Source organism: Pedobacter sp. Leaf132, from assembly GCF_920984695.1.
Taxonomy (GTDB): Bacteria; Bacteroidota; Bacteroidia; order Sphingobacteriales; family Sphingobacteriaceae; genus Pedobacter.
This window is the reverse complement of the sequence record NZ_CAKLBO010000001.1, coordinates 1-230,686: the sequence shown is the minus strand read 5'-3', so window position 1 is coordinate 230,686 and position 230,686 is coordinate 1. Positions and strand designations below refer to the sequence as shown.

Sequence of the window (230,686 nt, the reverse complement as noted above, 5' to 3'; positions counted from 1 at the left end):
CTAATCCGTATCGATCTATCTAAAATTTTACACGAAAGCCAAGTAATTAGCTATCAAAACCCTTCCAAATGCATTTCAAGAGATTTTTAAATAAAAAAATCCCTCAAAACTAAAGTTCTGAGGGATTTCTATAATGTAAAAGTTTAAAGTTTTTTGCAATACTTGCAACCTTCAACTTTTCTCTTTCAATTTTTGTTACATCATGCCGCCCATGCCGCCGCCACCCATTGGAGGATGAGCTGCTGCACCACCTTCTTCAGGCTCGTCTGCCAAAACAACTTCTGTTGTTAATAACATAGCTGCAATAGATGCCGCATTTTCTAAAGCTACACGAGAAACTTTAGTTGGGTCGATAACACCAGCACCAATTAAGTTTTCGTAAACATCAGTACGAGCATTGTAACCAAAATCTGCAGTACCTTCTTTTACTTTTTGTACTACAATAGAACCTTCAATACCTGCGTTTTCGCAAATTTGACGTAATGGCTCTTCAATTGCACGACGAATAATTTGAATACCAGTATTCTCATCTTCGTTGCTGCCTTTTAAATCAGCTAAAGATGCTACCGCACGGATGAAGGCAACACCACCACCTGCAACAATACCTTCTTCTACAGCTGCACGAGTTGCGTGTAAAGCATCATCAACACGGTCTTTTTTCTCTTTCATTTCAACTTCACTAGCTGCACCTACATAAAGAACAGCAACACCGCCAGCTAATTTAGCTAAGCGCTCTTGTAATTTTTCTTTATCGTAATCAGATGTAGTTGTTTCGATTTGAGCTTTAATTTGGCTAACACGAGATTTAATATCTTCTGAGTTACCGGCACCATTAATTACAGTGGTATTGTCTTTATCAACAACAACTTTTTCAGCAGAACCTAAGTAAGTTAAATCAGCATTTTCTAATTTATAACCTCTTTCTTCCGATACAACGATACCACCAGTTAAGATAGCGATGTCTTCTAACATTGCTTTTCTTCTATCACCAAAACCTGGAGCTTTAACCGCAACAACTTTTAACGAACCACGGATTTTGTTAACTACTAAAGTAGCTAAAGCTTCGCCATCTAAATCTTCAGAAATAATAACTAAAGGCTTACCAGTTTGAACAGTTTTTTCTAAAACCGGCAACAATTCTTTCATGTTGCTGATTTTTTTGTCGTAGATTAAAATGTAAGGATTATCTAATTCAGCTTCCATTTTATCTGCATTGGTAACAAAGTACGGAGATAAATAACCTCTGTCGAATTGCATACCTTCAACTGTTTTAACCTCAGTTTCAGTACCTTTTGCTTCTTCAACAGTTATTACACCATCTTTACCAACTTTACTCATTGCCTCAGCAATTAACGAACCGATAACCTCATCGTTATTTGCGGAGATAGATGCAACTTGTTTAATTTTGTTATTGTCTTCACCAACTGTTTGAGATTGCTCTCTTAAGTTAGCCACAACAGCAGCAACAGCTTTATCGATACCGCGTTTTAAATCCATTGGATTTGCACCCGCAGCAACGTTTTTAATACCTGTTGTAATAATTGCCTGAGCCAAAACTGTTGCAGTTGTAGTTCCATCACCAGCAATATCGGCTGTTTTTGAAGCTACTTCTTTAACCATTTGTGCACCCATGTTTTCAACCGCATCTTTCAATTCGATTTCTTTAGCAACCGTAACACCATCTTTAGTGATAGCCGGAGAACCGAATTTTTTATCGATAATAACATTACGGCCTTTCGGACCTAAAGTTACTTTTACTGCATTAGCTAAGATATCAACACCACGTTTCAGGGCGTCGCGTGCTTCCACGTTATATTTTACTTGTTTTGACATTTTGATTTAAGATTTTAGAATTATGATTTACGATCATTTTAATCGCGTCATCTTTCAACTTTTAACTTTCTAATTTTAACTTATAATTATCCTACAACAGCGTAGATATCAGTTTCACGCATAATTAGGTAATCTTTACCTTCGTAAGGGAATTCGGTACCACCGTATTTACCATAAATTACAACATCGCCAACTTTTACACTAGCTTTTTTACCTTCAGAATCTTCTTCAGAAACAGAAACTACAGTTCCTTTAGATGGTTTTTCTTTTGCAGTATCAGGGATATACAAACCCGATGCAGTTTTTTCTTCTGCCGCAGCTGGTTCAACAATAACTCTGTTCGAACTGCCAGCAATTGGTTTTAGGTTTAACGCCATAACTTTTATTAATTTTTTATTTTGATTTAAGTTTTTTAACTAAGCATACAATTAACACTTATTATGCCAAGCAGCATCTAGGGACAAATTTGCCAATTTTTCAAACCAATACAGAGTGTTGCGTGTCAGCTTGGCAGAGCTTATGAAAAAAATTCGCAGTTAATTATGATTTGGGAAAGAACATCGGTTGCATTTTGGTTCGGGTTGGCTCAGCTTTTCGCTGCAATTGGATTTAGGTAAACGTTATTTGGCTGAAGCCGTATTGCCACATAAAAACAGGCAGCTAAAGCAGCCTGCAGTGAATTGCATATGCTTTATAAAAATTTATCAGGGGAATTTGTGTTCATAGCCTTTAGTTATAACCAACTTATCTTTAGAAGAATATAATTGTATTTTAACGAAAAAAGCTTTCCCTTTTGAGGAAAGCTTTTTAAAATACTTTGTTTGCTTAAACTATTTCTTAGTTGTATCTGCCGGAGCAGGAGCAACCGGAGTTGCACTTTTAGTTGCGCCACCACCAATTGGAGAAGGTGTAGGCATTTTGTTTAAACGTTCCTGTAATTCTGTGTTGCCAGTTGCTGCTGAGCCGCCTGATTTCCCTATAGTAGTAATACCTAATGTTAAAACAACAATAACGGCTAACAAAATCCACGATCCTTTTTCTAAAACATCGCCTGTACGTTGCACACCAAACATATTGCTGGTACCTCCACCTGTTGCTAAACCACCACCTTTAGGGTTTTGTACTAAAACAAATAAGCCTAAAGCTACACACGCAACGATTAATAAAATGATTAAAAGGGTTATCATGATAAAATATATTTTATAATTTCTTTTCTATAGATTGGATAAGGTCGGCAAAGTAACCACTTTTTTCTGGATATTTCAAACTTAATTTTTTATAAGTATCTATGGCCTTGTGGTAAAGCATTTGTTCTATGTAAATCTTTGCCAGTGTTTCCGAAACTAAGTCGTAATGGTCTTCAGCGCTTTTTTTCGCCTTATTTTCATTATCTATCTGTTCTGGTTTTGGCGCTTTTATGGTTGGGTCTTCCTTCAAAAACCGCTCTATAATTTCAGCACCTTTAACATCTTTTACTTCTGCAGAAGGATATTCAGCCAAATGATCAGCAACTTCAAAAGGTGTTTGAATGTGAAAAATATGCTCAACATATTGCTGCTGAAAGGCAGCTTGTTGTTGAGGTTTAACTTCTGGTTGCTTTACAACAGCAGCACTAGGCTGTGCATAAGGTTGAAATATCTGCTCATGCTCTTTTCTGGTTTTAGCAAGCCACCATAAGAAAGTGTACGGCATTTTATCATCATCATATTTTGATAAATAGCTATTTTCAGGCTCATCGGGAATTACAGTTTCAATATCCGGAGCTATAGCAACCACATCGGTACTTAACTTTTTCTCAAAGGCAAAGAAATCAGAAGAAACTACACTTTCAATATAATCTTCATCCTTAATTTCTGTTTGAAATTCTTCTTCGGCAATTTGCGTAGCAACACTAGCTTCAGTAATTGGTTTTGCAATCGTCTGCACCTCGCCAATTTCTTCAAAAACCTCAGGCTCCTCTTCTAATTCAATATATTCAGCTTCAAAAGTTTCTATCTCAGGTAAAACTTTTGCCGCAGTTGTTTCTGCATCTTCAATTTTCTGCTGCTGCTCAATTTCTTCAACAACAATTTCATCCTCTACTTCGGCTTCCTGCAAAATATTGTACAAAACATTGCCATTACTATACAAAGCAGCCTTCGGAACAAACTCAGCATCAGCTTTTGCTAAAAGTAAATGAATAGGCTGTGCATAAGGGTATTGTGCCAACATATCCAACAATGCCGACGCGTGTGTCTTCCTTACTTTTCCGGGTTGAGCCAATAAATCTGTAAGAAGCTGTTTGTTATTCATTGTTGAGGTTTGCTACTAAGTTAAAAATTGAAGTCGATTTTTAAAATTTTTAGCTACCACTGCGCAAAGGCACGGTTAAAAATATCTTCGGTTAATTGTTTATTTATGTTCTCTATAGCCTGTGGCTGTACGGCTTGCAAAGACCCACCCAAAGGGAAGTCAAAAAAACGGGTAAAACTTTCTTCAAAACTCTCCTTTTCGTGGCCTTCAATATTGTTTTTGTACTTAACAGAAATGGTAATGGTTAAGCGGTTGTTTGAAGCCGTTGGTGTTCTGCTAGAGGTTAAAGCCACCGGTTTAATATCATAACCTGTAATTTTACCTTCAAATATTGCATCGCCATCATTCGGCGTAATGCTCAGTTTAGTTTGCGTTCTTATCCGAGATTTTAATGCCTCTGTAAAATTCTGGCTCAAAGTAGGTACAACCAGCGGTGCCGTATTTTCAAAAAAACGAACCGTAACTGTTTTTAAACCTTCGGTTGATGCCCCGCTAAATGTATAGGCACATGAGCTTAGGATGGCGGTTAAAAAAAGTGCAAATATTTTAATTCTCATTTTGATAAATTCAGTTTGAACAAGGATGGATGATGGCTTTACAAATTTAGTTCTTTAATCTTTCTGTAAAGCGTTCGCTCTGATATTCCTAACTCCTGTGCCGCAAACTTTCTTTTTCCCTTATGCTTTTTTAATGCTTTCTTAATTAAATCCGATTCCTTATCTACCAACGATAAAGATTCTTCAATTTCTTCAGCATCATGTGCAAAATAATCAGAATTATTGTTGTTATTGATGTTGTTGTTTGGCGCCGGGTGCTGTATGGTAAAGGCGTGTTCTTGGCCGGCCGGTAACTCTACATCTCTATAAAGCTGATTAATATATTGAGGGTTATCAGCCAAAACAGTAGCCGTATTTCCGCCATGCTGGATAATCTCAGCAACCAGTTTTTTAAGCTCCACCATATCCTTCTTCATATCAAAAAGCACTTTATACAAAATATCTCTTTCTGTAAAATCTTCTTTTGATTGCGCATTTATCGCCATTGGCAAATTGCTGCCGGCTTCATTTGGAATATAGTTTAAAATTGCTTGTGCGGTAACGTTTCTATCTTTTTCTAATACGCAAATTTGCTCGGCAATATTTTTTAACTGGCGAACATTTCCCGGCCAGCTGTAATTGGTTAAAATCTGAACTGCCTCGGGCTCTAACTGCAAACCTGGCGAACGATATTTATCGCTGAAATCGGCAGCAAATTTTCTGAAAAGTAAATAAATATCTTCTTTACGTTCTTGTAAAGCAGGAATTCGTAACGGAACCGTGTTTAATCTGTAGTATAAGTCTTCACGAAATTTTCCGTTTTTAACACGATTATAAACATCAACATTTGTTGCTGCAATAATACGAACATCGGTTTTCTGCACTTTAGATGAACCCACGCGTAAATATTCGCCGCTTTCTAAAATTCTTAATAAACGAGCCTGAGTTCCAAGTGGTAATTCAGCAACCTCATCTAAAAATATTGTACCGCCGTTTGCTACCTCAAAATAACCTTTCCGGGCCTCGTGAGCTCCTGTAAAAGAGCCTTTTTCATGTCCGAATAGTTCTGAATCTATGGTCCCTTCCGGAATGGCCCCGCAATTAACGGCGATAAAAGCACCATGCTTGCGGGCACTCATTTGATGGATAATTTGCGAAAAAACCTCTTTACCACTACCACTTTCGCCGGTAATTAAAACCGACATATCCGTTGGCGCAACCTGACTGGCAATATCTATGGCACGATTAAGCAATGGCGAATTACCAATAATCCCGAATCGTTGTTTAATATTTTGTGTATCCATTCTTTAGTATCAAGTATTAACAAACCAACTCCGTCATTTCGAGGCACGAAGCAAATCTTACAAATTAGGTTAAAGCAACCGCATTAAGATTGCTTCGTGCCTCGCAATGACGAAAACACTAAACTATCTTTCCTATCAGCGTAGCTGAAGTACATCTTTCAATGTAAACATTTGCATACTGACCAGGTTTAACGCCTTCTATCGCTGGGAAAATTGCCATCGCTCCGCTATCGCCTCTTCCACAATAATCTTTATCTGATTTTTTTGATGTACCTTCAATTAAAACGCGAACCGTTTTACCAACCCATTCCTGCAAACGCATTAACGAATGTGCTTGTTGCTTTGCTAAAATCTCAGCTAAGCGGCGCTTTTTAACATCCTCCGGAATATCATCCTCCAGTTTACGAGCCGCCAAAGTTCCTGGTCGCTCAGAATAGGTGAAGTTATATGCAAAATCATACTGAACATAATCCATCATGCTTAACGTTTCCTGATGCTCTTCTTCCGTTTCGGTACAAAAACCGGCAATAATATCTGTAGAAATTGCACAACCAGGAATAATATTTCTAATCGCATCGATTCGATTGATGTACCATTCGCGGGTGTAAGTTCTGTTCATTAACTCCAAAACACGGGTATTACCAGATTGCACCGGTAAATGGATATAGTTGCAAATGTTATCGTATTTGGCGATGGTATGTAAAACCTCATCGGTAATATCTTTAGGGTGCGAAGTAGAAAAACGAACTCTTAAATCGGGACTAACCAATGCCGTTTGCTCCAAAAGCTGAGCAAAGTTTACCGTTTCAGCCCCATCTTCTGATGTCCATGTATATGAATCTACGTTTTGCCCTAGAAGTGTAACTTCACGGTATCCGGCTTCGAAAAGTGTTCTAGCTTCTTCAATAATCGAGTGTGCATCGCGGCTGCGTTCCCGCCCGCGGGTAAAAGGCACTACGCAAAACGAACACATATTGTTACAGCCACGGGTAATCGAAATAAAAGCAGTAATGCCATTACTGTTTAAACGTACCGGACTAATATCGGCATAAGTTTCCTCGCGGGATAATAAAACATTAACCGCTTTATGTCCGCTTTCGACTTGTTCTATAAGGTTAGGCAAATCGCGGTAAGCATCCGGACCTACCACAACATCAACTAAACGTTCTTCTTCTAAAAATTTAGATTTTAAACGTTCTGCCATACAACCTAAAACCCCTACAATTAACTTTGGATTACGGCGTTTTTCTACCCCAAATTGCGAAAGACGATTTCTTACCCTTGTTTCTGCGTTTTCACGAATTGAACAAGTATTAATGAAAATCACATCTGCCTGATGATAATCTCCAGTGGTTTCAAATCCAGTTTCTGAAAGAATGGAAGCTACAATTTCACTATCGGCGAAATTCATTGCACAACCATAACTTTCAATATATAATTTACGGGCATCGGCTTTAATTGGGGCTTCTAAAATTAAAGCTTCACCTTGCCTGGCCTCGTCGTGTGTTTTATCCTGTACTTGTAAATCAATCATTCCTTTAAAAACATTTTGGGATTGCAAAAATACACAAATAAAATTAAAAGTGACAAATTGACATATTTAGTTTAAATGTTTACAAAGTGATTATTTTATAGTGATTTCCGTTACAACCATAAACTTTGGCCTTGGTAAAAATTATTAAATTTGCCATTATGCTTAAATCGGAGATAAGAAAAATAGCCTCAAAAGAGCGGAAATTATTAAGTGATGAAGATTGTGAAAGGCAGAGCATGTTGTTGTTGCAACAATTTAAACTGCTTGATTTTAGCGCAATTAAAACCATTCACATTTTCCTGCCAATCATTGAAAAGAAAGAACCAAATACCTTTTTAATTACTGAATGGCTTGCAGAAAATCATCCAGAAATTAAAATTATTGTGCCCAAAGCAGATTTTGAAACTGCTTTAATGACCAATCATGAATATATGGGAATTAGTGATTTAGAAAAAAATCTTTACAATATTTTAGAACCTCAGAAAGGAAACATTTATAACGGAGAAGTTGATTTGGTTTTAATTCCGCTTTTAGCTTTTGATAAAATGGGTTATCGAGTTGGCTACGGTAAAGGATTTTACGACCGTTTTTTGCAAAATATAAATGCTCAAAAAATAGGCTTATCTTTGAGGCCTGCAATAGATAAAATTGATGACGTAAACGAATACGACATTAAATTAGATTACTGCATTACACCAACAGAAACCATCAAATTTATTTAACACATCATGCCACAGGAAATCGTAATTAAAACCGAAAAACAATACGAAGACAACATGATTGCTGTTTTTGAATTGCAGGAAAAAGAAGAGCTTAGCGCTGAAGATTTAAAGCAAATTGAATTGATGCTGAAAGCTGGAGAGAAATATGAGGCGGAGCATTTGTAATTGAATTATTAATGGACGTTATTCCCAATTTAATTGGAAATCCTAAAGAGGCTAGTCAATTGCTTTAAGATTCCCGCTTTCGCGAGAATGACGAGCAAACGAAAAACCTTCTTGATTTAGACGTGTGTGCCGTCATTTCGAATGAAGCAAAGCGTAACTGAGAAATCTTTGTAACTAATTTAAAAGATTTAGCTTGGCCGAGCACTTCGTGGTTCTCCACTTCGGTCGAAATGACGACTGAACTTACCTCCTATTAGGATTTTAGAGAATAAAATCCACATAAATCCTCGCAATCTGCAGAAACAATTTAAACCTGTGCTTTCACAAAATCACTTACTAAATAAGCAATCAGTTTAGATGTTAATTTGCTTACTCTTCCATCAAGCAATCTTGTAGCACCTTCGCTAATATGCAAATATGAAAACCTCGTCTTACTGGTCAGGATTATTTTCCGAATGTCATTTACCGAAAACCCAGATGGTGTTTCTGCGCTAGAAAGCACATTCTGAATGCAATCTAAATCTATTTCCAAGCCAAAACCATCAACTAACTGAGACAACATATCATTAAATTCATCGCCTTTTAAAATATCATCAAAAAAAATGGCGTTTAATTTTGGGTTGCTATCAATTTGAGATAAAATTGTCTCATTATTATAGTTTTGATGCAAACCAAACATGAAATAATTATTCAAATATTTTTCGATAATTGCGTAAGTAAATCCGTTTCCGCTATGTCTGCCTTCGGGTTCTCGTAAATCTGCATGAGCATCTATATTTAAAACATTAATGGGATTTTTTTTAGCTAAAGATGCTCCTTTAATTATTGGATATGCGTTATTATGCCCTCCACCAATTACAATAGGAATTTTTCCTGCTGCAACAATTTTTTGGATTACGGGAAAAATCAAATTATCGATTTCATTAACTTTTTTTCTTAATCCCCCAATGGTAGAATTTTCAGGTTCTTCAATTTCAAAATGACCAAGCACTAAAATTTCTTCGCCAGATAAAAACCGATTGCTTTGAATATTTAAAATAGCCATTAAAGCTGGTCGCCAGGTTGTAGAAGCGCCGGCAACACCTGCGTTTGCCCGAATACCAATATCTTCAGGTACGCCTAAAAGCACAAATTTTGAATTTGATGCTTCAAAATCATCTAAAGAAGAAATAGTTTGAACCTTTTCGCCTAGCTTGGTTTCTCCTTCGCGATAAATAATCAAGCTGTTTATATCGCTTTGCGAATATATTTTTAGATTATCCATTATAAATTTCGCCATTTAAAATGATGGTTTCTATTTGCGTTTCGCCGAAGCTATACGGCAAATAGGCTATTGAAGGCATCGACTTTGTAATAAATAAATTTGCTTTTTTACCGATTGCGATGCTGCCATAACCATTACTAATTTCCATAGCTGCTGCGCCGTTTAATGTAGCTGCATTAATGGCTTGCTCTGGTTGCATTTTAAGTTTTATACAGCCCAATGAAACTACAAAATTCATATTTCCCGATGGTGTTGAACCTGGGTTATAATCGCTGGCAAGCGCAACAGCAATATTTTCGGCAATTAAGTTTTTAGCATCTGCAAAAGGTATTCCTAAATAAAACGAGCATGAAGGTAAAAGTGTTGCAATTGTATTGCTGTTTTTTAATGCATGAATGGTTTGCTGATTTGTTTCTTCAAGATGATCGACAGAAATTGCATTATTCTGTATGCCGATTTCTACAGCCCCAGAAATTGAAAGTTGATTGGCATGTATTTTTGGTTTCAAACCATCTTTTGCACCAGCCTTTAAAATTTCATCGGTTTGTGAAACCGAAAAAAAACCTTTTTCACAAAAAACATCAATGTAATCGGCTAATTTTTCAGTTGCTATTTGGGGCAACATTTCGTTAATAATCAAATCGATGTAACCCTGCTGATTTTCTTTAAACTTAACAGGAAAAGCGTGTGCCGCCAAAAAGGTGGCTTTTACAGGAATTGGAAAATTAGCCTTTAACCTTTTAATTACCCGAAGCATTTTCAGTTCGCTTTCTACGGTTAATCCATAGCCACTTTTGATTTCAACAGCGCCGGTTCCTTGCAAAATCATTTGTTTTAAGCGGATTGATGCACTTTCAAAAAGTTCATCTTCGCTTGCTTGCTGAAGTTTATTTGCTGAATTTAAAATGCCGCCGCCAGCTGCAGCAATTTCTTCATAGGTTTTACCTTGAATTTTTAAGGAAAATTCTTCTTCCCGCGAAGCGGCGAAAACAATATGTGAATGGCTATCGCACCAGGACGGGAAAACGTATTTACCATTTACATTGATTGATGGAAGTTGTAAAATGGTAGATGGAATTTCACTCATCTTACCAAAATCTTTAATCAAATCATCTTCAATTAAAAGCCAAGCATTATCCAGAACAGGTAAATTGCTCAATTCACTGCCGCGAAGAACTAATTTATCTTTTGGATGTATGCCGACAAGGCCTTTAATGTTTGTTATAAGCATTTGGTTAGTTTTTATTATCAAGCAGTAAGACTCGGGTATCAAGATTATACTCAGATTCCATTATCCGTTTTCGGTATTTTATCATTCCATTTCCAATAAAACCGGACAATGGTCGGAGTGAATGGCATCTGGTAAAATTTTAACGTTTTTTAGCCGGTTTTCCATTGCTTTTGTAACCAAATGATAATCGATGCGCCAACCCAAATTTTTACCTCTAGAACCTGCCCGGTAGCTCCACCAGGTATAATGATGTGGGTCCTTATTGAAATGGCGGAAAGCATCTACAAAACCATTCTCTAAAAATAGCTGCATCCATTCGCGTTCCTCTGGCAAAAAACCCGATGAATTTGCGTTCGATTTAGGGTTATGAATATCAATAGAAGTATGGCAAATGTTATAATCTCCACTAACAATAAGATTTGGGATTTCTTTGCGAAGTTCGCCAATGTAAACATCAAAAAACTTCATAAAAGCATACTTTTTCAACTGCCTTTCGTCTCCACTCGAACCAGAAGGCATGTATAAACTCATCAAGGAAAAATCATCAAAATCTGCCCTTAAAATTCTGCCTTCCTTATCAATCCATTCTTCGCCACAACCGTATTCTACATGGTTAGGTTTTAACTTGCTTAAAATTGCAACGCCACTGTAACCCTTTTTTTCTGCCGGATACCAGTAATGATGGTACCCAAGTTGCTCCACCAAGGCAATAATTTCAGGTATTTGAGTGGGCATCGCTTTAATTTCCTGAAGGCAAACCATATCTGCATTCGTAGCCTGCAACCAACCGAAGAAGTTTTTAGTGCTTGCCGCCCTAATTCCATTTACATTGTAGGAGATAATTTTCATAGTTCCATTCTACGATTGAAATCGTAGTTTAAATCATTTTTCCAAAAGTCCATATAATTTTAAGAACCTATCATATTCATCTTGAAAATTTTTCTTCCTGTGGTGTTCTTTCTGATTTTTAATATATTGATGGACACGTTCTAAAACTGACTCACTTACCGAAAAAGCTGCATAACCTGTTTGCCATGAAAATTTGGTCTGAATCAAATTTTCTTCAGTCATAAAATGAGATGAACTTCCTTTTATCTGCTTAATAACTTCAGCGATTGACTTTTTAGGATTCAATAGAAATAGACAATGAATATGGTCTGGCATTCCATTTATTATCCTAACCACACATCCCATTTCAATGAATTGAGTATATATAAAATCATAAAGTCTTTTTTCTATCTGAGGTCTAATAAAATGTTCTCTTTCTTTTGTTGCCCAAATTGCATGAATCCAGATTTTGTTATATGAATGAGACATCGGCTTTAATTTAGATTTCTTAAATGCCACGATTGAAATCGTGGGCAATATGGCAATTAGAAACTAATATAGTTATAAAAGAACCCATTCTTCCAGTATTGAAATCTAAGGAAATATAGCGAAGAAATTATTAAAGAACCTTAAACATTGCCCGATTGAAATCGTGGGCAATATGGCAATTTCAAAAAATAAATAGAAAATGATTTATCGCTTAAATAATTCCATGATTGAAAATCAAGGTCAATACTCAAAAACCCACATGCCGAAGCGTAAAGGTGAGGCATAATCAACATCGCCCACGATTTTCAATCGTGGGATTATAAAACTCTGCCAATCTAAAGCGTAGCCAACTGCTTCTCCAACTTTTTCGCTTCTCTTTTTCTTAAAATTGTTATATCCAGTTTAACATCCTTTTTTGGCCGATTATTTTTGTCTGTTTCAAGGGCAGCAATCTTATCAACCATCTCCAAACCAGAAATTATTTCGCCGTATACAGTGTAATTTCTATCTAAATGTGGTGTGCCACCAAGGGTTTTATAAACTTGACGCTGCCATTCAGGGATTTTAAATTTTAAGCGTTTTTCCTCCAAACTATTTAATTGTTCATCGGTAAAAACCTTGCCCTGTACCAAATAAAACTGACTTCCGCTTGATGCCTTTTCAGGGTTAGTATCTCTTGCGGCAGCTAAAACACCTTTTTTATGAAATAAACTATCTCTAAATTCTGCCGGGATGGTGTATTTTGGTCCACCCTCGCCTAGTAGTGAATCCGGCTTTGCATTTCTTGAATCCGGATCGCCTCCTTGAATCATAAAATCTTTTATCACCCTGTGAAATAAAGTGCCATTATAATAGCCTTGTTTTGTAAGTTTTAAAAAATTATCGCGATGCAAAGGTGTTTCATTGTACAATTTAACAATACATTCTCCATATTCAGTTTTGATACGGATATATTGATTTTTAGGTTTTGCAGCTAAAGCCGTGAAGACAGAAAATATGCAAACTATAAAGAGTAACTTCTTCATTTTAATTGTGTTTATGGCTAAATTAAGCTAAAAAATGAAATTCAATAAATAAAGAAGCTTATTATTCAAATTATTTTACCTTAACTTTGTATTAATGAAGTTAAAACAAAAAATAGCATTTTCTTTGGCCGTATTTTACGCGGTTAGTGTTATTGGTTTAGCTTTAAGTTTGCATTTCTGTGGTGGAAAATTAGCGAATGTACAATTGTTCAGCAACGAAGTTGCTTGTAAGCTTTGTAAAGATATTCCTGCGGAGAAAATTAAAGATGACGGCTGTTGTAAAAATACACAAGTTACTGTTAAGGTAAAAGATAGCCATCAAACTGCGGCAAAAGTTGAAATGCCTAAGCTTTTCTCCATTCAGCTTTTTTTACATCCACCAGTTTTAGAATTTCTAACAAACATCAATCCTGCTTTTTTCAGTAAAATTAGCAACAAAGCACCGCCACTTTCCTCGCGGGTTGCTTTGCATGTTTTCAATTGCATTTTTAGGAATTAGGATATATCATTTGTTTTTCGATGCTTAAAGCATTTCGACAAGCACAGTGTGACATTTTCTTTAATTCTAATTCAAAAAATCATGAAAACAATAAAATTATTCAGCATAATTATGCTTCTTTTTGCCGCTAAAGTTTCGGCTCAACAAATATCAACAGCAGATTTACAAGTAACTGGCTTAACCTGCTCCATGTGTTCTAACGCTACACAAAAATCGTTAGAAACTTTAGGTTTTATCAGCACAGTAAAACCAGATTTAAACAAAAACCTCTTCGTTTTAACCTTTAAAAAAGGTGCGGATATTAATATCGATTTAATCCGCAAAAAAGTTCAGGATGCCGGCTTCTCTGTTGGGGGTTTAACCGCAGACTTTACGTTTAATCAGGTTAAAGTTGACGATAAAGGCCAAGCAATTGTGGGTGGCAACGTTTATCGCTTTGTAAACGCAAAAAACAAAACCCTAAACGGAACCGTAAAAGCATCAGTAATAGATAAAAATTTCATTTCTGGTACAGCATTTAAAAAGCAGGCAAGCGCTGTTAATTCTGATGCATATGCAAGCGGAACGGCTGTTGTAAACGGAAAGAAAACTCGTGTTTATCACTTAGTTTTGTCTTAAAATATGAAAAATATTTTTCTGACAACTCTGATTTTTATCGGGGCATCTGCCAGTATTTTCGGACAAGAGCTATACGTTTTTACCGAGCCTGCGAGTAATATGCCAAGCAAGTCTATCGGTATTCGTTTAACCAATGAAGGCATGTTTAACAACCCTGGTTTTGTGAGCAGAACCATTCCGGAAGTAATGTTTGGTTTCAATAAAAATGTAATGGCGCATGCACAAGCTTTTTTATCAGATATGGATGGGCGATACCGATTTGAAGGTGCAAGTTTATACGCTAAGTATCGCTTTTTATCTATTGATGAAGCACAAAGCCATTTCAGAGCAGCCGCTTATGGAAGAATAAGTACGAGTAAAAGACCCGGATTTAGCAGAGATATTAACCTTGAAGGCGATAATTCTGGTTGGCAGGCAGGCTTAATTTTCACACAACTTTTGCATAAATTGGCTTTATCGGCAACTTTAGGTTATGCTGATGCTTTTGAAAAAACGGATAAGGTTTTGAGGTTAAATACACCACAGCCCGATAAAATGCTTTCATATAGTTTATCATCTGGTTATTTGGTTTTGCCTGTGGTTTACAAAGATTACAAGGAGCCAAATTTTAATCTATATATTGAAATGTTGGGCAAAACAGATCCAGGTTCAGGCGAATCATATTTAGATTTGGCTCCTGCCATACAGGTTATTTTGAACAGCAGAACCAGAATTGATTTAGGTTATCGTTTTCAGGCAACCGGAAACATGACTAATCGATACTTGAAGAACATGTATCTGCTAAGGGCAGAATTTAACTTTTTTAATGTTTTAAAATAAAAATACCATGAAAAAAATAATGATAATGATGGCGATAATCGCCATTGCAACTACAAAATTGACTTTCGCACAAAGTAAAACTGATGCTGCTTTTAATCAACTATTAACAGCTTATTACGATGTAAAGAATGCTTTAGCAACCGACAAAAAAGAGATGGCTGTTACAAAAGTAAAAGTTTTAATAAACAAGCTTGATGCCATACCGCATAAAGATTTACCGGCCACACAACACACACTTTGGATGGAACAGGCTAAAATAATTAAAGCGAAAGCAACAGAATTAGCAGCCGGAAAGGATATAAAAGCACAGCGAAAATCTTTTGAAGGCATCTCTTATGCGATGATTAAAACAGTAAAAAATATCAAATTTAATAATGCTACGGTTTATGTTCAACATTGTCCGATGGCTAAAGCCAGCTGGTTAAACGAGAAAGAAAACATCGAAAATCCGTATTACGGAAGCATGATGTTTGATTGCGGCGATGTTGCTGAAACCATAAAATCAAAATAATGGATTTGCATGTCAAAAATATGGTATGCAACCGCTGTAAAATGGTGGTTAAAGCAGAGTTTGAAAAACTCGGCTTTAACCCTATTTCAGTTGAATTAGGAAGGGTTTCTATCAAAGAAAGCATTTCTGCTGATGCTAAAAAGAAGTTATCCGAAAGGTTAGATTTATTTGGATTTGAGCTTCTAGAGGATAAAAAAACTCAAATTTCGGAGCAAACCAAAACAGCTATTATCAACTTGGTTCACTATGCAAAGGAACCTTTAAAAATTAATTTATCATCTTATTTAAGTGAGCGACTTAATACAGAATATGCACACCTAAGCGCTATTTTTTCTGAGGTAGAAAATCAAACTATTGAGAAATATTTCATCACTCAAAAAATAGAAAGGGTTAAAGAAATGCTTACTTATAATGAATTAACACTAAGCGAAATCGCCTATCAGTTAAATTACAGTAGTGTTGCGCATCTTTCAGCGCAGTTTAAAAAAGTTACAGACTTAACACCTTCAGCCTATAAAAATCAAACATCTGATAAGAGAAAAACATTGGATGAGATTTAGAAAATATGGAAGAGGTGAAACGGGTGATGGAACCTCAATATTTCTTAACCTATATCAAGCTGTAAAAAAGGATAACGCTGTACCTTTATATTAAAATTCAACAGCATGTCAACCTTATCACAATTCAGAAGTTTTACCCAGCGCTTGCCACAAACTGATTTGATGCCAACATTATTTATAGGGCATGGCTCGCCGATGAATGGTATTGAAAATAATGAATTTAGCAGAAGTTGGACTGAATTAGCCGCATATATTCCTGTTCCGAAAGCAGTTTTGGTTGTTTCGGCACATTGGTTTACACACGGAACTTTTGTTACAGCTATGGATTTTCCATCAACCATTCACGATTTTGGTGGGTTTCCACAAGCTTTATTTGATGTTCAATATCCTGCTCCCGGCGATGCTGAATTAGCAGCTGAAATTCCTTCGCTTGTTCATTCTACAACGGTTGGTTTAGATCATGATTGGGGTTTAGACCATGGCACCTGGACAATCATTAGGCACATGTATCCAAAAGCTAATATTCCGGTTTTGCAGTTAAGTATCGATTACACGAAAGCACCAGAGCAACATTACGAAATTGCCAAAGAGATTTATGCGCTTCGAAAAAAAGGCGTTTTAGTTATTGGCAGCGGAAACATGGTGCACAATTTACGCATGCTAAGCTGGGAAATGATAAACGGCGGCGGTTTCGATTGGGCCAATGAAATGAATGATAAATTCAAAAATCTCATCGCCAATGGCGACCATAAACCTTTAATTGATTATAGAAATTTAGGCACTGATGCGATGTTGGCAATACCAACTCCCGAGCACTATTTGCCATTGATTTACACTTTGGGTTTGAAGAATGATAAGGAAGAAATTTCATTTTTTAACGATAAAGCTGTTGGTGGCTCGTTAACAATGACTTCAGTTTTGGTTGGATAGGTTTTACTAACGCATTATTTCTTCTGCTGATATATCCTCCCCGTCATTGCGAACTCGATTTTTCTTCGGGAGAAGCAATCTCCTTAAAGATATACTTGTAGCCTAAGAGATTGCTTCCGTGCCTCGCAATAACGACCGCCCCACAATATCTGTAAAAAATCCTATAACATTTTATGAAAATTCTGTAACGAATTTCACTTATGCAAAGGGTAAATTTGTTTAAAATTTAAGTTATGACACACACTTATCAACTTACCGGAATGACATGCGGAGGTTGCGAGAATAAAGTAAAAAGCAACCTTTTAATTCTACCGGATGTAACGGCCGTTGATGTTTCAAAAGATACAAATTCTGCAACCATCAGCATGGATAAGCATATTGGTTTAGATGTGCTGCAAAAGGCTTTGGGCGGTATTGAAAGTAAATATCAAATAACGGCGAATACACAGAGTGAGGTTTTAGATGAAACCAAATCCTGGGCTGAAACCTATAAACCAATTCTTTTAATTTTTGGTTATGTTACGATTGTTTCCCTCATCGTTTCCTGGCAAAATGAGGCGGTAAACTGGATGGTTTTTATGCGGATTTTCATGGCTGGTTTTTTCTTAACCTTTTCGTTTTTTAAGCTGTTAAACTTGAAAGCCTTTGCCGAAAGCTATGCGATGTACGATATCGTTGCCAAAAAATTTAGTGCCTGGGGCTACATTTATGCTTTTATTGAGCTGTGTTTGGGTTTAAGTTTTGCGCTAAATTTATCACCGATAATTGTTAATTGGGTTACCTTAATCGTAATGATTGTGAGCATTTTGGGTGTTTTAGAAAGTGTTATAAACAAGAAAAAAATTCAATGCGCTTGCCTTGGAGCAGTTTTTAACTTACCTATGAGTACCGTTACCATTGTAGAAGACGCGATAATGATTGCAATGAGCGCTGCGATGCTAATTTTAATGTAAACCTTTTGCAATTGTATTTGTAATGTGCGCTAAATGGTGTTTTCCATGCCAGGCGTAAGTGCCAAGCATATAGGCTAAAGTAAATGTTTTACCGTGCTCGGGATGGATGTACATACGCTGGAAATCTTCCAATTTAAGTGTTCTCAAAAAGGCAACTAATCTTTTATGCAACGCTGTTAACAACATAGTGGATAACTCAATGTCGCCATTTTTAGCCTCTTCGGTTTCTGCCCAACGATCTTCATAATAAGGTCTGATGATTGGATTATCTTCAGTAATAGCCAGTTTGAAACGGATATAGGCATTCATGTGGCTATCTGGAAGATGATGAATAACCTGTTTCAACGTCCAACCGCCTGGCCGATAGGTTTGATTTAAATCATCAGCAGTCAAACTTTTTGTAGCATTTCTGATTTGATTTGGAAGCATTTCAATCTCCGAAATCCAAATATCTGCCTGCTTTTGGTCAAAAATTTCAGGCATGCTAAATTGCCCGATTGGGTATTTGAGTTTTTCTAAATCCATGTTGGAAAAATAAGCTTTTTACAAGCATTATTAGGAAGTTTTTTTGCCACGGAGACACGGAAATCACGGAATATAATTAATCTTATTCCGTACCTTTAGTGTTTCCGTGGCAGTTTTTTTAACCAATCAAAGCAGCTTCTTCAGCCATTTTAATAAACCCATTTTATAAGGCGGATAAATCATTTTTGTCATCCCTAGTTTTGATTGGAAAACCACAGCTCTTTCATGCGAAAAGTTTTTAAAGCCAAATATGCCATGGCTACTCCCAATTCCGCTGCTGTTTACGCCACCAAATGGCAAGTTTGGGTTACTAATGTGCACTAAAACATCATTTACACAAGTTCCACCCGAGCTGGTTTCTTTTATAATTTTCTCCTGGCTTTTTTTGTCATCCGAAAAAATATAAAGTGCCAAAGGTTTATCTTTTGAATTGATAAAATCAATCGCATGTTGTAAATTTTTATATTTAACAATTGGTAAAATTGGCCCGAAGATTTCTTCTTGCATTATACTATTCTCCGTATTAACCGAAGTTAAAATCGTCGGATTTATAGTTAAAGAATCGGCATCGGCTCCTCCTCCAAATTCTATTTTAGCGCCATCATTAATAGCTTTTTGTAGAGCACTATTTAATCGTTCAAACTGTTTTTTATTAATGATTTTTCCATAAACCTCTTCACTAATCTTTCCATCCATAAAGAACATTTTTTCGGTTGCGTTTTTAAAGTGTTCTACAAATGCTCCTTCCAAATTTTCGTCAATTAAAACATAATCTGGCGCTATACAAGTTTGCCCCGCGTTTACCAATTTACCCCAGGCAATTTTTTCTGCAGCTTTCTGCAAATCAACACTACCATCAACTATGGCCGGCGATTTTCCACCCAATTCTAAGGTTACAGACGTAAGATTTTTTGCTGCCGCTTCCATCACCACCTTTCCAATAGCGGTACTTCCGGTAAAAAATATATGGTCGAAAGGCAATTTAAGGAGCGCCGTAGAAACTTCAACATCACCTTCAAAACAGGCAATTTCTTTTTTATCAAAAGTATTGGATATAATTTTATGGATAACAGCAGCCGTATTCGAGCTCAATTCTGAGGGCTTCAGAATGGCGCAATTCCCCGCAGCAATTGCCGAAATCAGCGGACTCATAACCAGCTGCAATGGATAATTCCATGGCGCAATAATTAAACAAACACCTTTAGGCTCATAGTAAATTTTATTGCCGGCAAAAAGATTGCTGATGGTTTTACCAACTGATTTTGGCTTCATCCATCCCGAAAGTTTTTTAACTGCATGATCTATCTCAGCATAGGTAAAAAACAATTCTGTAACAGCGGTTTCGAAATTGCTCTTTCGCAAATCTTTATCCAAAGCATGGTAAATTTCTGCTTCTGCACCTTCTAAAGCAAACTTTAGTTTTTTTAGCTTTGCAATTCGGGTTTTTGCATCCGTTTTACGCAATTCAAATTTATATTTATGTTGTAAATCGACAACCGATTTTATTTCTTGTTCCATCAAATTATCTGTCATTTTGAGCTTGTCAAAAGATAATGTTAAAGTCTTCGATAACTCAGACTAACACACCTTTTCCTATTTAAATTTAGTTAAAATCCAATCATTTCATTAAAATTTCATCGATTTAAACCATATTGCAACTAATCTTAAATCATACAAATGAGGAAATTGTTTTTTCTTTTTGCCTGCTTCATATCATCCACATTACAAGCGCAAACCATTAAAACTGATGTTTTGGTGTTGGGAAATTCTACAGCTGCATTTTCGGCGGGTGTTCAGGCATCAGAATCTGGCGTAAACACCATAATTTTAACACAAAGTGATGGTTTGAAAATTAGCAGCATTAAAAATCTTCCGCACACCGGGGTAATCAAAGCATTCGAAAAAAGAGCAAAAAAATCGTAAAAATTGCAGATAGTGTATCACTTCCAGAAATAACCAATCAAATATTAAATGCTGTAATTAAAAATTGGTCAGATAGTTCAAAGCTTTTTGATGTGATTAACAATACACCTTATTATGAAATAAAACGCTCGGGAAGTGGATGGGAAGCTAAACTAACCAAAGATAAAAGCATTAAAGCAAAGGTTTTAATCGTTACTGATAATATTGAAAAAGTTCTCCCGGCGTTAAAAGTTTCGAACTTAAAACCAGCAGAAACTAACACTTTAAATTACAACGAAAACCTTTATCGAACCACAATTGGTGGCATAACCGGAACTTCAAATTTCTTATCGCTTTATAGTTTACTTATTCCTAATCAAGAGAACATAATCTACATTAAAGCGGATGGTTTCGAAACCGGGCAAGCGGCCGGAGCCACTGCAGCCTATGCTACTTTTTATAAAACAAAAACCAGCTTAGCAAACCTAAAAGGTATACAAGGTGAACTTTTAAGTTATAAATTGCCATTAATGCCTTTTGAGGATGTAAAGATAACAGATTCTAATTGGCTTGTGATTCAAAAAACAGGCATTACAGGAATTTTGAAAGCAGAGATAAAAGGCGAAAAAGTATTTTTCAATCCGGATAAGGCAGTTTCTTATACTGAAATTAAGCAACCCATTAAAGATTACTATTACAAAGCTCAAATCTGGTTCGATGACCATCAGAATGTGCCTGTTAATTTAGAAAACACTATTTCTATGGTTAGCTACGTTGGCAACAAAGCTATTGATGCCACCAAAGCAGAGATTGAAAAGAAATGGAAGAAAAACTACAAGTTTTCATCGAATTATGATTTGAAAAAAATTTTAACGCGACGAGAATTTTCAGTTATCGTGAATGAATATTTAGAACCATTCGATAAGATAAACGTAGATAGAACGGGACGAGTGATAAGATAATCACATTTTTGCCACTGAAACACAGAAAGCACGAAAGGGATAGAAAATTATTGGTGTTTTATATTTAGATATCTCCGCGTATTCCGAGCTTCCGTGGCAATATTTTTTATACCTGGATTACTAATATTAAGAAACCAGTGCTTCCGTGGCAACCTAAGCGTTGTAACATTTCCATTTCCTTTCAAATTTAGCATCAGCAATATCTAAATTGCAGCATCCAAATCAAATTCATGAAGAAATATTTACTTTTCCTACTATTATGTACAGGAGAATATGCTTTTGCACAACAAATCGCACCACTAACTGTCGAAAAAATAATGCGAGACCCAAAGTGGATGGGTACATCGCCAACAAATTTCCGCTGGACGGCAGATAGTAAAACTTTGTACTTTAATTGGAACCCTAATAACAAAGCGAAAGAGGAATTATACAAGATTACTCCTTCGGCAACCAAGCCTTTAAAAGCTGTAGATAAGGAAGACGAAAAGTTGCTAAGCTTAAACTATGTTTATAACAAAGATAAATCGCAAGGCTTGATTGAAAAAAGCGGCGACATTTATCTTCAAAACTTCAAAACCAAAAAAGAAACGCGTTTAACCAACACAATGGAACGCGAAAGCAGCCCTGTATTTTTAACCAATGGAAATATCGCTTATCAACTTGGTGATAATATTTTTCAACTTGATTTAAAAACTGCAGAAACTAAGCAAATTACCAACTTCACTAAAGGTAAAGCAGCAGGTAGAATGCCATCAAAAGCAGCAACTGAGCAAGATAGTTGGTTAAAAGCACAACAAACTGAATTGTTCGATATCATTAAAAAAAGAAATGCAGAAAATCGCGGCGGTGCTACTCGTGGTGGTAGAGGTCGTTTTGGTGCATCATCAGCTGATGCGAAATCATTAAAACCGCTTTACACAGATGATAAATTTTTGAATGGCGTGGTTATTAGTCCCGATGGTAGATTTGTGACCTACAAATTAACTACGCCAGCACAAAATAACCACAATACAATCGTTCCGAATTATGTAACTGCCTCTGGTTATACTGAAGATATTCCGGGCAGAACGAAGGTTGGTGAAAATGAAAACAGTTCACAAGGCTTCATCTACGATACACAAAGAGATACCATTTATGCCATACAAACTGCAACCATACCTGGTATTAAGGATATTCCAGATTTTTACAAGGATTATCCAAAACAATTAGATTCAATAAAAAAGAAAAATGCAGATAGGCCGGTAAACTTTTTTGGCCCATTGTGGAATGAAAACGGCAGTACCGGAATTATGGTTGCTACTTCTACAGACAATAAAGACCGCTGGATTTTAAAATTAGATGCCTTAACCGGAAAATTCGATTTGATAGACAGACAGCATGATGAAGCCTGGATTGGCGGTCCTGGTATTAGTGGTTTTTTTCAGGGCAGCACCGGTTGGATTGATAATAATCGTTTCTACTATCAAAGCGAAGCAACGGGCTATTCGCACCTGTATGTGGTTAATGTTTCAACTGGCGATAAAAAACAGCTCACTTCTGGCAAATTTGAGGTACAATCTGTTCAGCTTTCTAAAGACCACAACACCTTCTACATCAAAGCGAATAAAGAACATCCCGGGATTACCAATTTCTTTAAAATTAATGTAAACGGTGGCGAGCTTGTTCAAATTACAAGCATGAAAGGTTTAAATGATATTACGCTTTCTCCGGATGAAAAATACGTTGCCATTAATTACTCTTACCTAAATAAACCGGGTGAATTGTATATTCAGCCAAATAAAGCAGGTGCAAAAGCAGTAAAAGTAACAGAATCAGCCTCTGCAGAATTTAATGCTTACAAATGGCGAGAACCGGATATGGTTTCGTTCAAAAACCGTTATGGAGCAGATGTTTACGCAAGAGTTTATAAATCTGATAAACCACATCCAAACCGTCCGGCCGTGGTTTTTGTACATGGTGCCGGCTATTTGCAGAATGTTCACTTCGGTTGGAGTACCTACTTCCGTGAGTTTATGTTTAATAATTTACTGGCGGATATTGGCTACACCGTAATCGATATAGATTATACTGCAAGCTCAGGCTATGGCCGCGACCATAGAACCGGAATTTACCGCCACATGGGTGGAAAAGATTTAACAGACCAGGTTGATGGTGTGAAATTTTTAGTAGAAAAATATGGTGTAAACCCTAAGCATGTTGGTTTATATGGCGGTTCTTATGGTGGCTTTATTACACTAATGGCGATGTTTAACGAATCGGATGTTTTTGCAAGCGGTGCAGCTTTACGTTCGGTTACCGATTGGGCACATTATAACCATGGTTATACATCCAATATTTTGAACGATCCTTTTAACGACCCAATAGCTTATAAAAGAAGCTCACCAATTTATTTTGCTGATAAACTAAAAGGAAATTTATTAATGGCGCATGGAATGGTGGATGTGAATGTACATTTTCAGGATATTGTTCGCATAACTCAACGTTTTATTGAACTTGGTAAAAACAATTGGGAGTTAGCGGTTTATCCGGTGGAAGACCATGGTTTTATAGAGCCGAGCAGCTGGACAGATGAATACAAGCGGATATTTAAACTGTATGAAAATACCTTGAAGAAGTAGAATTTTAAATCTCTCTTAATGAAAATTAAGGGAGATTTTTTTTTGCAATTAGTTTTAAAAACCTCGTGTAAAAGAAATGCCTTTGGGAACCACTCCAAAGGCATAATCAACCTAAACCTCAAACTAAACTATGAAAAATCTTTTGTCTTTTACGACTATATATTTTGTTTCCGCTACGCGGAGAATATGAACAATTTCCTAAAAAGATAAATTAAATAATGCTTCTCTTTTTGGTGGTGCAAAGGTAATAACTATTTGTCAATTAGCAAATGTTTTTTATAAATTTATTTTTTAATACAAACGGATGACAAATATCAACAAAAACAAGGCGCTAAAAAGCTAGTTAAACTATTTGTAATCAGCTATTTGAATGTGCTGCTGGCAAAATTCGTATTCTGAAATTTGATTTGAACCGATAATAGTAAGTCTATCTTTGGTGAAATTTTCTATCAGTTCTTTGTACCATTCTATCCCTTGCACATCTAAATTACTGGTTGGTTCATCTAAAAATAGAAGAGGTGAATCAGAACAACAGGCTAAAACAAGCTTTGTTCTTTGTTTCATACCCGATGAAAAATATTTAATTTGCTTGTTAATTGATTTTTCTAAACCCAATATAGAAACGATGGATTTTGCATCAACGCCATTGGCAAAATTTTTAAACTTAAAATGGAAATCTATAGTTTCTCTTAACGTAAATGTTTCCACCAGCTCTAAATAAGGAGCGGCCAAGCTTATTTGTTTATAGATATCCTCAACGGCAATATTCTTTTCATCATTATCAGTAAAAGAAATTTTCCCTTCAGAAGGCGTTAAATTACCTGTAACAACACTAAGTAAGGTGGATTTACCAGAACCATTCGGACCTAAAATCGCGTAGCTATTGCCAGATTTAAACTCGGTGCTTAAATTTCTAAAAATCCATTCCTTGTTAAATCTCCTACCTAAGTTATCTAATGAAATATTCATCTATATGGGTAATATTAAGCTTTAGAAAGAAATTTAGTCATACAAACACTATTTTCTACACCAATGTACTGCCCATAGTTTTCTGTGATTTGGTAGCCCGCTTTTTGATAGAGTGAAATGGCTTCAGGCTGTTTTTTACCCGTTTCTAAAACACATGCAGTATAACCCAACTCTGCAGCCCATTGCTCTAGTGTTGTTAAAACCTTTAAAGCAAAGCCATTCTTTCTGTAATCAGGATGCACAAACATCCGTTTAACTTCTACAGCGGTTTCAGAAAAAGGCTTTATTGCTCCACAAGCTACAGCAGTTTCATCAAAATAGGCTACCACAACTTCTTTAATGGCATCAATTTTATTAAACTGAGCATAAAAACTATGTTCTTCGCCATCTCTAATCGCTAAATCTTTATCCAACAAGGCAACTAACCTCATAAAATCAGTATTTTCTGAATTGGTTCTAACTAGCGTTAAATTGCTCATGAATAATTTGGGGTTTTAATTAAACCTTATGGCTTTGTGTTAGCTTCCCATTCCAAAACCCTTCATCACACCCCGGTTAGAGTTGCGAATAAAATCCACAATCTCATCGCGGATTTCTGTAGGTTTAAATTCTGCCTCAATCATATCCAAGGCTTTGGTAACATTATTATGCTTTACAAAAAGTACGCGGTAAATTTCCTGAATTTCATCAATCTGTTCATTAGTAAAGCCTCTTCTTCTTAAGCCAACAGAGTTGATGCCTGCATAAGAAAGTGGTTCTCGGGCAGCTTTAACATAAGGTGGAACATCTTTACGCACCAGCGAACCGCCAGTAACGAAAGCATAAGAGCCAACTTTAACAAACTGATGGATGGCTACTAATCCGGCTAAAACAACATTATTTCCGATGGTAATGTGGCCAGCTAAAGTTGTACTGTTAGAAAAAATACAATTATTTCCAACTTCGCAATCGTGAGCAATGTGTGAGTAAGCCTGAATTAAGCAATTGCTTCCAATTACGGTTTTCCATTTATCTTTGGTACCACGGTTAATGGTTACACATTCGCGGATTGTTGTATTATCACCAATTTCTGCGGTGGTAACTTCACCTGCAAACTTTAAGTCTTGCGGCTCGCCAGAAATTACAGCACCAGGAAAAATACGGCAATTTTTACCAATTCTGGCGCCATCCATAATGGTTACGTTCGAGCCAATCCAGGTACCTTCGCCAATAACAACATCTTTATGTATTACAACGAAAGGTTCAATTACTACGTTTTCGGCGATTTTTGCTTGGGGATGTATATATGCTAAAGGTTGTATCATTATTGAGCAGGTTCTGTTTGTTTAACTTTTGAAATTTGAGCCATCATTTCGGCTTCTACAACGATTTTTTCGCCAACCATACCAACACCTTTCATTTGGGCAATGCCTCTTCTGATTGGTTCAAGTAAATCGCAACGGAAAACAATAGTATCGCCGGGAAGAACCTGTGCCCTAAAACGTACATTATCTATTTTTAAGAAATAAGTAAGGTAATTGCTTGGGTCTGGAACTGTACTTAAAACTAAAATCCCACCAACCTGAGCCATTGCTTCGATTTGAATAACACCCGGAAAAACCGGTGCGCCAGGGAAATGACCTTTAAAAAATTCCTCATTCATGGTTACGTTTTTAACGCCCACAACGTGATTTTTAGAAAGCTCAAGGATTTTATCAACAAACAAAAAGGGCTGACGGTGAGGCAAAATGTCCATTATTTGAACAATATCATACAATGGTTTTGCGCTTGGATCGTACACTTTTTGAATTTTCTTATTTTTTTCTTTTTTGATTGCCGCTTTTATCTTCTTCGCAAATGCAACATTTGCCGCATGCCCTGGTCTGGCGGCCATAATATGACCTTTTAAATGCATACCCACCAAAGCTAAATCTCCAATCATATCTAAAAGTTTATGACGGGCAGGTTCATTTTGATAACGTAACTCCATATTGTTCAGGATTCCCTGAGGTGCAACATCAATATCTTCACGGTTAAAAAGCTTAGCCAAATGACTTAATTCGTCTTTAGTTACTTCTTTATCAACAATAACGATAGCATTATTTAAGTCGCCGCCTTTAATTAAGTTGTGTTGTAACTGATATTCTAATTCATGTAGAAAACAAAACGTTCTGCAAGAAGCAATTTCTTTTTTAAACTCTGCAATAGTGTTAATCCCAGCATGCTGACTGCCCAAAACCGGCGAGTTGTAATCTATCATACAAGTAAAACGGTAGTCATCCAAAGGCATGGCTACAATTTCAACTTTTCTATCTGCTTCGGTATAGGTAATATTGTGTGGGATGGTAAAGTATTCACGATCTGCGTTTTGCTCAATTGTTCCTACTTCTTCCAGTAAATCAATAAATTGAATGGAACTGCCATCCATAATTGGTGTTTCCGGTCCATCTAATTTTATCAAAACGTTATCAAGGTCCATACCTACTAATGAAGCCATTACATGCTCAACAGTGCTAACACTTGCGCCATTTTGAGTAATGGTTGTTCCACGAGAAGTATCGGTAACATTATCTGCATCTGCATCGATTATTGGCTGGCCATCCAAATCCACACGCTGGAATTTAAAGCCATGATTTTCTGGCGCAGGGCAAAAAGTTAAGGTAACATTAGCACCAGTATGTAAACCCACACCCGAGGCTGATATTTCTTTAGTAATCGTTCTTTGTCTAACGTTCATTGTTTATTGTATTCTTTTCGATTTCAGATGTAAGCCTTTTTATCTCTTCCTCGAGTATGTTTATTCTTTTTTCGATGTCTGGCAGATGTTTAAAAATAACCGAAGCACGCATCCAGTTCCGTAAAGGTTGCGCCGGACTACCATGCCATTGTCTATTTTCTTCGGTGATGTTAAAATTGATACCTGCTTGCGCACCAATTTGGGTTCCTTTTGCTAAAGATAAATGTCCGGCAATGCCCACCTGACCACCAATAACGCTATTAGGCCCTATTTTAGTACTTCCAGATACACCAGATTGAGCCGCTAAAACCGTGTTTTCACCAATTTCTGCGTTATGTGCAATCTGAATTAAGTTATCTATTTTGGCGCCTTTCTTAATAATTGTAGCGCCCATGGTTGCTCTATCAATAGTAGTATTCGCTCCAATTTCTACATCATCCTCTATAATAACATTACCAATTTGCGGTATTTTATTATAGGTTCCATCTTTTTGAGGTGCAAAACCAAAGCCATCGCTTCCAATAACTGTATTTGAATGGATAATTACATTCTTACCGATTAAAGAATTATGATAGATTTTTACACCAGGAAAAAATGTGCTGTTCGCCCCTATTTTTGAATTTGCACCTACAAAGGTTTGGGCATTTAACTTACAGCCATCGGCAATTTCTACGTTTTCAGAAACATAGGCAAATGCATCTATAAAAACATTTTTACCAATTTTTGCTGTCGGATGAACAAAAGCCAGTTTATCGATACCTGTTTGTGTTGCCTGCGCATTCATTGCCTCGTTATATTTATCTAACAGTACAGTAAATGAGCTGTAAGGATTTTCTACACGAATTAATGTGCTTGTATATTCTTGCGTTGGACTAAACGTTTTTGAAACAATAACAACTGATGCCTGAGTTGAATATAAAAAGTTTTCGTACTTCGGGTTCGAAAGAAAAGACAAAGAACCTTCTTTACCATCTTCTATTTTAGAGAGTTCACTTACGGTTACATCAGGGTTACCATCTATGGAACCATCTAAAAACTCGCTTATCTGCTTGGCAGTAAATTGCATCGTACAAAGGTAAATGTTAAATTGATATGAACAAAAAAACCTGTAAGGGTTAAATAGTGTATTTAATACACAATAATAAGACTTAAAACGGCTCTAAAAACTAAATATTTTGTTAAAAAACCTTAAATGCCACGAGGATAACAAAGTATATATTTCTCTACTGTTTTTTGCAACGATTCTAAATTCGACAAATCTGAAGCTTTAGCTATATCAACAATATCGTTATTTTTCATTAAAATCTTGATGTTCCCTACACCGGCATTATAAGCACGGTTTTGAATCATATCTGTAAAAACAAAATAACCGGCTTCTTCTGCACTAATTCCCAATAAATCTATGGTTGCGTTTTGCAGAAATTTTACACGATCATCACTTGCCTTTTCATTACTCATTTCTACTTTATATAGATTTCTTGAAGTAAGCATTTGGCAAAGTGCAGCTAAAATTTTATCAGGATGTTGAACCCAAACCTTAACCGCAGCATATATATCCTGGTCATCGAGATTTGTGAAGTGTGCCAAATTTTCTTGTTGCTCAAAGAAATTTTCTTCGTTAATATCGTTTTTTAGAAAATAACTTAGCGATGGTGCAGCAAATAAATCATCGCCTTTGGCTGCCAGAAATTTAGCCCGTTCTAATAATTTAACTAAAATCATTTCGCCGGCAATAACGGTTTTATGCAGATAAACCTGCCAATACATCAATCTACGGGCAATTAAAAATTTCTCAATAGAATAAATACCTTTCTCTTCGATAACTAAATCATCATCAAAAACGTTAAACATTTTAATAATTCTATCAAAACTAATTACGCCTTCACTTACGCCCGTAAAAAAGCTATCGCGATTTAGGTAATCCATTCTATCTAAATCCAGCTGACCAGAAATAAGCTGGTGTAAGAACTTTTTGTTATAAGTACCGTTAAAAATTTCAATTGCATGCGTTAATTTTCCGTCGAAATGCTGATTCAAATCCTGCATCAGCTTTGCTGAAATATCTTCGTGTTTAATGCCCGTAACTAAAGAATGCTCAAGTGCATGAGAAAATGGCCCATGACCAATATCGTGCAGTAAAATAGCCAATATAGCAGCTTGTTCTTCGCCTTCGGTTATGTTGTGCCCTTTACTTTTTAATAGCCCTATGGCCAGGCTCATTAAGTGCATAGCGCCTAAGGCATGATGGAAACGGGTATGTAATGCGCCAGGATATACCAAATGTGTCATCCCGAGCTGTTTTATGTAACGCAAGCGCTGAAAGTATGGATGCGAAATTACATCATAAACCAGTTCACTATGGATACTTATAAACCCGTAAACTGGGTCGTTAATTATTTTTTTCTTGTTCAATCGTTAAAAATAGTTAAATAGAAAGATACGGTACAAAAATTGCTATTTTTATTCATAGTTTGATTTACGTGCCAAAATATAAAGGCGCTAATACCCTATTTTTACAAAAACATGCAAGAAACTAAAATATTGTGGGCCGATGATGAAATTGACTTACTAAAACCTCATATATTACTACTGAATGATAAAGGTTATGCCGTTACTACATTCACTAACGGAAACGATGCCCTTGAAGCTTTTGGAAAAGCGCATTTTGATTTAGTTTTTTTAGATGAAAACATGCCGGGAATGAGCGGAATAGAAACGCTTTCGGCTATTAAAAATCTAAATCCTGATGTGCCGGTAGTTTTAATTACCAAAAGTGAAGAAGAAAATTTGATGGAAGATGCCATTGGTAGTAAAATAGATGATTATTTGATTAAACCTGTAAACCCTAAACAGGTGTTGCTAACCATCAAAAAGCTGATTGATAACAAGCGATTGGTGAGCGAGAAAACCTCGATGGCTTATCAACAAGATTTCCGCAGATTAGGAATGACTTTAAGCGATAAGCTTAATTATGAAGAATGGATTGATGTATATAAAAAGATCGTTTTTTGGGAATTAGAACTTGAGAAATTGGATGACCCACAGATGCATGAGATTTTAACCATGCAGAAGCAGGAAGCAAATACTCAATTCTCAAAATTTATCGAAGAACATTATTTAGGCTGGATAAAGGAAAAAGATAAAGCTCCGCTACTTTCTAATGAGTTGCTAAAAACCAAAGCTTTTCCGCACATTAACGATACTACACCAGTATTTTTTATATTGATTGATAACCTGCGTTACGATCAATGGAAAATCATCAATCCGCTTATTTCTGAATATTTCCGTATAGATGAAGAAGATATGTACACCAGTATTCTTCCTACGGCTACGCAATATGCACGTAATTCTATTTTTTCGGGCTTGATGCCTTTAGAAATGGAGAAACGTTTCCCTGCGCTTTGGCAAAATGACGATGATGAAGGCGGTAAAAACATGCACGAAGAAGCGTTTTTAGCAGATAATATCAAACGCAGTTTACGTAAGGATTGCAAATACAGCTACAATAAAATTTTAACTTTTGAGCAAGGAAAAGATTTAGTAGAACAAACTAATAATTTGTTGAAAAACGACTTTAATGCTATTGTTTTCAACTTTGTTGATATGTTAAGCCATGCCCGTACAGATATGCAGATGATACGCGAACTTGCAAATGATGATGCTGCTTATCGTTCGTTAACTTTATCGTGGTTTGAACACTCGCCATTGTTCGATTTATTGAAGAAAATATCACAGAAACAGGTTAAAGTAATCATCACTACCGACCACGGAACAATTCGTGTTAAAAAACCGGTAAAAGTAATTGGCGATAGAAGTACAAATACCAACTTGAGATACAAACAGGGCAGAAACTTAAATTTTAACGCTAAAGAGGTTTTTGCAATTAAGAATCCACATGATGCTTTATTGCCGAAAATTAACATCAGCAGCAGTTATATTTTTGCCAGAGAGGATAGTTACTTTGTTTACCCGAACAATTATAACCAGTTTGTAAATTACTATAATGAAACCTTTCAACATGGGGGCATCTCTTTAGAAGAAATGATTATCCCTGTAGTAACCTATTCGCCGAGGTAAATATTAGCTCTGGTCGTCATTTCAAGGGGAGCGTAATCAAGAAATCTTTTAATTGTAAAAAAGTTCAATTTCAAAGATTTCGTCGCTTCGGTGTAGATGAGGGTTGAATTAATAATCTTTCACAAGATCAGCACAACGATAATTTTAAAGGCAAAAGCAACACAATTATGTGTTACTTTTGCCTTTATTTTTTTAAGATGGAATTAATAGTTAACAGTTTAGCCGATTTACCAAAGGCAGCCCAACAGCTTTTAGATTTTGCAGGTGATAAAAAAATTTTCGTTTTCAGAGGTGATATGGGCGCCGGCAAAACAACTTTTATAAAAGTTTTGTGCCGTGAATTGGGTATTGAAGATGTAGTTTCTAGTCCAACCTATTCTATTGTTAACGAATATATAAGTCCAAAAGGTGCGGTTTATCATTTTGATTTTTACCGAATAAAAAACATTCAGGAAGCTTATGATTTGGGCTACGAAGAATATTTTTACAGCGGAGCAATTTGTTTAATTGAATGGCCAGAACTTGTTGCTGAATTATTACCAGAAAATTTGGTACATGTGGATATTAGCATAGCTAATAATACACAAAGAATATTTCGGATTAGTTAAGGATAGAATTATATATCAATTAATTAAGAGATTTTCCCTATCTTCAACAACCTAAAACAATAAACATTTTTTTTAAATCATGGCTACAGGATTACGCGAAGGAATGGCCGACATAGCTCGTCAGGGTTTATTGCAAACCCAAGAAGCAACACTAGAGACCCGAAATAGAAAAAACAATCTAAACATCGGAATACCCAAAGAAATTTCATTTCAGGAAAATAGAATTGCTTTAACGCCGCTATCTGTAGCGCTTTTGGTTAACAATGGTCATAGGGTTATACTGGAAAGTGGTGCAGGAACCGCAGCAAATTTTTCTGATACAGAGTATGCAGAGCAAGGTGCAAAAATTGCCTATGATAAAAAAGAGGTTTTTGACTGCGATATTCTGGTAAAAATTGCACCGCCAATGTTAGAGGAAATTGCCTTAATGCACAAAGGGCAAACCTTAATATCCTCTCTGCAAACCGGAACCTTAAAGCAAGAATACCTTAAAGCTTTGATGCACAAAAAGATTAATGCTTTATGTTTTGAACACCTTCGCGATGAAGGTAATGTTTTAAGTGTGGTTAGGGCGATGAGTGAAATTGTTGGCTCAACATCAATACTGATTGCTGCAGAATACTTAAGTAATGTAACCGGAGGCAAAGGTTTAATGCTTGGCGGTTTTACCGGTGTACCACCAACAGAAATTGTAATTTTAGGTGCCGGAACAGTAGGCGAATACGCCGCAAGAACGGCTTTAGCTTTAGGTGCCGAGGTTAAGGTTTTTGATAGTTCCATTTATCGTTTACGCCGCTTACAAAATAACCTGGGCAATAGCCGTGTATTTACTTCGGTTATGCAGCCTATTGTTTTAAATAAAGCCATTGTAACCTGCGATGTTGTAATTGGTGCAATCCGTTCAAGCCACGGGCGAAGCCCTTGTATCGTAATGGAAGAAACCGTTGCAAAGATGAAGCCGCATTCAGTTGTAATAGATGTAAGTATTGATCAAGGTGGTTGTTTTGAAACCTCTGAAGTTACAAACCATACAAATCCTGTTTTCAGAAAATATGATGTAATTCATTACTGCGTTCCTAATATTGCTTCGCGTGTGCCAAGAACGGCATCTTATGCTTTAACCAACATTTTTGCGCCGATTTTATTGGATATTGGCGAGTTTGGTGGGTTAATGAATATGGTTTGGAATAATCCGGGGATTCGCGAAGCCTTATATATTTACCAGGGAAACGTAACGAATAAAGACTTGGCTGATATGTTTAATTTGCCTTTTAAAGATTTAGAATTATTGGTTGTTTCTAATCAGTAATAATTTATTTCGTCATTGCGAGGCACAGCCTGCCCCGACAATTCGGGGAAGCAATATGTATTCGGCATTTATAATTCGTTTTTAGATGCCTATTGTCTTGGCCAGACAGGCTTTTTTCTTTTGACAACAAAAGAAACAAAATTGCCGGCTTAAAATTTTTGTACTTAAGTTTGTGATGAGGCTTGTGAGGTACTTACCCAAAAATTTGTTAGGCCGGTTATGAGCTTAACGCGGAAACAATGCTTAGGCTCTACTAATGTGAATTACTGGATCATATAAATTTGTTTAGAAAACTTCAATGAAAATCTTAATCATTCTATTATTTATTTCATTTTCTGCTTTAGCTCAAACTAAACCCGAAGCACCACAAAAACTTGTTGTTGTAAATTCATACAATCAATATCTGGCTTCTATTAAAATCAATCCGAACAATGAGCTTGTGGAGATAAAAAAAGCCATTCCAAATATCAAACTTGACATCCGCTATGCGACAAAAAATAATTTTATGCAACAGGTTATGTATAAGCAGGCTAGAGCATTTGCCAGAAAACAGGTTGTAGAATCACTAAAAAAAGTTCAGAAAGAATTGAATAAAAAAGGTTTGGGACTGAAAATTTTTGATGGTTATCGCCCGTATAAAATTACGGTAGAGTTTTATAAGAAAGCAAGCGATAAAAATTTTGTAGCAAACCCGGCAAAAGGTTCAAAACACAATAGAGGCTGTGCGTTAGATTTAACCATCATCAACTTAAAAACAGGCAAGGAATTGGAAATGGCTACACCTTATGATAGCTTTTCGAAAGCAGCAGCAGCAAATTATGAACCTGTAAGCGATGAAGTACGCAAAAACCGTGAATACTTAATCGCTGTTATGAAGAAAAATAAGCTAAACGTTTTAATAAACGAATGGTGGCATTACGACTTTCAAGGTTGGGAAAATTACGATATTATGGATATTCCGTTTGAAAAATTGTAATCAACATTATAAATGATGTGGAACACCGAATTGGTCCATCTTAACTTTAGCTTTATCGCCCTTTACATTTAATTTAAAGATGAAATCATAATCATCGTCTGTTAGTTCTTCCCTTGGGCGTTTGCCCCCAAAAGCTTCAATAATTTCTAAAACGGTGTTGGAGTGGCCTGCGATTATAATTTTTTTACCAACGTAGTTTGTTTTAACGCTATCTACAAGTGCCTTAATGCCGTTGTACTCAATTACTTTTGGAATCACTAAAGAATCTAAAGTTTGCCTTGTTCTTTTGTAAGGCGTTGTAAAGGCAGCATCAAAAGCTACCTTTTTTAAAAACTTAGCCAAATCTCCGGCTCTTGTTTTTCCTTCATCAGATAAATCCGGATTTTTTTCCTGTGGATTTGATTTATCTTTCTCAGCATGCCTAACAATCCAAACTTCGGTGGTTTGAGCCTGTACATTTATCAGAAATAAGAAAGATAGTGATAAGAGGAAGAAAAGCTTTTTCATTGGTCTTTATTTTGGTTATAAATATTGAAAAAATAATCCGTTTGAGGAAATCCCTTTAAAATGAAAAACCGATGCTGATAAGACAGCATCGGCTTAAAAGCTTATATTTTATTGATTAATAGCCTTGATTTTGCCATCCGCTTTTGTTATTCACATTGTCAATCTCCGTTTGCGGAACCGGATAGATACTTCTAAAAGCAGGAATGCCTGGGAAAACAGTTGCCATTTGCGCAGTTCTAACAATATCGAACCAACGGTCGGCCTCTAAAGCTAATTCCAAACGTCTTTCTAAATAAACAGCAGCCCTAAAATCTGCTTGTGTAAGCAAGGTAGCAGCCGTTTTATTTGTTGCATTGGCGTTTGTTCTAACTGCATTTAAGGCTTTAAAAGCTTCAGCATTACCATAAGCAACCTCGTTTAAGGCTTCAGCGTACATTAACAAAACATCTGCACAACGTAATACCGGAAAATCACCGCTAATTTCTGTTGAGTTAGAAACGGCACTGTTAAACTTACCCGGACGAAGTCCGATGTTGGTTGGTGCAACTAAAGCTCTGCGATTATCTGCTGTTTCAAACAATGCCTGAGGAATAGTTATTGTATTGGTATTGTTGTTATTTCTGTAACGATTATCTTGATTAACCGCTTCCCTAACTCCACCATTTAAATATAAAACGGCAAAAATAATATCGCGGCTGGTTTTTAAACCACTAGGAAAAGTTGTGGTTTGTGGTACCAAAGAAAGCGTTGTACCTGCATAAATTGCTGTGGCTAAAGGCTGCAAAGTGGATACCACCATATTATAGTTTTTTTGGTACAAATACACTTTGGCCAATAATGCTGATGCAGCGTAACTTGTTGCTTTTCCTCTTTGTGCATCAGCCCAGGTTGTAGGCAATTTTGTAGCCGCATCGGTTAAATCACTTATAATTTGTTGATAAACCTGGGCAGATGTTGCACGGCTGTTGTCTCTGGCTTCTGCAGTTTTTTGAACTGTTAAAACCAAAGGAACATTGCCCCAAATACGGGTTAAGTTAAAGTAGCTGAGTGCACGGATAAATTTTGCCTGGCCAATAATTTGGTTCTTTATTGCGTCTGACATGTTAATTGCCGGAGCTCTATCCAAAATAATATTTGAACGATAAATGGCTTTGTAATGTCCTTGCCAGGAAGCGGATAAGATTGCATTAGCAGAAGTTTCTGAAAAAACCTCTATCGAGTTTCGCACACCAGCACCGGAACCCGGGTCGTTATCGGTAACATTATCGCCGCGAATTTCGCCTAAGGTTAGTAGATTGTTACCATACAAACTATCTGTTTGTAAAGCATCGTAACAACTTACTAAACCGCCTTGTAAACCTTTTTCATCAACATAAAATGTATTTTCTGTGTATGAATCTAATGGTTTTAAATCTAAAAATTTCTTGCAGGATGTAACAGTAATTACTAAGCCACATGCTATAATTGATATGATATATTTTTTCATTTGATATCTTTTTAAAGAATTATAAAGTGATGTTTAAACCAATAGATGTAGTTTTTGCCGTTGGATAAACACCATAATCTTCACCGTTTGTAGTTGCATCGGTTCTGTTTGTAACCTCTGGATTATAACCAGTGTATTTTGTAAATGTGAACGGATTCTGCATCGACACATACAATCTAACTTTTGATAAGGTTAGTTTTTTAACAAAAGCATCGGGTAATGTATAACCTAAAGCGATGTTACGAATGCGCAGGTACGAACCATCTTCTACGTGCCATGTTGAGGTTGTTCCATTGCTCCCTTTAGCTACACGGTTTGCTCTTACATCTTGCCCGCTTCCTGGGTTTGCTTCAGAAACCCATCTATCTAAAGAGCTAATCATGTTATTCATGTTACCTTCTTTATTGGCAAAATATCTACGAGATAGATTTAAAATTTTATTACCATAAACACCTTGCATAGCAATGTTTAAATCAATGCCTTTATATTCTAGTGAAGTGGCAAAACCGTAGGTGAATTTAGGCAAATAATTACCTACAATCTCGCGGTCTTTAGTTAAATCAATTACGCCATCGCCATCAACATCTTTAAATTTAAAATCACCTGGCTTAGAGGTATTCAAATCAAAATTCCCTTGCGTATCCATATAGTGCGGGTATGCATTTACTTCTGCCTGGTTTTTAAAAACGCCCAATACAACCGGTAAATAATATGAACCAATTGGCTCACCAACACGGGTTAAGAAATAGGCATTTGCAACAGAACCTGTTCTAATGATATCGGCATTGCCTGGACCTAACTCAACTACTTTATTTTTATTTTTAGAGAAATTTGCATTGGCTGTCCATTTTACAGCGCCAAATTGTTGTGTTGTACCTAAATTGATATCTATACCTTTATTGTTAACTTTTCCGATGTTTTTAAGCTCGGTAGCAAAGCCTGTTGTAATTGGAACCGGTACATTCAGTAATAAATCGGTAGTGTTACTGTTGTAAGCATCAACTGTTAAGGTTAATTTATTATCCCAAAAAGCCACATCTAAACCAACATTTAATTGTGCTGTTTTTTCCCATCTTAAATCATCATTAGGTTGTGCATAAGTTGCCGCACCATTAACAACTGCAGGTGTTGCGCCACCAAAAACATAGCCGTAATTTGTCATTGAGCCTTGAGCTCCATAAGTTGGAATGTTAAAGTTTCCGGTTAAGCCATAACTTGCTCTTAGTTTTAAATCAGATATGGATTTTACATCTTTCAAAAAGTTTTCTTCGGATAATCGCCATCCTACAGAAGCTGATGGAAAGTAACCCCATTTGTTATTCGCTCCAAATTTTGAAGAACCATCTGCCCTTACCGAACCGGTAAATAAATACTTGCCCTTATAGCTGTATTGTAATCTGGCAATGCCAGAAGCAAGCGCCCATTGTGATCTTGTTGATGTACCACTGGTTACAATTCCTGCGTTTAAGTATTCAATCTGGTCGCTGATAAATCCTCTCGAAGCAACCGCATAGTTTCCGCTTAAATCATCTTTTTGAGTAGACCAACCTAACAAAGCTGAAATGTTATGGTCGCCAATGGTTTTATTGTAACTTAACGTTTGCTCTAATAACCAGTTTGTTTCTTTTATTGTTCTCGAACTTCCAGATGCATCAGACGGTGGATTACCTGCCGTGTTTGACAATGGAAAAGTTGAAGGACGGAAAATATCCTCAGCGCTGTTAAACAAATCAACACCTAACTGAATTCTATATTTTAAATCTTTAAAGATAGATGCCTCTACAAATGCACTTCCAGTTAATCTGTTCGAGCCCACATCGTCTTTCTGAAGCATTGCTAAAGCAACGGGATTCCATGCCTGAGTTTCTCCATTGCCAGAAATTGTAGAACCATTTGGCAATGTTGTTACCTGCCCCGGGCTCCATGAGTTTTGAGCAAAACTATAACTTCCGTTTGCATTAAAAACAGGAAATATTGGCGAATAATGCAAAGCTGATGCAACTATACCGCTACTGCTATATGGCCCGTTTGCATTAACTCTTTTTTCTTTAATAACTGATGGGGTTAAATTAACGCCATATTTAAACTTTCCTTTTGTGCCTTCTAAATTTAATCTTCCGCTGTAGCGCTTAAAACCGCTATTTAAAATAATACCATCCTGATCAAAATATTCCATAGAGGCATAATATTTTAAGGTTTCGCTACCTCCAGATGCTGATAACGAATGATTCTGGATTTTGGCTGTTCTAAAAATTTCATCCTGCCAATCGGTATTTGTTAAACCTTGCTGACCTGATAAATACGGCAAAACATCTAAAGGAATAACAGCACTTGTATTATTACCAGAGTTAACTAAACGTTGTGCATTACTATCATTAATGCTATACGCAATAGTTGGATTACCATTTGCAACATTCCTACGATTTATCGCATCCATCGCGTCAGCATAAGTATTATTTCTAGATTCTATAACCATCTGAGAATACTGATAAGCATCCATCATATCGATTTTTTTCCCTAAAGTCTGCCATCCGGTGTAACTATTTGCGCTAATGGTAGCGGCGCCATTTTTACCTTGTTTAGTGGTAATTAAAACCACACCGTTTGAACCCCTTGAACCGTAGATAGCTGCAGATGAAGCATCTTTTAAGACCTCAATCGAAGCAATATCATTTGTGTTAAGCGTGTTAATATTGTCTCCAGAAATTGGTACACCATCAATTACGTACAACGGACTTGAACCCGCAGTAATTGTACCAACACCACGAACTTTTATTGATAATGCGCCACCAGGTGCTCCAGAGCCTTGTGAAACCTGAACACCAGCCATTTTACCAACCATTGCCTCAGCAGCATTATTAATCGGTTGGTTTTCCAGGTCGCTGGCTTTAATGCTTGCAATTGCGGTGGTTACATCTTTCTTTTTCTGACTACCATAACCAACAATTACAACATCGGTCAAATTTGCAGATTCAGGCATTAATTGAATCATTAATGTTGCCTGCTCGCCAGCTTTGAGTAAATAATTGTCGATGGTTTTTGTGGTGTAGCCAATATAAGAAGCACTAATGGTGTATGGCACATTTGCAGATAATCCGGAAATTAAAAACTTCCCATCGGCGTTTACCATAATACCTTTTTTCTCATTGGTTTTTGTGTTGAGTAAAAGAATTGAAGAGCCAATAAGCGGCTGTCCCGTTTCATCCTTTACAATTCCCGTAATCTCCGATGTTTGAGCACGGGCAGTTGCGGCGGCTGTAATCAGCAGCACACAAAAGAACAAGTGTTTCGTAAATTTTCTTAGCATAGTTATATTCGTTTATTGTTTTTTCATAAAGGCACCAACAGTTAATTTGGAGCAATTAAATATTTAGTTTGGTTGGTTTTATTTGCTGATAATGTAGCCATCAGCTGTTTTGGTTAGGCTTAGCTCATTTAATTCGGTTATTTCTTTAATAATTTGTTCGGGCTTTTGCCTTAAATTGATGGTTCCGGTAAATGAGATTTCAGCTAAGTCAGTTTCGTTGTAAATAATTTTTATGTTGTAATGCGATTTAAGTTTTTCAAAAACATCTTTCAGCGCTACCTGGGTAAAATTTACTTCGTTTAATTTGATTGGCACCCTGGCCAGCAATCCATTAGTGCTTACATTAACCTTATCCTTCGATTTATCATAAACCAGTTTTTCGCCGGGCATTAAAATCTCACTAAAAATTTGCTTGTTTAAAACCCTCACCATTTTTTTAACCCAAACTTTACCTGTATGCAGCTCAACCTTTACCAATTCAGTTTTGTCATCGGCCGTAATGGTAAATGAAGTACCTAAAGCAGTTGTTGATATTCCATTTGAGTATACTGTAAATGGATGCTTTTTATCTTTGGCGACCTTAAAAAAGCTTTTACCTGTCAAATAAATTTCACGGCTTTGCTGTACAAAAGGTATGGCATATCTAATTTCTCCTGCCGGATAAACCTTTACAGATGAACCATCGGGTAATGTTATAGATTGGTTGCTGCTTGTGTAATTAACAAATGATTTCCAGACAATTTCTGCTTGCTTTTCTTTCTGCTCAATTTTATGCTTAGCCAAATTAAAAACCGTTGCTTCTGGTTTTAGCACCATATAAAATCCGACAGTCAAAACAGCTAATAACATTGCTGCTATTGCCATTATTTTATACCTTCTCAGCTTTACTGATTTTGAAATAGTTTCTCTTTTTATGACCAAAAACAATGCTTCGCTTTTTTCGTTACTCATTAAAGCATCTTCAGCATCATCCCATTCCTCTTTTTTTAGCAGATGTTCGGGCAAATCTTCTACATCATTTAAATAATTTGCCACCAAAAGCTTTTCTTCTGGTGTACATAAACCCTTAAAATACCTGGCCAATAGCTCTTCAGATACAATCATAACTACTAATACGATTTGGAAAAGGGTTATCCCGTAAGCGGATGATTTTTTTTTTCAGTTTAACTGAAGAATTTAAGAAGCAATATAAATGCAGGAATATATGCATAGCCATCAAGTTGTTTAATGGCTAATGAAATGTGTTTTTCTACCGTTCTTGGAGAAATTGACAACTGCTCAGCAATTTCTTTATAGGAATAACCTTGTAAACGACTTAAAACAAAAACTTGTTTACGCACCGGCGGAAGACAATTTAAAACCTCGTCTAATTGTCTCTTTGTATCGAAATGTAACGATTGCTCTATTATATTCGTTTCGGTTTCGAGTTTGTATAAATATAGATTTCGGTCTTCAGTGGCTACCTTTTTAAAGTAATCCAATAATGTCGATTTTGAAATTTTAAACAATTGAATGTCAATTGGATAATCATCAGAAAGCGTATGCTTAAATCTCCAGAGTTTTATAAAGGCAAGTTGAGTTAATTCTTCTGCCAAATCATCAGATGCAGTTTTATTAAAAAAATAAGCGAAAACCTTCTTATGCCATAGTTTAAAAACTATTTCAAAAGATTTGTGGTTCCCTTGCCTTATATCTTCAATGTAGCCTGTCATGTATGGCTCAAAAGTAATTTGGTTATATTATTATAAAATAAATATAGTATTAATTTTATAATGTTATCCAAGGCGATAGGCTATAGAAATATTTGATATAATTTCAAAAATCAATGCATAAAGCTGTTTATGAAATTGCCGACAACAACATATTGATTTGGTCTTCGGTATGCCAGCTAGAAATAATTACCCGGTTAATGGATAAATTATTGGTTCCCGGATAGGGAAAAGAGGAAATTAAAATCTGCTGATTTAATAGTTGGTTTGCAAAATCGGTGTTGTGGAATAAAAAAGCAGGAAAATTTTTAGCATAATCACATTTAGAAATTAATCCCTTTTCAAAAATTGAGATGTTACCATAAAGCTTTTGAATGGCCTTTTGATAAATTTCTTCGGCATACACAAAGGCATATAAACCTGCAGCAGCGGGCGGAGAAGCCCCTACAAAAGTATTTGTTCTCTTTAGTTGCTCTATTATTGAAGCTGAGCCAAGAACAATTCCTGCATCTACACCTAACGCTTTTGCCATCGAAGCCACGACTACATTTTCTACATTAGCCAGTTTTGGCAATGCGGAATAAGCACCCAAACCCTCATTATTTATACCAATACCATGAGAGTCATCAACAATTAAAATAATGCTTTTATCCTTATCAACTTTGTTTAAAAAATTAAAATCATAGATTTCAGGCATAATATTATTCATGGAGTTGCTAATCAACACCCAATTTTTTTTTGGTGATGAATTTATGAGCTCAACCGTTTCTATAGACCAATCCACAAATTTATTAGTGTGATTTATTTGATTTTCTACCCAAAGCGCCGGATGAGTAGATGGCGCATAAATTACGGTACCAAAAGCTGCAAGCTGGTTAACCGTTAACTGAGCGGCCAAATAACCACTTGATGTAATAAGGGCTGCTTCTGAACCAAATCTTTGAGCAGCCACCGCTTCTGCATGCTTGTAAATGCCGAGTTGGATATTATTGCTTCTGCTTGTTCCATTATTTAAGCCAAACTTTTTAATTCCTTCAACATATAAATTAATAAAGGCTTTATTCTGCGGGATGCCCAAATAGGCCGTTCCGCCAAAGTACAGATAGTTTTTACCAGATATTTGGATGGTATTTGAAAAAGGCTGATTTATTTCAGTAAAATCTAAATTCATTTTTATTAATAGCTTCTGCCTAAAGTATCGTTTGCCGCTTTTATAATAGATTTAGCACCACCATCATCATGGTAAAACTCCCAAAACATAACGCCATTGGCCACATCCTTGGCAAGTTTAGCTTTTTTCTTTGTTGTTGAAACACCATTATAATAATATTTTGTAGTGCCAACAAGTGCAGAATCTATATTTACATTTGCGTTTGCCGCTGCAATATCTCGGTAAGCAAGTGCAGAATTTGCAGCATTTTTACCATAAGCCGGAATCCCTAAAACAGCCTTCTCCTTCGGCATTCCTCTGGTGGTTAGCCAATAATTTAAACTGGAAACAGCCATGTTATACGATGCGTGTTGGAAAGGTTCAGTTTTATCCCAACCAATTCCATCGTAAACCATGATATTAAAAAAATCAACCAAAGCAAAAACTTCTGCTTTCAAACCATCTCTAATACTACCTGCGTAAACGCCTGGCGTAATGGCAGCGCTTAAAAACTTATTGTATTTGTGTAGCGAATCTGATAGTTCTTTAATCAGCAGTACATAATTATCTGCCGATCCATCGGCTGTACTAGGGTATTCCCAATCCATATCTACACCATCTAAATTATTTGTTTTGGCAAAATTGGTTACGTTTTTAACAAATAAGCTTCGCGATGTTGAGCTTGAAGCCATGGTTACAAAAATGCTTCGGGTACCCGAAACAGAAATGCCAAACTTTAATCCGTTTGCTTTAGCACGTTGCATTACCGTGCTGAACCGTGCAGGTTGCTCCAAAGTGGCCAAAGTACCATCAGAATTTGGATTTAAAAAAGCATAAAACAAATGGGTAATCATTTTATACTTAGCAGGATTAATGGCTTCCGGATCGCGATAGCTGGGAAAGTAAGAAACAATTTTAAAGCTGTTATCTGGCGTGTAAGGTTTAACTGGAACGTTTGGTTCGGGCGAAACTGAAGTTCCTTTTTTACAGGCATTAAGCGCCAATGTAAAAATCAGCGCAGTCCATAATATTAATTTTTTCATAGCTTAGGCTTTAAGGATGCTGTTACATTTCGTTGTGATAAAATTTATAATTCAGTTTTTTGATTAAAAATTATCGTGTATGTAAGTTACAATCCTCACCATTTCTGCTCTTACTTCAGCCGTAGGCTTAACAAAATTATTATTCATAAAAGAATAAATATAGGTTTTGCCATTTTTTGTAAGAACATAGCCGCTTTGATTATGAACACCGCCCAGCGACCCGGTTTTTCCAAAAACGAAAGGTTTATCTGTTTTTGGGTAGGCATTCTTCAAAGTTCCGCTTTTTCCGCCGGCAGGCAACATGTTAAAAAGTTTTTCGGGGTTATTTACCAAATGATAAATGGAATCTAACAAGTAAATATTATCTCTTGGTGTAAATAAATTCTGGCGGGATAATCCCGAACCATCAACCCATTTTACTCTATCGGGCAAAAAAGACAGATGATTTTTAGTTACATGCTGAATCGCTTTTGTAGTGCTTAATGTATCGCCAATTTGATTAGAAATTACCAAAAGCAAATGCTCTGCAATAAAATTATCACTTGGCAACATCATGTGTTTTAAAACAGAATCTCTGCTGGCGCCGGGTAGAGTTTTAGCTCCGGAAGGCATACGCATTTTTATCAATCCAACTGTTTTATGTAAGGTATCTGATAAAACTTCTACAGTTGTTTGCGGACTGGTTTTATATGGATTTTGCTGATTGTAATTTGGCTTAACGGCAACTGCGGGATAATGAAACTCGTTGGTTAGGAAATTCCGCGTTACCTGAAAATTACCTGAAGTTTTAGTTGAATCTACTGCAAAACAGTGGGTAAAAACTTTGGGAACTATGTTTATTTTGTTTGGCGATAAATATGTAGAAGTAACCATATTATCCATAATCGGCATTTCTGATATTTCTGGCTGGTAATAAAAATCGTAATCGTCCCAAGCCCAACCATCGCCAAAAAAAGTTCCAGAATACCTGCCCGGGGCAAAAAATAATTTTTTATTCGATGCCTGAAGAAAATTATAGGCCGATTTATCTTTAACGTTAAACTGTAAAAATGATGGATCTCCGGTACCCCAAAAAATAAGCGAGTCGTTTTTTTCTATGTAACGCAAGGCAGGCATCACCTCTGGTAACATTTTCAAACTCGCAAAAAAGGTATAAAGTTTTGTATTCGATGCGGGTGAAAAATACTTATCCGCATCTTTTTCAAAAATCATTTTTTTCTCTTCCAGATTATACAGCGCAAAGCCAACCTGATATTGCTGTATTACACTATTATTTTTAAATTCATTGGATACCTTTTTGGCTACCATTTTATCGGTAGAACACGCAAATAACAAGCTGGTTAGTAATGTAGATAGAACTAAAGTGATGTTTAATAATCGGTTGGAAATCATCCTTAAAGTTATTATAAATAATACGAACTAAATGATTAAATTTAATATAATGTTAACCAAATGTAAATCGGCTATAATTTTAAGGGGCTGCATTATAGTAGCTTGCACCTGCTTTTTGCTGCTTCCACTTAAAAATAATGCTCAAGATTTTCATTTTATGGATAACCAGAAACGGCAGTCCATCTCTTTCAAATTAATAAAAAACTTAATAGTAATTCCGGTTTTTGTAAACGGTAAAGGACCATTCGATTTTGTTCTGGATACTGGCGTTGGACCAATGATTATTACAGAACCTTCCATTATCGATTCATTAGATTTTACCCTGATGAGAAAGATTAAAGTTTCTGGTTTGGGTTTAGAAACTGTTGAAGCATTTGTATCGCAAAATGTTAATGCCAGAATTAGCAGGGTAAAAATTGATCACATTCCAACAGCTATTTTAAAGGATGATTTATTTAATCTTTCCGGCCATTTGGGCACAAAAATTTATGGCTTAATTGGCTACAGCTTTTTTAATAGCTTCGTTGTTGATATCCGTTACACCAATAACAGACTTATAATCAGTAATCCTGATTCGAAAATAAAATATAAAGGCAGCAAAATTCCAATCTCTATAGAGAACATGAAAGCCTATGTTTATGCTGATGTTGAAGTGCCGGATGGTGGTGTGGTTCAAGCTAAATTTTTGATAGATACGGGTGCAAGTCATGCTTTATCAATGGAAATGTTAAATGGAAATATGTTTCCATTGCCGTTTTCTAAAATCAAATCGAACTTAGGCATGAGCCTGAGCGGACAAATAAAAGGATATTTAGGCCGGATAAAGCAGTTCTCAATTGGTAATTACGATTTTAAAGATGTGATATCCGGTTTTCCTGATTATCAGCTCATTTCGAAAAAAATTGATTTAAAAACCCGAAATGGAAACCTTGGTGCAGAACTTTTAAGAAAGTTTAATATTCAGCTAAACTATCGCGATAGCTTTATGTACGTTAAGCCAAATACCTATTTTAAAGCACCTTTTGAGCACGATATGATAGGTATGGTGGTTTATTTGGATCAAAAAAATTATACCCGCTTTTTAATTGGCGAAGTTGATGAAAACTCTCCGGCAGAAAAATCAGGCATTTGCCCGAATGATGAAATTATTGGCGTTAATTTCAAATCAATGGACGCTTACACTTTAAATGATTTGGCAAACCTTTTCAAATCTGGCGATAGCAAAAGCGTAATTTTAGAAATCTACCGTGACGAAAAAATTTACTATAAAGTGGTTCATTTAGAGCGCAGAATTTAATTGGTAATTTTCAGGTTACAAGCCAAATGCTAGTTTTATTGCTTTTAAATTAGCTGTTCAATCTCTATCCATGTTTAAAAATTTACTACTACTTATTTTTACCTGCGCATCAAGCATATTTGCACACGCTCAAAATATCGATTCGATAACGGTTGTAAAGGCAAAATGGCAAAAAACACGAATTGCAAAGCAGGTTAAATTATATGTACATCATTTTAATTCGAACAATTTATTCGCAGCAAATGAAAATATATCCTTTCTGGAAATTAAAAATACCGGCAGAAAGGCTGTATTCGCCATTGGAGCAGAAGATAAAACCTTATTATACACCAGCGATTTTGCTCAGAAAGACACCGCAATTGCCGCAATTAATGGGAATTTTTTCGATGTTAAAAATGGTGGTGCCGTAGATTTTGTTAAAGTTGATGGAAAAATAATTAATACCACCCGCCTGGAAAAAAACGACTTAAGAGCAAGGCATCAACAAGCTGCAGTAGTAATAAATGATGGAAAAATTGAAGTTAAAAAATGGGATGGAACAACGGATTGGGAAACCAAACTCAGCGAAAATAATGTAATGCTTAATGGGCCATTATTAACTTTTAATGGCGTTAACGAACTGTTGGATTCTGCCGCCTTTAACCGGTTACGCCACCCAAGAACATGCTTAGGTATAAAGCCAAATGGCAGAATAATTATGCTTACCGTTGATGGAAGACATGAAAATTCTGCCGGATTAAGTTTATTTGAATTAACAAAACTGATGAAGTGGCTGGGCTGCAAAACGGCAATTAATTTTGATGGCGGCGGCTCTACAACCTTGTGGACAATTAAAAACGGAATTGTTAATTACCCAAGCGATAATAAAAAATGGGACCACGAAGGGCAACGAAAAGTAGCCAACGTAATTCTGGTTAAGAAAAAATAAATTATTTTAGCCCAAAATTCAGCTTCATTCGTTATATAAATATGATAAGATACTTTTGGCTACTTGTAATTTCTTCAACCTTCTTTTTAGCCTGCGAATCTGGCAGTAAAAGAACAAATGCCAAACTTAGAGATTTTACTTTCGAGCCCGTAAAAGGTATCCGTTATGTTGAAACAAAAAGACGTTTCAGTAATGGTTTATCTTTTAACGAGCAAGGTTTTATGCAAAAGCCATCGTGGATTATTGAAGTTGCGGCTGAAGATACAATGATGGCCTGGAGCCCACAAAAGCAGGTTATGCAAAAGTTTTACCTGCAATACGATCATGGTAATCTTTACAATTTCGCCGAAGAATGGTTTAAGGTTAAAGCCCTTACTAAAGATAGTTTGGTTTTTCAACGCGTTCAGGTAAATAATAAGATTATTGCCAACGATTTTCGTTCGGATGTAAACATGACCTTTTACGCTCAGGATTACATTAAAAACAAACTTAAAAAGCCGGTTGAAGATTTGCAGAAACCAACCAAAGCCGATACAGCCTTTATTAAAAAGATTGCTACCAAAACTAATCTAAGTAGCGATAGCGCATTTGCTGCGACAGCACCGGTTCAGTTTATACCAAAGAGTAAAATTGTAAAAGTTAGCCAAACCGAAGAACCAGCCGATAAATTAAGCGGCAGAACAGCTTCTTATAATTATATGTTCCCTAAATACCGAATAGAAATTGATAGGGCTTATAAAGATTTTACTTACCAGTTTACAGCCATTGTTGATGTAAATGGAAGCATACATGTAAAAGCTGTTCATGGGATTTTAAAAGGCCAGGAAGAACAGAAAAAAGAAGTGGTTCAAAGCATTGCAGATATTTACATCCGTAACCTTTTTTATGTTGTTCCGGGTAGCACTTTAGGCATACAACATAACAGCGAAATTACAATAGGTGTATTGGGTAAGGCACTTAAAAAGTCTTAGTAATCATTTGGTTACAAAATTTTAACGTTAAAAAAATGTTAAAAAAATATTTTGATTTTAAAAATTAAAACCTACCTTGCATACTTAATTTTAATATTTAATACAATGCAAGAAGGCACAGTAAAATTCTTCAATGTAACTAAAGGTTTTGGCTTTATAGTCCCTGCAAACGGCGATAGCGAAATCTTTGTTCATTCAACAGGTCTTATCGACGAAATCCGTGAAAACGACAAAGTACAATACGAAGTTGCTAACGGTAAAAAAGGCTTAAATGCCGTTAATGTGAAAGTAATTTAATTAACTATCATATTTACAAAAAAGCCCCGATAAAAATCGGGGCTTTTTTTGTTTAAAAAATTTTCTGAGTTTCCACTACTCCTTTGTATTCAGTTTTCTTCTTAAAAAATAATCTATAAATATTAAAGCCATTATCAAATCAAAACCTATAAACAGGTATAATGCCGTTGGCGTTATATAATTTTCTATGTTAAAGTTTAAAGAAAAATTTAAGCTAAAATTAGGCATGGTTAGGTTTGTGGTAGAAATTACATAGCTAACAATTGCAAAAATAGAAAGCACAAAAAACGAAGTGATGCCATAAATAATCCGGGTATCTACCTTGGTTTTTAATACAACCGGAGCTGGCTCAAGCTCAATACGCTCCATAACGTTTCGGGTAAAAGACATAGATGGCGCATCCATATCCAATCCGTTTAAAGTACTGTTAATCAGCAGCAAATCTTCATACTGTTTTCTAATATCTTTATCTGAAGCAATTTGGCTTTCAACGTCTTTTTTTTCGGCATCAGTTAAAATGCCATCAATATAATCCCAAAGTTGTTGTTCTATCAAGTTCATAATAACTCCTTTACTTCATCTTTTAACAAAAATTGTAATTTTTCTTTAAGCCTCTGCCTTGCTCTATACAATTTTACCTTAATTGTATTGGCTTCCATATTTAAAACTTCGGCTATCTCTTCAAGGCTTTGTTCGCCTTTGTAAAACATGGTAATTATTGCAGCATCATCTGGTAACAAAAGTTTTATCGCATCGTTTAAAAAAGCATGACTATTTTGCTGCTCGTAAACATTTGCGTTAAAACCAGATGTATGATTTTCTAGTTGTAGAAATGTTTCTTCATCACTTATAGATGATGTATCTAAACGCTTTTTTCGCAAAAATGTCATTGCAGTGGTATATGTTATGGTATACAACCAGGTACTAAATTTAGCCGTTTGCTTAAAACTTCCAAGGGCTTTGTAAGCTTTTACAAAACAATCCTGAGCAATTTCTTCAGCATCTTCGCGGTTTTTTGCAAAACGCAAAGCAAGTGTAAACACAAACCGCTGATGACGCTTAACCAGCAAGGCATACTGCCCCGTATTTCCGGTCAAAATATCATTAATCAGTTCTAAATCTGTAAGCTCTTGCTTCATGCTTCTTGTAAGACTACAAGATAAAGAACGAGGTTACAGATGAATTTTTGAAATCAAAATATTTAATTGAAAATGAACACCTTAAGTTAATAATTCACTTTTCTTTACGCCGCAGATGGCTTAGTTCAACCTTGCTTTGGGCTTTTTAATCAATCGGATTTAGCATAAAGGTTTCTGCAAATTGCAACCCCAAAAATGAAATACTGTTTTTAGTTTTTAGCCCCGGTTGCAACGGTACCCCGCAGCGAGGAAGCATGACGAAGCGAAGCCTGCCTACAAGGCAGGCAGGCGTACAAGTGTAAAACGGGAACAAACTGAAATAGATGCAGCAAATTGCGCTTCACAAAAATATTAATGCGCAGCAAAAAACTTTAATCCGGCAATTGAACCAATTAGGGTGCATATAAAAAATATGCGCCAAAAAGTTGCCGGCTCATTAAAATAAAGAATACCAATAATTACGGTCCCAACGGCTCCAATACCCGTCCAAACGGCATAAGCAGTACCCATTGGCAAAGTTTGCGATGCTTTGTTTAGCAGTAAAAAGCTTAAGGCAATGCAGATAAAAAAACCTACGCTCCATTTAACATTGCTAAAGTTGCTTGATAATTTTAAGCAGGTGGTAAAACCAACTTCGAACAGACCGGCAATAATTAATATAATCCAATTCATGATTAGGTGTTTTGGCAAAGCTATAATTTTTTTACGGCCTTGCTGTAACCTGATCTAAAAGTGTGTTGTCATAACACACAGAACACGGTTCAAATTAATTTAAGAAATATTTACATTAAAAAATTATAATTATGGAAGGCGGAGTATTAGTACCAATTTCAATTTTCTTGGGCACCTTTGCAATGGTGTTTGGAATTCGATACTTATCAAACAAAGAAAAAATGGCCATGATAGAACGCGGAATTAATCCGGGTATAGGCAAATCGGCACCTAAACCTTATTTAAGCTTAAAATTTGGTTTGTTATTGGTTGGCTTGGGCATTGGTTTGCTGGTTGCATTATTTACGGTGCGAAGTGTTTTTGGGTCAAACATGTCTCACCAGGAAGAAGGCCAGGCGGTTGCTATATATTTTGGCTGCCTGGGTATTTTTGGCGGCTTGGGTTTAATAACTTCGTTCCTTATCGAGAAAAAAGCGATTGATAAATAGCATATTTTGAAAGCTAAAAAGCCTGTTTTGCAATTTTGCAGAACAGGCTTTTTTTATTGGGGCTTATTGATAATTGCCACCGTTAATCGACTTATACAATTCATTTTACCTCTTTCGTCGTAAATTTTTATATCCCATATATGCGTTTTTGCGCCGCGATGAATTACGGTACAAATGCCTTTAACCAAACCGCTTTTAACCGGACGGAGGTGGTTTGCGTTTATCTCCAGGCCTACGGCCATATATTTTTCCGAGTCGATGCACATGTAAGATGCAATGCTGCCCAGTGTTTCGGCTAGTACCACCGAAGCGCCACCATGCAAAATGCCTGCCGGTTGATGTGTACGCTCATCTACAGGCATGGTTGCGATTATAAAATCGTCGCCAATTTCCGTAAAAATAATATCTAGCAAACCACCAATATGGTTTTTCGGACGATTATTTAAATCATCAACAGTAAAGTTTTTAAACCACATGATAACGTTCTTTTAAAATACTAACGTGATGATTTACGTGTCCGCCAATTATAAACAGGATGGATTTTACGTTAATTTCTCTTGATGAAGCTGTTCCCTTTCGATTTAATTCTTCATCATTTAAACTGCGATAAAGGTAAAGATTTGCTTTTCTGAGTGCGGCAAATTCTTCAATCATATCTTCATAATTGCGTTCGTTAAAGCGAGCATTTAAAACATACTCGTCTTCATCAAAGCCGGGCAGATGTTGCTTTTCATTTCTGGCAAAGCAAGTAAATCGGTAGGTTAAAATGCGCTCTGTATCGATAATATGGCCAAGCATTTCTTTTAACGTCCACTTACCCTCTGCATAAGCATAGTTTTCTTTTTCTTTATTGGATTCGAAAAAAGACGGAATGCTGAAAATTTGCGCTTCGAGCACTTCAAAAATATCGCCATGTACTTTGCTGATGTAGGTTTCGCCCCAGGCAGGGTATTCGTTAGGCAGTGGTGGGTTCATATCTTAAGCTGCTTTTTAATATTATTCTAAATGTTGTTCCTTTGCCAAGTTCAGAATCTTTTACAAAGATTTCGCCGCTATGATAATTCTCTACAATACGCTTTGTTAAAGATAAACCTAATCCCCAACCTCTTTTTCTGGTGGTGTAACCTGGTTGAAAAACGGCATCGAATTTAGAACGGGGAATTCCTTTTCCAGAGTCGGTTACATCAATAAAAACTTGTTCTTTAGCTAAATTTTCGATAATGTTTACCGAGATAGAGCCTTCGTTTTCTATAGCGTTAGCTGCGTTTTTTAAAAGGTTTTCGATTACCCAATCAAACAGCGGAATGTTTAACATTGCCCTTACCTGTTCATCGCCGGTAATGGTAAACTTAACTTTATCTGATGTTCTTACTTTAAAATAATCGATAAAATTATTGATAACAACATACACTACGTGATCTTCCAAAATAGGTTTCGACCCGATTTTCGAGAAACGATCGGTAATAATTTCGAGGCGTTTTATGTCGTTCTCCATTTCGGCAATTAATGGATCGTCTTCTGCATCAAACTTCGATTTCATGAGTTCTACCCATGCCATTAATGATGATATTGGTGTGCCAAGTTGGTGGGCTGTTTCTTTAGCCAAGCCGACCCAAACATGGTCTTGTTCATCTCTTCGGGCAGAACTAAAAGCTGCATAAGCGGTTAAAAGAAACAGAAAAATAACCCCCATTTGTATATAAGGGAAATAGCGAAGTTGTGTTAAAATAAATGAATCCCGATAGTAAGCCTTAAATTCATCACCAAAAATATTCATGGTTGCAGGCTTATGCTGAATTTTCATTTTGCGTAGCTGATTGGCAAAATACAAACTGTCGTAAACCAATTTGCCATTATCCGGATACATTGATTTTGTACTGTCTAAGCCAGTGGCCGAAATAATTAAACCATCTTTATTAGTTAAAATAACCGGCATTTTGGTATTCTGCCTTACGGTTTCAACCAGGCCAACTAACACATCGTTATCCATTAAAAGCATGGAACGTTCTTGTACCCTAACCCATAACTGGAATTGATTGGCTTCTTCGCGTTCCATTTTTTTTACAAAAGAATCGGTGTAAAACACTGAGGCAATGCCAATTAAGATAGCAAATATGAGAAGGAAAAATTTCCAGCGGCGTTTCTTTTCGTATGGATTCATGCTTTGGGTAGCCAAATTACAAATAACAAAACGAAAAAAACACAAAAGCATTATGCTTTTTCTAAAACCATAAAGCAATAAACATATCTTTGCGCTGTCTTGCGTTGGCGCAAAAGCGATGGCCCGTAAATGTGCTGTACGCTGCTCGCTATACGCTCAAACAAGCCATCATGGAAAAAAAAGTTAGAGTAAGATTTGCGCCAAGCCCAACCGGAGGTTTGCATTTAGGCGGTGTTCGCACAGCCTTATTTAATTATTTGTTTGCCAAAAAACACAACGGAACTTTTGTTTTACGTGTTGAAGATACTGACCAAACCCGTTTTGTTGAGGGTGCTGAAGAATACATTGCAAACTGTTTAGATTGGTGTGGTATTACGCCAGATGAAAGCCCAAGTAAACCTGGTAATTATGGCCCGTACCGCCAAAGCGAACGCAAACCGAGCTACAGAAAATTTGCTGAGCAATTAATTAGCGATGGTTATGCCTATTACGCTTTTGATACCCCAGAGGATTTGGATGCAAAACGTAAAGAAATTCCAAACTTCCAATACGGACAAGCAACGCGTATGCAAATGCGCAACTCTTTAACCCTTACCATAAGCGAAGTTGAAAGTTTACTTGCCGCCAAAACACCGCATGTAATTAGAATTAAAGTTCCAGAAAACGAGAACGTACATTTTAATGATTTAATTCGCGGCGATGTTAGTTTTGACACATCGATTGTTGATGATAAAGTTTTATTAAAAGCTGATGGAATGCCAACTTATCATTTAGCCGTGGTGGTTGATGATAAGGCAATGGAAATTAGCCATGCTTTTCGTGGTGAAGAATGGTTACCATCTGCACCCGTTCATATTTTGCTTTGGAAATATTTAGGTTGGGAAAGTGATATGCCGCAATGGGCGCATTTACCGCTTATTTTAAAACCAGACGGCCATGGAAAATTAAGTAAACGTGATGGCGACAGGCTCGGTTTCCCGGTTTATGCCATGAATTGGACAGATCCAAAAACCGGAGATGTAACTAAAGGATTTAAAGAACTAGGCTTTTTGCCTGAGGCTTTTATAAATATGCTTGCGCTTTTGGGCTGGAATGATGGAACCGAACAGGAACTTTTCTCGCTTACAGAACTGGAACAAAAATTTGATGTAGAGCGTATAAGTAAAGCTGGTGCAAAATTCGATTTCGAAAAAGCTAAATGGTATAACCACGAGTGGATTAAAAACGAAAGTGCTGAAAGTTTAGCGCCAATCGTTAAAGCTGAACTGGAAAAAGCGGGATTTAAAGCTATTGATGATGCTTTTTTAAATACTGTAATTAATCTGATAAAAGATAGAGTTACCTTATTGCCAGATTTTGCAGCACAAAGTGGATATTTCTTTACAGCACCTACAGTTTATGATATTGCATCGGTTAAACCAAAATGGACACCAGAAAAGGCTGCATTTTTTAACAATTTTGCCGAAAATTTAAAACTTACCGATGCAGGTTCTGCTGAAACCTATTTTAAAACTTTAGCCGAAGAAAATGGTTTTAAACCTGGTGAATTGATGTTACCATTCAGGATAATGTTGGTTGGTGGTAAATTTGGCCCTGGAGTTTTTGATATTGCAGTGTTGCTTGGCTCAGAAAATACAAAAGCAAGAATTTTGAAGGCTGTTAATGAGTTTAACAGTTAACTAAAAAGTAAAACGCCTGAATTAAATTTTAGGCTTTTTATTTTAAAGATTCCCGGAAGGAATAATTCAGTGCAAAATATTTACTTTAGTAATCATTTAAAATTTAGTTTACTCATTAAAAAATATTAAGATATGCAATGGTTTGGTAAAGGCAGTAATAATGTCGAAGATGGTAGAGGCGGCGGTGGCGGCAGAACGGTATTAGGTGGTGGTGTTGGTATCATCATCGTAGTTTTAGGTTTAATATTCGGTAAAGATTTAACCGGATTAGTTGGTCAATTGCCACAAACGGAAAATACCCAGGCTAAACAAGGTGTTCCGGCAAACGATACACAAGCTCAATTTATTTCCGGAGTTTTAGAATCAACCGAACAGGTTTGGGATAAAGAATTCCAGAACATGGGCAAAACCTACGAACAACCAAAACTTATGCTATTTGATGGACAAGTTCAAACCGCTTGTGGTGGTGCTAGCGCCGCTGTTGGTCCGTTTTATTGCCCAGGCGATCATAAAGTTTACATCGATTTATCATTTTATGATGAATTGAAAAATCGTTTTGGCGCTGCCGGCGATTTTGCCCAGGCATACGTAATTGCACATGAGGTTGGTCATCACGTTCAAAACCTTTTAGGCATTTCTGATAAATTACAACAAGCCCGTGGCCGATTAAGTGAAACTGAATACAATAAACTATCTGTTAAATTAGAATTACAAGCTGATTTTTTCGCTGGTTTGTGGGCGCATCAGGCACAAAACCTTAAAGATTTTAAATTGGAAGCCGGAGATATTGAGGAGGCTTTAACCGCAGCAAACGCTATTGGAGATGATAAACTTCAAAAACAAGCGACTGGCGAGGTTACTCCAGACTCTTTTACACATGGCACTTCTCAGCAACGTATGCTTTGGTTTAAGAAAGGATTTGAAACTGGCGATATCAGTCAGGGCGATACTTTCAATAGCCGAGAACTATAATAATTGTAATCATCCCTAAACACATCCTACAATAAAATTTTAAAACTTTTTTTAGGCAGGATTGTTTGTTTACAGTTAAAGGCATTTTATGCACCAAACCGAACAAAATATTCAGGCATAATGAATTTTAAAAAATGATCCTTATTGTTGATGATAGGCCTGAAAACCTAATTTCTTTACAAAAAGTGCTTCAAGCCCACAATTTCGAGGTCGAAACGGCCTCATCCGGAGAGGAAGCACTTAAAAAAGTTTTAAAGAATAATTACGTTCTAATTATTCTGGATGTACAAATGCCAGATATGGATGGCTTTGAAGTGGCTGAAGCAATTTCTGGTTTCAGCAAGGCAAAAGATACCGCAATCATATTTCTTTCGGCAGTTAATACAGAGCTTAAATTTATTACAAAAGGTTATTTAAGCGGTGGTTTAGATTATATCACCAAACCTGTAGACATTAATGTTCTATTACTTAAAATCAAAACGTTTTATCGCATTTACGAGCAAAACAGAAAACTATCCGAAATTCAGGAAAAATTACTCGAAGAAATTGAGTTTCGTAAACAAGCTGAACATAAAAAAGATGAATTCATCAGCATTGCCAGTCATGAATTAAAAACACCACTAACCAGCGTTAAAGGCTATATACAACTCCTTCAAAGAAGTTTGGGCAGAGATGATAAAACGATGGCCCAAAACCACCTGGAAAAGGCAAGCATTCAACTGGAAAAACTAAACGAATTAATTGTTGATTTACTTGATATTTCCAAAATTGAAAGTGGTAAATTGAAATTTAACATGCGTTCGTTTTGTGCAGATACTATGTTAAATAATGCAGTTGAAATGCTGCAACAATCCAATCCCGATTTTAAAATCAATAAGCTTGGGCAAACGCATGATTTAATTTTTGCTGATGAAATGCGGATTGAGCAAGTGGTTATCAATTTCATTACCAATGCCATAAAATATTCTCCGGGCACCAACCAAATCAATGTTACCATCAACATCATAGATGAAAAACTATATCTGGCCGTTAAAGATTTTGGAATTGGCATTCCGGCTGAACAGCAAGGCAAAATTTTCGATAAATTTTATCGCGTAGAAGAAAACAGCAACCGCTTTAATGGTTTAGGTATCGGCTTGTACATCTGCTCAGAAATAATTAAGCGTCATGGTGGTACTATTGGCGTTAAAAGTGCCGAAGGCGAAGGTTCTGAATTTTATTTCATTATACCAATTACGCAGCCAGAATATTCCAATAATAATCCCGAACATCAATAATAAATGAAAACAACCCTTAAAAATAATTTGCGGTTAGGCCTTGGGCTTTCGTTAATTATTCTTTTCATAAGTTCCCTGGCATCATACATCAGCATCAGCAATCTTATAAAAAGTACCGAACTTGTTAAGCACAGCGATGAAGTAATTCTGGATGCTGAAAGAATTATATCTTCACTAAAAGATGCAGAAACCGGACAACGTGGATTTTTATTAACAGGAAATAAAGTATTTCTTCAGCCTTATTATGGCGCCAGCGATACCGCAGCCGCTATTTTATCACGCATTGAAATTGCCACAAAAGACAATGCTATACAGCAAAAAAATGTAGGCACATTAAGAGATATTTTACGTAAACGACTGGGTATCATTAAATCAACCGTAGAAATAAAAACGGTTGGTGGTGTAGTAGACCCAACCGTTTTGTTTCAGGGTAAAGTTTACATGGATAAGGCAAGGGCTACCGTTTCTAATATTGTAAATGAAGAAAAACGTTTGCTCGATACCAGAACTGCAGATTTAAATAAGCTTACATCATACACACCAATATTAATTATTATAGCAGCTATTCTGGCGATATTAATTACTTTATTTTTTTACAGAAAAGTATCTGTAGATTTTGATGAACGCGTAAAACTTCAGCAGGAGATAGAAGATAAAAAGCTCGAAATGGAGAAACGCATTGGCGCCATTAAGGAAATTGCCCATCAGATTTCAGACGGAAATTATGGGGTAAAAATGGAAGAGCGCACCAAAGATGATATCGGAGAATTAGCCGAATCATTGAATAGCATGTCGTTCTCATTAAAAAAATCTTTTGATACACTGGCTGAAAATGAATGGTTACAAACGGGTGTAGCTAATCTGAATATTAAGATGGTGGGCGAAAAGGATGTTTTTCAGCTTGCTGATGATATTATAGAATTTTTGGCCGTTTATACCAATAGCCAGATTGGTGCAATTTATTTATTTAAGGATGATGGCTTTTTGCATTTGAAAGGGCAATATGCTTTACGCAAAGACCAATTAGCTTCTACATTAGAAATTGGACAAGGGCTTGTTGGCCAGGCTGTAAAATCTGGCCGACCAATTATTTTAAATGAAATCCCTGATAACAATTTAACCATTTCTTACTCTTCAGGAAAAATTACACCTGCAGAATTATTGATTTTGCCGATTATTAGAAACGGAATTACTATTGGAGGATTAGAATTAGGCTCAACCTCTACCATCGGCGATATACAGAAACATTTCCTGAATTTAGTTTTATCGGAAGTTGGTTCTGCCCTGCTTGCTGCACAAAATAGAATGAAATTGCAACATCTTTTAGAGGAAACGCAGGCTCAATCGGAAGAATTACAAGTGCAACATGAAGAACTTGAAGGCATGAATGCAGAACTTGAAGCGCAGGCACAAAAGCTTCAGGCATCAGAAGAAGAACTTCGAGTACAACAAGAAGAGTTACTTCAAAGCAACCAGGAATTAGAAGAGCGAAGCAGCTTGCTTGAAGAGAAAAATGAACTGATTGAAGAGCGTAATGCAGAAATTCAGCAAAAGGCAGAAGCTTTAGAGTTAAGTACAAGATATAAATCTGAATTTTTGGCCAACATGTCGCATGAGTTGCGCACTCCATTAAACTCTATATTACTTTTATCAAGATTGATGGCTGAAAATGAGGCCATGGAGAGAGAACATCAGGAATATGCCGAGGTGATTCAAAGCTCAGGCCAAGGTTTATTAAGCTTGATAGACGAAATTCTCGATTTATCGAAAATTGAAGCAGGCAAAATGGAGCTGGATAGTAGCAATGTAAGTATAGATGGCGTCATTACAAACCTGACTTCACTTTTTAACCCATTAGCTAAAGAAAAAAGTTTAACCTTAATTATTGATAAAACAGACACTACGCCAGAGTTTTATCACACCGATAAAATGAGGTTGGAGCAAATCCTTAAAAATTTATTATCTAATGCTATTAAATTCACGGCACAAGGTTCTGTTCGCCTGAATATTGATAAAAATGAAGGTTTAAATGCATTAGTATTCAAAGTTACAGATACTGGCGTAGGTATTGCACCCGAGAAGCAAGCCATGGTGTTTGAGGCTTTTCAACAAGCTGATGGTTCTACCAGACGTAAATTTGGCGGTACAGGTTTGGGCTTATCTATTAGCAGAGAATTAGCAAAATTACTAGGCGGACACATAGAATTAAAAAGCGCCGAAGGCGAAGGAAGTGTATTTACTTTAACGCTGCCAATTGATAAGAACAAAGGGCTTGAAGCAGTTAAAGAGGTTGAAAAACCTGTAATGGCTGCTCCAGTTGAGGTACAAGTAGCCAAACCAAATAATCTGAGGGTTACAAATATCCCACAAGATGTGGAAGATGATAGAAATAACATCCAGCCTGAAGATAAAGTAATTTTAATTGTGGAGGATGATACGCCTTTTGCTAAAACACTTTTAGATTTTACCAGAAAAAGAAATTACAAAGGCTTGGTTGCGGTACGCGGCGATGTTGGTATAGAAATGGCAAAAACATATAAACCACTTGCTATTTTGCTGGATATCCAACTTCCCATAAAAGATGGTTGGCAGGTTATGGAAGAGCTTAAATCTGACCCGGAAACGCGTCCGATTCCGGTTCACATCATGTCATCTTTACAAGTAAAAAAAGAAAGTTTGCTTAAAGGCGCCGTAGATTTTATAAACAAACCTTTCGCTTTTGAGCACATGCAAGAGATTTTCCAAAAGCTGGAGCATGCTTTAAGTCGCCACCCTAAAAAGGTTTTAATTGTAGAAGAGAACGAGCAGCACGCCAAAGCCCTGAGTTATTTTTTAAGCAATTTCAACATCCAAACGGAAATTGTAAATCACGTAAGCGAAGGCGTATTCGCATTACATAAACCCGATGTAAATTGCGTAATTCTCGATATGGGAATTCCAGACAAAACCGCTTACGATACTTTAGAAGTTGTGAAAAAAACGCCGGGATTAGAAAACTTGCCAATTATCATTTTCACCGGTAAAAATTTATCTAAAGGAGAAGAAAACAGAATAAAGCAATATGCCGATTCGATAGTGGTAAAAACTGCGCACTCTTACCAGAGGATATTAGATGAAGCCGGCTTATTCTTACACCTGGTAGAAGAAAAAAATAAAGGCGTAGAGAAAAAACCATCAAAATTTACAGAGCTACAAGATGTTTTAAAAGACAAAACCGTTTTAATAGCAGATGATGACGTTCGTAACATTTTTTCGTTAACGAAAACTTTAGAGCAGCACCACATGAAGGTAATTGCAGCAATTGATGGAAAGGAAGCCCTTAAATTATTAGAGGAAAATCCATCGGTTGATGTTGTTTTAATGGATATGATGATGCCTGAACTAGATGGTTATGAAACCACCACTGCCATCAGGCAAAATCTAAAACATCGTAATTTACCTATCCTTGCAGTTACAGCAAAAGCCATGATGGGCGACAGAGAAAAATGCATTGCTGCTGGTGCATCAGATTACATCAGCAAGCCAGTTGATATGGATCAGCTGGTGAGCTTACTACGCGTTTGGTTATACGAAAATCATCATAAATCTTAATACCCCTTAACAATATGCCTCAAAAATTAATTTTAATAATTGATGATGACAATCGAAACATTTTTGCCCTAAAAGCTGTTCTGAAATCCAAAGGTTTTGGATGTTTATCTGCCCCGAGCGCAAAAGAAGGTTTTACTATAATTGAGAATAGCGATAATGTTGCTGTTGTGCTTATGGATATGATGATGCCGGATATGGACGGCTACCAGGCTATCGCTGCGATGAAGAGATCAGAAAAGATGCGTGATATTCCGGTTTTAGCCGTTACAGCACAGGCTATGGTTGGAGATAAAGAGCGTTGCTTAAGCGCAGGTGCATCTGGCTATGTTTCAAAACCGATAGATGTTGATGAATTAATGTTTCAAATAGAAGAGGTTACAAATAAGTGATTGGTGATTCGATAGATAATGAACAAGTAGAATTGCTGTTAAACGATGTTTTGGAAGTCTATGGTTATGATTTTCTAGAATACTCTCATGCATCAATAAAGAGAAGAATTTCAAGACTTTTCGGACTTGATAATTTCGTAAGTTTCGCTGAATTTAGATACACTGTTAAAAGCGATAAGAAATATTTTAAACGTTTTTTAGAAGAAATTACGGTAAACGTTACCGAAATGTTCCGTGATCCATCATTTTATAAAGCGTTAAGAAAAGATGTTTTACCAGCTCTGGGGACTTATCCTTTTATACGCATTTGGGTAGCGGGCTGCTCTACTGGCGAAGAAGCTTATTCATTAGCGATATTACTTAAAGAATTAAACCTGTTAAACAAAAGCCTTATTTATGCTACTGATATCAATCCATCAGTTTTAGAGAAAGCAAAAAAAGGGATGTTTCCAATTAATTACCTTAAAGGTTATTCGGAAAATTATGTTCAATCTGGCGGAGTAAAAGATTTTTCATCATACTACACCGCAAATTATACTTTGGCTAAGTTTGATGAAAACTTAAGTTCAAAAATGATTTTTTCTACTCACAATTTAGTCTCCGACCGTTCTTTTAACGAATTTCAGCTTATATTGTGCAGAAATGTGTTAATCTATTTTGACAAGGATTTACAGCATAAGGTATTTCAGCTGTTTGATAATAGCCTTGAAAATTTGGGTTATTTAGCACTCGGCAGTAAAGAGAGTTTGGATTTTTGGCCAAATGCTAAGGGATATAAAAGAATAAAAACCGAAAAAATATGGCGCAAACTGTAATAAACAATACATGTAGTGCTTTGGTTATTGGAGGTTCTGCAGGCAGCCTAGATGTTTTACTCGAAGTTTTTCCTGCGCTTAAGGCAGAAATTGATTTTCCCATCGTTTTAGTTACGCATAGAAAATCAGGCAGCGATTCTTTATTAACCGACTTATTAAAAGGGAGAACATCTTTAAACGTTCATGAAGTAGAAGAGAAACAGGAAATGTTGCCGACCAATGTATACATCGCACCTGCTGATTATCATTTATTAATTGAGCAAAACCATACGTTTTCTTTAGATTATTCTGAAAAAATTAATTATTCCAGACCATCCATTGATGTTACTTTCCAATCTGCAGCTGAGGTTTTTAAGAGCGAATTGGTATGCATATTGCTCTCTGGCTCTAACGCAGATGGCGTAGAAGGATTAAAAATAGTAAATAAACATGGCGGAATGGTGGTGATACAAAATCCAAGCACAGCACTAATGCCGTACATGCCTCAGCAAGCTGTTAATATTGTAAAACCACATCTTGTTTTACATAGCTACGAAATGGCAGATTTTATTAACGCATTAAATAAAAAAAATTAAGTTATCCCTCAAAAATTATGGCTGAAGTTAAAAAAGTGTTTGTATTTGATGATAATAAAGATATTCTCGATTTATGTACTTTCATTCTTGAAGATGCTGGATATGATATAAGAACATCAGAAAGTGCCGATGATATTGAAAAACAAGTTTCGGATTACATGCCTGATTTGATTTTTATGGATAACTGGTTGCCAGAATTAGGCGGAATTGAAGCAACAAAAGCCATAAAAAAACATCCAGACCTGAAACATATACCAGTAATATATTTTTCTGCTAATAACGATATTTCTTCGCTAGCCAAACAAGCAGGTGCAGACAGTTATCTATCAAAGCCATTTGATATCTCTACCTTGGAAGACATAGTTAAAAAACACTTGAGTTAATCTTAATCCTTCCCCCAAATCCTTGTATTTAAGTCGAGTTCTTTTACAATTTCGTACATAAATTTAATTGCAGCTACATCCTGATTTAGCAATTCCGGATTTAACAAAGTTTTAAAAACCGGTGCTTCAAAATAATTTCTATCTAAAGGAAAAGCGATGTTCATTCGGTTGTTTATAAAGGATAAGGAAATTGTATTTTTCGAATTGCGATTCAACTCTAAAATTCTTTCCATCATGGCGGGCGTTAAAATATACCGGGCTTCAACCTGGTCAGTTCCGTGTGTGGTAAAGGTTTGATTAAAAACGCTGTTCTCTAATTCTACTAATGTATTATTTCCAAAAGAGAATACATTTTTTGAGAACCATGCGCCCATTTGTCCGAATAAATCTTTTGGCCTTACAACTGTTGCCGCTTTAAAATTTTTATTAAAATCAGCAACAAAAATTATCCCTCTAAATATGTCATGCCATTCGGTTCGTGTACCGTTTTTAGTTTGTACTTCAGTTTTATATTCGGCATGTACTTCTGCAAAATAAAAACTGGTTTTATCAGCTTTGCCATTAATTAAATCTTCGCTACGGTAACGGTCTGGTTCTTGTGTAAATAGCTGCGTTTGTTCAAATTCTTCGGATGAAATACCAAGAGCTGGCTGAATTTGCAAACTTTCGTTTACCGATTTGAGCACGCTGCCAATTACATCAACTTTAAAACTTTGCATATAGGTGGTAAGCGCATCAGCTATTTTATACAGCAAAGAACCACCATAAACTGCCGGGATTAAACCTGCAAGAATAGCAAAAACACCTATACCAAAATAAAAGCCAGCTATGGTTAAAATAATGGCCAGCACAATAAAAATATAGCCTTTCTTTTGAGTAGAGACAATTTTCTGGCGATCAATCTCTAACGCAGCAAGCGTATTCTGCAATGCTGCATGATTTGCAACATCCACAATTAATTATTAAAAAGTTCTTTTGCGCTAATGTTTTTACGTTCTTCTTCGGCGGTTGCCAGCACCGGTGTTGGGTGGAAATTTAACATCCCGGCGAACATATTTCCTGGAAACATCATAATTGCGTTATTATAATCGGTTACGGCAGAATTATAAGTTCTCCTGGCGGCAGCAATCTGCTCCTCGCTTTCTGTCCAGGTGGTTTGTAAATTGATGAAATTTTGATTGGCTTTTAAGTCGGGATAATTTTCTATGTTAACCATTAAACCCTTTACGCTCGAACTTAGCTGCGCATCTATCTGAGCTTTCTCCGCATCGCTAACTGAGGGCGAAGTAGCTTTTGTACGTAACTCTGTAATTTTGGTTAAAGTAGATTGCTCGTATTTTGTGTATTGCTTTACCGTTTCAACGAGATTTGGTATCAAATCAAAACGTTTTTTCAACATTACATCTATTGCAGAGAATGCGTTAATCACTTGATTTTTTCTACCAATAAGGGAATTATAGAAGAATATGCCGAATAAGAAAATTACGGCAATAATGATGAGGGCAATAATCATAATGGTTATTTTTTGGTTTATGATATAAATATAAAAAGGATTTATTTATTAAGCGATCATTTTTTTTGTTGCCTATCTCTCAGTTTCCTTCTTTCTAATCGCCTTTTTTTGCGTAAATCATGACTTGCCTTCATCGCTTTAAACTTATCGATATGCGCCTTCATTTCCATTTGTTTCTCCTCCGTTAAACCCACGCTATGTTTTATACCCACAAAAAGGCTTTTCCAAATCAGGTTAAAAAAGGAAGTATTTTGCGGACGCTGATAATCTACTGTTGCGGAAATAAATTTTCCATCCGGCCCTGGATTTTCGGAGTTTAAAATTAACGCATTTGCTAAAATCGACAACAAACCTCGGGTTACTAAATGGTCTTTTTCCGGGTCGTTTTTCATCAGAGCAACTGATAAATCAAAATATGAAAAATCTACGTTCCCTTTTGAGCCGAAATCATCTGCCTTAAAATTAAACCGAAGCCTGTTTACGTTGCCACGATTAATCCTCACCAAACCCAAAGGCTTTGTAATTTGATTTAATACTCTTGCATTAAAATTTTGCAAAAGACCGCTATAAGAGAAATCGCCGGTACGGGAAACCAAATCAAATTTAAAATCTAAATCTAGCTTTCCCTGGCCAAGCAAATAAGTGCTTAAGCTTGCCTGCATAATCGGTTTTTGGGCTTTTACCTTATCAATATTGGTTACGTTGCTAATAAAACCCGCAGTATGCTCAAAAGAAATCCGACCCCTTTGCTGGCTTTCTTGATTGTACACCGCATAACTAACATCAACATCTTTAAGCGTAATTTTATCAACCAATATTGGAGCAGGAACCTTTTGCAATAATTGATGCGGGTATTTGCCAATCTTATTTGTTTGCGCTGGATTTTGCAAACTGTTATCATTAAAAACCGAAACGTAACCGTTAGAAACAACCATGTCTTTAGCCCTTAATTCTTGCTTGCTGATGTACAGCGGAAGGTTTATGCCCATCAAGCTAATATCATTCATTAAAATATTGAATCTATCCTTTGCATAACCGGCAACTTTGCCAAATTTCATCTCATCGTACCTTGGCTCTAAAGCAAATTTATTTACACTAAGGCGGCCCGTTGATGCCTTAAAATCAAGCTGATTAAGTTTGATATTGTACATGCTATCTGGCGTAGCATAATTGTAGTTTTTTAAATTGAGCAATACATCTTTAAGCAGATAAAATCTTGTAGAATCTTCAAATGAAGTTGAATCAACGAGCAGATCAACTAGTGTGATGTTAAAATCATCAATAGAAAAAACATCGAATTTATTAACATTCTTATTTACGTAATTGAAACTAGCATCTCTAAAAAGGATTTTTTTTATGCTGAATTCTTTTAAGCTTTTGGAGATAAATGTGTAGGGCGATTGAATTAGCCTTGCAGGACGGTTTTCATTAAAATCCAATTGGCGGTTAACCATATAAACCTCCGGATTATCGAATAAAATTTCATCAATCTGTAGTTTTTTTTCGCGATAAAGTATTAGCGGATGGAAGTGTTTTACAGCAAGCTTTTTTAAAGAAACAGTGTAAAGGTTGTTTGGCGCTCTTTTTAGCTTGACCAATTGGCTATACCTGGCCGTATCGGCTGCGATTTTTACATCTTGCAAGGTTGCACTACCCGTAAAAATATTTGTGCTTACTTTACTAAAAGAGATGGTATAAAGGCTATCGGTTGATTTATAAAGTAAAGTTTTAATCTGCTGCGTAAGCATTGGCCGCGACTTTACATTCAAAAACCATGCAATACCAGCTAATAGAGTAACGATAATGAGCAAACTTGCTCCAACCCACTTCAAAATTACGTAACGGCGTTTTATAATTGCAGGCATTTAAAAAAATCGGGTGATGGTTTTCTACAGCAATATACACTTTAAAAATATCGCTTTAAAGCATTTACTAATTTTGTTCCCTTTTCGCCTTTCTTTCTGCCTTACGATCTGCCCTTTTTTGCGCTCTTATTTTCTTTGCAATTACCTTCTGCTGCTTAACCGGATCTTTCTCCGGAACAATGCCAATGCCAACAATATCTTTTATACCAACAAAAACTGTTTTCCACATCAGGTTAAAAAATGAAGCAGAATTAATCCTAGTATTAGTCATTGAAGCCGTTCTAGCCTGTTCTCCTTTTTTCGGATTTTCGTCTTTTACTAACAAGGTATTCGCTAGAAAAGACAATAATCCTTTTTCTTTTGTGCCTTTTCCATCAATATTATCTGATAGTAGTTTCACTTTAAGGTTATTATAAAGCATTGTCATTGTACCAGAAGCCGAGCGCAAATTACCTTTTGCCTGAAAATTTATCTGCTGTACATTTCCACTTTCAATTTCTACAAGTCCTAAATTTTTTGATAAGGAATTAAGATTTTGTAAGTTGAATTTACCCAGGCTTCCGCTATAACTAAATGACCCATTGTTGTCTGTAAGGTTAAAATCTATTTTGATGTTTAGCTTTCCGCTTCCCATTAAAAGCGTGCTAAAATCTGCCAGGGCATGATTGTTTTTAACCAATAGTAAACTATCGTTTGTAACATTTAAAATTTTCCCATTTAAAGATTTAAACTCTACAGTGCCGGTTTTTTTACTGGCAGGATTAAATTCTCCATATTTTAAGGCAACATTTTTTAACCTCACGGTATCAATGTTAATTGGGAAGTTTAGCCTTTTCAATGCCAAATGCGGGTAGTTTTTTCCTTTATCAAATCCGGGAGGTGGCGGCGATTCGCGGCTCATAAAAACCTCCACGTTGCCCGGGCCAATGTTTAAAGATTTTGCATAAAGTTTTTGGTCGGTATTTAAGCCTATAAAATCTACACCGCTAAATTCAACTTTTTCGAAAAGCAAATTGTATCTATCTTTTTGAACCTTGTATTTTCTCGCAAAAGCTAATTCTGGGTATAGAGGAATAAGTTTAAATGCTTTTATTGTAACTTTTTTTGTAGCCGAAGAGCCCGAAATGGTATCCACTTTCATGGAGTACATTTTATCTTTTGTTGTTGATTTATAACCAGCCAGCTTAAATGAAATATCCTTTGTGTAATAAAATCTCGAAGTATCATTTCCGGATAAAGAATCCAAAAGAAAATCTTTCACGTTGATGTCTAAATGTTTAATGGAATTCTTCGTTTTTTTAGCACCGCTTTTATTAATGTAGTCGAAATTTGCATCCACAATTTTAATAGACCGCACCTGAATAGATTTTAACGTTTTTGAAATTTGCTCATAAAGTGACTTTTCGACTTTGGTTGTATCCGTTTTCTTTGGCACTTTATTAAAAATCATATTTATGGATGGCTTATCCAATAAGATTTCATTTACATTAACCCGTTTTTTAAAATAAGCAGTCAATAAACCTACTCTGGTAATTTGCAACTTCTTTAACTGCAATTCAAAAATATGTGCAGGTGCTAATTTTAAAGTTTTTAAACTATCGTAAACTACAGTATCTGGCGTGAGCGTAACATCGCGAAGCGCCAAGCTACCTGTTATTACGTTTAAATTTATGCTCTTGAAATCAATTTTATACAAATGACTTGAACCATTATAAACACCTTCTTTTATTTTATCTGTAAGTAAGGGTTTCCAGCGGGCGCTGATGAACATTGCTGCGAAAGCTAAAATCAAAATTAATCCGCCAAAAATACTGGCAATCCAAATCCAAATTTTATTTCTATTCCGGGCTGTCATTTCATATTGGTTTATCGGTATCTAACAGATTAAGCCTCAAAAGGTTTTTTTGTTAACATTTGGCGGCTGGGCACAAAAACAAAAAAGCCCTTGAATAAAAATTCAAAGGCTTACAATTGCAATGTGTTTGGTATTATTTTACACGCTCAACATATTCGCCTGTACGTGTATCAACTTTAATTTTATCACCCTGATTAACAAACATAGGTACTTTAACTTCTACACCATTCTCTAACGTTGCCGCCTTTAATGCATTTGTAGAGGTATCTCCTTTTACTGCCGGCTCTGAATAAGTAATTTCAAATTCAGCAAAATTAGGCAGCTGCCCCATAATTGCTTCATCGCTTTCCATAGAAACAATTACGTTCATTCCTTCTTTTAAAAATTTAATAGACGAACCGAATAATGATTTTTCTACATTATATTGTTCGTAGGTATTATTATCCATAACTACCAGGTAATCGCCATCTTCATATAGATATTGATAATCATTAGTTTCTACACGGCAAATTTCAACAGCCTCGTCGGTATTCATACGAGCTTCTACAATTCTACCTGATTTAATGTTACGAAACTTACCAGTATAAAAAGCGCCGCCTTTACCTGGTGTACGGTGATTCCACTCATCAACAGTAACTAATTCGTTGTTTACACGAAGAATGTTACCTGTTTTAATTTCTGATGCTTTTGCCATATTAGGTTTATCCGATTCGGATTTTTATTTTTAAAATTTTGTGTCGCCAAAGGTAAAATTATTTTAACAAAAACCTACAATGGTTTAGGGGTTTAAGGTTTAAGCCCAAAGGTATTATCGTTTATTTCACACGTTCCATGTAGTCTCCGGTTTTCGTATCTACTTTAACTTTATCGCCTTGATTAATAAATAAAGGCACTCTAATTTCAGCACCTGTTTCTACAGTTGCATATTTTTGGGCACTTGTTGAAGTGTCTCCTTTAACAGCTGGCTCGGTGTAAGTAATTTCGAGTTCTACACTATTTGGTAATTGAGCAACAATTGGTTCGTCACTTTCAAAAGCAACAGTAACATTCATACCTTCTTTTAAAAATTTAATTGCAGAACCAAAAAGCAACTTTGGGATATTGTATTGCTCAAAAGTATTGTTATCCATCACCACCAGATAATCACCATCTTCATATAAGTATTGATAGTCATTAGTTTCTACACGGCAAATGGTAACTTCTTCATCTGTACGGAAGCGGTATTCGACAATTTTTCCGGTTTTAACATTGCGCATTCTAGCTTGATAAAACGCCCTTAAATTTCCTGGTGTGCGGTGAATATATTCTTCCACGCTTACCAACTCTCCATTAAAGCGTAATACATTTCCGCTCTTTACTTCTGATGCTTTTGCCATTACTAATAATATGTTCTGTTAACCGAACATCAAAGTTAAAAAAAGGATTATTGATTTGAAATTAAACACATATTAATTGAATTGGTTGAAGGATTATTTGTTTCTTGCTAATAAAAAAAACCAACCCAAGAACTACAGGTTGCTGTTAAATAAACCAGACAGAAGTGAAAATACTTTTTGTTGTACAAATAAATAGATTGCCATGTCGTTCTTCCTCGTAATGACGGCGATGGAATGTAGAAAAGACGCCAAAAAGATTGCAACGAATGGCGGGGTTGCAAATGCCAAAAAATTCAACCCCTTAGTTTTCAAATATCTCAATAGGCAAACCTTATAGTTTGCTAAATAATTATAGTTTTTAACTATATCGTTATCAATAAATACAATTGATAATTAATACATCCGGGTTGATTGAGACTTCTTTTCGCCGTACCTTTGTGGCACAAAATTAAAGACAAAAAAATTATGGCAATAGTAGGTAAAAAATTCCCGAGTGTTAGTATTGATGCAATGTCAGACATGGGTGATGACTTGAAAATCAATGTTTTTGAAGAGGCTGTAAATAAAAATAGTAAGGTATTATTATTCTGGTATCCAAAAGATTTTACTTTCGTTTGCCCTACAGAATTACACGCTTTCCAAGCGGCACTGCCTGAATTTGAAAAAAGAAATACAATTGTAATTGGTGCATCATGCGATACAAACGAAGTTCATTTTGCCTGGTTAAACACACCAAAAGATAACGGTGGCATTGAAGGTGTTACTTACCCTATTTTAGCAGATACACACAGACAATTATCTGGTATTTTAGATATCCTTGACCAGGAAATTAACTACGATGAAGAAGGAAACGAATCTTTCTCTGGTTCAAATGTTTCTTTCAGAGCGACATATTTAATTGATGAAACCGGTAAAGTATTCCACGAAAGTGTTAACGATATGCCATTAGGTAGAAACGTTAAAGAATATTTGCGTTTAATTGATGCTTATGCTCACGTTCAAAAACATGGCGAAGTTTGCCCTGCAAATTGGGAAGAAGGAAAAGAAGCAATGAATGCAAACAGAACTGGCGTTGCTGAATATTTAGCTGCCAACTAACTAAATAAACATTATGTTTTTAGAATTAACAGAAGATAATCTTCAACAATATTTAGCCGATAACTCAAAGGTTATGGTTCAGTATGCTGCATCATGGTGTGGTAACTGCAGAATCATGAAACCAAAGTTTAAAAAACTGGCTGCTGAAAATGAAGATGTTGCTTTCTTGATTGTTGATGCCGAAAAACTTCCAAATTCACGCAAATTTGCAAACGTTGATAATTTACCAACTTTTGCAGCTTTTGAAGGTGGTAATTTGGTAGACCAGGTGCAAACCAACAAAGTAGAAGGTTTAATTGAATTATTTAACAAAATAAAATAATGAAGATTCCGGTTATCAGACAATTATTTCAAAACACCACTCCTGCTCAATTAGAAACTACTTTAGAGGTTTTAGAGGCTTTTTGTGAATTTAGAGGTGTTAGCGAACACGAAGTTGATGTTGCTGGCGAAATGATTACCAATATATGCGGTGCACTAGAAGTACACCAAATGGTAAGCGAAGGTGTTGCAGAAAAAGATGCACTAAACGCTTTCGGCCAAAAAGTAATGGGTTCTATTGATAGATAATTTCTCTTAGTCAGAACTTTAGAATAAAACCCTTTGCAGAAATGTAAAGGGTTTTTTGTTTTGCTTTTTTCGCTTAATTAAAGCTAAATATTTAAGCCAGTCCAACCTCATTTCTGTAACCCAAATATTCATCTTCTTTTTGAGTCATGAGGGTTTTTGCAACCTTGCCTTTGTCTTTGTAACCAAGCAGGTGTAAAGTTCCATGAATCATAATTCGGCAAACCTCATCAAACTCATTTGTTTTAAATGTTTTGGCGTTCTCCTTAACCCGTTCTATACTGATGAAAATATCGCTAACAATTTGTTTTTCTTCCTCAGAATTATCAAAAGTAATGATGTCTGTATAAGTATCGTGATTTAAGTACTGTTGATTAATACCAAGCAAATATTCATCACTGCAGAAAATAAAATTAAGCTCGCTAAGTTTATAACCTTCTTTTTCGATGGTTGATTTTATCCACTTTTTAACTTTTAATTTTTGTGGAAGATTGTAATTTATCGATTCGGTGAAGAAAGTAATTGCCGGCATTTTAATGTATTAAAGCCGCAAATTTAAGAAATATTAATCGTCTTTGTAGTTCTAATCGCAGCAAGGAAGCTGCAAAAGAAGAACACAATTTCAAATCCCTTTTAGAATACTGTGAACGTTTTATTAAAGCGGTAGTCTTTGCGAAGCTGGACCTGTGCAAGCTGAAGCAATCTTTACTGCCTAAATAATAGATTGCTTCCCCGAATTGCCGGGGCAGGCTGTGCCTAGCAATAACGCACATGGCGCCTAAATCTTTTTTAGAATACTGTGAACGTTTTATTAAAGCGGTCGTCATTGCGAAGCTGGACCTGTGCGAGCTGAAGCAATCTTTACTGCCTAAATAATAGATTGCTGGCCAGAATTGCCGGGGCAGGCTGTGCCTCGCAATAACGCACATGGCGCTTAAATCTTTTTTAGAATACTGTGAACGTTTTATTAAAGCGGTCGTCATTGCGAAGCTGGACCTGTGCGAGCTAAAGCAATCTTTACTGACTAAATAATAGATTGCTGCCCAGAATTGCCGGGGCAGGCTGTGCCTCGCAATAACGCACATGGCACATTAATCCTGTGTTCAAATTATTATTAAGCTCAGGTTACCAGGCTGGCCATTCATTATTCTTAGGAAGACATTGTGTAAAGCAAATCTATAGCGATAACCTTAGTTTACCATATTTAATGATTTCAAATATTCGGCTATCTTGGTTTTATAATAATAGTTTAAAGATGGCGGCAACTTTTGAAGCACATCATTTCCATTTTGCAGTTGCTTCTTGTAGTCATCAACCATTTTTTTGTATGAAGGAGGAAACTCTTTTGCGGCTTTACTTTCACGTTTATCATCTTCTTCCTGGTCTCTTTCGGCCTTTTCGGCATCAAGCAATTTAGTTAAAAGCTCTTTTTGCCTGTTCATGGTTTCTTGCTGAAGTTTTTTGTTAACCAAATCACTTTCGGTTTCTTTCATTTCTTTAATGGCTTCATTCAAATTTCCAAGTTTACCCTTACCGTCTTTGTTCTCTTCGCGATTAAGTTTTTCAAGCGCCTGCCTTATCATCTGCTGTTGCTGAGCCATTTTACCAAACTCCTGACTCATTTCTCCTTTGCCAACCGTTCCCTGATTTCCGCCAGGCTTTTGCATTTGTTCTCTCGCCTTTTGCATGCTTTTATTTAGCTGATCTTGCATCTGCGAAAGCTGTTTCATGCTTTGTTTCTGTTTACCTTTTCCTCCTTTAGCATTTTTTTGCATGTTTTGCAATTGATTCAAAGCCTCACTCAACATCAACGAAAGGTTATTTATCGAAGTCATGGTAAACTGCTGATACCGATTTGCTTCAGGCGTTCTTCTGTCGCCAAGGTTTTCCAAACTTTTATCAAGGTTAAAATTAATTTTATTCATCTCCTCATTAACAGTCGATTCTATTTGAGGAACCCGCTTACTTAAACTGTATAAACTATCGGCAATGGTTTTTAGGTTATCCTTAATATTGCGCTGTTTCTGCACATTGCTTACATAAGATGGATCTGAGGCATTCATTCGCTTTAAGGCAAGCATTACTTTTTCCTGGTCAAAAGATGTATTTAGCAAGTTTTCAAGCAGTTTTCGCAACTCTTTAGCATTCAGGTTATTTTTCATTTCCTCACCTTGCTGCTGCATTTCGCTCATCTTTTGCGCCAGCTTCTCCATTTGCTCTGCTGCCTTTTGCTGTTTTTGACTGGCAGATTTACTATCCTTTTTTTCCAAAGCATCTTTACCATCTTTCTGGTCTTTTTGAATATCCTGAATATCTTTTTCAGGGTTTTCGAAAGGATTAGGGCGCTCAAGCGATTGATTTTTCTCTTCGAGTTTCTTTAAATCCTCTTTAATATCCTTCATCTCTTTATTCAAAGCATCTTGCTTTTGTTTTAGAGATTCATTGTCTTGCTTTTTAGCGGCAGTTTGTGCAGACAGCTCTTTTTGTTGTTTTGCTAAATCACTTAACCTATCAATGTCGTTTTGCAAATTTTGCTCAAATTCCAGCTGCTTGTACAATTCCAAAATCCTATCCAGCTCATTTTTAAGTGTTTTATTATCAAGTTGCATTTTCGATAATTCGTTTTGCGTTTGATCTTTATTCCGCTCATTCATCAAATTCTGAAGCTTTTGCAAAAGTTCTTTTGTTTTTTCATCCAAAACATTATTAAACAAATCATTAATTTGCTTTTGCTTCTCTTGCAGGTCTTGGTTTTCAGCCTGATTTTCTTGTTGCTGCTGCGTGTTCTTTTGATTTAAATCTTTAATTTCCTTAACAGCTTCCTCTAATTGTTTTTGCTTATCCAACAATTGCTCTATCTGTTTTTTATCCTCAAAAGAGATTTGTTTCTTATCAATTAAAGTTTGTGCCACCTTTTTACTTTCCTTTTCAATTGCTCCCGCTAAACGAATAGCCGATTGCATTTTTTGCTTAAGCGCCTGGTTATTTGCGCTAATTTGCTCGGCGGTTTCTCGTTTGCTTGGCTGTTTAAAAACCTTAATTTCCGAGCGGGTAACTTTTGCGCCGTTAACGCCATCGTTATCGGCTACTTCAAAATAATATTCAATTTCTTGCCCTGGCTTGGCGGCAACATTTTTTAAATCCCAAAAATGGAAAAAGCTATTTTCGGTAACATTATTTTTTATTGAAATATTTTTAGCCGCTGAGCTAATAATTTTCTTATCTTCTTTGATAGAATATTTAAAAGTCAATTGGCTAAAACCATAATCATCAGAGATTTGCCCGCTGAAGTAAAGCGCTTTACTACTTATCGAATCTTGTTTTTCATCAACATTAATACTTGGCAATTGGTCTTTAATCACATTAATCTGATGGCTAAGCGAATCCTTAACCGATACAAAATCATTTTGCGGAGTAATACTATATTTCGAGTTAGCTTTTATCGTAGCCACAAACGAGGCATTATTTTCTGCAACTTTAATAACATGCGGGTTGTTATTTAAAGTAAACAGCACCGAGTTGCTTTGCCCGGTTTTAAAATTCCAGGTCACCCTTGTTCCTTCAGGCAAAAGGATATCGCCTGCGTTGCTTATCGTTTCTGGTTTTTTATTTAAATAGCTCGGAAAAATTAACGTTGCCGAAGTATTTAACAGTTCTGGCCGGGGTTTAACGCTAACCACAAATGTCGAAGAACTAAATCCTCCACCTTTAAAAATCAGCTTTTTATCACTTTGAATATTTTTGATGCTGTAATTAAATCGGCTAATATTTTCCTTTGTTAATTTGTAGGTGTTTTTACCATCCTCCACATAAACTTCCGCAGGCAATTCATCACCTTTTAATTTTAAGTTAATGGTCAAATCATCACCTTGTGTAACCGTTAAATTTTTATTTAACACCGAGAAATCAAAAGGTGCTTTTGCCGCAATATATTCATCGTATTTAAAAAAACTATTTGTGCCTTCCTTTAAAATTGCAGGCGCCAAAATGGCTATCAGTAAAATTATCGATAGCGGAATAAACAGGTATTTTAAATATTTTCTATTATCAGTAATTCTTACAGCTGTATTAAAAGGAACCGGTTTTAAGTCAAATATCTTCTGATTTATACTTGCCAGAATAAGTTGATTATCAGGCATATTTTCAGATAAACGATGGAGCTGAAGCGTATTCAAAAGCTTATCCTTAATATCGCTAAAGTGGTTACCAATAATTACTGAAGCTTCATCAAAAGATAGGTGTTTACCCAATTTTAACATTGCAAGTAAAGGCCTTATAATTAAAAAACCTACCACAAATGCAGCAACCACCAAAAACGAAAAGAAAATAAAAGTTTTAAATACAGCTGCCGGGTTTAAGTAGTAAAGACTTATAAAAATCAGCAGGTATAAGGCAAGTAAAATCGCAGCACTATAAATACTTCCCCGCAAAATTTTATTCAAATAAAATTTACGGATAAACTCATCAATTTTTCTGATTAGCTCATTGTAATTATTGCTCACCATATCTACGTAAATGTAAAAATAATTCCAATCAATTAAGTTTAATAGCCCAATGGTAACGTCATTATTATAAACCCCCTATTAACTGTTTAAATTAATTTGAAAACGAAGGCTTCGGTTTTTCATAGCAGCTCCTGCCCCGCCTGCCTACCGCAGGCAGGCTTTCTGTTCCAATAAAAGCAGAAAAAGCTTTTGATTTTCACTTCAATCGGGTTTATTTAACAAAAACCTGTTATTAAACATTAACGTCAAAAATTAATTGATTAATACTATGGTTACATAAAACTTAACTAACTTTAACTACAAACCCATACTTTTGGGTCAAAAAAATCGTCACAACCAGATATGAAACGAATATTTATTTCAGCCTTTATGGTATTTATTTTTACGGCATCATTTGCACAAAAATTTAACTGGAACAAAAACCAGGTTATTGCACACCGAGGCGCCTGGAAAAAAAATAAATTTCCCGAAAATTCTATTGCTTCCCTAAATGAAGCCGTTCGTTTAGGTTGTTATGGTTCGGAGTTTGATGTATGGATGACTGCCGATGGCGTATTGGTTGTAAATCACGATCCTGAATTTCAAGGGCTTAAAATTGAAGCCGTAAAATACCAGGAATTACTAACCAAAACCTTAAGCAATGGCGAAAAAATTCCAACTTTAGAAAGCTATTTACTTGCGGGCTTAAAGCAAAAAACAACAAAGCTCATTCTAGAAATAAAACCATCATTAATTAGTAAAGAACGCGGGCTCGAAGTAACCAATAAATGCGTTGAAATGGTTAAAAAACTTAAAGCCTTGGCATGGACAGAGTATATCAGCTTTGATTACGACTATTGCAAACGTGTTGTACAATTACTACCAAATGCTAAAGTTGCTTATTTAAAAGGCGATGTAACTGCTGAGCAATTGAAGGCTGATAAATTAACCGGCGTAGATTATCATTACAGCCTTTACCAAAAGGATAACTGGATTGAAAATGCTCAAAAACTTGGTTTAACCATTAACGCCTGGACGGTTAATGCTGCTCCGGAAATGCAATGGTTATTGGCGCATAACGTAGAATACATTACCACGAACGAACCAGAGTTGCTTTTTGAAGAATTAAAGAAATCACCTGTTGCAAATGGTTGGAAATTAAAATGGAGCGATGAATTTAATGACGCCGGACTTCCTTTGGTTAAAAACTGGAGTTATGATGTTGGCGGTAAAGGCTGGGGAAACAGTGAATTAGAATACTACACTGACGCAGACAGTGCGAATGCCATCGTTAGAAAGGGCAATTTGAACATCATTGCGCTAAAAACCCAAAAAGAAGGTAACCAATATACTTCAGCCCGTTTGGTAACTAAAAACAAATTCGATTTTAAGTATGGCAGAGCTGAAGCCCGTATGATTTTACCAAAAGGCAGAGGTTTGTGGCCGGCATTTTGGGGCTTACCTACCGATGGAAAATATGGCGGCTGGCCTAAAAGTGGCGAAATCGACATCATGGAGCATGTTGGTTACGAACCCGATAGTGTACACGGAACGGTTCACACCGAACATTTTAACCACATAAAAAACACGCAGGTTGGTAAGGCTTTAAAAGTGGCCAATCCTTATACAGAATATCATGTTTATGCTGTAGAGTGGTTTAAAGATAGGATTGATTTTTACATCGACGACCAAAAATATTTAACCTTCAAAAACACAGGCAAAGGCGCTAATGATTGGCCATTTGACCAAAACTTTCATCTAATTTTAAACTTAGCCGTTGGTGGCGGTTGGGGTGGAAAAAAAGGTGTTGACGATACCATCTTTCCGGCGACAATGAAAGTTGATTACGTTAGGGTTTATCAAAAGTAATTGAAAATGTAAAATGGATGATGGCACCAGTCCATCCTTCATTTTACATTTTCCATCCTCCATTTTTTAGCATTGTAAAATCCATGGATTCACGCAGAGAATTTCTTAAAAAAGCCGGCTTACTAGCAGGTACGACTGGTTTTGCAAATGCTTTTCCAAGTTCTGTATTGAAGGCAATGTCCATCAACGCCGAGCCTGGAACCACATTTTACGATGCTGAACACATTGTGTTTTTAATGCAGGAGAACCGCTCTTTCGACCACATGTTTGGTAAGTTAAAAGGTGTGCGTGGTTTTAATGATCCTCATCCGCATATTCAGCCAGATGGCAACAAGGTCTGGTTGCAAAAAGATGGGCAAGGTTATACTTACGCACCCTTTCATGTAGACATAAATAAAACCAAAATTACCTGGCAAGGCGGTTTGCCGCACTCCTGGAACGATCAGGTTGCAGCAAGAAACGGCGGACGATATGACAAATGGTTCCCGGTTAAATCGGCAATGACATTATTTTACTACGACAGGAATGATGTGCCTTTTTACTATGCTTTAGCGGATGCTTTTACCGTTTGCGACCAACATTTTTGTTCTTCGCTAACAGGTACAACGCCCAACAGGTTGTTCTTTTTTACCGGAACAGTGCGTGGCGAAAAAAGCCTGAATAAAGTTGCCGTAGTAAATAACGACCAGGCAGAATCGCAAAATAATGTTTTTGTAGATTGGCCTACTTTTCAAGAGAAATTAGAAGATAATGGTATAGATTGGCGCATTTACCAAAATGAGCTCTGGACATCCAAACTTCCTGAAGGAGAAATTGATGACTGGTGTGGAAATTATGGCGATAATCCTATCGAATACATCAGCAGGCATAATGTAAAGCTTTCTGCCTATTTCAGAAAAAATGGAGATAATACAGTAAAACCACCATTAACTGCTGCAGAAGTTCAGGCGAAATACGATAAATTATCTCAAAGAGAAAAAAATCTGATTGACAAGGCTTTTACAACTAATATTTCACAGAAAGATTATATAGATGTTGAGCCTTTCACTTTTACTAACGACCAGGGAAATAAAGAAACCGTAAACATTCCGAAAGGAGATATCTTTCATCAGTTTAGAAAAGATGTAGACAGCGGAAAACTGCCTGCAGTTTCGTGGTTGGTTGCCCCACAAAAATTTTCAGACCATACCAGCTCACCGCTTTATGGAACGTGGTATGTAAGCGAAGCTTTAGATATTTTAACTAAAAACCCGGAGCTATGGAAGAAAACCATTTTTGTACTTACTTACGATGAAAATGATGGTTATTTCGATCATCAACCTCCTTTTGTGGTTCCAAATCCAGATGATTCATCGAGCGGAAAAGTATCTGAAGGCATAAATTTTGCAACCGATTATGAAAATAGAAAAGGCAGTCCGATAGGTTTAGGTTACAGAGTGCCAATGGTTATCGCATCACCATGGAGTAAAGGCGGCTTTGTAAACTCGCAGGTTTTTGACCATACATCTTCTTTAATGTTTATGGAAAAATGGCTTTCAAAAAAAACCGGCAAGGCAATAAAAAGTGATAATATTAGCGATTGGAGAAGGCATTTTTGTGGCGATTTAACTTCAGTTTTCAGACCATATAACGGCGAAAAAATAAATTCACCGCAGCCTTTAAAGCGAGAAACCGTGGTTGCAAATATTATTAATGCCAGAAACAAACCTGCTCAAGCGGGTCCGACAGCGCTAAATAAAGTTGAAGTTGAGAAAATGAACCGTTTTGAAAACTTTTCTTCTGAAACTTCAAAATATGCTCCAAAGCAAGAAAATGGAACTAAGCCTGCCTGCGCATTACCTTATCATTTAACGGTTGATGCTGCGCTTTCGAACAATGAAATAGAGCTTACCTTTAAAGCGGCAAAAGGCCTTTTTGGTAGTGAAACAGAAAATGTTGGCGCACCTTTTAATATGAATACCATTTTAAAATATAAAGGCGTAATTGGCAAATACTGGGCTTATGCAGTCAAAAGTGGCGATGTTTTGAAAGATACAATCAGCCTGGATGATTTCGATAATGGCATCTATGATTTGGCAATAAGCGGACCCAATGGTTTCTACAGAAATTTTAAAGGAAATGCCAAAAATCCAAACATAAATGTGCTTGCCAAACCTGAAATAACCGGAACTATAGCTAAAAAAACAAGTGGAAATTTAGTTCTATCGTTTGAAAACAAAGGCACAACACCTGCAGATATTCAAATTATTGATAACAAATATAAAAGCCAGCCAAAAACCTTAAGCTTAAAGCTAAAATCAACAGCAAGCATTACCTTAAATCTAGCTAAAAGTGGTAACTGGTACGATTTCAGTATTGTTCAGGTTGGAAATAAAATCTTTAAACAACAGTATGCCGGCAAGATAGAAAACGGGATGATTACACAAACAGATCCTTATATGGGCAACGCGTAAAAGCCCTTTTGGGCTGCAATAAATATTAAGATAAATTCTCTTATTTTGCAATGCGATGCAAAGTAAAAGCCTTATAGTCAAATTTATAGTTATCTTTCTGTTTATCAGCAGTAAGCTTTTAGCGCAGAGCTATAATTTTACACGATATGGTTTAAAAGAAGGCTTACCTCAATCGCAGGTTAGTGTAATTTATCAAGCTAAAAACAGAACGCTTTGGCTTGGTACTTTTGGAGGCGTAAGCAACTTTGACGGGAAATTTTTTACTTCATACAGCAAAGCTGATGGTTTAATTTCTAACTCCATAACCAGCATTGTTGAAGATGACAACGAGCAGGTTTACATTGGCACCGAGCTTGGTTTGAATATTATTTCAAAAGGAAAAATAGAAACTGTTTTACCAAACAGCTTTATATCACAGCTTAAAAAAGATAAGCAAGGCAAAATCTGGGGCTTAAGCAACCGCAAACTTTTCCATATCGACGCAGGCAAACCTGTTTTCTCAGAAATTAAGGATGAGAAAATTACCTGCCTATCGGTTAACGTCAGCGGCGATTTATACGCGTTTATCTGGGAAAAAGGCATCTTCAAAAGAGATACTAAAACCTGGAAATTGTTTAAAGCCTTCCCGGCAGAAATTGCATCTACTTATGTTTCAAAAATTTTGTTTGATGATAAAAACCCGAATAAATTATTTGTACTATCGAATAAATTGGGTGTTTATTCTTTAGAAAAGGGAGCAATAAATCGGGTATTCTACAACGAAAATCAATCCAATTATTACACCATAGCACAAGACACAAAAGGCGGCCTCTGGGTTGGCACAGATAAAGGCGTATACCTGTTAAATAAAAATAGACCCGACATTCACTTTAACGATACTAATGGATTAAGTGATAACCGGGTGTACGATATTTTTAAAGATAAGGAAGGTAACATCTGGGTCTCTTGTTTTAGTGATGGATTGTACAAGTATGAAGGAGATGCCTATATCAGATATTTAGCCTTTAAAGGCCAAAGCTTAAATTTTCCAATTAGTGGCGTTGCAGCTGATAAAAGTGATAATTTGTGGATTGGCAGTACAAATAAAGGCTTGCTGAAATATAATGGGACAACAATAGAGCGTGTTGCTAATCCAGAATTTAGAGATAAAAATATACTTTTTACTTATACTGATAAAGCTAAAAACGTTTGGATTTCCGTAGCGGATAAAGGAATATGGAAGTATAATGGAAATAAGTTTACGAAGGAAGTAAATGCGGCTAATTCTGATTTCAACTCAATGTTGCAGGATAAGGAGGGTGGCTACTGGTTTAATAATTTAATGGAAACCCTTTATATCAAAGATGGTAAAACCCAAAAAATTAGCGGCTTTGAAGGAAATAGTTCCTGTATTTATCAGTTAAATTCAGATAGCATTTTGTTAGGAACGTCTGCAGGAATACAGCTTATTAAAAACAAAAAGTTAGATAAATCCTTCAGGATAAAGGAGTTAAATGGTATTTACATTTTAAGCATCACCAAACATAAAGGCAATATTTTATTTGGAACCCTTGGCGATGGGATGTTGGCCTGGAACCTAAAAACCAAAAAAATCAAAAAGTATACTGTTAACAGCGGATTAAATTCCAATGACATTTACAGTATGGCCGCCGATAGTAATAATTATTTATGGATAGGTACGGGGCGTGGCATCAACACGCTTAATCTTAATAAAAAAAATAATAATTATGAGATCTTAGAGAATAGTCCGCTAATTATCGAATGCAACCAATCGGTAATATTAAACTACAAAAACAGTATGGTTATTGGTACCGTAATGGTCTTGTTCGGTGTAAAACACTTCGTAATTCTGAAAAGAAAGTCGGACCATTTGCTTACATCGATTTCATAAAAATTTATCATAAAAGCGATAAGAAAAAAGATGTTTCAGTAATCCCAAAACACTCGGCTGAAACCTTAAATGAACTAAATTATAACCAGAACCACATTTCTATTAATTTCAAAGCCATTTATTTATCCAATCCCGATAACATAAAGTATCGCTATAAAATGATTGGTGTGGATGAAGACTTTAGTGCGCCGATAAACAGCAACGAAATCGAGTATTCATCTATAAAACCAGGAACATACACGTTTCAAGTTTATGCGATTGCAGATGGTAAAGCCTCGAACATAGAAACTTTCAGTTTTACAATCGTTCCTCCATTTTATGATACAATTCTTTTTAAAGTTTTTGCTTTTATTCTGCTTATTTTTTTAATCTGGTTGATATTTTTCATGATTTTTAAAGCCAGAGAAAGGAAGAAAATAGAATTAGAGGAAATAAAAATCGAGGAACAACTAAAAATAAGAAAGCAAACAGCCGAAGATTTTCATGATGATATTGGAAATAAATTAACCAGAATTAATGTTTTATCAGAAATTTTAGATAAAAAAGTGGCTGAAGACGCAGCCGAACAAAAAGAACTTATCCGTTTAATACGAGAAAATGCCGGACTTTTATATACTGGTACAAAAGATATTTTGTGGGCCTTAGATCCTAAAAGCGATAATCTGCTTGCCGTTTTAGACCACATCAAAAATTTTGGTATTGATTTATTTCAGAATACAGGCGTAAGTTTTAAAGTAGATGGCGTAACTGCAGCTTTTAGTAAGATTCGTATTTCTATGGAATTTAATAGAAACCTGACCCTTATTTTTAAAGAGATGTTTAATAACATTTTAAAACATGCTCATGCACAGCATGTTGTAGTAACCATTTTTGAGAACACATCAGGCTATATTGAAATTTTAACTTACGATGATGGAATAGGATTTAACTTACAAAAAGTTAAAAGTGGCAGAGGTTTAAATAACATAAAAACCAGAAGTAAACGCATAAACTCAACATTTAAAATTAATTCTGAAATAGGTAAGGGAACAGAAATTTCGATTTGTACGCAAGTATGTGTCACAAATTGTTGAAATTAGCGTCTAACCTTTAATGAGCACGAAAATGAGCAATAAGCTAAGAATTATTTTAATCGATGATGATGAAATTCTTAGAATGGGTTACGAATCTATTTTGCAAGATGAGCAGGATTTCCTAATTGTAAATTCATATTCTTCATACGATATCGCTAAAAAGCATTTATCAGATGATAAACCTGATTTAATTTTGCTCGATTTACAAATTCCCGGTACCACTGGAATTGAAGCCCTTCCATTTATTAAGAAATCTCTACCAAAAACAAACATTATTATATTAACCGTTTTTGATTCACCAGAACAGGTTTTTGAAGCGCTTACATTAGGTGCAAGTGGCTATCTTACAAAAAACTCAAGTTCATCAAAAATTATAGATGCAATTAGAGAGGTTAGTACCGGTGGTGGCGCAATGAGTACAAATGTTGCCAGAATTGTGATGCATTCTTTCCAAAAAAACCTGAATTCGCCATTAACTAAAAGAGAAACTGAGGTTTTAGAGCGTATTGCAAACGGACAAACCAAACCACAAGTTGCCAAAGAACTTTTTATAGATCAGGAAACGGTTAGGAGCCACGTAAAAAACATCTACATTAAACTTGATGTTAATTCAAAATCAGAAGCAATAAAGGCTGCCAAAGAAAAGCGATTTATCTAATTTCAAAAATCATCTTCATAAATCCCCCTTTTGGGGTGGTATATAGAATTTCGTTTACTGCTATTTTTACAAACCCTAAATCAGATTTTGCAACCACCTTTCTAATTGAATAGATGAGATATGCCAAGGTATTAAGTAATGGAAATACAATCGTAAGCGAAACCTCTTGCGATGCTACTTACCAGGACAAAGGCATGTTTTACACCATAAAATTTGTATTTGGTGGAAGGGAAAATTGCGGCATGCAAAATCGAAATTTAAATATATATCCTGATAGTTTTGCTGTGCTTAATATTGGCACAAAGTTTAGCAGTAAAATAGAATCTCCAACACCGGTAAGAACATTTTCATTATCGTTTACAGAGCGTTTTATCAGCGATTTTTATGCATCCCTAAATAGAAATAAACAAAATGAAATAGGTAAGGCTTTTGATCCGCATACTTTTTACGAATCAATTTATCCATTTTCTGATGGTATTAAAGAACAGGTTAATCTGTTAAAAAACTATCTTGATGAAGGCTTAAATGATGAGTTATTGATAAATGCATACATGGAAGAAACGCTTTTAAATTATTATAAAATTTACGATGAGGAAATAAACCAGCGGATAAACAAGCTAAATTTTGTTAGGGAAAAAACTAAAGAAGATGTTTTAAAAAAGCTAACTGTGGCAAAAGCTTTTATGAACAGCAACTTTAATAAAAGTTTAACGGTTGAAGAAATTGCAGAGCATTGCTGCCTGTCTATAAATCATTTTTTAAAAACATTTAAAGAAGCTTACGAAATTACGCCACACCAGTATTTATTGCAGATTAGGTTGCAAAGGGCTAAAGATTTATTGCAGTATACCCATTATTCTTTAAATGAAATTGTTGGTTTAATTGGTTTTGAATGTCCAAGTTCGTTTATCAGATTGTTTAAAAACCATTTTAACATAACACCTTCAAAATACAAGAAAAGTAGATTGAATTAAAAATATAAAAAAGTGTTTTCTACATATTTTTTAAATATTTAGAGCACTATTTTTGCCGATACTTTCAGATAAACTTTGTAGAAGTTTTACCTGATAGGTTAATAATGATAGAAAAAAAGCAAGCTTCCAGGATTGGGGTTTGCTTTTTATTTTTACAGGCATTTTTTAAAAAATTTCACAATAAAAAAGGCTTCAGATGTTCTGAAGCCTTTTAAAAATTTTATAGATTTTGCTTAAAAGCCAATTGGTAATTCAATTTGTGTTTTATCCCATGCGGCAATTAAATTTGCGCCACTATCTTTTGCATTAAAGGTTACGGAAAAGTATTCAACAGGCTTACTTAAAGTTTTCGCCAATACATTAACCCGCACCACATCTTTTGTTTCGTCGTAACTAAAAGCGCCCCATTTGTCGGTTTGTTTGTTTACGATAATTGTCCAGTTATCTTTATTGGGTATTGCAAATAAACTATAAGTACCCGCTTTAATTTTCTTGCCGCCAATAGTAACTTTTTTAAAGAAACGAATTTCTGTACTCTCATTCGCGCCAAAACGCCAAACTTTTCCATACTGTTCTAAAACGCCAAATATTTCACGCCCTTTCTTCTGCGGACGAGAATAAATAACCTTAACAACGGGCAATGTAGCATCATCAGCTTTAACTTTAGCAGCATTAAGCGGATAGTAAACAACATCTGCCGGACTTGGATCTACAGCAGGAAATTTTACATCTGCATTTGATGCATCCTGAGCTTTTGCTGAAAAACAAAATAAAGCTAAAGCAACAATGAAAGTATTCTTCATGTGCTGAGTTTTTTGAAATTTAATAGATAACAGAAGGTTAATCGAATTAAATATCGATTTAGTATTTTCTGCCTTTAACAAGTGCGTTTAGAAATAAGCCTGCGCTTAATAATCCAAGTACGCCACCTAAAAGAGCAAAAATATAATTCTGAGTTATTATAGCTCCTGTTAAAATACCGAAGAATAAACCTAATGCGTAATAAAGCCAGTTAAAATTATTGCTGCTGTTTTCTTGTACACTCATTTTTTTAATATTTGAGGCAAAGTTAATATTTATTTTAAAATATACTTTGCGTTACTCGTTTAATGGTTTAATAATTTATCTATTCTAACCAAATCGTAGCCATATTGTTGTAAATAAGTTATTAACTCATCCAACCTATAGTAAAACTTATCCTTTCTTCGTGGGTCTGTACCAATGTGCAGGAGTAAGATAAATCCATTTAACCCATTTGGATTTGTTTCATTATATGTGTTAATCGATTTAAATATTTCTTCGCTTCCGCGATAAGCCTTTCCCAACTCGGGATAAGTATAATCTGCATTTGAACGAGTGCCAGAACTGAAGTTAATTAACTGTAGTTGGTGTTCACCGGTCCAATCGGCAATGCTTTGGTTATACCACTCATAAGGTGGCAGAAAATATTTGGCATCCATTTTACTTATACCAAAATGTTGCATTTCCTTATAATTGTTAAACAGGTCTTCATCAAACTGATGTTTTGCGACCAATAAACTATCTCTTTTTTGCCAATCGCAATACAATAAATGCTTGTCAGAATGTGCACCAAGGTAATGTCCGTTATTTTTCAGTTCCTTTATAATTCCATTAAACTGCTTGTTGCGATAAAAATTTCCGGTTAAAAAGAAAGATGCTTTAACATGTCTGTTTTTCAAAGTCTGGGAAATGGATTTCCCGCCATCTGCAAATTCATCACCAGTAAAAACCAAAGCAATCTTTTTCTTGGTGGTGTCGCCACGAATAATTGCACCCAGATAATTACTTTCGCCTCCTGTAACAGAGGCTTTTACTTTTTTGGCTTAGTTCCAGCCTCCTTTGCTGCAAGTAAGTAAATTAAAGATGCCGTTCCATCCATTGTTGGTTCGTTGGTGCTGTAATCGCCATAATCATCATGATAAACAGCCAAATCGCTTTGAAATTGTGCATATTCATCTTCTTTGGCTAACGTAATACCTATTAAACTTTTATAAATATTGGTGTAAACCGGCCCGTCAACCAAACCACCATCAATTGGATAATTTTTTAAATGTGTAAAAGCAGAATGTGGATCGGCGGGTGTATCGCCCGAAGTAGGTAAACCATAAACCATGCTCGTACCCCATGGGTTGCAGCCAAACAGCCAATCAAAGTTAGCTTGTTCTAACTCGCTAAATCTTTTATCGCCAGTTAAATTTGCATACCAGCCGCATTGAATTGCAAAAGAGACGGTTATATTATTGCTGCACCAAATAAACGGAACGCCACGATAGAAAGCATTTTGCTCAGCCCGTTTCCAAACTTCGTTTATTCCATTTTTATAATAATCTGCAACTTTTTGTTTTTCATCACCATTTAGTTGTTGGGCAAGTTCATAGTGGCCGATATTGATAAAAGGGTAATATTGATAGTGAGCAGCAGTATCTTTTTCCATCCATGGTGTAACCATTTCTTTTTCAGCGTAATTTAAAGCGGTTTTTAAGTTTCTTTTCACGTTTTTCGATAGATTGAAATTCATCGCGGCAGATGCCAGCTCCATATCATCAACCCAATTATCTTCAGCATAGATATATGGAGATTTAACAGAAACCGTTTGCGTAACGCCTGGCTTTTTCATCGCAAATTGCATCGCGGTACCTGCTTTTGCTTTTAGCTGATTTGCATACTCAACATCGATTTTATTAAATAATGATGCCCCTAAATTAAAGGCACTGCTAAACTTTGCGGCGGTAGAACTGGTGCCGGTTGTATTATTTAAGAATTTTCCGCGTTGTTGTGTTTCGCCTGAGATAAAATATAAAGGCCTTTCAAGTCCCTTACCGTATTGGTTATCTTCTTTAGGGATGCGCATAGTGAGGTGGTCGCGGTCATCCGCTAGCTGATTAAACATTATATTCTTTTTTGGATGCATTTTGAGCAACCAATCTAATCCCCATTTAGCTTCATCCAAAACATCGGCTATACTATTTTTTCCATCTAAACCATTGGCTTGCTGCTTATCGCCAAAAACTTCGGGATAATCCCGATAGGCCATCAGCAAATGATAGGTTGCGTTTGCAGAAGTAGTAGAATACTGCAGATAATCGCTGGCATCATGCCATCCACCCGATGCATCAAAATGGGTGCTGTCTTTTATACCAGCTTTAGCACCATACAACACAAAACCATCATGGGTATGGCAGCTATCTTTTAAATATGGATTGAAGCCGCTCCTTTGCTGTCGCATATAGCGCAGACAAAAATCGGCAGCGCCTTTGTAAATCTCATTGTTTATAAGCAAATCAGGCGAGGTTATATTGTTTACACGAATCAAAAAACTTCCTTGTGCTTTAAAATCCGAAAAATTTAATCTGGCAGTTTTATTAAACGGACCATAAGCGCCAAAGCTCTTTATGTTTTTAGATGTGTAAACAACTTTTCCGGTTGATTTTTCAATAATTTCAAAAGATGATGGTATGATATTTTCTTTACTTGCCCAAACGGCCACCTTAATTGCCTCCGTAGTGTAGCCCAACAAATTTATTCTAATCCAGCTTTGCTGTTTTCTTTTAGCAGTGTTTTTAAATGCTAATAAATAAGCTGATAAGAGAAAAATAGCACTTAAGATGGCTAGCCTGTTCTTCATTTTAATTTTTTTTCCGTCTAAAATTAAGCTTTTATCAAGATAATGTAAAAGATGTATCATTTCATTTGGAAATTAATCAATCGTTTGATTAATTTTGTGCCATCTAATAAAGAAATGAAAACAGAAAAAGTAGACAAAAGGCAAGCCATTTTAGAAGCAGCAGAAAAGTTGTTTTGCGAAACCGGTTATGAGGGAACTTCTACCAGGCAGATATCAAAGGAATCTGGTGCCAACATGGCGATGATTAATTATTACTTCGGGTCGAAAGAAGGGGTTTTTGTAGAAATTATGAATAACCGAATAGCGGGATTTGCATCTCAATTGCGAATTATCAATGAAGATAAAATTTCATCTCTGCAAAAATTACACAAAGTGATTGAGGGTTATGCGAATAGAATATTCTCCAATATTGCCTTCCATAAGATGATGCATCGAGAACTTTCGCTAACGCAAAGACCCGAGATGTATGATAAAATTAAAAATGCCATGAGCCATAACATGCTGATTTTAGACAGAATCATCATTGATGGGATTGAAGATGGCAGCTTTAGTAACGTGGATGTAAGAATGGTTATTTCGACAATTATGGGTACGCTAACCAATGTGGTAATAGCGCCTCATAAAATTTCACAGGGCGAGGTAATAGATTTAAGCAACCCAAAAGACAATAAAATGATTAAAGAGCGAGCCATCGCCCATTTACAAAATCTTGTAACCGTTTATTTAACAGCAAAAAAATGATACCCAAATCAATAAGATTAATGCTGGTGGCATCATTAGTTCCTGCGGCTTTGTTTGCGCAAAGCACAAAAGAACTAAGCATAAACCAGGCAATTGAACTTGGCATAGCCAATAGTAAAAACCTAAAATTATCACAAAACAAAATACAGCAAGCAGAGGCGCAGCTAGCCGTTGTAAAAGACAATGTACTTCCAACTGCTAATGCTAGCTTTATATACAATCACGCAGAAATACCTACCAGCACTTTTACCTTACCGGGTGGCGGCTCATCTTTACAATTACCACGCAGAGCGGATGCTTTTGTAGGTACCGCAGCCGTGCAAGAATTGGTTTATGGCGGTGGGAAATTAAAATACGCAAAAGAATCGACGAAATTACTAGCTGATGTGGCTCGCCTAGATGCAGACAAAAGCAAGGAAGAAATCACTTATGCGGTAATCAGCACATATTATGCTTTATATAAAGTAGAGCAAAGCAAAAAAGTGGTTGGCCAGAATTTAGAATCGATTGCTGCCCAGATTAAACAAGCACAGCGCTTCTTTGAACAAGGCATTGTTACCAAAAATGATGTGCTTCGCTTCCAATTGCAACAGGCAAACGTAACGCTAACCCAATTGGATATAGAAAGCAATCGCAAAGTGATTAATTACAACCTCGATATCCTTTTAGGCTTACCAGAAGATACAGAAGTTAAAATTACAGATCCAAGCATAGGTTTAAAATCAGCAGCTTCTTTAAATGAATATATTGGTTTGGCCATGGCAAATCGCCAGGAATTGAAACAATTAGATGTTCAGAACAAAGTTGCAGATTATAACATAAAAACCGTTAAAGCGAATACTTTGCCAACGGTTGGTGTGGGTGCAAATCTTTACTACATTAACCCAAGTGGTAGGTTCATTCCGCCGGTAAACCAATATTTAATGCCAATAACTTTAGGTGCAACGGTAAGCTGGAATATTGGCAACCTTTGGACCAATAAAAATAAAGTTAACGAAGCAAAAATTCAACAAAGTGAAATCAGCTTGCAAAAAGATATTTTATCTGATAATGTAAAAACTGATATCAATAAAAACTTTCAGAATTATCAGGTAGCGATTAATAAAATCCAGGTATTAGAAACATCGATTGCTCAGGCTACCGAAAATGATAAATTATTGGCATCCAAGTATAAAAATAATGTGGCATCTGTAACCGATAGAATAGATGCTGAAACCTTATTATATCAAGCAAAAATTAATTTAGAAATAGCAAAGGCTGATGCAGGCTTGGCTTACTATACATTATTAAAATCAACAGGAAAAATAACGCAATAAATACAGCAATGACAACTGAAAATAAAAAGAAGAGCAAAGTAGTACCCATCATTTTAGGTGTTTTACTTGTAATAGGTATCGTTTTTGGTATCACAGAGTGGAATTATTTTAGTAAACATGTAGATACAGATGATGCCCAGATTGATGGCGACATCAGCCCTGTTGTTGCTCGTGTTGGTGGCTACGTACAAGACATCAGTTTTGAAGAAAACACCCATGTAAACGAAGGACAGGTTTTGGTTAAACTTGATGATAGTGATTACAAAGTAAAATTAGAGCAAGCTGAATCGGGACAAAAAGGTGCAAGCGCCGGAGTTGGTGTGGCACAATCGCAAATTGCAGCTACGCAAGCAAATACCGGTACGGCCAGAGCAAATGTAGAAGCGGCGAAATCAAACGTTGCAGCAGCAAATGTGAAAGTAAATTTAGCACAGAAAGATTATGCCCGCTATGAAAACCTGGTAAAAGATGGTTCAATTACGCAACAAGCTTTCGACCAGGCAAAAGCAACAAAAGAATCTGCAGAAGCAGCAAGACAATCTGCTATTGCAGCTTATCAGGCCGCTCAAGACCAGTATAATGCCGCTGTTAAACAAGTTGGAACAACTCAATCGCAATTGGCTGTTAGCAGTAATGTAATTAGCCAACGCCAAAGTGATATCGATTTTGCTAAGCTTCAATTATCATACACAAATATTAAAGCTCCGGCTTCTGGTATTGTTTCTAAAAAGAATGTGCAAAAAGGCCAATTGGTGCAAGCTGGTCAATCCTTATTTTCTGTAGTAAATGATGGCAGCATTTATGTAACTGCTAATTTTAAAGAAACTCAGTTAGAGAAAATTAAAACCGGTTCTAAAGTAGAAATCGAAGTTGATGCCTATCCAGAGGAAAAAATCCAAGGAGAAGTTTACAACTTTTCGCCAATTACTGGTGCAAAAGGGTCTTTATTACCTCCGGATAATGCTACAGGTAACTTCGTTAAAGTTGTTCAACGTATTCCGGTAAAAATCAAAATTCATCCATCAAAAGAATTGTTAGCTAAGTTACGCCCTGGAATGAGCGTGAAAGCTTCCGTTTCTACTAATTAATAACAAAATGGCCGAAGTAGGTTTAAAAAAGTGGATTATTACTTTTACGGTGATCACAGCTTCTCTTTTGGAGCTTATTGATACAACCATCGTGAACGTAGCAATCCCTCAAATACAGGGAAACCTGGGCGCTACCCTCGAGGATATCGCCTGGTTATCTACTGGATATGCCGTTGCGAACGTAATCATCCTACCGATGTCTGGATGGTTGGGTAGTCGTTTCGGGCGAAAAAATTATTTTTTAACTTCTATCATTGTTTTTACCCTGGTTTCATTCTTATGTGGTAATGCTACATCGCTAAATGAATTAATTCTATTCAGGATTTTACAGGGTGTAGCTGGTGGTGGATTAATTTCTACAGCGCAAGCCATTTTAATTGAAACCTGGCCTCGCGAAGATGTTGGTATTGCCACCGCCCTATTCGGTTTAGGTGCAGTTGTTGGCCCAACGGTTGGCCCAACTATAGGTGGTTACATTTTAGAAATTGCCGATTGGCCTTGGATTTTCTACGTGAATATTCCCGTCGGGATACTCGCAGCCTATTGTACCTACACATTTATTCGGGAAACGCCAAAAGACGGACAGGGAAAACCTGTTGACTGGTGGGGAATAGCTTTACTGGCGATTGCAGTAGGTAGCTTACAAACGGTATTGGAAAAAGGCGAAAGCGAAGATTGGTTTTCTACACCATACATAACAGCCCTTGCTGTTGTATCTGTTTTCGGTTTGCTTTTGTTTATCTGGCGAGAAACTGCAACCGACCATCCAATCGTAAATCTTCGTATTATGAAAAAAAGAAGCTTCTCCATCGGGATGTTTACCTCTTTCATATTAGGTTTTGGTTTATATGGTTCGGTTTTCGTGTTCCCGGTTTTTGCGCAAAATTTGTTAGGCTTTACACCATTACAAACCGGAAAGCTATTCATTGCCGGAGGTATTTGTACAATAGCAATGATGCCCTTTATTGGAATTATGCTTAAGAAAGGTGTTCCGGCTCAGTTTATGGCAACCGGAGGTATGTTTTTATTCTTTGTTTTCTGTTGGATGTTGAGCAAATCCACTTTAGCTTCGGGTACAGGAGATTTTTTCTGGCCGCTCGTAATCAGGGGTTTTGGTATGGCTTTATTATTTGTTCCGTTAACAACGCTTGCCATGCAAGATTTGTCGGGGCCAGAGATTGGTCAGGGTTCGGGGCTAAACAACATGAGCCGTCAATTAGGTGGTTCTTTCGGTATTGCTGCATTAACAACCTTAATTCATATACGTTCGGGTTTTCACAGAAGTAATCTGCTTACCAATGTTAATGAATACAACCCAGCTTTTACACAGAAATTAAATGCGCTGGTAAATGGCTTCATGGCAAAAGGCGCATCATTTCTTGATGCCAAGTTGATGGCCATGAAAGCCATTGAAGGAACAGTAATAAAACAAACCATGTTGCTTACTTATAATGATGCTTATTGGGTTGCAGGATTAATTATGTTGTTCTCCATTCCGCTTTTGTATTTGCAAAAATTTAAGAAAAATGCAAACATTGTAACTGATGCGCACTAGGGGCCTCACCTTATCAATGTTTGTGGTAAGGCGAATTTTAAGCACTCCCTCTCTAGGTGGAGAGGAATTTATCAAATAAAAAGAGCCTCCCTATCAAAGTTTGTGGCAAGGCGAATTTCAAGCACTCCCTCTCCAGGTGGAGAGGGATTTATCAGATACTGGTTTTATCTTAATTGGTTAAAACAGCCTACCATAACCTATTAAACATAAATATACTTCTGCCTTGAAGTCCTCCCTTCCGGGGAGGATTTAGGTGGGGCTAATGTGGCTTAAGCCTCACCCTATCAATGTTTGTGGTAAGGCTAACTTCAAGCTTTCCCTCTCCAGGTGGAGAGGGATTTATCAGATAGTGGGTTTAACCTAATAGGTTAAAAAAGCCTACCCAAACCATAACCCATTAAACATAAATATACTTCTGACTTAAAGTCCTCCCTTCCGGGGAGGATTTAGATGGGGCTAAATGGGGCTTAAGCCTCACCCAATCAAAGTTTGTGGCAAGGCGAATTTTAAGCACTCCCTCACCCGGTGAAGAGGAATTTATTAGATAGTGGGTTTAACCTAATAGGTTATAAAGCCTGACCAAAACCATAACCCATTGAACATAAAGATACTTCTGCCTTGAAGTCCTCCCTTCCGGGGAGGATTTAGGTGGGGCTAATGGGGTTTAAGCATCACCCTTTCAATGTTTATGGTAAGGCTAACTTCAAGCACTCCCTCTCCAGGTGGAGAGGGATTTAGCAGATAGTGGGTTTAACCTAATGGGTTATAAAGTCTGACCAAACCCATAACCCATTAAACATAAATATACTTCTGCTTTGAAGTCCTCCCTTCCGGGGAGGATTTAGGTGGGGCTAAATGCGGCTTAAGCCTCACCCTATCAATGTTTCTGGTAAGGCGAATTATGAGCGCTCCCTCTCCAGACTGAGAGGGATTTATCAGATAGTGGGTTTAACCTAATGGGTTATAAAGCCTGACCAAACCCATAACCCATTAAATATAAATATACTTCTGCTTTAAAGTCCTCCCTTCCGGGGAGGATTTAGGTGGGGCTAAATCTCTCCAGGCGAAGAGGGATTTATCAGATACTGGGTTAAACCTAATGGGTTAAAAAGCCCTACCAAACCCATAATCTTTTAAACATAAATATACTTCTGACTTAAAGTCCTCCCTTCCGGGGAGGATTTAGGTGGGGCTCAGTGAGCCTAAATAAAAACAGCCGGTGTATTTTATTACATCGGCTGTTTTAACCCAAAAAATTAACAATCAATGCAACGCCCTTAAACATTGCACATGTTCTTATTAAACTACCAAGTAGCCAAATAAGATTTTAAAATTAAAATTTATTATACAATTATCCAAATTGTAAGCCTTAGAATTTTAATACCTTATGCATTTTTTGTAGTATTACCATGTACAAAACAATTGCTAAAGTTATGCCTAAACTTCGTTTAACAACACAGCGTGAATCCATTTTCAATAATGAGGTAATCTCAAAATTTGAACTTTACAATAGCCTGTTTTTAACCTTGCCATTCTATAAAATTAAAGATACTGGTACCTTATTGCCTTTATTTTTTAAAAGCTGTGAAGATGGCATTGCAAACGGACAGAAGCCTGCTCAAATTATTGAAGAATTTTTCGCCAAGTTTACCAGCTATACAGAGCGAAAAGATATCATTGATTTACTATTCCGCTTTATTCAATACATAGAGCGCCAGGTTGTTCTTTTTGATGCTGTTGAAGATGCCTCTTTTACGAAGCTAAACACTACAGATGAGCAAAGTACATTAGCATTTATCTTAAAAAAGAATGCTGATAATAAACCAATGCTAGCTAAAATCGAAAAGCTAATTGATGAACTTTCGCTTCGCTTAGTATTAACCGCCCACCCAACACAATTTTATCCGGGCAGTGTATTGGCTATTATTACCGATTTAACCAAAGCCATCAGAGATAATGACATCATTTCGATGAATTCCTTATTGCAGCAATTGGGTAAAACGCCATTTTTTAATAAAAAATCGCCAACACCGGTTGATGAAGCTTTGAATTTAGCATGGTTTTTAGAAAACACTTTCTACTTCGCTGCGGCAAATATCCAAGAGGAAATAGACCAAAACCTTGATGAATATAATTTAGAAACCAAAAAGATTTTAGAGTTGGGCTTTTGGCCGGGTGGCGATAGAGACGGAAATCCAAACATTCACGCAGATACAACTTTAGAAGTTTCTAAAATGTTGCGCCAAATTCTCTTCCGTTGTTACTATCGTGATTTTAGGGTAATTAAACGCCGCATTACCTTTAGAGGGGTAGAAGAAAACATTGCTAAACTACATGATGTACTTTATAAAAATGCTTTCGACCAAACCTGTGAGCTTCATGACATTTCTGATGAACTAAGGGAAAACCTGAATCAGATTAAAGAAACCCTACTAAAAGAACATGATGGTTTATTTGTTGATTTAGTCAATGATTTGATACGTAAAATCGATCTTTATGGTAACTATTTCGCTTCATTAGATATTCGCCAGGATAGCCGTGTTTTGAGAAGTGTACATGCTTATTGCCGTCAAAATAAACCTATATCTTCCTTATATCCCGAAAACTACGATAAACTATCAGAAGCTGAAAAACTAAAACTAATTTCATTTAAAGAAGCAACACCTGTTTATGTAACTGAAGCTGATGCTTTGATTGAAGATACCATTCAAACCATTAAAGAAATTAAAGGCATCCAGAAACGTAATGGCGAAAAGGCATGCCATAGATTTATTATTAGTAATTGTCAACAAGCCAGCGATATTTTACAACTTATTGAGCTTTTCCTTTGGAATGGATGGAGTAAAGAATCACTAACAATAGATTTTGTGCCGCTTTTTGAAACTGTTAACGATTTGAAAGGCGCCGGAGCAATAATGGATACACTTTATAGCAATCCTTTCTACAAAACGCATTTGGCTAATCGTGGCAACAAGCAAGATATTATGTTGGGCTATTCAGACAGTACAAAAGATGGCGGATACTTAATGGCAAACTGGTCAATCTTTAATGGTAAAACCTCACTATCAGAGATTTCTAAGAAACACAACATACAGCTTGCGTTTTTTGATGGCAGAGGCGGCCCTCCTGCTCGCGGTGGTGGTAAAACCCACCGTTTTTATGCTTCAATGGGTAAAGAAATTGCTAATAAAAACATACAATTAACCGTTCAGGGTCAAACCATTAGTTCGCAATATGGTTCGGTAGAAAGTGCTGAATTTAATATAGAACAACTTATTAATGCGGGTATTTCATCTGGTTTAAAGGAAAAGCATAATGTGCTTTTAGACCCCGAAAACAAGACTTTACTTGATGAAATGGCAGAAGATGGTTACAAAGCTTTTGTCGATTTGAGAGAACACCCTTTGTTTGTAAGCTACTTAGAAAAACTTTCCCCTCTTAAATTACTGTCGCAGGCAAATATTAGCAGCCGACCGGTAAAAAGAAATGGAGGCGGAGAAATGAAGCTTGAAGATTTAAGGGCTATTAGTTTTGTAACCGCATGGAGCATGCTAAAACAAAATGTACCTGGTTTTTATGGCATGGGTACTGCAATGAAAAATCAGGAAAAAGCCGGCAACTGGGATAAAGTGGTTAAAGCTTATGAAGCATCTGACTATTTAAAAACCATTGTAGATAATTGTATGATGAGTATGAGTAAATCAGACTTTGTGATTACGGCTCATTTGGCAAACGATAAAGAGTTTGGTGCATTTTGGACCCAATTACACGATGAATTTGAATTAACGAAGGCAATGCTTTTAAAACTTTCAGGACAAGAGGTTTTAATGGCAAACTATCCGGTTGATAAAAAATCTATTGCTACACGTGAAAAAATTATTTTGCCTTTAGTTTTAATTCAGCATTTTGCTTTAGAGAAATTACAACATGACCAAAACGAAGTAGACCAAAACGCTTTAGAAAAATTAGCCGTTAGAACAGTATTCGGAATTGTTAATGCAGGTAGAAATCTAGCTTAATATCATTCAATTCTTATTATTAACGAAGCAATAAAAGGTTATATAGAATAGCCTAAAATTGCTTCGTTTTTTTTGTAAAAAATTGATTGACAGTTGTTTAATCTTTTGTAAAGCAATATTAGCAACAACTTTATTGCCAGTAGGGCACTCGTTCCAATTCCCGATGAAACCTGTAGGTTAGCAGAAGTAATAAATTCCAGCAGGACCTAAATCGGAATATTTTCACTAAATCCCGTTTACACACTCCATTTTTTTGCTGCTATTGGCGCTTGCCGGGCAACAAGCCAAACCCAAAAACCGGATACTTTGTAATTAAACCCGATTGCCGGGGAAACCAAAAGCTTTTTCTGCTTTTGTTGTAGCAAAAAGCCTGCCTGCGGTAGGCAGGCGGGGCTGTTGTATCCTGTTATCACAGAAAATTGCTTTTCTAATTATTTTTTTTCTTTGGTTTCGTCTAATAATTACTGGCGTTCGTCTATAATATATCCAAGCTGGTATAATACAGCCATTTCTTGTGCAACGTTTTTGCGCATGTGCAGTCTTATATACAAAACAACAACAAAAAGATTTAAGAAATTTAAAATATACAGTCATGAAAAATTCTATCAAAAATTTATTCGCAGCAGCTTTAACAACTTTGGTTTTAGGTTCTGTAAGTGTAGCAGCAAATGCAACAGAAAATACAAACAGTTATACCAATTTAACTGCAGTAAAAAATATCAGCAAAATTAAAATCAGTGGAAATGTGAAATTGATTTTAGTACAGGACGCTAAAGAGAGTGTTGAGGTTTATGATAATTATTACACTAAAAATGCACTTGTACAACAGCAAAATGGCGAGTTAAGAATTAGTTCGTTTAATGCTGAGGCTTTAACCGTTATTGCACACGTAAATAATATTACAGACATCGAAGCATCTAATAATGCATCCGTTAAAACTTCGGGTAATTTTAACCTTTTAAACCTTACTGTGGTTTTAAATGATAAAGCCACTGCAGATATTACAGCGAACACCATTAGTTTAAACACAAATGTGAATGGCAGCAGCAAGCTTAATTTAAGCGGAAATACAGATAGTTACAATGCTGTTTTAAGTTCATCGGCAAAGGTTGGCATGAACGATTTTACAGCAACGGATAGCAATGTGAGTACTGCTCTAATTGTTATTTATAATGCGAACCGTTTTAATGATGTAAAGTTAGAGTTATTGGAAACAATAATCTAAATAGAAGATAAGTTTAGTTTTAGTTAATGATAGAAGCAGCGGCGGAGCGATTCCTCCGCTGTTTTGTTTTTAAGGTTTTTAACAATCAATATTATGCAATATTTAGCGGCATTGTAAGGCATTATAAATACAATTTATTGTCTCAAATATTTTATCCGTACTTTTGTTGCAATTTTCCTTTATAAATTCGAAACACAAAGAAATTGAGCACACTAATTGCGGCAGAAGGTTTGGGTCATGGCTACCATGATGAATGGCTATTTAAAAATTTAACCCTAGGAATTAATTCCGGACAGCGGGTAGCGCTTGTTGGAATTAATGGTGCGGGTAAAAGCACACTTTTAAAATTATTAGCCGAAAGGTTTCCTCCGCTCGAAGGAAAAATTGTAAAAAATAAATCTGTTAAAATCGGTTTCTTAGATCAGGAACCTCAGTTTACTGAAGGATTTTCTATTAGCGATCATATATTTTCTTTAGAGAATAAGCAACAGCAGTTGATTAAGGAATATGAAGAATTAATCGAAAATCCTAACCCTGACGAAAAAACGCTTAACCGTTTATATGAAGAACTAAGCGAACACAATGCCTGGGAATATGAGCATGAGATAAAAACCATTTTGAACAGAATGGGCATTACTCATTTGCAACAAAAAATATCTACCCTTTCTGGCGGACAAAAGAAACGTTTGGCTCTAGCCAAATTATTAATAGAAGATCCAGAAATTTTAGTTTTGGATGAGCCGACCAACCATTTAGATATTGATACGATTGAATGGTTAGAAAAACTTTTAACCACCGGACAGAAAACAATTTTATTGGTTACTCATGATAGATATTTCTTAGATAATGTTTGCAATACAATTGTAGAATTAGATGGCGGAAAGATTTTTAACTATAATGGAAATTACGCATACTTCTTAGAGAAGAAGGCTGAAAGAGAGGCTTCTGATGCAACCGTTTTACACAAGAACCAACAGCTATTAAAGAAAGAGTTGGAGTGGATGAGGCGTATGCCACAAGCTCGTGCGACTAAATCTAACGCCAGAATAAATGCATTTTATGATTTAGAGGAAAAAACAAAGAAAAAGTCTGATAATCAAAGTGTTACGTTAAAAATGAAGATGTCTCGCCAAGGCGGTAAGATTATTGAACTTGAAAACATAGCAAAAGCTTTTGATGGCCGCCAGATTATAAATGATTTCAGTTACACCTTTAAAAAAGGCGATAGAATTGGCTTAGCCGGTAAAAACGGAACAGGCAAATCCACGCTGTTAAACATTATTACTAACCAACTTCAGCCAGATGCCGGTAAAGTGGATATTGGTGAAACCACCGTTTTCGGATATTACAAACAAGGCGGATTAACATTTGATCCGAAAGAAAGAGTAATTGATATTGTTAAATCAGATGCCGAATATATTAAAATGGCAGATGGTTCTGTAATTACTGCTTCTGCCCTACTTACTCTTTTTCTTTTCCCTCCAAAGAAACAACATGGCATGGTAGAAAAATTAAGTGGTGGTGAAAAGAAGCGATTAAACTTGATGAAGGTTTTAATGCAAAACCCAAACTTCTTAATTTTGGATGAGCCAACCAACGATTTAGACATTGATACACTTAATGTATTAGAAGAATTTTTAGAGAATTTCCCTGGTATTTTGATGCTTGTTTCTCACGATAGATATTTATTAGATAAGATGAGCGATCAGCTTTTTATAATGGAAGGCGAAGGTGTTGTGAAAATATATAACGGTAATTATTCTGAATATAGATTGAGTTTAGAACAACCTAAAAAAACAGAAATTAAAAAGCCTGTTGAACCTGTTCTTGATATTGTAAATACAAAAAGCACTAAAAAACTAAGTTATAAGGAGCAGAAAGAGCTTGAAGAAAGCGAACAAAGCATAGAGCAAGCAGAAGCCAAAATAGCTGAGCTAACTGCAAAATTACTTACTATCGATGCTGCAGATTATAAAAAAATACAGGAAGTTTCAGAGGAGATAGAAAAGCAAAAAGCACTTTTAGATGAATACACTTTGAGGTGGTTAGAGTTATCTGAAAATTAATAATAGCTAATTTATGTAAATGTTTCACGTGGAACATATACAGAAACTTAGAAAAATAAATACATGTTCCACGTGGAACGTTAATAGAAAATACAATGTTTGCAAAATATGATTTGATTGTTGTTGGCGCCGGCCACGCAGGCTGCGAAGCTGCTGCTGCTGCTGCCAACTTAGGATCGAAGGTTTTACTGATCACCATGAATATGGGAACTATAGCACAAATGAGCTGTAATCCTGCTATGGGTGGTGTTGCAAAAGGTCAGATTGTTCGTGAAGTTGATGCTATGGGTGGTTACTCAGGTATAATCTCCGACAAATCAACCATTCAATTTAGAATGCTTAATAAATCGAAAGGACCTGCAATGTGGAGTCCTAGAGCACAAATAGATAGAATGAAATTTGCCGAAGAGTGGCGATTAGCACTTGAGCAGACTCAGAATCTTGACATGTGGCAGGATAACGTGGTAGGTTTATTAGTTAAAGACAATACCGTATATGGTGTGAAAACATCTCTAGGTATCGAAATTGAAAGCACCGCTGTTGTTCTTACTAATGGAACCTTTTTAAATGGAATAATTCATATAGGAGAAAAGAAATTTGGAGGAGGTAGAACTGCCGAAAAATCATCTACTGGTATAACAGAACAACTGGTGGAACTAGGTATGGAAGCGGGCAGAATGAAAACCGGAACGCCACCAAGAGTTGATGGTAGAAGCCTGGACTACATAAAAATGGAAGAGCAGTGGGGCGACAGTGATAAAAGCAAATTCTCTTTTACTGATACAGTAGTATCAACTGACCAACGTTGTTGCTGGATTACTTATACCAATAGTGAAGTTCATGAAACATTAAAAGAGGGCTTTGAAAAATCTCCAATGTTTACAGGCAGGATTAAAGGTTTAGGTCCGAGGTATTGTCCATCTATTGAAGATAAAATAAACAGATTTGCAGAAAGAGATAGACACCAGATTTTTGTTGAACCAGAAGGATGGAATACATGTGAAATTTATGTTAATGGTTTTTCAACATCACTTCCAGAGGATGTACAATTTAAAGCATTAAGATTAATTCCGGGTTTTGAACAAGCTAAAATGTTTAGACCAGGCTATGCCATAGAATATGATTTCTTCCCTCCTACCCAATTATCGTTAACCTTAGAAACAAAGCTGATAAAGAATTTATTTTTAGCCGGCCAGATAAATGGTACTACCGGATATGAAGAAGCCGCATGTCAAGGCTTTATGGCGGGTATAAATGCGCATCAAAAAATTAATGATAAACATGAGCTGATAATGAAACGCTCAGAAAGTTATATTGGTGTTTTAATTGATGATTTGGTAACTAAAGGCACAGAAGAACCATACAGAATGTTTACTTCCAGAGCTGAGCATCGTTTGCTATTAAGACAAGATAATGCTGATATTCGCCTCTCTCCTATTGGCCATGAATTAGGTTTAATATCTGATGAACGTTTGGAAAAAGTTAAACACAAAGTTGCAGCTGCAGATGCTTTAGTAAAATACACCCGAAATCAAGGTATAGAAATGGCTGATGCAAATCCTATGCTTGAAAGCTTAGGTTCTAGTACATTAAACCAAAATGTAAAAATACACAGTTTAATCGGCAGACCTCATGTCGGCATCCAAGACATTATTAAAGTAAGTAAGCCTTTAAGTGAAGCTACAAAAGACTTGGATGAAGAGACCATTGAACAGGCAGAAATCAAAATAAAATATGAAAGCTATTTTGAAAAAGAAAATGAAATTGTAGCTAAAATGCTAAAAATGGAAGACAAAGAAATTCGAGCAGATTTTGACTACAACAAAATCGTTTCCATATCAAAAGAAGCTCGCGAGAAATTATTTAAAATAAAACCACGCACTTTGGGTCAGGCTTCCCGTATTTCAGGAGTTTCACCATCAGATATATCAGTTTTAATGGTTTATATAAATAAGTAGCTGATTTACAAATGGTTATGAATATCTAATTAAATTGAATAAAAAATTATTTTAATATAAAAGTTCCACAATCATTAAAAACGCCTTAAAACGCTTAAAAATGCCAAATATTAAAACACCGTATTTTAACCTAATAAATTTGATGGCTTTGGCGATTATTAGTCTATCTTTCGGCTGTGCTTCACCACAACCAATTACAGGTGGACCGCAAGACAAAACGCCACCAAAAGTTTTAAGCATTAGCCCGAAAAATCTGACAAGAAATTTTAGCGCAAAAAAAATTGTTATAGAATTTGATGAATATTTTAAAATAGTAGATGAAACTAAAGAATTTTCGATTTCACCTGAATTGGAAAAGGCGCCAATTCTAAAAATCAAAAAAAGATCATTAGAAATTTCAATTGCAGATACATTAGAGAAAAATACAACTTACACTTTAAATTTCGGTAAATCTATTGCAGATATTAATGAAAGTAATGTGCTCAAAAACTTTAGTTATGTATTTTCTACCGGTCCAGAAATTGACTCGCTTTCTTTAAGCGGCAAGGTAACAAATGCCTTAACAGGTGAAGATGAAATGGATGTTACTGTTCTTATATTTCCTTTAGAACGAGATACCCTTTTTGGTAAGAAACGCCCTTCTATTTATACTTTAACAGACAGCTCAGGAAATTATAAGCTAAATAATCTCCGTAAGGGAAAATATAAAGTGTATGCAATTAAGGAAGCAAAAGGTGGAGGAGATAAAGTATACCAACAAATTAACGATGAAGTTGGCTATTTAAAAGAGCCGGTTAACATTGAAAAGAATGTTGAAAATGTTAACCTAAGCGTTTTTAAAGAGTTATCTCCAGAATTTAGGGTTACAGATAGTAAATTAAATAACGATGGTAGCATAAGCCTCAGCTTTACACAGCAACTTAAAAATCCAGATATAATAGTAACTGAGCCTGCGGGCGTTGATGTTGGCAAAAGGCTTCGTTTTAGTAAAAACAACGATTCGGCAAAAGTATGGCTAAATGATTTAAGTTTCGACTCTATAAAAGTAGCAATTAAAGACCAGGGAAAATTATTGCAAACTGTAAATTTAAGTCGCTCGAAGAAAGATACTTACGTTAGAGATTTAACACCAACTGATAATGCTGGTGCCGGCAAGCTAAATCCACATCAACGTTACACGCTGAATTTTCCTTTACCGATTACCAGTGCCGATGAAAGTAAAATTTCCCTACTTGATGATTCCATAAAACGCACAAATTTTCAATTATTAAAAGATAGTACAGACTTTCTAAAATACTACGTTATTTTTCCATGGAAGGCAAAAAGGAATTATGATATCAAATTTGCTGCAGGTGCATTTACAGGGATTTTTAATTCTAAAAATAAGGAATTTACAAAGAAGTTTACTTTAGATGCAGCCGATAATTATGGAAACCTTGCATTAAATGTATCCGTTCCAGATACCTCAAAAAGTTATATTATCGAAATTTTGAATGATAAGAAAGTATTAATTAAATCTTATGCCATCAGATCAAACATCAAACTGAACTTTAATAATTATCCAGCTGCAAAATACTTAATAAGAGTAGTTTATGATGATAATAAAAATGGAATCTGGGATACAGGAAATCTAAAATCAGGCACTCAACCAGAAAAAATCTGGTATTCAAAAGATGAAATATCTTTAAGACCAAACTGGGATATTGAAAATAATTTAACTATACCAAATAATAATAAATAATATTATAGTAGAATATTAAATTATAAAAAAATGATAAAACTAAAAACGCTACTTAACTCAGAAAACAAATTAATTCCTTTAATCCTGATCCTTTCACTATTCACCAATGGATGTAAAAAAGAAGATGATTTCAAAACAGAAGACGATTTCAAGATTTTAATGCAAGATGACCAAAACATCAACACATTTCTAAATTCTAATAGATTACTTCTAGCTGAAGCAAAGCTTAATTCTTTAGATATTGTAGACAAAGGTATTATTAGGAAAAAACTACAGACTCTGACATTAACAATTTCAAAAAAAACGCTAAAACAAAAGAAGATGTTTTGTCATTTATTTCAAATCATCTAAATGGAGATCCAAATAAAATACTGCAATTAATTAATTCAGAAATAAAAGCAATAAGCAATTTCATTGAAAAATATCCTAACTTTAAAAAACTAACTTCTAAAGAACAATTGGATATCATATCTAATATTTTAAATAACAATAACACTGAAAATCAAATTATTAAGCTTGAAAATATTAAAAGAAATTCAAGCAAATTAATGTCACTGAACGCACCATTCACAAAATTGAATTATGCCGATGATTGCTTATACCAGCTTAATATGGCAATGAGAGAATGTGAATTCAATTTTAATTTACAGATGGCATCTGCCATCACAGTTGGCATATTAGCGGTAGTAACTACAGCAGGAATAGGGAGTGTTGTAGCTGAAATTACAATGCAAGTCGCAATTACTGCAATTGTTGTAAGCTACGATCATTGTTTAAATACTGCCGGCTATCAATTAGATCATTGTGCATCGATATCATAATATGAATTTTAATAGAGAGAAGAAATTAGCAATTAGCTTCATAATAATTCAACTAATAATTTGTTCAGTTTTTTTGATTACTGATAAATCATTAATATTTTGCTTATCAATAGTAAGTACAGCTATATTTACAATTCTAAATCAGCCAAAAAGTGTTAGTAGCTGGAAAGTTATTGCACTTATTATTGGATTTACAATAATATTATTGGCATTTATTATAACTCATCTAATGCATTATAGAAAATAATTACATAAACCAACCAGAATACATAATATAATTATCTGGTAACTTATTTAATAAAGCCCTTTGCTCATCAGTAATGGGCTTTATTTTTTTTGCAGGCGTACCAGCATACAAAAATCCGGTTTCGCAAATTGTATTTTCTAAAACAACAGAACCGGCAGCAATAATGCAATATTCTTCGATAATTGCATTATCCATAACTATTGCACCCATACCGATTAATACATTATCCTTTACTGTACAGCCATGCACTATGGCATTATGACCAACAGACACCCGATTACCAATATGTGTAGATGCTTTTAAATACGTAGCATGAATTACTGCTCCATCTTGAATGTTAGACTCATTTCCAATAGTAATGGCGTTTACATCGCCTCTAACAACAGCATTAAACCATACCGAACAATTATCGCCAATTACAACATCGCCAACTATGGTTGCATTTTCTGCAATAAAGTTATCTTTTCCAATTTCAGGGTATTTATCTTTTACGGGAAGTATTAAAGGCATAATTAAAATGTAAGATGTAAAATGGAATGTAATAAATAATTGTAAATCAGAGCTTGTCGAAGACCTATGAGTTTGCTTCGACAGGCTCAGCATGAAAAAGTGCTAAAATACAGTATCAATCAGTTCATTAGCATGAATTGGATAATCAGTAGTAAAATGCAAACCCCTACTCTCTTTACGTTGCATTGCCGATTTAATAACCAAATAAGCAGTTTGGATTACATTTCTTAGCTCACAAAGCTTAACGGAAACTTTATTCTTTTTATAAAACTCTTCTGTTTCCTGATGGATTAGAAATAAACGTCGGTGTGCCCTTTCTAAACGAAAATCAGAGCGAACGATACCCACATAATCGCCCATAATCTTTTGCAATTCACGAAGGTTATGGGTTACCAATACATCTTCATTAATTTGTGTGACACCTTTAGAATCCCACTCTGGTATATTATCTGGTATAATGTTATTCTTGAAATTTTCTACTGCATCCTGATATATTCTATGTGCAAAAACGGTCGCTTCTAATAAAGAATTTGAAGCCAAGCGATTGGCGCCATGTAAACCTGTAGATGAACATTCGCCACAAGCATACAGGTTTTTAATAGATGAACGACCATATTCATCAACTAAAATACCGCCACACATATAGTGCGATGCTGGTGTAACCGGAATGTAATCCTTCGTCATATCAATACCAATTGATAAACACTTAGCATAAATATTAGGAAAATGTTTTAAAATATCCGCTTTCTTACGCATTGTGATGTCCAGAAAAACAAAATCATCACCAGATTTTTTCATTTCATTATCAACAGCTCTGGCTACAATATCACGTGGCGCTAAAGATTTGCGCTCATCATATTCATGCATAAATTCTTCACCATTTTTACGGCGAAGCACACCACCAAAACCGCGAACAGCTTCAGATATTAAGAATGATGGATATTCTCCTGGATGATATAAAGCTGTTGGATGGAACTGAATAAATTCCATATTTCTAACTTTTCCTTTTGCACGGTAAACCATTGCCATACCATCACCTGTAGCAATTACCGGATTTGTGGTAGCAGAATATACATGTCCGGCACCACCTGAAGCCATAACTGTAACCTTTGCTAAAATCTTTTCCACATCGTTAAGCTCTGTGTTAAAGGCATATATACCGTAACAGTTAATATCTTCAGTACGTTTATCAACAAACTCACCAAGGTGATGTTGAGTGATCAACTCCAATGCAAAGTAATGTGTTAATATCTCTATGTTAGGATTTTCATGAATTTCCTGTAGCAAAACCCTTTCAATTTCGTATCCGGTGATGTCTTTATAGTGCAAAACACGATGCTCTGAATGACCACCTTCTTTAGCTAAATCGTAAAAACCAGAGTTGTCTTTATCGAAGTTAATACCATAGTCAATAATCTCCTGTATACGCTGAGGTCCTTCTTTTACAACGATTTCTACAATTTTTTTATCGCATAAACCATCGCCTGCAATCAGCGTATCTTCTATATGTTTTTCAAAAGAATCATCTTTATCTACAACAACAGCCACGCCACCCTGAGCATATTTTGTGTTAGATTCATCCTCGTTAGATTTAGTAACAATTAAAACCTTACCATACTTAGCCGCCTTAAGTGCAAAACTTAAACCCGCTATACCTGAACCTATTACCAGAAAATCAACTTTTCTCATCAATAAAAACTTTTACTTTATCCACTATGTTAACAAATATTTAATAAGTGTTAACTCTATGTCTAAATTATGCTAACAAATAAATTTGAATGTTTAAAGCTACTCTAAAAAGACAATTTGCCACAATCTTTTAGGTAATTTTTGAGCACCTTTGTACAAGTAATTAACTTTTCACACACTTATAAACAATTAACATTCCAATATTGATAAAATTTGAAGCTGTTTTTGATAGTGCTGAATATCAATCTTATGATATTACAAAAATGTAATCTAAATGTTAGTAAACGATTAACAACTTACATAAAAGAATAATTTTACGAAACTTGCCAACAATACTAACACACTAATAAACAAACAAGATCTATTTATTTAAAATACTTATTAATTATTGAGATGTGGAAACTGCTATCTTTGAGCAAGCTTCAAAACCAAATAAAATAATTGTTAAAAGATGATGGATACCTTAGAAGAAATAAATATAAAAGGATTTGTTGAGGAAGATATCGACCCAACACTTGATTTATTTGCAGAAATAGAAAAATTAAAGAAAGAGAAGAATGCAATTATCCTGGCTCATTATTACCAAGAGCCTGATATTCAGGATATAGCAGATTACATTGGCGATAGTTTAGGCTTATCTCAAGAAGCTGCTAAAACAGATGCCGAAGTAATTGTATTTGCTGGTGTGCATTTTATGGCAGAAACGGCGAAGATTTTATCGCCAAATAAAAAAGTTTTATTACCTGATGTTAAAGCTGGTTGTTCTTTGGCAGATAGTTGTCCGCCTCACTTATTTAAAAAGTTTAAGGAAAAATATCCAGATCATCTGGTGATTACCTACGTAAATTGTACAGCTGAATTAAAAGCTTTAAGTGATATTGTATGTACGAGTACAAATGCTGTTCAAATTGTAGAAAGTTTGCCTAAAGACCAGAAAATAATTTTTGGGCCGGATAGAAATTTAGGAGCATGGGTTGCAAAAAAAACGGGTAGAGATTTGGTTCTATGGAATGGAGCTTGTATGGTTCATGAAATTTTTTCTCAGGAGAAAATAACAAAGCTCAAAGAACGCCATCCAAATGCTAAATTTATTGCACACCCAGAATGTGAAGAACCTGTTTTAAGAATGGCCGATTATATTGGTTCTACCACTGGATTGTTAAAATATTCTATCAGCAACCCGGCTACAGAATTTATTGTAGCTACAGAAAGTGGAATTATCCACCAAATGGAAAAAGCTTGTCCGGATAAAACATTTATACCTGCACCACCAAATAATAGTTGCGCTTGTAATGATTGCCCTTACATGAAACGAAATACTTTAGAAAAGCTATATTTATGTTTGAAAAATAGTTCGCCCGAAGTAACTGTGCCTGAACATATTATTGAACAAGCTCGTAAACCGATTCAAAGAATGCTAGATATTTCAGCAGAATTGGGATTATAAAATGAAACCGTCATTGCGAGGAACGAAGCAATCTACTAATGAGATTGCTTCGTTCCTCGCAATGACGGAAAGCTAATTATATGAAAATAACAGAAATTCTTAAAAATTACTCAGGTCTGCTTTGGCTACTACTCGGTATAACCGTAGGTAGTATTGTGGGCTTAATTTTTGGAAAAAGCGTTGAGCGTATAAAACCACTAGGAGATATATTTTTAAACCTGTTATTTACAGCGGTAATTCCTTTAGTATTTTTTGCGGTTTCATCTGCCATTGCAAACATAGACCGTTCAAAAAAATTAGGAAAACTTTTAACCATAATGGTGCTTGTTTTCTTATCTACAATTTTAATTTCGGCTGTTTTAACCTTGGCGGCCACCTGGGTTTTTCCAATTCATCAGGAACTTGGAAACAATACATTACCACTTGAAAATGAAAAGATTCAATCTTTTGGCGGGCAAATGACGCAACTTTTAACAGTTGGTGAATTCTACGAAATTGGTAGTCGGAAGAATATGCTTGCCCTAATTATTTTTTCAGTTTTGGTTGGTTTCTCAACACTATATTCAGGAAAAGAAGGCGAAGGCTTTAAAAACTTTTTAGTATCCGGGAATGAGGTGATGAAAAAGCTCATCATCTTGATAATGAAACTAGGACCGATTGGTTTAGGAGCGTATTTTGCATACCAGGTTGGTGTTTTCGGACCACAACTTTTCGGTACTTATGCAAAAGCTTTGGGTTTATATTATGGTGTTGGGGCATTTTATTTCATTGTTTTTTTTACATTATACGCTTTTGTTGCAGGAGGTTTTAAAGCAATAAAAATATTCTGGAAGAACAACATAGTACCTTCTTTAACATCTGTAGGTACATGCAGCAGTATTGCAACGATTCCTGCAAATTTAGAAGGAGCATCAAAAATGGGTGTTCCGGCTTACATTACCAATGTTACTATCCCCTTAGGTTCAACCTTGCACAAAGATGGTTCTAGTATAAGCTCTATTGTTAAAATAGCTGTTGTTTTTGCAATTTTTGGCAAAGATTTAACTAGTGTAGATACTATTTTGTTGGCTTTGGGGATTACTGTTTTGGTAAGTATTGTTGAGGGTGGCATACCAAATGGTGGATATATTGGAGAATTACTAATGATTTCTGCCTACCAATTACCACCTGAAGCTTTACCACCAGCAATGATTATTGGAACTTTGGTAGACCCAATGGCTACGCTGTTAAATGCAACAGGTGATAATGTTGCAGCCATGCTAATTGCCAGATTTACAGAAGGTAAGAATTGGATGGAAAGTAAATTATCATAGTTAAATTGTCATCCTGAGCTTGTCGAAGAATTTGCTTATAACTTAAAATAAAATCTAGGGCCTTGCCCTTATATTACAAAATGTAAAAATATGTTTGAAAATAAAGAACGCACAGATATAAATGAATTGGGTGAATTTGGCTTGATAAAACACCTTACTACTAATTTTAAAATAAAAAATGATTATTCTGTAAAAGGAATTGGTGATGATGCAGCCGTTTTAGATTCAAAAGGAAAACAAACACTTATTTCTACCGATTTATTGTTAGAAGGTATTCATTTTGATTTAGCCTATGTGCCTTTAATGCATTTAGGTTATAAGGCCGTTCAGGTAAATTTGAGTGATATTTATGCAATGAATGGTAAGGCAAGCCAAATTACTGTATCAATAGGTTTATCAAGTAAATTTCCATTAGAGGCAGTGGAAGAAATTTACAAAGGCATTGAGCTGGCTTGCAATAAATATAATATCGATTTAATTGGGGGTGATACTTCATCGAGTAAGCAAGGTTTAGTCATCAGTATTACAAGTATTGGTTATGTTTATGCTGATAAAGTAGTCTACAGAAACGGCGCCCAAGAAAATGATTTATTATGTGTTTCTGGCGATTTAGGTGGCGCTTACGTGGGCTTACAAATCCTCGAAAGAGAAAAATTAATTTATCTTGAAAATCCTCAAATCCAACCCGATCTAGAAGGAAAAGATTACATCATCGAAAGACAATTGAAACCGGAAGCTAGGATGGATATTGTAGCTTTACTTGAAGATATGAATATTAAACCAACTTCGATGATTGATGTTTCGGATGGTTTAGCTTCTGAAATCTTGCACTTGGCAACGCAAAGCGATAAAGGAATTACAATTTACGAGGAAAAAATTCCACTCGACCCAATGACTTACGAAACCGCTAGAGAACTAGGATTAGACCCAACGGTTTGTGCTTTAAGTGGCGGCGAAGATTATGAATTATTGTTTACCATCAGTCAGGATGATTATAAAAAACTGAAACACGATGTGGACATTACAGTAATTGGTCATGTTACTGATAAAAATTCGGGTTGCAAAATGGTTTCAAAATCAGATAACGTTCATGAGTTGAAAGCGCAAGGCTGGAATGCTTTTAATAAGTAAGTAGATATAAAAAAAATAATAACACGGTCGTCATTGCGAGGCACGAAGCAATCTTAATATTATCAATGGCAATAGCTTTGAGAGATTGCTTCGTGCCTCGCAATGACGATTTTTCTTACAACTCCTCATCCAAATACTTCCCATCTATCTGTTTAGTAGCCTTAGCGCCAAGTTTCTTAATTTTTTCTGAGGTATTTACCAAATTTCCTGAACCATCTGATAATTTATTTATGGCTTTATCATATGCGTCCTGACCGTTTTTGATGTGCTTACCAATCGTTTCCATATCCGAAATAAAGCCAACAAACTTATCGTACATGCTTCCGCTTAAGCGGGCAATTTCTAGTACATTTCTATTCTGTCGTTCCTGTTTCCACATACTGGCAATGGTGCGTAAAGTAGCCAACAGTGTTGATGGACTCACAATAACAACCTTTCTATCCCATGCAAAATTGAAAAGTTCTGCATCTTTTTGTACCGCAATACTGAACGATGATTCAATCGGAACAAATAGTAAAACAAAATCTGGCGAATTAATTTTATATAAATCCTGGTAATTTTTTGAAGATAATTCCTGAATATGATTTTTAATAGAAGCTAAATGCTGTTTTACATAACCTTCACGCTCTTCATCGGTTTCAGCTGATACAGAACGTTCATAAGCAACCAAACTCACCTTAGCATCAACAACAAGATGTTTACCGTCTGGCAAATCAATAACTACGTCTGGTTGGTATCTTCCGCCTTCGGCGGATATAAGCGAAGCCTGAATGCGATATTCCTGATCCCTCACCAAACCCGAACGTTCCAAAACCTTTTCTAAAATAACTTCGCCCCAATTGCCTTGCTTTTTACTATCTCCTTTTAAAGCCTTGGTTAAATTATTGGCATCTTCCTGAATAAGTTTGCTTTGTATCTGAAGCTCTGAAATTACGCCTTTTAAAATATTTCGTTCATCCGATTCAGCTTTATAAACCTTTTCTACCTTTTCCTCAAAAGCCTTAATATTTTCTTTTAATGGATTCAAAATTAAATCCAGATTGGTTCTGTTTTGTTCTACAAAACGTATAGATTTTTCTTCTAAAATTTTATTGGCAATCAGCTCAAAATCTTTGTTAAACTTTTCCTGATTTTGGTCCAAACTCAATTGTTGAGCAGCAAGTTTTTCTTTTTCGGCCTGATAAAAAGAACGTGTGCCTTCCAGTTCGCGGTTAGCATCAGCAAGTCTATCCCGCTCCATTTGCAACTCCTCAATTAACCTTTGTTGCTCTTGCTTTAGTAATAAAGTTATGTGCTCTTTTTCTACAACTAAATTAGAGGCACGTTCGTCGGCTTTAGCCAAAGCAATTTTTAAAGATTCGTTCTCTGTTTTTAATTTCTCAAAGTCTTCTAAAGAAATTAATGGAATTGAAGTTTGTGGCTTTTTTAAAAATAAAAGTATTAATACGAGAAGAATAACAACTAATAAAATAATTCCAGTTACATCCATTTTGATAAAAATTTTAGTAAAAATCTCAAATAAAAACTATTTTGCCAAAATAATTTGCTTAATGTTACTAAGCATTTACATTTATATTCCTTTAAAAATCATTAATCTGCTAATCTGTGGCTTTGTTTTATTATAATTGATTTTCATAATAAAATAATGAGCGAATTAACAATCTTAATTTCATGCCCCGATAAAGTTGGTTTAGTTACAAACATTACGCGTGTATTGGCGGCACATCAACTTAATATAGTAGCGATGCGTGAATTTGTTGATGAAGAAAAAAAAGGCTTTTTTACTCGTATTGCCTGCACAGGTGATTTAGAAGCACCACATAAATTAAAAGAAAAACTGCTTGAGAGTTTGCCAAATTCTGCTGAGGTGAACTTAATAAACCATTCAGAAAAACAGATTGCTGTTTTAGTTACCAAAGAATACCATTGTCTGGCAGAAATTTTAGTTAAAAATCAGTTTAAAACCCTAGGTGCAAACGTTAAATGCGTAATTGGCAATTACGAAGGACTAAAAGATTTTACCGAAAGTCTGGGTATTCCATATCATTACATCTCTCACGAAAACAAAGATAAGGCAACTTTTGAAGCAGAAGTAAAAGAAGTTATCAATCAGTTTGAAGTTGATTATATCGTTTTAGCAAAGTTTATGAGAATTTTATCTCCGGATTTTGTAAAAGATTTTGCTGGGAAAATTATAAATATTCACCACTCATTTTTACCGGCCTTTATTGGTGCAAATCCATACAAACAAGCTTTTGAACGTGGCGTAAAAATTATAGGTGCAACGGCTCATTTCGTAACCGATAATTTAGATGAGGGTCCGATAATAACACAACATACAACACATATCGACCATAATTTCGGAGTAAAAGAAATGGTTCGTGCTGGTAAAGAAATAGAGAAAAAAGTGCTTTTAGAAGCCTTAGAATTGATTTTTGAGAACCGGGTTTTTGTAAGCGGAAATAAAACTATTGTTTTTAAGTAACGCCTTATAAACTTCTTAAAACCATTTCAGCAACGTCTTCACCAGTTTGGCTACCCATAGCAACGCCCATTCCGTTGCACCTAACTGCACAAAAAACGTTCGGTATTGCTTCGCTTATTATTGGTGAAAGTGTTTTGCCAAATGCCATAATGCCACTCCAGCGATAATCAATTTCAAAAGATGTTTCAGGTATAATAACTTCTCTCAAAAGCTTCTCCAAAGCATTTTGAACGTTGGTAGTTACACTTAGCTCCGTTGTTTCTTCTGCACTAAAATCGAGATTTCTACCGCCGCCAAGCAAAATTCTATCATTAATATTTCTAAAATAATAATAGCCCTTATCGTAATGGAAGGTTCCTTTAATTTTTAGGGTTTTAATAGGCTTTGTTATCAAAACTTGTCCGCGGCCGGGTGTAACATCTAAACCTTTAATTAACTTATTTACAAAAGCATTTGTGGTTACAATTACTTTTTTACAGCAGAAATTACCTTGTTTGGTTTTTACAGTCGGTCTATTTCCTTCGGTTGAAAGGCTGTCAACCTCACAGCTATTAAAAATAAACACACCTAATTGCTGCGCATATTTAATCAACCCAAACATCATTTTTCCGGTATCAATCTGCGCTTCGTAACGGTTTTCAATAATGCTTTCAACATTGCTAAAGCCAAAAGCATTTATTTTTTCATTAGCTACATAGAAGGCTTCAGGGCCAACTATATGCTTTATTAAACTGTTATAATGTTCAATTTTAACTACACATTCAGTAGACAAAATTTCATCACCAACTTTAAAAAGCTCATAGCCGCCTAATTGGTTGTAATCTATAACTTCATCGCCCAATAGCTTTCTAAGTTTCAACAAACCTTTCCAACGCTTTTCAATCAATTCTGAAAGTGCATCAGTACCACAAATACTTTCTTGTTCTATCAGTTCAGAAATGCTACCAAAACAAGCAAAACCTGCATTTTTTGTACTTGCGCCAGATGGCAAAAAGCCACTTTCTAATATTGCTACTTTTAATCCAGGCTCAGTTATTTTTAGATGAATTGCAGCATTTAAACCCACAATCCCGCTACCAATTACAATAATATCAAATTCAAAAAATGAAGTTTTTTCCCAGTAGGATAATTGCTTATTCATATTTAAAAATAGCACAAAAATGCTGTCTTTTAATATAGGATCGCTTTTTGATATATTGATAAATGAAAAACATACACAAAAGAAAATGGGAGTTTATTTAATATTAATCATCCCGGTATTATTGATGAGCATGTTTGTGCAGTGGCGCTTTAGAAACAAGTTTTCTAAATATGCCGAGATGCAATTAAGCTCAGGTTTATCGGGAAAGGAAGTGGCAGAAAGGATGTTGCACGATAACGGCATATTCGATGTGAAGGTGATGAGTACCGAAGGACAACTTACAGATCATTATAATCCATCAGATAGAACCGTAAATTTAAGTACCGATGTTTATTACAGCCGTAGCGTTGCAGCAGCAGCTGTTGCCGCTCACGAATGTGGTCATGCTGTACAACATGCAAAATCTTACTCATGGCTAAACCTACGCAGCACAATGGTGCCGGTGGTAAGTATATCATCAAACTTACTGCAATGGGTGCTTTTAATTGGTGTAATGTTAATGGTTTTTGCTGTAACGCCAATCGTTTTGGCAATTGGAGTAGTTGGTTTAGCATTGGTAACCGTATTTAGTATTGTTACGCTGCCTGTAGAGTTTGATGCAAGTAACCGTGCTTTAGCCTGGTTAAAAAATAATCAGGGCGTAATGCAAACTCAGGAAGAAAACACGCAAGCAAAAGATGCACTTTGGTGGGCCGCAATGACTTATGTTGTTGCAGCAATAGGCGCCTTAGCCAATTTACTCTATTATGCCTCTATGCTTTTTGGCAGAAGTAGAGATTAAGATATTTTCATCTACTTATGAAGATTGATAAAGCGGTTCGGAATTAATTTTTCGGCCGCTTTTGCATTAAATAAGGTTTGTTCAACGCATCCGCATTCTTTAAATTTTTTTGGGAAACTTCCTCCTTTTTTCATGGAGCGTGTAATCTCGATTATTCGGGAGGTTGCGGGTGGTTTTTGCCAAACAGGTAGTTAGAAATTAAATTTTTTGAAGCGCAAAATCTGTGGTGCTTCGGTTATTCCAGTCCCGCCAATACTACCTACCTTCCGCAGGCAGCAATCTTTTGGCTTAGAAAGCGCATTCTGGTAACTTACGAAGTTTAATGAACATTGTGAGGGTAAACCTCTTAAGGTTGAAGAGCCAAAAGTATTTTCGTTTATGTCGGGGCAAATGTTATTACTTATGCGAACTTTCAAAAGGGTTTGTCATCCTGAGCTTGTCGAAGGAAAATGATTGTTTTTATGCCGGTAAAAAGGTCTTCGACAGGCTCAGACTGACTACTACTTAGCTTTAGGTAAAATATTAAGGATTGTGGTAATTTATGAAGATTAAGGTTTTTTCTTTGTAGCAACAGCTTTCCGCTCTAAACCCGATAGAGCTAAATAGCCCGGAGCGAGGTACGAGTGAGGACTATAAGCGATAGCGGGGCTTTCGGCCGCCAAAACCTTCTCACAATCGTTTACAAAAAATAAAAAACTTAGTTTAATCTATAAGGCGCAATCAACTGAAACTCGGGAATTTCTACTTCAAACTCAGCATCATCAACCAGGCGGTTCATTAAATATGTGCCCTGCATGCTACCCATATCGGTTTTTAAATTGCAGCCAGATACGTAAACATGGCTTTCTCCAGGCTGAATAATAGGTTGTAAGCCAACCACGCCTTCGCCTTCAACTTCGCGGCGACTGCTATTTGAATCGAAAATAAACCATTGGCGACGCATCAGCTGAACAGGATATTCAGAAAGATTAGAAATTTCTATGCGGTAGGCGAACATAAAATGTTCATTAGCCGGATTGGAATATTCTGGTTGATAGATAGTTTCTACTGAAACTTGAACGCCATCTGTAATTGCTGTAACCATGGTATTGTAACGAATATAGAAATGCCATTCAAAAATCAAGCCATTACGCCGGCGCTATTGTAGTCGGCAAATTTTTCTGCCACTTCGTCTAAAATACTGTGAATGTTTGCAATATCTGGTTCAGAAACCAGGCGCATTCTGTATGGTTTAAAATCGGGTAAACCTTTAAAATAATTTGAATAATGACGACGCATTTCAAATATTCCGGTTTTAGGGCCTTTCCACTCAATAGATTTATCTAAATGCGTACGGCAAACGTTTATGCGTTCTTCTATAGTTGGACCAGCTAAATGTTCGCCAGTTTTAAAGAAATGTTTAACCTCACGAAAAATCCACGGGTAACCGATTGCTGCTCGGCCAATCATTATCCCATCAACCTCATACTCCATTCGCCAGTTTGCTGCTTTCTCAGGGCTATCAACATCGCCATTGCCAAAAATTGGAATTTGAATACGAGGGTTGCGTTTAATATCTCTAATTAAAGTCCAATCGGCTTCGCCTTTATAAAGTTGTGCTCTGGTTCTGCCGTGAATAGTTAAAGCCTGAATGCCTACATCCTGAAGTCGCTCTGCAACTTCATAAACATTTTTGGTATCATCATCCCAACCTAAACGGGTTTTTACCGTAACAGGTAAATGCGAAGCTTTAACTACGGCTTCGGTCATTTTTACCATTTTATCAATATCGCGAAGCAAGCTAGAACCGGCACCTTTGCAAACCACATTTTTAACCGGGCAACCGTAGTTAATGTCAACTAAATCCGGGTTTGCTGCAGAAGCAATTTCAGATGCTTCTCGCATGTGTTCGATATCGCCTCCAAAAATCTGAATCCCAATTGGGCGTTCGTATTCAAAAATATCGAGCTTTTGAATACTTTTGGCTGCATCTCTTATCAATCCTTCAGAAGAAATAAACTCGGTGTACATTAAATCTGCACCATTCTGTTTACAAACAAAACGAAACGGCGGGTCGCTAACATCCTCCATTGGTGCAAGCAATAACGGGAATTCACCTAAATCTATATTTCCTATCTTAACAGACATTTTCTATCTTCAACGATTAATAAAACATACAAAGGTACAAATAATGAATGTTGTAACACCTAACAAGGAAGAAATCAACCCTTTCCTGCAATTACTTTTACTTTTATTTTACGCAATAATCGGAGCCGTAGTATTCACAATTATATCTTTTATTATTCTTTTTGGTATTTATGGTTCAGCTATAATTAAAGATTTTGCACTAATTACTTCTGGCAATCCGAAATACATTGATGCCTTAAAAATACTTCAGATTGCCACTTCAATAGGCATGTTCATTTTACCGCCAATAGCGCTTGCATTAACAAACGGAACAAAAACAACGGCCTTTTATGGGTTTAAAAAGCCTACATTCATATTGTTGATATTGGTTTTAGTGATTATGATTTTCTCTATGCCTTTAATGGAATGGACGGCAATATGGAATCAAAAAATGAGCTTTCCAAAAAGCTTAAAATGGGTAGAAGATTGGATGAAAGAAAGCGAAGCGGCCGCAATGAAAATGACCATTCAGCTTTTAACGGTTAGAAATAACTGGGATTTTATAGTTAACCTGGTTATGATTGCGGTATTACCTGCAATTGGAGAAGAATTAATGTTTCGTGGTGGTGTGCAACGCTCAATTGATAAAATGTTTGGAAATCATCATGCCGCAATTTGGATTTCAGCCATCATTTTCAGTGCCATACACATGCAGTTTTACGGTTTTGTGCCCAGAATGCTATTGGGAGCGGGTTTTGGCTACTTGTACTATTACAGCGGAAGCATTTGGTACGCCATGTTAGCCCATTTCCTAAATAATGCCTACGCCGTTTGCGTTTCATTGTATCTGCAAAAAAACAACATCCCATTAAATAAAGCCGATGAGCCTTTGGGTTTTCCTTGGTACGGCTATTTAATTAGTGCAATAATTACCATAGCTTTGTTTAAATTTTTTAAAGATACAGCACAACGTGAGCGAAAATTGGGTTAAAGTATATACAACAAGCGATGCATTTGCCGCAGAAGTTTTAAAGCAAGGATTAATTGAGGAAGATATTCCGGCCGTAATCATGAACAAGCAGCTTTCTGCTTACAATATTGGCGAAATTAATGTGCTGGTAAATAAAGCCGATTTCGATAAAGCCATTGAGTATATTGTTAAAAACGAAATTGATTAGCGCTTTGCCAATCTATTATTATCCATCTACAGTTTTCTATTCTAAATCATGAAAACCAGAGCCATAACCGCTTTTTTCTTCACAATTGTAATGCTTGGATCCATCTTTCTTGGCTCCTATACCTTTACAATTTTCTACCTGATTTTAAGCGTACTATCCTTATTCGAGTTCTATAAGCTGATAAAAAACTCTGGCATTCGTCCGCATAGAAATATTGGAATAATTGCTGGTGCATTAATTTTTTTAATGGCAGCAGGATTGCATTATTTAGATTACGATGTTAAGTATTTATTGCTTTGTATTCCGCTAATATTCTCGGTTTTTATTACCGAATTATATAAGAAAAATAAAATTCCCTTTGCTAATATCTCTTACACTTTTGTGGGCTTTGTTTATGTAACCATTCCTTTTTGCTTTTTTCATGCCTTAGGTTTTCTTCGCGATTGGAACGCTTACAATTTCCATTTACCGCTAGCTTTTCTATTAATGCTTTGGGCAAACGATACGGGCGCCTATATGTTTGGCGTTAAGTACGGAAAACGAAAGTTGTTTGAGCGCCATTCACCTAAAAAAAGCTGGGAAGGCTTTTTTGGCGGCATGTTTACCAGCGCATTAGCGGCCTATGGTTTGTCATTTCTTTTTTTAGAACACAGCCCTGTAATTTGGGTTGGTATGGCAATATTAATAGCGAGTTTCGGCACCCTGGGCGATTTAGTAGAATCTATGCTAAAACGCAGTTTGGACACCAAAGATAGCGGCGGTTTGCTTCCTGGCCATGGCGGCTTGTTAGATAGATTTGACGGTTTACTCCTTGCAGCACCGGTTGTTTACGCTTATTTGTACCTGATTTTGTATTAGCGTTTGGAGAAACGTACGAAGTCTGTTGCTATGGTGTATAGACTTCTTAAGTTTTGCAAGACAAAATATTCTCTTTGAAAAGGCCCTGAAGCACATTAGAACCCCCTTCAGTCCGGCTTTTTGCTACAATCTTTTAAACCTCTGTCATGCTGAGGTACGAAGCATCTGTTTCATAGGTTGCCGATGACAGCGATTCATCGTTACTGCAACTTTAAAAGGATTTCCGCTGCAATCCGGTTTATTTAACAAAATGCTGCGCTGCTATTTATGGCATATAGCGCTAATCACATAATAATCGCGGTTAACCATAAAGCCTTTGCTGTTTTCAATGGCTTCGTTTTCAAGCTCCGATTTTAAAATCTCAAAGCCAGCATTACTTAAAATCTCAAATGCTTTTAATTCATCATAAAGATTGAAACCAAATTTTGTAAAAGGCAAGGTTTCCATAAAGGTTTTATCTGCAAAGGCAATAATTAATAAGCCATTTGGCTTTAAAATCCGTTTAATTTCCTGAAGATATTGAAAAGGATTTTGCCAGAAATAAATCGTATTCACCGTAAATAATTTATCAAACTTATTATCCTCAAATGTTATAGTTTTGCCATCTGTTAAGGTAAAAGAAGCCAGCTTTTCTTTAATAAATTCGGCATTAATTTTCTCCGCCTCTGCGATGATGGTTTTAGAAATATCGGCCCCGTAATAAGTAAGGTTTTCGGCACTATCTAAAATGATGGCAACATGAGCTGCATTTCCATGTCCAATTTCTAAGATTACATAATTCGGCTTAAGCTTTAAAGCATCTATTGCACTACGAGTCATACCAATATTGCTATTGTTCATCATTTCGCCGTTTTTTATGCCATATTCACCATCGGGGCAGCTCAATTGGCGGGCAATTTCTTTCAAATGTTCTTCCGAAACTTCATTTTCCATTATGCAATTTAGCATAAGAATGCTTCAAATTTTATTCCTGCAAAAAAAACCGTAAGCGCTTATTTAAGTAACAAATTTACAGCAGAGAATTTAAAGCGGCTTTTCTCATTATATTTGATTCCAACCAACCAAACTTTCCCAAACTATGATTAAAAACTACTTTAAGAAGCTGTGCTTTGCCTTTTTAATTTTGAGTAGCACTGTGGTTGTTGCTCAAGAAGTGCCAAGCCCTAAAAGCCATTTCGGATTCGATATCGGCGATGATTACCAGCTTGCAAACTACACTCAAACAGAAGCTTATTTCAAAAAACTCGCTGAAACATCTAAAAGGGTTAAGCTTGTAGATATCGGTAGAACCGAAGAAGGCAGAAGCCAATATATGCTTGTGGTAAGCTCGCCAGAAAATTTAAAAAAATTAGAAAGATATAAGGAAATTTCGCAGGAATTGGCACATGCAGAAATAACCACCGAACAAGCAAAAGCGCTTGCACAAGAAGGTAAAGCTGTAGTGTGGATTGATGGAGGTTTGCATGCAACAGAGGTGGTTGGTGCACATCAGCTTATTCAAACGGCTTATGAATTTGCTTCTAAAACTGATGCTGAAACCATGAGAATTTTGGATAATGTGATTATCCTTTTTACACATGCCAACCCGGATGGGCAGGAACTTGTGGGCGATTGGTATATGCGTGAAAAAGATCCGAAGAAACGAACAACTTCTGGCTTACCAAGATTGTACGAGAAATATGCCGGACATGATAACAACCGAGATTTTTTCATGCTTAATTTGAAGGAAACGCAAAATATGGGACGCCAGCTTTTTGTAGAGTGGATACCTCAAATTATGTATAACCATCACCAGGCTGGTCCTGCGGGAACTATAGTGGCCGGACCGCCATACCGCGACCCATTTAATTACGTTTTTGACGCCACAATTTTGACAAGTTTAGATGCTGTTGGTGCAGCCATGCACAACCGCATGAATGTTGAAGGCAAACCTGGCTATACTCAAAGAGGTGGCTCTGTTTTTTCTACCTGGTATAACGGAGGCTTGCGTACCACTACGTATTTTCATAATATGATTGGCTTATTAACAGAAATTGTTGGTAGCCCCACACCTTCAGAAATTCCTTTGGTTCCTTCCAGGTTATTACCAAACGGAGATTCGCCAAATCCAATAACGCCTAGGAAATGGTTCTTTAAAAATTCAATAGATTATTCTGTTTCTTTAAATTATGCAGTTTTAGGCTACGCACAACGCTACCGCGATGAGTTGCTATTTAACATTTACAAAATGGGTAGAAACTCAATCGATAGAGGCAAAAAGGATTATTGGGCTTTCTCTCCGAAGAAAATTGACGCAATAAATGCTGCGGCTAAATCTCAAACCGCTACCGTTGGTGAATTCGGCAGAAGAACGATAAGTATAAAAGCCTTTGATACTGTGATGACTGCGCCTGCAAACCGCGACCCAAGAGGTTATATTTTATCAGCAGATCAGCCTGATTTTAACTCAGCAATTAAGTTTTTGAATGCATTAATCAGAACCGGTATTTTAGTTCAAAAAGCAACTACATCCTTTACGGTTGAAGGTAAGAAATACCCTGCCGGCAGTTATATTGTAAAAACAGATCAGGCTTTCCGTCCGCATGTTTTGGATATGTTTGAGCCACAAGACCACCCGAATGATTTTAAATACGAAGGTGCCGCACCTACAGCGCCTTATGATGCGGCTGGTTGGACCTTAGCTTATATGATGGATGTTAAATTTGATAGGTTTTTAAACGACTTTACTGGTCCGTTTGAGCGAATTCCTTTCGGACAGTTGTTAAAACCAGAAAATAAAATTCCCTCTGGTTCTGGTTATGTGTTAAGTGCTGCACAAAACGATTCTTACGTTGCAGTTAATGATTTACTAAAAGCAAAGGCTGATGTTTATCGTTCAACAGAAAATGGCGATTTTTATGTTTCAGCTTCAGGAAATACAAAGAGCATCCTTGAAAAAGCAAATGTTAAAATTAAATCAGCTTCGGCTCCGGCTAATAAAGTAAAAATTAACCCCGGAAGAATTGCAATTTGGGATACTTATGGTGGCTCAATGGCATCTGGTTGGGTGCGTTGGATGATGGAACAATACCATTACAACGCCACAATTATTTATCCGCAGGATATTGACGCAGGCAACTTAAAATCTAAATATGACGTGATTTTATTTGTAGGCGGCGCAATTCCTCCTTTACCTAGCGCAGCATCTACTGGACGTGGGGGTGGTGGTTTTGGTGCTCAAACGGCTCAAAATATTCCGGATGAGTACAAGAAACAAACAGGAAGAATCACTCCGGATAAATCAGTTCCACAAATAAAAAAATTTTTAGAAGAAGGTGGAAATGTGATAACAATTGGTTCTAGTACCAATCTGGCTTATCATTTAAACTTACCGGTTCGCAATGCGATGGTAGAAATTGTTAATGGAACAGAAAAAAGACTTCCAGACGAAAAATATTATGTGCCGGGAAGTGTACTAAATGTTGAGGTTGATAATGCTCAATCTGCAAATTGGGGTATGGAAAAAGAAGCTGATATTTATTTCGACAATAGCCCGGTTTTTAAATTAACCGGCGATGCCATTGTAAATGGTAAAATTAAGCCTTTAATGTGGTTTAACACTGCTACACCATTACGTAGCGGTTGGGCATGGGGGCAAGCCTATTTGCAAGATGGTGTTACTGCTTTTGAAGCCAAAATTGGTAAAGGAAAACTACTCGCTTTTGGCCCGGAGATTGCATTTAGAGCGCAAACACACGGAACTTTCAAACTGATTTTTAATCAGCTGTATAAATAATAGCCAACAATAAAGCCACCTAAATTTTAAGGTGGCTTTATTGTTAATTTTAGATAATATTAAGATTTTGAGTAGGGAAAATTTCTTGAAACTTTTCTCATCATGTGTTCAACCAGATCATCCGTTGAAGTTGTAATACTATCGTTCATCGTTTTGAAAAATCTCCATAATAAATCACCTGATGAACCGCTATTTAAGGTTAAGGTAAGTGTACCAGTTCCGGTTTTACCGCCAAAGCCTCCAAATAAAACAGCAGACGCAATAGCGCCGGCTTCAGATTTAGTTTGTTCTGTCTCAAAGTTTCCACCTAAAATCGCATCAACACCTAAAATTTTAGCAAGTTCGTCTTTCGTCATTTCATCTAACTTATCTTGCACGCCAGCTTTTTTAAGCAAAATATTTGTCTTGTCAGGATCTTGAAATTCAACGGTATAATCCGATGATTTCCTCAATAAGAAAGTATACATACTCGATTGAATAGACTTCGACATGGTTCTTTCCTGATCGCGATTGGCTTCTACGCTGAAACTTTTTGGCTGTTTTTTGTAAGAAATTTTGGTAATAAAAGGGATAATCGCAACAGTTTTGTGAGCTGTTTTCTCTGCCTTAAGTTTTGGGCTTTCAAATTTGTTTTGAGCCTTCAAATTGTGCTTTTGCCGCAAAGCTAGCGCCAAATGCTAAGAGCATTAAAATAGTTTTCTTCATAATTTTTGTTTGGTTTAAACGATAAAAATAATTAAAAATTTAGATTGGCAAACACATTTGCGCATAAAATTGATTTTACTTTTGGCTTACTTAGCTTCAAAATGAATCTCCTAATTTTACAAGATGAAAGTAGAAATCTGGTCGGATGTTATGTGTCCGTTTTGCTATATCGGTAAACGTCATTTTGAGCAGGCAATTGAGCAACTGCCGTTTAAAAATGAAATAGAGGTTGAATGGAAAAGCTATCAGCTTAATCCGGAATATCATAACATAAACAACGAAACTATTTACGATTATTTATCGCGAAGTAAGGAAATGCCAATTGAGCAGGCTAAGCAGATGACCAAACAGGTTGTTGATATGGCAACAAATGCCGGCTTGACTATAAATTTTGATAAAAATATTCCCGCCAATACTTTTGATGCACACCGAATAATTCATTTGGCGGCCAAGCACGATTTGCAGGATTTTGCTGAAGAAAAACTTTTTGAAGCTCATTTTGTGAACGGTTTAAACTTAGGTGAACAATCGGTTTTACTTGACATTGCAGAAGAAATTGGCCTAGATAGACTAGAGGCTGAGGCGGTTTTGAACGGAAATGAATTTGCCGAAGCCGTTCGATATGATGTTTATGAAAGCCAAAATTTGGGCATTCGCGGCGTTCCATATTTTGTAATGGATAGAAAGTTTGGCGTTTCAGGTGCTCAACCTGTACAAGCATTTTCTGATGCTTTAACACAAAGTTTTACAGAGTGGAAATTGGCGCAGCCTAAAACACAAATAACTTCGTTAAACAAAAATGATGACGCTATTTGTGATGAAAATGGGTGTGAGATATAGATTATTCTCCCGCAGATTACGCTAATCAACGCAGATATAGAAAGTTCCGTCATTGCCTCGCAATGATGATTTCTCTAAAGGATTTGCTTCGAATAGCTTTGTGCCCTCAAAGGCCAAAACGTAAAATCTAATTATCCCCCTTTCTTCAATGGCGTTAACAAATATTCCAATCCATTAACCCGAATTTCGAACATTGTTGCCATCAAATCGCCCAGTTTTCCCTTTGGAAAACCCTTATCTTTATACCAAAGCAAATAACTTTCGGGGACGTTGCAAATCAAATAGCCTTTATATTTTCCATAAGGCATTTGCATTTTTACCAAATCGAGCAGTAGTGTAGAATCCAACATTAATCAATTAATTCTAATACTTGTATGGCCTCATCTACATTTGAAATGTTATCAAAAGCAATTCTTAAGGTGTTTTTAACTTCTTTTAAATTACACATTCGTGGATGATTTTGAGCAAAACTTAAAATCTTAGTAAACGTTTCGGTGTCGAAATATTTCGATTGTTTATCGCTTAAAAAGTAACCACGCAAACTGTTTTTCTTAAAGCTGATTTTCTCGAAACCTAACTTTTTGCCTAACCACTGTAACTTAACCACGCTAAGCATCGTTTTTACCTGCGGCGGAACCGGTCCAAATCTATCAGCTAAATGCTTTTCAAATATGGCTAAATCCGTTTCGTTTTCCAGCTTAGATAACTCTGTATAAAGGTTGTAGCGCTCTGTAATGTTGGTAATGTAAGCATCAGGAATGTAAAGCTCTAAATCGGTATCAACTTGCGTAAACCCAACAAACGGACGAGCGGGTTCATTTTCAAATAAACCTTTAAATTCAGCTTCCTTTAACTCCTGAATAGCTTCATCTAAAATTTTATGGTACATTTCAAAACCAATTTCTGCAATGAAGCCACTTTGTTCGGCGCCTAATAAATTTCCACTACCGCGGATATCTAAATCTCGCATCGCAACATTAAAACCGCTGCCCAAATCAGAAAATTCCTCAATAGCGCTAAGTCGTTTTCTGGCTTCAGAAGTTAGGGTTGATAAAGGCGGCGAAAGCAAATAACAAAACGCCTTTTTATTGCTTCGGCCAACACGACCACGCATTTGGTGTAAATCGCTCAAGCCAAACATGTGTGCATGGTTGATGATAATTGTGTTGGCATTTGGAATGTCTAAACCTGCTTCGATGATGGTTGTGGCAACCAGAACATCTTTTTCTCCGTTGATAAAATCAAGCATCACATCTTCTAAAGCATCGCCATCTAACTGACCATGGGCAATACCAATTCTGGCTTTTGGTACCAATTTCTGAATCAAACCGCCCAATTGCATCAAGTCGTTAACCCGGTTATGAATAAAAAATGCTTGTCCGCCTCTATCCAATTCAAACTGAATCGCTTCCTGAATTAATTTATCATTAAAAACGTGTAGTTCTGTACTAACGGGCTGCCTGTTTGGTGGCGGTGTGCTGATAATCGATAAATCCCTTGCACCCATTAAAGAAAAATGCAAGGTTCGTGGAATCGGCGTAGCCGTTAGCGTTAACGTATCAACATTAACGCGTAAGGCTTTTAATTTTTCTTTCGCGGTTACACCAAATTTTTGCTCTTCATCAATAATCATGATGCCTAAATCCTTAAACTTAACATCTTTGCTAAGCAAGCGGTGTGTACCAATTAAAATATCAACCTTTCCTGAAGCCGCCTCTGCAAGCGTATCTTTAATTTGCTTACTGGTTTTAAAGCGGTTTATATAATCAACCGTAACCGGAAAATCTTTTAAGCGGGAAGAAAACGTTTTAAAATGTTGTAAGGCTAAAATAGTAGTCGGGACTAAAATTGCTGCTTGTTTACCTTCTGCAACGGCTTTAAAAGCCGCACGAACGGCAATTTCGGTTTTACCAAAACCTACATCTCCACAAACCAATCTATCCATTGGATGTGGCGATTCCATGTCTTTTTTTACATCAAGCGTAGCTTTTAACTGGTCTGGTGTATCCTCATAAATAAAAGATGCTTCTAGTTCCGTTTGCAAATAACCATCAGGAGAAAAAGCCGTTCCTGCCTGTGTTTTGCGTAAAGCGTAAAGCTTAATTAAATCCCGGGCAATGTCTTTAACTTTTTTTTTAGTGGTTTTTTTTAGCTTGTCCCAGGCATCAGTTCCTAATTTATTCATTTTAGGTACGCCGCTATCTTTACCGCTGTATTTCGCAATGCGATTTAAAGAGTTAATGTTTACATACAACAAATCATTATCTGCATAAATTAAACGAATCATTTCCTGCGTTTTTCCGTTTACTTCAACCTTTTCTAACCCTGCATATTTTCCAATTCCATGGTCAATATGGGTAACATAATCGCCAGATTTAAGCTCTCTTAAATCTTTTAAAGTTATCGCCTGACTTTTCTGATAACCCTTTTTAAGTTTGTATTTGTAGTAACGATCGAAAATTTGATGGTCGGTGTAGAAAGCGGTTTGAATTTTTGCATCAACAAAGCCCTCACGCAACATGCTATTTATGGGTGTAAACTTTGCGCTTTTATCAATATCATCTAGAATGGCATACAAACGCTCAATTTGCTTAGGCGAATCAGTAAAAATGAAGTTTACGATACCAGCCTTTTCGTTTTCTTTAAGGTTATGAATGAGTAGGTTAAAATCTTTGTTAAAAGATGGCTGCGGACGAGTTTCAAACTCAAAACGATTATCCGTTTGATAAAAAAACTGCTTACCAAATTCTATAATCGGGAAATCCTGAAGATGGTCGCCTAAAAGCTTCTCATCCGTAAAAGCAAATTTCGGGTCAATCCACTCGGGGTTTTGAGTTTTATCATTTGCCGATAAAGCTTTCCAAAGTTCAACAGCCTTTTTATAACCTGCTTTTACAATGTCGAGGGTAAATTCAATATCCTTAAACCAAAGTTGGGTATCAGCATCAATGTAATCTAAAATGCTGATGTTACTTTCTGTTAAAAACTTCGCCTGTACATTTGGCACAATGGTAAGCGATTTAGTGTCGGCAACCGAAAGCTGACTTTCGATATCAAAACTGCGAATGCTTTCTACTTCATCGCCAAAAAATTCTATTCGGAAAGGTAAATCCGAAGAAAAAGAAAATATATCTACAATACCACCACGGATGGAAAACTGCCCTGGTTCGTATACAAAATCACGGCGGTCGAAATCGTAATCAATTAAAAATTCATTAATAAAATCGATGCCAAGCTTTGCGCCAACTGCAATTTCTAAAGTGTTTTTTTCTAGTGCAGAACGGTCAATAACCTTTTCGGCAATAGCTTCAGGATAAGAAACCACAATTTTTCCATATTCAGAATCGTGGTTAAGCTCATTCAAAACTTCGGCACGGGCCAAAACATTTGCCGTATCTACCTGAGTAAAATCAAACGATTTACGATATGAAGATGGGAAAAGTAAAACCTGCTTATCCAACACGCTTTCCAAATCCGATTGAAAATAAGCGGCCTCTTCCCTATCAGGAAAAATAAACAATAAAGGTTTATGAAGTAAAAAATATGAAGAAAGTGCAACGACAGCATCGGCAGAGCCTACTAATCCTTTTAATTGAATTTTCGGGTTTTTTGCTGAATTCAGCGCTTTTGTAAAAGCTGTAACCCTGTCGTCGGTTTTGTATCGGTTTATTAAATCGCGGATATTCACTAACACAAATTTAAGGTTTATTTCTCAATTGAGCTTTCTATTATAGAATTAACCGTGAACCTGCATTAAGGTTTTTTACATACTTTTGATTTTCGAAAAAAGTTATTCAAAAATCCATGAACTCAAACTCTTCGAATTAAAAAAGTAATTTGTCGTTATTTATCGCCCATTCGTCGAATTAGGGCCAAAATCTGTAACAAAACATTCTTAAAAGCCTCTAAACCATATAAAATTGATAACAATGAAATACTTTAAAAGCTTCCCGATAGAATTATTTTTCTGGGTAACAGCTTTAAGTTTATTAGCAGTAGCTAATGCTCATGAGCATCATTTTACGCTTTGCCCGCTGGCAAATTTAGGTTTCGAAAGTTGGTGCCCCGGTTGCGGCTTAGGACGTTCGATAAGCCATATTTTCCACGGAGAATTTGCCGAAAGTTTTAAACAACATTGGTTTGGATTTCCGGCGCTGGCAATATTAGGTTACAGAATTATAATTTTAGCAAATAACGTAGTACAAAATAAACACACAATATCAAAAATATAATATTATGGACATTTATCAATCACCTCTAATGTCGTTACCAGGTATAACGCCAGAAGAATATTCATACTTACAACAAGCAACCACAGGTTTAACCGAGCAGCAATTGCGTAACTTTTTAATGGTTTACAGCAGCAAAAGGAAAAACCCATCAGATATGTTAATTTTCTGTATCATAGGTTTATTATTAGTTCCCGGTTTACAGCGCTTTATTATCGGTCAAATCGGAATGGGATTACTGTATTTGTTTACAATCGGATTGTGTTTTATCGGTTCTATTGTAGATATCATTAATCACAAACAATTAGCTTTTGAGCACAACCAAAAAATGGCTTTCGAAAGCTTACAGATGGTTAGAATGGGTGGCTTCCAATAATTTCTTTTCTGAAAAGCAAATTCAGTTCAATATTTAAGCGTTCGTCCCGCTATACATTTTCAAGTCCGCTCCCGAAACAAGTTCGGGATTGCGGGCTTTTCATTTCTATCGGGTTTAGAATCGAAAGTTCTGCATTTCTTAACCCGGGTTTTTGCCCACCTAAAGCCTAATGTTATTAACTTAAGAAAACGCATAATAAAAATTCCTTTCGAACAAAAAACCTCAAATTTTCTATCTTTATACCATGAGATTATCAGAAATTACAAACTACCTCGAAAGTATTGCGCCTTTAAGTTACCAGGAAGATTATGATAATTCTGGTTTAATTGTTGGCGACCCGAATATGGAAATTCGTGCAGCTTTGGTGGCTCTTGATTGTGTAGAAAAAATTGTAGATGAAGCAATTTCTACCGGTTGTAATCTTATCATTACCCATCACCCAATTGTTTTTAAAGGCTTAAAAAAATTTAATGGCAAAAACTATGTAGAACGAGTTGTTTTAAAAGCGATAAAAAACAATGTAGCCTTATATGCCATTCATACCAATTTAGATAGTGTACATACCGGAGTTAACGCCCGCATTTGCGATAGATTAGGCTTAACCGGAATTAAAGTTTTAGCGCCAAAGTCAGGTATTTTAAAAAAGCTGGTTACGTTTTGTCCGCAAGCGCAGGCAGAACAATTAAGGCAGGCACTATTTTACGCAGGTGCCGGCAATATTGGTAATTATAGTGAAACCAGTTTTAACGCCAACGGCACAGGCACATTTAAAGCAAACGATGATGCAAACCCTTATGTGGGTGAACGAGGCGCCCAGCATCACGAAGCTGAAATTCGTATTGAAACCATTTTTCCGGTACAATCTCAAAGAAAAATTTTGGTTGCGCTTTTCGAAAATCATCCTTACGAAGAAGTGGCTTACGATATTTATAATCTTGAAAATAAGCATCAGCAAGTTGGCTCGGGCATGTTGGGTTGGTTGGAATATGATATGGAAGCCTATGATTTTTTGCACATGGTAAAAGATAAAATGAATGCAAAAGTGGTTCGCCATACATCGGTTTTACCTAAAAGGATAAAAAAAGTTGCGGTTTGTGGTGGCTCTGGTAGTTTTCTGTTAAAGGAAGCCATTGCAGCCGGAGCAGATGCTTTTATTACTGCAGATTTCAAATATCATGAGTTTTTTGATGCAGAAGAAAAAATCATCATCGCCGACATCGGACACTTTGAAACTGAACAATTTACATCAAATTTATTGGTTGAAATTATTCAGAAAAAATTTACTAACTTTGCAATCCGTTTAACGGAGCAAAATACAAACCCCATAAATTACTTGTTTTAATGGAACAAACCGTAGAACAAAAGCTAAAAGCTTTATACGAATTACAAAATATCCACACAAAAATCGATAAAATCCGTCAGGTTAGAGGTGAGTTGCCAATGGAAGTTGCCGACCTTGAGGATGATGTGTTAGGATTAGAAACCAGAATCCAGAAAATTAAGTCAGAGCTTGATGATTTAGAAGATTCTATCGTAACCCGTAAAAATACTATTAAAGATGCGCAAGCAGCGATAAAAAGATACGAAACTCAATTAAAAGAAGTTAAAAATAATCGTGAATACGATGCTTTAACTAAAGAAATTGAGATTCAAGGATTAGATATTCAGGTGTCTGAAAAGAAAATTAGAGAACACGGTTTCGAAATCACTTCTAAAACTGAAATTTACCAGGCTGCATTAGCTGAGCTAGAAGGTAGAAAGAAAGACTTAGAGGTTAAAAAAGGCGAATTGAACGTAATTACTTCAGAAACTGAAAAGGAAGAACAAGCTTTACAAGCTAAAGCAGATAAATCTGAACCAGCTATTGAAGAACGTTTATTAGTTGCTTACAAACGTTTACGCAAAAATGCTGTAAATGGTTTAGCTGTTGTAACTATCGATCGTGATTCATGTTCAGGATGTTTCAACCAGATTCCGCCTCAGCGCCAATTAGACATTCGTCAACGTAAAAAAATTATTGTTTGCGAGCACTGTGGACGTATTTTAGTTGATGAAGCCTTAACGCAAGAAGTTGCTGAAGCTTAATCTTAAATAAAATTTTTAAAAAGGCCTTGAAATTTTCAAGGCCTTTTTGTTTTTAGCGCAAAATCGCTGCTATTTGTGATTATATTCGATTTAAGGAACAATATTTGCTCAAGAGCATTAAAATTTATACCCGAACATTAAGGCATGACTAAAAGCTTACGATTACTTTTTTTAATCGCTCTCCTAAACCCCTTTTCTGCATTTTCAAATTTCGATTTTAATGCAAATTGTCTTAATGCTTATAAAAGTATCTTCGAATTAAAACTTGGCAATGCCAAGGCATATATCTCCACAGAGAAAAAACTCAGACCAAATAATGCTATTATTCCGCTTCTCGAAAATTATGTAGATTATTTTGTACTCATTACATCAGATAGCAAGGCAGACTTCGATAGGTTAAAAGGTAATAAAGCTGCCCGCTTAGATAAAATAAGTGATGACGATAAAAATTCGCCTTATTACTTATATGCTCAGGCAGAAATAAACCTTCAATGGGCATTGGCCAGGGGCCGTTTTGGTGAATATTTTAATGCTGCGATGGAAATTCGTAAGGCGAATAATCTTTTACAGGAAAACGCCAGGAAATTTCCAAATTTTATACTCAATAGCAAGGGTTTAGGGTTAATTAACGCGGTTATGGGTAATTTACCTGATGGCGCACTAAAGAGCACATTGGCTACCTTTGGCATAAAAGGAAATTTGCAGAACGGCTTAAATACTTTAGATAAGCTTGCAGAAAGTTTGCCAAAAACCAGCTACGAACCCTTTTACGAAGAATTGGTTTTCTATTACGCTTATGTTCTGAGTGATGTGGCGCATAGTCCATCTGCTTATACAAAAACCATGAAATTTACCGAACGTATCGCCGATTCTAGTTTATTGAAAAGCTATTTACGAGGATATATTTGTATAAAAACCGGTCATAATGATGAGGCCATCTCAATTTTATCAAAAAGACCAGAAGGCGCAACTTATTCCGCTTTCCCATACCTTGAATATTTGGAAGGCGTAGCGCACTTAAATAAACTGGATTTAAGTGCCTCAGGCTATTTAAATAAATTTTTACAAAGCAATAAAGGCGTAAATTATATAAAAGATTCAAACCTTAGGTTAGCCTGGATATCACTTTTAAAAGGGGATAAAAATGGTTATACATCTTATGCAAAAAAAGCAGTTGATGGAGGCTACAGTTACTACGATAAGGACAAACAAGCGCAAAGCGAAGCAATGGCTCCAGCTCCGCCAATTGATTTATTGAAAGCGAGATTGTTGTTTGACGGCGGATATTTTACTAAAGCGCTGCAACAATTAGATGGCAAAGATGCAGGAAACTATTCATCTGATAAAGATAAAACCGAATTTACCTATCGGATGGGTCGTATTAATGATGATTTGGGTAAGGACGATACTGCAATTAATTACTATCAATCTACCATAAACCAGGGTCGGAATTTAAAATATTTTTTTGCCGCCAACGCAGCCTTACAAATGGGTAAGGTTTATGAGAAAAAGGGAAATAAGGCGAAAGCTAAAGAGGCTTTCAATACTGCAATAGCCATGAAAAATCATGAATATGAAAACAGTATTGAAAGCCAGGCAAAAGCCGGATTAAAACGGCTTAATTAAAATTTGTAGATAAAGGCATTGATGTGCATCCCGGCGCCAACTGAAGCGAATACGGCAACATCGCCTTTTTTAACTTTGTAACCTTTAACCTGTTCTTTTAAAACCAAATCTAAAAGGGTTGGTACAGTTGCAACGCTGCTGTTTCCTAGCCAGGAAATCGTCATAGGAACCAGATTTTCTGGTACACTATCTAAACCATAAAGTTTAAACAGTCGTTTCATAATAGCTGCATCCATTTTACCATTTGCCTGATGAACGAACACGATGTTTACATCCTCAACGCTTAGCCCAGCTTTATCAATAGCCTTTTTAATAACTTGTGGAACCTGAACTACCGCAAACTCGTAAAGTTTACGGCCATTCATTTTGAGGTATAAATTACCATTTGTTTCTTCAGGATGAAAACCTTTGCCCATTGTTAACAGGTTGCCATAATTTACGGCATGGGTTTCTGTTTTATGTGCGAGTATTCCATTTTTGGTATCGGCTTCATCTTCCGCTTGAAAAATTACTGCACCGGCGCCATCAGAGAAAATCATGCTATCTCTATCGTGTGGGTCAATAATTCTGGAAAGTGTTTCTGCACCAATCACTAAAACTCGTTTTGCATCACCACTTTTTATGTAATAATCGGCCTGTATTGCGCCTTGTACCCATCCAGGGCAACCAAAAATGATGTCGTAGGCTACACAATCAGGATTTAAAATGCCCAATTGCTGTTTTACTTTTGATGCAAGAGAGGGCAGAATATCGGTGCGGTTACTATTTAGCGGAACATCGCCGAAATTGTGGCAGAAAATAATATAATCTAATGTTTCCTTATCTATACCTGCATTTTCGATAGCGTTCTCTGCAGCTTTTGCGCCAATCTGGTTGTTTTGTAAATCCGAACACACGTATCTTCGTTCAACGATTTCTGTGATTTCGGAAAATTTGTGAATAATTTCTGCGTTTTCCTTTTCTAAACGATTTCCGTTCTCAAAAAATGTAGAATTTAAAAATTCATCACCAGAAATAATATTTTCAGGAATATAGCTCCCGGTTCCGGTAATCACTGTATTAATTGTTTTGCTCATAATTATAATACCGCATACTAAAACGGTATGTAGTATAAAACTATGGTTAATAAATTATAAATGGAAATTTTATGATAGATTATTTTCTTTAGCGAAGTTAAGCAGACCATTCTTATTATCTACATTTAACTTTTGTATCATGTTTTTTCTGTGTGTATCAACAGTAAAAATGCTAATATAAAGTTTAGTTGCAATTTGCGAAGAAGAAAAGTTATTTCCAATTAACTTTAATATTTCAACCTCTCTGTGCGTAAGATTGTGCTTCTTTAAAAATCCATCAGAGAAGGTAAATTCGTTATTTGGCAAACATGGCTCCAATGGTTGTTTAAAATATGTCTTTCCATCATAAATATCATTAATTACGGAGAATAACAATTCAGAATCGGTGTCTTTTGGTAAATAACCTTTAATCCCAAGCTTTTTTAAATCAGCGTTAAGCGTAACGGTGTTATACATTGATAAGACTAGAATTTTAAGAAACGGATATAGATTGATAACTTTTTCTGAAGCAATCTGACCATCCATAATTGGCATGTTTAAATCCATTATCAATACATCAGGCTGAAATGAATTTAACAGGTGGAGCGCTTCCTTACCATTTGAAGCTTTTCCAATAACCTCAAAATTTTTTTGTTTTGATAATAGTACGCACAAGCCTTCTAAAAAAAGCTTATGATCATCTACAACTATTATTTTTATTTTAGGTTCCATTTAATGTGGAATTTGTATGGTTATGGTTGTTCCTTTCTTATTGCTGTCAATGTAAAGAGCGCCTTTTAAGTAATTTATTCTTGATGAAATGTTGTTTAAACCAATACCCTCGGCCTTTTTATTTACATCAAAACCAATTCCGTTATCTTCGGTCATAATCACAATTTGTTGCTCGTTGGATAGCAATTGCACACTAGCTTTATTGGCATAGGCATGCTTCTCAATATTATTTATCAGTTCTTTTATAATTCTGTAGATAGAAAGTTCTAATTCAGGGTTGATGGAGTTTTGTACATCATGAACAAATTCATAATTAATGTTGCTGGTTTGCCTTAAATAAATAAACTGTTCGTTAAGTGCAGTTACCAGCCCAAGTTTTTCTAAATTTTTAGGCATTAAATCATGTGCTATTTCTCTTAGGTTTAAGCAAGCCTTTTCAATCATGGTAATTGTTTGCGCATAAAATTGTTTATTTTTTTCACTCAAATCGCTGATGTTGCTCTTAAAAGCCGTAATGTTTAATTTAATTGCAGATAGGGTGCCTCCAAGGTCGTCATGCAGATCTTGAGCTAACCTTGTCCGCTCGTTTTCCTGCGCTGTAAATACATCATCAACCAAGGCTATTTCAAGCTTTGCTTTCTGTTGCTCCAAAATTTTCTTTTGGTTCTTTAAAAAATTATAACGCTGGGTTAGCGCAAAAGAAAGGAAAACAATTTCAACAGTTAATCCAATAACTAAGCCTGTTGTATTGTAAATGTAGAAAGTAGTAATACCCATTGCGTTCAACACGTAATTTAATATACCAAGCAGCAAAATCAGCATGGCAATTAGGTAGTACCATGCAATTTTGTAACCCTTTATAATTCTTTCTGCAGCACAGGCTATTAGTATAATTACAGTGATAATTGCGATAAAATTTGCGGCGTAAAAATTAATCTTTTCCCATAAAAAATTAGCTTTAAACAATAAAAATATGGGAATTATCATTAAGCTATAACACAAATATTTATATCCGTTAGCTAAAAAATATAAGCTACTATTCTCTTTTGTTTGATTAACAAAAAGTTGCATTACCTGTACCAACAATGCCGAACCTGCAAAGGCTATAATATGCCTGAGGTAATCTTGCAAGTTTGGAATATTTGGATAAAGCCATTGAAAGGAAAAACCCTCATCCTCTAGATTAAAAATAAGCATGCAAAATACATACAATGCATAATAAATGTGAATCTTATCTCTTAACGAAACAAAAAGCAGGATGTTAAAAACGATTGCAAAGAGGTATATCCCTACAAAAACACCAAACAAAATAAAAAAGCTTACTTCATTATGTATCATAGAAAAATCTCTGCCTAAACTAAAGGGAATAACCATATTCTGACCGCGTTTATCGGCCCAGAGAAAATATGTTGCCTTTTCTTTAGCTTTTAATTTTATAGGATATAAATAAGTATGGTAATTTATAGGTCGCTGACTAAACCTGAAATGATCGCCGGTTTGCTGCATTGCCGTAATTTTACCGGTACTATCCAATTTAAAAAGTTGTAAACGGTTTAGGCCATTACTTTTTTCGTTAAAAAACAGATTTACAGTTTCATTTAAAGTGTTTTCCAAATCAAATGCAAGCCACCAATAACTTTGAGTAAATCCTTTATTTAGTGTAGTATTTGGCGCTAAGGATTGGAGCTTGCTTTGCTTTTTTAGGCTGATTAAGGTATCAACCGTTGCATTAAGCTTTTTATCTTCATAGTAAAACGTTTTGCTCTGTATGTCGAAAGTATTTTCGCTATTAATCAGCACAGGATTATAATTTTGCGCTTTACAGGCAAAAAATGTTACTATCAGCAAAAAATGAATGCAGAGCGCCCTCATAATATTCGTTGATGTTTGGTTTTGATGTTATTGTAATTAGTATTAAATATAGGCTTTATATCACCCTAAAAAAAATACCTAATACTCGGTATATACGAGCCAAAACTTTGCCTTTAAATTTATATCAGAAATAAAGACAAATAAACTATTACGCTACTCTCCAGTTACTTACGGTTTCCACTTTGCTTGGTTGCATCAATATAATTTGCCTTTCCTTTTAAAATTGCTGCGTAATCAATTGCACATAATTAATAAACGGAAATATGAAGATTAGAAAATTATTTATAGTAGCCACTGCCTACGTAGTAGCACTAACCATTTCATGTATTAAAAAAGATGTCGACCCTGATTTAACCGGAGTAGCAGCAAAATTGCAAGGCAAATGGATGATAACCGGATACATAAATGATATGGGCCAGGATGAATATCAAAGCATGACAGGCTGTGAGAAAGATAATATTATCACTTATGAAAAGTACACCGTATCTGTAAATGAAGGTTCATTTAAATGTGATGCAACAGACCCGCAATCTTTTTCCTCTACATTTACCCTGAATGGTAACGGAGTTGACTTGCTTACCTATACCGGAAATGAGGGCGATGATTTAGATGAAATGAAAATTGTGTATCTGGATGAAACCACACTTAAGTTAAAAGATGCCATTAGCAACCTTACCATAACCTATACAAAACAAAGTGATTCTAAATTGTTCCACACTTATTTGGTTGGTAAATGGAAGATGACTGGGTACATAAAAAACGGTGTCGATGTTTGGAATTTAGCTCCCGGCACGTGTTTAAAGGGTACAGATGGAGTTTGCACTGCTTCTATTCCATATTGCGTACGCGATGATATTAATACATTTACTGTTGATGATAATTATTTAGCTGATGAAGGCTTAACCAAATGTTCGCCTACCGACCCGCAAACGACCAAAGGCACATATTTAATTGAAAACAATAAACATCAGCTTACTATATACCTTGGTGGACAAGCAGTTGTGTATAATTTGGTGGTATTAAATTCAACTACGATGGTAATACATGAAGTTGGCACAGCCACTAACGATTATGAAATGTATAGCCGTTTATAGATATTAAAAAATTAACCTTAACAAATTATTATCATGAAAAAATTAACGCTTTCACTGTTGTTTTTAGCATTGATTACGACAACAGTACTTGGACAAGACCTGGGCAAAAATGTTATCAAACTAAACTTATTAAGTTTACCTCTAAAAAATATTAATGTTGAATATGAGCGAGGGCTTACAAAGAAGATATCTGCCGCTTTAGGTGTTAGGTACATGAGCAAAGGCAGCATTCCGTTTTCTAATAGTATTGCAGAATTACTAAACGACGATGCAGATAATTGGAACGAACGCATTAAAAGCGCCAAGCTTGGAAATACTGCCGTAATCGCAACAGTTAGGTTTTATTTAGGTGAAGGTAATCTAAAAGGCTTCTACATTGCTCCGTTTGGTAGGTACGCTAAATACTCAGCATCTTTAGATTATCCATTTGAGGTAGATAATGGAACAACTTCTTATAGTCAGGATATTAGCCTGGCAGGAGATTTAACCACTATAACAGGAGGCATTCTTTTAGGCTCTCAATTTAATTTGGGTAAACACTTAACCCTCGATTGGTGGATTTTAGGGCCCCAGTATGGAAGCTCTGACGGGAGCATTTCGGGCAAAAAGCCTTTAACAGCAAATGAGCAACAAGCTTTGAGAGAACAGCTTGAAGAAATTAAAGATTTGCCAATTGTAAAAGCAAACTATACTGTAGATGCCAATGGAGCGGTAGTCGATTTTAAAGGGCCATGGGCAGGAATTAGAGCTGGGCTGTGTTTGGGGTTTAGATTTTAAATACTAATATCACCTATAATTTAAGATCGAATTATGAAGCATTTATTTATATCAGGCATTTTACAACTCACTTTAGCACCACCAACAAGCACAACTTATCAGCTGGGTACAAAAACTTGTACGACCAAATTTACAGAGAAGAAAAATGCTGTGGCTACGCTATTATCCTTACACGACAACGAAAATACGGCTATAGCTACATACGAGAGTTTGGCCACAAATATTAGATTTAGTTTGTTGGAATTACAACAAGAAAATCAAAGATTGTTTATATATCAGGAGAATGGTAAAGATTATATTTTTGATCCGAACCGTATTTTTTCTGATGAAGGCATAAAGAAAACACTTAAGCCCTATGATGCAAATACAGCTTCAAAAATAAAAGATTTTGCTGCGGCAATTTTTAAAGCATTTGTACTCAAAAACCCTAATAAGTATTTAATTTCTATACACAACAATACTGACGAAGGACCGCTTAGCATTCGCGATTACATCAAGCCAAATAAGTATCAAAATGAAGCTAAGGGTGTTTTTGTTGCACCGAATATGGATGAAGACGATTTCTTTCTGGTTACTGAACAAGAAGATTTTGACTATCTAAAAATGCACAAACAGAATGTAGTGCTTCAAAGTGACAAGCCTACAGATGACGGCTCATTATCAGTATATTGTGAAAAAAATAATATTCCGTATATCAACATTGAGGCGCAAAATGAGCATACAAAAATTCAGAAAGAAATGATGAAAATCATCTATACTCTTTTAAAAACTAAATAAATTTTAAACTTAATAGAAAAATTATGGCCACTACACCCTTTGTTAAGAAATTAGTTGAGGTAACCCAGTTGCAACAGGTAACCTATAAAAATATGGATGAGGCTGAGAGTAAGCTATGTAACCAAATAAAAAAATACTGGATTGAAACAGGTTTTCAGTTCACTAGTTGTGTTTCTGTTGCTTGGTCTGCGGTATTTGTTTCTTGGTGCATTAAACAGGCTGGTGCAACTTCGACAGAATTTAAGTTTGCACAAAGTCATTCCATGTTTGTTTATAAGGCAATATCAAACACCTTCCAAAAAGTAGGGGTTTTTAAAGGAAGAAAAATTACAGAATATAAACCTAAAATCGGAGATATACTTCACAATAACCGTAGAGGTAACTCATATACTTATGATTTCGCTGCTAAAAACGACAGTTACGAATCTCATTCAGCAATTATTGTGGAAGTTGGTGAAGATAGCAAAGGAAAATATATATTAACAATTGGAGGCAATGAGGGCGATTCTATCCGGATAAAAGAAATTCGACTAGACGTGAGTGGTTTTGTTAAGCAACGCAAAAACAATCCTTTTATATGTATTATTGAAAACCTAAAATAGGTAGCTATTAACTAAAATCATCAATTAAAAACACAAAAAGCTCTTTAGGTCCGTGTGCACCTAACACCAAAGTTTTTTCAATATCAGCGGTTCTGCTAGGGCCGGTGATATTGCTTATCATCGATGGAATTTGATTACCGTATTTGTTTTTTAGCATTTGAAATGCATCTTTTAAGTCTAAAACAAGCTGACTGGTTTTAGCGATAACAATATGGTGATGCGGGAAAATGCTTAATCTTCTGCCGGCGGCGCCTTGATTGCTGACCATAACACTACCATTTCTGGCAATTAAAGCTTCGCAAAGTGTTATCCCAACTTCGGCCTGGTCAAAATCTTTATCGGTTTGGTAAAATGGAAATTCATATTTAGAAAGGAACGCTTGTAATTCAGGCTCCCAACAATAAATTTTACGCCATTTATATTGGTCGGCCAGTTGAAGCATGTTCTCAAAAAAATCAATACCGTCTTCGCAAAATATAAAATTTCCGGCAACGGCAGTAAGTTGCTCTGCAAAAAGAACTTCCAGTTCATCAGTATTTTGCTTGTAAAGAGGCGATTCTTCTAAATTTGGATAAGGATTTTCACGCTTCTCTAAAAGCGCTTTCCTTATCTTTTTTAGTATTTGCTCCTTCGCCGTTGTGTTGTCTTTCATCAAACTAAAAAATAAAACCTTGGATGTGGTAATCCAAGGTTTCAAACTTATGCATAAATGTTATTTATTAAAAGAATTTTATCAATCCTTTAAGCCTCAACAGGTGGAATATTTCCTGTACCCGAACCAAGAGCTGCTTCTTCAGCATTCTCAGTACCAAAAAGGCGCTTTCCAAAGATGGTTTCTAAATCATCTTTAAATAATACTTCCTTATCGATTAAAATATCTGCTAGCTGAATTAATTTATCTTTATTTTCTTCCAATAAATTAATAGCTCTTTGGTATTGACCTTCAATTAAGGCAGAAATTTCTTTATCAATAAGCAAAGCGGTTTCCTCTGAATATGGCTTGTTAAAGTTATATTCGTTCTGACCCGATGAATCATAATACGTAATGTTGCCTAACTTTTCATTTAAACCATAAATGGTAATCATTGCTCTGGCTTGCTTGTTAACCTTTTCTAAATCGCTTAAAGCGCCTGTAGAAATGGTATCGAAAATTACTTTTTCAGCCGCACGTCCGCCCATTGTAGCGCACATTTCATCAAGCATTTGGTGCGGACGAACAATTAAACGTTCCTCTGGTAAATACCATGCAGCACCCAAACTTTGTCCACGCGGCACTATTGTAACTTTAATTAATGGAGCGGCATGTTCCAACATCCAGCTAACCGTTGCATGGCCAGCTTCGTGAATGGCAATTGCTCTTTTTTCAGAAGGAGTTACAATTTTGTTTTTCTTCTCTAAGCCACCAACAATTCTATCAACAGCATCTAAAAAGTCTTGTTTATCAACTGCTGTTTTATTTTTTCTTGCGGCAATTAAAGCAGCCTCATTACAAACATTCGCAATATCGGCGCCAGAGAAACCTGGTGTTTGTTTAGCTAAAAATTCAGTATCTAAGCCTTCTGCCATTTTAATAGGCTTAAGGTGAACTTCGAAAATTTCTTTACGCTCTCTAACATCTGGTAAATCAACATAAATTTGTCTGTCAAAACGGCCAGCTCTTAATAGCGCTTTATCTAAAACATCAGCTCGGTTGGTTGCCGCTAAAATGATAACGTGTGTATTCGTTCCGAAACCATCCATTTCAACCAAAAGTTGGTTTAATGTGTTTTCGCGTTCATCGTTGCCACCCATAACACCATTTTTACCACGAGCACGACCAATAGCATCAATCTCATCAATAAAAATTATACATGGTGATTTATCTTTTGCCTGCTTAAATAAATCTCTAACTCTGGAAGCACCAACACCAACAAACATCTCCACAAAATCAGAGCCTGATAGAGAGAAAAATGGAACCTGAGCCTCGCCCGCAACTGCTTTTGCTAATAAAGTTTTACCAGTACCCGGAGAACCAACAAGCAAAGCGCCTTTTGGTATTTTACCACCTAAAACAGTATATTTTTGAGGGTTTTTCAAGAATTCTACAATTTCCTGAATTTCTTCTTTAGCACCTTCCAATCCAGCAACATCTTTAAATGTTACTTTTAAATCGTTCTTTTCATCAAATAAGGTAGCTTTTGATTTTCCAATACTGAAAATCTGACCGCCGCCACCTGCGCCACCACCCATTCTGCGCATCATAAATATCCAGAAACCAATTAAGAGTAATACAGGTAAAATAATGCTTAAGAACCAGCTTGCCAAAGGATTGCTGCGGGTGTCTTTTTCTGCCTGCAATTGTTGGTCTGCAGGTAATTCTTTTTGCGTTTCGGCCAGCTTTTTATCTAAAGCATCAAAACTTCCCTCATTAAAATAAAAAATTGGTCCGGTTGCAGAGCCAAATGAGTTTTTAGTTTTAAAATCTTTATAAAGTGGTTTTTTCTCTAAACTATCTTTTTTGATAAATACTTCAACTTTTACAAGGTCTTCTGCTTTATAAGCAACAATTCGTTGCACATCGCCTTTCAAAAGCATTTTAGAAGCAAAATCATTATAGTCTATTTTCTTGGTGGTATCGCCAGTAAAAAAATACTGTGCGGCAACAATCGCTATAATTATAGCTGCATAAACCCAAAAAATATTAAACTTAGGTGCTTTTTGCGGTTTCTTAGGAATGTTTGGTAATTTCTTTCCCGGTTTGTTTTCGTTTGTATTTTGATTATCGTTCATTTCTGTTTTTCAAAATTTTGAATGGTTAAGCGCTTTGGTAATTTGTGCTTTCAGCATCGCCCCATAATTCTTCAATGCCATAAAAGTGGCGCTTTTCGGTTTTAAAAATGTGCACAACCACATCAAAATAATCTAATATTATCCAATCAGCCGATTCAAAACCTTCTTTATGTCTTGGATCTGCCTGAGTGGCCTTATATATTTCCTTCTCTACACTATCTGCAATAGCCTTTACTTGCGTACCAGAATTGGCACTGCAAATAATAAAAAAATCGGCAACTGAGCTATGAATGTTACGAAGGTCTAACCGCACTATATCTTCTCCTTTTTTTTCCTGAATGCCGTGTACAGCCAATTCAGAAAGGTATGTAGAAAGGGGTACTATTTTCTTTTTTACCATTAAAATGCTTTAATTTTGGAATTAAAATTCTATAAATTCAACACTTGCAAAATAACACTTTTTCAACACTATTTGTTGGTCAAAATATCATCAAATTGAAAGAAGTTGATTCTACTAATAATTATTTAAAGAATCTGGCTTCAAAATCCGAGCCATTAAGCGAAGGTACTGTAATAATGGCAGACCATCAATTTTCAGGTAGAGGGCAGCAAGATACCATCTGGCAAACCGAGCCTGGTAAAAACATCAGCGCCAGCTTATTTTTAAAGCCGGGCTTTTTACCTATTCAGAAACAATTTTATTTAAATATGGCTGTTAGTATTGCAATAAGCGAGGCTTTATCTGCTTTTTTACCAAATGCCGTAAAAATAAAATGGCCAAACGACATCTATTATGATGGTAAGAAAATGGGTGGAATTCTGATAGAAAATTCACTGTCAGGTTCATTGATTAAATCATGTGTAATTGGTTTCGGTTTGAACATTAATCAGGCAAAGTTTCTACCAGAGCTTGATTTAAAAGCAACTTCTGTTTTTCAAATTTTACATAAGAATGTTGATTTACAGCTCATACTGGAAAAAATATTCGTTTATATGGAGAAATACTATTTAAATTTGAAAACAGGCAAATACAGTTTTCTTAATGAAATCTATATTAAACAGCTTTTAAATTTTGAAACACCTGCCCGATATAAACAAAACGGTCGGGTTTTTGAAGGTGTAATAAAAGGCGTTAGGGAAAACGGTATTTTGGCCATGGAAATTAATGGAGAAATACACGATTTTAGTTTTAAAGAAATAGAATACATACACACAAAATAAACACACAATGAAAAAAATCACTCTGGCACTTTCTTTAGTGCTTTTTACTATCATGGGCGCTTTCGCTCAGATAGAAAGACCGGTAACATGGTCTTACGTTGCAAAAAAAGTAAGTAAAACCGAAGCTGTATTATATATTAAAGCATCTATTGATGATAAATGGCACATTTACTCTCAAAATGTTAAAAGCGGAGGACCGGTAAAAACGACTTTTGCTTTTGCGCCTTCTAAAGATTACAGCCTTGTTGGTAAAACAGCAGAGCCTAAAGCCATTACTAAATACGAAAATACCTTTAAAATGAATGTAAGTTATTTTGAAGATCAGGTTATTTTTCAGCAAAGAATTAAGCTAAATAAAAGCACTACAGCCGTTAAAGGAAAAGTAGAGTTTATGACTTGTAACGACAGAGAATGTCTTCCGCCAGAAGAAGTTGAATTTAGTATTCCTGTAAAATAAAGAAAAAAATTAACAGAAAGAGTTCCGAAATATCGGGACTCTTTCTGTTTAAAGTAAAATCTGCACCCATGGTTCTTATAGATTAATGGTTTTCGTTAATTTCGCCACTTCAAAAACACACATAAATGAAAAAGGTAATATTGTTACTTATGTTTTTTGCGATGCTAACCGCATTGCCAATTGCAAAAAGTAATGCTCAAAGCCAACAAGATACAGTTAGCGCAACCGTTCCTGATGATCTTCAGTTTACAGAAGTTGGTTCAGAAAAAGATAAAGCAGCGAATAGTCAGATAAAAGATTCAGTTTCTAAAGATACCGTAACCGCGGTGAAGAATGCTACAAGCGTTAAATCTGTTGAAGCTAAGCAATCTTTATGGGTTACTTTTGGCCTTGGTATCTTAGCTGGAATTGCAGCTTTTTTTCTTCCATGTATTTTTCCAATGGTTCCTTTAACTGTTGGTTTTTTCACTAAGCGGGCAGAAAGTAGAGCAAAAGGTATTCGAAGCGCCATAATCTATGGCTTATCTATCATTGTTATTTATGTAGGGCTTGGTGTAATCATAACCCTTATATGGGGTGCAAGCGCATTAAATGAAATATCGACAGATGGATTTTTTAACATCTTCATATTTTTGATATTAATTATTTTTGGAATATCTTTTCTTGGTGCATTTGAAATTACATTACCAAGTTCTTTTGTTAATAAACTTGATGCAAAATCTGATTCAAAGGGATTAAGCGGAATATTTTTCATGGCGGCAACCTTAGCTGTTGTGTCTTTTTCTTGTACCGGGCCGCTTATTGGTACATCATTAGTTGCTATCAACACAGATTTACTAACTCCGGTTGTAGTAATGTTTGGTTTTTCTTTATCGTTGGCAACAATCTTTACAATTTTTGCAATATTCCCAAGCTTAATGACAGGCTTACCAAAATCGGGAGGGTGGTTAAACTCGATTAAAGTGTTTTTGGGTTTTCTTGAATTAGGCTTATCGTTAAAGTTTTTATCAACTGCAGATTTAGCCTACCATTGGGGAATATTAGATCGAGAAGTTTTTCTTGCCATCTGGATTGTTTTAGCTATACTTTTAGGCGTTTATCTTTTAGGGAAAATTAAATTTTCTCATGATAGCGATTTGGCATACGTTTCTGTGCCAAGGTTATTCATTTCTATTGGAGCATTTGTTTTTGCAATTTATTTAATACCGGGTTTATTCGGTGCGCCCTTAAAAGCAGTTAGTGCTTTAGTTCCGCCCTTATCCACTCAAGATTTTGTAATAGGCCAGGAAAGTGCAACTTCAGCTCCGGCAATAACCCATTCAAAAAGGAAATATTCAGACTTTTTACACATACCTCATAATATTGATGGCTTTTTCGATTATGAGGAAGCCTTGGCCTATGCTAGAGAGGTTAAAAAACCATTGTTTCTAGATTTTACAGGTCACGGATGTGTGAATTGCCGCGAAATGGAGGCAAGAGTTTGGTCTGACCCACGTGTGCTTAAAAAATTAAAAGAAGATTATATCGTTGTATCCTTGTATACAGATGATAAAACTGAATTACCGGAAAAAGAACAATTCGATTCTAAAATTTTGCAAACCAGAGTAAATACGATTGGTAAAAAATTGAAACATCTACAAGCCGAAAGATTTAATACAATTTCGCAACCATATTACGTACTTTTGGGTACCGATGAAAAAGAATTAGTTTCTCCGCCAATTGGTGTAGAATTTGACATTGAAAAATATTTGCAGTATTTAGATAAGGGATTATCTGAATTTGCCAAGAAACAAAAGAATGAATAAGATAAAAAACATTGGTGTTTTAACCTCCGGAGGAGATTCTCCGGGCATGAATGCCGCAATCAGAGCAGTTGTAAGAGCATCAATTTATTACGATATTGAAGTAACAGGTTTTCTTCGCGGATACGAAGGTTTGATTAATGACGATGCGTTGCCAATGGATCGTAAATCTGTTGCAAACATTATTCAACGTGGCGGTACAATTTTAAAAACGGCTCGTAGTGATGCTTTCAGAACAACTGAAGGCAGACAAATAGCTTATAATAATTTAAAAAATCGTGGCATCGATGCCTTAGTAGTAATTGGTGGAGATGGTACGTTTACAGGCGCAAATGTTTTCGCTCAGGAATATGATTTTCCAATAATTGGCTTACCAGGTACTATTGATAATGATTTAGCCGGAACCGACCTTACTATAGGTTATGATTCTGCAATAAATACTGTTGTTGATGCCGTAGATAGGATTAGAGATACAGCAGAATCTCACGACAGACTTTTTATTGTAGAAGTTATGGGTCGCGATTCTGGGTTAATCGCTTTGCGTAGCGGTATTGGTGTTGGCGCTGAGGCTATTATGATTCCGGAAGCAAATATGAATGCGGATGATATTCTGCACAAATTAGAGCATAGCCGTAAAGATAAAGCTTCAAAAATTATTATTGTTGCCGAAGGCGATGATACGGGCGGCGCCATTAAAGTGGGAGAAATTTTACAGGAAAAATATCCGCATTACGATACTAAAGTTTCTGTTTTAGGGCACATTCAGCGTGGCGGAAAACCAAGTTGTATGGATAGAGTTTTAGCAAGTCAGTTAGGCGTTGCGGCGGTTGAAGGCTTAATAAACGGAGAGCGGAGTAAAATGGCAGGTCAAATGAATAGAGAGATTGTTTTTACGCCTTTCGATCATGCTATAAAACACATCGATGCTGAAAAAGTAAGTTCTAAATGGCTAAAATTGATAGATATTCTGTCTTTTTAAAGGCAAAATTATTATAAAAAAGAAAAGTCCTTCCCGCACCGGAAGGACTTTCTCAATTATGCTCGGATTGCACCGAAACAATATTTTAATCTTCTAAAATAACGGCTGTTCCGCTTGCTGTAACCATAAGCATACTGCCTCCTGTTCCAACAGTTTCGTAATCTAAATCTACACCCACAATAGCATTTGCACCCATTGCAGCTGCATATTGTTGCATTTCGTTAACTGCGATATCCTTACCTTCACGTAAAACACGCTCATAAGAACTCGAACGGCCGCCAACAATATCTCGAATTCCGGCAAACATATCTTTAAAAATATTGGCACCAATAATGGTTTCACCGGTTACCAAACCAATATATTTTACTATTCTCTTGCCCTCAACAGAAGGCGTTGTGGTTACTAACATAGTTTCGATTTTTTTGATATTTAGAATTCATTTTTCTCTAAATGTTACAATTTTTTTGAAAAGCCTGGCTTAATGTTATTAGGTTTATTCCGTCCCGCTTTTCTTTCAATCTTTTGTTAATGTCAGTCTGAGCTTGTCGAAGACCTGCTCCAAAAGTATTTACACTTCAATCGGGTTTAATATCCTCAGGTTTCTACAGCTATTTTCGTCTTGTACCAAATCGCCAAAAAATAAATTTATGTAATCTATAAAGATTTTGCATCAATAAGTAAAATCTGATATTATGAAAACATCTAAAATCCTACTCATCCTTACTTCTATAATTATTCCTTTTCTCTCAATGGCTCAAATGCCGGTAATGAAAATTAAAGGCACAGATCAAAAAGAAATGGTGAGTTTAAAAAACCTTAATATCGATGTTCAAATTACAGGGAACATTGCCATCACTACAATGACGATGACTTTCCACAACAATACAAATGCAGTTTTAGAAGGTGAATTAACATTTCCAATGCCCGAAGGTGTAAGTGTTAGTAGGTATTCTTTAGACATTAATGGTAAAATGCGTGAAGCTGTTCCGGTAGAAAAAGCAAAGGCTACGGAGGTTTTTGAAAGCATAGAACGCCGCCGTGTTGACCCAGGTTTATTGGAAAAAATAGAAGGAAATAACTTTAGGACAAGAATTTATCCGCTACCGGCAAAAGGAAGCCGAACCATAATTGTTGGTTATGAAGAGGAGCTTCGGTTTAGTAAAAATCAAGCTTTAAAATATCATTTGCCTTTAGATTATAATCAGGAAGTGGAGAATTTTAGTTTAAAAACCACCGTTTTTGAAAGCATTTTAAAGCCAGAATTAAGCGAGTTGCCTGATGGAAGTTTTAATTTAAAAGCTAACGGAAATACTTACGTTGGCGAAATTAATAAACGCAATTATGCTCCAAAAAATGGTTTAACCATCAGCTTGCCAAAAAGAAACGATTTACCTGAAATTCAAATGCAAAAAGCATCAAATGGTTATTATTTTTTAGTTAATGTTTTCCCTAAAGCGCAAAGCAGACCTAAACAATGGGCAAATCATATTGGTTTAATTTGGGATAATTCATTAAGTGGTTTACAACGAGATACCAAAAAAGAAATTGAATTGCTGGGTTTAATAATCGCTCAAAAGAAAAACCTAACCATAAGCCTTGCAACAATAAATAACCAATTTAAAAATAAAGGCACATTTACCATTGCTAACGGGAATTGGGCAAAGCTGAAAGATGCAATTGAAAACATGGTTTACGATGGCGGCACTAATTTTAGTGCGGTAAAGCAACAATCATTTCAGGCTGATGAATATATTTTATTTAGTGATGGACTATCAACTTTTGGGAAAAATGTAATCTCTTTAAATAAGCCAATACATTGCATAAACACCTCATTGAAAGCAGACTATAGTGCCTTGAAATATATAAGCCTTAAATCTGGCGGTAAATTTGCTAATCTTAATACTCTTTCTGCAAACGAAGCTTTTAACGATTTGAATGAAGAAAGTTTACAGTTTTTGGGCATAAAAAATGGTGCAGATGTTCGCCAAACCTATCCATCAATGCGTGTAAATGTAAACGGACATTTATCCCTCGCTGGAATTTTGAATGGCTTAAACACCGAAATTATCCTTCAGTTCGGTTATGGAAATTTGGTTAGTTCACAGCAAATTGTGCGGTTAAACGGAACAGAACATGCACTTAATAGTATCGATGTTAGTCGCGTTTGGGCACAAAAGAAAATTGCCGAAATGGATATTCAATACGAGGCTAATAAAGAAGACATCAGCATGTTAAGCAAACAGTTCGGCATTGTAACCCGAAATACCAGTTTAATTGTTTTAGAAAACCTTGATGATTATTTGCGATACGATATTATTCCTCCGGCAGAGTTGAGGCAACAATATGATTTAGTTTTGAAACAACGCAGAATGGACATTCAGGAGCGTAAAACAGACCTATTAAATGCTGCGGTATCTATGACCAAAGACTTAAAGACCTGGTGGAATACTAGTTTCTCTTATAAAGAACCAGTAAAAAAGATAGACGATTATCCAACACCTGTTGAGAACACTGTAATTGTTCCTGATCGTGTACCGCAAAGACAATTCGCTACGGCAACCCCAGCCCCGCTCCGAGCAGAGAAACTTAAAGAGGGCGAAGCAAAAGACGAATTAAATGAAGTGGTTGTGGTTGGTTATGCTGCGCAAGCAAAAAGTATTCAAACCGCCAGTTCCACTGTAATACGTTCTCAGGCAATGAGCAATACTAATTCAGCGTTGCAAGGAAGGGTTGCGGGTGTTTCTATTTCAGGAAACCGTAAATCATCTGCAGAATCTCAACAAGCCATCATTTTCATTCCTGAATTTAAAAGTGATAAGGATTATATGAAAACCTTAGTTGGGAATCCGGACAGTGCCTATCGGGCATATTTAAAAATGAGACCAGATTACATCACTACACCAATGTTTTATTTTGATGTTGCAAATTGGTTTTACCAGCAGAAAGATAGTACAAGGGCTTTAACTATTTTAAGCAGCATAGCTGATTTGGATTTAGAAAATGCCGATTTATATAAAACCTTGGCGTATAAATTAAAACAAACCGGTAACTACGATAGTGAAATTTTCATTACCGAAAAAGTTTTACAATGGCGCCCAATGGATGCACAAAGCTATCGGGATTATGCTCTGGCTTTGGCCGATGCTGGTGAGTACCAAAAAGCATTGAATAATTTATATAAGGTTTTAACGCAAAGTTACAACTCGCAAATTGCTGATAGAGACCAGGGAATTGAAGAGATTGTAATCGCTGAAATTAATAATCTGATTAGCAAACACGGAAACAGATTAAATTTAAATGGAATTGATAAAAGATTAATTCAGCCTTTACCCGTAGATGTACGCGTGGTTTTGAATTGGAATAAAAATGATACTGATATCGATTTATGGTTAACCGACCCAACCGGAGAGAGAGGATATTACGCAAACAACAGAACCAAAATTGGTGGAAGAATTAGTAACGATTTTACATCAGGATATGGACCAGAACAATTCATGATAAAAAAAGCCGTAAAAGGGAAATATAAAATTGAAGTAAACTATTATGGCGATAGGCAAATTAACATCAGCGGACCAACTACCGTCACAGCAGAAATTTACACCCACTACGCATCTGGCAAGCAACAAAGAAAAGTAATCGTTTTACCAATGGCAGCCGATAATAGGAGCGGAAATTTGGTAGGAGAGTTTAATTTTTAATACTATTCGTCATTGCGAGGTACAGTTTATCCCGAACGGTCGGGATAAACTGTACCTCGCAATGACGCGTAGTTGAATTGTAAGTTAATTAAAGCAACAACTTTGCAACATCCTGCCAATTATTTACCCTTTCGTAATCGGTAATTAATAAATTATGTGGTGAGGTATAAAGCAATGGACGCCCTTTAAAATTCATGAAATTTTTAATGCGGTCGTCTATTAAAACATCAACTTCAACAATTTTATTTCCACAAAACATAATGTGCTGCCAATCTAAAAAAGGAAAGTGTTCTGCAAGCCAATCGTATTTATCAACTAAAGAATTTCTAAATTCCATAGCTGCAGAAACAATATAAACATCATATTTTTCTTGCAAGGCTTTAATCACTTCCTGGCTATCAGGTATAACGTCTAAATCGCGAAAAAACCCCGGTTCATTTATATATTCAAGCCATTTTTTATTAACGTCTGGTATTTGCATAAATACTTCGTTGCCCGGTTCAATGGTTAAATCAAGCGGCGACCCAAAATCACGATTGTAAAGTTTTATAAATTTAGGGATGACATCAGCAATAACTTCATCCATATCAATGGCTATTCTCATGGCGGTAAAGATAAATGAACGGGAATGAAGCATCAAGCATAAAAAGGTAAAACCTTAGTTTGGGCGATGTTGATAAGCTTTGGTTTTTATGCTTATTTCATAATCTTTTTTCAATTTGCAAAGTATCAATCAATTACTTATCTTTGCGTCCCCGCAGCACGAAGCTCCGGGAACTATGTTGAATACATAATAAAATTGAAAAATGGCAACTAAAATCAGATTGCAAAGATTCGGTAAAAAAGGGAAACCTTTTTTCCACGTTGTGGTAGCAGATTCTCGCTCTCCACGTGATGGTAAATTTATTGAGCGTTTAGGTTCTTATAACCCAAACACCAATCCTGCAACCATCGAAATTAATTTCGAAAAAACTTTAGCTTGGGTTAACAGTGGTGCACAACCAACTGATACAGCTCGTGCAATCCTTTCTTACAAAGGTGTTTTATACAAAAAACACTTAGAAGGTGGTGTTAAAAAAGGCGCTTTAACTCAAGAACAAGCAGATGCTAAGTTTACAGAGTGGTTAGATGCAAAAGCTGGTAAAATTTCTGGTAAATCAGAAGGTTTAGCAACTTCTAAAGCAGATGCTCGTAAAGCAGCTTTAGCAGCAGAAGCTAAGAAAAAAGAAGATAGAGCAGCAGCAATTGCAGCTAAAAATGCACCAGTTGCTGAAGAAGTTGTTGAAGAAGAAGCTCCGGCTGTTGAAGCTGAAGCATCTGAAGAAGCTCCTGCAGCAGAAGCAACTAAAGAAGAAGGCGCAGAATAATTTTATTTATTTTGATGCAAAAAATAGCGTTTCGATTACTCGGAGCGCTATTTTTATTTAAAGAGATTTTTAAAAGATCGTCATTGCGAGGCACAGTTTATCCCGACCGTTCGGGAAAGCAATCCAATGGAGAATTAATATTGAAACGAGATTACTTCATCTGATGGAATTGGATTCTCAATAGTGAAAATACATAGCGCTTTAAGACATGAAACACGAAGAAGCATTTTACATAGGTTACGTTACCAAAACAAGAGGTTTAAAAGGCGAAGTACAGATATTTTTCGAATTTGACGATTACGAACAACTCGATTTTGATGTGGTTTTTGCTGATATGAACGGCAAATTAGTTCCTTATTTTGTGGCATCGGCAAAGTTGCAGGCAAATAAAACCGGCTATTTTAATTTTGATGATGTAGATCATATCGATAAAGTGCAGCCGCTTTTAAAAAAGAAGCTTTATTTGCCAATCGATAAAATGCCTGAACGCAATGAAGATGAGTTCTTTTATACTGATTTAAAAGGATTCTTAGCTATTGATGAAACGCTTGGTGAGTTGGGTTCAATTATCGAAGTAAATGAATATCCTCAGCAATTTATAGCAACAGTATTGTACAAAGAAACTGAAATTCTTTTTCCTCTAAATGAAGATTTTATAGTTGAAATTGATGATGAAGAGAAGATTTTAACATTGGATTTGCCTGAAGGCTTGCTCGATATTTATCTTGATAAATAGTTTAGAAATATATCTACCTTAAGTCTTATAGACTTGAATCGCCCTAAAACATCCACATTTTTACATTTTCCGTTTTCCATATATTTGTACCATGCGTTTTGATATTATAACCGTTCTTCCTGCCTTATTGGAGAGTCCTTTTGCACATTCCATATTACAACGGGCACAAAAAAAAGGCATTGCAGAAATTGTTGTTCATAACCTGCGTGATTATGCCACTAACAAACAAAAAAGTGTGGATGATTACCAGTATGGCGGCGGTAGTGGAATGGTAATGAGTATTGAGCCATTTGCTGCATGTATTGAAAAATTACAGGCAGAGAGAACGTACGATGAGATTATTTTTATGAGTCCGGATGGTGTTACGCTTAACCAGAGTACAGCCAACGAACTTTCTATCAAAAAGAATATCATCATTTTATGCGGGCATTATAAAGGGATTGACCAGCGGATTAGAGATATTTATGTTACCCGAGAAATTTCTGTTGGTGATTATGTTTTAAGTGGCGGAGAATTGCCTGCAGCAATTGTTGTTGATGCAGTAGTGCGGTTAATTCCTGGTGTTTTAAATGACGAAACTTCTGCACTATCAGACAGCTTTCAAGGTGAACTTTTAGACGCTCCTGTGTACACACGTCCGGCTGATTGGAGAGGACATAAAGTGCCTGATGTGCTGTTAAGCGGACATGAAGCTAAAGTTAACGAATGGAGGCACGAGCAGGCTTTAGAACGCACCAAACAACGCAGACCTGACCTTTTGGAATAGAAGCATTTAACCCTTTCTATTGTGGATTTCATAAAGATTGTGGAAAAAATAAAAATTACTTTTTTTTATAAAAAAAAAACCCTAATATTGCAATCCGATTTTCACGGGTTGAAATATCGATTTAATAGCTTAAAATCATGGATTTAGTAAAATTTGTTGAAGAGCAGGCCATCGCGAAAAAAGATTTTCCTGCGTTCAAGTCTGGCGATACAGTGAGCGTACACTATAAAATTCGCGAAGGTAATAAAGAACGTATTCAGATTTACCAAGGTGTTGTAATTCAACGCAACAGTGCTGGTGCTAACGAAACTTTCACAGTTCGTAAAATTAGTAACAGTGTTGGTGTTGAGCGTATTTTCCCTATCAATTCTCCAAACATCGAGAAGGTAGAAGTTAATAGCTATGGTAAAGTTCGTAGAGCGAAATTATTCTACTTACGTGCTTTAACTGGTAAAGCTGCTCGTATCAAATCTTTAAGAAAATAATATTCTTTATTATAAGATATAGCCTTCACGATTAATTTCGTGGAGGTTTTTTCGTTTATACCGCTACGCTATGTTAGATTCTGCATTTTTTGAACAGGTTTTTTGGGGTAATACCGTAAAAGCTTATTGCCTTTTTGGCGGTATTCTGTTCTTTGGGTTAATTTTTAAACGTATTGTATCCAGGCTTTTAAGTCAGCTACTTTTTAAGCTTTTTAAAAATTTCTCTCAACAAGCTCATGATGATGCATTTGTATCGTTATTAATTAAGCCGATTGAACTTTTCATTCTGCTTTCTACACTTTACCTTTCGGTAAATCAACTAAAACATCCATTAGAAGTCTCAATTTTCCATTATAGTAAATTAGTGGGTAAGGTTAAAGAAGCTATACCGGTTACTATCGGCGATTGTATAGATAGGGTTTTTCTTTTTATGATAATTCTATCCGTATTTTGGATTATCCTAAGGATTATCGATTTTATAAGTCACGTTTTACTATTCAAAGCCTCTTTAACACACAATAAATCGGACGACCAATTAGTGCCGTTTTTAAAGGAGCTCTTTAAAACGCTTGTTATTTTTATAGGTTTCTTTACGCTTTTAGGTTTTGTATTTGAAGTAAACGTTTTAACCTTAATCACCGGGCTTGGAATTGGTGGTATCGCGATTGCGCTTGCAGCTAAAGAGAGTTTAGAGAACCTGATTGGCTCTTTTACTATATTTCTGGATAAACCCTTTGTTGTAGGCGATTTAGTGAAAGTTGATGGCGTAGAAGGAACGGTAGAAAAGGTTGGCTTTAGAAGCACCAGAATTCGTACTTCGGAGAAAACTATGGCAACCATCCCAAATAGGGGTATGATTGATGGTGTTTTGGAAAATTTATCGTTAAGAAACTCACGCAAAGTTGCTTTTACCATTGGCTTAACTTACGAAACCAATGCGGCGGCTGTGAAAAATATAGTGTCTGAAATTGAGCATTATATCATCAACAGAGAAGGAACAGCAGATGTGAACGCTTCTTTCAAAAGCTTTGGTGAATCTGGTTTAAATATCGAAGTTTCGTATTTTGTTGTGATTTTAGATAATGCTGAGTTTCTTCAAATCAGACAGGAGATTAATCTCGAAATTATGGATATCGTAATGAAAAACAAGTCTGGCTTTGCTTACCCAACCCAAAGATTGATAAGTGATATTCCATTAACGCTGCACGATAAAGAAGTTGGTAATGATACAATGGATTAGCGGGTTGCTACGATTGTATAACTTGCATTAATTCTTGGCATGTAACCAATGTTTTTTTGGAAATTAAAGCTCGGTATTTCATCGTTTGCGGCAGCCCCGCTTTTACACTGCAATCTTTTTGTTGTCATCCTGAGCGTAGTCGAAAGACAGAAAACAAAAAGTATTTCCGTTTCAATCGGGTTTATTTGGCTTTGGAAAGCTACTATTAGCATTTGCAATGTGCAGATTTTGGCTAAAGCCGAACGGCAATTAGTAGCGAGCGGTTTTACTAATTAATTTCCATTCATTGCCATTGGTTTCATCCAAATCTTTTTGTCATCCTCAGCGTAGTTGAAGGAAGTCTGCCAATCTGTGGCTAAAAATAGTTGCCACGGAAACACAGAATACACGGAAATCGAGCTACCTTTTATATATCTGTCATCCAAAGCCTTTAAATATTAGCACCTTTTTCATCCTGAGCGTAGTCGAAAAACAGAAAACAAAAAGGATGTTCACTACTATCCCTTAAGTTTAGATACAGCGGCTTATACAAGAAAATCCTCTCAAAAAGGCAACTACCCTGGCTTCGATAGCCCCGACATAGCGAAAATCCTTTTGGCAGTAAAAATCTAACTTTAGCCTTAACAATAACCAAAAGATTGCAGCATTGGCCAAGCCACTGTAACAGAAAAGCTTGACTAAAAGCTAATTCAAATTTACCCAGATTTTTTTGTAAAAAACAGAAAAGGGCAATTTGATAAACCAAATCGCCCTTTCAATAGCTTATTAATAACCTAGCTTAAAGTAGCTAAAGTTGTAATTCCACCTTTTACAACCTGATTAAGCTCTACGTTAACTTTTGTTCCTACCGGAAGAAAAACATCTACACGTGAGCCAAATTTAATGAATCCAAATTGTTCAGTTTGCACCACCTGATCGCCTTCCTTAATATACCAAACAATTCTACGGGCTAAAGCACCTGCAATTTGACGGAATAATACTGATGTGCCGTTATTATGTTCTACAACAGTTGTTGTACGTTCGTTTTCTGTAGATGATTTAGGATTCCAGGCCGCTAAATATTTGCCTGGATGATATTTGAAAAACTTAACCACACCAGAAATTGGATTTCGGTTAATATGAACATTTACCGGCGACATGAAAATTGAAACCTGTAAGCGTTTATCCTTAAAATATTCGCCTTCTTCAGTCTCTTCAATTACCACAACTTTTCCGTCAGCAGGGCAAATCACTAAATTATCGCCGGCAGAAAAACTACGACTTGGATTACGGAAAAACTGCAATACAGTTAAAAATAATAAAGCAGAAAGGATGTAGATAAACCAACGTAGCCATGTTACATCGTAATATTTATAATCCACAAAAGCATTAAGTATAAAAACAAATAATACTGTTAATGCAATTGATGTATAGCCTTCTTTGTGTATGGTCATTGTATTAAAATTATTGCGCAAAGGTGCGAAAAATATATTAATCTGCTTAGAAATTATTCGCCAATAGCTCTGTAAATATCAGTCAGGTTTCTGCCAAGCCCGTTATAATCTAAACCATAGCCGACCACAAATTCATTCGGTATTTCGAAACCGATGTAATCCAAGCCTTCAATTTTATATTTAAGTGCCGCAGGTTTAAGCAGTAATGAAGCAACTTTAACCGATGCCGGATTTTTTTCCTTTATCATTTTTAAGATATGCGTAAGCGTTAAGCCTGTATCTACAATATCTTCAACAATAATAATGTCTCTTCCTTCCAAATTATCGGGCAAACCAATTAGTTCTTTAACATTGCCAGAGCTTTCTGTTCCCTGATAAGACGCAACACGCATAAAAGCAACTTCGCAAGGCACATCAATTTCTTTAATTAAATCGGCCATAAAAAGAAAACTTCCGTTTAATACACCGATAAATAGAGGGCACTTACCTTCGTAATCAACATTCATCTGTATACCCATCAATCTGATGCGTTTATTTAGCGCATCATTCTCTAAAAAAATCTCAAACTCCTTATCTTCTACTGTTATTTTATGCATTTTATTTTTTGTAATGTTGAAATATGAAGCCTCAAATATCTATTGACCGCTTTCGAGCTCACGTTCTTTCCTACGCTGTTCTCTTCGCTCTTGCCTTAATTGTTTTTTGGTTTTGGTTGTATCGGCAGTTTTAATGGTTGCAGTGTCTTTCTTTCCGCCACCAAAAATACGGTCGAAAAGATTTTTATTTTTATCCTGCATAATTACCTGTGGCATTTCGCTGTCATCATCGTCAAAAACGGTTGTATCAACGGCGGCAGTATCCGGAGCTAGGTATTGCCTTAAACCTTCGCGTAGCCTAACATTGTAAAAACCATAACCCGCAGAATCTGATGGCGTTAAACCTCGTCTGGCCATAATATTCCCCATAAACCTGAAATAGTTGTACATATACGGTTTCAAGCTTCCATCTGACATAAATTTATACATAGATGCTTTAGGTTTCGGAACAATACTCGCTAAAAACAATCCATCACCAATGGTTAAATCAGCAGGTTGCTTGCCAAAATAATATCGCGAAGCTTCGCCAATGCCATAAATGTTTTGTCCAAGTTCCATAATGTTAAAATAAACCTCCAGCATGCGCTGTTTACTTACCAGGTGATTGTGTTCAATTAGCCACACAATTAAAATTTCTTCTGCTTTGCGGGCCAAAGTTTTTTGGCGACTTAGATAAACGTTTTTAACAAGTTGCATACTGATTGTACTTCCGCCACGCTTAAATTTTTTCTCCTTATAGTTTACCGCAATAGATTTTCTTATGGATTCTTCAACAAAGCCATTGTGTGTGTAAAACGATGGATCTTCTGCCGTTAAAACAGCATTTATAAAGTTTTTAGAAATCGCATTTAATGGAGTGAAATTATGATTTGCAGGACCAATTATTATGTCACGCATGGGCTTACCATATTCATAAGGCGTGTAAACAAAAGGACTGTTAATTTTCTGGAGGTTGGTTTTGCCCCATTGCAGGATTTTAAAATCCACCGGCGTTAAAGTAGAGCTGAAGCGAACACTATCAGGAATTTTTGTATCGAGATAAAAATTTAAATTATACTTCACTTTACCCTGAACTTTTAAACCATCTAAAGACTCGAATAAACCTTGAGGAAAAGCTTCAAAAATTGCCTGCGCATCTTGTTCTTCAGCATTTAGTTTAAGCTCGTAAATTTTATTCTTCCCTAAAGTATATTTTACAAATGGATGGATGGATGCATTTTTTAAATATGCAGTAGATGTACTATCCAGAGCGATGTAGTTCGGTCCAATTAAAACATCGGCATCTAATTTTGCGCTTTGAACAACAATATCATTCGATGCAATTCTTGGCTGGTTTATTAACATGTTTTTCACCGACCATGAACCAGAAATTTTGTAATCATCGCCGCTATATTTTGCGTTTTTAAGTTCCGTTTGCAGCGTATCAAAACTCAGTTTTGCATGTAATTTGTTATTAAGATATGGTAATTCCAGTTTTTTACCATCAGCATAGGCTGTAAAACTTAGCTCTTTACTGCCGGGATTTACATAACCATCAATATGCCATTTAGATTCTCCTTCGTTAACGTTAATTGTAGATTTTAAATCACCACCATCAATTACAGCTTCGGTTGCAAAACTCAGCTTTGCGGTATCATGATCATTAAATTTAAAAAGCATGTTTTTAACATCCAAATCATCCGGGATTTTATATAAAACCTCGTTTAAAACGTTGCTGGCTATATCGGCAAGGTTAACTTTGGCTTTGGTTTCTGTACTATCCTTCTTTTTTCTTTTTAAAATGAAATCGATATTTGTAGTAGAATCTTTAAGCACAACGCTTACAAAGCCATTGTTGAGTTTTATTTCTGACAGCTTTACATTACCAAAGATTAATGGAAATAGTTTAACCCCAACGCTTAATTCGTTGATGCTGGAAAGGGTGTCTCTATCCTTCGGAACGATAGAAATTGCGGTCATTTTTACGGTGCTTAAACCTGTAAAACCAGCGCTGCCAATTTTAACATCCAGATCGTAATCTTTATTTGCTTTTGCGATAGCTTTAGCCACCATTTTTTTAAGCAAAGCTTCTCTTTTGCTATACGCAACCGCACCTAATGCAATACAAACAATAAAAAAGACACCTAAAACCCAGGCGCCAATTTTTAAATATTTTTTGGGGATGTTTATTTTCGGTATCTGCATACAGTGCTTAAAATGATTAATTGCTTAAACGTAACAATTAAATGTTTATTTCGTGTTAAAATTACAGTTAAAAACCCTAAATAAAAGTATTTATAGGGATGTTTTGTTAATTTTGAATTTAAATTATTCAGATGCAAATTAGCCAACAACAAGTATTAGATGCGCTTAAAAATGTAGAAGATCCAGACCTGAAAAAGGATTTGGTTACCTTAAACATGATTAAGGATTTAAACATCGTTGATAAAAAAATCAATTTTACGCTTGAACTGACTACCCCGGCATGCCCTATGAAGGATATGCTAAAAAATGCCTGTACAAATGCAATTAAACATTTTGTAGATGCGGAGGCAGAAATTTCTATCAACATAACATCAAGGGTTACGCAACCTGTAAATTCATCTTCTCTGGATAACATCAAAAATATAATTTTGGTTTCATCAGGAAAGGGTGGTGTTGGTAAATCTACTGTATCTAGTAATCTGGCGGTTACCTTGGCTAAAGATGGCGCAAAAGTTGGTTTAATTGATGCTGATATTTACGGGCCATCTGTACCAACCATGTTTGATTTAGTTGATGCAAAACCTGGTGCTGAGGAAACGGCAGATGGAAAAACCAAAATTATTCCGATAGAGAAATATGGAATCAAATTATTGTCGTTAGGCTTTTTTGCAGACCCGGGTCAACCTGTACCTTGGCGTGGTCCAATGGCATCAAACGCGGTAAAGCAATTATTTAACGATACTAACTGGGGCGAGTTAGATTATCTGATTGTTGATTTACCTCCGGGCACTGGGGATATTCACATTACAATTACACAAAGTTTCCCTATTTCCGGAGCGGTTGTGGTAACTACACCGCAGCAAGTTGCTTTAGCAGATACGCACAAAGGTTTGGCTATGTTCAGAATGCCGGGCATAAACATTCCAATTTTAGGTGTTATTGAAAACATGTCGTACTTTACGCCGGCAGAATTGCCCGACAATAAATATTACATTTTTGGTAAAGGCGGTGGAACTGTTTTAGCCGAGCGATTTGATGTTCCGTTTTTAGGTGAAATACCTATTGTACAAAGTATTGCAGAAGCTGGCGATAATGGAAAACCGGTTGCTTTGAACCAAAATGTTTTAATGGATGAAATTTTTGGAGATATTGCAAGTAAAATAGCACAGCAAATATCAATCAATAATGCGCAAATGGCTAATTCCTAAAAAATTAGTATTTTTAGATTTTAAATAACACAGAATGAATTTAACAGAGCAAGTAGAACAGGCATTAGAAACCATCAGACCATATTTAAAGGCCGATGGAGGGGATGTTTCTGTTGAAGAAATTACAGCTGAAGGAACAGTAAAGCTTAAGCTTTTAGGTAACTGCGGCTCTTGCCCGATGAGTTTTATGACTATGAAATCGGGGATTGAGCAAGCAATTATGAAGGCTGTTCCGCAGATTACATCTGTTGTAGCGGTAAACATGGCCGAGCAAGATTAACAATATTTAACAAGCAGATTTACATTTTAAATTTACATTTGCCTTAATGAGATATTGTATTGCCCTAATTTGTACACTTTTTTCTATAGCCGCATTTGCACAACAAAAGCCGGCACAGGATAAATTGATTCAATTTTCGGGTATTATTACAGATATTGATAGCACAAGCGTAATTCCTTATGTTACCATGACTAACCTTTCTGCCAATAGTAAACGTGTTGCGGCAGATTACAGAGGTTATTTCTCTTTCATTGTAAACCCTGGCGATACCATCTTGTTTACAGCCATAGGTTATAAAAAGTTCTCAACCGTTATTCCTTTAAGTACCCCCGACAGCAAATACACCATTATGGTAAAACTGAAGGCCGAGGTAATTAATTTACCAACGGTTCGGGTATTTCCGTGGGCAACAACAGAAGAGTTTACAAAAGACTTTTTATCGATGAAAATTGCTGATGATGATATGGCGATTGCAAAAAGAAATCTTTCGCGATCTTCTATCAATGGTATGATTCAGGCATTGCCACGTGATGCGCAGGAAATTGGCAGCCAAAATTATCGGTACAATTTCGACAGGATGATTAACAAAAATATGGTTCAAACCAACCCATTGTTAAATCCTTTTGCATGGGGTAAACTTATGCAATCTATTTTTGATGGCGATAAAAGCCGCAGCGAAAATTAATAAAAAGCCCGTCATTGCGAGGAACGAAGCAATCTTCCTCGAAAAAAGCGACTTCATTTACACTAAAATATTTTCTATAAATTTAACAAGAGCTAATTTTGTGGCGTACCTATCCCGAAGAAAAATCGGGAAAGGGTCGGGCTTTGCAGGGCTACGCTTCGCTACGGTACCGATGAAAAATCGGTACTAAACCCTTACTTGCCTGCCGCAGGCAGGCAATCCCTAACTCAAAACCCTGTTTATTAATAGTGTGGTAATATTTGATAGCGATAGATTCCACAGCGAGAATTGATAAAAAAACCCGTCAATAATTGAGCAAAAAAAAGGCAAAACATTTACATTTTCCCTTTAACATCTCCATCAAAATTATCTTTCTACTCCTCGGTCTGTGTCTTCACAGACAGGAAATACACACTTAGTTTTGCTCAAGCCAATAATTATAGCCCTGATTAAAATGGCAGCCTCCAATTTTTTTTCAAAATTGGAGCTATAATGGAAAGCAGGTCTGCTTTTACCGATTAGCACAGGTTTTGCGCTACAAAAAAAAGGGAAAATGTTTCCATTTTCCCTTTAACATCTTACATTAAACCTTATCTTCTTTTACTTTTATTTGGAAACTTCATTTTATAATCCGTTTTAATGTTTCCTTTTGAAATTGCATCTAATTTGCTTTTCAACATCGTTTTACGCAAAACACTAACTTTATCGGTAAACAGTTTTCCTTCAATATGGTCGTACTCATGCTGAATAACACGTGCTGCTAAGCCATCCACGTCATCTGTATGCTCAACAAAATTTTCATCAAGGTAATTGATTTTGATTTTTGGTTTGCGGGAGATATTTTCACGAATATCAGGAATGCTTAAACAACCTTCGTTAAAAACCCAAGGTTCGCCCGTTTCTTCAACAATTTCGGCATTTATAAAAACCTTTTTATAGCCGGGCGTGCCATCTTCATCCTCGCCGGTATCAACAATAAATAATCGAATAGGCAAGCCAATTTGAGGCGCAGCAAGACCAACGCCGTTTGCGTAATACATGGTATCGAACATGTCGCTAATCAACTGCTTTAATTCTGGATAATCTTTATCTATATCGGCACCTATTTTTTTCAAAACAGGATCTCCGTATGCTACTATGGGTAATTTCATTGTGTGTTATGTTTTTATTTCGCTCGTCATTGCTTCGTGCCTCGCAATGACGGAAACTATTGCAAAAATAACAATTATTCCAGTATTGGATTGAAAGTAAAAATATTCAATTGTTCTGGTGCTAAAACTTCATCAATAATTTGAGCCATTTCAGTTGCCTTAACATTATTTATTTTTTCGAAAACCTGTTCTAAAGAATCAATTTTATTATGATCGATTAAGCTTTTTGCCATTGAAATGATCAACCCGATTCTGTTCTCTTCACCTAAAGCAATTTGTCCGATAAATTTATTTTTAGCCTTTTGTAATTGTATATCATTGAGTGGATTATCTTTTAATTTCTTCATTTCTTTGAAAATTAATGATAATGCCTTTTGATGTTTTTCTTTATCCGTTCCGAAATAAATTGAAAAAATACCGGTATCGCTTAATGGTGCAAAGCTAGATTCGATGGTATAGGCAATTCCGTATTTTTCTCTAATTTGTAAATTTAGAACAGAGCTCATTCCGTTGCCGCCGAAATAATTATTTAGCAGCATTAAGCCTGCTTTATATTTATGATGCGTGGAATAGGTTTGCGCACCCAAAATGCAGTGTGTTTGCGTAATCGGCTTGTAAATGTTACTGGTAGTTGGCTTTAATATTTCAGGTTTTATTCTGTTAAGCGATGGCGAATTCTCCTCAACATCGGCAAAATGCTTTGTGCCTTTAGCTATCACACTTTTCAAATTGTAGTTTCCTAAAACAGCAATAACAATTTCATTTGTTCTGTAATTCGCTTTTCTAAAATTAATTACATCTGCTCTGGTAAAATTTTGAACAGAATCTGTTGTGCCTAAAATGTTATTTCCTAAAGCATTGCCTGCAAAAAGCATGTCTTCAAAATCATCGTTAATGGCCTCTTCGGGCTGATCTAAATAAGAAGCAATTTCATCAAGAATTACACTTTTTTCTTTATCCATTTCATCTTCCGGAAAAGTAGAATGGAAAATAATGTCATTAAAAAGCTCTAAAGTTCTATCTAAATAAGGATTTAAGAAAGACGCATGCACACAAGTATACTCCTTTGTGGTATACGCATTTAAATCTGCGCCAACACTTTCTAAGCGATTTAAAATTTGATTGGTACTGCGCTTTTCGGTTCGTTTAAAAATTAAGTGTTCTATGAAATGCGCTAAACCTGCTTTGCCTTCAGGTTCATCTCTCGAACCAGTGTTTATAATGATGCAGGCGTGTGATATGGTTGATGCCGAGGGCACATGCATAATGCGGATGCCATTCGGTAAAGTATGAACATTGTATTCCATTGGTGGGCAAAGATACGGCTATTAGATTATAAAGCTTTGTTATTACGTTATGCAAATGTAAAAGCCATATCAAATTTTAAAAAAGCCGTTTAGGAATCTTAAATAATTTCTAAACGGCTAAATATTTAAATATTGTCTATTTATTTATGCCTTCGAGTGCGAATAAAAACGCCCATCTAAGAGAAACATCTTTCAAATAATCGAAGCGACCAGATGCGCCACCATGCCCAAATTCCATATTGGTTTTTAGCAAGAGCACATTGTTATCCGTTTTGTTAGCCCGTAATTTTGCAACCCATTTTGCAGGTTCAAAATATTGTACCTGGCTATCATGCAAACCTGTAGTAACCAACATATTTGGGTAGGCCTTTTTCTCAACATTTTCATACGGAGAGTAGCTTTTCATATAATCGTAAGCTTCTTTTTGCTTCGGATTTCCCCACTCATCAAATTCATTTGTAGTTAACGGAATACTTTCATCAAGCATGGTGTTAATTACATCAACAAAAGGCACATCTGCAATAACGCCGTTCCATAAATCTGGTGCTAAATTTACAACAGCACCCATTAATAAGCCACCGGCACTACCGCCGTTTGCATATAAATGTCCTTTCGAGGTATATTTTTGGTCAACCAAATATTCGCCTGCGGCGATAAAATCGGTAAAAGTATTTTTCTTTTTCATCAATTTACCGTCTTCATACCATTGGCGCCCCATCTCTTGTCCGCCGCGTATATTAGCAATGGCAAAAACAAAACCTCTATTTAATAAACTCAATCTCGGCGAAGAAAATGTGGCGTCGGTGCTTGAGCCATAAGAACCATAAGCATAAAGCAATAATGGTGCGTTGCCATTTTTCTCAAAGCCTTTTTTGTAAACCAAAGCAATCGGAATTTTTGTTCCATCTTTTGCGGTTGCAAAAACACGTTCAGTTGCGTAATCCTCAGGTTTGTAACCACCCACAACTTCCTGCTGTTTCATTAACTTCTTCTCTTTTTTCTCTAAATCGTAATCAAATGTAGAGTTTGGCGTAGTTAACGAGGTGTAAGAATAACGCAATGTTTTGCTATTATATTCAAGGTTTGAACCAGCGCCGGCAGAATACACAGGCTCATCAAATTTTATGTAATAATCGCTTCCATCATTTTTTAATACTCTAAGTTCCGTTAAACCATTTTTACGTTCAGAAAGCACTAAATAATCTTTAAATTCTTCGCCATATTCCAGTAAAACATCCTTACGGTTCGGTATCACTTCCTTCCAGTTTTCTTTGGCGGTTTTATCTAAAGGGCATTCCATTAAACGGAAATTTTTTGCATTCCAGTTCGTTACAATATAAAATTTGTTATCAACCGGCAAAACATCGTACAAAACGTCTTTAGAGCGGGCCGAAAAAACCTTAAATGCAGATTCAGGTTTGTCCGCATCAATCATGCTCATCTCATTTGTTAAAGTACCAGCCGATGATATTAAAATATATTTACCATTCTTTGATTTACCAACCCCGATGTAATTTGTATTGTCTTTTTCATCATAAACAACGGCATCGGCTTTTGGGTCGGCACCAAGAACATGCTTTTTAATTTTTTCGCTTAATAAGGTAACCGGGTTTTTAGATGTGTAAAAGAAAGTTTTATTATCATTTGCCCAAGCAACACCTCCTTGCGTATTCGGAATGGCATCTTTATAAATTTCTCCAGTTTCCAAATTCTTAATATTTATGGTGTATTGTCTACGCGAAACTTTATCTACACCATAAGCTAATAACTTGTTATCCGGACTAATACTAAAGCCCGAAGCACTGTAATATGGGTGCCCTTTTGCTAAATCATCAACATCTAATAAAATTTCTTCTGTAGCGGTTAAACTACCTTTTTTACGGCAATACTTATAATATTGTTTACCATCTTCTGTTCTGGTATAATAGAAATAACCATTCTTAAAAACCGGTACAGATTCATCTTTCTCCTTAATCCTGCTCTTCATTTCAGTAAATAAATCTGCCTGAAATTTATCCGTTCCTTTCATCATCGTGTCGAGATAAGCATTTTCAGCTTTCAAATAATCTACAACTTTTGTGCTGTCGGGTCCTTTTTTAAAATAATCAATCATCCAGTAATAATTATCTACAACGGTATCGCCATGAATAATTCTTTTATGCGGTTTTATTTCGGCTATTGGCGCTTTAGCATCAGGCCATTTTATAGGTTCCATTTCTTTCTTTTGGGGATTATTACACGCTGAAATTGCACCAAGCAAAATTAGCGAAGGTAAAATACGTTTCATGGTTGGTTTGATTTAGGTATTGGCAATTTAATAAAATTTAAACTATTTATTTGAAAATGAAGGCTTCGGCATTTTATGGCAGTCATCAGTCCCGCCAATAGCTTTACTACGTTTCACTCCGTGCTCGCTTATGTCGGGTTTATGAACAAAGTATCCTGCCTTTGGCCAAAATGCAGGTGGGAAAATTTTATCATTTTCGCAAAAATTTTAGTTCTGGATAATTATCATTTAAATTGAAAAAATAGATGTTAAATTGCCGCATTAATTTTACAAAACGCCCTTTGTGCTATGAAGGGTTTGGAGCAGCCAATGAAATTAGGGTACAAAAAAATTATAGTTAAAGTTGGGTCTAATGTAATTACACAGGCAAACGGTTTACCCGATGAAGGGCGAATTAAACATTTGGTAAATCAGTTGGCTGAGATTAAAAAGCAGGGCATCGAAGTAATCTTAGTTTCGTCTGGCGCCGTAGCCTCAGGTAGAAGCTTAATTACTGTTGCAGAAAAGCAAGATGCTGTAACAACCAGACAACTTCTTGCAGCAATTGGCCAGGTAAAACTGATTAATACCTACTCAAACTTTTTTGAACCACATAAAATAAAATGCGCACAGGTTTTAGTTACCAAAGAAGATTTTAGAGATAGGGCACACTATTTAAATATGAAAAATTGCATGCAAATTTTGCTGCAAAATGATGTTATTCCTGTTGTAAATGAGAACGATGTAGTTTCGGTAACCGAGCTAATGTTTACTGATAACGATGAATTAGCGGGTTTAATTGCTTCAATGCTAAATGCAGATGCGTTAATTATACTATCAAACGTAAATGGTATTTACAACGGCGACCCAAAGTTGGAAGGTTCAAAAGTTATTGAAGAAATTTCAGGTTCGGTTTCAAATCTGGCATCTTTTATCCAAACGGGTAAATCGCAATTTGGTCGTGGTGGTATGGTAACAAAATCTACAATGGCTCAAAAAGTGGCAAAATTAGGTATTGCGGTGCACATTGCTAATGGAACTACAGATAATGTACTAAGCACTTTGTTAAACAATCAATTGGTTCACACCCGTTTCATCCCCGAGAAAATAAAATCTGGCAAGAAAAAATGGATTGCGCATTCAGAAACATCAGCAAAAGGAATTGTGAAGTTAAATAATGGTGCAAAAGAAGTTTTAACCTCAGGTAAAGCCACGAGCTTATTGCCAATTGGTATTATCGAAATTCAATCAGATTTTTTGAAAGGCGATATCATCAAAATTATAGATGAAAATAACCAGCTTATCGGGCTAGGGATTGCAGAATATGGCTCTGATAAAGCAAAGGAGAGAATCGGGCAGAAAAAGCAAAAGGCTTTAGTGCATTACGATTACTTTTATTCAGCGATATAAGTTTAAAATCCAGTTAGTCTTGATACTTGATACTAAGAAATGAACTACAAACAATATTTTGAAAAGGCTCAGCAAGCAAGCCGGACATTGGTAGGCTTAAAAAAAAATACAACGAATGCAGTATTGGCAGATTTAGCCGATGCTTTGGTTTTGCATTCAGCAGAAATTTTAGCAGAAAACGCAAAAGATTTAGCTAAAATGCCGATTGAAGATCCAAAATACGACAGGCTTAAGCTAACCGAGCAGCGCATCGCAGATATTGCAAGTGATGTTAAGAATGTTAGTAATTTATCAAGTCCACTAGGCGAAATTTTATCAGATAAAATCCTTGATAATCAATTACAAATTCAAAAAGTAAGAGTGCCATTAGGTGTTGTTGGTGTAATTTACGAAGCCCGGCCAAATGTTACCGCCGATGTATTTTCGCTGTGCTTTAAAACGGGTAATGTGGCTGTGTTAAAAGGCGGGAGCGATGCTGAATTTTCAAACTTAGCCATAGCGAAGGTTATTCAAGGTGTACTAAAAAAACACGATATAAATCCTGATGTTTTAACGCTTTTACCTGCAGAGAGAGCGGCAACTGAAGCCCTACTAAATGCCAGAAATTTTGTAGATGTGCTCATTCCCCGCGGCAGCCAATCTTTAATTAATTATGTAAGGGAAAACAGTAAAATTCCTGTAATTGAAACCGGAGCTGGCATTGTGCATACTTATTTTGATGCGACTGGAGATTTAGAAAAAGGTAAAGGCATTATTTTCAACGCAAAAACCCGAAGGGTAAGCGTTTGTAATAGCTTAGATTGCGTATTGGTTCACCAAAATAAATTAGCTGAATTATGTAATCTTTTATCGCCTTTGGCGGATGCAAAAGTTGAAATTTTTGCCGATGAAATTAGTTATGGTGTTTTACAACCATCTTATCCAGGTGAATTATTACACCATGCACAGGATGAACATTTCGGTACAGAGTTTTTATCGTTAAAAATAGCCGTTAAAGTAGTGCAGGATTTAGATGCTGCTTTAAATCACATTGCAAAATATAGCTCCAAGCATAGCGAAGCCATTATATCAGAGGAGGCCGAAAATATTACCCGCTTTTTAAATGAAGTGGATGCGGCTGCGGTTTATGCAAATGCATCGACAGGATTTACAGATGGCGCACAGTTTGGCTTAGGTGCAGAAATTGGCATTAGCACTCAAAAACTTCATGCCCGCGGGCCAATGGGCCTGGAAGAATTAACCAGTTATAAATGGGTTGTGCGTGGTGACGGACAGGTGAGGGGATAGACGTGACGTCATTGCAAGGCACTAAGCAATCTTACAATTTGGATTATACCTTTTCTTTAAGATTGCTTCGTGCCTCGCAATGACGAAAACACTAATGAACCATTGAACCAATTAAATTTCAAAAACCTCTCCCCTTTGTGGCGCAACAACATTAAAACCATCTGCTTGCAATGAGGCAGTTAAGCTTTGTAAACTCCTGTCTTCCCCATGTACCAAAAATACCTTTTTAGGCTGGCCGGTTTGCTTTACGGTTCGCATTAAATCATCATGGTCGCCATGGCCACTCAGTAAATCGGTTTGTCGAATAGTGGCATAAACCATCATTTCTCTGTCTTTTATTCTAACAATAGGTACACCGCTTAATAGCTTATAGCCCAATGTTCCTTTTGCGCAATAGCCAATAAATAAAATTGTGCAATAATAGTTTTGTATGTTGTAATAAAGATGATCTTGTATTCGCCCGCCTTCTAACATACCTGCAGAAGAAATGATGATGCATGGGTCGAAATAATTTGAAACATCTTTACTTTCTTTCATGGTTTGCACATAAGCCAAATGCTCAAATTCAAACTCATCGCCCATGGTTTTATAAAAATCTTTTGCCTCTTGATTAACCAAATTATGGTGTTTGCGATAAACATCTGTAGCTTGTATTGCCATCGGGCTATCAACAAAAATTTGAACAGGCGGCAATAACTTTTTTGTAAAAATTTGATTCAAAGCAAAAACCAAAGATTGTGTTCGGCCAATGCTAAAGGCTGGAATAATTAAACGCCCCGGAGTTTTAATACAAGCTTCCTCAATCTCTTTAACTAGTCTTTCTTCTAAAGTTTGGTCTTTTGTGTGGTATCGACCGCCATAAGTGGCTTCGCAAACAAAATAATCAACTTCAGGTATGGGTTCGGGTTTCACCAAAACCGGATAATTTTCACGACCAATATCGCCCGAGAAAGCAATACGCTTTTCTTCGCCATTATCGTTAATGGTTAATACAGCTGCCGCAGCGCCAAGTAAGTGCCCTACCGGGATAAATGTTAAGCTGATATCACCATTAATTTTGAACGGTTTGTTAAATGCAATCGTTACAAAACGGTCTATGGTATCCATTACATGCTTGTGCAGATACAAAGGTTTTGGACCACTGAAATTGCCCCTTTTGGTACGGGGTTTTCTACTTTGTTTACGTAAAAAAAGCTCAACAGAATCAAATAAAAGGATAGAAGTTAAATCTGCAGTTGGAGGTGTACATAGCACTTGCCCATCAAAACCCAAGCGCACAAGCGTTGGTAAATTGCCCGAATGGTCGATATGGGCATGGGTAAGTATAACCAGATTTATATCCGATGGATTGAAGGGGAATTGTTGGTTTTCTTCCTGATAGGTTTCTTTTTCATAATCCAAACCGCAATCTACCAGTATTTTATAATGCCCAACTTCGAGCAGGTGCATACTACCTGTTACCTGTTGTGCAGCACCCCAAAACGTTAACTTCATCTTCTAATCTTTCCGTAAATTGTTTAGTGCAAAGTAGTACAATTGATTAAGTTTTTAAACAACTCGCCGTAATTTTTTTGCTGTCTGATTATCTATTTTACCTTTTGGAAAAGCTTAAAGCCTTATCTTTGTGAAAAAAGACAGCCATGCAAGAACCATTTGATGTAGAAATTGGTCCGATAAATTATTCGGTTTTCCCGGAAGGAAATGATATGTACACCATTTTTAAAGATGGTAGAGAATACATTCAGATTTTAAAAGATACTTCATCCATCTGGTTAAAAATGGATTATAAAACAGAACTTCCGATTTTTGAGGAAGATGAGGAGGTTAATGCAATTGGAGCGGCAATTGAAAAATATGTGCCGGAAGAGGATGATGAAGAGGAAGAATTGTAACGAAAAAAGTCCTGACTAAATCAGGACTTTTTTGCTTTAAATTATCTGGTGCAATTGGCCGTCCAGGTTCCATTGGTATTTGACACGCCAATTTTTAAATTGTTGGCATCAATTGTAATACCTACAACGCCAGTACCAACGCTAATGTAAGTGTTTCCGCTTTCCTGGAATTTCACACCTGTAATATCAGGAATGTTATTGCCAAAGAAGAAGCTATACGTATCACTAACTTTGGTTACTGTAACCTTACCATCAGTACTGTTGATTTGAGTATCGCCTTTACTGTATGAAACAGTTCCTCTGTAAGTACCTACGAAAAAATCGCGGTCTGCAGGGTCAGTATCTTTTTTACAAGATGACATTACGGTTAATGCTATTAATAGCATGCTGAAAATTTGAATAGTCTTTTTCATGATATGTTTTTCAATTTCAATCTGCCAAGGTAGTTAGCAGATTGGATTAGTAAATGTATGGGCATCATTACAACGACTATGCCAAAGAGAATCTAATCATCTAAATTCAGCTGCCATTATTTGATTTGTATCTTATTTTAAGCATCTAAAAATCAAAGTCTTACGTAAATGATTATAACGATTTTTTTCATGACAAATAAAATCCAGACTTAATTAGTTGGATGGCTAATAGTGTTCGGTTTTATAGATGATTTTCGGAAATACTTACTTCACACCAATCCACCATTGATTAAAAATCTGCCTTTCGTTTTTTAGATAAACAAATTCGCCGATCATTGGCGTTACCAATGGGATTTGAGCTTTCTTATTTAGTTCTGTAATTTTTACCAAAGGTTCGTCCCAGGGATGATTTGCCAAAACAAATTTTGAAGAATGTACCGGAAATAGTCTTTTAGCTTTCAAATCTTTTGCTGCTTGCAAACCTTGCTCAGGCATTAAATGGATGTACTTCCATTTTTTATCGTACTGACCATCTTCTAAAATCGCCAAATCAATAGGGCCGAATTTCTTTCCAATTTCTGCATAGTGTGTATCATAGCCGCTATCACCGCCGATGTAAATTTTCATTGTTGGGCTTTGGAAAACGTATGACATCCATAACGTATTATTTCTGGTAAATCCCCGTCCCGAAAAGTGGCGTGCCGGTGTGGTCTGCACGAAAAAGTTATCGCCTAAATCGATGGTTTCATTCCAGTCTTTTTCTAAAATATCATTTAAGTTGTAACCCCATTCCTCAAAATCGGCACCAACGCCTAAACCACAAATCACCTTCTTAGTTTTTGATTTTAACTTGACTAAGCTTTGGTAATCTACATGATCGTAATGGTCGTGAGAGATAATTAAATAATCGATATCGGGTAAATCTTCTACCTTGTATCTTTCGGTACCTTTAAAGGCTACCACCGTTCCCGGAATTGGAGAAGCATTACCACTAAAAACCGGGTCGACTAATATTCTTTTACCATCTAATTGTATAAAATAAGATGAATGCCCAAACCAAACCAAAATATCCTGGTCAATTGGTAAATTCAATAAATCTACTTTTTTGGATGGAATACTATCTACAGGAGTTAATCTGGGATATTTTGTAAATAGTTTATCAATAATGATACCCATAGTACTATAACCTTCGGTTACAGCTGGAGTTGCATGAATGTTTTCAAAAATACCATCTTTAAAATGTGGTGATTTTTTCATCCGTTCTAATCTTACACCTTCAGCAGCTTTACCGAATAAAGGTTTCTTCATGTAAAAATAGGTTACTAAAAAAAGGATTGAAATTAATGAAATAATTGTAATCAGGCCCCATTTAATAATTTTATAAATTTTGCTTTTCATCTGTATGATACGCACAAAGTTATTTGTAATTTTTAAATATTATCTGCATTAATTATTTGGTGCATAAAAAATTATAAAAGATAAATTAATGATTCCTTTGTTCTCGGTAGGAATATTAAAACAATCCAATTTTCCTCTCAACACATCTGTTTTGGACTTGCTTAAAAATCGCCTCCCTTACTTTTTCTCCATTAAAATAGTAACGTGTAAAAAGTATAGTGCCATCTGGTCTGTACATTTGGCAAAGGCTATGTCGCTTACCATTTAAAATTCAGCATCCATATTCTTTTTTCCTTGTGCAAACATGGTTGATAGGCCATTCTGTAAATCTTTTTTATAATAATTTTCTGTTGTAATCTGCCTATTAGATTCCATTATTTAAGGTTAATTTCTACAACTATCTACAATGGTTAAAATATTAAAAGCTCGATACGCCATTGTTAATAATTTCAGATTCTAAAAATTGTTTATCGTGTTTTAAAAATGCCTCCAGGCATTTAACCACAAAAGATTTATTACATTCTTCCATCCACATTTCATCTATCATGGTTTTAGTTTTCAAAGCACCTAATCCTAAAAATCCTCTATTCGTTTTTTCAATTGGCCGGCTGTATCGAACATCGAATTGCGGGCCATTAATTTCAAGATTTTTACCATGGGTGTATGCACCACCAATGTTTAAAGTATGCTTATGATTTGACAAATCCATATAACTTACCTCGAAAAAATAGTAATCATGTATTACTTCATCATGCTTTTCATAAATGTCGATATTTAATTGCTCCCAATTTATTTCTAAAAACGATTGAACTGTTTGGGCCGGGCTACTGTAAGAAATTGTTTCTTCCAGCTCGCGAAAAGGATGTTGAAATTTAATGACTTTGCTTTGCATGTTAGTAATTAAGTTAATCTAAAATACAGTTAATTGTATGTTGAGTTACCTGTGTTATTATCTGGTTCATATTTAGCCAGCCCAACCATCTCTATCTAAACTTCTGTAATTTATTGATTCGGCCAAATGCTCCATTTCCACATTTTCACTTCCATCTAAATCGGCAATTGTTCTGGCAACTTTTAAAATTCTATCGTAGGCACGGGCAGATAAACCTAAACGCTCCATTGCCGATTTAAGTAAATTAGTACCAGCTTCGCTGATTTGGCATACTTTTCTTACCATTTTCGGACTCATTTGCGCATTGTAATGCAAGTCATCTTTGCCCGTAAACCGAAGGTCTTGAATTTCCCTCGCTTTTATTACTCGGGCTCTTATTAACTCACTTTTTTCCGCTTCGAGGGATGATGCCAGTTCCGAGAAATTAACAGGTGTAACTTCAACATGCAAATCAATTCTATCTAAAAGCGGTCCTGATATTTTACTCAGGTATTTTTGTACAACACCCGGTGCGCAAACACATTCCTTTTCTGGGTGATTGTAAAACCCGCAAGGGCAGGGATTCATCGATGCTACCAGCATAAAACTGGCCGGGTATTCAACAGAAAATCTCGCCCTCGAAATCGCTACTTTTCTATCTTCCAAAGGCTGTCGCATTACCTCTAAAACCGTTCGTTTAAACTCAGGTAATTCATCCAAAAATAAAACGCCATTATGTGCCAAAGATATTTCTCCAGGTGCGGGATTCATGCCGCCGCCAACCAAAGCTACATCAGAAATTGTATGGTGCGGCGAGCGGTAAGGTCTAACCGTCATTAGAGCATCGGCAGCAGAAAGCTTACCTGCAACTGAATGAATTTTTGTTGTTTCTAAAGCCTCATATAAATTTAAAGGCGGCAATATAGTTGGTAAACGTTTCGCTAACATGGTTTTTCCGGCGCCTGGTGGACCAATCAAAATCACATTGTGCCCGCCTGCGGCGGCAATTTCCAAAGCACGTTTTATATTTTCCTGCCCTTTTACATCCGCAAAATCATGCTCATAATTGCCAATATTTTTTAAAAATTCTTCCCGTGTATTAATTTTTACTTGTTCTAACGGTTCGCTTTTATTAAAGAATGATATTACCTGCGCTAATGTTTCTACGCCATAAGCAATTAGCCCATCAACAATAGCCGCTTCGCGTACGTTTTGTTTTGGTAAAATAAAGCCTTTAAAACCATCTTGCTGCGCTTGTATTGCAATTGGTAATGCGCCTTTTATGGGTTGTATCGCACCATCGAGCGAGAGTTCGCCCATGATGAAAAATTTGTCCAACTCATCAGCTGGAATTTGTCCCGAAGCAGCTAAAATTCCTATCGCAATTGGTAAATCGTAAGCAGAACCTTCTTTTCTAATATCTGCAGGGGCCAGGTTAACCACTATTTTTTGGCGGGGCATTCTATAACCAGCCACATGTATTGCACTTTCTACCCGTTGCAAACTTTCTTTAACGGCATTGTCGGGTAAACCAACCATAAAATATTTATTACCGGCGCTGATGCTTACCTCAATAGTTATGGTTAAAGCATTTACGCCATAAACTGCACTCCCGTATGTTTTTACAAGCATTAATTTTGAGTAAAATTTTCGGGATGTAGCGTTATTCGGGGATAGATAAATTGATAATGACTAAGATAGCATTTAACCGCAAAGCCACAAAGAACACAAAGCTTTAGTTTTTAATTTTTATGTTTGAACTAACTTTGTTGCTAAACCCGATTGTACGAATCCCGATTTTTCATCGGGATTAGGGAAAGCGGGGCTGCAAACCGCCATAGAATGAAACCGTTCATTTCCAATTCAATAAAAAAATCCCAATCATTTCTGATCGGGATTTAAATATTTGCTTCAAGCTATTTTAACTTTTCACTTTCTACTCTTGAACATCTACCTTCTGCCCATTGGCATTTTCGGCATACCTTTCATCATTGCTGCTGCGGCTGCCGGGTTCGAAAACTGCTTCATCATTTTACGCATATCTTCAAACTGCTTAATTAACTTAGTAACCTCTTCAACTTTGCTACCAGAACCTTTTGCAATGCGTAAACGGCGACTTTGTTGAATCGCATCCGGATTTTCCTTTTCAAATGGAGTCATCGAGTTAATAATCGCCTCGATAGATTTAAAAGCATCATCCTGAATGTCAACATTTTTCATCATTTTGCCAACACCCGGAATCATACCCATCAAATCTTTCATGTTACCCATCTTCTTAATCTGTTGAATCTGGTTATAGAAATCGTTGAAATCGAATTTATTCTTGCGGATTTTCTTCTGTAATTCTGCAGCTTCCTTTTCATCAAACTGCATTTGAGCACGTTCAACAAGCGAAACCACATCACCCATACCTAAAATACGCGATGCCATACGGTCTGGATAGAAAACATCAAGTGCTTCCATTTTCTCTCCGGTACCTATAAATTTAATCGGTTTATTAACTACCGATTTAATTGAAAGGGCAGCACCACCGCGGGTATCGCCATCTAATTTGGTTAAAACAACACCAGTAAAATCTAATCTATCGTTAAATACTTTTGCTGTATTTACTGCATCCTGTCCAGTCATCGAATCCACTACGAATAAAATTTCGTGTGGTTGTGTTTTGGCTTTAACTTCCGAAATCTCGTTCATTAAAGATTCATCAATCGCTAAACGACCGGCGGTATCGATAATAATTACGTTGTTTCCGTTTTGTTTACCATGCTCAATACCTTCTAACGCAATGCCAACCGGGTCTTTCGAATCGCGGTTTGCATAAACAGAAACCCCAACCGAAGTTCCTAAAACCTCTAATTGGTCTACCGCCGCGGGGCGATACATATCACCAGCAACCAATAAAGGTTTTTTACCCTTGCCTTTTAAATGCAAAGCCAGTTTACCGGCAAAAGTAGTTTTACCCGCACCATTTAAACCTGCAATTAAAATAATGGTTGGGTTTGCTTTCGTTTCTAACTCAGTAACTTCACCACCCATTAAGGCAGCAAGTTCGTCGTTCATTATTTTAGTTAGCAATTGGCCCGGAGAAACCGCTGTTAATACGTTTTGCCCTAATGCTTTTTGCCTTACCTCATCTGTAAAAGATTTGGCAGTTTTATAGTTAACATCGGCATCTAATAATGCTTTACGAATCTCTTTCATGGTTTCCGCCACGTTAATTTCCGTAATGCTGCCTTGTCCTTTTAATACTTTAAACGCTCTGTCTAGCTTGTCCTGTAAATTATCAAACATCTTTATATAAGCTAAAAGCTTGTTGCCAAAGCAAAAAGCTAATGATTTTAATGAAACGCAAATGTATCAATTTTTGGTTGTAAATCTTTGCTAACCAAAGTCAAAAATGAATTATTTACAATGCGTTTTAATCCTTTTTTGAAAATTGCCGTTCAGCTCATTTGGCAGGCAGCAGCCCCGCCATACACTACAATCTTTTTCAAACCTATAAGGTTTAATTCGAGTAGTTTATTGTCCGCTAATTGCCTCATTGAGGGCTTCGCCGTTTAAAAACCTTTTAGGTTTAATCAAAAGTATTTCCGTTGCTGTCTGGTTTAGGCACAAGGGCTTGTTGCAAAGCGTTCAAAAAAGGCAGCCCGTGGTGTTGCAGAAGCAGTTGGCATTAAATTAATAATTTATTGTGCAACATTTGTAAAGTTTGTGAGTCTTATGGCTACCAAACCAAACTTATGAAATTCTATTTTACGCTGTTATTCGCACTTTCTGTGAGCCTTATTTTCGCCCAAGATCCATCTAAACAAAGAGAACTTAAAGCGGTAAGAACAGCAGAAACGCCTAAAATTGATGGCGTTTTAGACGATGCTTGCTGGGTAAATGTGCCAATCGTAACAGATTTTTTCGAATTAAGACCTGTACCCGGAAGAGTTGAAAAGCAAGATAGACGAACAGAAATGAAGGTTTTGTATGATGATGTTGCGATTTACGTATACGCCCGTATGTATGATGCTGCTGATAGCGTATCGCATGAGTTGGTTTCTCGTGATAACATTGGTAACGCAGATTTTATTTCCATAATTGTCGACCCATTTTACGATAAAATGAATGGTAATGGTTTTTTTGTTACGGCTGCAGGTGTTCAGTTTGATGCTAAATATTCGCAGGTTGGCGACGAAGATCCAAATTGGAATGCAGTTTGGGAAAGCGCCGTAAAACTTGATGATAAAGGCTGGACAAGTGAAATGAAAATTCCTTATTCTGCCTTGCGCTTTTCTAGTAAAGATATCCAGAATTGGGGCTTAAATTTTAGCCGCAGAACACAGCGTAGCAATACACAAACCTTTTGGAACTTTGTAGACCCAAAAGTTAATGGGTTTATCAATCAGGAAGGTTTATGGACCGGAATTGCAAACATTAAAGCACCTTTAAGATTATCGTTTTCTCCATATCTTTCGGCCTATGTTAACCATTATCCGGCAAATTTACCAGGTGTTAAAAACACTACAGCAAGGTTTAACGGTGGTATGGATGTTAAATACGGCATTAATAATAGCTTTACTCTAGATATGACTTTGGTGCCCGATTTTGGTCAGGTGCAATCTGATAACCGAATATTAAACCTTACCCCGTTTGAGGTAAAATTTAACGAAAACCGTCAGTTTTTTACCGAAGGAACAGAACTGTTTAACAAAGGCGATTTATTTTATTCGAAACGCATTGGCTCAATTCCTTCCTATTATAATTACAGCGAAATTGGCGCAGGCGATAAAATTATTAAAGACCAAACAGAGGCTAAGGTGCTAAATGCAACTAAAATTTCTGGTAGAACGGCAAAAGGCTTAGGCGTTGGTATTTTTAATGCCATAACCAATAGCATGCAAACTGAAGTGGAAGAGGCAAACGGCAACCTGCGTGAAGTAGAAACCCAGCCATTAACCAATTACAATATCCTCGTTTTCGACCAATCTTTAAAAAACAATAGCTCGGCTACGTTTATAAATACCAATGTTTTAAGACAAGGAAGTGCTTACGATGCGAACGTTTCGGCCCTGCTTTTTAATCTTAATAATAAAAGCAATAAATATTTTGTTAATGGTGGTGGTAAAATGAGCTATTTAAGAGGCGAAGAAACAAGTACCGGTTACAGCTATATATTGCGTTTTGGCAAGCAAAGCGGAAATTTTACCTGGAGTTACAACCAGGTGTACGCCGATAATAAATTCGACCCATCAGATATGGGCTTCTTTACCAATAACAACTTTTTAGACCAGCGAATTGGCTTTGGTTACAATATTTTCAAACCGAGCAAATGGTATAACGAATGGCAAAGTTGGTTCAATCTATCATATTCCAGAAGGGTAAATCCAGGAGATTACCAAAATTTAGAAATAGAAACAGGTTCTTATGTTCGTTTTAAAAACTTATGGTCGGCCGAGGTTAATGCCAATTATAACGCAAAAGGAAACGATTTTTACGAAGCCAGAAACGGACAGGTTTACAAGGCTCCGGAAAGCTATCAAGTAGGTTTGTTTATAAATCCCAATCGTGCAAAAGCCTATAATTTTGGCGGTAATATCCGTTTTAGAGAGCAGCAATTGTTTAAAGGAAAATCTTATCATTATTATTTATTCCAAAATTACAGATTAAATGATAAGGTAGCTTTTGGTTTAGATTTATACTTTAATCCCAGCTATAATTATGTAAACTGGGCAACCATGCAAGGTGCTCAATCTATTTTTTCAAAATACGATCGCCGAACGGTAGAAAACTCTTTCGATGCTAAATACACTTTCACAAATTTAATGGGCGTTGCGGTTGTGCTTCGTCATTATTGGAGCGACCGCCGAAATAAAGATTTTTATTTGTTGAAATCTGATGGTAATTTAACCGATTATCAAGGCACTACGCCAACAGGAACCGATAGAAATTACAATGTTTTCAATATCGATTTAATTTACACATGGCAGTTTGCTCCGGGCAGTACGTTAACCTTATCGTATAAAGATGCAGCAGAAACTTATCAAACCTATTATATGGAAAGATATAACCGCAATTTGAGCGGAATTTTATCAGCCCCGCAAAATAATACTTTATCGGTTAAGGTTTTGTATTTTGTAGATTATCTTGATTTAAAGAAAAAGCACAAGAAAATTTAATTGGAAATGTTTGGTACTGAGCAATGGCGGTCTTCAGTCCTGCTTTCACTGCAATCTTTTTGTTATTGCTAATGCTATTCACGCCTGTCGTCCTGTGCTTGTCGAAGGATACCTCTAGCAAAAACGCTTCGACAAGCTCAGCGTGCCAGGGAAAACAAAAAGGATTTCCGTTTAATCAGGTTTATTAACAAAGGCAGCGCCTGCAACAGCAAAACTATCTCGGAAATACAAATACGAAACCTAAAGCTAAAGTTTGGCTGCCTTGAATGTTATCCGTTCCGGTATCTCTGTCAAACAAGCCAATACCGGTTAAACTTGTATTCATAAAACGGTTAATTTTTGCCGTAAGTGCAATATCCAAGCGGTGGTCAATTCTCGAAAATCTAAAATTTTCATACGGAATTAACATGGCGTACCTGGCTTTCAAGTTTGTATTTGTGAAAATATCCTTATCAAACGCACTTACCACCTGAAAAGCCAATTCATTTCTGAAAGTTTTGCCAATTGGCACACCGTAATTTTTCTTTATATCGCCATTAGCTAAATTCTTATCCAAAACAAAGGTTTGGCGGGCGGTACCTGTACCAAAACGGGTTGAGAAATATTTGTTTGGCTTATATTCAAAACCTATAGATTCAGTTAAATAACCCGGCCCCATAAATTTTGAGATTAAAGTGGCTACTTCTGTACCATTTACATTTGCATAAGAATAGCCGTTATCAAACTGAGACTCGAAGTTTAATGAACCGAAGAAATACCAGTTTTTTGATAATTGAAACGAAGCTTTGTTATCCCAGAAAATCCTGTCGTTAGTTTTCTTTTGCAGCTGGTCTTTATTTTTAATCTTCCCATATTGCAAAATTACCTCACTAACATAGCTATAACTGTTTTTGCTGTATTCAGCTTTCCAGTTTAGTAAGCCACCAACTGCAATCGAATTAACACCACCACCTTTCCAGTTATTACTAAACTGTGCCTGGTTTACATTAATGCCTATTGATGTTTTGGTTTTCCAGTAATTAACTTTTGCGTTTACAACTGCCGGGCGAAGTTTAACCGGTTCGAAAGATAGTGGCAAAAGTCTGCTTGGTAACGGACTTCGCTTTAACTTAATGTTCAAATCTTTAGTGTCTATAGGAATGGTATCAACTTCCTGAGCGTGTAAATTCGTAAAACCAAGGCTTAAAAAGATGACTATGACGGCTAAATAATTCTTCATTGCCTACAAAGAAAAAGAAAATTTATTACACATTAAAAGGTTTTACTATCAATATGATAAATTAAAGCCTTTAATTACAACATATTTACAAAGTTTTATGGTAGTTTTAAGGCTTTAACATATTTAATCCACCCGAACCAATTGTTGTTTTTAAGGTAGGCCAAATCCTTTTCATTATCATAAGCTTCCTGCTCGAAAACAATTTTCATATAGGCCAGATGGTGCTGTTTGTAAACCAGCAGATTAATTAAATAATTGGCTAAATAGATGATGTAGAATGGAAAAATTAATAATTCGAGCTGCTGCCTGAGGTGGATTTTTTCGTGATTAATTAAGAGCGGATTTTTCTTATCCATTTTTTGCTTTACTAAAATGAATGGAAAAACAGCCATTCCATTGGCCGGCAATTTTTTAAAAACTAAAACTGGCGCTCTCAAAGCTTATCAATTGTTAATTGTGGCAATTGTGGTAATCTTAACGCTTGTGGATTTGCCCTGTAACTTTTATAAGCATTTCTAACAAACATGTTAAAAGAGTAATCCGTAGCCTCCAAAACAAACTGGTATGTTGGACGGTATTGCTGCATAAAATCGGTTATTTCTGGCTCTTTAATACCCAGAATTTGCTGAACAAGATTTGCAGTGAACCGATAATCAATCAAATCCTCGCGATAATATTTTTCTAATATTTTTTGTAAATGTCGGGCGTTTTTCCCTTGTCTGCTCAACAAATTATAAATGGCATCTATACCTAAACCAACTCCCCCATTACCAAAATTCAGCAAATCTTTGCTGCTGCCCCTTTGTGTGGCATATCGAAATTCTTTAACTGATTTTTCGTATTGCTGCTGCGGTGTTAACCTTTTCTGCTGAATTAATACATCTCTTAATCGAATACCTAATGGCTTTAATTGGAAATATGCCGCAGATTGACCTTTAAAAATTACAGTATCTACACCATAACCACCAAGTGCTGCAACTAATGTATCTCCCGGAATGGCGAATGTGCTAAATTCTCCTTTGGTGGTATTGTACAAACCATCGCCGCTACGTGTATTGTAAATATAAACTTTAGCAAGCCTTTGTTTGGTTTCTTTATCAATAACCACACCCTGCACAGGCTTAGTTTGTGCAGAGAGCATCGCCGAAAGGCTAATAAAAAAAACTAAGGCAATTAAAAATCTCATTGAAAAACAAAACTACAATTAAAGCAGATAGTTATTGGCCGATTAACATTATTTAACCTTCAATACTTGTCCAAGTTTAATGCCATCTGTAGTGATATTGTTTAAAGTTTTTAAATCTTCTACGCTTAGGTTAAACCTTTTGGCTATGTTATAAAGTGTATCGCCTTTAACAACGGTGTAAGTTCCATCGGCTACAATAGGTTTTGCACCAGGTGGCGGCGTTTCTACAGGTGTAAATTTTTTCTTTTCCAACGGGATGTTTTCATTTATTTCTGAAAAAACCCGATCTTCTCTTGCAATTTTTTGTTTCTCCGTTTCCGATTGGTCGTATTGATACAGTTGATATTTTTCAATGGTGTTAATCAGTAAATCAGGATATTTTGGGTTTGTTGCATAACCTGCTTGTTTTAAACCTAATGCCCAGCTTTTATAGTCGTTTTTATCTAATTGGAATAATGCACTGTAGCGCTTGCGTTTTAAAAATTCTGAATGGTCTTTAAAAGATTCGCGGGCATCTTTGTAAACTCTAAAACAATCGTTTTTTTGGTCGTCATCTCTGAAATAATTTTTTCCTTTCCAATCGGATGTACATTTAATGCCAAAATGGTTATTTGCATACTTTGCCAAATCGCTGTTACCACTGCCCGATTCGAGAATACCTTGCGCCAATGTTATACTTGCGGGAATACCATAGGCATTCATTTCTTCGATAGCCACGGCCTTAAATTCATCAATATAACTTAATGTGTTATAGCTTTTATAGGTGTTATTGTTCGCCTTATTTGCAGCTTTTTCAATCTGTTTATTGTTTTTGCTAAATTTTCTTGATGAACAAGAACTTAAAAACAATATAATTAGGGCAAAGAACAGGTATTTGATTTTCATGTATCTCTTTAGGTATATTTTTACAGTTTAATTTTTTGACCAGGTTTAAGGTTAGCTTTTTTCAAACCATTTTTAATCATTAACGATTTAACAGTTACACCTTTCTTTTTAGCAATAACGCTTAAATTATCGCCGGGTTTTACTGTATATGTTTTTGTAAGACGGCTTTTGGAACTTTTCTTTTTGTAAGCAGATTTATAAACAGGCTCTTCATAACCTTCCGGGCGTTCATCATATTGGTAAAGCTCATGCTTTTTAATCAATGCAATTACCTGGCTTGCCCAACTTCTGCTGTGTGCATAACCCGAGCGCTGTATGCCTCTTGCCCAACCTTTATAATCATATTTATCATACTTTCCAAAAAGGTTATTAAACGGAGAACGGGTTTCCATAATCTCTACAAAATGATTGTAAGATTCTTCAGCACTTAAATAATCCCGATAGGAAGAACGAATTTCGCTGTTGTTATTTGGACCTTTAACTCCAAAGTGATTATTTAAATATTGGGCAATTCTGCTATTGCCAGATGCAGATTCATGTATCGCGACAGCTAGTATTAAACTTGCCGGTATTTTATGTTCATGCATCAGCGTTTGCGCAATAGTTGCATGTTCGGTTATATAATCTTCTGTATTTTGTCCTTTTAGCGTAATTGCGCTTAAAAGTAAAATCCAAAAAGTAAAAATATTTTTCATTCTTATTTCTATTGCCGTCATTGCTTATCAATCGCAATAACGAATATTTTTATTTCTTCCTTATCACAAAAAGGCCATCCCTAACCGGTAAAATTAATTTCTCAACTCTTTTATCTTCAGCTATTTTATCATTAAAGCTAGTTATATTCTGCGTGTCTTTATCTTGCTTTTGTTGCAGTACTTTTCCACTCCATAACACATTGTCCACAATAATAATTCCTCCCGGGCGAACGCGTTCAAAAATCAAATCGTAATATGTGCCGTTGTTTTTCTTATCTGCATCAATAAAAACGACATCAAAAACCTCCTCTAATTGGTTTACTGTTTCTGTGGCATCGCCTAAAATATAGTTGATTTTGTTGTGGTAGGGCGATTTTGAGAAGTTTCGGCGAACCATTTCTTCAAGCTCTACATTAATATCGAGTGTGTAAATAATGCCATTTTCTGTTAAACCTTCTGCCAAACAAAGTGTAGCATAGCCCGTAAAGGTTCCAATTTCTAAAATTCTGTTTGGCGATATCATTTTGCTTAGCATACTCAAAACCCTACCTTGGTAGTGTCCGGATAACATGCGGGGCATTAAAACTTTTAAATTTGTTTCTCTATCAATTTGCTGTAGCAATTCGCTTTCAGGCTCGCAATAATCGGTAAGTAAGTTTTGTAAATCTTCGTTTATCAGGCTCATTTTGTTTGGTTATAAACGGTTAGTTTCCATAAAATATTGTAAAATGATAGTTGCTGCAACGGTATCAACCCTTTCCTTATTTCTCCTGTCTGATTTTTTTAAACCACTTTGCATAATGGTTTGATGAGCCATTTTAGATGTAAAACGCTCGTCTACCCAATACTGCGGAATGGTGGGAAAAGCCTTTTTTAACGAAGTAGCAAAACCTTTAGCATGTTGTTTTGAATCAGAATCTGATCCATCCATTTGCTTTGGATCGCCCAATACAAATGCCTCTACCTGCTCAACAGATAAATATTTTTTGATGTATTCTATCGCATCTTTAGGGTGAATGGTATCTAAACCTGTAGCAATAATTTGCAATGGATCGGTAACGGCAATGCCGATGCGTTTTGTTCCGTAATCGAAGGCAAGGATTCTGGGCATATCAAAATCTAAAACCCAAATTGTAATCAACCGGGCTTGTTAAAAAGCATCAAAGGTAAGGTTTTTTAACAAATAGGTGTTTCGCATAGCGATAAGGGCTTACTATCTATGAGCCTGCTCTCTTCATTTCTTCATTAGCACTGCCGGTAGAGCGTTTAGGTAATTTCAAAGGTTTGCCAAAACGGTAACTAAAACTTAAGAAAAACAAACGGCTATCGCGGGTTAGTTTAAAATATTCTTGCGCTTGCGGAAAATCGGTTAGGCCTTCCATCGCCTGCGTAAAGAAAATATCTCTGGCATTAAACTTCAACGAGCCTTTGCCTTTAAAAATGCTTTTAGAAATGGCCGCCGAAATTTGCCCTGTTGGATAAAGTAATTCTTGTAAATCGTTACGTGCCTTTGTTATGTAAAAACCAGAAAGCTCTGCATTTAATGTTTTGGTAATTGTAAATTGATTGCTCAGGTTAAATTGAAACTGGTTTACCGAGGATTGATAGTTTACGTTTTGGTAACCATCGAGTTGCTTATAATTAAAATTACCTTGACCATTAACTAACCACCATTTTAACGGAGAGATTTGTAATGATGCGGATAATCCTAAATTTTTCATTTTGCCTACATTGCCATCTGTGTAGATTAAAATATCCGAGCCTTCGGATAAAAATAACTGAGAAAAATAATTATTAATTACACTATAAGATACAGTTGTAGTTAGGAGTTGATTGTAGCGATGGCTTAATTCTAAATTCCAGCTGTATTGTGGCAATATGTACGGATTACCCCTTTGAATAGTGTATTTGTTAATAATAAAAGTAAATGGATTTAACTTTTGGTACGGCGGTCTGTCTATTCTACGGCTAGCCGTTAAGGTAAACATATTTAAAGAATCGGCCTGATAACTTATGTAACCTGAAGGGAATAAATTGGCATAACTTCTTGAAAATGAAGAATCGGGTTTAGCGCTATTGCCTAATTGATGCGCATCATAATCGGTGTTTTCGAAACGCATACCAATTTGCGCATTAAATTTGCTGGTTTTATGTTCAAAACTGGTGTACAAAGCATTAATGTTTTCTTTGTACTTGAAATGATTGCTCCGGTTTAAATCAGGCGTTCTTATTAATTCATTAATACTTATAAAATCTGCTTTATTATCTGTTGTTATGGATGATGATTTGAAACCCGATTCTAAAGTGTTGTTTTTACCAAGGCGAATGGTATAATCAGCTTTAGCAGAAAATATTTTTAAATTGGATGGGCTTTGAATATCTGTACCTTGGGTATAACTATTTGCTAAAATTAACCTGTTTGTAAATTGCTGGTTGTTGTTCATGTTATACCTTAGCAAGTCAACATCAACCGATAATTCATGATTTTTTCCAATTAATTGTTTAAAATTAAGATTTGCAGCACCATTTTTTAACTTATAAAAAGTATTACTTACCGTTGATATTGCTGAATCTAAAACACCGTTTGGTTTTTTCCACATAGCAACAGCATCACTGTTCCCATCTCTATTAATTAAAGTTCCACTTGCCGAAAAACCGATAGTAGTAGTTTTTGAAGCATAAAAATCAACACCCGCTTTTAAAAATTTATACCGCATGAGGTTGGCAATTGCAGTATTTTGTTCTAAAACAGCAGTTGTATTCTTATTTTGATCTAAGTAATTACGGTTTGCGTAAATATCAGTAAAGCTGTTGCCTATATTAAAATTTGCAGCTGCAAAAGCGTTTAATTTGCCCTTTTTGTAATTTAGCAACAACCCATTATTATTTTTATAATCTCGGCTCCAGCCGCCTACAATACTTACAGAGCCATTAAAGCCATCCTGATTAAGTTTTTTGGTTTTAATATTTATAATTCCACCATTGCCGCTAGCATCATATTTTGCTGAAGGATTGGTCATCAATTCGATTTGATTAACCTGAGATGAATTCATACCAGCTAATAGATTGGTTAATTCTCCGCCCGATAAATATGTTGGTTTACCATCAATCATTACCAAAACATTCGGTTTGCCTTGTAAACTAATTGCTCCGTCTTTATCAACCATAACTCCTGGAGATTTTTCAAGCAACTCTAAAACGGATACACCTGTATTGGTAATGCCGGCATCAACATTTATTACAATTTTGCCCTGAATGTGCTGTATTGGCGGTTTTTTCCCTTCAACAACAACATCTTTAAGTACCTGACTACTTGGAAGAATTTTTATATTTATGGTATTTAGTACGAAAGGCGATTTAATTTGTATTGATTTTCCATTCTCGTAACCAATAACCTTTGCTAAAAAATAATAGTTTCCTTTAACGGGTTCGCTAAATAACACAGTACCTTTTTTATCTGTTCTCCCAGATTTTACAAGCACATTTTTAGCAGATAAAAGCTGTACGGTAACGTTCTCAAACGGAAGATTTTTCTCATTAAATACAACAACCCGAATTAACTTAGATTTATTTTGAGCAGCGCTCGCCATCGTAAATAGCGATAAAAATAGCCATAATAAAGACTTTAAGCGGTTCATTCTGATGACAAAAGTTAGTTGAGCGTAACGGTTGGGTGTCAAATATATAAAAAATTCAGTCACACTCATGTTACACGGTAGAATTTATATGCCACAGATTTCCCTTTCATTATTTTCATAAATCTTAATTTTTAATGCTAAAAAATTGGGATGGTATCTTAGGATGAAGCAAACTATTGTTTATTTAGGCAGCAGTTTTACTCTTATTTAGAGTGAGAATTATCAAACATTAAGCCAATTTTAAAATTTTAAATCATTGCTTTCCAAGTTGGGTATTTTTTTATTGTTAAATTAAAATCTAAATGCTGATTAACTTTTGATATTTGCTGGCCTGGTTGCAAATAATCAGACCATCGTTTTTCGATAACTGAAATGGCTCATCTGTAATGATATAGAATCGGATAGGTTTTGTTTGGGTCAAAATCTAAGTGGAATTTACCTTATTTCAATTCAAATTCTTATTTTGCACCAAATGCAGTTTAAAGAAATAATAGGACAAGAGCGGATTAAACAACAATTGACGCAAACGGTAAAAGAAAACCGGATAAGTCATGCCCAGTTGTTTTTATCGCCTCAAGGTGCTGGCGCTGTGCCACTTGCCATTGCCTATGCTCAGTACATAAATTGCTTAGATAGAACCGAACAAGATAGCTGTGGTTTGTGTGGCAATTGCCGCAAATATGAACGGCTTATTCACCCGGATTTACATTTTTCATATCCTTTTTTTGCTTCAGCAAGTATAAAAACAGCTGTTGATGTTTTGGAAGAATGGCGAAGTATGGTTTTGAGTGATGCTTATTTTGACATGGATGTTTGGCGCTCAAAATTAGATGCAGGTAATAAACAACCTAATATTCCAATTTCAGAATGCCACGATATTATCAAAAAATTAAGCTACAAAGCTTTTGAAGCCGAAACCAAGGTTTTAATTATGTGGTTACCAGAATATTTGGATAAAGCCGGTAATGCACTGTTAAAATTGATTGAAGAACCGCCTGCAAATACATTATTTATCTTAATTGCTCAAAATCAGGAGCAAATTTTAACTACAATACTTTCGCGTACCCAAATCATTAAAATTCCAAAACTGACCAATCATGAGGTTTCAAATTATTTGTTACAAAACACTAGTGTTAGCGAAAATCAGGCAATAGATTATGCTTTTTTAGCAGATGGAAATCTTATTGAAGCAAAAGCTTTGGCCGCCGATACGCAGAATGATAGCTCCGGCATTTTTGCTTCATGGCTAAGAAATGGTTATAGCAATAAAGTGCCCGATTTAATTGAATTTACAGATGAAGCGGCAAAATGGGGGCGGGAAAATCAGAAGAACTTTTTAAAATACGGAATTAATTATTTGAGAGAATGTTGCTTAATTATCAGCGGAGCTGAGGCATTGGTAAAACTACCTCCACTCACGCTCGAAACAGCAAAAAAGTTAAGTACCCTTGTGCTTACCTTACCAATGGCTGAAGCCATTATAGCCGAATTAGAAAAGGCACATTACCATATTGAAAGAAATGCAAACCCAAAAATTCTCTTTTTAGATGTATCTTTACAATTGGTAAAAATTATCAGGTTTAAAACGCTCCCTACGGGGACTCAATATATATACAATTAGCTATGGGATGTGGAAGTTGTTCTACTGGTGGTGGTTGCACCCCTAATGGATGCAAAAGTAATGGCTCTTGCGGTACCGGTGGGTGCCAAACAATGGAAGTTCACGATTGGCTATCCAACTTGGATATGCCTTCAAACTATAAACCTTTTCAGGTTACAGAAATAAAATTTAAAGGTTCTCGCAAAGAATTTTTCCTTAATACCGATAACATTTATCTGGAAATTGGAGAGCTTGTTGCCGTTGAAGGTCCAACAGGTGGTTTCGATGTAGGGCACGTTTCTTTAACCGGAGAACTGGTTCGGGTGCAAATGAAACGCCGTAAAACCAGTATCGATCAGGTTACTAAAAAAATATACAGAAAAGCTACAGAAGCTGATGTTGAAAAATGGAATGCAGCCAAGGGAATGGAATGGGAAACCATGCATAAAGCCCGTAAACTGGCTTTGGATTTACGTTTATCGATGAAAATTAGCGATGTAGATTATCAGGCTGATAAAACAAAAGCAACATTTTTTTACACAGCCGATGGACGTGTAGATTTTAGAGAGTTAATTAAAAAGATGGCCGAAAGTTTCCGTATTCGTATAGAAATGCGCCAGATTGGTATGCGTCAGGAAGCCGGGCGGTTAGGTGGAATTGGCTCTTGCGGTCGCGAGTTATGCTGTTCTACCTGGTTAACTAATTTTAAAACGGTTTCTACAGCTGCGGCACGTTACCAAAACCTATCTCTAAATACGTTAAAACTTGCCGGCCAATGCGGTAAATTAAAATGCTGCTTAAACTATGAGTTGGATACTTATTTGGATGCCTTAAAGGATATTCCGGATAGAATTGAGAACCTAGATACAGAGGCAGGTTATGCCCGTCATCAAAAAACGGATATCTTTAAAAAGGTAATGTGGTTTAGTTATCAGGGCGATGAAAACTGGATTCCTGTAGCTGCGGCAAGGGTTAAGGAAATCATGGCAATGAATAAAGCCGGTAAAAAAGCGCCAAACTTAAAAGAAGAAGCAGTAAAAATTGCTGCGCCGGTAATTGTAGAAAAATCTTTCGATTATGAGAATGTTGTTGGGCAGGATAGTTTAACCAGATTAGACGAACGTACTAGAAGTAAAAACAACAACAAAAATAAAAAGAATAAAAACAGTCAAAACAGAGGAGATAAGAGTCCGGGTGTAAATCCTAATCAGCGCCCTCAAAATTCAGAGCAAAAACAGGGTGGTAATAAGCCACAAAATGTTCAAAAGCAACAGCCAAATCAAGCACAGAGAGCTCCACAACAGGCTGTGCCTAAGCCTGCTCATGTAAACGGTCCAAAACCTCAGCAAAAAAGTCAAAAGCCCCAAGCAGAACAGAAACCGATTGTTGCTGGCGCAGATGAAACGGCTCAGGTTGACGGTGTTAAAGCTGAGCAAAATAAAAACAGGAATAGAAATAATAGAAGAAAAAACAATAATCGCCGCAAGGAAAATGGCTCAGATAACAAACCAGCTGCTGAATAGGAAATTTCCAATCTTCTTCTGCTTTTTATTAATTGTTATATTTTTTTCCGGGTGTAAACCTGCCGTTGTTGATAGTAATAATGAAATCACCGATCGCAAATGGACTTATAGAAATCGAATAATCACTTCGTTCGAAGTAAAAGATTATACCAAAAGCTATAATTTATATTTCAAACTAAGGCATACAGCAGATTATAAATATTCGAACATTTTCATCCTTGCTCATTTCATCGATGGTAAAAATATTGTAACTAAAAGATACCAGTATAAGCTTGCTAAAAATGATGGCGAATGGCTTGGAAGCGGCTCAGGTAATATTTTTAATTACAGATTACCGCTTTTAACTAAGCATCGTTTTCCAAAAAACGGGAAGTATTCTATAGAAATTGAACAAAACATGCGTGATAATCCATTATTGGAAATCACCGATGCAGGTATTTTGGTCGAAGAGGTGGAATAATTATAAATACTGTAGCAAACTTTCCAGTTTCATCCCTCTGGAACCTTTTAACAAAACAAGATTGTTATTTACAGGATTTTCCTGCAAATAATGGGCGGCTTCAGCAGGTGTTTCGAAGAATAATGCATCTATTTCATCTTTCAAAACATAAAAATACTTTCCTATCAGGATAATTTTATCCAGTCTGCTTTGTTCGGCTTGCTTTGCAATAATTTCGTGTTGCGCAGCAGATTCCGGTCCTAACTCGAACATGTCGCCTAAAATCACCGTTTTTTGTTCAGCAGATAATGTTGATATATTGCTTAAAGCAGCGCTCATGCTGCTTGGGTTTGCGTTGTAAAAATCACAAATCACCGTATTGGTTTCAGTTTTGGTTAATTGTGAGCGGTTATTTTTAGGTTGGTAATTGGAAAGGCCTTGGTTTATCGCTTCTGCATCCATGTCAAAGAAATCGCCAATGCAAATGGCAGCTAAAATATTCTCGAAGTTGTAACTTCCAGTCAGGTTTGTTTTTACTGTTGATGAAACTTCGTGATTTGTCCATCCTACCTCGATAAACGGGTCGCTGTTTTTTAAGCTACCTTTAATTGTGTTACCGTTTTCAGTGCCATAATAAATGAGTTTGCTTAAACCTGCAGTTGCACACATTTCTAGCAAATGTTTATTATCTCTGTTAATAAATGTGTAACCATTTGTTTCTTTGAGATAGGCATAAAGTTCGGCTTTACCTTTTTTTACACCTTCAAATCCACCAAAACCATCTAAATGCGCCATACCTACATTTGTTATAATGCCATGTGTAGGTTGTGCAATGGTACAAAGCAGCTCAATTTCTTTTTGATGATTGGCGCCCATTTCGATAATGGCAACCTCTTCATTGTTAGTTATAGAAAGAATAGAAAGCGGCACACCAATGTGATTATTCAAATTGCCGAAAGTGGCAAAGGTTTTATATCGCTCTGCTAAAACGGCATTTACAAGTTCTTTACTGGTTGTTTTACCATTGCTGCCGGTTAAACCAATTACCGGAATTTTTAATAGCTTACGATGGTGGCGGGCTAAATCCTGCAAGGCAAATAGTACATCCTCAACCAGTAAACAGTTATCATTGGCATATTTTTCTTCATCAACTATAGCATACGATGCACCTTTTTCAATAGCTTGCTGTGCAAATTCATTTGCATTGAAATTGTCGCCTTTCAGCGCAAAAAAGATGCTGTTTTTAGTGATGCTTCTTGTGTCGGTTGATATTGAAGGGTTTGCCTGAAATAAATTGTATAGATTTTCGGTTGTTAACATATCCATCGTAAAAAATGTGCTGTAAAATTAAGCTTTAGCATCAACAAAAAACAAAATTTGTACATTAGGTAAATTTTATTTTAAAATGAAGAAAACCCTAACGCTTTGCTTGTTTTTGCTAAATTCTATTTTATTTGTGTCTGCTCAGGTAAAATCGCCTGATGAATTTTTAGGTTATGAACTGGGCACGCATTTTACTCCTCACTATAAGGTAGCAGATTATTTCAGGCAAACAGCATCTGCTTCTTCAAAAAATGTAAAATTGATTGAATATGGTAAAACCAATGAGGGAAGGCCTTTAATGGTGGCTGTTATTTCATCGCCAGAAAATATATCAAAAATTGAACAAATTCGAAGTAATAATCTTGCAATAGCAACAGGCAAATCCGCAGGTATTGATTTAGCAAGTCAGCCCGGTATATTATGGTTAAGCTATAATGTGCATGGAAACGAGGCAAACTCAACAGAAACCTCAATGAGAATGCTTTACAACCTTGTTTCAGGTACCAATCAGCCCGCCAATGAATGGTTAAAAAATACCGTTGTGATTATTGATCCGTGCTTAAACCCAGATGGAAGAGACCGCTACGTAAATTATTTTAACAGCGTTGTTGGTAAAACACCAAACTCCGATCCTACCTCTAGAGAGCACATTGAACCTTGGCCAGGCGGAAGGCCAAACCATTATTATTTCGATTTAAATAGAGATTGGGCATGGCAAACTCAGCTTGAAAGCAAGCAAAGGTTAAATTTATATAACCAATGGATGCCTCAGGTTCATGTAGATTTTCATGAGCAAAGTTACAACGAGCCTTATTATTTTGCACCTGCCGCAGAACCGGTTCATCAGAATATTACGCCTTGGCAAAGAAGTTTTCAGGTTGTGGTTGGTAAAAATAATGCTAAATACTTTGATGCTGAAGGCTGGCAGTATTTTACTAAGGAACGGTTCGATTTACTTTATCCATCTTATGGCGATACCTATCCTTTATATAATGGTGCAATTGGTATGACTTACGAGCAGGGTGGCATCAGGGCTGGTTTATCGGTTGTTACTAATGATGGAGATACCTTAACGCTTAAAGATAGAATTGCTCACCATTTTACAACAGGGATGTCTACCCTAGAGGTTACTTCCTTAAATCATACAAAGCTTTTGGATGAGTACAAGAAATATTTCCAGCAAGAACTGAGCACTTCTCCAGGCGTTTACAAAAGTTATATTATTAAAGCAACAAATTTATCTCGCTTAAAAAAGCTAGCTGAACTTTTAACTAAAAACAAAATTGAATTTGCTTTTGGTGGCGATAAAGGCGGGAGAGGTTTTGATTATGATACACAAAAGGAAGAGAATTTTACCTTGGGCCGTAATGATTTAGTTGTTAATCTTCAGCAATCGCGAGCAGTTTTGGCAAATGTGCTTTTAGAACCGAAAACGGTTGTAACAGATTCAAATACTTATGATATTACTGCATGGGCATTGCCTTATGTATACGGATTGAAAGCTTATGCAAGTAAAGAAAATATTAAAGGTAAGTACAGTGCAATGCAAGAGAGTGAAATTGTTTCTAATGATTTGGAAAAACCATTAGCCTGGTTATTTAGTTGGGGAACAAGTGAAGATGCACAGGTTTTAAGCGAATTGCAGAAAGAAAATATTAAAGTGCGACAAGCAGACCAGGCCTTTACCGTTGCCGGCAAGGAATATAGCGCCGGAACATTAATTGTGCTTAGGATGGAGAATGAAAAAACAGTTAAGGCATTAAGAGATAAAGTTATTAAAGTTGCTAAGACCGCGGGCAAACCCGTACAAGCCATAACCAGCGGATTTGTTGATAAAGGGAAAGATTTCGGCTCTTCGGTTTATCCGATTTTAAAACAACCAAAAATTGCAATAGTATCAGGTAATGAAGTTTCTTCTTTAGCCTTCGGCGAAGTTTGGTATTATATTGAGCACGATTTGGGCTTATCACCGGTAATTATTAATTCCAGAGATTTAAATAATCTCGATATCAACAAAATTAATACAGTTATCCTACCGGATGGAAATTATGGAACTTTTGTGGATGAAGGCTTAAAAGGTTGGATTAGTAAAGGTGGTAAACTTATTTTAATGGAAGATGCCATAGAAAGCGTAATAGATAAAAAAGGTTTCGACATTAAAAAGAAAGAGGCTATTGTTAAAAAGGATGAAAAACCTGAACCGAGTAAACTCCTTTTTAAAGATAAAGACAGAGATGATTACGAAAACAGCATCCCCGGAGCGATATATAAAGTAAATATGGATGCCTCACATCCATTTGCTTATGGTTTAGGCAAATTCTATTATTCATTAAAAACAGATCGTAAAATTTACGAACCTTTAACCAAAGGCTGGAATGTAGGGCAATTAGCTGATAAAAGCTTAATGGCTGGCGTTGTTGGCAAAAAAGTTAGGGAAGATTTAAAAACAGGCTTGATGATTGGCATTCAGGAATCAGGAAGAGGTAATATTGTTTATCTGGCCAACGACCCTTTATTCAGAAACTTTTGGGAAGGTGGCAAAACGCTTTTTAGTAATATAATTTTTTGCAGTTATTAAAAGGCAACCTTTTCTGCTTTAACTAATTACCTGCTTCTAGCCTATTTGAAATGAATAATTGCGTCATTTTAAATAGGCTATAGTTTTATTAATCACTTTTGATTTTAATGTAACTTTAATGTTGAGATTAGGCTAGCATTATAATTTGAAATGTTAAATGTTAAAAAATGTTAAAGATAAATTTGGTGTTTTTGCCAACTAACTATACATTAGCACTTTATTAACTATCATTAACTAACCTATTTTCAAATTATGAAAAAACTTCTACAAAGTTTGTTCATACTTATGTTCGTTGCTGTAACGGCAATGGCACAAGATCGAACAATCTCAGGTACGGTTACTTCATCGGCAGATAAATTGCCGATTCCTGGAGTAAGTGTGAAAATCCCTGGTGCCTCTGGTGGCGCTGTAACTGGTGCAGACGGAAAATACTCATTAAGAGTTCCTTCATCAGCAACTTCATTAGTGTTCAGCTCTATTGGCTTTACATCACAAACTAGAACTTTAGGTTCTGCAACTACAATCAATGTCGTTTTAGCAGAAGACGCAACAATGTTATCAGAAGTTGTTGTAACTGCATTAGGCGAAAAAAGAGAGGCAAGAGCATTAGGATATGCTGCAACTACTCTTAAAAGCGAAGTTCTAACCGTTGCAAAAAACACTGATATTAGTACTGCATTGGCAGGAAAAGTAGCCGGTGTACAATTAAATGGTTCTCCAAGTTCTTCATTTGATAATGCTTCTGTAATTGTACGTGGTATTAATGGTTTTACTGTTGGTTCACCATTATTTGTTGTTGATGGAACGCCTGCTGATCAAGCTAACGTAAACATGGATAACATTGAAAGTATTACTGTACTTAAAGGTGCTGCTGCTACCGCATTATATGGTCAGCGTGCCTACAATGGTGTTGTAATCATTACAAGTAAAAAAGGAGCTAGAAATGGTGGTACTTCAATCGAAATCAATTCTGGATTAGCTATCGAAAAAACATCTTTATTACCTGATTATCAAAACGAATATGCAGGTGGTTATAGCGGTCAATTCGAAAAATTTGTTTACAATCCTGCAATTCACCCTGCGGCATGGGCAGCTTTTAATGGTCAAAACATGTTAGATTATGGTGCAGATGCGAGTTTTGGTCCAAAAATCGACGGCACCACTTTGTACCGTCCTTATTATAGCTGGTACCCAGGTCAGGATTTCGGAAAATTAGTTCCGCTAACTGCTCAGCCAAATAACATTAAAGATTATTTAAAAACAGGTGGTAGTTATAACAATAGTATTGCTTTTACAACTGGCGGTGAAGGTTATAACCTTCGTGTAGGTTACACAAATCAAACCAGATCGCTTGTGCAAGACAATGCTAATCGTTCTATGAACATTTTAAACGTTAACGGTTCTTACGATGTAAGTAAGAGATTAACGGTATCAACCGATTTTCAATTTGCAAAAGAAAACAGAATCGGTCAACCTTACGAAACTTATCGTAATGATGGATTAAACGTTGTTCAAGGATTTAACCAGTGGTTCCAACGTCAATTGGATATGAACTATATGAGAGATAATCAGGTTTTAGCTGATGGAACAGTTACCTCTTGGAATATTGGAAATCCAAATGGAACTGGCGATTTATCTGAAATTACAACTCCTCAATATTGGGATAACCCTTTCTGGGTAGTTAAAAACAACTACAGAACGCAAAGAAACAACCGTATAGTTGGTAACTTAGGCTTAAAATATGATTTAGGCAGTGGTTTAGCATTAGCGGGTTTCTTAAGAGGAAATATTAATAATGAATCTGGAGATGAGCGCATGGCAACAGGCGGTTTACAACAAGATTATTTTAAAACGAGAAACTGGACAGATACAGAGTTCAACTATGAGTTAAATTTAACTTATAACAAAACTTTTGGCGATTTCACTTTAAATGCTTTGGCAGCTGGAAACATCCGTCATGAGAAAAGAGAAAGAATCAACATGGAAACAGCTGGTGGTTTAAGTTTTCCTAACTATTTCAATATTGCAGCTTCTTTAGCTCGTCCTACAGTTTCAAATGATTATTTCGAGAAAGAAGTAAGAAGTATTTTTGGTAAAGCATCATTAGCATATAAAAACTTTCTTTATTTAGATATTACAGCTAGAAATGACTGGTCATCAGTATTTGCTCCTGACTTAAACTCATATTTCTACCCATCTGTTTCAACATCATTCGTTTTCTCTGAGTTCTTACCTGCAGGTATAAAAAACACCTTATCATTCGGTAAATTGAGATTAGCATACGCACAGGTTGGTTCTGATGTGGATCCATATCGTGTAAATCTTCAATACAATACCTCTCCAGCTTATGGGTCTAATCCTTCATTAGCGATTGGTAACGAATTTAGAGATGGTAGAATTGTTCCAGCTAAAACGAATTCATTTGAGATTGGTACAGAATTGAAATTCTTGAAAAATAGAATTGGTTTAGATTTCGCATACTATGTAAACAAAAACAAAAACCAAATTTTGGGCGTAACATTAAACGGTGCTACTGGTTATACAAGTAACTTAATTAACGCCGGAGATTTAACAAACAGAGGTTTCGAGTTTAGCTTAACAGGTTCTCCTGTTCAATCGAAAAATGTTAGTTGGGATTTAACAGTTAACTTTAGTAAATCAAAAACAATTGTTAACAAAATTACAGACCAACAAACTAACGTAATTTATCAAACAAGTACTTTCTTTAATAACACATTAAACTTACGTGAAGGTCAGGAATGGGGTTACATTTTAGGTCGTACCTGGAATCGTGACGCAAATGGTAATGTGATTATCGCGGCAAGCGGTTTACCAACATCTACGCCAAACCAATTTATAGGTTATGCTCGTCCTAAATTTAATGGTGGTGCTTACTCATCATTAAAAGTGTTCAATTTCGATTTAGCATTCTCTGTTGATTTCCAAAAAGGAGGTTTATTTAACTCTACAACTCGTGCATTCAATATGGGTAGTGGTTTATCACAAGAAACTGTTGGTGTTAATGATAAAGGAATAGATTGGAGATTACCTGTAGCTCAAGGTGGTGGTTATAAATTTGCTGGTGTACTGGCTAATGGTCAACCAAATACCAGATATGTAGATGCAAGTACAGCATTTTACAATGGTATGCAAACTGGTTCAGGTGAATTATTCATGATCAGTGCATCATATTTAAAACTAAGAGAGGTTAGATTAGGTTATAACTTACCAAGCAAAGTATTAGCGAGAACTGGTTTCTTAAAATCAGCTAATTTAGGCTTAGTTGTTGGTAACGCATGGTTAATTTCTGCTCCTGGTAAAAAATATGGTGTTGATCCATCAGAAATTGAAAATTTCTGGCAAGAAGGCGGGCAGTTGCCATCGTCTCGTACATTTGGTCTTAATTTAAGAATTGGACTTTAATTTATAAGGATATGAAAAATATAAAAAAATATATATTTCTAGCTGTTGGGGTGGGTATTCTTGCTTCTGGCTGTAATAAATTTCGTGAGTTTGGCGATACAAATGTCGATCAAACCAGAGTAGCTAAAGCAGCTACAAAAGCATTGCTTACTTTTGCCATGCAGAAAAGCCAGGTTAACGGAGCAACAAACACAAATGCTACTACAACCTTATCTACAACAGGGGCAATTTTTGGGCAGCATATTTCAGAAGGCCCATATTTAACGGTTTCTCCGTTTAATGATGCCGGAAGTACGTTAAACCCTAGTTATTATGGTTTTTATTCTGAAGTATTAAAAAACCTTAACCAAGTAATTACTTTTGCTAGAGCAGGCGCTCCTGAAGCAGATCCTGCCGCGAATGGCTCTATCAACAATCAAATTGCTGTAGCCAGAATCATGAAGGCATACATCTTTTGGAAAATAACTGATAGATGGGGTGATGTTCCTTATACTGAAGCATTAAATAGTGCTAACATTACACCTAAGTTCACAAAACAAGAAGAAATTTATAAAGATCTTTTTAAAGAACTCAAAGAAGCTGTAGCGCAAATTGATGCTGGTGCTGGTCCAACTGGCGACATTATGTTTGGTGGTGATATGGATTCATGGAAAAAATTCGCTGCTACACAAAGGTTACTAATGGCGTTAAGATTATCTAAAGTTTATCCTAATGCAGGCGAATTTGCTGCAACAGAATTTGCTTCGGCAATAAGTGCAACACCTTTAGCTTCGGGAGAAACTTTGAAATACACTTTCCTTGCAGGAGATCCGAACAATTTAAACCCTTGGTATAATAACTATAGCATTTCTAACCGTAATGACTTTGCAATTAGCAAAACTATAGTGGATATCATGAAAAATAACGGTACTGGTACCGATCCAAGACTACCTGTTTATGGTGAGGTTTTGGCAGGTAATCAGGTTGTTGGTTTACTATTTGGTGTTCAAACTCAGGTTAATATCCCTAACAGTTATAGCCGTATTGGTACAGCTTTGCGTGGCGCAGGTTCTCCGGCGTATATCTTTACCGGAGCGCAAGTTCAGTTTGCATTAGCAGAGGGCGCTAAGAGAGGTTGGATTGCTGGTGGAGATGCAACAGCTGCAAACTATTACAATGCAGGTATTGATGCTTCATTAACGCAATATGGTGTAGCTAACCCTGCATTTAAAACTGCTACAGGAATCCTTTATAATCCGGCAACAGCTTTACAGCAAATTGGAACTCAAAGATGGATTGCTTTATACTTAGATGGATGGGAAGCATGGTCTGAATTTAGAAGAACGGGATTCCCTGCTTTAGTACCAGGACCAAATTCTCAAAATGGTACAGTAATTCCAAGACGTGTAGGTTATCCAACTGCAGATCAAACTACAAATAGTGCAAATTACGCTGCTGCTTTGGCTCAGCAAGGTTGGACTACTAACAGTATCAACAATAGAATGTGGTGGGATAAACCATAATCTAAAAATATGTTAAATTTAAAGGAGCCTTATCTCAAGGCTCCTTTTTTTGTTAAATTAGATATTATGAAGAATATATTTAAGTGCTTGGTTGTTATTTTAATAATGACGTCAGGAAATATTGCCTCTGCTCAAGAATTTTTTAGATTGAAAGAATCTATTGGCATGCCATTGAGATCAAGAAATTACATAGATACAAAAGGAACACCATATTTTTTAACTGATTGGAGTGCCGGAGAAATCAAACAAGCTGATGGTAAGATTGATAAAGACATGAAACTTAAGTATGATCAACTTGAAGACGAGTTAATTTTTAAAGATTCGAAAGGAGAAGAACTTGGCTTTGCGATACCCGTTGTTGAATTTAAATTAAATTATACCCTCGATGGTTTACCAAAAACATCATTATTCAGAAATGGCTTCGCACCGTTTAAAGGGTCTACAGAAAAAAACTATTACGAAATTTTACATGATGGGCGAATAAAGCTGGCGAAGAAAAATGTAAAAAGGATTGAGCAATATCGAGAATACAATTCTGCTAGTACAACTAAATCGGTTATTGAAAGGATAAAATACTACACTATTATTAATAATGTTTTAACAGAATTTAAAAGAGACAATAAATCTGTTCAACAAGTATTTGGCGAGAAATCAGTGTTAGTTCTTGATTATATCACCAAGAATAATTTAGATTTTAAAAAGGATAATGATTTAATAAAGGTTTTTGCATTTTACGAAACTTTGTAAGCCATATAATATTATAAGAATATTTTTCAAATATTAGGAATTCTACTTTGTTCACAACTGAGATGTTAGATATAATTTGTAAATGATTAGTCGTTGCCGATGTATATGGAAGTTTACATGTAATAAGTATTGGTTATACGCTGGTAAGTTCTTGTAAATGAGCGAATAAGATGTTTTATGTGTTTTTTGTCATCTAAAAATCACAAAGCTTTGAATTTTAGTTAAAATTTGTTAAAAAATTCATTTGAGCTCTATATTTAGAATTCAAAATTGAACTAATTAATATTTAACTAACAAAAATTTCATGAAAAAACTTCTACAAAGTTTGTTCGTGTTCTTGTTTATTGCATTTTCTGCAATGGCTCAAGATCGAACTATTACTGGTACAGTTACCTCGCAAGAGGATGGATTACCTTTACCTGGGGTATCCGTAAAAGCTCTAGGCAGTGCAGGCGGCACACAAACCGATGGCAATGGTAAGTATTCTATTAAGGTGTCATCAGCAAATTCTTTACAATTTTCTTATTTAGGTCACGTATCAAAAACTTTGAGCATTCCTTCATCAGGATTATTAAATTTGTCGTTGGTACCTGATGCTAACACATTACAAGATATCAACATTGTTCAAGTTGCTTATGGAACACAGCGCAAACAAGACGTTGTAGGTTCATTAACTACTGTTAGCGCAAGTCAATTGCAAAAGCAACAGGTTACCTCAGTAACTCAAGGCTTACAAGGCTTAGCTACGGGTGTATTAGTTATTAATGGTTCCGGCCAGCCTGGTACAAATCCAACCATTCGTATTCGTGGTGTCGCATCAGTAAATGCAAGTGCGGAACCTCTTATTGTATTGGATGGTTTAGCTTATTCGGGAAGCATTAATAGCATTGGCCCAAATGATGTAGAGAGCATGACTGTTTTGAAAGATGCTGCTGCAACATCGCTGTATGGATCGAGAGCAGCAAATGGCGTTATCTTAATTACAACAAAACGCGGTAAAAACGGTGATGCAGCTATAAACGCATATGCTAATTATGGTGTATCTTCAAGAGCAGTTGATGAATATAAATATGTTTCGTCCGAAGATTATATGAAACTTGCATGGGAAGCTCAAAAAAATTATGCTATTGGTTTAAATATACCTAATCCTGGTCAATATGCATCTACTAACCTAATTACTGGTACAGCAAACACTTATGGTTTAAAATATAATCCTTACAATGTTGCAAATCCGATTGACGCTAATGGAAACCTTGTTCCAGGGGCTTCATTATTGTGGGATACTGATTGGGCAAAAGAAGGTAGTAATCCTTCTGTTAGACGTAAGAACGTTGGATTAAATATTCAAGGCGGGTCTGATAAGTTCAGATACTTTTTATCTACGGATTATTTAGATCAGGATGGTACGGTTAAAAACTCCAATTATAACCGTTTAACTACTCGTTTTAATGGTGATGCAAACCTTAGATCTTGGCTAAAAGTAGGTTTAAATTCATCATTAGCAGCTTCAAAAAATAATAATCCAAGCCAAGCTGGAAGTGCATTTAGTAACGCAGTTCAATTTGCTCGTATAGTTTCGTCTATTTATCCACTTTACAGAAGAGATAACAACGGGGCGTTAGTCTTGGATGCAACTGGTGCGCCAATTTACGATTTTGGTGGCTCTGTTGCAGGTCAAACATACAACAGTGGTCGACCAGCGGCTAGTAATACCAACGCAGTAGCACTTCAACAATTAGATAAGAATACTTCTGAGACAATTCAATCGTCATTGAATGCTTATGCAGAAGTTGCTTTTACTGACTATTTGAAATTTAAATCTAATGTCGGTATTAATAGAAATGTTGGATCTACTTTGGTATATGCGAACCCTCTACTTGGTGATGCTGCTCCTGTTGGTGGTCGTGTTACAAGAGGCAGAAACTTATTAACAGACTGGACTTGGAATAACATGTTAAGTTTTGATAAAAGTTTTGGTAAACATAGGTTAGGTGTAATTGCCAGTACAGAAGCTTATGATTATAAGAGTGAGACACTTTCTGCAGGTACAACTGGTTTTCCAGCACCTGGTCTTTATGAAGTATCTCCTGGTTCAACTAAAGAAACAGCAACATCTGGAACTGTTCGTAGAAGAATAGAGAGTTATTTTGCTCGTGCGAGCTACAATTATGATAGCAAATATTTCTTGGAAGGTTCGGTTAGAAGAGACGGTTCTACGCGTTTTGCTGCTGATAAACGTTGGGGTACCTTTTATTCTGTAGGTGGTTCATACGTTATTTCAAATGAAAGCTTTATGGCCAATCAAAAAGTTTTTGATTATTTGAAAATACGTGCTTCTTATGGTGAAATTGGTAATGAAGGTTTATCTAGCTCATTTCCTTATATTAGCTCGTACTCAACTTTATATCCCGATCTAACTAATCCTGGTGTCTACCTAACCACATTAGGAAACCCAGATGTTACTTGGGAAAAACAAGGAACATTCAATGTTGGTTTAGATTTTGCAGTTTTAAAAAATAGAATTTCTGCTTCAATTGAATACTATAATAAAAATACATTTGATTTATTGTTTTCTAGACCTCTGCCTAATTCTAGTGGTTTCACTGCTATTGATGATAATGTAGGTAAAATTAAAAACCAAGGTTTTGAATTCACAGTTGATTCAAAAAACCTGACAGGTGCTTTTAAATGGTCTACTAACATAAACGTAGCAACGCTAAAAAATAGAATAACAGCCTTACCTCAGAATTTTATCATTTCTGGTACTAAGCGTTTAGAAGTTGGTGTTCCACTATATGATTTCTATACTTACGAGTGGGCTGGCGTAAATCCAGATAATGGTAAGCCTCAATGGTATGCAGATGATCCAAATAATCCAGGCGGAACAATCATCGTGAATGCTATTGCGACAGCAAGAAGATCTTTACAAGGCTCTGCGCTTCCAAAAGTAACAGGTGGTATTACAAATACTTTTGAATATAAGGGTTTTGATTTATCAGCCTTATTTAATTTTTCTTTGGGTGGTAAAATATTAGATAGTGACTACATCTCGTTAATGCATGGGTTTTCGAATGTTGGCGCTGCTCTAAGCACTGATATATTAAATAGATGGACAACGCCCGGACAAGTTACAGACGTTCCTGCATTAAAATTTGGAAACAGCGATTACGGAAGCGCTTCAACACGTCATTTATTTAAAGGTGATTATTTGAGATTAAGAAATGTAACTTTGGGTTACACGCTGCCTCAATCGGTTATTGCAAAATCAAGAAATATTCTTAAGTCTATGAGATTTTATGTACAAGGAGACAATTTCTGGACCTTATCAAAACTGAAAAAAGGCGCTGATCCAGAAACTTCAATTGATGGTGTTACATCACAAAGTTCGGCTACGTTTAAAACATTTACATTTGGCTTAAATGTTGGGTTTTAGTATTAATTACAAATAAAGTATTGTTATGAAAAATATAATTAAAAGCGCATTTCTCGTTGCTTTTGCATCAAGTGTTCTTCTTTCGGGATGTAAAAAATCTTTTCTAGAAGAGCCAAAACCAGCTACTGCAGTTTCTGCGGTTGATGTATTTGCTACGGAAGCTGGAGTTCGGGCGAACTTATCAGGTATGTATAGAGTTTTACGAGTTCAATATGGCTCATCAACTGATGTATGGGGTATAGCTTCGGTTAATCTGGCTAGAGAGGCGAAAGGAATAGATGTTGGTTTGCCTGATGGTAATTGGTATAATTTTGACTATTTACAGGATAACAGAGAACCATCATACAGAAGGGTTTCATTTACGTGGAATTTTTTCTATGATCTTATCAATGCATCAAACGTAGTAATTGATGGTGTGGAAAAAAGTACGCTTTCGGCAGTTGCTAAAGCTCAGTTTTCTGCAGAGGCAAGAGCCTTTAGAGCATGGTGCTATTTTGAACTAGTTAGAGAGTTTGCTCACTCATACAGTGAAAATCCGAACGGACCAGGTTTGCCAATTTATACCGTGCCGACTACAGCCGCTACAGCAGGTAATCCTAGGGCCAAAATAGGAGAAGTTTATAAATTAATTTTAAGCGATCTTGAGTTTGCTGCAACGAATGCGGGTACTACAAGAGGTATAAAAGATATTATTAATAAGGATGTTGTTAACGGATTGCTAGCACGAGTTTACTTAGAAATGGGTATGGTTGATAATTCTTATTTAACTAAAGCTGTTGCGGCTTCACAAGCAGCCAGAGCGTCTTACCCGCTAACAGTGTCTGAATTATCGACAACAATGACATCTGATTTTTCAGCTAAGAGAGAGGTAATGTGGGGATTTCCGCAAGCAGCTGACCAAACTATCTATTACGGTACACCTTCAGCGTTTTGGGGAACATCTGGAACGGGGTATTTTAATTTCTTCGTTGACCCTAATTTTGTAACTCAATTTAGTGCAACTGATGTAAGAACATCTAAGTTTGTGACCCCTGCAGGCGCTACGTATGTTGGTGTAAAGAAATTCAAAACAACAAAGTTTGGTACCACAACAAATTTTACTGATTTCTTAGTTATGATGCGAAGTCCGGAAATGTATTTAATCGAAGCAGAGGCTAAAGCTAGATTGAATGATCCAACTGCCGGCTCTGTATTATTTGCTGTTCAGAAAAACAGAGATGCAGCTGCTGTTGCATCAGGAAATACTGGGGCGACTTTAATAAATGAGATTCTACTTGAAAGAAGAAAAGAAATGTTCGGAGAAATAGGGGTAGGATTTTTAGATATAAAGAGATGTAACCTGCCATTTGCAAGAGGTAATGGACATGTTGTAAGTGCCCAAATTAGTTTTCCTGCAAATTCAAACCGACTAACACTTAAGATTCCGCAAGCAGAGTTTGATTCCAACAAATCACTTACTGTAGCTGACCAGAATCCGTAATTCAATTTTATATTTATCAAAATCCCGGCTAATAAAGCCGGGATTTTTTATTGAAATAATTTTTATCACTTTTTTAATCAACTAAGTGATATGCTTTAAATATGAAACATTATTATTTCGGATATATTATATACTATCCCTTCTCAAAATTATGAGCTTGGTAAGTTTTCCTGCGGCAAAAGGTTTTAAATCTTATTTTTTTTAATAAAAGTATTATTACACGTTGAAAAGACTTTGCTCAATATGCAAAAATATCATTTATTGTTATAATGCTAAGTCCTATATGAGATTAAAATGAAATTAGAAAGATGAAAAAAATATGAATTTAACTATTTTGTTTGTCATATTTTAATCATAATATGGGTGATTTCTGTTAAATATTGTTAAAATAGTATTCTTCACGATTATATTCGGGTTTAATTAATCAAACTAACTTAAATTTTATGAAAAAACTACTACTAAGTTTGTTCGTAATGCTATTTGTTGCGGTCAGCGCATTTGGGCAGGAAAGAACAATTACAGGAACAGTTACAGCAAAAGACGACGGACAGCCGTTGCCTGGTGTAAGTGTTAAAATTAAAGGTGCAACAGGTGGCACTACCACTGGTGCAGATGGTAAATATTCTATAAGAGTTGCATCGGGTGCAACATTAGAATTTAGCTCAATTGGCTACACCCCTTCTAGCCGCACCATTGGAACATCCAATACCATTAACATTTCAATGACTCCAAATGAAAATACGCTTACGGATGTTGTTGTTGTAGGTTATGGAACAGTTAGTAAAAAAGATAATACTTCTTCTGTATCAAAAGTAACTGGCGATCAGGTAACCAATGTTTCGATTCCATCTTTTGATAGAGCTTTAGCAGGTAAAGCAACGGGTGTTCAAGTAATTACTCCGTCAGGTTTATTAGGTCAGGCTCCTCAAATTAGAATTAGAGGTGTAAACTCAATCAGTTCTGGTACTTCTCCATTAGTTGTTATTGATGGGGTGCCATCTTTGAGCGGCAATGTCGGTGGTTTTACAAGCGCAAATGCTTTGGCCGATGTTAACCCAAATGATATTGAATCAATTGATATCTTAAAAGACGGAGCTGCAACAGCAGTATACGGATCTAGAGCTGCAAATGGTGTAATCTTAATTACAACAAAAAGAGGTAAAACTGGTACAACCTTTACATATGACGGATTTGCTGCAATAGCAAATGTTTCATCTAAATTCGACCTTTTAAATGCAGATCAATTTGTAGAAATTGCTAATGAGCGTTTTGTAAACGCTGGCCAAACTGCATCAGCCAGACAAACTCCAGATGGGCAAGGGGGCTTTATTAATACAGATTGGCAAGATTACGTTTTCCGTCAATCTGTTCAGCAAAACCATGCAATTGCGGCTTCTGGTGGTACAGATAAAACTAAATATTATTTCTCTTTAGGATATTCTGACCAAAAAGGTGCAATTGTATCAAACTCATTAACGAGGTATACTTTAAGAGCCAATGTAGATCAAAAAATCAATAAATTTTTAACATTTGGTATCACATCGGGTCTTACTTATCAAAATAACTTAGGCCCATTAGCTGGTTCGAATAACCTTTCTGGTAATACATTTGCAGCAATGCGTATGTTGCCAAACGTTGCAGTTTATAATGCTGCAGATCCAACAGGTTACAATATTACACCAGATAGAAGAGCACTAGGCGCAGGCTCAAACTTAATCCCAATTTCTGATAATATTCCGAACATCATGTTCGTGTTGGAAAATAATGTTAGAAAATCACAAACTTACAGATTGTTAGGTTCTACATACCTTGAGGCAACTATTTTACCTGGCTTAAAAATTAAAACACAGTTAGGTGTTGATGGTTCTTATGTGGATGATTTCGTTTTTACAGACCCAAGAGCAGGTGATGGATTAAGTGCTAATGGCTCAATATCTCAGGCTTATTCACCAATTTTTACATGGAATTGGCAAAATATTTTGACCTACACAAAATCATTCAATGGTGCCCACAACTTAGATGTTACTTTAGTACAAGAGCTACAAAAAAGAAGAACATCATTCTATCAGGCCAGCATTTCTAATATATCTGATATTTTCTTTAACCAAAACATTACAACTGGCACATTTGTTACCCCAACTGCTGCTGGTGGTTTAACCTTTAATGGTATTGAATCTTATTTAGCCAGAGTTAGCTATAACTATAAAAGCAGATATTATATTGGAGGTTCGATTCGTAGAGATGCACTTTCAGCATTGCCCATTGCTAACCGCATAGGTTATTTTCCAAGTGCTTCATTTGCCTGGAGATTATCTGAAGAGGATTTCTTTAAAAACTCAGGCATTACAAATGTACTAAGTGATGTTAAATTAAGAGGTTCGATAGCAGAAGTTGGTAATACAGATATTGGTTCTTTTCCATACTTAGGTACTTATGGTGCAGCAGCTTACGGAAATCAAAGTGGTATCGCATTTAACAATACAGGTAACCCTGATTTGAAATGGGAATCACAAAAAACTTATGATTTGGGCTTAGACTTCGGTTTATTTAAAAACAGAATTAATGTTGTTGCAGCTTACTGGAGAAAAGATAATGATGATATCATTCTTTCTGCACCAACTCCACCTTCTATCGGTATCCCAGGAAACAGTATCAGCAGAAATATCGGAAGTATCAGAAATGACGGTTTTGAATTTGCTGTTTCATCAGATATATTCTCAGAAAGCAAAGTAAGATGGAATGCATCTTTAAATTTCTCAACTCAAAGAAACGTTGTAAAAGGTTTAGTTGATGGTCAGGATATACCGGGCGATTATAATATTATTAGAGTTGGAGAATCTATTAGAGCAATTTATGGTTACGATTATACTGGTGTTAATGCTGCAAACGGTAACCCATTATGGAAAAAAGCTAATGGACAAGTTATTCAAGGAAACATTAATAATTCAACCTACTATTTGTACGATGCAAATAATCCAACAGTTTTGGGCACTCAATCTTCATTAAATCCAAATGTTGATCGTCGTGTTTTAGGAAATTCTTTACCTACATGGTTTGGTGGTTTCAATAACACCATTACTTATAATAACTTTGATTTGAATGTGTTTTTACGTTTCCAAGGTGGAAATTACATTATGAACCGTTCTCGTCAGGATTTATTAAACATGAACTTTGTTAACAACGGAACCGAAGTTTTGGGTAGGTGGCAAAGCCCTACAAATCCTGGTGATGGAAATATGCCGAGATTATATGCCTCAAGAAGTGCATTTATAAATTTAGAAAACTCAGCATCAACAAGATTTGTTGAAAAAGGTGATTTCTTACGTTTAGATAATTTAGCATTAGGTTACAATTTCTCTGGAGAAGTAACCAGGAAGCTAGGAATCAGCAAGTTACGTGTGTATGCGTCAGCACAGAATGTGTTCGTTATCACAGGATATTCAGGTTTAGATCCTGAGGTAAATACATCAGGTGCAGGTGTAGATTTTAACGGAAACCCGCAATTAAGAACATTCACATTTGGACTTAATTTAGGTTTTTAAGTTTAATTTATTAACGAAGAAAAAATGAAAAAAATATTTAAAAATATAAATCTAAGTGCAACAACGGCGATACTTGGTGTTGTTTTAGTTGCCTCGTCTTGTAATAAGATTACAGATCTTCAGCCGAATAACAGTTTCTCTGAAGAGTCTGCGTATAGTTCTCCTGCAAGAGTAGCATTAGCTGTAACTGGGGTTTATAGTGCAGCACAGATGGGCTCGTATGCAGGAAGTGTTGATAGGGGTTATCCTTTTGGCGCAGCAAATACCGAACAGCAAGATGCAAGGGGTGAGGATGTAATTGCAGTACCATCATTTTACCTTATTACTTATGAAGGAACTTATAGTCCAACAACTGCGAATAATCAAGGTATGTGGGAAACAAGTTATGCACTTATTAATAGAGCGAATGTTGTAATAGAAGGTGTGAAAAAAGCTGCTGCTGCAGGTGTTATTACACCTGCTTTGGCTACGCAATATGAAGCAGAATCAAGATACTTAAGAGCTTTAGCGCATCATGAGCTTTTAGTTCATTTTGCCAGACCCTATAGCCATACTGCTGGAGCAACACATTTAGGTGTTCCATACAGAACAGTAGCAGCTAGCTCTCCGGCTGGTGTTGACATCAATAAAAGCCAGGGTAGAAATACTGTTAAGGAATGTTATGATAAGCTTTTAGAAGACTTAAATTTTGCTGAAGCTAATCTTCCTGAAAGTTATGCTGCTGGCTTAAAGGTTTCAAGAGCAACCAAAGGTGCTGCAATAGCAATTAAAACTCGTATTTATCTTCACATGGGTAGTTGGGCAAATGTGATTACTGAAGGTAATAAGCTTATCTCTTCAAATGCACCATTTACAAGTCCAATCGGTGGTTATTCATTAACTGCAACGCCATCGGGGCCTTTTATTACGGCATCAAACTTCACAAATAGTGAGTCTATCTTTTCTATTGAGAATTCTACAACCCGTAATGCAGGCACAAATGGCTCTATCTCTACCATGTATACAAAAGCAGCAGGTAGAGCATTGCTTGCTTTGTCTCCAATTATTTATAATTCTTCTTTCTGGTTGCCTACCGATTTACGTAGAACAACGATGACAACTAATGATGGTCGCGGTTATTTCACAACAAAATACCCTGAGTTTTCAACATTTACTGATGCAAATCCAATTATCAGATATGCAGAAGTATTGTTAAATGTGGCAGAGGCAGAAGCAAGAACTACCGCTTTAAGCTCACGAGCACTTGCATTGCTAAATGCAGTTAGAAACAGAGCAGTTACAACTGCTGCAAATCAATTCACTATTGCAAACTTTGCTTCTGGAAACGATTTAGTTCAGGCAGTTTTAAATGAAAGACGTATAGAATTTTTGGCCGAAGGACATAGATGGGGAGATATCCATCGCTTAGCTAACGATGCAAACTTCTCTACAGGAGGAATTCCTTCGAAGGTTGCCTGGACTGGTACCACATTTGCATCTTGGAATCCTTCAGTGCCATATAGCGGCGCCAGAACGGTAAGTGCAATACCTTACACTGATTTTAGATTTATTTGGCCATTGCCACAATCAGAAATCTCTACCAATCCGGTTCTTGCAGCACAGCAAAATCCGAATTATTAATAATAATATGTAATTTTAAAAAGGCTTCGTTTATCGAAGCCTTTTTATTTAACCAAATTTTTATCCTATGAAAAATATTATTACAATTCTTACTTTGCTATTGGGCATTTTCGGTTATCAGGCTAAAGCCCAGTATGTATTTATTCCAGATCAAACCGGAAAACCGTTAACTGATGCCAAATATGAAAATGTTACAGGCTCTCCATACTTGGTAGAAGAGTGGACAAATGCTGAAGTGAAATTAGCTGATAATAACATGATTAAACCCGCTGAGGTTAGATATGACATGGTAAGCGACAAGTTATTGTTTCGCCAGGAAAATAAAGTCTATGAATTTTTTCCTAAAGTAGCGGCATTTACCTTGTTCACCAAATCTGGTAAAAGAACTTTTCTTTTAAAAAACGGAATCAATAACGATAATGGCTATTATGAGTTATTGAATAATGGCAAAATAACACTTCTAAAAAAGGTAAAAAAAGTTGTGTTAGAGGCCAAAGGTTACAATTCTGCAAATGTAGAGAAACTAATAGATGAGAGTAAAAAATACTACATCTTAAACGATGGTAAAGAAAAAGAGGTAAAACTTAATAAAAATTCTCTGGTAAGTGTACTGCCGAATTATAAAGCTCAAATCGACTTATATAAAGGTAAGTTATCAAACGAAAAAGACTTTTTAGAATTGATAACCAGCCTCAATTAAATAGTCTGTTATTTCTATACTTGTAAGTACCATCACATTTAAAGCCTTGATTAGTAATAATCAGGGCTTTATCTATTAAAAGGCTTTATAGGTTGTTAATAAAGTCTACTTAAACACTATACTTTATTTTGGTAATAATTGCATTACAATGTAAAATCTTTTATATTAGATTTTAATTAACCAAACAAAATAATCTTTATGAAAAAACGACTACAAAGTTTGTTCATAATGTTCTTAATCGCGATAAGCGCTTTTGGGCAGGAAAGAACAATTACAGGAACAGTTACCGGAAAGGATGATGGGCAACCAATACCTGGAGTAAGTGTAAAAATTAAAGGAACCAATATTGGTACCACTACTGGAGCAGATGGTAAGTATGCTTTAAAAACTTCCTTAAAAACAGGTACAATCGAGTTCTCATCAATTGGCTACCTAACACAAAGCAGAAGCTTAGCTTCATCTTCAATTAATATAATATTAGATACAGATGCTAAAACTTTAACAGATGTAGTTGTAACGGGTTATACTTCTCAATCTAAAAAAGATGTTACAGGTTCTATTGCAAGCGTAAGCGGTGAGCAGTTGAAAAATGTGCCGGTTCAAAGTTTTGAACAAGCATTAGCTGGAAAAGCCGCTGGTGTTAACATTGTTCAACCTAATGGCGTACTAAACAACCCGCCGGTTTTCAGGGTACGGGGTATCAATTCAATTTCCTTAAGTTCTTATCCGTTAATTATAGTTGATGGTGTACCAGTTTTTACTGGAGACCAATCAACAAATGGTGCAGCTGGAAATGCATTAGGTGATATTAACCCGGCTGATATTGAAAGTATAGATATTCTGAAAGACGCAGCTTCCTCAGCAATTTATGGTTCAAGAGCGGCAAATGGTGTTGTTGTTATTACCACCAAGAAAGGAAAACAAGGTGGCACCAAAGTTAATTATGAAGGATGGGTAGGTACATCAAAAGCTCAAAATCTTAATCCTTTACTAAATGCAGCTGATTATGTGCTTATTAAGAATGAAGCAAGAACGAACATCGGCTTAGCGCCTGCTTTTTTTCTTCAAACCAAATCTGATGGTACTCAAGTAGAAACCAATTGGTACGATTACGCTTATAGAACGGCAACCTCTCAAAACCATGCTTTAAATTTCTCCGGTGCCACAGAAAAGACTTCTTATTTTATATCATTAGGATATAGCAACCAGGAAGGATTTATCATCAACAACTCATTCGAAAGAAAGAATGGTCGTGTTAATATCGACCATAAACTTTTTAAAGGTGTGAATATTGGCGCAAATTTCGCGTATAGTAATACTTTAAACAGAGCGCCTAATACCGGGTCACTTCCAGGTTCGGCTTTTAATACAGGCGGTTTAGGTCGTTTAGCATTCGTGTTGCCACCAAACGTATCACCTTATAATGAAGATGGTTCATTCAATGTTAATGGTTCGGCAGTTGGTTTAGGTGCAAACTTAATTGCTTCAAACTATCCTAATGCTGCCGCTTTAGTTGCGCTTGATAAAAATACTTCGGAGAGCGACCGTTTAATATCAAATGCATACGTTTCTATTCAACTTTTAAAAGGTTTAACTTTTAAAACCAATTATAGTATTGATAATCTAAAATTAGATAATAATGTGTTTGTTAACCGCTTACAAGGTGATGGATTTTCTTACAATGGTGGGGCAACCAGTAACTTTTTGAAGAATAGCCGTTGGAATTGGTCAAACACCTTAAATTATAATGCAACATTTGGAGACCATAGCATAGGCGCATTAGTTGGTGTTGAAGATCAGTACACTAAAGCTTACGGTTATGGTGCAACTCGTCAAAACGTTATCGACCCATTTATTGAAGTTTATCAGGGTACATTCGGCGCAATTACGCCGGCAAACTTGGTTCAATTTAATAATGCATTTCGTTCATTCTTCAGTAACGTTACTTATGACTACAAGAAAAAATACTATTTAACAGGTTCGTTTCGTCGTGATGGTCTTTCAGCGCTATCTACCAATAATAAATACGGTAATTTTGGTGGTGCATCTGCAGGTTGGGCAATTTCTGAAGAAGGGTTCTACAAAGATTCTGAGCTAAGCAAATTATTAACAAGGGTAAAAATTCATGGTAGTTATGGTTTGGTAGGTAACGGTTCGGTTGGTAATTATCCCGCTCTTTACTTATATAATCCAGGTTTATATGGCTCTGATCCTGCCCTATCGTTTTCGCAGGCCGGCAACCCTAATTTGCAGTGGGAAACAAGTAAAAAGGCAGATGTGGGTATTAACTTAGAATTTTTAAATGGGCGCTTCTCAATCGATGTAGATTACTATCATAATAATATTGATGGCTTAATCCAAAATGCGCCACAAGCACCATCTAAGGGTATTCCTGGAAATTCAATTTTAGCAAACGTAGGTAAAATGAATAACAAAGGTTTCGAGTTTACCATAAATACAAAAAACTTCCAGGGTGATAATTTCTCATGGAATACAAGTTTTACCTTTAGTACCTTAAAAAATACGGTTACTGAATTAGGTAATAATAATGCAGATTTATTTGGTGTTACACAATTAGAAACCGCAAACATTACCCGTGTTGGCTATCCTATTGGTTCCCTTTATACTGTGCAAACGGCTGGAGTTGACCCAGCAACCGGCGAAAGAATTTTTGTAAATCGCTTCGGCCAAAAATTAAGGTTTAGTTTTCAAAGAGCAACAGCGGCTCGCTACCAATATTTAGACGGACCAAATGCAGGGCAAAATGCACCGGCAATTGATGCCGCTTTAGATGCAACTATTACTGGTCAGGCTATACCAAAATGGTTTGGTGGTTTAGATAATAATTTCAGATACAAAGCATTTGATTTAACCTTAGGTTTAACATTCTCTGGAGGTAATAAGGTTTATTACGGTTCATTAGCAGGTCTACGTGATCAACGTTTCTGGAACAATGAAGCTGGAATGATAAATAGATGGACTACACCCGGACAAATTACTGATATTCCTCGTGTTGTGTATGGTGATAACGTTTCTAACGGTTCGGCATTTGCGCAATCTCAAAATGTGTTTTCAGGTAATTTCCTTAAAGTTAGAAACCTTGCATTAGGTTATACCCTACCAAAAGATTTTTTAAGTAAAGTCGGAATATCTAGCGTAAGGGTTTATGCGCAATCAAGTAATCTATGGATAATTTCTAACTATCCAGGGCCAGATCCGGAAGTATCTGTAAATGGTAACTCTACTGGTTCTACAAACAGTGGTAACCTGGCGCCGGGTGTAGATAGAAATTCTGTGCCTTCGGCAAGAACATTCACTTTTGGGCTTAATGTTGGATTTTAAAATTGGAGATCATGAAAATTAAATTAAATAATAAAATAAAGTATCTTTTTATTGCGGCGCCTATCTTGTTTGCTACGTCATGCAAAAAAGATTTTTTAAATACCTCACCAGATACAACGCTACCGATTGAGGATGCGTTTTCTACACCTGCACGTATACTATCTCAGGTAAATGGCGTTTATGCAGGTGTGAAATCTGGCAACTTCTATGGCGGTCGATTTTTGATATATAACGACATCAGAGGCGAAGAATTCATTGTAAACAAACCTAATGGAGTAACCAATTTAGATACCTGGCGCTTTAATGTAACCTCAAATACAAGTGAGGTAAATAACCTTTGGGGATCTGCATATGCTGCCATTAATAGAGCTAATCTTGTGATAGAAGGTGTAACAGCCAATGCATCCTTAATAACATCTGCTCAAGCCAAACAATATATTGCCGAGGCAAAATTTTTAAGGGCATTAAGTTATTATAGTCTGTTACAATTATATGCTAAGCCATTCATTACAGATAACGGAGCAAGTTTAGGTCTACCTTTAAGATTAAGAGCCGAAAAAGATTTGACCGGTAACGACTTAAAAAGAAGTACTGTTGCCGAAGTCTATGCTCAAATCTTAAAAGATTTAAACGAGGCTGAACCTGATTTAGCATTAACATTAGCAGCCACCAGAGCATCAAGAAATACAGCTATCGCTTTAAAAACTCGTGTGTATTTATCTATGGGTGATTTACCAGCTGTTGTTACCGAAGCGAATAAAATTGTTTCTGCTACTGCACCATTTTCTGCAAGTACTGGGGTGGCAAATAAGTTAGAGTCAAATATTGCTACAGTTTTTGGAGGAAGTTACGTTGGCACAGAAGCACTCTTAACCTTACCCATGACTGATTTAGATGCGCCAGGAACACAAAACCAGCTAGCTTATTATTATAATATAGAAAGTGCTGGCGGTAACCAGGAATATTTTCTGAATCCTAACGGAATCTTCAGTAACGCCGCATTCGCAGCGGCATCTACCGACGCCCGAAAAACCTTGACTACTGCAGTTGGCACGAACACTTATTTAACAAAATTTAAAAAACCATCGCCTTACACAGATTACGTTCCGGTAATTCGTTACGCAGAGGTTTTATTAAACTTAGCTGAAGCCACGGTAGTTTCAGACCCAACTCGTTCTATTGCATTACTAACAGCGGTTAGGCAGCGGTCAAACCCAGGTTATGTTTTTCCTGCAGCTGACTTGTTGCCGGCAAACCTTAAAAATACAATCCTAACAGAAAGAAGAATTGAATTATTAGGTGAAGGCTTACGTTCGCCTGATGTGATGCGTTTAGGTTTAGGATTTGTGGCAAAAAGCGGCTCTCAAGGATCTGCTCCTGCCATTCCTTTTAACACCGCTGGCTATATTTGGCCAATTTCGGCTACTGAAGTTCAAAACAATAAATTAATAGTTCAGAATTAATCTGAAAGGTCATTTAAATAATAAAGGGTCGGCAATTTATTTGCCGACCCTTTATTGTTTATCAAAAATCTACCTATTTCTTATCTACACTATATTTACCCGGGCCAATAAAAATCAAACTGAAAAATACTATCGCCATTTCTATTGCATGGCTTGCTCCGCCTAAACCATCGCCTTTGCCAAAATGAACCAATGCGGCAATAATCATCGTAAAAACCAATAAAATACAAGCAGGACGATAAAACAAACCAACAATTAATAAAAAACCACCAAAAGTTTCGGTAACAGCTGCCATAAATCCCCAAAATACAGGCATAAAATTAATGCCGATTACTTTCATACTTCCACCCAGGCTTTCCCAACCTTGCGGTCCGCCGGCTAGTTTCGGGAAACCATGAACAATAAACATAATGCCTATGCCTATCCTCAGCAGTAATAAACCCGTATTTCTGTATTTTCCTAAATTATCTAATATCGCCATAGCTTATATATATTTAAATTTTACTTTGTTGTTTTCTACATCTAGCTTAACTTTTGCACCAACTATCATTGTTAAGTTATTATCTATATGCCCGCTTGGGAAATTAAAACATACCGGATAATCGTAATCTTTTACAATATCCCAAATTACCTCGTCGGCCGTTTGCCCGAATGGTATCTTTTCTTCTGATATCTCATTAAAAGCACCAATTATTAAGCCCTTAAGCTTTGCTAATTTACCTGCCCGTTTAAGCATTCTTAACATTCTGTCTATCGAATATTCCTGCTCTCCAACATCTTCAATAAAAAGAATTTTACCATCATAATCTATCTCAGAGGCAGAACCCTCCAGAAAGCAAAGCAAGGTAAGGTTTCCGCCAATTAGTACGCCGGTACTTGCTCCAGATCTGTTTTGAAAGCTACTTTCGTATTCGTAGGATTGCGTTTCTCCAAAAATTGCCTTTCTCAAAGAAAGCAAAGATTCTGGCGTTGCCTCTTCAAATGTATAAGGCATTTGTGCGTGCATCGACTGTGTTTCATATTGTGCAAATATATGAGACAACAAAACCGTAATGTCGCTAAAGCCAATAATCCATTTCGGGCTTTTTTCGAATGTAGAGAAATCCAGTTCATCAATAATACGGATGCTGCCATAACCACCCCTGCCGGCAATTATGGCTTTAATCTCCTTGTCATCCAGAAATTGCTGTATATCTGCTGCCCTCAACTCATCTGTGCCGGCAAACTGATGCGATTCTGCATAAACACTTTTACCAATTACCACTTCAAGGCCCCAACGCTCTAAAAGCGCTATGGCATAGTCAATTGGTTTTGGTAATTTCTTCGCCGGACAAACAATGGCAATCTTATCACCTTTTTTTAAATATGGGGGCTGCTTTATCATGTTCAAAACACTTATCTTTGCCAAAATAAATAATTTGTTTTGGATAATAGTAAAATAAAAAGATATACGGTTACGGCAGCACTCCCTTACACCAACGGGCCGGTTCATATTGGTCATTTGGCGGGTGTTTACATACCGGCAGATATATATGCAAGATACCTTCGCTCCAACAAAAGAGATGTAAAATTTGTATGTGGCTCTGATGAAAATGGTGTTCCGATAACGTTAAAGGCAAAAAGAGAAGGCATTACGCCGCAAGAAGTTGTGGATAAATACCATAAAATTATTGGCGATTCTTTTAAAGAATTTGGAGTTTCTTTTGATATTTACCACCGTACATCATCTTCAACACACCACCAAACGGCTGCCGATTTTTTTGAAACGCTTTACGATAAAGGGGTTTTTACCGAAGAAGTAACCGAACAATACTACGATGAAACGGCCAAACAATTTTTAGCCGATAGATATATTACCGGAACCTGCCCGAATTGTGGCAATGAAAATGCTTATGGCGACCAATGCGAAAACTGTGGCTCAACACTTAATGCAACAGATTTAATCAATCCAAAATCTACCTTATCGGGCAATAAACCCATTTTAAAGGAAACTAAAAACTGGTTTTTGCCACTCGATAAATATGAAGAACGCTTAAGAGCTTATATAGAAAGCCATAAAGAGTGGCGGCCAAATGTTTACGGCCAATGCCAGAGCTGGTTAAATGCCGGTTTACAACCCCGTGCCATGACCCGCGATTTAGATTGGGGCATCCGTGTACCTGTTCGTGGGGCAGAGGGTAAAGTATTGTATGTTTGGTTTGATGCACCTATCGGATATATTTCTGCCACTAAAGAACTTTGTAATTACGCAAAGCTTGATGTATGGAATCCAAAAGCTGAAGAATATTACATCAATAATTATGAAAGTGATAAATGCGGATGGGAAGAATACTGGAAGAGCGATGAAACAAAGTTAGTTCACTTCATCGGTAAGGATAATATCGTATTCCACTGTATCATTTTCCCTGCAATGTTAATGGCGCATGGCGATTATACCTTAGCCGATAATGTACCTGCTAATGAGTTTCTAAATCTCGAAGGACAAAAAATCTCTACTTCAAAAAACTGGGCAGTTTGGTTAAATGAATATTTGAGAGAGTTTGAAGGCAAGCAGGATGTTTTGCGATATGTATTAACCGCTACGGCACCAGAAACTAAAGACAATGATTTTACCTGGAAAGATTTTCAGGCCAGAAACAATAACGAACTGGTTGCAATTTTAGGGAATTTTGTAAACCGTGTTACCGTACTTACACATAAATATTTTAATGGTATTGTGCCCACCTTAATGCAGGTTACTCAGCAAGATCAGGCTGTTATTGACGAACTGGCAACTTTCCCGGGTAAAATATCTGCGTCTATCGAAAACTATCGTTTTAGAGAAGCGCTATCAGAAGTGATGAATGTTGCCCGTTTAGGGAATAAATATTTAGCCGAAACCGAGCCATGGAAATTAATTAAAACGGATGAGGACAGGGTTCGTACCATTCTTAATATTTCTTTGCAAATTTGTGCCAACCTGCAGCTTTTGATTGAACCATTTATGCCCTTCACGTCTGATAAACTAATGAAGATGCTAAACAATGGTAGGCAGGAGTGGTCTGAAGCCGGTTCTTCAACATTGATTAAACGTGGTCATACCATCAATGAAGCGGTACTTTTATTTGAGAAAATTGAAGATGCAGCAATCGACTTCCAGATTGAAAAACTTAACCAGAGTAAAACAGCTAATGCAGTACCAGCGCAAGCATTGCTAGCTAAAGAAAACATCCAGTTTGATGATTTTTCTAAAATGGATATACGTGTAGCAACCATTATTGCTGCCGAAAAGGTAGAAAAAACTAAAAAGCTTTTGAAGCTTACGGTAAATACTGGTATCGATGAGCGCACCGTAGTATCAGGCATAGCCGAATATTATAAACCTGAAGATATTGTTGGTAAACAGGTAAGTATGATTGTAAATCTGGCACCTAGAGAAATTAAAGGCATTTTATCGCAAGGCATGATTTTAATGGCTGAAAATTCAGCAGGAAAACTTACTTTTGTCGCACCTGCAGAACAGTTTACAGAAGGTAGTGTAATACGATAGAAAAGGCTGAAGTTGCGGTAGAAATATTTATATCTAAAATCCAAATTTGTAAATCAGCTTGGCCCCGTAGTTCAACGGATACTTGCCTACCTTTGGTAGGGAATACCTAGCTGCGGCAGGCAGGGAAGTTTCCAAAACTTTAAATATGGATATTTTTATGTTTATGCAATAAAGAGTGAAATAGACGGACGAATATATGTTGGCTTTTCATCTGATGTAGAAAAGCGGTTACATGAACATAATTTTGGTAAAACAAAGTCTACAATGGGATACAAGCCTTGGGTTTTAATTTATACAGAACAGATTAAAGGCAAAATTGCTGCAAGAGATAAAGAAAAGTATTACAAGTCTGGGAAAGGTAAAGAATTTTTAAAATCTTTGTAAATCAGCTTGGCCCCGTAGTTCAACGGATACTTGCCTACCTTTGGTAGGGAATACCTACCTGCGGCAGGCAGGGAAGTTTCCTAAACTTTAGATATGGATATTTTTTATGTTTATGCAATAAAGAGTGAAATAGACGGACGAATATATGTTGGCTTTTCATCTGATGTAGAAAAGCGGTTACATGAACATAATGTTGGTAAAACAAAGTCTACAAAGGGATACAAGCCTTGGGTTTTAATTTATACAGAACAGATTAAAGGCAGAATTGCTGCAAGAGATAAAGAAAAGTATTACAAGTCTGGGAAAGGTAAAGAATTTTTAAAATCTTTGTAAATCGGTTTGGCCCCGTAGTTCAACGGATAGAATAGAAGTTTCCTAAACTTTAGATAGCAGTTCGATTCTGCTCGGGGCTACATTAAAAGACCATCAATCCAATCAGGTTGATGGTCTTTATGTTTTAGATTTAGCTTAACCGACTGGCCTAGCGCTAACAAAATTCCAAGTATTCGCCAGTTTTCTTGTTCGAAAATCTCCTATCTCAGATTTTTTATGCTTAAAGCCTCCAATCCGCCTGCGGCACCTTTACCAAAGCTAAATCGGCACGGGTTCCCAAGTTGGGAATGTATACAGGGCGCTAAATTTCACCCCCAGTTCCCTAAAGTTCGGCAACGCTATTTTAGATATGAAAGAATTCGACTCGCTATCCCATTTGGAGAGTTGGGAGTGGCTTATACTTCACTCCTTTATTCCCGGTTGAATCAAGACAAGTAGCCAAATAAATTTAAAATTTTTATCCTGCCGGGCGTGCCGAATCATCATTAAAATTTCCTTAGCCAATTTTAGTGTTTCTATATTTTAGATAAAGCAAGTATTAATGACAATGTTTTATAAAGCACGCCTTCGGGAATGGCGCTCACTTACTTCAATCCAATACTGGGTTTACCTTTTCACAAATTTATCTTACTTTAGAAAACCAAAAACTAATTAATGCTAGAAGTTACTTGCGCCATCATTTTTAAGGATAACCATGTATTGATTGCGCAACGTAGCGCAAATATGATATTACCTTTGAAATGGGAATTTCCTGGCGGAAAGGTAGAGGCGGGAGAAAGTAAAGCAGCTTGCCTGGCGAGGGAAATTAAAGAAGAATTAAGTCTAGAAATCAGCATTGGAAAAGGTTTAATGGATGTTATACACCACTACTCAGATTTCTCGTTGCGTCTTTATCCTTTTATTTGTGAGTATGAGAGTGGTGAACTTAACGCCATAGAGCACATGCAAGTAAAGTGGGAAAAGATAGCCAACCTTATGGCGTATGATTGGGCAGCGGCAGATGTGCCCGTGGTGAAAGAGCTAATGGAACTATATCAATGAACTTAGGTATATACGAACAGTTAATTACAGGAGTACTTAAGGCGAAGCTTAATAGCTTAGATAGGCAGTCGTTTTATATTAATACCGCCCCGATAGACAAAGAGGAAGCCTCAAGGGTATTGGCCCAACATTTAAGTTCGGCCATGCAGCAGGCATTTAGTTTAATTAAAAAAGATGTTGTTAAGCAGATTGAAATTGCGAATAAAATTATAATTCTTTTACAGCAAGAGATAGCGCAATATGATTTCAAAGATGATATTATAGATGCTGAGGCAACAATCCTAAAGGCCGTTTTTACCACCATAGACAATCAATATAGTGATTTAGACCTGCGCTTAAAGGAGATTACTCCACAGACCAGACTTACACAAAGTGAACTTTTTACTGGTGGCAATGTAGGTTTGTCTTTAGAAAGCGAACTTAAAAAAGAAATAGCTTCAGCAAATCGCATTGATCTATTGGTTTCCTTTATCAAATGGAAAGCCATAGTAATTTTGAAAGCCGCATTTGAAGATTTTACGGCCAATGGTGGCCAGTTAAGGGTAATTACCACCACCTACATGGGGGCTACGGATGCAAAGGCGATTAGAGAATTAGCCAAACTTCCCAACACGGAAATTAAGATTTCTTACAATGTAGATAAAGAGCGGTTGCACGCTAAGGCTTATCTGTTTTACAGAAATTCTGGATTTCATACGGGATATATTGGCTCTTCCAACTTTTCGAGGTCTGCTTTAACCGATGGCTTAGAATGGAATGTAAAGATTACGACTAAAGAGATCCCACATATTATTGCAAAGTTTCAGAAGACTTTCGAATCTTACTGGCAGCATGCAGAGTTTGAACTTTACGATGATCAATTCCATTACGAAAAGCTTAGCGGTGCCATTAAAAACAATCGGATTGGAAAAGCAGAAGAGGGCATCATTAACTTTTTTGATATTAAACCCTACCATTACCAATTGGAGGTATTGGAGAAATTACAAGTAGAACGCCATATTCATGGTAGGTTTAAAAACCTTATTGTAGCGGCAACAGGTACTGGAAAGACCATGATCTCGGCTTTTGATTTTAGGCGGTTTAGGCAGCAAAACCCTAATGCAACTTTTCTTTTTATTGCACATCGAAAAGAGATACTTACACAAGCCCGCCATACTTTCAGAAATATTTTACGTGATGCCAACTTTGCCGAACTTTGGGTGGATGGATTGGAGCTTACTGATAAGAGACACGTTTTTGCCTCCGTACAAACGCTCAACAATCAGTTGGAGGTGATGAAAGTAAGTATAGATTATTACGATTATATTATTGTAGATGAAGGACACCATGCTACCGCTAATAGTTATCGAAAGGCGCTTAAGTATTTCACACCGCAAATTCTTTTAGGGCTTACCGCCACGCCTGAGCGTATGGACGGCGAAAGCATTTTACCATATTTTGATAACCATATTGCTGCAGAAATACGTTTGCCAGAGGCATTAAACCAGAAACTGCTTACACCATTTCAGTACTTTGCTATTGCTGATAGTACAGACTTATCGCAAGTAAGATGGGAAAAAGGAAGATATGTAGCCAGCGAGCTGAGCAAAGTGTATACCGCTAATCATAGGCGTGTGGGTGAGATTATCAGAAACCTACAGCAATACACTAAAGATTTTGAGGATTTGATCGCGATAGGCTTTTGTGTATCTAAAGACCATGCGGTATTTATGAGCGAACGATTTAATAAGGCCGGATTAAAATCTAAAGCTTTGACTAGTGATACCAGTAGCGAAAACCGTAGCCTCGCTTTGATGCAGTTGCGAACTAAGCAGATAAACTACTTGTTTGTGGTGGATATTTTAAATGAAGGCATAGATATTCCAGAGATAGATACGTTATTGTTTTTAAGACCTACAGAAAGCTTAACTATTTTTTTGCAACAACTTGGAAGAGGGCTAAGATTACATGATGGAAAGGATGTGCTTACTGTATTGGATTTTGTAGGTAATGCCCATTCCGAATACGATTTTGAAGGAAAGTTTAGAGCGCTAATAGGTAAGACAAACAGTACGGTACAAAAAGAAATTGAAAACGACTTTCCACATTTGCCTTTGGGTTGTGCAATAGTTTTGGAGAAGCAGGCTAAACAGACAATTTTAGACAATATTAAACGGGCTACTAATCTGAGTAGAAAAAACCTGATCCATAAAATAAAGAGTTATGCGCAACATACCGATTTGCCACTAACTTTAGCTAATTTCTTGCACATCTATAACCTAGATATCAATTTGATTTACGCGAGAAATAGCTGGTCTAAACTATGTGATGAAGCAAACGTAATAGCAAACTATAATCCATTAAACGACAAGTCATATTATGCCATGCTGAAGAATAAGTGGTTAAGCACTAGTTCACATAGCTATTTTTCTTTTTTACTTGATTTAGCCAAAGCGAATTTCGTGATTAAAGGCAAAAAATTCTCCGAAACTGAAGAACTAATGTTATTGATGTTGCACTATGACTTTTGGCAAAAAGCTACAGACAGCAGTCTTATTGATAGCATTGAAGAAATTGGAAGAAATGCAACTTATGTAGCAGAAATGATTTCCTATTTGAACTATCGTTTGGCCCAGACAGATTTTGAGGAATATGATTTAACTAACCTAGCTTATGCACAGCCTTTGAAACTCCATGCTAGGTATACAAGAGACCAAGTATTAGCTGCCTTTAGATTAAGTACTTTAGTAAGTCAATCTAGCAATCGTGAGGGTGTAGCAGAAAACAAAGATTTAAATACTGAATTACTTTTCATAGACCTGACTAAGTCGCAAGAGGATTTCTCTCCCACTACGCTATATGATGATTATGCCATTAACGAGATCTTATTTCACTGGCAATCTCAAAATCAAACCAGAAGTGATAGTGGCAAAGGCTTAACTTATATTAATCACCAGAAGTTAGGTAAAAAGATATTGCTTTTTGTAAGAGAGGCTAAAAGTAACCAATATGGTAATACCCAAGGTTATGTTTTTATTGGAGATGCTAATTTCATTAAATATGAAGGTTCAAAACCCATGTCTATCACATGGGAATTGCAAGAGCCTATTCCAAATTACTTGTGGAAGGATTCGGCCAAATTAGTGAGTGGCTAGTGAGCTCTGCCCCACTTTCATATTGTAATATCAAACTCCAAAATGAATTGATAATTACATGCTTCATTAATGCAATGGTGTTTTTGCATTATTGATTTATCCTCTATAATTTCTGTTCTTGCGCCACACTTCGGGCAAATTGTTGGTTGTTCGGACGCTAAGAATATTTCTGTATTTTCCATCATTGTAATTTTTAACCTTTAAAAACATGCTCCCGATGCCACTCCACAGCTGCAATTTCAGGAAAATGAATGTGTTTATTCGGTAACAGTATTTTTCGCCCGGCTAAATTACCTAAAGCGTAAGTATGTTTATCATTTTCGATAAGGTGTTTAGAAACCATAATGCTGTATTCATTAGAAATGGAAACCAATCCCCTATCAAAAGCCCGGTGTAGATTAGGGCAAAGTGCTAGACCATTGGTCACCTTATCATTGTGGGTTAAGCTGAAAGGCACTATGTGGCAGGCATCAACAAAACTATGCCCGAATGTACTGCTGAGCTGCATGCCTGTAAAACTGCATTGGTTGGCATAAACTTTTGGCACCAGCTTTTTAAACAGTCCGTTTCTTACAAATACATCTTCCTCAGTATTTATAATTACTCTTTTGTATTTAGCCTCAGGTTCATTTAATACGAAACCTTCCTGATCGTGTAGGTAACCTTTGCCCTGCTGTTTTGCCATATTGAAGGCAGCCTTACTTTCTGCAAAATAAATATCAAGCAATAGGTTGGTGGCAATTGCTCTGTTTTGAGCATCGCTCATCAATAAAAATAGCGGAGCATCAAAATAACCAAATGCACAGATTTCGCTCAATCGGGTAACAGATTTAACATGCGCATTAATTTGCATCCCTAAATTAGCTTGTAAAAGCCAGAAGGATTGACCATTTACTTTCTCGCTCTGTAAATAATAAAAAGGTTGCGTAAAATCGGGTTGATGTAAAGTAGGCACCAGTAAAAGCCAGTTTTCTTTAAAGGTGGCCACTAAATCGGCATTTACTTCAAATTGGTTATTCGTAACTAAGCCTTTTTCCATCAGCTCTATTAAGCTTAATAAAAGTACAGGCTTATGTGGTGCTAAACCGTACTTTGTAACACCGCGTTTCAATCTGCCAAAGGCAATAAGGTATTTTTGAAATAACGAGCTCAACGGTTAGGGGATTTTTATTAAATTCTTTTTATTGAAGCTAAAGTATTTAATCCTGTTTAGATGCACAAATTTTAAAGGCTGATCATTGGATAAATAGGCCTGTATAATTCAATATTTCAAATTTTAAGACGCCTCTTATAACTTTTTAAAGGCAGCGATGTACTGAGACAGATTGCTTCTGCCCGCTATGAAGCTTATCTTTCTCAATTAAGAAATTGTGGAACTTGTAGATTCAATGTTGAAATCCAATTTAAAATATTCAAAAAGCTATTCTATATTTGCACAACTATTCAAAAACCTGCTATCTTTTTGTCATCCCGATAGCAACCATTATATTTATTTCTTATCTGGATGACATTTACCGTTTTACACTTCCTAGCTGTTTTTCCGCTAAAGCATTCAGATTAATTTTTTTTTAAAGCATGCTGGTTAGAAAAAACATCACCCTTAAAGGGCTTTTAGAATTTGCAGGTCATCATTTCTGGTGGTTGGTTTCCTACATGTTTATCATCGCTTGGCTATATAAACTTGGCTTGCAATGGATTTCTATCCCCTGGTTGCCTGTATCTTTAATAGGCACCGCGGTGGCTTTTTATGTAGGTTTTAAAAATAACCAGTCGTACGATAGGGTTTGGGAAGCCCGCAAAATCTGGGGTGCTATTGTAAACAGCAGAAGGAGCTGGGCAGTTATGGTAAATGCTTATGTACAGAAGGATGGGCATTCGCCTGCAGAAATTGAAGCCATAAAAACAAAGCTGATTTATAAACACATTGCATGGCTTTACACCCTCCGTGAGCAGTTGCTTGTGCCCACCCAATGGGAGCATGTAAGTTTAAAACATGTTTTTGGTCGCCTGGCGGCACAACGGCAGTAACGCTTCGGCATCGGGCAGTTTCAAAATTTTTTAAGTGAGAAACAGCAGCAAAACTATTTTGGTCAAGAAGCAGAATGGGCTAATGCGGCAAATAAGGCTACTTATATCATCAACTTAAATGCCCAACATCTGGCAGAACTGGAGGCAAAAGAATTTCTACACATGCGCAGGCAGTTAGATATGCAGAACGTGCTGAACGATTTTTACGATCACCAGGGCAGGGCCGAGCGTATCAAGAAGTTTCCATTGCCTCGTCAATATGCCAACCTGAGTTTTGTTTTTAATTGTATTTTCATTTTTCTATTGCCTTTGGGCATTGTGGCCGAGTTTGCTAAGCTGGGCGATGCAGGGGTGTGGCTCATGATTCCCTTCGGCACCATTGTAGGTTGGATTTATGTAGTGATGGAACTGATAGGCGATTACTCTGAAAACCCTTTCGAAGGTTTAGCAACAGATGTGCCCATGCTGTCTATTTGCCGTACCATCGAAATTGATATGCTACAGATTTTAGGCGAAACCGAACTGCCAAAACCAATTCAGCCTGTTAATGATGTTTTGATGTAAACCTTTAAAAAATATTCCTGCTTTAAAATGCATTCTACACTACCTTTTTTCCTGGCGATGGTTGCCATAATTGTATTGTTAAACATGTGGGCGGTTAAACTAAAAATCGCCTACCCCATTTTATTGGTGGTTGGCGGACTGCTCATAAGCTTCATACCGGGTATGCCAAGGGTTCAGGTCGATCCAAATCTTATTTTCTTTATTTTCCTTCCACCTTTATTATTCGAGGCCGCCTGGTCAATATCTTTTAAAGAGATGAAAAAATGGTGGCGGATAATTGGCAGTTTTGCCTTTCTGGTGGTTTTTTTTACTGCACTATCGGTAGCACTGGTTGCCAATTATTATATTCCTGGTTTCACCATTGCCCTTGGCTTTTTATTGGGAGGTATTGTTTCTCCGCCCGATGCAGTAAGTACCGGTGCGATTATGAAGTTTGTGAAAATTCCTAAATCTACGGCAGCGATTTTGGAGGGCGAAAGTCTTTTAAATGATGCATCATCCCTTATTATCTTCCGTTTTGGTTTGGTAGCGGTAGGTACAGGTCAGTTTATCTGGCAAGATGCCGCAACCAGTTTTTTATGGATGGTACTTGGTGGCGCCGCCATTGGCTTACTACTCGGGTGGATTTTTGTAGAAGCACATAAACGCTTACCAACCGAGGCCTCTTCTGATGTTGCACTTACCCTTATTGAGCCCTATTTTATGTATTGGGTGGCAGAACAATTGCATAGTTCGGGCGTAATGGCCGTGGTAAGCGGTGGCTTATTTATGTCGGCAAGGCGATTAATTTTCCTAAACAGCGCCAGCCGCATTATGGGCTACAGCATGTGGGAAAGCTTTGTTTTTATCTTAAACGGTATCGTTTTCCTGTTGATAGGTTTAGAGCTTCCCGAAATTGTAGATGGTTTAAAAACCGATGGCATTCCTTTGGGTACGGCTATTGGTTACGGCGTTCTGGTTACCGGCGTTTTAGTGGCTGCCCGCATCATTAGTTCTTATGCCGCAATGCTGGCAACCTTAATCTTCCGTCCGGGTGCAGCGCCAAAAACCTCTGGCCGGGTGCTTGCGCTAATGCCTTTATTACTCGGGTGGACGGGCATGAGGGGGGGGGTATCACTCGCTGCGGCTTTAGCCATTCCCGTTACCATGGAAAATAATCAGCCTTTCCCCTATCGCAACCTGATTCTGTTTATCACCTTTGTGGTTATATTGCTTACACTTTTGGTACAGGGCCTAACCCTACCCTATTTCATTAAAAGAATGCACTTCCTTAATGCTCTCGTTAGCGAAGAAAATGAAGATTCGACCAGGCTGGCCATGAAACAAGGACTAAAGCAACATGTTTATGAGCAGCTTAAAACTAAATATGAAAACGAATTACAGGGTCATACTGGTATCGAAAGGATATTAAAGCAATGGGAAGAGCGTTCTAAAGCCGCTGATGATAGTTGGATGAATGAGCAAACCAAATCAATTTTCGTAGAAATGCTAGAGAGCCAGCGGCATTACCTTACGGAGTTAAACAAAGACCCAAAAATTAACGAAGAAATTATCCGCCAGCAATTGTACCAGATAGATTTAGAAGAAGAGCGACTAAAAATTATTTAGAAGTAACAATAACCAATGCGCAATTCTTAATATTCAAATTTAAATACCAATAACTAAGTATCAGTAAATAATAGCAGAACACACATCTTAAATGTTCTTATCTGCTTTATAAGTTAAAACATAATTAATATCTTTTTTTGTAAAGCAAGTTCCTGTTTTCCAATTAACGTTCGTCCCGTTCTGCATTTCAAATCCTCGGTTCGCTGCGCTTCCCTGCGGGTTTTCCATTCCGCCCGGGTTTATTTTACATCTGTCCGTTTTCCAATCAGTAGTTAGTATCAAGTGTTAAGAAGCTGGTATCAAGTATTTAGTATCGAGTACTTAGACATAGAGCTTACACTCGCTACTTGGTTGACCTTACATTCCTTAGATGGTGAACTAGTCTTAAGTCGATAGTGCTTAGTATATAGTATTAAGTATCGAGTACTTAGACATAGAGCTTACACTTGCTACTTGGATGACCTTACATTCCTTAGATGGTGAACTAGTCTTTAGTCGATAATGCTTAGTATATAGTATATAGTATCGAGTACTTAGACATAGAGCTTACACCAGCTATTTACATGTCCTTAATTACTTATTTGTACAAACTGTTCCCTTAAAATCTATTTTTTTAAAATAACTTAAGTGACCTTAGCTGCCTTACGTGGTGAAAACTTATGCATTAAGCTTTAAAATCCTTTTCAATCTGCGATATTTAATCTGCGTACATCAGCGGGAAACGATAGGCGCCTTGCAATCACAAGCAACCTAAAACCGACTTACAACGTAGATGACCTTAATTCCTTATATGTACAAACTGTTCCCTTAAAATCTATTTTTTAAAATAACTTAACTGCCTTAGGCGGTGAAAACTTATATATTAAGCTTTAAAATCCTATTCAATCTGCGCTATTTTATCTGCGAACATCAGCGGGAAAGATAGACGCCTTGCAAATACCTGCAACCCTAACCAGTCAACTTACCACAGAAACCCACCCTAAACAAACCAGAATCAAAAAAGTTTCAAATTTTTCTCCCTGAAATCCATGCAGTTACCACTGTCCATCCAAATAAAAGCGGCCCTGGCTTTGCGCAAGCGGATAATTTTCCTACTTTTGCATCCCGCTTCGGAGGAAGGGGAAAAGGTTGAAAAGATGAAATAAGGTTACCGGAATTATTTTCAAATAAAATTTGGTGATTGAGAAAAGTTTTCTACTTTTGCAACCCGCTTCGGAAGGAAGTGGCGCTTTGAAAAGAGCGGTATTGAAAAGAGGGATTAAGAAGAAAAAGGCGACGAAGAAATAAAATTTATTTTATTTGGAAGTTAAAAAAAGATTCTTACCTTTGCACTCCCAACCGAAAGGAAGGGTAAAAAAATCAGAACGGCGGATGTC

193 protein-coding genes, 1 tRNA gene and 1 pseudogene are annotated in these 230,686 nt (G+C 36.2%); 107 read left to right on the top strand and 88 right to left on the bottom strand.

What is annotated here, in order from left to right; all coding sequences use genetic code 11:
* Positions 1-195: 195 nt before the first annotated feature.
* The 7 genes from groL to miaB all read right to left on the bottom strand — a co-directional run bounded on the left by groL (position 196) and on the right by miaB (position 7,499).
* On the bottom strand, positions 196-1,833 hold the full coding sequence (gene groL / locus LUA86_RS00980) for a chaperonin GroEL (RefSeq protein WP_231458677.1): 1,638 nt from the start codon (positions 1,831-1,833) through the stop codon (positions 196-198).
* 86 nt (positions 1,834-1,919) lie between these two features.
* Positions 1,920-2,210, bottom strand: a complete 291-nt coding sequence (gene groES / locus LUA86_RS00975; RefSeq protein ID WP_025141798.1) for a co-chaperone GroES — start codon at positions 2,208-2,210, stop codon at positions 1,920-1,922.
* A 453-nt stretch (positions 2,211-2,663) separates the two neighbouring features.
* Positions 2,664-3,020: a preprotein translocase subunit SecG gene (secG, locus tag LUA86_RS00970; RefSeq protein WP_231458676.1), complete on the bottom strand. Its 357-nt coding sequence runs from the start codon at positions 3,018-3,020 to the stop codon at positions 2,664-2,666.
* A gap of 13 nt (positions 3,021-3,033) precedes the next feature.
* The gene (locus LUA86_RS00965) at positions 3,034-4,125 is read right to left on the bottom strand and encodes a hypothetical protein (protein WP_231458675.1); all 1,092 of its coding nucleotides are present in this window, start codon (positions 4,123-4,125) and stop codon (positions 3,034-3,036) included.
* Between the two features lie 53 nt (positions 4,126-4,178).
* On the bottom strand, positions 4,179-4,682 hold the full coding sequence (locus LUA86_RS00960; protein WP_231458674.1) for an LptE family protein: 504 nt from the start codon (positions 4,680-4,682) through the stop codon (positions 4,179-4,181).
* A gap of 38 nt (positions 4,683-4,720) precedes the next feature.
* Positions 4,721-5,965: a sigma 54-interacting transcriptional regulator gene (locus LUA86_RS00955; protein ID WP_231458673.1), complete on the bottom strand. Its 1,245-nt coding sequence runs from the start codon at positions 5,963-5,965 to the stop codon at positions 4,721-4,723.
* A 118-nt stretch (positions 5,966-6,083) separates the two neighbouring features.
* Positions 6,084-7,499, bottom strand: a complete 1,416-nt coding sequence (miaB, locus tag LUA86_RS00950) for a tRNA (N6-isopentenyl adenosine(37)-C2)-methylthiotransferase MiaB (RefSeq protein WP_231458672.1) — start codon at positions 7,497-7,499, stop codon at positions 6,084-6,086.
* Between the two features lie 158 nt (positions 7,500-7,657).
* On the opposite strand from miaB, the gene LUA86_RS00945 reads away from it, so the two are divergent.
* Together LUA86_RS00945 and LUA86_RS00940 are read left to right on the top strand one after the other, a co-directional pair.
* Positions 7,658-8,221 carry a 5-formyltetrahydrofolate cyclo-ligase gene (locus LUA86_RS00945; protein WP_231458671.1) on the top strand — a complete coding sequence of 188 codons (564 nt, stop codon included), beginning with the start codon at positions 7,658-7,660 and terminating at the stop codon, positions 8,219-8,221.
* A 6-nt stretch (positions 8,222-8,227) separates the two neighbouring features.
* Positions 8,228-8,386 (top strand): hypothetical protein, encoded by a 159-nt coding sequence (locus tag LUA86_RS00940; RefSeq protein WP_231458670.1) that lies wholly within the window; start codon positions 8,228-8,230, stop codon positions 8,384-8,386.
* A gap of 307 nt (positions 8,387-8,693) precedes the next feature.
* Here LUA86_RS00940 and LUA86_RS00935 read toward each other — a convergent pair whose 3' ends face one another.
* The 5 genes from LUA86_RS00935 to LUA86_RS00915 all read right to left on the bottom strand — a co-directional run bounded on the left by LUA86_RS00935 (position 8,694) and on the right by LUA86_RS00915 (position 13,223).
* Positions 8,694-9,650 carry a formimidoylglutamase gene (locus LUA86_RS00935; RefSeq protein ID WP_231458669.1) on the bottom strand — a complete coding sequence of 319 codons (957 nt, stop codon included), beginning with the start codon at positions 9,648-9,650 and terminating at the stop codon, positions 8,694-8,696.
* Positions 9,643-10,881 carry an imidazolonepropionase gene (gene hutI, locus LUA86_RS00930; RefSeq protein WP_231458668.1) on the bottom strand — a complete coding sequence of 413 codons (1,239 nt, stop codon included), beginning with the start codon at positions 10,879-10,881 and terminating at the stop codon, positions 9,643-9,645. Before hutI ends, LUA86_RS00935 begins: the two co-directional genes overlap by 8 nt.
* 81 nt (positions 10,882-10,962) lie before the next feature.
* Positions 10,963-11,730, bottom strand: coding sequence for an exodeoxyribonuclease III (locus tag LUA86_RS00925; RefSeq protein ID WP_231458667.1), 768 nt, complete (start codon positions 11,728-11,730; stop codon positions 10,963-10,965).
* A 33-nt stretch (positions 11,731-11,763) separates the two neighbouring features.
* Complete coding sequence (gene tnpA, locus LUA86_RS00920; RefSeq protein ID WP_231458666.1) at positions 11,764-12,198, bottom strand: IS200/IS605 family transposase; 435 nt, start codon at positions 12,196-12,198, stop codon at positions 11,764-11,766.
* 335 nt (positions 12,199-12,533) lie between these two features.
* Positions 12,534-13,223 carry a peptidylprolyl isomerase gene (locus tag LUA86_RS00915; RefSeq protein WP_231458665.1) on the bottom strand — a complete coding sequence of 230 codons (690 nt, stop codon included), beginning with the start codon at positions 13,221-13,223 and terminating at the stop codon, positions 12,534-12,536.
* 94 nt (positions 13,224-13,317) lie between these two features.
* Here LUA86_RS00915 and LUA86_RS00910 point away from each other — a divergent pair, with 94 nt between their 5' ends.
* The 7 genes from LUA86_RS00910 (at position 13,318) to LUA86_RS00880 (ending at position 18,113) form a co-directional block, all read left to right on the top strand.
* Positions 13,318-13,722 carry a hypothetical protein gene (locus LUA86_RS00910; protein ID WP_231458664.1) on the top strand — a complete coding sequence of 135 codons (405 nt, stop codon included), beginning with the start codon at positions 13,318-13,320 and terminating at the stop codon, positions 13,720-13,722.
* A gap of 81 nt (positions 13,723-13,803) precedes the next feature.
* Positions 13,804-14,340, top strand: a complete 537-nt coding sequence (locus LUA86_RS00905; protein WP_231458663.1) for a heavy-metal-associated domain-containing protein — start codon at positions 13,804-13,806, stop codon at positions 14,338-14,340.
* A gap of 3 nt (positions 14,341-14,343) precedes the next feature.
* Positions 14,344-15,159, top strand: coding sequence for a hypothetical protein (locus LUA86_RS00900; RefSeq protein ID WP_231458662.1), 816 nt, complete (start codon positions 14,344-14,346; stop codon positions 15,157-15,159).
* 7 nt (positions 15,160-15,166) lie between these two features.
* Positions 15,167-15,670: a DUF3347 domain-containing protein gene (locus LUA86_RS00895; protein ID WP_231458661.1), complete on the top strand. Its 504-nt coding sequence runs from the start codon at positions 15,167-15,169 to the stop codon at positions 15,668-15,670.
* Between the two features lie 41 nt (positions 15,671-15,711).
* Complete coding sequence (locus tag LUA86_RS00890) at positions 15,712-16,230, top strand: AraC family transcriptional regulator (protein WP_231458660.1); 519 nt, start codon at positions 15,712-15,714, stop codon at positions 16,228-16,230.
* A gap of 105 nt (positions 16,231-16,335) precedes the next feature.
* Positions 16,336-17,160, top strand: coding sequence for a 4,5-DOPA dioxygenase extradiol (gene ygiD / locus LUA86_RS00885; protein ID WP_231458659.1), 825 nt, complete (start codon positions 16,336-16,338; stop codon positions 17,158-17,160).
* Positions 17,161-17,393: 233 nt separating this feature from the next.
* A complete protein-coding gene (locus LUA86_RS00880) occupies positions 17,394-18,113 on the top strand; it encodes a heavy-metal-associated domain-containing protein (protein WP_231458658.1) in 720 nt (239 codons plus the stop codon).
* Here LUA86_RS00880 and LUA86_RS00875 read toward each other — a convergent pair.
* Both LUA86_RS00875 and LUA86_RS00870 read right to left on the bottom strand, forming a co-directional pair.
* Positions 18,105-18,638 (bottom strand): YfiT family bacillithiol transferase, encoded by a 534-nt coding sequence (locus tag LUA86_RS00875; RefSeq protein ID WP_231458657.1) that lies wholly within the window; start codon positions 18,636-18,638, stop codon positions 18,105-18,107. The genes LUA86_RS00880 and LUA86_RS00875 overlap by 9 nt on opposite strands.
* A gap of 126 nt (positions 18,639-18,764) precedes the next feature.
* On the bottom strand, positions 18,765-20,171 hold the full coding sequence (locus LUA86_RS00870; RefSeq protein ID WP_231458656.1) for an aldehyde dehydrogenase family protein: 1,407 nt from the start codon (positions 20,169-20,171) through the stop codon (positions 18,765-18,767).
* Positions 20,172-20,315: 144 nt separating this feature from the next.
* Here LUA86_RS00870 and LUA86_RS00865 point away from each other — a divergent pair, with 144 nt between their 5' ends.
* The 3 genes from LUA86_RS00865 (at position 20,316) to LUA86_RS00855 (ending at position 24,120) form a co-directional block, all read left to right on the top strand.
* Positions 20,316-20,561, top strand: coding sequence for a hypothetical protein (locus LUA86_RS00865; RefSeq protein ID WP_231458655.1), 246 nt, complete (start codon positions 20,316-20,318; stop codon positions 20,559-20,561).
* A 92-nt stretch (positions 20,562-20,653) separates the two neighbouring features.
* A complete protein-coding gene (locus LUA86_RS00860) occupies positions 20,654-21,502 on the top strand; it encodes a hypothetical protein (RefSeq protein WP_231458654.1) in 849 nt (282 codons plus the stop codon).
* Between the two features lie 230 nt (positions 21,503-21,732).
* Entirely contained in the window at positions 21,733-24,120 is a 2,388-nt protein-coding gene (locus LUA86_RS00855) for a prolyl oligopeptidase family serine peptidase (protein WP_231458653.1), read from the top strand.
* Between the two features lie 348 nt (positions 24,121-24,468).
* Here LUA86_RS00855 and LUA86_RS00850 read toward each other — a convergent pair whose 3' ends face one another.
* From LUA86_RS00850 to LUA86_RS00825, 6 genes are all read right to left on the bottom strand, one after another.
* Positions 24,469-25,089: an ABC transporter ATP-binding protein gene (locus tag LUA86_RS00850; RefSeq protein WP_231458652.1), complete on the bottom strand. Its 621-nt coding sequence runs from the start codon at positions 25,087-25,089 to the stop codon at positions 24,469-24,471.
* Between the two features lie 14 nt (positions 25,090-25,103).
* Positions 25,104-25,568, bottom strand: coding sequence for a GNAT family N-acetyltransferase (locus tag LUA86_RS00845; RefSeq protein WP_231458651.1), 465 nt, complete (start codon positions 25,566-25,568; stop codon positions 25,104-25,106).
* Positions 25,569-25,607: 39 nt separating this feature from the next.
* A complete protein-coding gene (lpxA, locus tag LUA86_RS00840; protein ID WP_010599175.1) occupies positions 25,608-26,393 on the bottom strand; it encodes an acyl-ACP--UDP-N-acetylglucosamine O-acyltransferase in 786 nt (261 codons plus the stop codon).
* Positions 26,393-27,805, bottom strand: coding sequence for a bifunctional UDP-3-O-[3-hydroxymyristoyl] N-acetylglucosamine deacetylase/3-hydroxyacyl-ACP dehydratase (locus tag LUA86_RS00835; protein ID WP_231458650.1), 1,413 nt, complete (start codon positions 27,803-27,805; stop codon positions 26,393-26,395). The genes lpxA and LUA86_RS00835 overlap by 1 nt, the downstream gene beginning before the upstream one ends.
* Complete coding sequence (lpxD, locus tag LUA86_RS00830) at positions 27,795-28,871, bottom strand: UDP-3-O-(3-hydroxymyristoyl)glucosamine N-acyltransferase (protein ID WP_231458649.1); 1,077 nt, start codon at positions 28,869-28,871, stop codon at positions 27,795-27,797. The genes LUA86_RS00835 and lpxD overlap by 11 nt, the downstream gene beginning before the upstream one ends.
* A 122-nt stretch (positions 28,872-28,993) precedes the next feature.
* Positions 28,994-30,217 carry an HD domain-containing protein gene (locus LUA86_RS00825; protein ID WP_231458648.1) on the bottom strand — a complete coding sequence of 408 codons (1,224 nt, stop codon included), beginning with the start codon at positions 30,215-30,217 and terminating at the stop codon, positions 28,994-28,996.
* A 111-nt stretch (positions 30,218-30,328) separates the two neighbouring features.
* Between LUA86_RS00825 and LUA86_RS00820 the strand changes: the two genes are divergently transcribed.
* From LUA86_RS00820 to LUA86_RS00805, 4 genes are all read left to right on the top strand, one after another.
* Positions 30,329-31,882, top strand: coding sequence for a PglZ domain-containing protein (locus tag LUA86_RS00820; protein WP_231458647.1), 1,554 nt, complete (start codon positions 30,329-30,331; stop codon positions 31,880-31,882).
* A gap of 197 nt (positions 31,883-32,079) precedes the next feature.
* Positions 32,080-32,490, top strand: coding sequence for a tRNA (adenosine(37)-N6)-threonylcarbamoyltransferase complex ATPase subunit type 1 TsaE (tsaE, locus tag LUA86_RS00815; RefSeq protein ID WP_231458646.1), 411 nt, complete (start codon positions 32,080-32,082; stop codon positions 32,488-32,490).
* 79 nt (positions 32,491-32,569) lie between these two features.
* The gene (locus LUA86_RS00810) at positions 32,570-33,799 is read left to right on the top strand and encodes an alanine dehydrogenase (RefSeq protein ID WP_231458645.1); all 1,230 of its coding nucleotides are present in this window, start codon (positions 32,570-32,572) and stop codon (positions 33,797-33,799) included.
* A 298-nt stretch (positions 33,800-34,097) separates the two neighbouring features.
* Positions 34,098-34,775, top strand: a complete 678-nt coding sequence (locus LUA86_RS00805) for a M15 family metallopeptidase (RefSeq protein ID WP_231458644.1) — start codon at positions 34,098-34,100, stop codon at positions 34,773-34,775.
* 6 nt (positions 34,776-34,781) lie between these two features.
* On the opposite strand, the gene LUA86_RS00800 is transcribed toward LUA86_RS00805, so the two are convergent.
* The 8 genes from LUA86_RS00800 to LUA86_RS00765 all read right to left on the bottom strand — a co-directional run bounded on the left by LUA86_RS00800 (position 34,782) and on the right by LUA86_RS00765 (position 45,369).
* Entirely contained in the window at positions 34,782-35,282 is a 501-nt protein-coding gene (locus LUA86_RS00800; protein ID WP_231458643.1) for a phosphoglycerate mutase family protein, read from the bottom strand.
* A gap of 115 nt (positions 35,283-35,397) precedes the next feature.
* Entirely contained in the window at positions 35,398-36,768 is a 1,371-nt protein-coding gene (locus tag LUA86_RS00795) for a RagB/SusD family nutrient uptake outer membrane protein (RefSeq protein WP_231458642.1), read from the bottom strand.
* Positions 36,769-36,787: 19 nt separating this feature from the next.
* A complete protein-coding gene (locus LUA86_RS00790; protein WP_231458641.1) occupies positions 36,788-40,075 on the bottom strand; it encodes a TonB-dependent receptor in 3,288 nt (1,095 codons plus the stop codon).
* 78 nt (positions 40,076-40,153) lie between these two features.
* Positions 40,154-41,179 (bottom strand): FecR family protein, encoded by a 1,026-nt coding sequence (locus LUA86_RS00785; protein WP_231458640.1) that lies wholly within the window; start codon positions 41,177-41,179, stop codon positions 40,154-40,156.
* Positions 41,180-41,238: 59 nt separating this feature from the next.
* Positions 41,239-41,787 carry an RNA polymerase sigma factor gene (locus tag LUA86_RS00780; protein ID WP_231458639.1) on the bottom strand — a complete coding sequence of 183 codons (549 nt, stop codon included), beginning with the start codon at positions 41,785-41,787 and terminating at the stop codon, positions 41,239-41,241.
* 127 nt (positions 41,788-41,914) lie between these two features.
* Positions 41,915-42,955, bottom strand: a complete 1,041-nt coding sequence (locus tag LUA86_RS00775) for an aminotransferase class I/II-fold pyridoxal phosphate-dependent enzyme (RefSeq protein WP_231458638.1) — start codon at positions 42,953-42,955, stop codon at positions 41,915-41,917.
* A 5-nt stretch (positions 42,956-42,960) separates the two neighbouring features.
* Entirely contained in the window at positions 42,961-43,977 is a 1,017-nt protein-coding gene (locus LUA86_RS00770) for a glycosyl hydrolase family 18 protein (protein WP_231458637.1), read from the bottom strand.
* Positions 43,978-44,040: 63 nt separating this feature from the next.
* Positions 44,041-45,369 carry a D-alanyl-D-alanine carboxypeptidase gene (locus tag LUA86_RS00765; RefSeq protein ID WP_231458636.1) on the bottom strand — a complete coding sequence of 443 codons (1,329 nt, stop codon included), beginning with the start codon at positions 45,367-45,369 and terminating at the stop codon, positions 44,041-44,043.
* Positions 45,370-45,526: 157 nt separating this feature from the next.
* Between LUA86_RS00765 and LUA86_RS00760 the strand changes: the two genes are divergently transcribed.
* The 4 genes from LUA86_RS00760 (at position 45,527) to LUA86_RS00745 (ending at position 48,862) form a co-directional block, all read left to right on the top strand.
* Positions 45,527-46,666 (top strand): aspartyl protease family protein, encoded by a 1,140-nt coding sequence (locus LUA86_RS00760; RefSeq protein ID WP_231458635.1) that lies wholly within the window; start codon positions 45,527-45,529, stop codon positions 46,664-46,666.
* 70 nt (positions 46,667-46,736) lie between these two features.
* Complete coding sequence (locus tag LUA86_RS00755; protein ID WP_231458634.1) at positions 46,737-47,594, top strand: phosphodiester glycosidase family protein; 858 nt, start codon at positions 46,737-46,739, stop codon at positions 47,592-47,594.
* Between the two features lie 41 nt (positions 47,595-47,635).
* Positions 47,636-48,565 carry a hypothetical protein gene (locus LUA86_RS00750; RefSeq protein WP_231458633.1) on the top strand — a complete coding sequence of 310 codons (930 nt, stop codon included), beginning with the start codon at positions 47,636-47,638 and terminating at the stop codon, positions 48,563-48,565.
* Between the two features lie 105 nt (positions 48,566-48,670).
* Positions 48,671-48,862, top strand: coding sequence for a cold-shock protein (locus LUA86_RS00745; protein ID WP_025141747.1), 192 nt, complete (start codon positions 48,671-48,673; stop codon positions 48,860-48,862).
* Between the two features lie 75 nt (positions 48,863-48,937).
* Here the strand turns inward: LUA86_RS00745 and LUA86_RS00740 are convergent, their stop codons facing one another.
* The 3 genes from LUA86_RS00740 to LUA86_RS00730 all read right to left on the bottom strand — a co-directional run bounded on the left by LUA86_RS00740 (position 48,938) and on the right by LUA86_RS00730 (position 50,673).
* Positions 48,938-49,423 (bottom strand): hypothetical protein, encoded by a 486-nt coding sequence (locus LUA86_RS00740; RefSeq protein ID WP_231458632.1) that lies wholly within the window; start codon positions 49,421-49,423, stop codon positions 48,938-48,940.
* On the bottom strand, positions 49,420-50,001 hold the full coding sequence (locus LUA86_RS00735; RefSeq protein WP_231458631.1) for an RNA polymerase sigma factor: 582 nt from the start codon (positions 49,999-50,001) through the stop codon (positions 49,420-49,422). The genes LUA86_RS00740 and LUA86_RS00735 overlap by 4 nt, the downstream gene beginning before the upstream one ends.
* A gap of 351 nt (positions 50,002-50,352) precedes the next feature.
* Complete coding sequence (locus LUA86_RS00730; protein ID WP_231458630.1) at positions 50,353-50,673, bottom strand: multidrug efflux SMR transporter; 321 nt, start codon at positions 50,671-50,673, stop codon at positions 50,353-50,355.
* A gap of 131 nt (positions 50,674-50,804) precedes the next feature.
* On the opposite strand from LUA86_RS00730, the gene LUA86_RS00725 reads away from it, so the two are divergent.
* Complete coding sequence (locus LUA86_RS00725; RefSeq protein ID WP_231458629.1) at positions 50,805-51,161, top strand: DUF6249 domain-containing protein; 357 nt, start codon at positions 50,805-50,807, stop codon at positions 51,159-51,161.
* A gap of 53 nt (positions 51,162-51,214) precedes the next feature.
* Here the strand turns inward: LUA86_RS00725 and LUA86_RS00720 are convergent, their stop codons facing one another.
* The 3 genes from LUA86_RS00720 to LUA86_RS00710 are packed head-to-tail and all read right to left on the bottom strand — an operon-like array spanning position 51,215 to position 53,322.
* The gene (locus LUA86_RS00720; protein ID WP_231458628.1) at positions 51,215-51,637 is read right to left on the bottom strand and encodes a hotdog fold thioesterase; all 423 of its coding nucleotides are present in this window, start codon (positions 51,635-51,637) and stop codon (positions 51,215-51,217) included.
* Positions 51,627-52,136, bottom strand: coding sequence for a DinB family protein (locus tag LUA86_RS00715; RefSeq protein WP_231458627.1), 510 nt, complete (start codon positions 52,134-52,136; stop codon positions 51,627-51,629). The genes LUA86_RS00720 and LUA86_RS00715 overlap by 11 nt, the downstream gene beginning before the upstream one ends.
* The gene (locus LUA86_RS00710; protein ID WP_231458626.1) at positions 52,117-53,322 is read right to left on the bottom strand and encodes a HAMP domain-containing sensor histidine kinase; all 1,206 of its coding nucleotides are present in this window, start codon (positions 53,320-53,322) and stop codon (positions 52,117-52,119) included. The genes LUA86_RS00715 and LUA86_RS00710 overlap by 20 nt, the downstream gene beginning before the upstream one ends.
* Before the next feature lie 170 nt (positions 53,323-53,492).
* On the opposite strand from LUA86_RS00710, the gene gltX reads away from it, so the two are divergent.
* The 8 genes from gltX (at position 53,493) to LUA86_RS00670 (ending at position 63,003) form a co-directional block, all read left to right on the top strand.
* Positions 53,493-55,001: a glutamate--tRNA ligase gene (gene gltX / locus LUA86_RS00705; RefSeq protein ID WP_231458625.1), complete on the top strand. Its 1,509-nt coding sequence runs from the start codon at positions 53,493-53,495 to the stop codon at positions 54,999-55,001.
* Between the two features lie 132 nt (positions 55,002-55,133).
* The gene (locus LUA86_RS00700) at positions 55,134-55,973 is read left to right on the top strand and encodes a neutral zinc metallopeptidase (protein WP_231458624.1); all 840 of its coding nucleotides are present in this window, start codon (positions 55,134-55,136) and stop codon (positions 55,971-55,973) included.
* Positions 55,974-56,107: 134 nt separating this feature from the next.
* Positions 56,108-57,250, top strand: coding sequence for a hybrid sensor histidine kinase/response regulator (locus LUA86_RS00695; protein WP_231458623.1), 1,143 nt, complete (start codon positions 56,108-56,110; stop codon positions 57,248-57,250).
* A 3-nt stretch (positions 57,251-57,253) separates the two neighbouring features.
* Positions 57,254-60,841, top strand: coding sequence for a response regulator (locus LUA86_RS00690; RefSeq protein WP_231458622.1), 3,588 nt, complete (start codon positions 57,254-57,256; stop codon positions 60,839-60,841).
* A 14-nt stretch (positions 60,842-60,855) separates the two neighbouring features.
* Entirely contained in the window at positions 60,856-61,230 is a 375-nt protein-coding gene (locus LUA86_RS00685) for a two-component system response regulator (protein ID WP_231458621.1), read from the top strand.
* Positions 61,227-62,045, top strand: a complete 819-nt coding sequence (locus LUA86_RS00680; protein ID WP_231458620.1) for a protein-glutamate O-methyltransferase CheR — start codon at positions 61,227-61,229, stop codon at positions 62,043-62,045. Before LUA86_RS00685 ends, LUA86_RS00680 begins: the two co-directional genes overlap by 4 nt.
* Positions 62,030-62,620, top strand: coding sequence for a chemotaxis protein CheB (locus tag LUA86_RS00675; RefSeq protein WP_231458619.1), 591 nt, complete (start codon positions 62,030-62,032; stop codon positions 62,618-62,620). The genes LUA86_RS00680 and LUA86_RS00675 overlap by 16 nt, the downstream gene beginning before the upstream one ends.
* A gap of 17 nt (positions 62,621-62,637) precedes the next feature.
* A complete protein-coding gene (locus LUA86_RS00670; protein ID WP_231458618.1) occupies positions 62,638-63,003 on the top strand; it encodes a response regulator in 366 nt (121 codons plus the stop codon).
* 2 nt (positions 63,004-63,005) lie between these two features.
* Here the strand turns inward: LUA86_RS00670 and LUA86_RS00665 are convergent, their stop codons facing one another.
* The 6 genes from LUA86_RS00665 to efp (LUA86_RS00640) all read right to left on the bottom strand — a co-directional run bounded on the left by LUA86_RS00665 (position 63,006) and on the right by efp (LUA86_RS00640) (position 69,612).
* Positions 63,006-63,956 (bottom strand): DUF3137 domain-containing protein, encoded by a 951-nt coding sequence (locus LUA86_RS00665; RefSeq protein ID WP_231458617.1) that lies wholly within the window; start codon positions 63,954-63,956, stop codon positions 63,006-63,008.
* 2 nt (positions 63,957-63,958) lie between these two features.
* Positions 63,959-64,516, bottom strand: a complete 558-nt coding sequence (locus LUA86_RS00660) for a LemA family protein (protein ID WP_231458616.1) — start codon at positions 64,514-64,516, stop codon at positions 63,959-63,961.
* 56 nt (positions 64,517-64,572) lie between these two features.
* Positions 64,573-66,381: a hypothetical protein gene (locus tag LUA86_RS00655; protein WP_231458615.1), complete on the bottom strand. Its 1,809-nt coding sequence runs from the start codon at positions 66,379-66,381 to the stop codon at positions 64,573-64,575.
* Positions 66,382-66,448: 67 nt separating this feature from the next.
* The gene (locus tag LUA86_RS00650) at positions 66,449-68,236 is read right to left on the bottom strand and encodes a hypothetical protein (RefSeq protein ID WP_231458614.1); all 1,788 of its coding nucleotides are present in this window, start codon (positions 68,234-68,236) and stop codon (positions 66,449-66,451) included.
* Positions 68,237-68,369: 133 nt separating this feature from the next.
* Positions 68,370-68,930: an elongation factor P gene (gene efp, locus LUA86_RS00645; RefSeq protein ID WP_231458613.1), complete on the bottom strand. Its 561-nt coding sequence runs from the start codon at positions 68,928-68,930 to the stop codon at positions 68,370-68,372.
* A 121-nt stretch (positions 68,931-69,051) separates the two neighbouring features.
* Positions 69,052-69,612: an elongation factor P gene (gene efp / locus LUA86_RS00640; protein ID WP_231458612.1), complete on the bottom strand. Its 561-nt coding sequence runs from the start codon at positions 69,610-69,612 to the stop codon at positions 69,052-69,054.
* Positions 69,613-70,077: 465 nt separating this feature from the next.
* Between efp (LUA86_RS00640) and LUA86_RS00635 the strand changes: the two genes are divergently transcribed.
* From LUA86_RS00635 to LUA86_RS00625, 3 genes are read left to right on the top strand one after another with little or no spacing between them, the layout of a single operon-like run.
* Complete coding sequence (locus LUA86_RS00635; RefSeq protein WP_231458611.1) at positions 70,078-70,710, top strand: peroxiredoxin; 633 nt, start codon at positions 70,078-70,080, stop codon at positions 70,708-70,710.
* Positions 70,711-70,723: 13 nt separating this feature from the next.
* Entirely contained in the window at positions 70,724-71,032 is a 309-nt protein-coding gene (locus LUA86_RS00630) for a co-chaperone YbbN (protein ID WP_231458610.1), read from the top strand.
* Complete coding sequence (locus LUA86_RS00625) at positions 71,032-71,280, top strand: hypothetical protein (RefSeq protein WP_231458609.1); 249 nt, start codon at positions 71,032-71,034, stop codon at positions 71,278-71,280. The genes LUA86_RS00630 and LUA86_RS00625 overlap by 1 nt, the downstream gene beginning before the upstream one ends.
* Before the next feature lie 91 nt (positions 71,281-71,371).
* Here LUA86_RS00625 and ybeY read toward each other — a convergent pair whose 3' ends face one another.
* Positions 71,372-71,809: an rRNA maturation RNase YbeY gene (gene ybeY, locus LUA86_RS00620; protein ID WP_231458608.1), complete on the bottom strand. Its 438-nt coding sequence runs from the start codon at positions 71,807-71,809 to the stop codon at positions 71,372-71,374.
* Positions 71,810-72,467: 658 nt separating this feature from the next.
* The gene (locus tag LUA86_RS00615; RefSeq protein ID WP_231458607.1) at positions 72,468-75,782 is read right to left on the bottom strand and encodes a DUF4175 family protein; all 3,315 of its coding nucleotides are present in this window, start codon (positions 75,780-75,782) and stop codon (positions 72,468-72,470) included.
* 342 nt (positions 75,783-76,124) lie between these two features.
* Between LUA86_RS00615 and LUA86_RS00610 the strand changes: the two genes are divergently transcribed.
* From LUA86_RS00610 to LUA86_RS00585, 6 genes are all read left to right on the top strand, one after another.
* On the top strand, positions 76,125-77,630 hold the full coding sequence (locus LUA86_RS00610; protein WP_231458606.1) for a family 16 glycosylhydrolase: 1,506 nt from the start codon (positions 76,125-76,127) through the stop codon (positions 77,628-77,630).
* 83 nt (positions 77,631-77,713) lie between these two features.
* On the top strand, positions 77,714-80,083 hold the full coding sequence (locus LUA86_RS00605) for a phosphocholine-specific phospholipase C (RefSeq protein ID WP_231458605.1): 2,370 nt from the start codon (positions 77,714-77,716) through the stop codon (positions 80,081-80,083).
* 55 nt (positions 80,084-80,138) lie between these two features.
* Positions 80,139-81,974 carry a two-component regulator propeller domain-containing protein gene (locus LUA86_RS00600; protein ID WP_231458604.1) on the top strand — a complete coding sequence of 612 codons (1,836 nt, stop codon included), beginning with the start codon at positions 80,139-80,141 and terminating at the stop codon, positions 81,972-81,974.
* Complete coding sequence (locus tag LUA86_RS00595; protein ID WP_255713368.1) at positions 81,863-83,047, top strand: triple tyrosine motif-containing protein; 1,185 nt, start codon at positions 81,863-81,865, stop codon at positions 83,045-83,047. Before LUA86_RS00600 ends, LUA86_RS00595 begins: the two co-directional genes overlap by 112 nt.
* A gap of 31 nt (positions 83,048-83,078) precedes the next feature.
* Complete coding sequence (locus tag LUA86_RS00590; RefSeq protein ID WP_231458603.1) at positions 83,079-83,705, top strand: response regulator transcription factor; 627 nt, start codon at positions 83,079-83,081, stop codon at positions 83,703-83,705.
* Positions 83,706-83,818: 113 nt separating this feature from the next.
* Positions 83,819-84,679, top strand: a complete 861-nt coding sequence (locus LUA86_RS00585; RefSeq protein ID WP_231458602.1) for an AraC family transcriptional regulator — start codon at positions 83,819-83,821, stop codon at positions 84,677-84,679.
* A 233-nt stretch (positions 84,680-84,912) separates the two neighbouring features.
* Here the strand turns inward: LUA86_RS00585 and LUA86_RS00580 are convergent, their stop codons facing one another.
* From LUA86_RS00580 to LUA86_RS00565, 4 genes are all read right to left on the bottom strand, one after another.
* Positions 84,913-85,482, bottom strand: coding sequence for a DUF2911 domain-containing protein (locus tag LUA86_RS00580; protein ID WP_231458601.1), 570 nt, complete (start codon positions 85,480-85,482; stop codon positions 84,913-84,915).
* A 58-nt stretch (positions 85,483-85,540) separates the two neighbouring features.
* Positions 85,541-85,726, bottom strand: a complete 186-nt coding sequence (locus LUA86_RS00575; RefSeq protein ID WP_231458600.1) for a hypothetical protein — start codon at positions 85,724-85,726, stop codon at positions 85,541-85,543.
* 59 nt (positions 85,727-85,785) lie between these two features.
* Positions 85,786-86,433, bottom strand: a complete 648-nt coding sequence (locus LUA86_RS00570) for a polysaccharide deacetylase family protein (RefSeq protein WP_231458599.1) — start codon at positions 86,431-86,433, stop codon at positions 85,786-85,788.
* A gap of 77 nt (positions 86,434-86,510) precedes the next feature.
* Entirely contained in the window at positions 86,511-88,385 is a 1,875-nt protein-coding gene (locus tag LUA86_RS00565; protein ID WP_231458598.1) for a glycoside hydrolase family 9 protein, read from the bottom strand.
* A gap of 54 nt (positions 88,386-88,439) precedes the next feature.
* Between LUA86_RS00565 and LUA86_RS00560 the strand changes: the two genes are divergently transcribed.
* The 11 genes from LUA86_RS00560 (at position 88,440) to LUA86_RS00510 (ending at position 104,855) form a co-directional block, all read left to right on the top strand.
* On the top strand, positions 88,440-89,066 hold the full coding sequence (locus tag LUA86_RS00560) for a TetR/AcrR family transcriptional regulator (protein WP_231458597.1): 627 nt from the start codon (positions 88,440-88,442) through the stop codon (positions 89,064-89,066).
* Positions 89,063-90,382, top strand: a complete 1,320-nt coding sequence (locus LUA86_RS00555) for a TolC family protein (RefSeq protein WP_231458596.1) — start codon at positions 89,063-89,065, stop codon at positions 90,380-90,382. Before LUA86_RS00560 ends, LUA86_RS00555 begins: the two co-directional genes overlap by 4 nt.
* Positions 90,383-90,390: 8 nt before the next feature.
* Complete coding sequence (locus LUA86_RS00550; RefSeq protein ID WP_231458595.1) at positions 90,391-91,470, top strand: HlyD family secretion protein; 1,080 nt, start codon at positions 90,391-90,393, stop codon at positions 91,468-91,470.
* Positions 91,471-91,477: 7 nt separating this feature from the next.
* Positions 91,478-93,025 (top strand): DHA2 family efflux MFS transporter permease subunit, encoded by a 1,548-nt coding sequence (locus tag LUA86_RS00545; RefSeq protein ID WP_231458594.1) that lies wholly within the window; start codon positions 91,478-91,480, stop codon positions 93,023-93,025.
* A 1,409-nt stretch (positions 93,026-94,434) separates the two neighbouring features.
* Positions 94,435-97,044 (top strand): phosphoenolpyruvate carboxylase, encoded by a 2,610-nt coding sequence (locus LUA86_RS00540; RefSeq protein ID WP_231458593.1) that lies wholly within the window; start codon positions 94,435-94,437, stop codon positions 97,042-97,044.
* 592 nt (positions 97,045-97,636) lie between these two features.
* Positions 97,637-98,269, top strand: a complete 633-nt coding sequence (locus tag LUA86_RS00535; protein ID WP_231458592.1) for a GIN domain-containing protein — start codon at positions 97,637-97,639, stop codon at positions 98,267-98,269.
* Positions 98,270-98,472: 203 nt separating this feature from the next.
* Positions 98,473-100,335: an ABC-F family ATP-binding cassette domain-containing protein gene (locus LUA86_RS00530; protein WP_231458591.1), complete on the top strand. Its 1,863-nt coding sequence runs from the start codon at positions 98,473-98,475 to the stop codon at positions 100,333-100,335.
* A gap of 95 nt (positions 100,336-100,430) precedes the next feature.
* Positions 100,431-102,293 carry a tRNA uridine-5-carboxymethylaminomethyl(34) synthesis enzyme MnmG gene (mnmG, locus tag LUA86_RS00525; RefSeq protein ID WP_231458590.1) on the top strand — a complete coding sequence of 621 codons (1,863 nt, stop codon included), beginning with the start codon at positions 100,431-100,433 and terminating at the stop codon, positions 102,291-102,293.
* Between the two features lie 100 nt (positions 102,294-102,393).
* Positions 102,394-104,034, top strand: coding sequence for an Ig-like domain-containing protein (locus LUA86_RS00520; RefSeq protein WP_231458589.1), 1,641 nt, complete (start codon positions 102,394-102,396; stop codon positions 104,032-104,034).
* 30 nt (positions 104,035-104,064) lie between these two features.
* Positions 104,065-104,385 (top strand): hypothetical protein, encoded by a 321-nt coding sequence (locus LUA86_RS00515; protein ID WP_231458588.1) that lies wholly within the window; start codon positions 104,065-104,067, stop codon positions 104,383-104,385.
* Positions 104,361-104,855 (top strand): hypothetical protein, encoded by a 495-nt coding sequence (locus LUA86_RS00510; RefSeq protein ID WP_231458587.1) that lies wholly within the window; start codon positions 104,361-104,363, stop codon positions 104,853-104,855. Before LUA86_RS00515 ends, LUA86_RS00510 begins: the two co-directional genes overlap by 25 nt.
* Before the next feature lie 247 nt (positions 104,856-105,102).
* On the opposite strand, the gene LUA86_RS00505 is transcribed toward LUA86_RS00510, so the two are convergent.
* Positions 105,103-105,612 (bottom strand): gamma carbonic anhydrase family protein, encoded by a 510-nt coding sequence (locus tag LUA86_RS00505; protein WP_231458586.1) that lies wholly within the window; start codon positions 105,610-105,612, stop codon positions 105,103-105,105.
* A 102-nt stretch (positions 105,613-105,714) separates the two neighbouring features.
* Positions 105,715-107,301, bottom strand: a complete 1,587-nt coding sequence (gene nadB / locus LUA86_RS00500) for an L-aspartate oxidase (protein WP_231458585.1) — start codon at positions 107,299-107,301, stop codon at positions 105,715-105,717.
* A 454-nt stretch (positions 107,302-107,755) separates the two neighbouring features.
* On the opposite strand from nadB, the gene nadA reads away from it, so the two are divergent.
* The 3 genes from nadA to thiL all read left to right on the top strand — a co-directional run bounded on the left by nadA (position 107,756) and on the right by thiL (position 111,192).
* Positions 107,756-108,748 carry a quinolinate synthase NadA gene (gene nadA / locus LUA86_RS00495; protein ID WP_370634298.1) on the top strand — a complete coding sequence of 331 codons (993 nt, stop codon included), beginning with the start codon at positions 107,756-107,758 and terminating at the stop codon, positions 108,746-108,748.
* A gap of 80 nt (positions 108,749-108,828) precedes the next feature.
* On the top strand, positions 108,829-110,061 hold the full coding sequence (locus tag LUA86_RS00490) for a dicarboxylate/amino acid:cation symporter (protein ID WP_231458583.1): 1,233 nt from the start codon (positions 108,829-108,831) through the stop codon (positions 110,059-110,061).
* A 90-nt stretch (positions 110,062-110,151) separates the two neighbouring features.
* On the top strand, positions 110,152-111,192 hold the full coding sequence (gene thiL, locus LUA86_RS00485) for a thiamine-phosphate kinase (protein ID WP_231458582.1): 1,041 nt from the start codon (positions 110,152-110,154) through the stop codon (positions 111,190-111,192).
* Between the two features lie 115 nt (positions 111,193-111,307).
* Here the strand turns inward: thiL and rmuC are convergent, their stop codons facing one another.
* A complete protein-coding gene (gene rmuC, locus LUA86_RS00480) occupies positions 111,308-112,681 on the bottom strand; it encodes a DNA recombination protein RmuC (RefSeq protein WP_231458581.1) in 1,374 nt (457 codons plus the stop codon).
* 156 nt (positions 112,682-112,837) lie between these two features.
* Between rmuC and purU the strand changes: the two genes are divergently transcribed.
* A complete protein-coding gene (gene purU / locus LUA86_RS00475; RefSeq protein ID WP_231458580.1) occupies positions 112,838-113,677 on the top strand; it encodes a formyltetrahydrofolate deformylase in 840 nt (279 codons plus the stop codon).
* A 4-nt stretch (positions 113,678-113,681) separates the two neighbouring features.
* Here purU and LUA86_RS00470 read toward each other — a convergent pair whose 3' ends face one another.
* Positions 113,682-114,818, bottom strand: coding sequence for an FAD-binding oxidoreductase (locus LUA86_RS00470; protein ID WP_231458579.1), 1,137 nt, complete (start codon positions 114,816-114,818; stop codon positions 113,682-113,684).
* A gap of 85 nt (positions 114,819-114,903) precedes the next feature.
* On the opposite strand from LUA86_RS00470, the gene LUA86_RS00465 reads away from it, so the two are divergent.
* Positions 114,904-115,599: a zinc metallopeptidase gene (locus LUA86_RS00465; RefSeq protein ID WP_231458578.1), complete on the top strand. Its 696-nt coding sequence runs from the start codon at positions 114,904-114,906 to the stop codon at positions 115,597-115,599.
* 697 nt (positions 115,600-116,296) lie between these two features.
* Here LUA86_RS00465 and apaG read toward each other — a convergent pair.
* Positions 116,297-116,683: a Co2+/Mg2+ efflux protein ApaG gene (apaG, locus tag LUA86_RS00460; protein ID WP_231458577.1), complete on the bottom strand. Its 387-nt coding sequence runs from the start codon at positions 116,681-116,683 to the stop codon at positions 116,297-116,299.
* Between the two features lie 35 nt (positions 116,684-116,718).
* Positions 116,719-117,726, bottom strand: a complete 1,008-nt coding sequence (gene dusB / locus LUA86_RS00455; protein ID WP_231458576.1) for a tRNA dihydrouridine synthase DusB — start codon at positions 117,724-117,726, stop codon at positions 116,719-116,721.
* A gap of 43 nt (positions 117,727-117,769) precedes the next feature.
* Here dusB and LUA86_RS00450 point away from each other — a divergent pair, with 43 nt between their 5' ends.
* The 3 genes from LUA86_RS00450 to LUA86_RS00440 are packed head-to-tail and all read left to right on the top strand — an operon-like array spanning position 117,770 to position 119,741.
* Positions 117,770-118,696, top strand: coding sequence for a CPBP family intramembrane glutamic endopeptidase (locus LUA86_RS00450; RefSeq protein ID WP_231458575.1), 927 nt, complete (start codon positions 117,770-117,772; stop codon positions 118,694-118,696).
* Positions 118,677-118,883: a putative signal transducing protein gene (locus tag LUA86_RS00445; RefSeq protein ID WP_231458574.1), complete on the top strand. Its 207-nt coding sequence runs from the start codon at positions 118,677-118,679 to the stop codon at positions 118,881-118,883. The genes LUA86_RS00450 and LUA86_RS00445 overlap by 20 nt, the downstream gene beginning before the upstream one ends.
* A gap of 48 nt (positions 118,884-118,931) precedes the next feature.
* Complete coding sequence (locus LUA86_RS00440; protein WP_231458573.1) at positions 118,932-119,741, top strand: phosphatidate cytidylyltransferase; 810 nt, start codon at positions 118,932-118,934, stop codon at positions 119,739-119,741.
* A 261-nt stretch (positions 119,742-120,002) separates the two neighbouring features.
* Here LUA86_RS00440 and LUA86_RS00435 read toward each other — a convergent pair whose 3' ends face one another.
* Positions 120,003-120,674, bottom strand: a complete 672-nt coding sequence (locus tag LUA86_RS00435; RefSeq protein ID WP_231458572.1) for a class I SAM-dependent methyltransferase — start codon at positions 120,672-120,674, stop codon at positions 120,003-120,005.
* 145 nt (positions 120,675-120,819) lie between these two features.
* On the opposite strand from LUA86_RS00435, the gene LUA86_RS00430 reads away from it, so the two are divergent.
* On the top strand, positions 120,820-123,516 hold the full coding sequence (locus LUA86_RS00430; protein ID WP_231458571.1) for a M14 metallopeptidase family protein: 2,697 nt from the start codon (positions 120,820-120,822) through the stop codon (positions 123,514-123,516).
* Between the two features lie 59 nt (positions 123,517-123,575).
* On the opposite strand, the gene LUA86_RS00425 is transcribed toward LUA86_RS00430, so the two are convergent.
* On the bottom strand, positions 123,576-124,160 hold the full coding sequence (locus tag LUA86_RS00425) for a hypothetical protein (protein WP_231458570.1): 585 nt from the start codon (positions 124,158-124,160) through the stop codon (positions 123,576-123,578).
* 184 nt (positions 124,161-124,344) lie between these two features.
* Here LUA86_RS00425 and LUA86_RS00420 point away from each other — a divergent pair, with 184 nt between their 5' ends.
* Positions 124,345-125,061, top strand: a complete 717-nt coding sequence (locus LUA86_RS00420) for a DsbA family oxidoreductase (protein ID WP_231458569.1) — start codon at positions 124,345-124,347, stop codon at positions 125,059-125,061.
* A 131-nt stretch (positions 125,062-125,192) separates the two neighbouring features.
* Here LUA86_RS00420 and LUA86_RS00415 read toward each other — a convergent pair whose 3' ends face one another.
* Together LUA86_RS00415 and mfd are read right to left on the bottom strand one after the other, a co-directional pair.
* Entirely contained in the window at positions 125,193-125,411 is a 219-nt protein-coding gene (locus LUA86_RS00415; RefSeq protein ID WP_370634276.1) for a DUF3820 family protein, read from the bottom strand.
* Positions 125,411-128,749, bottom strand: a complete 3,339-nt coding sequence (gene mfd, locus LUA86_RS00410; RefSeq protein ID WP_231458568.1) for a transcription-repair coupling factor — start codon at positions 128,747-128,749, stop codon at positions 125,411-125,413. Before mfd ends, LUA86_RS00415 begins: the two co-directional genes overlap by 1 nt.
* A gap of 241 nt (positions 128,750-128,990) precedes the next feature.
* Between mfd and LUA86_RS00405 the strand changes: the two genes are divergently transcribed.
* The 5 genes from LUA86_RS00405 to LUA86_RS00385 all read left to right on the top strand — a co-directional run bounded on the left by LUA86_RS00405 (position 128,991) and on the right by LUA86_RS00385 (position 133,377).
* Positions 128,991-129,293, top strand: a complete 303-nt coding sequence (locus tag LUA86_RS00405) for a DUF2752 domain-containing protein (protein WP_231458567.1) — start codon at positions 128,991-128,993, stop codon at positions 129,291-129,293.
* Between the two features lie 4 nt (positions 129,294-129,297).
* Entirely contained in the window at positions 129,298-129,666 is a 369-nt protein-coding gene (locus LUA86_RS00400; RefSeq protein WP_231458566.1) for an NINE protein, read from the top strand.
* Positions 129,667-129,910: 244 nt separating this feature from the next.
* Positions 129,911-131,008 carry a Nif3-like dinuclear metal center hexameric protein gene (locus LUA86_RS00395; RefSeq protein ID WP_231458565.1) on the top strand — a complete coding sequence of 366 codons (1,098 nt, stop codon included), beginning with the start codon at positions 129,911-129,913 and terminating at the stop codon, positions 131,006-131,008.
* Complete coding sequence (locus tag LUA86_RS00390; RefSeq protein ID WP_231458564.1) at positions 131,008-131,751, top strand: zinc ribbon domain-containing protein; 744 nt, start codon at positions 131,008-131,010, stop codon at positions 131,749-131,751. Before LUA86_RS00395 ends, LUA86_RS00390 begins: the two co-directional genes overlap by 1 nt.
* Positions 131,752-131,895: 144 nt before the next feature.
* A complete protein-coding gene (locus tag LUA86_RS00385) occupies positions 131,896-133,377 on the top strand; it encodes a tetratricopeptide repeat protein (RefSeq protein ID WP_231458563.1) in 1,482 nt (493 codons plus the stop codon).
* On the opposite strand, the gene LUA86_RS00380 is transcribed toward LUA86_RS00385, so the two are convergent.
* From LUA86_RS00380 to LUA86_RS00370, 3 genes are all read right to left on the bottom strand, one after another.
* Entirely contained in the window at positions 133,374-134,453 is a 1,080-nt protein-coding gene (locus tag LUA86_RS00380) for a 3-oxoacyl-ACP synthase III family protein (protein WP_231458562.1), read from the bottom strand. The two genes, LUA86_RS00385 and LUA86_RS00380, sit on opposite strands and share 4 nt — an antisense overlap.
* A 69-nt stretch (positions 134,454-134,522) precedes the next feature.
* Positions 134,523-135,164: a response regulator transcription factor gene (locus tag LUA86_RS00375; RefSeq protein ID WP_231458561.1), complete on the bottom strand. Its 642-nt coding sequence runs from the start codon at positions 135,162-135,164 to the stop codon at positions 134,523-134,525.
* Positions 135,165-136,964, bottom strand: a complete 1,800-nt coding sequence (locus tag LUA86_RS00370; protein WP_231458560.1) for a 7TM diverse intracellular signaling domain-containing protein — start codon at positions 136,962-136,964, stop codon at positions 135,165-135,167. It abuts the gene before it with no gap.
* 335 nt (positions 136,965-137,299) lie between these two features.
* On the opposite strand from LUA86_RS00370, the gene LUA86_RS00365 reads away from it, so the two are divergent.
* Genes LUA86_RS00365 through LUA86_RS00350 form a run of 4 tightly spaced genes read left to right on the top strand, consistent with a single transcriptional unit; the run spans position 137,300 to position 140,286 of the window.
* The gene (locus LUA86_RS00365; protein ID WP_231458559.1) at positions 137,300-138,130 is read left to right on the top strand and encodes a lipocalin family protein; all 831 of its coding nucleotides are present in this window, start codon (positions 137,300-137,302) and stop codon (positions 138,128-138,130) included.
* 33 nt (positions 138,131-138,163) lie between these two features.
* Positions 138,164-138,907 carry a DUF3575 domain-containing protein gene (locus tag LUA86_RS00360; protein WP_231458558.1) on the top strand — a complete coding sequence of 248 codons (744 nt, stop codon included), beginning with the start codon at positions 138,164-138,166 and terminating at the stop codon, positions 138,905-138,907.
* 33 nt (positions 138,908-138,940) lie between these two features.
* On the top strand, positions 138,941-139,684 hold the full coding sequence (locus LUA86_RS00355) for a hypothetical protein (RefSeq protein ID WP_231458557.1): 744 nt from the start codon (positions 138,941-138,943) through the stop codon (positions 139,682-139,684).
* Positions 139,685-139,707: 23 nt separating this feature from the next.
* Positions 139,708-140,286, top strand: coding sequence for a DUF2272 domain-containing protein (locus LUA86_RS00350; RefSeq protein WP_231458556.1), 579 nt, complete (start codon positions 139,708-139,710; stop codon positions 140,284-140,286).
* A 7-nt stretch (positions 140,287-140,293) separates the two neighbouring features.
* Here the strand turns inward: LUA86_RS00350 and LUA86_RS00345 are convergent, their stop codons facing one another.
* From LUA86_RS00345 to rsfS, 3 genes are all read right to left on the bottom strand, one after another.
* Positions 140,294-140,938 carry an LUD domain-containing protein gene (locus tag LUA86_RS00345; RefSeq protein ID WP_231458555.1) on the bottom strand — a complete coding sequence of 215 codons (645 nt, stop codon included), beginning with the start codon at positions 140,936-140,938 and terminating at the stop codon, positions 140,294-140,296.
* An 89-nt stretch (positions 140,939-141,027) separates the two neighbouring features.
* Entirely contained in the window at positions 141,028-143,055 is a 2,028-nt protein-coding gene (gene ftsH, locus LUA86_RS00340) for an ATP-dependent zinc metalloprotease FtsH (RefSeq protein WP_231458554.1), read from the bottom strand.
* A gap of 25 nt (positions 143,056-143,080) precedes the next feature.
* Positions 143,081-143,455, bottom strand: a complete 375-nt coding sequence (gene rsfS / locus LUA86_RS00335) for a ribosome silencing factor (RefSeq protein WP_231458553.1) — start codon at positions 143,453-143,455, stop codon at positions 143,081-143,083.
* Positions 143,456-143,499: 44 nt separating this feature from the next.
* Between rsfS and LUA86_RS00330 the strand changes: the two genes are divergently transcribed.
* The 4 genes from LUA86_RS00330 (at position 143,500) to pfkA (ending at position 147,514) form a co-directional block, all read left to right on the top strand.
* A complete protein-coding gene (locus tag LUA86_RS00330; RefSeq protein ID WP_231458552.1) occupies positions 143,500-144,276 on the top strand; it encodes a biotin--[acetyl-CoA-carboxylase] ligase in 777 nt (258 codons plus the stop codon).
* Positions 144,277-144,283: 7 nt separating this feature from the next.
* Positions 144,284-144,733: a protein-disulfide reductase DsbD domain-containing protein gene (locus tag LUA86_RS00325; protein WP_231458551.1), complete on the top strand. Its 450-nt coding sequence runs from the start codon at positions 144,284-144,286 to the stop codon at positions 144,731-144,733.
* A 125-nt stretch (positions 144,734-144,858) separates the two neighbouring features.
* Positions 144,859-146,538 (top strand): protein-disulfide reductase DsbD, encoded by a 1,680-nt coding sequence (locus tag LUA86_RS00320; RefSeq protein WP_231458550.1) that lies wholly within the window; start codon positions 144,859-144,861, stop codon positions 146,536-146,538.
* Positions 146,531-147,514, top strand: coding sequence for a 6-phosphofructokinase (pfkA, locus tag LUA86_RS00315; RefSeq protein WP_231458549.1), 984 nt, complete (start codon positions 146,531-146,533; stop codon positions 147,512-147,514). Before LUA86_RS00320 ends, pfkA begins: the two co-directional genes overlap by 8 nt.
* Positions 147,515-147,599: 85 nt before the next feature.
* On the opposite strand, the gene LUA86_RS00310 is transcribed toward pfkA, so the two are convergent.
* Complete coding sequence (locus tag LUA86_RS00310; RefSeq protein WP_231458548.1) at positions 147,600-147,923, bottom strand: heavy metal-binding domain-containing protein; 324 nt, start codon at positions 147,921-147,923, stop codon at positions 147,600-147,602.
* Between the two features lie 283 nt (positions 147,924-148,206).
* Between LUA86_RS00310 and LUA86_RS00305 the strand changes: the two genes are divergently transcribed.
* Positions 148,207-151,212, top strand: coding sequence for a VIT domain-containing protein (locus LUA86_RS00305; protein WP_231458547.1), 3,006 nt, complete (start codon positions 148,207-148,209; stop codon positions 151,210-151,212).
* Between the two features lie 88 nt (positions 151,213-151,300).
* On the opposite strand, the gene LUA86_RS00300 is transcribed toward LUA86_RS00305, so the two are convergent.
* Positions 151,301-151,816, bottom strand: a complete 516-nt coding sequence (locus LUA86_RS00300) for a 5'(3')-deoxyribonucleotidase (protein ID WP_231458546.1) — start codon at positions 151,814-151,816, stop codon at positions 151,301-151,303.
* A gap of 202 nt (positions 151,817-152,018) precedes the next feature.
* On the opposite strand from LUA86_RS00300, the gene LUA86_RS00295 reads away from it, so the two are divergent.
* From LUA86_RS00295 to LUA86_RS00275, 5 genes are all read left to right on the top strand, one after another.
* Positions 152,019-152,579: a 30S ribosomal protein S16 gene (locus tag LUA86_RS00295; protein WP_231458545.1), complete on the top strand. Its 561-nt coding sequence runs from the start codon at positions 152,019-152,021 to the stop codon at positions 152,577-152,579.
* Between the two features lie 208 nt (positions 152,580-152,787).
* Positions 152,788-153,315 carry a ribosome maturation factor RimM gene (rimM, locus tag LUA86_RS00290; RefSeq protein ID WP_231458544.1) on the top strand — a complete coding sequence of 176 codons (528 nt, stop codon included), beginning with the start codon at positions 152,788-152,790 and terminating at the stop codon, positions 153,313-153,315.
* A 91-nt stretch (positions 153,316-153,406) separates the two neighbouring features.
* On the top strand, positions 153,407-154,081 hold the full coding sequence (trmD, locus tag LUA86_RS00285; protein ID WP_231458543.1) for a tRNA (guanosine(37)-N1)-methyltransferase TrmD: 675 nt from the start codon (positions 153,407-153,409) through the stop codon (positions 154,079-154,081).
* Between the two features lie 137 nt (positions 154,082-154,218).
* Complete coding sequence (gene rplS / locus LUA86_RS00280) at positions 154,219-154,566, top strand: 50S ribosomal protein L19 (protein WP_353958908.1); 348 nt, start codon at positions 154,219-154,221, stop codon at positions 154,564-154,566.
* Positions 154,567-154,636: 70 nt separating this feature from the next.
* Positions 154,637-155,806 (top strand): mechanosensitive ion channel family protein, encoded by a 1,170-nt coding sequence (locus LUA86_RS00275; RefSeq protein ID WP_231458542.1) that lies wholly within the window; start codon positions 154,637-154,639, stop codon positions 155,804-155,806.
* A 773-nt stretch (positions 155,807-156,579) separates the two neighbouring features.
* Here the strand turns inward: LUA86_RS00275 and LUA86_RS00270 are convergent.
* From LUA86_RS00270 to LUA86_RS00260, 3 genes are read right to left on the bottom strand one after another with little or no spacing between them, the layout of a single operon-like run.
* Positions 156,580-157,239, bottom strand: coding sequence for a phosphatidylserine decarboxylase family protein (locus tag LUA86_RS00270; RefSeq protein WP_231458541.1), 660 nt, complete (start codon positions 157,237-157,239; stop codon positions 156,580-156,582).
* 53 nt (positions 157,240-157,292) lie between these two features.
* Positions 157,293-157,835 carry a hypoxanthine phosphoribosyltransferase gene (hpt, locus tag LUA86_RS00265; RefSeq protein ID WP_231458540.1) on the bottom strand — a complete coding sequence of 181 codons (543 nt, stop codon included), beginning with the start codon at positions 157,833-157,835 and terminating at the stop codon, positions 157,293-157,295.
* 39 nt (positions 157,836-157,874) lie between these two features.
* On the bottom strand, positions 157,875-160,019 hold the full coding sequence (locus LUA86_RS00260) for a transglycosylase domain-containing protein (RefSeq protein ID WP_231458539.1): 2,145 nt from the start codon (positions 160,017-160,019) through the stop codon (positions 157,875-157,877).
* A 131-nt stretch (positions 160,020-160,150) separates the two neighbouring features.
* Here LUA86_RS00260 and LUA86_RS00255 point away from each other — a divergent pair, with 131 nt between their 5' ends.
* The 3 genes from LUA86_RS00255 to LUA86_RS00245 are packed head-to-tail and all read left to right on the top strand — an operon-like array spanning position 160,151 to position 162,192.
* Positions 160,151-161,227, top strand: a complete 1,077-nt coding sequence (locus LUA86_RS00255) for an Mrp/NBP35 family ATP-binding protein (RefSeq protein ID WP_231458538.1) — start codon at positions 160,151-160,153, stop codon at positions 161,225-161,227.
* Between the two features lie 34 nt (positions 161,228-161,261).
* Positions 161,262-161,507 (top strand): NifU family protein, encoded by a 246-nt coding sequence (locus LUA86_RS00250; RefSeq protein ID WP_154280643.1) that lies wholly within the window; start codon positions 161,262-161,264, stop codon positions 161,505-161,507.
* Between the two features lie 46 nt (positions 161,508-161,553).
* Positions 161,554-162,192: a hypothetical protein gene (locus LUA86_RS00245; RefSeq protein ID WP_231458537.1), complete on the top strand. Its 639-nt coding sequence runs from the start codon at positions 161,554-161,556 to the stop codon at positions 162,190-162,192.
* Between the two features lie 590 nt (positions 162,193-162,782).
* Here LUA86_RS00245 and def read toward each other — a convergent pair.
* The 3 genes from def to LUA86_RS00230 all read right to left on the bottom strand — a co-directional run bounded on the left by def (position 162,783) and on the right by LUA86_RS00230 (position 166,937).
* On the bottom strand, positions 162,783-163,343 hold the full coding sequence (gene def, locus LUA86_RS00240) for a peptide deformylase (protein ID WP_231458536.1): 561 nt from the start codon (positions 163,341-163,343) through the stop codon (positions 162,783-162,785).
* Positions 163,344-163,417: 74 nt separating this feature from the next.
* Positions 163,418-164,650 (bottom strand): pitrilysin family protein, encoded by a 1,233-nt coding sequence (locus LUA86_RS00235; protein ID WP_231458535.1) that lies wholly within the window; start codon positions 164,648-164,650, stop codon positions 163,418-163,420.
* A 136-nt stretch (positions 164,651-164,786) separates the two neighbouring features.
* Positions 164,787-166,937, bottom strand: coding sequence for a S9 family peptidase (locus LUA86_RS00230; protein ID WP_231458534.1), 2,151 nt, complete (start codon positions 166,935-166,937; stop codon positions 164,787-164,789).
* Between the two features lie 309 nt (positions 166,938-167,246).
* Between LUA86_RS00230 and proB the strand changes: the two genes are divergently transcribed.
* Together proB and LUA86_RS00220 are read left to right on the top strand one after the other, a co-directional pair.
* Positions 167,247-168,326 (top strand): glutamate 5-kinase, encoded by a 1,080-nt coding sequence (gene proB, locus LUA86_RS00225; protein WP_231458533.1) that lies wholly within the window; start codon positions 167,247-167,249, stop codon positions 168,324-168,326.
* Between the two features lie 39 nt (positions 168,327-168,365).
* Positions 168,366-169,613, top strand: coding sequence for a glutamate-5-semialdehyde dehydrogenase (locus LUA86_RS00220; RefSeq protein WP_231458532.1), 1,248 nt, complete (start codon positions 168,366-168,368; stop codon positions 169,611-169,613).
* Between the two features lie 111 nt (positions 169,614-169,724).
* On the opposite strand, the gene LUA86_RS00215 is transcribed toward LUA86_RS00220, so the two are convergent.
* Entirely contained in the window at positions 169,725-171,107 is a 1,383-nt protein-coding gene (locus LUA86_RS00215) for an MBL fold metallo-hydrolase RNA specificity domain-containing protein (protein WP_231458531.1), read from the bottom strand.
* 146 nt (positions 171,108-171,253) lie between these two features.
* On the opposite strand from LUA86_RS00215, the gene LUA86_RS00210 reads away from it, so the two are divergent.
* Positions 171,254-171,505, top strand: coding sequence for a hypothetical protein (locus LUA86_RS00210; RefSeq protein ID WP_231458530.1), 252 nt, complete (start codon positions 171,254-171,256; stop codon positions 171,503-171,505).
* Between the two features lie 41 nt (positions 171,506-171,546).
* Here the strand turns inward: LUA86_RS00210 and LUA86_RS00205 are convergent, their stop codons facing one another.
* From LUA86_RS00205 to ffh, 5 genes are all read right to left on the bottom strand, one after another.
* Positions 171,547-171,918, bottom strand: a complete 372-nt coding sequence (locus LUA86_RS00205; protein WP_231458529.1) for a hypothetical protein — start codon at positions 171,916-171,918, stop codon at positions 171,547-171,549.
* A 264-nt stretch (positions 171,919-172,182) separates the two neighbouring features.
* On the bottom strand, positions 172,183-173,226 hold the full coding sequence (locus LUA86_RS00200; RefSeq protein WP_231458528.1) for an MBL fold metallo-hydrolase: 1,044 nt from the start codon (positions 173,224-173,226) through the stop codon (positions 172,183-172,185).
* Positions 173,227-173,734: 508 nt separating this feature from the next.
* On the bottom strand, positions 173,735-174,208 hold the full coding sequence (locus LUA86_RS00195; protein WP_231458527.1) for a hypothetical protein: 474 nt from the start codon (positions 174,206-174,208) through the stop codon (positions 173,735-173,737).
* Positions 174,209-174,280: 72 nt separating this feature from the next.
* The gene (locus LUA86_RS00190) at positions 174,281-175,819 is read right to left on the bottom strand and encodes a YifB family Mg chelatase-like AAA ATPase (RefSeq protein WP_231458526.1); all 1,539 of its coding nucleotides are present in this window, start codon (positions 175,817-175,819) and stop codon (positions 174,281-174,283) included.
* Positions 175,820-176,137: 318 nt separating this feature from the next.
* Entirely contained in the window at positions 176,138-177,478 is a 1,341-nt protein-coding gene (gene ffh, locus LUA86_RS00185; protein WP_231458525.1) for a signal recognition particle protein, read from the bottom strand.
* Positions 177,479-177,927: 449 nt separating this feature from the next.
* Here ffh and LUA86_RS00180 point away from each other — a divergent pair, with 449 nt between their 5' ends.
* On the top strand, positions 177,928-180,351 hold the full coding sequence (locus LUA86_RS00180) for a DUF5916 domain-containing protein (protein ID WP_231458524.1): 2,424 nt from the start codon (positions 177,928-177,930) through the stop codon (positions 180,349-180,351).
* Between the two features lie 214 nt (positions 180,352-180,565).
* Here LUA86_RS00180 and LUA86_RS00175 read toward each other — a convergent pair whose 3' ends face one another.
* The 8 genes from LUA86_RS00175 to LUA86_RS00140 form a co-directional block, all read right to left on the bottom strand.
* A complete protein-coding gene (locus tag LUA86_RS00175) occupies positions 180,566-181,570 on the bottom strand; it encodes a DUF3078 domain-containing protein (RefSeq protein WP_231458523.1) in 1,005 nt (334 codons plus the stop codon).
* A 95-nt stretch (positions 181,571-181,665) separates the two neighbouring features.
* Positions 181,666-182,007 carry a hypothetical protein gene (locus LUA86_RS00170; protein ID WP_231458522.1) on the bottom strand — a complete coding sequence of 114 codons (342 nt, stop codon included), beginning with the start codon at positions 182,005-182,007 and terminating at the stop codon, positions 181,666-181,668.
* The gene (locus LUA86_RS00165; protein ID WP_231458521.1) at positions 182,004-182,756 is read right to left on the bottom strand and encodes a hypothetical protein; all 753 of its coding nucleotides are present in this window, start codon (positions 182,754-182,756) and stop codon (positions 182,004-182,006) included. Before LUA86_RS00165 ends, LUA86_RS00170 begins: the two co-directional genes overlap by 4 nt.
* Positions 182,757-182,804: 48 nt before the next feature.
* Complete coding sequence (locus LUA86_RS00160; protein ID WP_231458520.1) at positions 182,805-183,641, bottom strand: glucosaminidase domain-containing protein; 837 nt, start codon at positions 183,639-183,641, stop codon at positions 182,805-182,807.
* A 20-nt stretch (positions 183,642-183,661) separates the two neighbouring features.
* Positions 183,662-184,336, bottom strand: coding sequence for a glucosaminidase domain-containing protein (locus tag LUA86_RS00155; RefSeq protein WP_231458519.1), 675 nt, complete (start codon positions 184,334-184,336; stop codon positions 183,662-183,664).
* Positions 184,337-184,385: 49 nt separating this feature from the next.
* A complete protein-coding gene (locus tag LUA86_RS00150; protein WP_231458518.1) occupies positions 184,386-185,021 on the bottom strand; it encodes an O-methyltransferase in 636 nt (211 codons plus the stop codon).
* Positions 185,022-185,030: 9 nt separating this feature from the next.
* Positions 185,031-185,447, bottom strand: a complete 417-nt coding sequence (gene ruvX / locus LUA86_RS00145; RefSeq protein ID WP_231458517.1) for a Holliday junction resolvase RuvX — start codon at positions 185,445-185,447, stop codon at positions 185,031-185,033.
* 106 nt (positions 185,448-185,553) lie between these two features.
* Positions 185,554-187,974 (bottom strand): outer membrane beta-barrel family protein, encoded by a 2,421-nt coding sequence (locus LUA86_RS00140; protein ID WP_231458516.1) that lies wholly within the window; start codon positions 187,972-187,974, stop codon positions 185,554-185,556.
* 472 nt (positions 187,975-188,446) lie between these two features.
* On the opposite strand from LUA86_RS00140, the gene LUA86_RS00135 reads away from it, so the two are divergent.
* Genes LUA86_RS00135 through LUA86_RS00125 form a run of 3 tightly spaced genes read left to right on the top strand, consistent with a single transcriptional unit; the run spans position 188,447 to position 191,557 of the window.
* Positions 188,447-189,595, top strand: coding sequence for a hypothetical protein (locus LUA86_RS00135; RefSeq protein ID WP_231458515.1), 1,149 nt, complete (start codon positions 188,447-188,449; stop codon positions 189,593-189,595).
* Between the two features lie 2 nt (positions 189,596-189,597).
* Positions 189,598-191,097, top strand: coding sequence for a stage 0 sporulation family protein (gene ricT / locus LUA86_RS00130; protein ID WP_231458514.1), 1,500 nt, complete (start codon positions 189,598-189,600; stop codon positions 191,095-191,097).
* The gene (locus LUA86_RS00125) at positions 191,066-191,557 is read left to right on the top strand and encodes a gliding motility lipoprotein GldH (RefSeq protein WP_231458513.1); all 492 of its coding nucleotides are present in this window, start codon (positions 191,066-191,068) and stop codon (positions 191,555-191,557) included. The genes ricT and LUA86_RS00125 overlap by 32 nt, the downstream gene beginning before the upstream one ends.
* On the opposite strand, the gene murF is transcribed toward LUA86_RS00125, so the two are convergent.
* Complete coding sequence (gene murF, locus LUA86_RS00120; protein ID WP_231459245.1) at positions 191,558-192,856, bottom strand: UDP-N-acetylmuramoyl-tripeptide--D-alanyl-D-alanine ligase; 1,299 nt, start codon at positions 192,854-192,856, stop codon at positions 191,558-191,560. It abuts the gene before it with no gap.
* A gap of 85 nt (positions 192,857-192,941) precedes the next feature.
* Here murF and LUA86_RS00115 point away from each other — a divergent pair, with 85 nt between their 5' ends.
* From LUA86_RS00115 to LUA86_RS00065, 11 genes are all read left to right on the top strand, one after another.
* Positions 192,942-195,437, top strand: coding sequence for a M14 family metallopeptidase (locus LUA86_RS00115; protein WP_231458512.1), 2,496 nt, complete (start codon positions 192,942-192,944; stop codon positions 195,435-195,437).
* A gap of 252 nt (positions 195,438-195,689) precedes the next feature.
* Positions 195,690-198,860 carry a SusC/RagA family TonB-linked outer membrane protein gene (locus tag LUA86_RS00110; protein WP_231458511.1) on the top strand — a complete coding sequence of 1,057 codons (3,171 nt, stop codon included), beginning with the start codon at positions 195,690-195,692 and terminating at the stop codon, positions 198,858-198,860.
* Positions 198,861-198,871: 11 nt separating this feature from the next.
* A complete protein-coding gene (locus LUA86_RS00105; RefSeq protein WP_231458510.1) occupies positions 198,872-200,362 on the top strand; it encodes a SusD/RagB family nutrient-binding outer membrane lipoprotein in 1,491 nt (496 codons plus the stop codon).
* Positions 200,363-200,428: 66 nt separating this feature from the next.
* Positions 200,429-201,109, top strand: coding sequence for a hypothetical protein (locus LUA86_RS00100; RefSeq protein WP_231458509.1), 681 nt, complete (start codon positions 200,429-200,431; stop codon positions 201,107-201,109).
* A gap of 304 nt (positions 201,110-201,413) precedes the next feature.
* Positions 201,414-204,542: a TonB-dependent receptor gene (locus LUA86_RS00095; RefSeq protein ID WP_231458508.1), complete on the top strand. Its 3,129-nt coding sequence runs from the start codon at positions 201,414-201,416 to the stop codon at positions 204,540-204,542.
* A gap of 25 nt (positions 204,543-204,567) precedes the next feature.
* A complete protein-coding gene (locus tag LUA86_RS00090) occupies positions 204,568-206,022 on the top strand; it encodes a RagB/SusD family nutrient uptake outer membrane protein (protein ID WP_231458507.1) in 1,455 nt (484 codons plus the stop codon).
* A gap of 443 nt (positions 206,023-206,465) precedes the next feature.
* Entirely contained in the window at positions 206,466-209,564 is a 3,099-nt protein-coding gene (locus tag LUA86_RS00085; RefSeq protein ID WP_231458506.1) for a TonB-dependent receptor, read from the top strand.
* Between the two features lie 24 nt (positions 209,565-209,588).
* Positions 209,589-211,184 carry a RagB/SusD family nutrient uptake outer membrane protein gene (locus LUA86_RS00080; protein WP_231458505.1) on the top strand — a complete coding sequence of 532 codons (1,596 nt, stop codon included), beginning with the start codon at positions 209,589-209,591 and terminating at the stop codon, positions 211,182-211,184.
* A 67-nt stretch (positions 211,185-211,251) separates the two neighbouring features.
* Complete coding sequence (locus tag LUA86_RS00075; RefSeq protein ID WP_231458504.1) at positions 211,252-211,884, top strand: hypothetical protein; 633 nt, start codon at positions 211,252-211,254, stop codon at positions 211,882-211,884.
* A gap of 198 nt (positions 211,885-212,082) precedes the next feature.
* Entirely contained in the window at positions 212,083-215,226 is a 3,144-nt protein-coding gene (locus LUA86_RS00070; RefSeq protein ID WP_231458503.1) for a TonB-dependent receptor, read from the top strand.
* Positions 215,227-215,237: 11 nt separating this feature from the next.
* The gene (locus tag LUA86_RS00065) at positions 215,238-216,689 is read left to right on the top strand and encodes a RagB/SusD family nutrient uptake outer membrane protein (protein WP_231458502.1); all 1,452 of its coding nucleotides are present in this window, start codon (positions 215,238-215,240) and stop codon (positions 216,687-216,689) included.
* 73 nt (positions 216,690-216,762) lie between these two features.
* Here the strand turns inward: LUA86_RS00065 and LUA86_RS00060 are convergent, their stop codons facing one another.
* Positions 216,763-217,170 carry a DoxX family protein gene (locus tag LUA86_RS00060; protein ID WP_231458501.1) on the bottom strand — a complete coding sequence of 136 codons (408 nt, stop codon included), beginning with the start codon at positions 217,168-217,170 and terminating at the stop codon, positions 216,763-216,765.
* Positions 217,171-217,173: 3 nt separating this feature from the next.
* A complete protein-coding gene (locus LUA86_RS00055; RefSeq protein ID WP_231458500.1) occupies positions 217,174-218,073 on the bottom strand; it encodes an LD-carboxypeptidase in 900 nt (299 codons plus the stop codon).
* A gap of 39 nt (positions 218,074-218,112) precedes the next feature.
* Between LUA86_RS00055 and metG the strand changes: the two genes are divergently transcribed.
* The 6 genes from metG (at position 218,113) to LUA86_RS00025 (ending at position 225,110) form a co-directional block, all read left to right on the top strand.
* Entirely contained in the window at positions 218,113-220,218 is a 2,106-nt protein-coding gene (gene metG / locus LUA86_RS00050) for a methionine--tRNA ligase (protein WP_231458499.1), read from the top strand.
* Between the two features lie 102 nt (positions 220,219-220,320).
* Positions 220,321-220,602, top strand: a complete 282-nt coding sequence (locus tag LUA86_RS00045) for a GIY-YIG nuclease family protein (RefSeq protein ID WP_255713367.1) — start codon at positions 220,321-220,323, stop codon at positions 220,600-220,602.
* Between the two features lie 93 nt (positions 220,603-220,695).
* Positions 220,696-220,935: a GIY-YIG nuclease family protein gene (locus LUA86_RS00040; protein ID WP_231458498.1), complete on the top strand. Its 240-nt coding sequence runs from the start codon at positions 220,696-220,698 to the stop codon at positions 220,933-220,935.
* Positions 220,936-220,943: 8 nt separating this feature from the next.
* Positions 220,944-221,015 (top strand) — tRNA-Arg (locus LUA86_RS00035).
* Positions 221,016-221,589: 574 nt separating this feature from the next.
* A complete protein-coding gene (locus LUA86_RS00030; protein WP_231458497.1) occupies positions 221,590-221,976 on the top strand; it encodes a (deoxy)nucleoside triphosphate pyrophosphohydrolase in 387 nt (128 codons plus the stop codon).
* Positions 221,973-225,110, top strand: coding sequence for a DUF3427 domain-containing protein (locus LUA86_RS00025; RefSeq protein WP_231458496.1), 3,138 nt, complete (start codon positions 221,973-221,975; stop codon positions 225,108-225,110). The genes LUA86_RS00030 and LUA86_RS00025 overlap by 4 nt, the downstream gene beginning before the upstream one ends.
* 193 nt (positions 225,111-225,303) lie before the next feature.
* Here the strand turns inward: LUA86_RS00025 and LUA86_RS00020 are convergent, their stop codons facing one another.
* Positions 225,304-226,263, bottom strand: a complete 960-nt coding sequence (locus tag LUA86_RS00020; RefSeq protein WP_231458495.1) for an HNH endonuclease — start codon at positions 226,261-226,263, stop codon at positions 225,304-225,306.
* Between the two features lie 422 nt (positions 226,264-226,685).
* Here LUA86_RS00020 and LUA86_RS19285 point away from each other — a divergent pair.
* A pseudogene (locus LUA86_RS19285) lies at positions 226,686-227,702 on the top strand (bestrophin family protein).
* A gap of 27 nt (positions 227,703-227,729) precedes the next feature.
* On the top strand, positions 227,730-229,310 hold the full coding sequence (locus tag LUA86_RS00005) for a Na+/H+ antiporter (protein WP_231458493.1): 1,581 nt from the start codon (positions 227,730-227,732) through the stop codon (positions 229,308-229,310).
* Positions 229,311-230,686: the final 1,376 nt, after the last annotated feature.

Coding starts and splice junctions, on each gene's coding strand:
- groL (WP_231458677.1), bottom strand. CDS start 1,833: ATGTCAAAACAAGTAAAATATAACGTGGAAGCACGCGACGCCCTGAAA.
- groES (WP_025141798.1), bottom strand. CDS start 2,210: ATGGCGTTAAACCTAAAACCAATTGCTGGCAGTTCGAACAGAGTTATT.
- secG (WP_231458676.1), bottom strand. CDS start 3,020: ATGATAACCCTTTTAATCATTTTATTAATCGTTGCGTGTGTAGCTTTA.
- LUA86_RS00965 (WP_231458675.1), bottom strand. CDS start 4,125: ATGAATAACAAACAGCTTCTTACAGATTTATTGGCTCAACCCGGAAAA.
- LUA86_RS00960 (WP_231458674.1), bottom strand. CDS start 4,682: ATGAGAATTAAAATATTTGCACTTTTTTTAACCGCCATCCTAAGCTCA.
- LUA86_RS00955 (WP_231458673.1), bottom strand. CDS start 5,965: ATGGATACACAAAATATTAAACAACGATTCGGGATTATTGGTAATTCG.
- miaB (WP_231458672.1), bottom strand. CDS start 7,499: ATGATTGATTTACAAGTACAGGATAAAACACACGACGAGGCCAGGCAA.
- LUA86_RS00945 (WP_231458671.1), top strand. CDS start 7,658: ATGCTTAAATCGGAGATAAGAAAAATAGCCTCAAAAGAGCGGAAATTA.
- LUA86_RS00940 (WP_231458670.1), top strand. CDS start 8,228: ATGCCACAGGAAATCGTAATTAAAACCGAAAAACAATACGAAGACAAC.
- LUA86_RS00935 (WP_231458669.1), bottom strand. CDS start 9,650: ATGGATAATCTAAAAATATATTCGCAAAGCGATATAAACAGCTTGATT.
- hutI (WP_231458668.1), bottom strand. CDS start 10,881: ATGCTTATAACAAACATTAAAGGCCTTGTCGGCATACATCCAAAAGAT.
- LUA86_RS00925 (WP_231458667.1), bottom strand. CDS start 11,730: ATGAAAATTATCTCCTACAATGTAAATGGAATTAGGGCGGCAAGCACT.
- tnpA (WP_231458666.1), bottom strand. CDS start 12,198: ATGTCTCATTCATATAACAAAATCTGGATTCATGCAATTTGGGCAACA.
- LUA86_RS00915 (WP_231458665.1), bottom strand. CDS start 13,223: ATGAAGAAGTTACTCTTTATAGTTTGCATATTTTCTGTCTTCACGGCT.
- LUA86_RS00910 (WP_231458664.1), top strand. CDS start 13,318: ATGAAGTTAAAACAAAAAATAGCATTTTCTTTGGCCGTATTTTACGCG.
- LUA86_RS00905 (WP_231458663.1), top strand. CDS start 13,804: ATGAAAACAATAAAATTATTCAGCATAATTATGCTTCTTTTTGCCGCT.
- LUA86_RS00900 (WP_231458662.1), top strand. CDS start 14,344: ATGAAAAATATTTTTCTGACAACTCTGATTTTTATCGGGGCATCTGCC.
- LUA86_RS00895 (WP_231458661.1), top strand. CDS start 15,167: ATGAAAAAAATAATGATAATGATGGCGATAATCGCCATTGCAACTACA.
- LUA86_RS00890 (WP_231458660.1), top strand. CDS start 15,712: ATGGTGGTTAAAGCAGAGTTTGAAAAACTCGGCTTTAACCCTATTTCA.
- ygiD (WP_231458659.1), top strand. CDS start 16,336: ATGTCAACCTTATCACAATTCAGAAGTTTTACCCAGCGCTTGCCACAA.
- LUA86_RS00880 (WP_231458658.1), top strand. CDS start 17,394: ATGACACACACTTATCAACTTACCGGAATGACATGCGGAGGTTGCGAG.
- LUA86_RS00875 (WP_231458657.1), bottom strand. CDS start 18,638: ATGGATTTAGAAAAACTCAAATACCCAATCGGGCAATTTAGCATGCCT.
- LUA86_RS00870 (WP_231458656.1), bottom strand. CDS start 20,171: ATGACAGATAATTTGATGGAACAAGAAATAAAATCGGTTGTCGATTTA.
- LUA86_RS00865 (WP_231458655.1), top strand. CDS start 20,316: ATGAGGAAATTGTTTTTTCTTTTTGCCTGCTTCATATCATCCACATTA.
- LUA86_RS00855 (WP_231458653.1), top strand. CDS start 21,733: ATGAAGAAATATTTACTTTTCCTACTATTATGTACAGGAGAATATGCT.
- LUA86_RS00850 (WP_231458652.1), bottom strand. CDS start 25,089: ATGAATATTTCATTAGATAACTTAGGTAGGAGATTTAACAAGGAATGG.
- LUA86_RS00845 (WP_231458651.1), bottom strand. CDS start 25,568: ATGAGCAATTTAACGCTAGTTAGAACCAATTCAGAAAATACTGATTTT.
- lpxA (WP_010599175.1), bottom strand. CDS start 26,393: ATGATACAACCTTTAGCATATATACATCCCCAAGCAAAAATCGCCGAA.
- LUA86_RS00835 (WP_231458650.1), bottom strand. CDS start 27,805: ATGAACGTTAGACAAAGAACGATTACTAAAGAAATATCAGCCTCGGGT.
- lpxD (WP_231458649.1), bottom strand. CDS start 28,871: ATGCAATTTACTGCCAAGCAGATAAGCGAGTTTTTAGATGGTTCCATA.
- LUA86_RS00820 (WP_231458647.1), top strand. CDS start 30,329: ATGCAAGAAACTAAAATATTGTGGGCCGATGATGAAATTGACTTACTA.
- tsaE (WP_231458646.1), top strand. CDS start 32,080: ATGGAATTAATAGTTAACAGTTTAGCCGATTTACCAAAGGCAGCCCAA.
- LUA86_RS00810 (WP_231458645.1), top strand. CDS start 32,570: ATGGCTACAGGATTACGCGAAGGAATGGCCGACATAGCTCGTCAGGGT.
- LUA86_RS00805 (WP_231458644.1), top strand. CDS start 34,098: ATGAAAATCTTAATCATTCTATTATTTATTTCATTTTCTGCTTTAGCT.
- LUA86_RS00800 (WP_231458643.1), bottom strand. CDS start 35,282: ATGAAAAAGCTTTTCTTCCTCTTATCACTATCTTTCTTATTTCTGATA.
- LUA86_RS00795 (WP_231458642.1), bottom strand. CDS start 36,768: ATGAAAAAATATATCATATCAATTATAGCATGTGGCTTAGTAATTACT.
- LUA86_RS00790 (WP_231458641.1), bottom strand. CDS start 40,075: ATGCTAAGAAAATTTACGAAACACTTGTTCTTTTGTGTGCTGCTGATT.
- LUA86_RS00785 (WP_231458640.1), bottom strand. CDS start 41,179: ATGATTGTATCTGAAGAGCTATTGGCCAGGTATTTTAAGGGTTTATGT.
- LUA86_RS00780 (WP_231458639.1), bottom strand. CDS start 41,787: ATGACAGGCTACATTGAAGATATAAGGCAAGGGAACCACAAATCTTTT.
- LUA86_RS00775 (WP_231458638.1), bottom strand. CDS start 42,955: ATGAATTTAGATTTTACTGAAATAAATCAGCCTTTTTCAAATACCATC.
- LUA86_RS00770 (WP_231458637.1), bottom strand. CDS start 43,977: ATGAAAAAATTAATATTATGGACTGCGCTGATTTTTACATTGGCGCTT.
- LUA86_RS00765 (WP_231458636.1), bottom strand. CDS start 45,369: ATGATTTCCAACCGATTATTAAACATCACTTTAGTTCTATCTACATTA.
- LUA86_RS00760 (WP_231458635.1), top strand. CDS start 45,527: ATGGATAACCAGAAACGGCAGTCCATCTCTTTCAAATTAATAAAAAAC.
- LUA86_RS00755 (WP_231458634.1), top strand. CDS start 46,737: ATGTTTAAAAATTTACTACTACTTATTTTTACCTGCGCATCAAGCATA.
- LUA86_RS00750 (WP_231458633.1), top strand. CDS start 47,636: ATGATAAGATACTTTTGGCTACTTGTAATTTCTTCAACCTTCTTTTTA.
- LUA86_RS00745 (WP_025141747.1), top strand. CDS start 48,671: ATGCAAGAAGGCACAGTAAAATTCTTCAATGTAACTAAAGGTTTTGGC.
- LUA86_RS00740 (WP_231458632.1), bottom strand. CDS start 49,423: ATGAACTTGATAGAACAACAACTTTGGGATTATATTGATGGCATTTTA.
- LUA86_RS00735 (WP_231458631.1), bottom strand. CDS start 50,001: ATGAAGCAAGAGCTTACAGATTTAGAACTGATTAATGATATTTTGACC.
- LUA86_RS00730 (WP_231458630.1), bottom strand. CDS start 50,673: ATGAATTGGATTATATTAATTATTGCCGGTCTGTTCGAAGTTGGTTTT.
- LUA86_RS00725 (WP_231458629.1), top strand. CDS start 50,805: ATGGAAGGCGGAGTATTAGTACCAATTTCAATTTTCTTGGGCACCTTT.
- LUA86_RS00720 (WP_231458628.1), bottom strand. CDS start 51,637: ATGTGGTTTAAAAACTTTACTGTTGATGATTTAAATAATCGTCCGAAA.
- LUA86_RS00715 (WP_231458627.1), bottom strand. CDS start 52,136: ATGAACCCACCACTGCCTAACGAATACCCTGCCTGGGGCGAAACCTAC.
- LUA86_RS00710 (WP_231458626.1), bottom strand. CDS start 53,322: ATGAATCCATACGAAAAGAAACGCCGCTGGAAATTTTTCCTTCTCATA.
- gltX (WP_231458625.1), top strand. CDS start 53,493: ATGGAAAAAAAAGTTAGAGTAAGATTTGCGCCAAGCCCAACCGGAGGT.
- LUA86_RS00700 (WP_231458624.1), top strand. CDS start 55,134: ATGCAATGGTTTGGTAAAGGCAGTAATAATGTCGAAGATGGTAGAGGC.
- LUA86_RS00695 (WP_231458623.1), top strand. CDS start 56,108: ATGATCCTTATTGTTGATGATAGGCCTGAAAACCTAATTTCTTTACAA.
- LUA86_RS00690 (WP_231458622.1), top strand. CDS start 57,254: ATGAAAACAACCCTTAAAAATAATTTGCGGTTAGGCCTTGGGCTTTCG.
- LUA86_RS00685 (WP_231458621.1), top strand. CDS start 60,856: ATGCCTCAAAAATTAATTTTAATAATTGATGATGACAATCGAAACATT.
- LUA86_RS00675 (WP_231458619.1), top strand. CDS start 62,030: ATGGCGCAAACTGTAATAAACAATACATGTAGTGCTTTGGTTATTGGA.
- LUA86_RS00670 (WP_231458618.1), top strand. CDS start 62,638: ATGGCTGAAGTTAAAAAAGTGTTTGTATTTGATGATAATAAAGATATT.
- LUA86_RS00660 (WP_231458616.1), bottom strand. CDS start 64,516: ATGATTATTGCCCTCATCATTATTGCCGTAATTTTCTTATTCGGCATA.
- LUA86_RS00655 (WP_231458615.1), bottom strand. CDS start 66,381: ATGCCTGCAATTATAAAACGCCGTTACGTAATTTTGAAGTGGGTTGGA.
- LUA86_RS00650 (WP_231458614.1), bottom strand. CDS start 68,236: ATGACAGCCCGGAATAGAAATAAAATTTGGATTTGGATTGCCAGTATT.
- efp (WP_231458613.1), bottom strand. CDS start 68,930: ATGGCAAAAGCATCAGAAATTAAAACAGGTAACATTCTTCGTGTAAAC.
- efp (WP_231458612.1), bottom strand. CDS start 69,612: ATGGCAAAAGCATCAGAAGTAAAGAGCGGAAATGTATTACGCTTTAAT.
- LUA86_RS00635 (WP_231458611.1), top strand. CDS start 70,078: ATGGCAATAGTAGGTAAAAAATTCCCGAGTGTTAGTATTGATGCAATG.
- LUA86_RS00630 (WP_231458610.1), top strand. CDS start 70,724: ATGTTTTTAGAATTAACAGAAGATAATCTTCAACAATATTTAGCCGAT.
- LUA86_RS00625 (WP_231458609.1), top strand. CDS start 71,032: ATGAAGATTCCGGTTATCAGACAATTATTTCAAAACACCACTCCTGCT.
- ybeY (WP_231458608.1), bottom strand. CDS start 71,809: ATGCCGGCAATTACTTTCTTCACCGAATCGATAAATTACAATCTTCCA.
- LUA86_RS00615 (WP_231458607.1), bottom strand. CDS start 75,782: ATGGTGAGCAATAATTACAATGAGCTAATCAGAAAAATTGATGAGTTT.
- LUA86_RS00610 (WP_231458606.1), top strand. CDS start 76,125: ATGAAACGAATATTTATTTCAGCCTTTATGGTATTTATTTTTACGGCA.
- LUA86_RS00605 (WP_231458605.1), top strand. CDS start 77,714: ATGGATTCACGCAGAGAATTTCTTAAAAAAGCCGGCTTACTAGCAGGT.
- LUA86_RS00600 (WP_231458604.1), top strand. CDS start 80,139: ATGCAAAGTAAAAGCCTTATAGTCAAATTTATAGTTATCTTTCTGTTT.
- LUA86_RS00590 (WP_231458603.1), top strand. CDS start 83,079: ATGAGCAATAAGCTAAGAATTATTTTAATCGATGATGATGAAATTCTT.
- LUA86_RS00585 (WP_231458602.1), top strand. CDS start 83,819: ATGAGATATGCCAAGGTATTAAGTAATGGAAATACAATCGTAAGCGAA.
- LUA86_RS00580 (WP_231458601.1), bottom strand. CDS start 85,482: ATGAAGAATACTTTCATTGTTGCTTTAGCTTTATTTTGTTTTTCAGCA.
- LUA86_RS00575 (WP_231458600.1), bottom strand. CDS start 85,726: ATGAGTGTACAAGAAAACAGCAGCAATAATTTTAACTGGCTTTATTAC.
- LUA86_RS00565 (WP_231458598.1), bottom strand. CDS start 88,385: ATGATACATCTTTTACATTATCTTGATAAAAGCTTAATTTTAGACGGA.
- LUA86_RS00560 (WP_231458597.1), top strand. CDS start 88,440: ATGAAAACAGAAAAAGTAGACAAAAGGCAAGCCATTTTAGAAGCAGCA.
- LUA86_RS00555 (WP_231458596.1), top strand. CDS start 89,063: ATGATACCCAAATCAATAAGATTAATGCTGGTGGCATCATTAGTTCCT.
- LUA86_RS00550 (WP_231458595.1), top strand. CDS start 90,391: ATGACAACTGAAAATAAAAAGAAGAGCAAAGTAGTACCCATCATTTTA.
- LUA86_RS00545 (WP_231458594.1), top strand. CDS start 91,478: ATGGCCGAAGTAGGTTTAAAAAAGTGGATTATTACTTTTACGGTGATC.
- LUA86_RS00540 (WP_231458593.1), top strand. CDS start 94,435: ATGTACAAAACAATTGCTAAAGTTATGCCTAAACTTCGTTTAACAACA.
- LUA86_RS00535 (WP_231458592.1), top strand. CDS start 97,637: ATGAAAAATTCTATCAAAAATTTATTCGCAGCAGCTTTAACAACTTTG.
- mnmG (WP_231458590.1), top strand. CDS start 100,431: ATGTTTGCAAAATATGATTTGATTGTTGTTGGCGCCGGCCACGCAGGC.
- LUA86_RS00520 (WP_231458589.1), top strand. CDS start 102,394: ATGCCAAATATTAAAACACCGTATTTTAACCTAATAAATTTGATGGCT.
- LUA86_RS00515 (WP_231458588.1), top strand. CDS start 104,065: ATGATAAAACTAAAAACGCTACTTAACTCAGAAAACAAATTAATTCCT.
- LUA86_RS00505 (WP_231458586.1), bottom strand. CDS start 105,612: ATGCCTTTAATACTTCCCGTAAAAGATAAATACCCTGAAATTGGAAAA.
- nadB (WP_231458585.1), bottom strand. CDS start 107,301: ATGAGAAAAGTTGATTTTCTGGTAATAGGTTCAGGTATAGCGGGTTTA.
- nadA (WP_370634298.1), top strand. CDS start 107,756: ATGGATACCTTAGAAGAAATAAATATAAAAGGATTTGTTGAGGAAGAT.
- LUA86_RS00490 (WP_231458583.1), top strand. CDS start 108,829: ATGAAAATAACAGAAATTCTTAAAAATTACTCAGGTCTGCTTTGGCTA.
- thiL (WP_231458582.1), top strand. CDS start 110,152: ATGTTTGAAAATAAAGAACGCACAGATATAAATGAATTGGGTGAATTT.
- rmuC (WP_231458581.1), bottom strand. CDS start 112,681: ATGGATGTAACTGGAATTATTTTATTAGTTGTTATTCTTCTCGTATTA.
- purU (WP_231458580.1), top strand. CDS start 112,838: ATGAGCGAATTAACAATCTTAATTTCATGCCCCGATAAAGTTGGTTTA.
- LUA86_RS00470 (WP_231458579.1), bottom strand. CDS start 114,818: ATGAATAAGCAATTATCCTACTGGGAAAAAACTTCATTTTTTGAATTT.
- LUA86_RS00465 (WP_231458578.1), top strand. CDS start 114,904: ATGGGAGTTTATTTAATATTAATCATCCCGGTATTATTGATGAGCATG.
- apaG (WP_231458577.1), bottom strand. CDS start 116,683: ATGGTTACAGCAATTACAGATGGCGTTCAAGTTTCAGTAGAAACTATC.
- dusB (WP_231458576.1), bottom strand. CDS start 117,726: ATGTCTGTTAAGATAGGAAATATAGATTTAGGTGAATTCCCGTTATTG.
- LUA86_RS00450 (WP_231458575.1), top strand. CDS start 117,770: ATGAATGTTGTAACACCTAACAAGGAAGAAATCAACCCTTTCCTGCAA.
- LUA86_RS00440 (WP_231458573.1), top strand. CDS start 118,932: ATGAAAACCAGAGCCATAACCGCTTTTTTCTTCACAATTGTAATGCTT.
- LUA86_RS00435 (WP_231458572.1), bottom strand. CDS start 120,674: ATGGAAAATGAAGTTTCGGAAGAACATTTGAAAGAAATTGCCCGCCAA.
- LUA86_RS00430 (WP_231458571.1), top strand. CDS start 120,820: ATGATTAAAAACTACTTTAAGAAGCTGTGCTTTGCCTTTTTAATTTTG.
- LUA86_RS00420 (WP_231458569.1), top strand. CDS start 124,345: ATGAAAGTAGAAATCTGGTCGGATGTTATGTGTCCGTTTTGCTATATC.
- LUA86_RS00415 (WP_370634276.1), bottom strand. CDS start 125,411: ATGTTGGATTCTACACTACTGCTCGATTTGGTAAAAATGCAAATGCCT.
- LUA86_RS00405 (WP_231458567.1), top strand. CDS start 128,991: ATGAAATACTTTAAAAGCTTCCCGATAGAATTATTTTTCTGGGTAACA.
- LUA86_RS00400 (WP_231458566.1), top strand. CDS start 129,298: ATGGACATTTATCAATCACCTCTAATGTCGTTACCAGGTATAACGCCA.
- LUA86_RS00395 (WP_231458565.1), top strand. CDS start 129,911: ATGAGATTATCAGAAATTACAAACTACCTCGAAAGTATTGCGCCTTTA.
- LUA86_RS00390 (WP_231458564.1), top strand. CDS start 131,008: ATGGAACAAACCGTAGAACAAAAGCTAAAAGCTTTATACGAATTACAA.
- LUA86_RS00385 (WP_231458563.1), top strand. CDS start 131,896: ATGACTAAAAGCTTACGATTACTTTTTTTAATCGCTCTCCTAAACCCC.
- LUA86_RS00380 (WP_231458562.1), bottom strand. CDS start 134,453: ATGAGCAAAACAATTAATACAGTGATTACCGGAACCGGGAGCTATATT.
- LUA86_RS00375 (WP_231458561.1), bottom strand. CDS start 135,164: ATGGAACCTAAAATAAAAATAATAGTTGTAGATGATCATAAGCTTTTT.
- LUA86_RS00365 (WP_231458559.1), top strand. CDS start 137,300: ATGAAGATTAGAAAATTATTTATAGTAGCCACTGCCTACGTAGTAGCA.
- LUA86_RS00360 (WP_231458558.1), top strand. CDS start 138,164: ATGAAAAAATTAACGCTTTCACTGTTGTTTTTAGCATTGATTACGACA.
- LUA86_RS00355 (WP_231458557.1), top strand. CDS start 138,941: ATGAAGCATTTATTTATATCAGGCATTTTACAACTCACTTTAGCACCA.
- LUA86_RS00350 (WP_231458556.1), top strand. CDS start 139,708: ATGGCCACTACACCCTTTGTTAAGAAATTAGTTGAGGTAACCCAGTTG.
- LUA86_RS00345 (WP_231458555.1), bottom strand. CDS start 140,938: ATGAAAGACAACACAACGGCGAAGGAGCAAATACTAAAAAAGATAAGG.
- ftsH (WP_231458554.1), bottom strand. CDS start 143,055: ATGAACGATAATCAAAATACAAACGAAAACAAACCGGGAAAGAAATTA.
- rsfS (WP_231458553.1), bottom strand. CDS start 143,455: ATGGTAAAAAAGAAAATAGTACCCCTTTCTACATACCTTTCTGAATTG.
- LUA86_RS00325 (WP_231458551.1), top strand. CDS start 144,284: ATGAAAAAAATCACTCTGGCACTTTCTTTAGTGCTTTTTACTATCATG.
- LUA86_RS00320 (WP_231458550.1), top strand. CDS start 144,859: ATGAAAAAGGTAATATTGTTACTTATGTTTTTTGCGATGCTAACCGCA.
- pfkA (WP_231458549.1), top strand. CDS start 146,531: ATGAATAAGATAAAAAACATTGGTGTTTTAACCTCCGGAGGAGATTCT.
- LUA86_RS00310 (WP_231458548.1), bottom strand. CDS start 147,923: ATGTTAGTAACCACAACGCCTTCTGTTGAGGGCAAGAGAATAGTAAAA.
- LUA86_RS00305 (WP_231458547.1), top strand. CDS start 148,207: ATGAAAACATCTAAAATCCTACTCATCCTTACTTCTATAATTATTCCT.
- LUA86_RS00300 (WP_231458546.1), bottom strand. CDS start 151,816: ATGAGAATAGCCATTGATATGGATGAAGTTATTGCTGATGTCATCCCT.
- LUA86_RS00295 (WP_231458545.1), top strand. CDS start 152,019: ATGGCAACTAAAATCAGATTGCAAAGATTCGGTAAAAAAGGGAAACCT.
- rimM (WP_231458544.1), top strand. CDS start 152,788: ATGAAACACGAAGAAGCATTTTACATAGGTTACGTTACCAAAACAAGA.
- trmD (WP_231458543.1), top strand. CDS start 153,407: ATGCGTTTTGATATTATAACCGTTCTTCCTGCCTTATTGGAGAGTCCT.
- rplS (WP_353958908.1), top strand. CDS start 154,219: ATGGATTTAGTAAAATTTGTTGAAGAGCAGGCCATCGCGAAAAAAGAT.
- LUA86_RS00275 (WP_231458542.1), top strand. CDS start 154,637: ATGTTAGATTCTGCATTTTTTGAACAGGTTTTTTGGGGTAATACCGTA.
- LUA86_RS00270 (WP_231458541.1), bottom strand. CDS start 157,239: ATGACCATACACAAAGAAGGCTATACATCAATTGCATTAACAGTATTA.
- hpt (WP_231458540.1), bottom strand. CDS start 157,835: ATGCATAAAATAACAGTAGAAGATAAGGAGTTTGAGATTTTTTTAGAG.
- LUA86_RS00260 (WP_231458539.1), bottom strand. CDS start 160,019: ATGCAGATACCGAAAATAAACATCCCCAAAAAATATTTAAAAATTGGC.
- LUA86_RS00255 (WP_231458538.1), top strand. CDS start 160,151: ATGCAAATTAGCCAACAACAAGTATTAGATGCGCTTAAAAATGTAGAA.
- LUA86_RS00250 (WP_154280643.1), top strand. CDS start 161,262: ATGAATTTAACAGAGCAAGTAGAACAGGCATTAGAAACCATCAGACCA.
- LUA86_RS00245 (WP_231458537.1), top strand. CDS start 161,554: ATGAGATATTGTATTGCCCTAATTTGTACACTTTTTTCTATAGCCGCA.
- def (WP_231458536.1), bottom strand. CDS start 163,343: ATGAAATTACCCATAGTAGCATACGGAGATCCTGTTTTGAAAAAAATA.
- LUA86_RS00235 (WP_231458535.1), bottom strand. CDS start 164,650: ATGGAATACAATGTTCATACTTTACCGAATGGCATCCGCATTATGCAT.
- LUA86_RS00230 (WP_231458534.1), bottom strand. CDS start 166,937: ATGAAACGTATTTTACCTTCGCTAATTTTGCTTGGTGCAATTTCAGCG.
- proB (WP_231458533.1), top strand. CDS start 167,247: ATGAAATTAGGGTACAAAAAAATTATAGTTAAAGTTGGGTCTAATGTA.
- LUA86_RS00220 (WP_231458532.1), top strand. CDS start 168,366: ATGAACTACAAACAATATTTTGAAAAGGCTCAGCAAGCAAGCCGGACA.
- LUA86_RS00215 (WP_231458531.1), bottom strand. CDS start 171,107: ATGAAGTTAACGTTTTGGGGTGCTGCACAACAGGTAACAGGTAGTATG.
- LUA86_RS00210 (WP_231458530.1), top strand. CDS start 171,254: ATGCAAGAACCATTTGATGTAGAAATTGGTCCGATAAATTATTCGGTT.
- LUA86_RS00205 (WP_231458529.1), bottom strand. CDS start 171,918: ATGAAAAAGACTATTCAAATTTTCAGCATGCTATTAATAGCATTAACC.
- LUA86_RS00200 (WP_231458528.1), bottom strand. CDS start 173,226: ATGAAGAAACCTTTATTCGGTAAAGCTGCTGAAGGTGTAAGATTAGAA.
- LUA86_RS00195 (WP_231458527.1), bottom strand. CDS start 174,208: ATGCAAAGCAAAGTCATTAAATTTCAACATCCTTTTCGCGAGCTGGAA.
- LUA86_RS00190 (WP_231458526.1), bottom strand. CDS start 175,819: ATGCTTGTAAAAACATACGGGAGTGCAGTTTATGGCGTAAATGCTTTA.
- ffh (WP_231458525.1), bottom strand. CDS start 177,478: ATGTTTGATAATTTACAGGACAAGCTAGACAGAGCGTTTAAAGTATTA.
- LUA86_RS00180 (WP_231458524.1), top strand. CDS start 177,928: ATGAAATTCTATTTTACGCTGTTATTCGCACTTTCTGTGAGCCTTATT.
- LUA86_RS00175 (WP_231458523.1), bottom strand. CDS start 181,570: ATGAAGAATTATTTAGCCGTCATAGTCATCTTTTTAAGCCTTGGTTTT.
- LUA86_RS00165 (WP_231458521.1), bottom strand. CDS start 182,756: ATGAGATTTTTAATTGCCTTAGTTTTTTTTATTAGCCTTTCGGCGATG.
- LUA86_RS00160 (WP_231458520.1), bottom strand. CDS start 183,641: ATGAAAATCAAATACCTGTTCTTTGCCCTAATTATATTGTTTTTAAGT.
- LUA86_RS00155 (WP_231458519.1), bottom strand. CDS start 184,336: ATGAAAAATATTTTTACTTTTTGGATTTTACTTTTAAGCGCAATTACG.
- LUA86_RS00150 (WP_231458518.1), bottom strand. CDS start 185,021: ATGAGCCTGATAAACGAAGATTTACAAAACTTACTTACCGATTATTGC.
- ruvX (WP_231458517.1), bottom strand. CDS start 185,447: ATGCCCAGAATCCTTGCCTTCGATTACGGAACAAAACGCATCGGCATT.
- LUA86_RS00140 (WP_231458516.1), bottom strand. CDS start 187,974: ATGAACCGCTTAAAGTCTTTATTATGGCTATTTTTATCGCTATTTACG.
- LUA86_RS00135 (WP_231458515.1), top strand. CDS start 188,447: ATGCAGTTTAAAGAAATAATAGGACAAGAGCGGATTAAACAACAATTG.
- ricT (WP_231458514.1), top strand. CDS start 189,598: ATGGGATGTGGAAGTTGTTCTACTGGTGGTGGTTGCACCCCTAATGGA.
- LUA86_RS00125 (WP_231458513.1), top strand. CDS start 191,066: ATGGCTCAGATAACAAACCAGCTGCTGAATAGGAAATTTCCAATCTTC.
- murF (WP_231459245.1), bottom strand. CDS start 192,856: ATGTTAACAACCGAAAATCTATACAATTTATTTCAGGCAAACCCTTCA.
- LUA86_RS00115 (WP_231458512.1), top strand. CDS start 192,942: ATGAAGAAAACCCTAACGCTTTGCTTGTTTTTGCTAAATTCTATTTTA.
- LUA86_RS00110 (WP_231458511.1), top strand. CDS start 195,690: ATGAAAAAACTTCTACAAAGTTTGTTCATACTTATGTTCGTTGCTGTA.
- LUA86_RS00105 (WP_231458510.1), top strand. CDS start 198,872: ATGAAAAATATAAAAAAATATATATTTCTAGCTGTTGGGGTGGGTATT.
- LUA86_RS00100 (WP_231458509.1), top strand. CDS start 200,429: ATGAAGAATATATTTAAGTGCTTGGTTGTTATTTTAATAATGACGTCA.
- LUA86_RS00095 (WP_231458508.1), top strand. CDS start 201,414: ATGAAAAAACTTCTACAAAGTTTGTTCGTGTTCTTGTTTATTGCATTT.
- LUA86_RS00090 (WP_231458507.1), top strand. CDS start 204,568: ATGAAAAATATAATTAAAAGCGCATTTCTCGTTGCTTTTGCATCAAGT.
- LUA86_RS00085 (WP_231458506.1), top strand. CDS start 206,466: ATGAAAAAACTACTACTAAGTTTGTTCGTAATGCTATTTGTTGCGGTC.
- LUA86_RS00080 (WP_231458505.1), top strand. CDS start 209,589: ATGAAAAAAATATTTAAAAATATAAATCTAAGTGCAACAACGGCGATA.
- LUA86_RS00075 (WP_231458504.1), top strand. CDS start 211,252: ATGAAAAATATTATTACAATTCTTACTTTGCTATTGGGCATTTTCGGT.
- LUA86_RS00070 (WP_231458503.1), top strand. CDS start 212,083: ATGAAAAAACGACTACAAAGTTTGTTCATAATGTTCTTAATCGCGATA.
- LUA86_RS00065 (WP_231458502.1), top strand. CDS start 215,238: ATGAAAATTAAATTAAATAATAAAATAAAGTATCTTTTTATTGCGGCG.
- LUA86_RS00060 (WP_231458501.1), bottom strand. CDS start 217,170: ATGGCGATATTAGATAATTTAGGAAAATACAGAAATACGGGTTTATTA.
- LUA86_RS00055 (WP_231458500.1), bottom strand. CDS start 218,073: ATGATAAAGCAGCCCCCATATTTAAAAAAAGGTGATAAGATTGCCATT.
- LUA86_RS00040 (WP_231458498.1), top strand. CDS start 220,696: ATGGATATTTTTTATGTTTATGCAATAAAGAGTGAAATAGACGGACGA.
- LUA86_RS00030 (WP_231458497.1), top strand. CDS start 221,590: ATGCTAGAAGTTACTTGCGCCATCATTTTTAAGGATAACCATGTATTG.
- LUA86_RS00025 (WP_231458496.1), top strand. CDS start 221,973: ATGAACTTAGGTATATACGAACAGTTAATTACAGGAGTACTTAAGGCG.
- LUA86_RS00005 (WP_231458493.1), top strand. CDS start 227,730: ATGCATTCTACACTACCTTTTTTCCTGGCGATGGTTGCCATAATTGTA.